This window comes from Enterococcus sp. DIV1420a (genome assembly GCF_051712165.1).
Classification (GTDB): Bacteria; Bacillota; Bacilli; order Lactobacillales; family Enterococcaceae; genus Enterococcus; species Enterococcus faecalis.
In genome coordinates this window covers 1,401,372-1,632,057 of record NZ_JBIOOI010000001.1, presented here as the reverse complement: position 1 = coordinate 1,632,057, position 230,686 = coordinate 1,401,372, and the positions used below count along the sequence as shown (strand labels likewise).

Here is a 230,686-nt window from a genome sequence, read left to right as displayed (position 1 = left end):
AAGAATAAGAGTTGACAGATATTTTTTCTGGTGGTACAGTATTGAAAAACAGAGAACAGAAGAGTAACTGTTTCCTTTAGTGAAGAGAGTCTTTGGTTGGTGGAAAAAGACGTAAAGAAACAGCGAACCACATCTGGGAGTTGACTTTTTGAACCCTTAGTAGGAAAGTCCGGGACCACTCGTTAACAGGCGAAGTTATGAACTTCATAAGGTTCGTGTTGCGAAACACGAATAAACTAAGGTGGAACCACGATAATTGATTATTCGTCCTTTGGCTATTCAGCCAAAGGACTTTTTTGTTTTTTAGATGCGCTTTTCAACCTGAGAGAGTGCCTCAACTGCTCAAGTCTGTTGTCCTCTTTTCTATATGCTTAATGGGATAAGCTAGAAAAGCAACAGGTTTTCTGTTCCGTTCGAACAATTTCATACTTACAATCAAGGCTTAGGACATAGTAATTTAGCTCTTCCTTTACAGAGACTTTTTCATTGGCTGAAAGAAAAAGATGGATTCTTCTTTACTCACACCTAAAAGATGTTTTTCTGAATCCTTTAGTAAGAAAAACCGGTGACTCTATCGTTAACAGAGAGTAGTTGTCAACGCAACTACATAAGGCTTATCTTGTGAAAGATAAGTAAATTGAGGTGGCACCACGAACGCGATTCGTCCTCTTGGCTCACAGCCAAGAGGCTTTTTTGTTTTTTTAATAAAAATTGTTGGAGGAAAAAATGATGGATTATATTTTAGAAATTTTACCTGCTTTAGTTAGCGGAGCTGGCATGACACTGAAAGTCTTTTTCTTTACGCTCCTTGGCTCGATTCCACTGGGGATCATCATTGCCTTTATTTTACAAAGTTCGTTTAAACCTTTACGTTACTTAATTAACCTCTACATTTGGTTAATGCGCGGCACTCCGCTATTGTTACAATTAATTTTTGTTTTTTACGGCTTACCATTAATTGGTATTGTCTTTGAACGTTACGATGCGGCCTTATTCGCATTTATTTTAAATTATGCTGCGTACTTTGCTGAAATTTTCCGCGGGGGGATTCAAGCAATTCCCCAAGGTCAATATGAAGCTGCTAAGGTTTTACGTTTAACACGTTTTCAAACAGTCACGCGGATTATTTTGCCACAAGTTGTTAAAATCGTGCTGCCTTCCGTAGGAAATGAAATTATCAATTTGGTCAAGGATACTTCTCTTATTTATGTTCTTGGCTTAGGCGATCTTTTACGTGCTGGTAAAATTGCGATGAGCCGCGATGTTACATTAGTGCCATTAGCTTTAGTGGGAGTGATTTATTTACTCTTTACGGCAATTTTGACTGTTGCTTCTAAGAAAATTGAAAAATTCTATCAATATTATAAATAGGAGGACTCTACCATGTTAACTATTAAAAATTTAACCAAACATTTTGACAACCGGACCATTATTGATCACTTAAATTTAGAAATTCCAGAGGGTAAAATTTTAACGATTGTTGGTCCTTCAGGCGGCGGAAAAACCACTTTACTTCGTTGTTTGGCTGGTTTAGAAACCATTGATTCTGGTGAGCTTTTGTTGGATGGTGTTCCTTTCAATCCTGCTGAAATGGACAATGCCGATCAAGTGGTTGGGGTCGTTTTCCAGGATTTCCAACTTTTCCCTCACTTATCAGTTTTAGAAAACATTACCTTAGCACCTACATTAGTACTAAAAGAAGAAAAAGCAAAAAGTCAGCAAGAAGCTTTAGAATTACTGGAAAAATTGGGCTTGGCTGGTAAAGAAAAACTCTATCCGTACCAACTTTCCGGTGGACAAAAACAACGAGTTGCACTTGCTCGTGCCTTAGCAATGAAGCCAAAAGTTCTTGGGTACGATGAACCAACGAGCGCGCTAGATCCAGCTTTACGCCAACAAGTGGAAGAAGTTATTTTAGATTTACGGAAACAAGGCATGACACAGATTGTCGTGACCCACGATATGGCTTTCGCTGAAAAAATTGCAGACAATCTTTTGACGGTTGCCCCCGTCCAATAGAAAGGAGTTTATGATGAAAAAGAAATATTCTTTAGCCTTGCTGGTTATCTGTTGTAGTTTACTCCTATTTGCAGGTTGTGGTAAAAGAAAAAGCAACGAAGATCAATGGACACGGATTAACGAAGAAAAACGGATTATTATTGGCTTAGATGACTCCTTTGTGCCCATGGGTTTTCAAGATAAATCAGGCAAAATTGTCGGCTTTGATGTCGACTTAGCCAAAGCGGTTTTTAAACTTTATGGCATTTCCGTTGACTTCCAACCGATTGATTGGTCTATGAAAGAAACAGAATTACAAAATCAAACCATTGATCTTATTTGGAACGGCTACACTAAAACGAGCGAACGGGCCGAAAAAGTTCAATTCACACAACCCTACATGACGAACGACCAAGTACTTGTTTCTTTAAAAGAAAAAAACATTGCAACAGCGAGCGACATGCAAGGCAAAATTTTAGGGGTTCAAAATGGCTCTTCTGGCTATGATGGCTTCGAAAGTCAGCCTGACGTTTTGAAAAAATTTGTTAAAGACCAAACGCCTATTTTATATGACGGCTTTAATGAAGCTTTCTTAGATTTAAAATCTGGCCGAATTGATGGGCTCCTAATTGATCGCGTCTACGCCAACTACTATCTTTCCCACGAAGATAATTTAAAAAACTATACTATTTCTCATGTAGGCTATGACAATGAGGATTTTGCTGTGGGCGTCCGCAAATCAGACAATCAATTAGTCCAAAAAATCAATACTGCCTTTGAAACGTTACGAAAAGATGGCACCCTTAGTAAAATTTCTCAAAAATGGTTTGGAGAGGATGTTACAAATAACACAAAAATAAACTAAATAACGAATAAAAAGGTGTACTGCTGACTTAGTACACCTTTTTATTTGAATCAAATTCTTAGCAAATTCTAACTTATGAAGAACTTTTATTTTTGCTACACTAGTAAAAGTCGAGAGAATTTGTCCTTTTCTGCCTAGAACAATCATTACTCTCAATAAATGAAAGGAGAAAAAAATGCCTACTAATAAAAAAGAAGGAATGCTTTTTACTACGTTAATGTGCTTTCTGATGGTTTTCGGAATGAGCATCTATAATTTATTATTGCATGGAGAATTTTCATTGTACGCCTTATCAAAAGGTTTGCTTCCTGGATTTATCGTTGCTTTTATTTTAGACGTTTTCATCGTTGGTGTCTTAGCTAAGAAAATCGCTTTTTCTTTACCCTTTAATAAAGAAAAACGGCTATTACTTATTTTGACCATTTCGAGTCTCATGATTATCGGCATGGTGACTTGTATGTCTTTATTTGGCTTATTAATGGAAGGCCAGACGTTGTCACTAAGTGCGTATTTCCAAGCTTGGGGCCTGAACTTTATTGTTGCCCTTCCTTATCAATTGCTGATTGTCGGTCCCTTTTCACGTATGATCTTAACCAATTACCAACAACGACAAACTTAGAAAATAGATTTCTTATCTAAGTTTTAACAGTTGCCTAAAAAAAAGTTAACCTTTTTGATTTATCTTAGTGATAGTTCATTAAAGGAGGAACTGAAGTTGAAAAAATATCGTATTAGCTTATTTCTTGGCTTGATTAGTCTTTTATTATTTATGATCTCTATTTTAGTTGGATCAACATTATCTAGCGATGGACTTTTAAAAGAACCCGCCTTTTTCTGTACGCCGCTCGGTTACTTTTTTCTCTTCATCGCCTTGCTTTCGGTTATAACAATCACATGTAAAGAACATATGAATCAAAAAGGTAAAACAAAACAACCTTAAAAAGAGCCGGACGTTTTGATACGTCCGGCTCTTTTTTTCATATAAACATATAACTTAATTTGCAACAATATTTACTAATTTATCTGGAACAGCAATCACTTTGCGCACTGTTTTTCCTTCAATAAATTCTTTAACAGCTTCATGGTTCATTGCAATTTGTTCTAATTCTTCTTTGCTTAACCCACGAGCGACATTTTGTTTGCCACGTAATTTTCCGTTCACTTGGAAAACTACTTCCACTTCATCTTCTACTAAGGCTGCTTCATCATAGGTTGGCCAAGGGACATAAGTTAAACTTTCCTCGTTACCTAAAATTTGCCATAGTTCTTCACCAATATGTGGCGCGATTGGTGCAAGTAATTGGACAAATCCTTCCACATATTCATAAGGTAAGGCATCCACTTTATTGGCTTCATTCACAAAAACCATTAATTGAGAAATCGCTGTATTAAAGTGCAAGTTTGCCATATCTTCTGTCACTTTTTTAACCGTTTGATGATAAACTTTCGTTAAACGGCCATCATTAATTGTGGTAATTCGGTCACGCATTTTGCCTTCTTCATCAACAATCAGACGCCAAACGCGATCTAAGAATTTACGACTTCCTTCTAAGCCATTTTCATTCCAAGCAATGGAAGCATCTAATGGGCCCATGAACATTTCATAAAGACGTAATGTATCCGCACCATATTTAGCCACCACATCATCGGGATTTACAACATTGCCACGTGATTTAGACATTTTTTCGTTGTTTTCTCCTAAAATCATACCTTGGTTGTATAATTTTTGGAAAGGTTCTTTGGTAGGAACCACACCAATATCATATAAGAATTTATGCCAAAAACGAGCATAAAGTAAATGCAGCACCGCATGTTCGGCACCACCAATATAGATATCAACTGGTAACCAACGTTTTAATTTTTCAAAATCAGCAATTTCATTTTTATTATGAGGATCAATGAATCGTAAGTAATACCAAGAGCTTCCAGCCCATTGTGGCATAGTATTCGTTTCACGTTTTCCCTTCATACCAGTTTCAGGGTCGACGACATTGACCCATTCATCAATGTTTGCTAATGGCGATTCCCCAGTTCCACTTGGGCGAATATCCGATGTTACTGGTAAACGTAGAGGTAACTCAGATTCAGGAACCGTTGTGGTTGTTCCATCTTCCCAATGGATCACAGGAATTGGTTCACCCCAGTAGCGTTGACGAGAGAATAACCAGTCACGTAAACGATAAGATACTTCTTTTTTCCCTACGTGATTTTCTTCTAGCCACTCATTCATTTTAGCGATGGCTTCTGCTTTGTTTAATCCATTTAAGAAATCAGAATTGATATGCGGTCCATCCCCTGTATAGGCTTCTGTTGTAATGTCGCCACCTGCGATTACTGGTAGGATATCAATGCCAAATGTTTTCGCAAATTCGTAATCCCGTTCATCATGCGCTGGGACCGCCATGATTGCGCCTGTGCCATAGCTTGCTAAAACATAATCGCCAATCCAAATTGGAATTTCTTGGCCATTAACTGGATTTATCGCATACGCACCTGTGAAAACACCTGTTTTTTCTTTTGCTAAATCCGTTCTATTTAAATCAGATTTTTTTGAGGTTTCTTCAATATATGCTTCTACAGCTGCTGTTTGTTCAGGTGTCGTAATTTTTTTCACTAGTTCTAGTTCAGGAGCTAGAACAGTATAGGTTGCACCAAACAAGGTATCAGGACGGGTTGTAAACACCGTGAAACTTTCTTCTGTGCCAGCGACTTTAAAGGTCACATTGGCTCCTTCAGAACGTCCAATCCAATTTCGTTGCATATCTTTAATACTTTCTGGCCAATCAACAAGCTCTAAATCTTCTAATAAGCGATCTGCATAAGCAGTAATTTTCAGCATCCATTGACGCATTGGTCGGCGAACCACATCATAACCGCCACGTTCACTTTTTCCATCAATGACTTCTTCATTTGAAATAACAGTTCCTAGTTCAGGTACCCAGTTAACCGCAACTTCTGCTTCATAAGCTAACCCTTTTTCATATAATTTTGTAAATATCCATTGTGTCCATTTGTAATATTCGGGATCAGTGGTATTAATTTCGCGATTCCAATCATAGCTGAATCCTAATGAATTAATTTGGCGACGGAATGTTTCGATATTTTTCTTAGTAAATTCAGCTGGGTCATTTCCTGTGTCTAACGCATATTGTTCTGCTGGCAAACCAAACGCATCCCAGCCCATTGGATGCAACACATTATAGCCTTGCGCACGTTTCATACGTGAAAGAATATCGGTTGCTGTATAGCCTTCCGGGTGACCTACGTGTAAGCCTTGTCCAGATGGATAGGGAAACATATCTAGTGCATAAAATTTTTCTTTATTTGGGTCGTCCAATGTATTGAAACAATTGTTCTTAGCCCAATATTTTTGCCATTTTTTCTCAATCTCTTTGTGATTGTAGCTCATGTTATTCCTCCTAGTAATATAAAATTTTTCATTCTTAAAATTTGCCACCTGCAGCCATTGTCACTATTCTGACTTAAACTAGCCACTTAGTGATAAAAAAAAGTCCTATAGGAAAAATTCCTATAGGACGTGAACATACAAATGCAACGTGGTACCACCTAAATTCGTCAAAGAAACGGTCAGTCACCGTCACCTTAACCTCAAACGTCTTAACGATCGTCACCGACTTTTTCTACTTGGTTTGTTCAAAAAAGTAACTTAAAGGCGAGTTCAAAAGCTTCTGTACGTATTTCCACCAGCCATACGCTCTCTATCACATGGTTCTTTCTACTATTCCTTCTCATTGTTTTTTTCTATTATAAGACTCATGTTACCAAAGATAGCTATTTTTTTCAATCTTAAATTAACCAACTTTTAAAGTTTGACCAATATAAATTGTATCCCCGCTTAAGCCATTTAATTGTTTGATTTTTTGGATGCTGATTCCGTATTGCATTGATAAGCCCCAAAGTGAATCACCGCTTTTAACTGTATGGCGTTTGCCTGATGCACTATTTGTTGAAGAAGCATTGCCACCTGCAGAAGCGCCTTTTTTCACGATGATTGTTTGACCAGCAAAAATTAAATCGCCTTTGATCCCGTTCCATGAACGTAGATTAGCAACACTCACGCCAAACTGTGCAGAAATTTTATTCAGCGTATCACCTGATTTAATCGTGTAGGATGTTGTCGCACCGCCACCATTATTCGTAGGCTTGTTCGTATTCGTTGAACCTGAGTTGGCGCCTTTTTTCACGATAATCTTTTGACCAGCAAAAATCAAACTACCGCTGATGTTATTCCAGGCTTGTAAGTTAGCCACACTAACACCGAATTGTGCAGAAATTTTGTTCAAGGTATCGCCTGATTTAATCGTGTAGTACGTATTCGTTCCTGATTGATTATTGTTAGAACTACCGTTGCTTGAGCCACCGGTGTTACCTGAAGTACCTTTTTTCACAATAATTTTTTGACCAGCGAAGATTAAATCGCCAGAAATGCCATTCCATGAGCGTAAATTAGCAACACTCACGCCATATTGGGCGGCAATTTTGTTCAAGGTATCGCCTGATTTAATTGTGTAGTACGTATTCGTTCCTGATTGATTATTGTTAGAGCCACCGTTGTTTGAGCCACCAGTGTTACCTGAAGCACCTTTTTTCACGATGAGTTTTTGACCAACGAAAATTAAATCGCCAGAGATGCCATTCCATGAGCGTAAATTAGCAACGCTCACGCCATATTGGGCGGCAATTTTATTCAAGGTATCCCCTGATTTTACAGTATAGTACGTGTTCGTTCCTGATTGATTATTGTTAGAACCACCGCTGCCTGAGCCACCAGTGTTACCTGAAGCACCTTTTTTCACGATAAGTTTTTGACCAACGAAAATTAAATCGCCAGAGATGCCGTTCCATGAGCGTAAATTAGCAACGCTCACACCATATTGCGCGGCAATTTTATTCAAGGTATCTCCTGATTTTACAGTATAGTACGTGTTCGTTCCTGATTGATTGTTCGAGCCGCCTGTTCCTGGATTAACTATTCCGCCCCCAGTATTTCCACCAGAAGATGGTGTATCATATTGAGTTAAGTTATATGCGGTAATGACATTATTTAATTTAGCATTGTAGCTAGGATCTGTCGCATAACGACCTGTTAACCAAGCAGTTGCATCGCGGTACGAGCTTGTATTGCTTTTCCAAGCCCCAGCATAATAGTAAACGCCCGCTTGGAAAGAAGTTGTTTTTAGCACGTGCGCATTATCTTGGAATGATTCCATGTAAGAAGGATATTTACGGAAAGGTTCTTTTTTCACTAACCATTTGCCGTTTAAATATTCCCATGTATCCATATAGACAGATTGTCCATTGTAGCTGCCTTTAATCCCAAATAAGTTATAGTTTGGTGCCTTAGATAGCGTACTTGCTCCCCAACCACTTTCAACGATTGCTTGAGCCATCATCACTGATGCATATAAATCATTGGCTTGCGCAATAGGTTGTGCACAACGAGCTAACTCGGCAATAAATTCTGAAGGACTTTGCGTCGGTGATAACGCTGAAAAAGTTTGCGCAGAAGCTACTCTAGCTTCGGGTACTTTTACTTCATCATCTGGTGTAACCGCAGGCGCTGCTTCGGACTCGGTTGTTGAAGGAGCTACTGGCGCGATTTCTGCTACTGAAGAATCAGTCGTTCCTGATTCCACAGGTGTAGTTGAATCAACTGTTGGTTGCTCGGTACTTGGTGTTGTTGGTGTTTCTTTTGATGATTCAGTTGTCGATTCAGTCGTTGTTGACGAATCCGTTGTCGGTTGTTCCGTAGTTCCTGGCGTAGTTTCTGTTGTTGGTGTCTCTACTAAGCCAGTTTCCGTAGTAGGTGCTTGGGCAACTTCCGCATTTGTTGGCTGCTCTTCTGTTGCCTCAGCAGTCACTGGTAGTAACGCAACGGGCGTTCCTACAGATGAAACAATTAACGCCGAGCTGAATAAAGTAGTGCTCTTCTTCCATTGTACTGGCGTTTTCTTTCTTTGTTGTGCTTTCCTTCTTTCGATACGTGACATTGATTCTTTCTTCATTGATACGTCCCCAACTTTCCTTTTTTAACTTATATGTAAATGTAATTTTTTAGTTTTGTTATTATAACAAGTATACCTTTTTTTCTGGCGAATTAAAAACACTTCAACAAAATTTCATATTACTGTAACTAGATTGTAAAGAAGTAATGTTTTTTAACACGGATATACTCTCTTGTTACTACTCGGAAAAAACTGCGACTTTAGTTGTAGATGCTTCTTTACCTTAGTCTGATTTTTTTAATTCCTCTTGTTATTCGCCCAAAAAGAAATTATAGTTTAAGATGAGAAATGAATCGTGTAGAAAGAGGGAGCGGAATGAATAAAGAACATTTTATTATTGAGCTGAAAATTTATTTAAAAGCATTAAATCCAAAAGATCAAGCTATTATTCTTGCGAAATACAAGGCGTTATTTGATGCTCGTGTTGCGGAAGGCGAAACAGAAGAACAAGTGGCAAAATCATTGGGGAAACCACGGGTTATCGCAGAAGAAATTTTAAAAGAACAAGGCATTGAATTGACGGAACGAAAAATTGAAAATAATGGCTGGCAAGAAATTCCAGCGGCTACACCTGCTTATGATCATCCCTATGAAGAAGAATCTGAATTTTACTATGATAATGATTCTCCATACTATCAACGACCACAGCATCGGCCGCTAACCCGATTTTTCCAAGTGCTTGGTATTTTCTGTTTAAATTTTTTCTTCATGTTTTGGGTTATTTTAGGGATTGCCTTAATGTACGTCGGTTGTGGCATTGCCGGAGCTGCAACTTTATTTTCACCAATTTATGGTATTTATAGTGTTATTACCCAGGCAAATGCCGCTTCCTTTTTCCAATTATCTATGAGTCTCTTTTTATTTGGTGCATCAATCATTGGTTGGTTACTGTTTCTACCAATTTTAAAATTTTCAGCACATGTCTTTAAGCGTTATTTCCAATGGAACATTGCTGTTTTACGAGGTGATATCTAATGAAAAAAACAACAGGGATTCTCTTATCCATTGCTGTCTTAGCGATGCTAATTGGTGGATCTGGCGCCGTCTATTATTACAAGCAAGCGGAAAAATCAGTCACACCGCTAAAAGAAAGTTATACACTAAAAAATAAACAAGCAGGCGAAGAACTTCACTTATCCTTAAAAGGCAAAGGACCTTATACCATTTATAAAACTGATAGTAACAAAATGGGGTTACGATCACCGAATAATGCCTTTTATTCAAAAGCTGAAGGCACCTTAGATGTCAAAGAAGAAAAAAATAAAATAACAGCAACCATCAATACCACTCGTACACAAAACCAACCCGAATTGTCATTCTTTAATATTGGTATTTTTAGTGACTTCACACCGAACGTGAATGTCCAGATTCCTAATAATGTGAAAAAGTTAGTAATTGATGGCTCAACCCATTCACCAGTTTCATTGAATGCTTTTAACGTAGACGAATTAACAACTAATCTACCAAATTCTTATGTTAGTCTATCGGGTGTTAAAGCCAAAAAAATGACGCTTAACTCTTCAGATGGTATCTACCTTTCAGCGGATACTTCCGCTAAAAAAGCAACAGTTGAAACCACTGACGGCGATATAACGTTGGATTCAGCCTATTTCGATGAAATCAAAAATACTACTATTTCTGGTGATATTCGAGTGCAAAATGCTCGCGGAAACATCCAAGCAACAACGACAGATGGCGATATTAGCGTCTATGATTTCAAAGGAGAAGCTAACTTTTCAAGTGAAAATGGTGATTTTTCTTTAGACATGCCTGCTGTGCCTAAAAAATTAACTGTCGCTCTTGTCCATGGAGATATTTATGTAAATTCTGGAGAAATTTTGCGTAACATTTCAATCAAAGGTGAATCAAAATTAGGTGATGTTCAACTTTTAAACAAAGAGCGAACATCTTATAAGAATGGTCGTGCGGATACAGAGTTTAACCTTTCTAGCGAATTCGGCGATATTACCGTTGATACTCCTGATGATGATAATCAATAAACATGTGCCAGTTAAAACATCTGTTCTGGTACCACAATGAGAGATTGTGGTGCCAGAACTTTTTTAATATCTGTATCCCCTCCAAATCAGGCAATGAAATTATCTTTTAATTTTTTACCCTTTTGATGGTATAATACGGATTGTTGCGATTAATTTTTGAAAGGATTTTTTATGAAAAACAAACTTTATTATCAATTTGCAGGTAGTTGTTTTCTTTTAGTATTTATGTTTTTAGGCTATGTTGTTCGTTTTTATCCAACCTGGCTCAAAGGCTTTGATCAAACGATTACTTCTTTTGTTCGTCGTCCTTTTCCACAGCTAAATAACTTTTTTATTTGGTACACCAAATTTGCCAATTCATTGACGATTATCATCTTAGCAATCGTTGTCATTGCTCTGTTTATTGTTTGGAAATATTATGCTGAAGCATTATGGCTCTTTATTAATACTGCCTTAATTGCTGGCGTAGGTAATTCTTTATTAAAATTATTCTTTATGCGCCAACGTCCTACTTTGGAGCATTTAGTAACTGAACATACGTATAGTTTTCCTAGCGGACATGCTGTAGGAAGTACCTTGTTCTACGGCACTATTTTATTGATTCTGCCAATTTTCATTAAAAATAAAACGGTCCGCCTTTGTGTGCAAATTTTACTAGGTATTGGGATTTTCATGATTGGGGTTAGTCGAATCTATTTAGGTGTCCATTTCCCTAGCGATATCTTAGGTGGTTTTTGTCTTGGTTTAGCTTGGTTGTTATTAAGTTACCCTATTTATTTAGAAAAACGCTTTGTTTGGCGATTTCAAAGCAAACAACGCTAGAAAGAAGTCTTGATTATGCAAATTTTTCCTTATTCAGATGATCCAAATAAACGCTATCACACTTGGAACTATGCACTTCGTCAACAGTTTGGTGAAAAGATTTTTAAAGTGCCAATTGATGGTGGCTTTGATTGCCCCAATCGTGATGGGACGGTTGCCAAAGGTGGTTGTACGTTCTGTAGTGTTTCTGGCTCAGGCGACATGATTGTTGCACCTAGCGATCCCCTGCCGCTTCAATTTCAAAAAGAAATCCAATTGATGCATCAAAAATGGCCAACTGTCGATCAATACATTGTTTACTTCCAAAATTTCACCAATACACATGCGCCTGTTGACGTTATTCGTCATCGGTTTGAACAAGTAGTCAATGAAAAAGGTGTCGTTGGTTTATCCATTGGTACCCGTCCTGATTGTTTGCCTGATGAGGTAGTGAACTATTTAGCCGAATTAAATGAACGCTTTTATTTATGGGTAGAGTTGGGTTTGCAAACCACGTTTGAGGAAACTAGCGCTGCCATTAATCGCGCTCATGATTATCAAACATATCTAGATGGTGTGGCTAAATTACGGAAACACGGGATTCGGGTCTGTACACATTTAATTAACGGGCTACCTGGGGAAACACCTGCCATGATGCGCGAAAATGTGCGGCGAACTATTCAGGATTCAGATATCCAAGGGATTAAACTGCACTTACTTCATTTAATGACAAATACCAAAATGATGCGGGATTATAATGAAGGACGCTTACAATTGATGAGCAAAGAAGCCTATGTTTCAGTGATTTGTGATCAGTTAGAAATGATTCCACCCGAAATTGTTATTCATCGCTTGACAGGCGATGCTCCCTTTGAAACAATTATCGGACCGATGTGGAGTTTGAAAAAATGGGAAGTCCTCAATGCGATTGATGCGGAAATGAAACGCCGCAACAGTTATCAAGGAAAATATACTGTCATTTCAGGAAAGGAAGTTTTCAATTAATGCTACAAACAGCCCTACATTTTAGTCACCAACTTTTAAAAGAAGTGGTGGAACCTGGCGACTTCGTCATTGATGCAACAATGGGAAATGGTCATGATACAGCATTCTTAGCAGAGCTGGTTGGCCCTTCTGGTGAAGTTTTCGCCTTTGATATCCAAAAAGAAGCGTTGATCAATACAGAACAAAAGTTAACAGAACTTAATTTACTCCCACAAACTACGTTATTTCCATTAGGACATGAACATCTTCATGCTGTCCTAGATGAAGAAACAGAAATCACTGCCGCTATTTTTAACTTAGGCTATTTACCTAAAAGTAATAAGGAAATTATTACAAAACCCGCTACGACTAAACAGGCGTTAGATGGGTTACTGCCTCATTTGGTAAAAGGAAGTCGCATTATTTTAGTCGTTTATTATGGCCACGAAGGTGGTTCAGAGGAACTTGATTTGGTCACTAATTACACGCAAGCCTTACCACAAGATGTTTACAGTGTCTTACGTTATGAGTTTATCAATCAAAAAAATCAGCCACCTGTTCTTTTCTGTATTGAAAAGAAATAAGAGAACATGGTCGGATTGTCTCCAGCAATCCGATCATGTTCTCTTTTATTTGTTTTGTTACTCTGTCAATTCACCATCACGAATACGAACCACTCGATCACAGTATTTCAACAAACGCTCATCATGTGTCACCATGATAATCCCTTTATCTTTCTCTTTGGCCTCTTTCGCTAGTAATTGGACAACATCAAACGCCTTTTCTGTATCTAAACTAGCCGTTGGTTCATCTGCCAAAATTACGTCTGGCTCATGATACAATGCACACGCAATGGCTACCCGTTGTCTTTCCCCACCAGAGAGATCACGAGGATAACTATTTCGTAATTCTTTTAAACCCAACGTCTCTAACAATTGCTCTTTTAATTCACTATTTTTACGTGACTTATCAACTTTTTCAATTAAGTGAAATTGATCTTCCACTGTTAAAAATGGAACCAAATTAGAGCTTTGTAAAATAAAGCCGATTTTTTGAAAACGTTGCGCCAAACGTTGCTTCTTCGTTAACTTATTTAGTGATTGCCCGCCAACAATGACTTCACCACTTGTCGGTGCCTGTAAACCAGCTGCAATCGTTAAAAAGGTACTTTTACCAGAACCAGAAGGACCAATTACTGCGACAAATTCACCTGGTTGAACCGCAAAAGATAATTCTTTTAACGCGATCACTTCTGTATGTTTTTCACCATATTTTTTATAAATATTTTTCATTTCTAAAACATTTGCCATGTCTCTAACCTCCAATCGCGATTAACGGATCAATTTTAGCAATCGTTCGAATTGAAAATGCCCCGCCAATTAATGCAGATAAAATCAATAGTACACTAAACAAAATCATGCGTGGTCCATTAGTTGCATAAGGCATCGCTTCTGGTAAAAAGAGCACGGTAATTCCCGTTAAAGCAAGACCAATCGCCACTCCTAGAACAGCCAATAAAGCGGTTTGTAGCATGACTGCCTTTGCTAAGAAACTAGTCGGCACCCCTTGAACTTTTAAGACACCGAACATTGCTGTTTTCTGTAAAGTCATCACAAAGATAAAAATACCGATAATGAACGCTGCAATCACAATCAAGAAATAAATCATGCCATCCAAGGTCAAGTTTTGAGCGCTGTATCCTGGCAGTTTTTCAATAAAATCTGAAATTGAAAGAACTTGGCTGTCTTTATTAGTCGTTTTAACTTCCGCGTTGTCCTTGCTGCGAACAATGAAACCATTAACCATTTTGGCCATTGCTGGATTGTCACCATATTTAATTGACCGCCAAGTATCCAGAGAAGTGTAAATAACCGGCACAATGTTATAGCTACTTTTAGAAATAAAGCCGACAATTTCTAATTGCTCATCATATTTCCCTGCAGTTAATTTGTCGCCAATTTTAAATCCTTGATTTTTCAATGTTTCTGAAGCAATCACTTGATTTTTATCAGTAAATGCGTTTCCTTCAATCACTTTTGGCATTAAAAAACTTTCTTTTTCAATCCCAAATAAGCTAACATTCGTTAATTCAGCCTTTTTGTCATCTGCTGGGCGGATGGCTAACGACTGTTGACCAATCGGTGCAATTTTGCCTCCTGAAATCGTTTCTTTCACGTTTTCATCTAACACTGATACATTTAAATTACTATTGGCCTCTTTTGATAAAACCACTTGATTCGCTTGCCATTGATCTACGGCTAAACGATTTCCTTGAGCTAAACCGTTCGCTAAACCTGACAAAATAAAAATTAACCAAGCAATCAAGACCATTACTAAAACTACAAGGACGTACCGTCCTTTTGAATACTTCATTTCATTAAATCCTAAAAACATGAATGGTTCACCTCTTTCTTCTTTTCGAAATAAACTATATCACTTATCGATCGATAAATCAATAATTATTTATCGATCGATAAGTGAATTTTACAAAAAAATAGAGAAGTCTGTTTTCCAACAGGGCTTCTCTATTTTTTATTTGTGACTTTTCAGAACGCCATGTAGCATAAATTGAATGAATTTTTTGACATCGTCATCCACTGTTTTTCGCTGGTACGTTTTTTCAATACTTAATAATGCACTAACGTTATATAAAATAAACCGAGTTGCATCATCTACACTGATGCCCTCTTGTAAGCAATTGGTTTCAGGTTCACTTTCAAAAATAGCCGCAATATTATTGATATAGGTTTTTTTGAAAATTTGATACAGCGTACGATTGTAATCAGGGCCCATTTCTTGAAACATGTCGTTCAACATTAAGAAAAGATTGGTCGGATGTTCATCTAACAAAACTTTGATTAATTGATAAAGTTTTTCTTCTACTGATGCATTTCCAGAAACAATTGGGACTAATTCTTCCTGAACACGGGACGTTAATTCTTCAATCACAGCTAAATACAGTTCTTTTTTATTTTTAAAATGGTGATAGAGATTCGGTTGGGTAATGTTCGCTTTTAAAGCAATTTCACGAGTGGAGGTATTTTTGAACCCCTTTGTCATGAATAATTCAGAAGCGACAGACAAAATAATTTGCCGTGTACGTTCTAAATCAGCTTTGCGTTTATTTGGCTTTTCCATGGTTTTCTCGCCCCCTGCTGCTTTTTATTTTAGCATATTCTCCGGCAAGAAACGAGAGACCTTTATACAAAAAACGAAAAATATACAATCAATGTGCCTACTATTTGGAGAAGAACCGCGCAATAATACCACCGCTGCAGATGTGTCAGCCAGCCTTTTTCGCCCCCAAAATAAATCAACCACTGCAGTCCATATAAAAAACTATTAGCCAACAGCCAAAAAAGCAGCGCCGATTTTGTCCATCAATTCTCTCTGAATACACTCAGTACAAATAAAGGATTTAGCAACAAAAACGTGCGCCGTAATTGCCGTACATTCCTCATTTTTTCCATTGACATTTCTCCTTTTTCTATTTAGCATAGCAAAAAAAGAAGCAAATGAGAATGACTCATTTTGCTTCTTTTTCGACTTATTCAAAAACAAATTGATTTTTATAAAGTTCCGCATAGAATCCATCTTGTTCAACTAGTTCATGGTGGTTGCCTTCTTCAATGACTTCACCGTCTCGTAAAACAATAATCCGATCCGCATTTAGAATCGTTTTCAAACGATGGGCAATCACAAAACTGGTGCGCCCTTTAATTGCTTCGTCCATCGCTTTTTGGATTTTAGCTTCTGTTACTGTATCAACATTACTTGTTGCTTCATCCAAAATTAATAATTCTGGATTGGTAATAATCGTTCGTGCAATACTTACTAATTGCTTTTGCCCCGTACTGAAAAGGTTATTCTCTTCCGTAATCTCAGTATCGTAGCCTTGCTCAAGATTTACAATAAATTCATGGATATTCGCTTGTTTCGCTGCTTGAACAATTTCTTCATCCGTGGCCTCTGGCTTACCAAAAGCAATATTCTCACGAATTGTTCCTGAAAATAGAACGGACTCTTGCAAAACAATGCCTACATGTGAACGCAAGCTATCTAAATCCATTTCACGAATATCCACACCATCAAACGTCACGGCGCCTTCATTCACATCATAAAAGCGATTCATTAAATTCATAATCGTTGTTTTTCCTGAGCCTGTCGGTCCGACTAAAGCGACCATTTCACCTTTATCCACATGAATAGAAACATCTTTCAACACAGGTGTTTCTGGATTATAGCCAAAAACAACATGATTTAAAGCCACAGCTTTGTTAATCTCTTCTAATTTTTCGCCATTTTCGGGACGAATTTCATCTGGTTCATCAAACATCTCATTTAAACGACGAGCGCCTGTAACAGCTAATTGAATCATGCTATAACCTGAAGAAATTTGCATCAATGGTTGATAATATTGTTGGGAATATTGGACAAACATAACGACTAAACCTAGCGCAGCGGCACGATCAACAGAACCATTGATTGCTAACCAACCACCAAAGAAAATAACAATTGCCGTATTGACTAATGACATTCCTTGCATCATTGGGAAAAGTAATCCTGAATACACTTGACCTTTATACGTAGCTGCACGAACTTTTTCATTTTGCTCTAAAAAGCCGTCAATGGTTTCTTCTTGTAAGCCATTAGTGATAATCACACGTTGCCCACTAATTTTTTCATCCATATAGCCATTTAATTTACCCACTTCATCTTGCTGTAAATCGACATATTTGCGCGCCTTGCTAATCACAAAGACCGCAATTAAAATCGCAATCGGCGTAGAAGCAATTGTGGCCCATGCCAGTTCCACATTTTGACGGAACATCATGATTAAGACACCAACCAATAAGGCAATATTGGTTAATACTTGTAGCAACGCTTGGTTTAAACTGTTTTGGATGTTGTCTAAGTCACTAGTAAAACGACTTAAAATTTCACCATCTTGATGAGAATCAAAGAAACGAATCGTCAATTTTTCTAATTTGTTAAACAAACCAATCCGCATGCGGTTTGTCGATTTCCCCACGACTTGTGTAAAGAGAATACTGTAAATGAAACTAGCGGCACTAGTTAAGACATAAAAAATGAGCAGTTTCCAAATGACAGAAACGAACGCACTTTTATCGTCTTTTCCTTGCATCACATTAACCGCATATTTCGCTAATTCCTGAATAGCTTCCCCAACGAATTGCGGCGCTTTGACTTGTAAATAAGTCGCTGCGAAAATTGCTAAGAAAATAAAGAGGAAAGAAACTTTGTAACGTTTTAAATAATGATAGAAAAATTTACTAGCTTTTATTAAATCAGTCATTAAGCTTCCTCCTTTCCTTTTTGAGTTTCATAAATTTCTTGATACACGGGGTTCGTAGCTGCTAATTCTTCATGCGTGCCTTCCCCGACTAAACGTCCATTATCCAATACTAAAATACGATCTGCATGGACAACAGAAGAAATTTTTTGGGCAATAACGATCGTGGTAGTCTCTTTTAACTCTTTATCCAACGCTTCTCGGACTAACCGCTCCGAACGAGCATCCAACGCGCTGGTGCTATCATCTAAAATCAAAATTTTAGGCTCACCAATCACACCTCTAGTAATTGATAACCGTTGTTTTTGTCCACCAGAAAAGTTATTACTTCGTTCTTCGACGGGTGCATCATAACCTTCTGCCAATTTTTCAATAAATTCCTTGGCTTGGGCGATGCCTGAAGCCCGTTCCATGTCCGCTTCAGAAGCGTCACGTTTACCATGGCGTAGATTTTGCGCAATCGTTCCAGAGAACAGGATTGCTTTTTGCAACACAAAGGAAACTGTTTTTCGTAAACTGTGTTCGTTCACTTCTCGTAAATCGACACCACCAACTTCAATCTTTCCTTCTGTCGGATCAAACAAACGTGGAATTAATTGTGCCAACGTAGATTTACCAGCACCAGTTGCGCCCACAATCCCAATCATTTCACCTGGCTGAATAGAGAAAGAGATGTCTTTCAAGGTATCTTCTTCATCCCCAGGATAACGGAAAGATACGTGGTCAAACTCAACACTACCAATTAACTCTTGTTCTGGGACTTTTTTGTAGGTAACATCTGGTTCTGTTTCCATCACTTCTTTAATCCGCTTAATGGAAACAGCGGCACGAGAAGTCATCATCATCATCATTCCGCCGATAATAATCGCCATCATGATTTGCATTAAATAGTTCATAAAGGAAGCGACACCACCGATTAAAGTTGGATCGTCCTTGACTAAGTTACTCACAAAGAAAATTGAGCCTACAACAGCTAAGTTCGCCACCAACATAAACGCTGGAATCATCACAGCAAATAAGCTACCTACGATTAAGTTATGGGTGGTTAATTCTTCACTCACTTTTGTAAAACGTGACAATTGATTTTTTTCTTGAACAAATGATTTGACGACACGAATGCCTAACAAATTTTCTTTTGCAATACCATTAATCTTATCAATCAAGTTTTGAATAATCATGAAATGCTTGCCCATTTGCGAAAAGGACAGCATAGAAATCAAAATAACTGCGATGACAAGTGCAACAATCACCCACCATAGTTGTGGCAAGGTTAGCATCGCTAAAATAAAACTCCCGATAAATAAAAAAGGAATTCTAAAAAGTGTCTGCAACGCAATCATAATGACATTTTGAATTTGAGTAACGTCATTTGTTAAACGAACAACTAAGTTACCTGCTGAAAATTTTTCGATATTGCCAAATGAAAAGGTTTGGATTTTGCGGAAAGTTGCTTCACGAATGTCAGCACTGACACCTTGGGCAACTTTGGCAGAAAAAATTGTATTAATAACCCCTGCAACGAGTCCTAATCCTGCAATGGCAATTAATTGAATCCCTAAGTTTTTCATTTTGTCGCTATCGTCATTCATAATTGCTTCCAACACTTGTTGTAACAATTTTGGTTGCCAAAGTGCTGAGACAACCATTACGATCACCGCCAACAAGGCAATAACTACCGAGCCTTTGTATTTTTTGGCGTGTTGAATAATAAGGTCCATCTTATCCCTACTTTCTTAAAATAGTTCCCTGCTTCTTCAGTGTTGGTCTGCGAATTCTTCCCCATTACAAAAAAATCAATTTGCTCATTGACTTCACCAATTTAACACTGTAAAATAAGGCCGATTCATAATTTACCATTTTTAGTGGTAAAATACAAGCGAACAAGTTAATTTTTCACAAGTTTTTCCTATCATAAAGTGTACCTTCTTTTTGATAAACTTACGAAGATAACGTTTAATAGGAGCTAAAATCATGGAACCGAAATTATCAAAAGACACGATTATTGCAGCCGCATTTTCTTTGTTAGAAAAAAGTCCCACTTTAGAACAACTTTCTATGCGTAAAGTCGCCAAACAGCTTGGTGTACAGGCGCCCGCAATTTATTGGTATTTTAAAAATAAGCAAGCCTTACTTCAAAGTATGGCTGAAGCGATTGAAGAGCACTTTCAAGAACCTGCATTATGTGGTGAATGGTATTCTGACTTACTAGCCTTCATGGAAAACTATTATGATCTCTATCAACAATTTCCCTGTGCCGTAGCTATCGAAATCCAAACCGTCCCTGCCTATCCCCAACGATTACGCCATTTGAATCAAATGATGGGCATTTTAAGAGAAGCAGGTTTTTCACCAGAAATGACTCATTTAGCAGTAACGTCTTTACAACATCTTTTATTTGGGATGATTATGGACGCAACGGAGGAAAAACAGCTCGTTTCGCAAGTATTGAACGGAGATGACTATTTAAAAGAACAAGTGCTGCACATGAAACAATATGTCTCCGACAATGAGTTAACGTACATGGAGGAAAGCATTCAATTTCGACACTCCATCCACCAAAAATCCGCCTTTATTCAAGCCGTTAAAACCTACTTAGATGGGTTGCAAGCAGACAACACATCTTCATCTAAATAAAAAAAGCCCTTGGTCCGTCAGTCATTTCGACTGACGGACCAAGGGTTAACTTTTAAAATAAATAGCGAAAACTACTTTCTCTATTTTGGTATTGGTAGCCAAGCCAAGGCTTTTTGAATCCATTCATCCCAGAACACCCAGTCATGTTCTCCTGGTCCAGTTTCAAAAGTGTAACTTGCCTGTGCCTGTTCCAACGCTTGAGCCATCTGTTGATTAGCAGAAAGTAACATATCTTGTTCCCCACAACAAAGGTAAAATTGGGGCATTTCTGTTTGGCTTTCTACTAATTGTTGTAATAAATACAGCGGATCGTGAATGGAACCTTCAATTTGATCTAACGGGCCAAAAATACCTTCCCAATAGCTTCGCTTACGGACTTTTAATAATTCCCCAAAACTAGTGGATGATAAACTGACTGCCCCAGACAAAGAAGCAACGGCTGCAAAAGATTCTGGTTTCGCTAATCCTAATTTCAAGGCGCCATAACCACCCATTGACAAACCAGCGGCAAAGGTTTTTTCTCGTTTTGTACTTAACTGCGGAAAGAGTTGATGACAAATTTTCGGTAATTCTTCTGAGATAAACGTCCAATAGTTCATATCGTATTGCGTGTCCGTATACCAAGCTAAATCCGTGGACGGCATAATGACAGCAATCCCCAAATCAGCGACATACCGCTCAATAGAGGTTCTGCGAGCCCAGACACTGTGATTCCCTCCCATCCCATGTAATAAATACAACACGGGAATATCTGTCAATGCTGCTTGGGTACTTGTGCCCACTTTTTTTACCGTTTCTTGTGGTAAAATTACGTTCACATTCACTTCCATTTCCAATAAATTTGAATAAATATTTGCTTGTAAAAAGGCCATCTACTTTTCCCTCCAATACTCTTTCTATTAGTGTACCACTAAACCTTCGCTCGTTGCGCTTTTGCGAAAATATTTAACAAAAGAGCGACAACAACTAAGCCCGCACCGACTAAGTAAACATTATGCAGACCTGCATAGAGGATACCGCGTAATGGTTTTAACAACGCAGCTGGAATTAAATTTGCAGTATGTGGATTCACTAATTGATTCATGACATCTGCATCGACGTTTAACGCGCTCGCTTCCAATTTCGCAAACATTCCTGCATTTAAAATCACACCAAAAATTGACACCATCACAGTCTGCCCAATTGTACGCACCAACGTATTAAACGATGTTGCAACCCCCATTTTTTCAGGCTCCACTGTACTTTGTGCTGTCACCGTAGTCGTTGTGATAGTAATCCCAAAACCAACTCCTAAGACAGAAGACACTACAAAGAAAAGCCAAAACGGAACGGCCATTGGCATTACCACTAAAAAGATGGCCCCGACTAATAGAATAAATAACCCAATCGTTAAGACTTTTTTCATAGCATATTTTTCCATAAAGCTACTTGCTATAAATGATCCAGCCATCCAAAGTAACGACATAGGCGCTAAAACTAAGCCACCAATTCCTGCACTTTTTCCTAAGACACCTTGCATCCACATCGGAATGTAGACATCAATCCCCATTAAGAAACCGCTAATAAGCGCTGCAATAAGATTTACTAAAACAAACGTTGGTTGATTAAATAAATGCAAATCAATCACTGGGTCTTGCGCGCGTTTTTCTATCATCACAAACGCTACAAAAAAGAGCACACTCAAACTTAAACAACCAAATGTTACTAATGTAAAACCATTATCGCTAATCATTTGAAAACCTAGCAATAACGTTAGCAGCACTACCATCAAAGTAACGCTGCCCAAAATATCCATTGGCATCTTGGTCCGTTCCCGCTTTGGTTCAACTAAGAAAATACTAATCAAGCCCAATAAAACAAGTCCAATAGGAACATTAATGAAGAAAATCCAATGCCAACCGACTGTATCTACAATAAAACCACCTGCTAACGGACCAAAAATACTAGCAATTCCCCAGGCGGCACTGTTTAAACCTAAAATTTTCGCTCGCTTGTCCAATGTATACATATCGGCAATAATCGTTAACGCAACTGGTAAAATTGCGCCTGCCCCCACACCTTGAATTGCGCGGGCAATAATTAAAGTCAACATATCTTGAGCAAAGCCACACAACGAGGAGCCCAAAATAAAAATGATAATGCCAATCATGAAGACAGGTTTACGACCAATTTTATCCGCAAGTTTCCCATAAATCGGTGTTAACATCGCATTCGTTAATAAATAAATTGAAAATACCCAGTTCATAATTTCCATGCCATGTAACGAGCCGACAATCGTTGGCATCGCAGTAGACACAATGGTCCCTTCAATGGCTGTCATAAATGTTGCCACAAAAACACTCACCGTGACTAACTTAACATTTGTTTCTTTTGCCATTTGTTCACATCCTTTTCTATTCAATTGTCAATTTTCTAAATTGCTCCATAGCTATTCTATACAAAAAAGAACAAAATGTCTTAAAAAAATGCTTTTTCATAAAAAAATTATTACAAAAAAAAACAAGAAGTCAGCCAAGTATTGGCTGACTTCTTGTTTTTTTTATTTAATTATTCAGCTAAACTAGCTTTTAACGCTTCAACTTTATCTGTTTGTTCCCACGGTAAATCAATATCTGTTCGACCAAAATGACCATAAGCCGCAGTTTGTTTATAAATTGGGCGACGTAAATCTAGCATTTCAATAATACCTGCTGGACGTAAATCAAAGTTTTTACGAACTGCTTCGATTAATTTACTTTCTGGAAGATCACTCGTACCAAACGTATTAATAGAAATAGACACTGGTTGCGCCACACCAATTGCATAAGCTAATTGGACTTCTACTTTTTTCGCCAAACCAGCAGCAACAATGTTTTTCGCGATATAACGCGCAGCATAACTAGCAGAGCGGTCAACTTTGGTTGCATCTTTTCCAGAAAAAGCACCGCCGCCATGACGAGCATAACCGCCATAAGTATCAACGATAATTTTACGACCAGTTAAGCCGGCATCTCCTTGAGGGCCACCGATTACAAAGCGACCAGTTGGGTTGATAAAGTATTTTGTTTCATCATCTAAAAGTTCATGAGGGATCACCTCATTGATTACTTGTTCTTTAATGTCTTTTTCGATTTGTTCTAAGGTTGTTTCATCATCATGTTGTGTACTGATGACAATCGTATCCACACGTTGTGGTTGACCTTGATCATCATATTCCACTGTTACTTGAGATTTTGCATCAGGACGTAAGTAAGGTAAGACTTTTTCCTTCCGCAATTCTGCTAAACGGCGAACCAAACGATGACTTAACGCGATCGGTAATGGCATTAATTCTGGTGTTTCGTCAACGGCAAAACCAAACATTAAGCCTTGGTCACCAGCGCCAATATCGTCTTTTTCATCTTGATCACGCACTTCTAAGGCTGCGTCAACCCCTTGAGCGATATCAGGTGATTGCTCATCGATTGCTACAAGAACTGCGACAGTCTCTCCATCAAATCCATATTTTGCTCGTGTATAACCAATATCTTTCACAGTTTGACGAACAATTTTTTGGATATCTACATAAGCTGTTGTAGAAATTTCTCCAAATACTAGGACTAAACCAGTTGTTACGGATGTTTCACATGCCACGCGGGCCATCGGATCTTTCTCCAAAATCGCATCTAAAATTGCATCACTGACTTGGTCAGCTACCTTATCTGGATGTCCTTCTGAAACGGATTCTGATGTAAATAAATGTCTTTCTGTCATAATGTTATTCCCCCTAAATAGTTTCGGTTACAAGGCATCTTTAGTAAGTAACGACAATTACTTGCTAAATCCTTTCGGGAACTTGTAACAAAAACAGTATACCAGATATCTAAAAAAAAAGCTTAGGTTTTCAAGAAAATCATTAAATTACCTATATTTACTTTTCCTATAACAAAAAACTTCCAGCCCCTTTCATCTGAGCTGGAAGTTTCTTGCTACTGTAAAATTTTCTCCGCGATAAAGTGTGTATATTGCTCGCCACCTGTCACATTTGGATGAACTCGGTCATCATAAAACCAATCATCATGGGCGTTACTATAATTAAACCAGTCAATGACCGTTAAGTTATCGTATTTTTTGTCCATTTGACTAAGTAAACTATTCACTTGATTTTGCCATCTTCTAGTTGGGACGCGAACATTAATCCAATAAACTTTTCGATTACCTAACGCTTTCATAAATTCATCAAATTGTGCCTCTGTAAAAGGACCATTCGTACCTAAACTCACTAAAACAGTATCTTTAAGCATTTTCTTTTTGTCTAGTTCACCAATTAGTGAAATGCTACTATACAATTGACGGCCCACTTCCCCATCGATAATCATTTTAGGGAAAATATCTTGTAACCCGCTAGCACCATCTAGAATAACAGAATCACCAATAGTTGTGATTTCTAAATTCTGCGCTTTTTTTACTTGCTCTGGTGTGAGTTGTGTGGGTAGAACGTCTTGGCTTTCACTCGGTTTTGTACTACTTTCTGTGGACGTGCTACTATTTTTCGTGCCACTTTCTTGGACTTCTTTTTTACGTTCTTCAATTTTTTGCTGATTTTTCGCAATATTTTTTTCTAGTTGCTCTTGTTGCGCACTTTTAGCGTTTGCTGGAGCCACAATTAAACCGAATACTGCAATCACGCTAATCACTGTCATAAAGGCCATTGTCCCTTTTTCACGAAGGTCCCACGGTTTCCGTAAGAACTCAGTGAATTGAGTCCAGACATCCTTATAAGACAATCGTGTCAGTGGATGTTCGATAAAACGATAAGACAATTCGCTCACGACTAAAATTAATGCTATTTCAACCAATGAATGTAGAAAAACATGGTCCGATAAGGTCTTAATTTTGGCCTCATAAAAAATCATGATGGGGAATTGATACAAGTAAATGCCATAACTCCGTTTACCTATCCACGTAAAGACTGGATTCGTTAACCAACGATTCATATCTGCCCCTGGATGTGCAGTGACGGCCACTAAAACGGTGGCTGCCAAACTAATTAAAAACATGCCGCCGTAATAAACAAAATTTGTATGATCTGATAATGTTAAAAAGGCTAATACTAAAAGAATTAAGGCACTTAAACCAGCGCCATTTAAGATTTTTTTAGAGGCTTCTGGAATTTCTTCTTTCAAACGTGTGCTTGGCCAAACATACGCCAATGCACTACCTAGTAAAATAGAAAAAACACGTGTGTCTGTTCCATAATAGACACGTGTAGGATCTGCGCCAGGAACATATAAAACGGCCATCAGCGTCACCGAAATTAAAGCGCCGATTAAAACTAAACTGAAAATTCGACCGCGCTTACGAACAAAGCGTTCCAGAAGAATAAAAAGTAATGGCCAAATTAAATAATTTTGCGCTTCAACTGCCAATGACCAAATATGTACAAATGGCGATTGTGTCGCAAATCCATCAAAATAAGAAAACCCTTTAAGAATTTGCCACCAGTTGTTGTAATAAAAAACACTACTAGCGACAACGCTGCGAATATTGTTTAATAAATCCTGCTGAAAGAGTGTAATATAACTAACTGCACTTAAAAGCATCACGATTAATGCTGGATACAGCCGTTTCATCCTTCGCACATAAAATCCTTTTAAATCAATGGTCTGATTTTCTGCCCATTCTTGCCGCAACAAGTCGTTAATAAGATAACCTGAAACAACAAAGAAAATCGGAACACCTAAGTAGCCACCTCGCATGACTTGGGGAAAAAGGTGATACAAAATCACGCCAATTACAGCGATCGTCCGAATGCCATCAAAACCTGTAATATAGCGTTTTTTCTTGCTATTTGCTGTCTGATTCATTTGTGCTTTCCAACTTTTCTATAAAATTATTCTTTTCCTTTATTTAAAGAAGCAAGTAACTTTAATATACGTTTTTTCCTAGGAAATGGCAAGCAAACTTTGCCTCCTTTAGGCTTTTTTTACAATTCAAAAAACCAGCATTTTTTAAATCACAAAAAAACAACCAAAGCTTATGAAAATCACTCATAAGCTTTGGTTGTTTACTCATATCGTTTTCGTTTAGATGAAGATGGAATCCCTAGGGCTTCACGATATTTTGCTACCGTTCGCCGGGATATTTCCATGCCTGAATCTTTTAATCGCTCGACTAATTTTTGATCAGATAACGGTTTACTTTTTACTTCTTCATCAATTAATTTTTGTAGTTGCTTTTTAACCATCGTTGTTGAGACATCCTCGCCATCTTCTTCTGATGAAAGAATACTTGTTGAGAAGAATGAGCGCAATTCAAAGACGCCAAACGTGGTTTCTAGATATTTTCCATTGACCGCACGACTAACTGTCGATTCATGAATAGACAAAGCATCCGCAATTTCTTTTAAAGTCATTGGTTTTAATGGCCGATCTGCTTCTAAAAAGAAGGCTTCTTGACGGCGCACAATTTCTTGCCCTACACGTAAAATTGTATCCCCCCGCTGATTCACTGCGCGCTCTAACCATTCAAATTCGTTTTTCTTATCCTTAATATATTCTTGGACTTCTTTGTCGTCAGTCTCTTGCATTCGTTTGAAATAATTTTCTTGAAAATTTAATGTCGGTCGACCAGCTTTGTTGGAAATCACCACTATTCGATCTTCCTTGATTCGGACAGTTAAATCTGGTCGAATATACAATTCCTCGGTCGCATCAAAAATATTCCCTGGCGCTGGCGATAACGTTTGTATATAATCAAAAATCAATTGAATTTCTGCTAATTCAATCCCGAATTTTTTAGCTAACGGGCCCCATTTACGACTCACTAAGGCATCAAACTCTTCCTCCAATAAAATATACGCTAAATTAGGCGCGGTATCGTCTCGTTCTGTTTGTAGCATCAAACATTCTTGTAAATTGCGTGCCCCCACACCTGCTGGATCTAGCTGTTGTAACAAAGTTAATGCATCTAGCATTTGAATGGCGCTTGCTTCGGTTTTCTCTGCCGCTTCTTCTAATGAAATCGTTAAATAACCATTCACGTCTATATATTCTACTAAAAACAATACCAATGTTCGCAAGTATGTATCGCGGTAATTCAAATGAATTTGATCAATTAAAGACTCAAATAATGATAAATGATAGTCTGGAATTTGATTCATATAATTATTTTCTTCGTCTTGGTTGGTGTAAGAACGACTAGTTATCGGAAAATCTGTGGTGTACTGCGTGTCTACTTGTAAATCAATTAATGGATTCTCTAGTGCTTTCGCTTCAACAAAGGCAGCCAGTTCTTCCGTATTAAATTGTAAAATTTGAATGGATTGTTGAAGCTGTTGAGTCATGGCCAACTTCTGGACTTGTTTTTGTTGTTGGGACATTCGTTGCTCAAATTTCATTATTTTCGTCCTCCCTCTTGTAATTTTTGTCAATATCAGCTAAACTAGTATTCGTGCCGCGCCCTTAGTGTAGTGGATATCACGTAAGATTCCGGTTCTTGAGACGGGGGTTCGATTCCCTCAGGGCGCGTTATTTAAATATGTTGATTTATCAACGTTTCTGGACACTCTTTATTCATCTAAAGAGTGTTTTTTTCTTGTTTAGGAATGATTTTTCTATCCGTAGTTTTTTTAAATGTTGCTTGTGGCAAGCTCAATCGCACTTAACGCGACAACATTTGTTCTGCTTCAGCTACAAATCCAATAAGGTTAAAACTCCTCCGTTCCTATTGTAACGCATAACGTTTCCTTTTTCTATCTGCTAAACAAAGTATTACGACAAGCAAACACCTGCTTCTCTCTTAAAGATCCCTTTCTGATTATATAGTAAATTGCTTTTAATTTGTTAATTATTTTACCTAAAACTTGATACCCTAATTAAATAAAGAACCTGGGGCAAAAATCACTTTGGATTTTTGTCCCAGGCTTAAAACCTGATAATTGGCGAGAACAGAACCGTTCAGCTCCGACCTCTAAAATACTTAATTAGAAATATGCTACCCGCAATCACACCAATTATGATTACTAGCCAAAATAATCCACTTACAAGTAACAGCTCAGTTAAGGTCATCTTCAGATTCTCCTCCTTTAAATGGCCTCTGCTTTGTTTTGCTATGTAATTAATGGCGAGATCAGACAACAGCTATCAAAAAAACGGACCAACACGTGGTCCGTTTTCATTCATTATTAAGCTTTTACGATGTTCGTTGCTTGTAAGCCGCGTGGACCTTCTTCAGTATCAAAAGTTACTGCTTGGCCTTCGTCTAAAGTTTTAAATCCATCTGATTGAATAGCTGAAAAATGTGCAAATACATCATTGCCATCTTCACCTGTAATAAATCCAAAACCTTTGTCTGCGTTAAACCATTTTACTGTACCGTTGTTCATATATATTTCCTCCTAGTGCATAAAAATATGCAAGTTATTGCAAAAAATGTTGAGTGGCAAAAGGAGAAGTATAGTTTTTAAATATATAACTCAAATTACTTATCAAAATTGATTACTTAATTACTATAACACATTTATTAGGAATAAACAATGCCCACGACTTTTCCTTGGGCTTTCTAAACTAATCAAAGATGCGCTTGACAAAGCCCTAGCAAAAGACACTCCTATTCTCTCTATTTCCAGTTAGTTTTGTTTAATTTTAAATAATCGCTACGCACCAAATAATCAAATAGCGGAGCTAATCCTGGTGAAAAATTTACTTCCTCAAACCGCTTAATAAATTGTACGCCTTTAATTTTATTTGGTTCGTTCAGGGTAACTTTTCCTTGGGCTTGTTTGGCAAAATAAAAATGTCCTTGCCAAACGATTGAATCAAAAACAAGTGGTCCAGTAAAAATTTCTTCAAGTTCAGTAATTTCCACTGCTAACTCTTCTTTCATTTCACGAATCGCACATTCCAGCGCTGATTCACCAAGTTCTTGTTTTCCGCCAGGGAAATTCCATGTGTCTGGCCGATCTTTTAAGATAAGAATTTCATCAGATTGATTTTTAAGAAGTACTCGCGAAAATTCTTTTTTCATTTCGTTTAACCCTTTTCTTCATTTTTTATTGAGAAGCCACACTTGGTAGCATAAAAATATAATGCAAAATACGATCCGCATACGATGGATTTTTTTCAAAGTCATTGACTTCTTCATTGACTAACTCCAAATCATCGGTAATCACTCCAGCGACATCCATAAAGAGCATTTTACTTAATACCTCTGAGTCATTAACTGTCCAAGCATAAACTGCTTTTTTCTGTTGGTCAGCTTTTAAAATGAAGGTATCGTTCAACGTGGTAGCTTCCATTGTATACAAATCAGCTTGTGTTTCTGGAAAAGTGAAATTATAGGGCAAAATAAAACTAACTTTTACTTTTGATTTGGCTTTTTTAAACGCTTTGATCACATTGTAGTCGAGAGATTGAACCTGATGGTTATTCTTTATCAAAGGACGTTCATATTTTTCAATAAAGTTAGATAGCGCACCTTGACTATCTTGTTTAGACGTTTTAATTTCTACTAGTAATTTTTGTTTGGCTTGGTTTGCTTTCGCTAAATAATCATCAAAACTGGCAATTGGTGCTTCTTGGCCATTTTCTTTAACGGTCATTTTTGTTAATTCAGCCAACGTAAATTCTTGCGGCGTGCCATCAACGCCGGCGAGTTCTTGAAGGTTTGCATCATGCATCACAACAAATTGATGGTCTTTGGTTTCTTGAACATCAATTTCAATATAATCTGGTTTAAATTTAATGGTTCTTTCCATAGCAGGAATAGTATTTTGCACGCCATTACTATTGGTGACCCCTCGATGCGAAATAATCAAAGGTTTTGATTCTAATAGCCCTGTTAAGTAAACAGCGTTGAAAATTATATAGCCGCCAAAAATGGTGAATAGTCCTAGGCCCATTCCGATAGTCACTAATTTATTACGTTTCGTTTCTTTGTCAAAGGCAACTTTTGTCGTCGTTTCTGCTTGAACATTTAATTGTGTATATAAGAAATTAATCAGTAATACTGAAAGCCAAGCATTAGAGACAAACTGTAAAAATTGGACAACCGTTAAATTTAAAATACCACCTAGCAAGCTAATGGTATCGCTCAAGGTATCTAACTTCAACTGTAGAAGATAAAGTAACACATAAATAACATACGTTGAAACAAATACCGCGATCGTCACAAATGCAATATTACGAATAATGAACCATAATCGTTTGTTTGTCATTGACCAACTAGCCTTAACTGCCTCGCCCGCTTTTTTTCTCTCCAGAATCATTAATGGAAGCGTGTAAATGAAACGAATAGCTAAATACCAGACTAATAACCCAAAGGCCAGTAACCCAACCAAGTAAGGAATTCGTTGGGACAAAAATTCAACAATAAAATCTGGAATCACAAATTTCGTCAATAGATTACTTTGGAAAATCAGGTTACCAAAAGGGACAATGACAACAAAATAACCGAAAAAGAATAACCACGAACGGGCACCTTGCTTTTTAAGAACCTTAAAAGATGCCTTGGTAACTCCTTTAAAATGAAAACGATGGTCTTGCCGTATTTGAAAAATCCCTAATAATAAAAAGGTAAACTGATAAAAAACTGCACCTAAAAAAAGTAACAACAAGAGAATTAATAACACCAGAGCAAGCGGCTTTTCTAACAATAAATTCAGGTTATTAAACGAAAGATAAGGAATACCTTGAGTTTTTAGTGCGTTGGAAGTAGCCCAACTAAAAGCCCCACCCACCAATAATAATAAGACATTTAAAGTAAAAAATAACCATAAGTACTGCAAGATGTCTTTAAAAAATTGCCTTGTTCCATTTTTAAATGTTTGCCAAGCAGACATACAAACTCCTCCATTCTAAAAGTATCTGATTAAAGTTCTTCCATACGAATCCTAAATAAAACAACGGCAATCCAAATTGAAATAAATGATGGCAAAATAACAATAATGATTGCGACTGGCTCATCAATAGTTCCTTGTAACGTATTTTTTACTTCTGAAGAAACAATAAACTGATCAAAAATCACTTGATAAATAGTAACATAAATCAATACCCATTGAATATAATATTCAATTATTTTCATTAAAGCGATGGGTAAAACAATTTTTTTCGTCGTTAAATTCAATAAAAAATATAACAAAAGACTCGTACTGATGATAACGACTATCCCTAAAAGAAATAACGACTCTAACCGCTGCCCTATTACGTTTGCAACGCCTATTGTTAATAATAAATACATAGCTACCGAAATTAAGATGCTCACACTTAGCATAACAGAAAACAAAAGTAATGCCTTAAGAAAAAGCCACTTATCAACTCTTTTATTTCCAATCAATAAACCTAAAAGAATCACCGACAAAAGTAAAATCAATTCAATCATTCGTTCCTCCTCCCAAAACAAATGAAAACAAATTCATATGTTCGCGTTTATTTTATCAAACTAAAATGTATTTGTAAAATATTTCACATGTTATTTAATAAACGACTATTACTAGAAAAAAGACAAGCCAAGTTTCCTTTATTTAGGAAACTTGGCTTGTCTTTTTATTCTTTTTACTTCGTTATTTTTTGATAGTTTGCGAATAATTGATTCGCATCTCCTTCTCCATCAATTTTCTTGAGATGGCCGTTATCTATTTTAAACATAGATGGCACATGTAAAACTTTATTTTCTCGGATAAATGTTGACCATTCCTTCATGGTCTCTTTGTTGGTTAATTCTACATAGTAAACCTGTTTAGGTGCTTGCAATAGTTTCTCGAAATCCTGACAATCTGAACAGTTTTTCTTTTTTAAAACAACATAAAATGTTTCGCCAGAGTGCTTTTTTTCTTGATACTCATTGAAACTTAATTCCTTTTTATGCGGAATAAATGTAAAACCTACCAACAAACTAAGTAACAAAATTAACAGACTGAACGCAATTTTTTTATTCATGTTTTTTCTTCCTTTTTAGTTTGTCTAATTTTTTCTTTTTTTATTTTTTGTTATGCCAAAGCTAATAGCCACTATAAGGACAATTAAACCTGCGATCATGTAAAGTGGATTTACTGTTGTATTAGTCATTGGTAAATGAATTCCTTTACTTGCTGATTTTCCAAAATTGACTGGGTTCGTTGGTGCTTGATGATTTGTAGGCGTCAACGGTTTTTTCGGTTTTAGCGGTTGTTTAGGTTCAGGTTTTTTTGGATCTTCTGGCGTTGGTGCAGGCGGTGTTACAGTTGGTTTGTTGGAATGCAACACGTCCCCTTCGTTGCCAAAGTTTAAGTCCGCTTGGTTGGGAATCCCGCCTTGTTCAATATAAGGCGCTAATTCTTCGTCCGTTGCGTCAGCTTTGATTTTAGTAGTAATGGTCATTGTGTACGTATGACCACTCAAATAGTCATAGCTGTCTGCTTGTTTGTTCATTTCAAAAGTTACTTTGTTATTTTCTTGTGTTACTTTGCCGTTAGCTGTAACATCTTTGCCATTTTCATCATTAACTTTCACGTCTGTAATGTCTAACACTTTATTAATGTCATCTACCATGCTGGCTTGGGTCCAAGTGCTTGTTTCGTTACCAAAGGCTGTTTTGACGTTCCATTTAAATTCTTGGTCACGATTAGTTAAGTCTAAATGTTCTTGGCCTTCGATATCTTTTGTAATCGTTGGATCTTCTGGCGTTGGTGCAGGCGGTGTTACGGTTGGCTTGTTGGAATGCAACACGTCCCCTTCGTTGCCAAAGTTTAAGTCGGCTTGGTTGGGAATGCCACCTTGTTCAATATAAGGTGCTAATTCTTCATCGGTTGCGCCGTCTTTGATTTTAGTAGTAATGGTCATTGTGTACGTATGACCACTCAAATAGTCATAGCTGTCTGCTTGTTTGTTCATTTCAAAAGTTACTTTGTTATTTTCTTGTGTTACTTTGCCGTTAGCTGTAACATCTTTGCCATTTTCATCATTAACTTTCACGTCTGTAATGTCTAACACTTTATTAATGTCATCTACCATGCTGGCTTGGGTCCAAGTGCTTGTTTCGTTACCAAAGGCTGTTTTGACGTTCCATTTAAATTCTTGGTCACGATTAGTTAAGTCTAAATGTTCTTGGCCTTCGATATCTTTTGTAATCGTTGGATCTTCTGGCGTTGGTGCAGGCGGTGTTACGGTTGGCTTGTTGGAATGCAACACGTCACCTTCGTTGCCAAAGTTTAAGTCGGCTTGGTTGGGAATGCCACCTTGTTCAATATAAGGTGCTAATTCTTCATCGGTTGCGCCGTCTTTAATTTTAGTGGTAATAGTCATTGTGTACGTATGTCCAGCTAAGTATGAGTAGCTGTCTGCTTGTTTGTTCATTTCAAAAGTTACTTTGTTATTTTCTTGTGTTACTGTGCCGTTAGCTGTAACATCTTTACCATTTTCATCTGTGATTTTTACATCAGTGATATCTAGCACTTTATTAATGTCGTCCACCATGCTGGCTTGGGTCCAAGTACTGGTTTCGTTACCGAAAGCTGTTTTGACGTTCCATTTAAATTCTTGATCGCGGTTGGTTAAATCTAAATGTTCTTGTCCTTCTACGTCTTTAGTAATATTTGGATCAACAGGTGGCGGTGTTACGGTTGGCTTGTTGGAATGCAACACGTCACCTTCGTTGCCAAAGTTTAAGTCAGCTTGGTTGGGAATCCCGCCTTGTTCAATATAAGGTGCTAATTCTTCGTCCGTTGCGTCAGTTTTAATTTTAGTGGTAATAGTCATTGTGTACGTATGACCGCTTAAATAGTCATAGCTGTCTGCTTGTTTGTTCATTTCAAAAGTTACTTTGTTATTTTCTTGTGTTACTGTGCCATTGGCTGTAACATCTTTACCATTTTCATCTGTGACTTTTACATCTATAATGTCTAATAATTGGTTAATATCATCTACTAAACTGGCTTGGGTCCAAGTGCTTGTTTCGTTACCAAAGGCTGTTTTGACATGCCAATCGAAACTATCTTCACGATTGGTTAAATCTAAGTGCTCTTGATTTTCGATATCTTTTGTAATCGTTGGATCTTCTGGCGTCACGTCACACGCATGCGCATTGTCATTTTTAGGAATCGTCGCTTCTGGAAATTCCTTAGCAATTGTTCCTTGATTCATTGTCCCACTACTTACAAGGGTTGCTGCATCGATCGCTGTATTTTCTTTGACTTCGTAGTGAATCGTGATGTTTCCTACGTAACCTTCTGTACTAGTTGCTGAAATGGTTTGTCCGTTAATTTGAACAGGCACATCATTTCCAGCATCGTCCGTAGCGGTCGCCGATTGAATATCAAATTGATTGGCAATCGTTAATGAAGCTGTTGCTGGTGTCGATTGCGCCAGACGATCTTTGACAATTTGTTTTAATTGGGTTGTAAAATCATCAATAGATTGGCTTGTAATAAAATCTTCTGGTGTGCTAGACCCTTGTTGCAACTCTTGTTTTACAAAAGGACCCACTTCTGTTTTATATTTATCAAAGTATGAATTCACTGAACTTAAAGATTCAACACTTTCCCAATACGCATTAATCATTTCATAGCCTTGGTTAGTAATTTCTTGGTTTAACGCTAAAACTTCTGCTGCTGCACCTTGATAGTCATTACTATACTCAACCGAAACTTGAAAAGGATGTCTTGGATCTGTATATTCATTGATTGAATCATTGGTGTTGGTTTTATGCAAGTAACCATCTAAACGTGTATTAGCGACCCCATCTGTCACTAATAAGAAATATGTTTTTCGATTCGTTAAATCTCCGTGTGTTTGATTGTACGTATCTAAAGCAAGTTTCAATCCTGAGGCAGTTGGTGTACCACCATACGTCCGAACATCTCCAAATCCAGAGACAAATTGGCTTTTATCATGGGTTAATTGAGTATCAACACGCACATTCATATCATAATCAGCTGAATTAATTTTTACTTTTCCATCAGGAAATATAAATTGTTTTCCGCCACGATACGAAGCCAGCATCACACGGTCTTGATCAGATAATCCTTGAACCACTTCATCAATCGCTTGCCTTACATGTGGAAAATTATCTGAAAAACTACCACTGGCATCTTCAACAACCACTAAATCAACCGGTTCCGTTTCACCCGCTTGAACTGGGAAAGCAGCTTGTCCTTCCAATATCCGTTTACAGTCAGCCAAACTGTCGTCTTTCACTTTCACCGTATTGGTCATTCCTTCTGTATCTCCTGCTTTAACCACTCCTTCGGCTAAAGCCAATGTGGGACTGAAATTTCCCACAACTGTTCCAGCGACAATCACCATTGTCGATAATAATTTCGTTGCTTTCTTAAACATTTTAATCCTCCCTATTTTCTTTCGCTAGTGTTTGGGACACTTGCTTCTCTTTACTTCAACTACAGCTCCTTAAATCTTTCATCAAGTCGATGTGTCTCCTTATTTTTGTGACACATCTCTTACTCAATTTCTGATTCTATCACCTTTAAAGGCTAAAACTTGGCAGTATTCGGCTCTTGAAAACGTAAAATTTGTCTTTTAAAAATTAATGAAAAGACTATCCACTGACAAAGTTGGTTTTTACTTACTTTTTGCTACTTGATTCCTTTTAAGACTCTTTTTTTACACAAAAAAAGTAAAAGAACCTTTACAGTCCTTTTACTTAATTGTTAGATGCTATTCATAAATTTCTTAGTTTTGTTCTATAAGCTGAATAATTTAGCCCGTTTATTTCAACAATATTTGACGTTAGTCAGCCGTTTCGTTATAGTTAAAGAAAAGGCTTTTTGGTAGGAGTGAATACGATGAATGAGTGGCCCCATCAGTTAATGACGCTTTTAACCCCACTTTTTGAGCTATGTATTTTAGGACTGAATGTTTTTTCGATTATTGTTTTAGTTTGGGGTGTTTGTTTAGCAGGAAAAGATTTCATTAAAAGTGAACGACAAAATCAAAGCCGCTTTACCTTAACCAAAATGAATACGTTCATCAAAAACTTCCTTGGTAGCTACATTCTGTTAAGTTTAGAAATTTTAATTGCTGCTGATATTATTGAATCCATTGTCAAACCAACTTTTCAAGATATTTTGAAATTGGCAACCTTGGTGATCATCCGTACAGTTATTTCTTATTTCTTACATAAAGAAATTGAAGACACTATGACCGATATGGAACAACAAGAAAAAGAACCAGATACCCAAAAAAATTAGCGGGTACGCTGGTTCTTTTTTATTTAATCGCTTTAAAATAATGAAGTGGTTCGTTAGACAAACGCTGCATTTTACGTTTTTTATCTTCAATAATTGCTAAAATCTCGTCTGAAAAATTTTCCAAAATAACACGGCCGCCTTTATAGGTGTGACCACCCATTTCAGCAACTTCGCTGGCCGTCAAAATGACTTTACGATGCGCAATTTTTTTGAAAAATTCTTCAATTAAGTACGTCGGTAAGTAAAAATTATTTTGAGCAGAAAATGATTCCAAATAAATAAAATCATCGATGCTGATGAAACAATCATCCATCGATAAGTATTCAATTGATCTGTCTATATATAATTCACGCTTTTGTAAAATTTCTTTGACTTTTTTATTTAATAAATTCAATGATTCAATTTCTTTAACCAAATGTTCTAGTTCACGATAACGTACTTCTTTTCGCTCTTTGTAAGATGAATGTAAGGCGGCACTTGCTGTGACTATTAGCGCACCGACGATTACACCGACCATTCCGGCGATAAAAACAAACATATTTTTCCCCTCGCTCTTTTCTAATTTTCCATTTTAGTATAACATAATCCAAAAGTTTCGGATAAAAAATGACACAAAATTTTTCAAGCGACTTCGTTGACCTTTATTGACCAAAGAGGTATACTTTTCATAGGCATTCAAAGTGCTTTGTGATAGAATGACTTTAAAAGTTTCTTTATATAGGAGGATTTACTTATGAATTTAATTCCAACAGTTATTGAACAATCATCTCGCGGTGAACGTGCTTATGACATTTACTCTCGTTTATTAAAAGACCGCATCATTATGCTAAGCGGCCCTATCGATGATAACGTGGCAAACTCAGTGATTGCACAGTTATTATTCTTAGATGCCCAAGATTCAGAAAAAGACATTTACTTGTACATTAACTCTCCTGGTGGTAGCGTTTCTGCAGGTTTAGCGATTTTCGATACCATGAATTTCGTTAAAGCGGATGTCCAAACTATCGTATTAGGAATGGCAGCTTCAATGGGTAGCTTCTTATTAACAGCTGGTCAAAAAGGCAAACGTTTCGCTTTACCAAATGCGGAAATCATGATTCACCAACCACTTGGTGGCGCTCAAGGGCAAGCAACAGAAATTGAAATTGCTGCTCGTCACATTTTAGACACTCGTCAACGTTTAAATTCAATTTTAGCTGAACGAACTGGCCAACCAATTGAAGTGATTGAACGTGATACCGATCGTGATAACTATATGACTGCCGAACAAGCAAAAGAATATGGTTTAATCGATGAAGTAATGGAAAATAGTAGCGCCTTAAATTAAAAATAAAAAAATGGAAACAGCGACAGTCGCTGTTTCCATTTTTTTTATTTTTCAATGTATCCACGTAATTCTTCTTCAGTGACACTTTCGTCAAAGATATGCTCACCAATGATGATCGTTGGTACAAATTGAATGTGCGCCGCATTGGCTTCAGCAATCACTGCGGAAACAAGCGTTGCATCTTTTTGTTCTTTTAAGCCCAGATTTTTTTCAGCATACGTCGCTACTTCTTCTAAGGTTAAGTTTCCCCATTCATCTTGCGTAGCAAACATTTTATGCAATGCTGACAGTGCTTGTTCAGGCGCTGAATAGTCAATGTAGTGATGCATCACATTGCCGCGTTGTAAACTTTCTTTTTCTTTATCAAACAACTTAATGATACGTTCAACTTTACCACTTTTGACAGATTGTGCTAACAGTTCCTCAGACTCTTCAAACCATTTTCTGCAATAAGGACAGCGAACATTGATAAATTCTATCATTTTGACAGGGGCATTGCTCTCACCAATGTGAAGCCCTGTTTCTGTGTTAACTTTTGTTGCATCAATTACTGAAATATCCATAAAAAAACCTCATCCTTTCAAACCTTTATTTCTCTTTTAGTATACCGTTTTTCAATAAAAAAATCATAAGACACGAATTCAAATTTTCTGAATTCGTGCCTCTGTTCACTTTTTTAACGATTAATCGAACGAGCCATTCTAGCAACAGTATGTCTTTTCCCACGTATCGCATCAGAAAGCTCTTTAATATTTTCAATACCAACTAAGCCCATATTGGCATCGCCAATATGTTGAATATCTACGCCTAAAATTTTATTTCTAATGCCGATTGCTTGGATAACTTCAGGTTGAGCACTTTCTTGTGAAGTTCCAATGGCACTCATAACTAATTTTCCTTTTGAATGTGCAAAATCCACAACTTCTTTGACTTGTTGATCATCGATGCCCCAAACCGTGCCGACTGCTGGGACTAAGACAATATCAGCGCCCGCTTCAATAAATTGGTCAGCTGATTTTAAACTGACCACTGGTTCATCTACGCCTGAACTGTGCAATTTTCCGGCAATAATGATGCCATCAAAATGTTTTTTGGCTAAGGCCACGTTCTTAGCAATCAAGTCGTTGGTCACGCCAGTTCCTGGATTACCTGTCAATAAGATAAAATCCAAACCCAGTTCATTGGCTTTTTTGAAAGTAGCTGCTGATGCTTTTCTACCTGGTTCGATCGAAACTCTCGTTGAAGCTAAGTTTAAATTTTCATCAACAGGTTCGACATTCATGCCAATCGGTAAACCGACTAGTTCTTTCAAACGATGAACAACCTCATCATTAGGGACACATGTTTCCGCAGTATATTGCCCTTCATAAGCGGCTACTACAATCGGTTTATTAACATCGAAAACATTCAATAAAATCATGTCTGCGCCATATGCTTTTGACATTTCCGCACAAGTGATATCACCTGCTACGGATGGATGAACTACCACATTTTCCGATAAAATTACGCGCCCTTCGCTCGCTTTAATACTCTGAAACAGCTCTTCTTTTGACATCCGTTTGATTTCTGATGCATTTGCACTAATTAATCGTTGAACCATTTTGACCCCTCCAATAGTTTTTAATGTTTTAGTTAAAAACAGCAATAAGTAATCGCTTGCATTTTATTACATGCAACATTCGTGCCAACGTCGTTTCTTTAAACCACAGGTAAACACTACATTTCAGTACTACACACTTTTTGCACACTTTATTTTTTTTACACGCTTAAAGAAAAAGTGAAGGATAGCACTTCAAACGGAAATGTTATTCTTCACTTCTGGAGCAGAACAATTACGCACTTTTTTCTCGTAATTTTTCTGCAAATTCATTAATTTTGCGAATACGATGATTAATACCTGACTTAGAAATAGCTCCTGAAGGAATCATTTCCCCTAGTTCTTTGAGACTAACTTCCGGATACTCTAACCGTAATTCTGCGATTTCCTGAAGTTTCTCCGGTAATGACGTCAGCCCTACTGTACTTTCAATAAATTGAATATTTTCAATTTGTTTTGAAGCCGCATCAATGGTTTTATTTAAATTCGCTGTTTCGCAATTCACTAAACGATTTACTGAATTCCGCATATCACGGACAATCCGGACATCTTCAAATTTCAACATAGAGTTCGTGGCACCAATTAATGTTAAAAAGTCGGCAATTTTTTCAGCACCTTTTAAATAACAAATATACCCATTTCGGCGTCCCAATGTTCGAGCGTTTAAGTCATAGTAATTCAACATCTTACAAATATCATTATTGTGTTCTTCATAAATTGAAAAAATTTCTAAATGATAGCGACTTGTTTCCGGATTATTAACTGAGCCAGAAGCCATAAAGGCCCCGCGTAAATAGGAACGCATTTTTTGCGCGTTACCCATGATTTCATTTGACACATTGCCATTAAAAACGACCCCATCCATAATATCCAAATCAGCTAGAATTTTTTGTGTATCTTGTTTTAGACGCACAATGTAAACATTATTTTTCTTTAGTTTCATTTTTTTACGAACTAATAATTCTGCTTGTGCATGGTAATGATCTTTCAGCAATGAATACATTCGACGAGCAATTGCAGCATTTTCCGTTTGTACATTCAAGACAAACTGTTGATTAACTAAGCTAAGTGAGCCGTTCATCCGAATTAATGCTGCTAATTCTGCTTTCGCGTGTTCTCGATGGACTTCTAAACCAGTTAACTCTTTTTTGACATCCGAGGCAAAAGACATCTAAGCTCCTCCTCTCTTGATTCTTTTGATTAATTAATATTTCGTTCCAAATACGATACGGAAAAGTTCTTCAACAACTTTTTCCCCATCATGAAAAACTCCGCCATCTCTTAATTCTAAAAAGTCTGTCGAAATGACTCGGCATCCTTCTTCACGTAATCCTTGAAAATCATGCTTTACTTGAACCAAATATTCATCATAAATTTCAGGATCCATGTAATTTTCTGGTACTTTTTCTGTATTAACCAGCACTGTATCAACAAACTGCGCTTGTAGATGTTCGTTTAAGACACGAACATGATCTGCATCCGTAAAATGTTCCGTTTCCCCTTTTTGGGTCATGATGTTACAAATATAGACTACTTCCGCAGCTGTTTGTTTGATGGCTTCACCAATTTCTGTAATAACTAAATTAGGTAAAATACTTGTAAAAAGACTCCCTGGTCCTAACACGACCATGTCTGCTTCTTCAATTGCTTTGACGACTTTGCGCGCAGCTCTTGGCTGTTCTTCTCCGTGTGTATTTGTTACAAACACATGGTCAATTGTCTTGCGATCCAGTGCAATTTTTGATTCTCCCACCGCCACTGAGCCATCTTTAAATACGGCATGTAACGTTAATGGCCGTTCTGATGATGGATAAATCCGTCCATCAACATGCATCATTTTTGAAAGCAATTGAATCGCTTCATACGTGCTTCCTCTCATTTCTGAGACAGCAGCAATGATTAAATTACCGATTGCATGATTGGCAAAATGACTATCTGATTTATCAAAACGATATTGAAAAATATCTTCATATAATTGTGGCATATCTGACAATGCAACTAAAACATTTCTTAAATCTCCCGGAGGTGTCATGTTATTAATAGAGGAACGAAGCTCGCCACTACTACCGCCATCATCAGCGACCGTTACGACGGCAGTAATATCAACACTTTGATTTCTTAAACTTTTTAAAATTACTGGCAAGCCTGTTCCACCACCAACAACCACAATCTTCGGTTTACGAATTCGATAGGTTTTCATTAAGAGCGATTAACCGTTTCTTTTCTTTTTAAGCGGTCGCGGTGGGTAATATTTACATGGTAATCTTCCTCTTTTAATTCAGCGCCAACACGTTCTGTCAATGCAACAGAGCGATGTTGTCCGCCAGTACAGCCAATTGCAATGGTGACGCTACTTTTACCTTCTTTTTTATATCCAGGTAAGACTGTTCGCAGTAAATCGATAAATTTGGTATAAAATTCATCTGTTTCTGGGAAGCCCATCACATAATCATAAACAGGTTGATCCATTCCAGTTAACGGCCGTAGTTCATCAATATAATGGGGATTAGGTAAAAAGCGAACATCCATGACGATATCTGCATCAATCGGCAAGCCATATTTAAAGCCGAAGGACACCATTTCCACTCGAAATTCGTGTGTCTCTCTCGTTGCTAGTTCTTTATTCAAACGTTCCCGCAATTGACGAGGGGACAAGTCCGTAGTGTCAATGACCAACTGAGCATCCGCCTTGATTTCTTCCAGCATTGCACGTTCTTTACGAATACCTTCTGTCACTAAACCATCCATCGCCATTGGATGCGCACGCCGTGTCTCTTTATAACGAGAAACCAACTCTTCATCGGTGGCATCTAAAAATAAAATCGTTGTATCAATAAAATTAGTATTTTCAAGTTCGACTAACATATCCTGAATTTCTCTAAAGAAGGTCCGTGAACGTAAATCGATCACTAACGCAATCTTGGTAACTTTTCCAGATTCTTTAATTAATTCCCAAAATTTTGGGATTAAGCTTGGTGGTAAATTGTCGATACAGAAATAGCCCATGTCTTCAAAGCTTTGAACAGCGACTGTTTTTCCAGCGCCACTCATTCCTGTAATAATAACCAGTTGTAAATTTTCTGGCATATTCAACACTCCCTTCACTTGCATCACTATATTATAACACCCCGGGCGTATCAAAGAAAGCTTTTCAATCATTCTTATAAAGATTTCTATTCTTTCATAGAAAAACAGCATTGACATTTTTGTCAACGCTGTTTTAATTGCTGAATTATATTGTATAACTGTGTGTTATTTTAATACAAACTCAATTTCTGTTTTATCAGTAAAATTAGCTTCAAACTCAAATTGTTTTACTTGTTCATTCACGGCTAACTTTTTCGTAATGTGTTCTTTAATTTGTTCATTTGTAGCTGTTTTGATTGACAATCCATCTAAAAGAGTCATGATTTTGTCTTGTGCTGCCTTACCTTCTAATTCTAAATCAGCAGATTCATCTTCATACGTTGCTTCAATTGTTCCGTTCGATTTTATTTCATAGGTGAACTCAATTTCATTTTCGTCGTATTCAATTTCTACGTCAATCTCTTGAAGACTGGCAACAGTCGGTGTCGGTGTGGTTAGTTCATTGTCTGCTGTTTCATGGTCCCCACCAACTTCAGGAGTTACAGTTTCCCACTTAAAGGTACCAATTTTAGCTGTTGCTAGATAGGGATTATTAATGGTAATGACTTTCAATTGAAGGTCTGAATGGTTGGCGATATCTGTTAAAATCCCCAGAGCCTGATATGTATTTTGTGTAAAACGTGTCGCAATATTTTGCGCATCAATTGTGGAATAGCCTAATGTTTCCCAGGTGATTTGTTGCTTTAATTCCTGATGAACGGCTTGTACTGTCGCCGGCTCCAATTGAATGCCCGTTGCTTCTTTTAAGTCTTTCTTGGTAAAGCTCATTACTTTTTCATGGTCTGATTGTGAAATTAAAGTTGCTGCTTCCATTGTGTTACTATGTACAAAAGGTGTGATTCCGATAGCTAAGACCATTCCTGCTGTTAATAAACTTGTTGTTATTTTTTTGTTTTTCATTTAAGACTTCCCTTCGTGTTCATTGTTATTTTGTTAACAAACATAGTATATCTTTTAATTACACATTAAGTCAACATTTAATTTTAATTAAAAAATATTTGTTATTTTATAATAAAAGAACCTTGTTTCCCATAAAAACAAGGTTCTTTATCTAATCATTAATGTTTATTTCAGAACACGTTTTAAATAATATCCTGTGTAACTGTCTTTGACTTTAGCAACTTCTTCTGGTGTTCCTGTCGCCACGATCGTCCCACCACCGTCGCCACCTTCTGGCCCTAGATCAATCACATGATCCGCAGATTTGATGACATCCAAGTTATGTTCAATCACTAAAACGGTATTGCCCGCTTCCACTAAACGCTCTAATACTAGAAGCAACCGCGCAATATCATCGGTATGCAAGCCTGTTGTTGGTTCATCCAGAATATAAAAGTTTTTTCCATTAGAATTTTTATGAAGTTCACTCGCTAGCTTCATCCGCTGTGCTTCTCCACCAGATAAAGTAGTTGCTGGCTGCCCCAATGTCACATAGCCTAAGCCTACATCCACAATTGTTTGCAATTTACGATGAATTTTAGGGATATGTTTGAAAAATTCTACGGCATCTTCCACCGTCATATCTAAAATATCAGAAATGTTTTTGCCTTTATAATGAACTTCTAACGTCTCAGAATTATAACGTTTGCCATGACAAACTTCGCAAGGCACATAGACGTCAGGTAAAAAGTGCATTTCAATTTTGATGATACCATCCCCGCGACAAGCTTCACAACGGCCACCTTTGACGTTAAAACTAAAGCGACCTTTTTTATAGCCACGAACCTTGGCTTCATTTGTTTGGGCAAACAAATCGCGAATGTCATCAAAAACACTAGTATAAGTCGCTGGATTACTTCTTGGTGTTCGACCAATTGGACTTTGGTCAATGTCAACAATCTTTTCAATGGCTTCATAACCAGTGATGCTTTTGTGTTTCCCAGGTTTATTGGAATTACGATTTAATTTTTGGGCCAGCGCTTTTTTTAAAATTTGATTGACTAAAGTACTTTTCCCTGAACCTGAAACGCCTGTGACAGCAACAAATTCACCCAGCGGAAATTCAACACTGACATTTTTTAAATTATTTTCACTGGCACCAGTGACTTTGATCGCTTTGCCATTGCCTTTGCGACGTTCTTTTGGCACAGGAATCACTTTTTTCCCAGAAAGATATTGTCCAGTCAATGAATGCGGATTTTTAGCAACCTCTTCCGGCGTACCAGCGGCTACAATTTCACCGCCCAGATGTCCAGCGCCAGGTCCCACATCAATCAAGTAATCCGAAGCCATCATTGTATCTTCATCATGTTCCACCACAATTAATGTATTGCCTAAGTCCCGCATTTTTTTCAATGAGTCAATCAAGCGGTCGTTATCTCGTTGATGCAAACCAATTGATGGTTCATCTAAAATGTAAAGAACGCCTGATAAGTTTGATCCAATTTGTGTTGCTAAGCGAATTCTTTGTGCTTCTCCGCCAGAAAGTGTACCAGCAGCTCGACTTAAGGTTAAGTAATCTAACCCAACATTTTTTAAGAAGGTTAACCGATCTTCGACTTCTTTTAAAATTGGCCGAGCAATCGTTGTTTCTTGTTCAGATAAAGACACACCTTCAAAAAATTGGACCGCATTTTTTATTGCTAATTCACTGACTTCACCAATGTGCGTGCCATTGATTTTTACAGCTAAAGCTTGCGGATTCAAACGATACCCTTGACAGCTTCGACAAGTCAATTCTGTCATGTATAACCGCATTTGATCTCGTGTAAAATCGCTATTCGTTTCATGATAACGTCGTTTAATATTTTTTAAAATCCCTTCAAATGGCACTTCCACATCACGAACACCACCAAAGTCATTTTCATAATGAAAATGAAAGTTTTTCTCGCCAGAACCATTTAAAATAATTTCTTGTTGGTCTGCAGGTAATTCTTCAAACGGCGTATCCATATCAATCCCAAAACTGGTGGCTGCTTGCTCCAACATTTGTGGATAATATTGGGAACTAATAGGGTTCCACGGAACAATGGCCCCTTCTCTCAAGGTTTTAGTGGGATCTGGAATCACTAAGTCTTTGTCCACTTCTAATTTAACACCTAAACCATCACAATCGGGACAAGCGCCAAATGGTGCATTAAATGAAAACAAGCGCGGTTCCAATTCACCGACTGTGAACCCACAATAAGGACAAGCATAATGTTCACTAAACAACATTTCTTCTTGACCAATCACATCAACAATTGCGTAACCTTCAGCTAAACGCAAAGCCGCTTCAAACGAATCAAACAAGCGAGAGCGAATGCCTTCTTTCACAACGATACGGTCAATCACAATCGCAATATCATGTTTTTTATTTTTTTCAAGTTCTGGTGCCTCACTAACATCATAGGTTTCACCATCCACCCGCATTCTGACATACCCTTCACGTTGGATCATTTCAAACACTTTTTTATGTTGGCCTTTTTTCTTGACCACAACAGGGGCCAAAATTTGAATTTTTGTTCGCTCTGGTAGCTCTAAGACTTTATCAACCATCTGTTCAACAGACTGACTGGTAATTTCAATATGATCGTTAGGACAAATTGGATGACCTACCCGAGCAAATAACAATCGTAAATAATCATTGATTTCTGTGACCGTCCCCACCGTTGAGCGTGGGTTTTTACTTGTCGTCTTTTGATCAATTGAAATAGCTGGACTTAAACCATCGATGCTGTCAACATCTGGTTTATCCATCTGTCCCAAAAATTGTCGCGCATAAGCAGAGAGACTCTCTACATAACGTCGTTGCCCTTCTGCGTAAAGCGTATCAAACGCTAATGAACTTTTGCCAGAACCAGATAGTCCAGTTACAACAACCATTTTGTCACGAGGAATCGTGACATCAATATTTTTTAAGTTATGGGCGCGTGCACCATGAATCACAATTTTATCATTTGCCATATATGTTCTCCTTTTACTAAATCTCTTACGTCAAATCATTTCAAGTCATTCTATAGAGAAAAGATTAGTAAAAGATACGATGGTTCATCGTATCTTTTACTTAATCCGTTGGTTGACTTATTTGGCAGCTTTCAATTCAAGAATGGTATCTCGTAATGTGGCTGCAGTTTCGAAGTCTAACGCTTTGGCCGCATCTTTCATTTCTCTTTCAAGTTTCATTAATAAATCAGCTTTTTCTTGTCTTGATAAATCTTCATATGATTTATCCAATTGAACCACTGTTTCATCTTTATCAGCTGTTTTGGAAATAGAAATCAAATCACGAATTTCTTTAATAATTGTTTTTGGTTCAATGCCATGTTCTTCATTATATGCTTCTTGGATTGCCCGACGTCGTGCCGTTTCATCCATAGCTCGTTGCATCGAATCGGTGATTTTATCTGCATACATAATGACTTTTCCTTCGGCGTTCCGGGCAGCCCGTCCCATCGTTTGCACTAACGAGCGTTCACTACGTAAGAAGCCTTCTTTATCCGCATCTAGAATCGCAATTAAGGAAACTTCTGGCACATCGATTCCTTCACGTAATAAGTTAATACCAATTAGAATATCAAATTCGCCTAATCGTAAATCGCGAATAATCTCCGTTCTTTCCAGTGTTTTTATATCACTATGCAAATATTTAACTTTTAAGCCTAATTCTTTGAAATAGTCGGTTAAATCTTCGGCCATTTTCTTCGTTAAGGTTGTGACAAACACCCGCTGATCTTTTTCGATCCGTTCATTAATTTCGCCCACCAAGTCATCAATTTGACCCATAATTGGGCGGATTTCTACTTCTGGATCTAGTAAACCTGTTGGTCGAATGATTTGTTGAACAACAGTCTCTGTTTGTTCCATTTCATAAGGGCCTGGTGTTGCCGATACATAAACAATTTGGTTTACATGTTGTTCAAATTCTTCTAAACGAAGCGGTCGGTTATCAAGTGCACTTGGTAAACGGAAACCATAGTCCACTAACATTTGTTTCCGTGCTCGGTCGCCATTATACATTCCTCTAATTTGCGGCATTGTTACATGAGACTCATCAATTACAAGTAAGAAGTCATCTGGGAAAAAGTCCAACAGCGTATACGGCGGCTCTCCCTCTTGGCGACCGTCCATATGTCGAGAGTAATTCTCAATCCCTGACGTATAGCCCATCTCTCTCATCATCTCAATATCATAGTTAGTTCGCTGTTCCAAACGTTGGGCTTCCAATAATTTGTTTTCACTGCGAAGCACTTTCAAACGTGCCTCTAATTCTTCTTGGATCTGCGATATGGCGTGTTCCATATGTTCTTCGTTCGTCACGAAGTGTGTTGCCGGAAAAATAGCGACATGCTCTGTTTCGCCGACAATTTCACCAGTTAACGCATCTACTTCACGAATTCGATCAATTTCGTCTCCGAAAAATTCAACACGTAGCGCATGCTCATCCCGTGAAGCTGGGAATATCTCAACCACATCACCGCGGACACGAAAACGCCCCCGTTGAAAATCAATATCATTTCGTTCGAATTGAATATCGACTAAGCTTTTTAGTAACTCATTACGATCCATTTCCATTCCCACACGTAATGAAACAACTTGTTGACTGTATTCCCGCGGATCCCCTAAACCAAAAATACAAGAAACTGATGCTACCACGATGACATCGTTTCGTTCCAATAAAGAACTTGTCGCTGAATGGCGTAGTTTATCAATTTCATCATTAATACTGGAATCTTTTTCAATATATGTATCACTTGAGGGTACATATGCTTCTGGTTGATAATAATCATAGTAACTGACAAAATACTCGACCGCATTATCTGGGAAAAATTCTTTAAATTCCCCGTATAATTGTCCAGCTAGTGTTTTATTATGTGCAATCACTAATGTTGGTTTGTTCACTTCTTGAATCACATTAGAGATTGTAAATGTTTTACCTGTTCCGGTCGCTCCAAGTAAAATTTGAGCTTTTTCTCCACCTTTGACACCGTCAACTAGTTCAGCAATAGCGGCTGGCTGATCTCCGGCAGGCTCATATTTAGAAGCCAAATGAAAGGTATTGGAAGTTTCTCTTTCGATCATTTATAACTCCCCCTCAAAGTGTCTAATTTCTCTTAAATTATCGGCCCATTCTGGCAGAATGTCCACTTATTAGTTTAACATACCGAACATATTTTCGCCACTTTTGCTGTTTCGGACTTCAACTGATCTTAATCTTTTGTTCTTAATTTCTATGTCACATTTTATAACATGCAATGTAAGGAAATTAGAGTTTTTTTCTCTTTTTAGCGTTCAAATACTTGTCAGCTTCCTATTTCTTACTATATAATTGTTCAATATGCAAAACTAGGAGGTATTTTATGAAAAGGAAACACTTTTTACTTTCTTTCTTTGTGATGATGGTAACTCTGCTAACATTCATTAGTGGCACTTCAGCACATGCAGAAGGAAAGAAATATACAATTGGAACGGATTTAACATTCGCCCCTTTTGAATTCCAAGACTCAAAAGGAAAATACATTGGTATTGACGTTGATTTATTAGATGCGATTGCCAAAGATCAAGGTTTTGAAGTGGATTTAAAACCATTAGGCTTCGATAGTGCAGTCCAAGCGATTCAATCTAAACAAATTGATGGCATGATTGCTGGAATGAGTATTACGGATGAGCGAAAAAAATCCTTTGATTTTTCAGATCCATACTTCGATAGCGGTTTACAATTAGCGGTTAAAAAAGGAAACGACAAAATTAAATCATATGATGATTTAAAAGGCAAAACGGTTGCGGCTAAAGTTGGAACTGAAAGTGCCAATTTCCTTGAAAAAAATAAAGAGAAATATGACTACACCATCAAAAATTTTGACGATGCAACGGGTCTTTATAAAGCCTTAGAAAACGGTGAAGCGGATGCAATCGTTGATGATTATCCTGTATTGGGCTACGCAGTGAAAAATGGCCAAAAATTACAATTAGTTGGCGATAAAGAAACAGGCAGTTCTTATGGTTTCGCAGTGAAAAAAGGGCAAAACCCTGAATTAATCAAAAAGTTCAACGCTGGTTTGAAAAATCTTAAAGACAATGGTACTTATGATAAAATTTTAAACAACTACTTAGCGACAGGTGATGAAACAAACACACAAGACGCTGGCGAACAGATGAAAAAAATCACTCCTAAAAAAGAGAAATATGTGATTGCTAGTGATTCTACGTTTGCTCCGTTTGAGTTTCAAAATGCCCAAGGTGATTATGTCGGAATTGATGTAGATTTAGTCAAACGTGCAGCTGAATTGCAAGGTTTTACTGTTGAATTTAAATTTATTGGTTTTAGTTCTGCTGTCCAAGCTGTTGAATCTGGTCAAGCAGATGGGATGGTTGCAGGCATGACGATTACGGATGATCGTAAAAAAGCCTTCGACTTCTCTGTTCCTTACTTTGATAGCGGTATTCAAATTGCGGTCAAAAAAGGCAATGACAAAATTAAATCGTATGATGATTTAAAAGGCAAAAAAGTCGGCGTAAAAATTGGTACTGAAAGTGCTGATTTCTTAGAAAAAAATAAAAAGAAATATGATTACTCAATTAAGTATTTAGACACAACTGATGCATTATACAGTGCGTTAGAAATTGGCGAAGTTGATGCCATGATGGATGATTATCCTGTCATTGGCTATGGGGTTGCACAAAATCAACCACTAGCGACACCAATTCCTCGTGAAAAAGGTGGTTCTTACGGTTTTGCTGTCAAAAAAGGGCAAAATCCTGAACTACTTGAAATGTTTAACGAAGGCTTAAAAGAAATGAAACGTACAGGTGAATACGATAAAATTATCGGCACTTACGTGAAAGATGGCAACGAAGCCAAAGAAGAAACAGCTGACGAATCTACGTTTGTTGGCTTCATGCAAAACAACTGGAAACAATTGTTACACGGTTTATGGATGACGATTCTATTAACGTTGATTTCCTTCGTACTTGCTTTAATTGTCGGCGTTATTTTTGGGCTATTCAGCGTTTCACCAATCAAAGCATTACGTGTACTTTCAACCATTTATGTTGATTTAATTCGCGGAATTCCTTTAATGGTCTTAGCGTTCTTCATCTATTTCGGATTACCTGGTGTGCTTGGCTTTAATATCCCGGTCTTCATTGCTGGGATTATCACATTAACTTTAAATGCCAGTGCCTATATTTCTGAAATTGTGCGCGGCGGAATCAAAGCTGTTCCAGTTGGCCAAATGGAAGCTTCAAGAAGTTTAGGTCTTTCCTATAATCGGACAATGCAAAAAATTATTTTACCACAAGCGATTCGCATTATGATTCCTTCATTCATTAACCAATTTGTTATTTCATTGAAAGATACAACTATCCTTTCAGCAATTGGCTTAATCGAACTACTACAAACAGGAAAAATTATTGTTGCTCGGACATTACAAAGTACAATGGTTTACTTCGTTATTGCGTTAATCTACTTAATTTTAATTACTAGCTTAACTAAATTAGCGAAAAACCTTGAAAAGAAGGTGAACTAATATGACTGAAAAAATCTTAGTTGAACATTTAGTAAAAAAATATGGTGACAACACGGTCTTAAACGACATTAATGTTTCTATTAACGAAGGCGACGTAGTCTGCGTCATCGGTCCTTCTGGTTCTGGTAAAAGTACTTTTTTACGTTGCTTGAATCAATTAGAAGAAGCTTCTAGCGGAGACATTATTATTGATGGTGCGAACTTGACAGATAAAAATACGGACATCAACCAAGTCCGTCAACATATCGGCATGGTTTTCCAACATTTCAATTTGTTTCCACATTTATCTATTTTAGAAAACATTGTTTTAGCACCAACCGATTTAGGTCGCTTATCAAAAGACGAAGCGGAGAAAAAAGCGTTAGAACTTTTAGAACGTGTTGGGTTGGCAGATAAAAAAGATGCCTATCCAGATTCTTTATCTGGTGGTCAAAAACAACGTGTCGCAATTGCACGTGCGTTAGCGATGAATCCTGATATTATGCTTTTCGATGAGCCAACATCAGCTCTTGATCCAGAAATGGTTGGCGATGTTCTTGGTGTAATGAAAGATTTAGCAAAACAAGGAATGACAATGGTCATCGTTACTCACGAAATGGGCTTTGCAAAAGAAGTGGCTAATCGAGTAATGTTCATTGATGGCGGTAACTTCCTAGAAGATGGTTCGCCAGAGCAAGTCTTTGAAAATCCTCAAAACCCTCGAACAAAAGATTTCTTAGATAAAGTATTAAATATTTAAACAAAAGCACTTGGCGCGCGCTAGCGCCCAAGTGCTTTATTTTATGGTTAAATTGTTTCCGTGACAGAGACAGATTGAACGTGCCCTTTTTCTTTCAAGAGATGGTGCAAGTTGGAATGCCAGAAATCTTCTTTGCCTACATAAGAAATCTTTGCTGTCACTGCCTCTTGTTCGGATTCCAAAGTCAATTCTACTAAGCGCTCCCCTTTTTCTAAAGAAGCTTGAAGTTGTTCATGCAGTCGGCTTTCTTTAATCATAGGTTCCTTCATTTTTACGATAAGCTGCAATCGTTTTAAAGGAGTTTTTCGTTTAAAATGGGCCAGAGCTAATACTAGCAAAGTCGCCACGAGATTGATAAACGCAATGGTTAAAAAGCCCATCCCAATGACTAAACCAATAATAGTAACATTCCACATCATTACTGCTGTCGTTAACCCAGAGACTTTCCTTTCTCTAAAAACGATAATCCCCGCACCGAGAAAGCCTACACCACTAATCACTTGGGCGCCATATCGTGTAATATCCATAGAAATAATGGACGCCAAGGCGCTATTTTGTTTCACCACATCGACTAAAATATCCACCGATTGAATCTGTAAAATGGAAATCGTACAAGAGGCCAAACATAAAATGGCATTACTACTGATACCGAAGCCTTTTCTTTTAATACTTCTTTCTAACCCAATCAAAGCTCCAAAAACCACGGCTAGAGCCATCCGAATGACAACGTCGGTGAGAGAAAGTTCAATCATTTTTAAAGAATTCATCGCTTTCTCTCCTTTCTTGCAAGTGAATATTTGACTTATTTTGTATTAACTAATAAACGCAAGCCATTAAAAATGACCACTAAGGTACTTCCTTCATGAATAAGTACGCTAAATGCGATATTCGCAATACCTAAAAAGTTCAAGATAATTAACGTTGCTACCACTAACATTGAAAAAATAATATTTTGCTGCACAATTTTATTCAAGCGTTTTGAGACACGGTGAGCATAGCCTAATTTAGAAAGATCATTTTTCATCACTACCACGTCTGCAACATCGATAGCAATGTCTGTACCATCCCCCATCGCCACTCCAATATCAGCATTCACTAAAGCGGGCGCATCGTTAATGCCATCACCAACCATCCCTGTCATTCCTACTTCGCGTTTTAATTGATCAACAATCGCTGATTTTTCCTCAGGTAAAACATTAGCAAAAACTTGGTCCACGCCTACTAAGCGACCAACTGCTTCACCCGTAAGTTTTGCATCTCCTGTAATCATTGTTGTTTCAATATTTTGTGACTTGAAATAGTGAATGGCGTTCATTGCTTCTTCATTAGGAACATCCATCAATGCCACTAAACCAATCACTTGTTCATTTTCGGCAAAGTACACCACCGTTTTGCCTTCACTCGCTAATTTCGTTGTTTGTTTCTCAATGATTGTTGGCACTTGTTCGAAACTAGATGGTTTACCAATTCTAAAAGTTGTGTCTGCAATGGTCGTTACTAAACCCACCCCGACAATATTTTCTACTTCTAAATTTAAAGCCGTTGTTTCTGCTTCAAAGCGATTAACAATCGCCGTCGCCAATGGATGATTGGATTTTTTCTCCATATTTGTTAAAACAGCTACTAATTCTTCTTGGCGATCTTCTAAGCCATCAACAAAAAGATAATCTGTGACCTCAGGTTTGCCTTTTGTTAGCGTTCCTGTTTTATCAAAAGCGAGTGCTTTCACTTCAGCTAAATTTGATAAGAATGAGCCACCTTTAAACAACACGCCTTGTTTCGCTAAATTGGAAATTCCTGATAAAGTTGCCGGAACGGCACTCGCTGCTAATGCACAAGGGGAGGCAGCAATTAAGAAGACCAAGCCTCTGTAAAAACTTTCAGCCCAAGTCAATTGGAAAAGTAATGCGCCACCTAAAACAATTAGTGGAAAAACTGCTAAAACTAGTGTGACATATTTCGGTTCAAATCGTTTAATTTTGCTTGCAATTTCTGATTGATTTTCTTGTGATTGGTTCACGAGCTGTACGATTTTTGCAAAAACTGTTTCTGAACTATCTTTCGTTACTTCAACAACAATTGTGCCTGAACCGTTCATAGTACTACCAAAAACTGGGTCCCCACTATTTTTTTCTTTGGGAATACTTTCCCCATTAATAGATGATTCATCCACAGCGGTACTTCCTTCAATCACGACGCCATCTGTCGGGATTTGCGCACCATTGAGGACTTGCACGCGGTCACCAATCTTCAATTGTTCAACTGACACAGTTTGAATTGAGCCGTCATCTGTTATCAGGCGAGCTTCTGTTGGATTTAAATTTAATAGTTTTGTAATTTCACGTTGGCTTTTGCCTTGAGCATAATCTTCAAGGAAATGCGCCGCCGCAAAAATCAAAATCAACAATGCTGATTCTTCAAAACTTCCCATTAATGCTGAACCAACTGCAGCTAAGGTCATTAACAAATGAATATTAGGCGAAAACTTTCGATTGTTTTTCGTATCCCGATACGTATCTCCAAAGCCTTCCCCAATAATATGATAACCAGCTAAAATAGCAGCTAACGAGAAAAGAATATTTTTCACTAAGAGCATGTTCCCTAAAAATAAACCGATAAAGAAAAGAGCCAATCCTGTAAAAAAGAGAATAACTGGAACGTTTTTACCTTTTTCTTCATGTGTGTGTGCACCTGTTTGTTTTGACATTGTTATGCGCCTCCTTATTAATGTTTTCCTATTCATATGAATGTATATTCATATTATAAAACACTTGGGTGGTTTTGTAAAGACTTAAACACAAAGACAAGCGATGATTCTATTCGATAGGATCACCGCTTGTCTTTGTCGATTCTTTTTGTTGTTGATATTTTTCTTCTTGAATAGTCAATAATGATTGCGTTAAATTGACCCAATCAATCGAACGAGGTGGATCCAGCCAAACCATAACTTTACTCTGTTCTTCTTGATACAAGTTATTTAAATTGGTAATCACCACATCTGGTAAGGTATCTGATAACGGGTCAATAATTTCTACATTTAAATTCACATAGACGGATAAATTTTTTTTGATGAATTGGTTATACTCTTTTCCATAAGAAAAATCAATTAGGACCTTGGCTGGCTCTGCAATTAAATGAACCGGAACATGATTAATTAGCAACAATAGATAGTTAAAAAACAAACAGTGATTGGCTTTCGCAATTTTTTTATGTTTTGCTGTTAACCAACGAATATATTCAATTAAATAAAAATAAAATTCCGGATATGTTTGCTTAAAAAACTGTAAATCCATTTCAAAATCGTCAAACATATTAATCGGAAAGTAAATAACATTGAAATGAATAATTGCTAACCCTTCTTCTAGAGTATTCCTTGTTGACTCCTCTAAACAATTAAATGCTTTTTCAAAACTTCCAATGAAAACACGAGTTAGGCTTTCAATCGTAGGATCTTCGTGAATGACATATTTTTTCTCTAGTTTGCCATGCAAATACAAGAAAAAAACAATCGTATACGTTAATGATTTTGAAGCCAATGCCCATGCCACTTGCGATTTTTTTATTAGTTCCTCTGAAAATGTATTCAGTGCACGCGTATCGATCCCTTCCACCGCACGTCCTTCGTTGTTAATCATAATAGCTAAATAATGGAAAAAATTGCGTCGCTCATAGGTGGTGAAAGTATAGTTTAACTCAACAGACTGTAATACACGTTTCGCTTCATTATAGACTTTTACCGAATATAATTCGGAAATTGGTTGATTGGAAAGCGTGAACAATTTATACAAAAAAAATGAAATTGCTTTTTGATTGCCGACAATTTCCCGCTTACTAAAATAGATCTGATACTCCTTTAAGGCTTTTTTTAGCCGCTGTAAGGTACTATACGCCACAGAGGTGCTGACATGATTACATTCAGCAAACTTTATCAAACTATAATTTCCTCTAAAGTAAGACAACACTAATTTAAAAGAGAGCGATTCTGTTAAGTATTTCGTGAGCAAAAGTTTACTTGAATAGTTTCCATCAATTTCAAGTGTAACATCTACATCAGAAACGACTAAAGTTAAGCTGTCGCTTAACTTTAGATTGTCAATATCTGCTTTTAATTTTTCTAATGTTTTTTTGACTAAAAAATTCGACATTGATAATTCTTCGCGAAGTGCAATAAAAGTACCTGATAGCGTGGGACTTTCTTCTAAATGCCTTAGCAAGGAATAACTTCGTTGATCTTCTTTATTTAAAAAAATTTCATAATTCATCATTTATCAGTTCTTTCTCCCATAAATAGCCGTTCCTACTAATTCCCGTATGAAATTCAAGTAAAAAGTGTTTTGCCCCTCCGTTCCAGCACCGCCTGTGCTATTTGGTACAATGGTGATATGGCTAGCATCAAATAATTCATCCGTGAAAAATACTTGATGCTGACTTTTCTTGGAAGAAGGCCTTTCTTCATTTGTTTTTGGATTATTGGTTGTCACTTCTTTTTTACTAACGTCTTCGCTACTTTCTTCCGCTTGCGTTTCGCTAGTAATAGTACTTTCATTTGTTTCTTCCATTTTTTCTGGTGTGCCAGTATTCTCAATCGGATAAATTTCTTCTGTTGGATTGGTCGGATTATAAATTGGATTCCGTTCTTCTGCTGCTTGCACATTGGTTACTTGAAAAAACGAGAGTAACAATGTACTCCATAATAGTAAATGTTTGTATTTATCCATTTTTCTCACATATATTGCCAAATACTTTAGCTACATAACAAAACAAAAAATATAACTAGTAAAGTGGTATCAGACGATATTTAACAATACTCCTTCTTATTATTTCTTTTTTTGAGTTAGGTTTGTTGAATAAACTGCATGTTTGATAAGTAAAAACAAACAAAAACGTTGCCGATAATCAAATCAAAAATTAACTACTCTTTATATTTCTCTTTCGTTTTTTTCCTGTTTCTTTTTTCGCCAAATCAACCAAGCAATGATTAAAATCACTATCAATAATAGTAGTAAGCCAATCATCAAATATAAATTCGAATGATTTTCTTTTAAGGTGACATCTTTTTCATTTAATTCTTTGGCAACTTCACCATTAATTGTAAAGTCTTTTTCAAATTGCCATTGATTTCTAAAAGATATCGATTCATTGTTTATTGATTTTTTAAATGAGCCTGCAGCATCTTTATTCCCAACAACGGTCATAGACAAATGGTAATCTCCTGGCTTAAGTGGTTGCCCTTTTAGCGCAATAGGAACAGAAAAATTGGTATTTGGCGCAATTTGCATGTTTGCTTTTTCCTCTTTATATAAAACTTCTTCATGCCCCTTTTTGGTAATCTCTACCGAAAATGCAACTTGGTTAATATATGTTTTTTGATCATTTTGTAGATTGACTAAAATCACATTTCTAGCATTAATCTGTCCTGGTGAGACTTTTTTCAAAAGTAAATTCGGCTCAACCTTTTTTTTATTTTGTTGCATCAATAATGCAACGACATACGAATATTCATTTTTAATGGATAACCCTTGACTCTTATCGTCTTGGCGTTTGCCTTCATCCGACGTTTCTTCTTTAAAAGTGATACCACTAGCTAACACTCCATCAAAGGGTGTATTAGGCATTTTGACGTTAATAGAAACCGTTTGTTCACTTTTCGGTTTTAAACGAACTGAGCTAGGGTATTGAACGTAGTCTTTTATATCAAACGCTAAACTTTGATCTTTTTTCCCCTTATTTTCACCATACTCCACGATTACATTTGAATTGGTAATGGCACTATTGATGGAAATACCTACCTTTACTTCTTTATCTGTATCATTGCGCAAGTTCACTTTCAACTCAGTTTCTTCATTTGGTGCTAGTAATAAATCAAAGTAAGTTTTTTCTTTATCTACTTGTTTTTCTGATGGAATAGGCGTAACCGCAAAATTAAATTCACTGGCATAACCATTGCTAGGTACTAACGCTAAAAGAATTAGTAGTATCGGAAAAAAAAGAAATCGTTGTTTTTTTCTGTTCAAATTATTTACTCCTTTTCTATATGTAGTGAATAGCAGGTAACCATGTTTCCTGCTATTCTTCTTTTTAAAACTCGTTTAATTTCCTGGAGCGTCTGTCAACGTCCATGTTAATTTTGTGGCGTATTTTTCAGCGTATTTGGTTGTAGAACCTGGAACAGTTAACTCAATACTTTTAGCAGCTGTAGTTGCATCTGTTCCCCAATCAAATAAATAAGTTCCTGCACCGTTTCCTTTCGCTGCACTCATTACATCTGATTGACTACCATCTGAATTTAGCGTGATTGTGGCTGGGCCTGTTGGTTTGCCTGAATCTGAAGCAGTCACTACATTTCCGTTTTTAAACGTGATAGCTGCCCCAGTCAATTCTTTACCAGAAGTTGATTTAAATTGTCCTTCTTGTTTCACTTTTAATGACCAGCCAGCTTCGGTTCCACGGTTATCTGTTACTTGGACATAGTTAGGCCCTTCTTTGACTTCATCGGTTGCGCCTACTGTCTTGTATTTTTGGGTAGCAGCAAAATAAGTCTGATCCTTCGACGTGATTTTTTGAACACCGAAGTCTAGACTTGACGCATAATCAATTGACAACGGACCGTTTGTTCCTGGATTAGGACCTTCAGGATCTGTTGGGTCAATAGGATCAACTGGATTAGTTGGATCCGTTGGGTCAACCGGATTAGTTGGATCTTCACTTGGTGTAAATTCTACGATACCATTAGATGTATAACTACCGCCATCTTCTGCAAAGGCTTGAGAAGTCATGCCTAAGCTCCCTAAAATAAATGTGGATAAACATACTGTTGTTACTTTTTTCATTTTCTTTTCTCCATTCTTTTCTTTAATTTCCTGGTACGTCTTCTAACGCCCAAGATAAACGAGCTTTAAATGTTCCAACTCTTTGATAAGCTACAGGAACATTGATTTGAATTCCTTGTTGTTTTGATTCATCAAGTAATGCTGTTAAATCTGTTTCACCTTTCTGATTACTTTCTAAAAGCGTAATTGCCTCATTTGTAATCTGAGAGCTTCCAGCAGTTGAAACGAAAGAAAAAACATCTGGCATTACAATTGAATCATTCGTTAACGGTTGCGTTTGCTTTAGTTGCAAGCGCCAATTATTTGCGTTACGTTCATCCACAACTTTGAGTCCTTCGGTGGGATGCCCAAGTTTAATTAGTGGTTGATTACGTATCTTTTCCGTACCAAAAGTAATCTGTTTTGGTGCCTCTTTAAAATATAGTTCCCCTAAACGATAGTAAAAATAAATATCTTTTGTTTCCTCTGTCATTGTTCCTTCCGCATTGCCTGAGTCTTTTGTAAAAACATAGCCAGAAATATCTAGGGGTTTTTCTTGATAGGGTGCACCAATTTTCCCTGTTACACTTTTAGGTGGAGCAATATCTTTACCTTCCGCGTCTTTATAAAAAACGGTTACTGTTTTTTCTGTTGGTTTAGGAATAGTAATCGTTACATTATTTGACTTTTGCAGTAAGGTTCCTTCTTCATAATAGTCAAAGTTCATAGTTAAAACTTTTTCGGGCGTATTATCTTGAAGGGTTGTTTTTAATTCAATAATCATGTCCTTCTTTAAAACTAGGTAGTCATTTAAAGTAATTGTTAAGTGATTCCCTGTTTGTGTCAGATCTTTGGCTGCTACCTTTTTACCATCAATCGTTAATGAATTTTCTTCATATGCTAATTCATCAGGTAAGTCAATGCTTACTTGCGGTTGACGATCTTCGATAAAGTCATTGTCAATATTCAACGTATTCCGTAGTCTCACCTGATCATTTTTCACTGCTTCAACAGCTGAGCTAAACTCCTGACCATTCACGCTAAGGGCTGCTTGTGACGTAACGTTGGTAGGAATTTGTGTCATTGCTAAAGCATTCTCTTGGTATTTGCCACCTGTAGAGGATGTAAAGCCCCAATAAACCGTTGTTGCGCCAAATTGTGCATTTAAATCTGAAACTACATACGTATTCGTGCCCACACCTTCTAAATCATATGTTAATGCTTTGGTTGCGGCATTCCAATGAACAGTCAACATGCGCCAGGTTCCATTAGATAGATAGGTTGGCGCAACGGTGACGCCTGAATGCTCCCCTGTATAGCTGTTGTTATTAGCTTTCGGAGTGACAAAAGCTAAATGCCCATTTCCCTTATCTTGTGAAATTTCTCGGTCCATTCGGTTGGAACTACCAGTATTTTTATAGGTATCAAACTCAATCGATAAGGCATTTCTAACATAAGGTTGACCCGCTTTCGTGGAGTATGCACCGATTCCCATCCCAGGTGAACCAATGACTTCTTGAGGCGTTGTGGACATTCTAGGATCATTCGTTAAGGTAAAGGTCATACCATCACCAGCATTTGCATACTCGTTTCCTAAATACAAATAACTTTTAAAGGTAAAATCCGACAATAAACTGATTGGTTTTTTTGACCAAATAGCTCCTTTTTGTGATTTAACAGCTGGGTTTAGTTGTAATAACTTCCCACCTTCTAAAATACTTGTTGCATTTCCAATTGGCTCTTGAAACACCTTGTCGATTGGAATGATATTAGGATCATCAGGCAATGAAGTAGCGTATGGCGCAGCCAACATGCGCGGCTGTGGTTCAACTATCGCCGATTCCGTTGCACTGTTATCGTCATCCTTTTGTTGTTCGCTAGGTTCTAAAGTAGCCGTTGATTGGTCTGTTTCTGCTGCATGATTATCGGTTGTTGTTGTCGTTTCTAGGGAAGGTTCTTGCTCTAATGTTTCCGAGTGAGAAGGAGCGCTAGTTGCCTGATCATTGGCCGATTCCTCCACTATTTCCCGATTGACTTTGTTGATATTTGTCGAAGGATTACTAATCGCTTCGCTAGTAATAGGCGCAAGGATTAGTAAGAATAAACTACTTGCCAAAAAGACTAGGCTTTGTTTGTTTCGCATCTCTCTTCACCTCTACTTTTTAAATTCCTGGTACATCCGTCAACGTCCACAATAATTTTGTTTGATATTTCACGGCATCTTTAGGGGTTGACCCTGGTACTGATAGCGCAACATCTTTTGTAACATTAACATTGTGTACCGTATTGGTTTCATCGCGTTCTGCAACCACTTCTACTTTGCCCCAATAAGTAGCCCAAGTTCCTGCACCGGTTCCTTGCTTCGCAGCTGCCACTAGCGATGCGGTCCCTGGAACAAGGGCAATCTTATTTGTTGCCTCTGGTTTCACAACATTTTGCGCATTACTATTAACGGTCGGGTTAGCTAAAGAAATTTGCGCACCTGTCAACTGACTATTTAAAGTAGCCTTTGTTGCTTTAAATTGCTCCTTTTGAGTAACCGTTAAAGACCAACCGCTATTGGTTCCTCTATTATCAGAAATTTGCACAAAATTTGGTGTTTCTTTTTGATTTTCTTGATATTGCTGTGCTCTTGCAAAATATACTTGGTCTTTATTCGAAATACGATTTTTCCCAAAGTCAAAACTTGAAGCATAATCAATAGACAGCGGTCCTTGGGTACCAGGATTGGGACCTTCTGGGTCTGTCGGATCAATTGGTTTGACTGGCTTTTCTGGATCGGGATTTTCTGGATCAACTGGCTCTGTCGGATCTACGTTCGGAATAAATTCTACTAAACCATTCGAACGATACTCTTTTGGCTCTTCTGCCTTCGCTTGTAAGGACCAACCAGCAACTGCAAATGTACTGCATAGAACGATTCCTGTGAATTGTTTTTTCATTGCTTTTCTCCTTTATTTAATTATTAGCGGGAGTATCTTCTAATGCCCAAACTAACTTCGTTGAATATTGTTGTGCAAGCTTTACAGATTTTCCGGGAACGAATAGTTGGACAGCTTCTTTATTTGTTGCTTCATTTGAACCAAAGCGATAAACCCAAGTCCCAACACCTGTTTCTTTTTTAGCGTTCATCGCTAGATTATTATTTACACCAGGTGTTAAGGAAATAGTACTACTAACTTCAGTAGGTTTATATTTTTCATCCACCATTGAGGCAGCTTCTGCCTTTGTAAACGTTAATTGAGCGCCGACTAGTTCCTCTCCAGTAGCTGTTTTAAATTGTTCAGGTTGGGAAAGCGTTAGTTTCCATCCTGCTAACGTTCCTCTTTTATCAGTTACTTGTACATAGGTTGGTTTTTTTGAACCATCTTTCATTTCATCTGGCGCAGCATAATACGTTTGATCTGCCGTAGAAATCTTTTGTGTGCCAAATTTAAATTTTGACCCATAATCAATTGATAAGGCACCACCCGTTCCTGGCCCTGGAGGATCAATTGGGTCTACTGGATCAGTAGGATCGGGATTTTCTGGATCAACAGGCGGTGTGATTTCGTTATCGCCTGCTTCAAAAGTAATTGTGCCTTCCGTATTGTATTCTTTCGGAAAAGTTTCTGCTGCTGATGCGTTTATTGCTTGAAACCCTACGCCTAAAAGTATGGTTGCCGATGTAAGTAAAACAGTTTTTTTCATTAAATAAACTCCTTCTCTCGTTTCATTTTATTAATTAAATAAATGACTATCCCCAACAAACTAACTCCTATCAAGGAATACAGCGGATTTTCAGACTCGCCTGTTTTAGGTAAAACTGCTTGTCCAGAAGCAGCTAAATTGTTTCTTCCCTGTTCTTCTGATTGTTGGGTATACGCTACGTCATTTGACTCTTTTTCATTCTCATAAACGTAGGTACCATAGAAGCTCGCTTGACCATTTGATTCATAATTATTTTCTTCAGCCATAACGCTTTTTGTTTGCAACCCAATGATCAATAGCCCTAAACATACCAAACTAAACCTTTTTATGATTTTCATCTGAATTCCTCCTTCCCCATTTTCAACATTGACTGGCCCAGCCAATAAACATTATATAAAAGAAATATTTATTAGATTTTTTTATTTTTTTCAGACGCTTTTAAAAAATAAAATGGTTTTAGCTAAGAAAGCTTTAAAATCAACACTTTTAAAGACAAAAAAATAAACAAAAAAAACTTCGAAAAATAATTTTCGAAGTTTTTTTGTTTATTTTTTTTATTATTTTTATACTTCAACCGCTTCTAACAAAGCTAAACGTTCAGCAACTTCTGCTTCTGTTAAATTATATTTTTTTACATAACGGTTGGCAGGATGCTGGCTACATTCTAATGAGCAGCCGCCTAAATGTTTATGTTCATTTTCTTCTGAAGTTAAGATTTGACGATTACATTCTGGGTTTGCACAGTTAATGTAGCGTTCGCAAGGTGTTCCATCAAACCAGTCTTTCCCAATAACTTTTTTATCAACATGATTAATTTCGACACTGATTCGGTCATCAAAGACATACATTTTGCCGTCCCAAAGTTCGCCACGTGTTTCTGGATTTTTCCCATAATTGGCAATACCACCATGCAATTGAGCAACATCTTCAAATCCTTCTTTTAATAACCAGCCAGAAAATTTTTCACAGCGAATCCCGCCAGTACAATAGGTAACAATTTTTTTATCCATAAATTGTTCTTTGTTCTCGCGAATCCATTGTGGTAACTCACGGAAGCTACGGATATCTGGGCGCACGGCACCACGGAAATGACCTAAATCATATTCATAATCGTTACGAGCATCGATTACAACAGTGTCTTCGTCTAGTAAGGCTTCTTTAAATTCTGCAGGTTCCAAATATTTCCCCGTCGTTTCTAATGGATCAACGTCTTCTTCTAAGTTCAACGCCACTAATTCAGAACGTGGGCGAACAAACATTTTGCGGAACGCCATTTCTTCTGCTGGATCAATTTTAAAGAATGTATCCTTAAAGCGCTCATCTGCTTGCATTGCTTCCATGTACTTTTCTGTTTCTTCGACAGTACCAGATAACGTTCCGTTAATCCCTTCTGTCGCTACTAAAATACGGCCTTTTAAATTTAATGATTTGCAAAAAGCTAGATGCTCTTTCGCAAAAGCTTCTGGATCTTCAATTGTTGTATATTTGTAATAAAGTAATACTTGGTATTTCATCTTGTTTTCCCCTTTTGTATAAAGTCATTCTATCCCATTATACGGTGAATAAAAAAGGGAAAGCGATTATTTTGCTTGTGTATTTACACACAATAAAAAAAGCCTGATAAACGGCGGGAACAGAACCAACACTACGCGTTGCTCCGATCTCAACAACTTCTAAGGTGTTTTCTCGACATGCGTCTCGTCACAGTACAGCCTTCAAAAGAGCTACAGCTCTAAGAGTTGCGATGTTTCACTGTGAAGCATGAACAGATGAAATCATCGTACCTACTTGGTGAAGGTCCTTCGGAAATAAGCCGAAATTGTTGAGAATCACGAAGAACGTAGTGATTCGATGATGAACAATACCTACTTGGTCTCCAAAAATTAAAGAGCAATTTTCGGAAATTTCTTCTTATTTCTCGGAGCTAAACGGTTCTGTCCCGACCGCTTCTATATACTACTCCTTTTCAGAAGTCGCGGCGAGTTGTTCTTGCAATTCACCTAAAAGTTCAATTTGAATATTTTGGATTTTCACCAAATTTTCTAGTTGATTATTGATAATATAATCCATTTTCTCATGTAATAAATTAATTTCTACTTCTGCTTTTAAGTTAATTTTATAATCATTATTCGTTTGTTCTCTGTCACGGGCTTCTTGTCTGTTTTGACTCATCATAATAATCGGTGCTTGGATAGCTGCTAAACAAGATAAGGCGAGATTTAGCAAAATATAAGGATATTTGTCAAATGGTTGTCCCAATAAAGTGGTAGAGTTAATCACGATCCAAGCAATCAACACGAAACAAAAGAAGCCAATAAACACCCAGCTACCGCCAAATTTAGCAATGGTATCCGCTGCTCGTTGGCCAAAGGTTAATTTCTTTTCCATCTTTTCATTCATATTATTGGAAATCAGCTTATCTTCTTTGATATGTTGAACCACCAATTCATTCAGTTGTTGGATTTTTTCAGAATCATTTGCGACCAATTGTTTCATGTAATCCAAACGATAATTAAGTAACTCCGCCAATGTAATCATCGATTCAGCTGTCAATTGTGGATTGTTTTGGAGAATAAAAGCTTGCGTTTCCTGTTCTATATCTTGAAGATAAATGTTTTTTTTCCGTTGATTCACCAATAACAACTTGTTTATTTTTTGATTGCTTCATCTTCGTCACTCCCTTTGATCGTTCTTCCCTTTATTTTAATATAAAGTCTCTCAGAAGAAACCTAAAAAGGCTTTGGAGTGATCGTTGTTGCTTCTGCTTTAAAATTTAACAGTTAAATTGGTTACATCATGGAACAACGAACCAATTAATTCTTTGTATTTCGCTGGATTCACACAATTAGTTAGCAATATGACCCCGGTTTTCATATCTTTTGAAAATAAAACCAGGGCTTGTTGACCCGCTTCAACGCCGTGTAAGCGTAAATAATTATCATGAACATAGATGCCGCCATGATAAGAACTTTGCTGAGAAGACGTCCATAATTTTTGCAAAAGTGCGGTGGAAACTAAGTGTCCACTCATTAATTGATGTAAGTACCAATACAAATCACCTGTCGTCATATCCACATTCCCAGTCCCAAATTCATGGGCAAAACTAGCTGCGGGAATTGAGAGCACTTGGTTATATGAATTGTCTTCTGTCCATTTATAACTTGTTGAATTATTGGGTTGTTCCAATAAGGTTTCATAGAAGCCAAAATTCTTTAAACCAGCCGTTTTGTGATAAAGATTATTAAATAATTCTTGATAGGTACGTTGATACATTTTCTCTAACATTCCTGCTAAAAGGACAAAATTTACTGGGGAATAATTGTATTTTCCTTTATTGACTTGAATGGTATTTTGTTTAACAAATTGAATAATTTCTTCATCGGTAACGATATTATTAGGCATTGCTGATAACTTTAAACCACTTGTCATATTCAACATATCGCTAATCGTAATATCCTCAGCACCTTGAATTTGCGGATAAAACGTAGCGAGTTTTGTATCTAATGTAAGTTTACCTTCTTCAATTGCTTTTAAGATCAAGGTTGTGGTAAAAGATTTTTGAATTGAGCCAATCTGAAACCTTGTGTTTGGCGTGTTGGTTTGTTGCTTTTCAAAATTGGCAAAGCCATATCCTTTATTTACTAAAACCTGATCATCTTTAATGATCAAAGCCGAACCAATATAATTTGTTTCTTGAATTTTTTGATCAAGTTCGCCACTATCGGGTGCAACTATTTCTTTCGTTAAATTCGCATAATTATCACTTCGACGATCTTCTTCCAAGACCACTTTCGATTCTTGACTAACTTGTGAATCTCTAGTGAAAAATAACGTTTTTATTAAATAACCACTACCACCAATCACCACCAACAAACATACTATAAAAAGCCAATTCACTCCTCCATGTCTTTTCTTTGCATGTCGTTTACGCATACCGCTTACCTCCGCCTATTCTATTAACAGCATTATCATACGCTATATTTTCATGAAAATTACAGATTTTAGTAAAATTTATAAAACTTTCAACTTTTATAAAAAACAGCTTGGCACCAGAATCTAGATTGATTCTGGTGCCAAGCTGTTTTTTATTTACTTTCTTGCCCCATCACAGCAAAGTAATTATCATCGTTATCTGCAAAATTAAAGACTAAGCCTGTTGGCAATTGAACCATTTCACCGACAGTAACCCCAGCCTCTTGCATTTTTTTATAGAGACCAATGATATCATCGCTAGCAAACATTAGAGAAGGGGTATTCCCCGCCACTTCTGGTGAATGTTTTTGAATAAAGGCCAAATCATATAAAACAATAATCGCTTCTGCTGATTCACTTGGTGCAATTTCTACCACCAATGTGCCGTCAACTTCCTCTCTTTCCTTTTCAACAAAGCCAAACGTTTGCCAAAATTGACTAGATTCCTCAACATTATTCACATATAACATAATCTTTACTTGGTTTGAAAACATTCCTTCACGTCCTTTTGAATTTAGTTAACAACTTATTATATACGTTCTTTTAAATAATTACTGCACTTTCGCTTAAAATTCAAAAAAAGTGTTTGAGCAAGACATTGCTCAAACACTTTTCGTTTTATTGATTTAGATATTTGCATCTAAGACAACGTCGCGATCATTTAAGACATCACGATCTAATTCATGAATACGAGCACTTGTTAACACGCCTGCAACCATACTATCGTTAACGTTAACAGCTGTCCGCGCCATGTCAATAAGTGGTTCAACTGAAATTACTAAACCAACAATTGCAACTGGTAAGTTCATTGCGCCTAAAACGATTAGAGAAGCAAAGGTTGCTCCGCCGCCGACACCGGCTACGCCAAATGAACTGATTGTGACAACTGCTACTAACATTAAAATAAATTGTAAACTAAAGACATCAATTCCAACAGTTGGTGCAACGATGGTTGCTAACATAGCTGGATAAACGCCGGCACAACCATTTTGTCCAATAGATAAACCGAAACTACCAGCAAAGTTTGCTGTGGCATCATCGACACCTAATGCTTTGGTTTGTGTTTCAATATTTAATGGTAAAGCTCCTGCACTTGAACGAGAAGTAAAAGCAAAGCTCAAGACTGGAAAAACTTTTTTTAGATACGTAACTGGATTGACTTTTAAAGTAATTAAAATCAGCATGTGAATGGCAAAAACAATGATTAAGGCCACATACGATGCCAACACAAATTTACCTAAGTTAATAATCGCAACAAAATCACTTGTTGCTACAACATTAATCATTAACGCTAACACGCCATAAGGGGTCAAGCGTAAAACTAAGGTAACAATTCGCATGGTAATTTTATATAAACTATCAATTAAATTTGCAAAAAATTCAGCTTCTTTTGGCGCTTTACGACGAACGCCTAAATAAGCGACACCAACAAACGCAGCAAAGATTACCACCCCAATGGTACTCATTGGTCGTGTTCCCGCAAAGTCAGCAAAGACATTTTTAGGAATAAATGAAACGATTTGTTGTGGAATCGTCAAATCTTGAATCGCATCTTGACGCGTCGCTAACTCGGCAATTCTTGACGTTTCTGCAGCACCTTGCGTGAATTTTGCCCCTTGAAGGCCAAACGCTAAGGTTGTTCCAATCCCCACCAAGGCAGCTACTGCTGTTGTTCCTAGTAAGGTGGCTAACACATTAAAGCTAATTTTTCCTAATTTATTGGATTCTTTCATTTTTGTAAATGCACCTACGATAGATACAAATACTAACGGAATTACGAGCATTTGTAGAAACGCTACATAACCATTACCTACAATCCCGATCCATTCCATTGATTGCGTAGTAATTTTACTGTCTGTACCAAAAGCAAATTGAATAATTGCACCTAAAACAATCCCCACGCCCAATGCTGAAAAGACACGTGTTGAGAATTTTAAATGTTTCTTTTGCATTTGGTAGAAACCGAATAACACAGCAATAAATGCAAGGATCACTAATACAGTGATGAATGTTGTCATTTTAGTTCCTCCCTATGTTTTTAATGACAAGTACATCAAAGGAAGTAAAGGTTCCCGGTACTCACTCTCCAGTAAATACCCTGAAAACAGCAGACTGTTTCCAGTGATAGTTCTATTGTACCTTATTTTATAGCAAATAGTGGGATAATTTGCTTACTTTTTGATAGAAAATAACCGTTGCGATAGTTTAAAACTATCACCAAGCGTTGTTTTACTAGTCACTGTAAAAATAATTTGTTTTTTGTCCTCTTTCTTTTAATCTGACGTGGTATACTTAGTTCTAGGAGGTGTAAGCGTATGCAAAAAATTTGTTGGATCCTTTCTGTCAACCGTGATGGAGCAATGTTGTATGTTGGGAGCCCTGCAAATGGAGGTCCTTGGCTCTTTTCAAATAAAGAGCAGCAAAACATCAAAGCCTTTTTTCAACCAACCTATGAAATTGACTTTATCAGTTATGATGTTCTTTCAGAGGAAGTACCAGAAGCTGCGTTCATTTTGTACAATGAAATGCTCGCTCCCTATCTTCCCGAAAAAATCACCAAAGTTGGTCAGCCGATTGCTTATGTGGATATCGCTACAAAAAATTATGAACAGTTTAAAAAAGCTTTGGTTGCTAAATCTACACAAGAATAAAAACAGCGTTTGTAACGGATTCCGTTACAAACGCTGTTTTTAAAGGTTAAGCTTCTTCTGATTGTTGAAAATTCAATTGAACACCTGGACGATCCAGAGCAATTTCAGTTACTTCATAAGATAAACGTTCGACGATGCTAAATAAAGGACGCACAAGTTCATCGACTTCTTCTTGCGAAATATCTTCTTGTTTTTCAATTTTACGATCAATAATGTGATTAATTTGGCTAATCGCCCCTGATAAAACAAATTCGTCAAAGACAATTCGAAATTCTAAGCGAGCAACAAGTGCTGAGCTATTTTCTGGATAATTTTCTTCTTCTACTTCAATTGGTGAAAAACTGACACGTAAATCTGTCTCTACTTCTGAATCAGGTACTCGCATATCATAGTGATACGCTTCAACAATTTCTTGTTGGCGTTTAATTTCCATTGTTTTTTCTCTCCTTTTTTAACAAGATATTCCCCTTTTAGAATATCCAATGGTTTCTTTTCTCAAGTATACCACAAGTCCGAAAGTTGCCTAGACCAAAAAACACAGAAGATCAGACTTTTTTGATAAATTGATTTTGACAGTTTGAACAAGTGACTTTGATTGTTCCTCGTCCTTTCGGCGCACGTAATGACTGCTGACATTTTGGACATTTAAAATAACGATACTCTTTCTGAGTCAGGTGTCGCTTGCGAAAAGCATGAACCTTTTGCATTAGGCGTTGTTTTCGAAGAATAAACCGTTGATTTTCATTCAATCGCGGGTGAATATGTTTTGAAAAAAAGCGATAATACACGTAGGCGACTGTGATTAAAATCAATAACCGAACCCAAAGATAGCCAGTAAAAATATTGATGAGCGCCAGCACGACACTTGTTAGCAACAGCGTTCGATTCAATTCATCGAACCGGGCATAACGTCCTTGTAAAAATCGTTGCGCTTTTTTGCGCCAACGTAGAATGCGTTCAAACCAAATTTGGCCCATTTATCTTCCTTCTTTCGAGTATTATTTTTTGAATAAATGATTGATTTACAGAAACTTTCAATCAAAATTTACACTTACTAAGTCCAAATTTTGAACAACTGTCGGTTATTTTCGATGGTATACTTCTAGAGAAGTCAGGTCAACCGATGAATGACTTCGTTGATAATAGCTACCGCTATTTTATACAAACTTAAACTGTCGATGGATAGATTATCCGATTTTAACTTAGGGGAAGGTTAAAATCCGATTCTATAATTTAGCACTACACTCCTTTATTTAGTAGCAACTTTAGCCTATCTATCCACATTTTAAGTCAAAAAGAAGCAAGTCCGGACTTGCTTCTTTTTATTTATCTTTCTAATTCTTCAATTTTCTTCTCAATTAACGCCAAGACATATTGACACGCTTCAGGATCTTCGACAAAATCATATTTATCGCCATCAATTTGAATTTTAGGACTTTCATCATAGTCTTCGTACCATTGATCATAACGCTCGTTCAACATTTGATAGTAATCATACAACGTTGGATCTGTCTCAATTTGTTCATAAGGACGGCCACGTTTTTTGATGCGTTCTAACATTTTGGGAAATGAAATACGAATGTGAACTAACAAATCAGGTCTTTTTTTATGCGCAGCATAAGGCAATTCTTGGAGCATATTTTGTAATAAGTCATCGTACACTTTGACCTCTGTTTCGTTGGCACGACCTAAATCTGCATTTAAATGAAAAAGTAATGAATCTTCATAAATCGAGCGATCCAATACATTATTTTCATGCGTTAATGCTTGTTTAATACTATCAAAACGTTTATTTAAAAAATAAATTTGTAATAAAAATGCGTACTTTTCCGGTTCCGCATAAAATAAAGGTAATACCTCATTATCATCAACTGATTCGTAAAAGGCTTCTGAACCTAAACGGTTTGCAATTAAAGCTGTTAAACTAGATTTACCAGCGCCAATCGTACCTGCTAAAACAATCACTGCCATCGAACTCCCTACCTATTTTTTTCCATTTTATTTTTTATCTTCAACCAATTAAACATACCAAAAATTGAGTTAAAAGTATACATACAATACATAACAAATATCGCATAATCACCACCAGCGTGCGTCCCTGCTCGGAACCATAACAAAATTGAAAAAATATTTCCTAGTAGCCAAAACACGAATTGCGATTGATAACGTTTAATCATCAATAACATCCCTGTCGCTGAAACACTGAACGTGATTGCATCTAATGTTTGTTGCGCATCATTTACAAAACCTAACAAAATATATGCAGCTACGCCAATGAGCAGCCACGTGAAAAAGGCATACAACCACTGAATACCTTTTAAAACTTTTACTTCGGTTACTTGACCCGAGCCATCTTCGCTAGCCCGAAGCCAAGCATAAAGCCCTGTAATGTCCATAATAATATAGAAGCTTTGTAAAAGAACTTCCGCATATACCCGTGTCACTAACCCAAAATAGCCAATAATCACTGCACTGATTAACCCAAAAATGTAATTGCTGACTTTTCCTTGGGCAATTAAATTCACACAAATGATGCCGGCTAAACCACCTACTAACGTAATCCAATTCGATGGATTGATAGCAAATGCAATCAACTGTACCCCCACCATCAAAGCTAAAAACAAGTAACTTCTCGTTTCCCAACCTTTAAAATCATTCACCAAAAAATTCTTATTCACGACAAATTTCCGACCTTCCTAAAACCAAACTTTTCTCTGTTGACGTCTCAATAAGAGTACTCCGTTTTAAAAAACAAGTCAATCAGATTTCGGAATAAAAAGAAGATTTTAATACTATATATTGATTGGTAAAATAATAAAATACTACATATAGTTATTTCGCAAGCTTTCTGATATCCTTTATTGCCACAATATTTTCTTCATCTTGTTTTAATCTTCTATGTATTCATGGATTTGTTTCCATCTAATAATTCCTGCAGCAGAACCCTTTACGACGGTAGCGCTCCAAATTAATGTTGTGAAAGCGGAAGCAACCACACATATTCATGCTTCAAACACAGCCATCGTTCACTCTTTTTATTGATATGCTTAAAAATTGACGGCCTTATTTCTCGAATCTGGCCACTTATTAACTTATTACATGAAAACATTCGCCTAAAAAAGCAAAAAAAAAACGACTAACCTAAATAATCGACCTACAAACAATTCCTTTCATTTGTAGGTCGATTATCTTTATTAGGTTTGATACGGATGTTTCGCCATTCCTAGTTTCCCTTTACTGATCATCTCTATTTATTTTTTTACTGTTTGCCAACAGCTCGTTGTCTGAAAGTACTATCCGTCCTTTGGTACTTTGTTCAAAGCTGTAAGCTTGCTCAAATAACGTTTGCTCTTTATTGGCAGTTTGTGTAAAAGTCAGCCCATAAGGTTGTCCTTCACTGTTTTTCGCCAAAGGAACAGTCAATTCAGGATATCCTGCCACAGCACTTAAACCCGTACCTTCAGAATCAATAAAGGCATATCCGTCTAATTGTTGTTTTTTTAGCAACGCATCAAACGTTTGCTGTGCTTTTTTAATGGTTGTTTGAATGATTTCTTTATCTGGTTGTTTCTTTTTAACATCTGCTTCTAATAAATCTTGCCCATACTTGGCACGAACCTTTTTATCTTGTTGATTATACGCAATTAGTTCCTCCAGTGTTTTAAATGGTAAGTCATAACGTTTCGCAAATTCTTCCAATGCAAACTTAAATTCATTGGAAATAACTTTCCCGCCATCAATCCCTTCCATGTCTGGTGTTACCGGAATCACTTCTGCTCCAGCTTTTTGGAGGGCCTTTTTAGCAGCCGTAAATTCTTCTTCAGCACTTGGCATTTCTAGCAACCCAATGCGTTGACCTTGTAAGTTATTTTTAGTAAATTTCGTTGAATCAATGCTCGGAACCGTGTCTTTCTTAAACGCATTATAGCCTTGCGCAGCATCAACGACACTTCGGGCAATCGGGCCAACTGTATCTAATGACGGTGCCAATGGCAAAACACCTTCGCCACTTACTGAACTGTGGGTCGGTTTAAAACCAACCACTGATTGATGAGAAGCGGGGGAAACAATCGATCCCATCGTCTCAGTGCCTAAAGAGAAGGCGCCGATATTCATCGTCACACTAGCCGCACTCCCAGAACTTGAACCTGAAGGTGTTATTTTGAGTGGCCCATAAGGATTAAGTGTTTGTCCATGTTTGGAACTATAGCCACTTGGTGCTTTCATTGACATATAATTCGCTAGTTCAGATAAGTTTACTTTTCCTAAAATCAAAGCTTGCGCCTCTGTTAACTTCTTAACTACTTCCGCATCTTCCTTAGGCTTGAACGTGCGTAAGGCATAAGCTCCTGCACTCGAAATCATGTTGGTCGTATTTATATTTTCTTTCAAAGTCACAGGAATACCATACAAAGGCTTCTTCGGTGTTTGAGAGGCTTGCTGGTCAAATGCCTTTGCTTCCTTAATTGCTTGCGGATTGATTTCAGAGATGCTGTTCATGCCATTATCTATTTGATCGAACTGTAAAATACGGTCCAAATAAAACGCCGTAAGTTCTTCATAGGTCAATGCTCCGTCGGCAATCGCTTGCTGTAATTCAGTGATATTTTTTTCAATAATCAACGGTGCTTTGGTCCGAGCTTTTTGTACATCTGTTTCTTTTAATTGGTCTTCAATCGTTTTAACGATTCTCTCTTGATTGTACATTGCTGGGGTTTCTGCCTCAGGAGTGAACTTTTTGAGTATAAACCAATACGCTGCAGCGCCTATTATGACTAACAAAACAGCAATTATTCCGATTACTTTTAAAAATTTAGACATTTTTATCCTCCTATACCATTTAAAGATTATCTTACTATGTTTATTTTTGCATGACAACTAACAGTTTTGTTCGTTAAAAAGACAAAATAAAGAGTAGGACATCCGTCAAAACGACCGATGTCCTACTCTCTAACGATTAAGTTAGTCCGCTAAATGCGTTTGTTTTAGTCTTTTGTGAAAGTTAAATACTGAGAATTTATTGTGTAATTCGTGTACCACTTTCTCCTTTGATTGCTTCCGAAGCTAATTCTAAAAGCCCGATAATCGCCTGGCGGTTTGGTTTACTTTCTGCAAAACTGATGGCCGCTTCTACCTTAGGTAACATACTACCTGGCGCAAATTGATTTTCTTCTATATATTGTTGCATTGCCGTAACCGTAACATCGGTCAAAGCTTGTTGATTTGCTTGACCAAAGTTAACAAAAACATGTTCCACTGCAGTTAATACCACAAAAACATCTGCTTCAATGAGTTCAGCCATTTTTGCTGCCGCAAAGTCTTTATCAATGACTGCATCTACACCATGATAGACTGGACCATCATAGGCAATAGGAACCCCGCCACCACCACAAGCAATTACGATCTGTCCTGCATCAACAAGTGTTCGCAAGCTAACTTTTTCGTAAATATCAACTGGTTTTGGTGAAGGAACTACCCGTCGCCAGCCTCGACCCGCATCTTCTTGATAGACGTTCCCAGTTTCCGCCATCAACTGTTTGGCTGTTTCTTCGTCATAATAACCACCAATTGGTTTTGTTGGTTTTGTAAACGCTGGGTCTTTTGGATCCACCACGACTTGTGTAATTAACGTAACAACTGGTTGTTCCCCTAAATTTCTGGCTACTAGTTCTTCATCAATTGCTTGTTGTAAATGATAGCCAATATAGCCTTGGCTCATTGCTGTGCATTCAGGAAACGGCACGACATCTTCTGGAGATTGACTCGTTTCCTCAAAAGCTAAGCGAATTTTGCCAACTTGTGGCCCGTTGCCATGAGCAATCACCACTTGATGGCCTTGTTCAATTAAATCAACAATGGATTTTGCAGCGGTTTGTGCTTTTGCCAATTGTTCTTTCGAAGAATTTCCTAACGCATTTCCACCTAATGCAATCACTATTTTTGACATCTGTTTCCCTCCTAGCGCTTTGGTTCTTGTTGTGTGATACAGTGAATATTGCCGCCCCCATAAACAACTTCTACCGTATTAACGCCGACAATTTTTTTATCTGGGAACATCGTTTGAACTTGCTCTAAAGCCAAACGATCATTTTCATCACCATACTGTGGCACAATCACGCCATCATTTGTAATTAAAAAGTTCATATAGGATGCGATACAAATATCGCCATCTTCTCGTGGCATGGTTCCTTCCACGAAATCAATTTTGAAGGAGCCTTTAATGGTTACATTTTTGACAGGACAGCATAATTTGTGGACTTTTAATTGGCGTCCTTTAGCATCAGTCATTTTAAGCAAACGTTGATACGCATCTTGTGCCGCTTCATAAAATGGGCTATTTTGATCTTCAGTGTAAATACAAGCCACTTCACCAGGTGCAATAAAACAAGCTACATCATCCACATGACCATTAGTTTCTTCTGGGTCAATTCCATCACCTAGCCAAAGAACTTTTTCAACATTTAAATAGTCGCATAATTTTTGTTCGATTGCTTCTTTTGAAAGTTGTGGATTTCGACCTTCACTTAATAAGCACATTTCTGTAGTCAAGACTGTTCCTTGTCCATCTACGTGGAATGAACCGCCTTCTAAAACAAAATCATCTGTACGATAAGAATCTACATGCTCAATTTCACAAATTTTTTGTGCAACCAAATCGTCTTGGTCCCAAGGGAAATATAAACCATCTACTAATCCCCCCCAAGCATTGAATGTCCAATCCACACCACGGATTTCTCCATGGTCGTTAATGACAAATGATGGTCCACAATCACGGACCCAGGCGTCATTGTTTGACATTTCGTAAACCGTAATTTCTGGCGGCAATTGGCGACGGCAATTTTGAAATTGTTGTTGAGAAACCACCACATTCATCGGTGTAAACTGACTAATTGCTTTGGCCACATTAGTAAAAGCTTCTTGGACAGGTTTACCACCATCGCGCCAATTATCCGGTCTTTCTGGCCAAATCATCCAAACTTTCTCTTGTGGTTCAAATTCTCCTGGCATTCTAAAGCCATCTTGTTTAGGGGTACTTCCTACAATTCGTTTAGCCATTTTCTTTCGTTCCCTTCTTAATTTTTTTCACGTAAATAATCACTTCACCAAACAGAATAAAAATGATTGCCCCAATTGTGATTGGTAATTTTTCATTTAATGCTGCGGGACTAAAATCTAAAGGCACTGCTGTGAAAATCAGTGAAATAATAATCATAATCATTGGCAAAACCACTAAAACTTTTAAAAATCCTGGTTTTCCGTTAACTTTAAACGGACGTGGTGTATCGGGATCAATTTTTCTAAGCTTATAAAAAGCTGGGAAAACTGGGATATACGATAACAAGAATAGGACGACATTCAAGGAGAAAAAGGCCCAGAATAAATCTTGATTAGGTAAAATTGGTGCTAATACAATGACCACCGATGCCACAATGCCATTCATCAAAGCAGCCCCAATTGGCATGTCATTTTTCTTACTACGTTTTTCAAAAAATTTAGGCATGTCACCATTTTCAGCAGCATAACAAGCTGTATTATTGACTCCTAATGACCAAGAAATCATGTTTCCGAACAACGTAAGAAGGAATAGGAAAGCCATCAACATAATGAACCAACCTTCTGTCGAGCCTGTCAATAGTTTAAAGCTATCCATCATACCACTGCCGGTACTAATTTGATCGGTGGGAATCGCTACCCCAATTCCAAAGGCTGAAAAAATATAAATGGCCGCAATGACTAACCCCGCTGCTACAATAGCTTGTGGAATTTGCTTCTTAGGATTTTCCATATCATCTGCAAACGTACAGATGACTTCAAACCCTAACAAATTAAAAATGATTACAGAAATAAAAGATAAACTCCTTAAGTCAAACGTTGGCAGCATTGATTTCAAGGTAAATTCATTGGCAACACCTTTCGTCAAGGCTACATACAATCCTAGCCCACCAATTAAGACAGCTAAAACCATCTTGATTACGGCAGCTCCATTTAGAATCCAGATACTGTCGCTGACTGGATAAAAACTAATCCAAACCACAATCCAAGTAAAAATTAATTCAACAATAATCATCATCGGTGTTGAAAACTTAATACCTGTAATTGTCGTTAATAGTTCTGGCGTCATAACGGCTAATGAAGCTAGCCACAATGGATAATTAATCCAATAATACCAAGAAACTCTGGCACCCCAACGATGACCATATGCTTTGGTCACCCAATCATAGATGCCCCCTTCACCAATATAAGTTGTTCCTAATTCTGATGAAATTAACCCATATGGCAATAGGAATGCAATTAATAAGAAAATCCACCAAAAAAACTGAGAATTACCAATTGCAGCAACAGGCGCCGCTGCTTCAGCAACGAAAACCACACAGATCACTGATAAAATGGCACTCGTTAAACTAAATTTCTTTTTCCCCTCCATGAAGACTCTTCCTCTCTTTATAAACTGTCCACTGATTCATTTTTTCAATCAGTGGACAGTTGGCCGTTAAATGCTTTGAGTGTCTAAGAAAACTTCTAGTTCTTTTTTCGCTTCTGCTTGCTTGATTAAATCATAAGGATTTTTTGCTTCATAATCATTCATAAGATATACTAATAAGCCACGAATAGATGTTAAACGGTTTTCTGCTTCATCGAAACAAATAGAATTTTTACCGTCAATTACTTCATCAGTTACTTCTTCCCCACGTGTTGCTGGTAAACAGTGCATGAATTTACAATTGGCACCTGCCCGATCCATCATTTCTTGATTCACTTGATATTTTGGATAGAAAACCTTCATACGTTCTTCTTCAGATAATTCCGCTTCGTACAAGCCATACCAAACATCCGTGTACAAGAAATCAGCGCCTTCAACAGAACTTGCATCATCTGTGACCAAAAAGCTACCGCCTGAAACTTCACAATTTTTTGCTAATTTCGCTTGATGCTCTTCATTTAATTGGAAGCCTTCTGGACCGAAGTGAACAAAATTCATGCCCATTTTTGTTGTGATTAATCCTAAAGAAAAACAAACTTGTGTTGCATCTCCGACAAAGACAACTTTACAATCTTCTAATTTTTTGCCTTCTGGTAAATGCTCAACCATGGTACACAAATCACCTAATTCTTGGGTTGGATGATTGTAATCAGACATACCGTTAATGACTGGGATGGTAGCACAATTAGCTAAATCAACAATACTATGGTGACGTTCCACACGAGCCATCAAAATATCTACTAAACGTGACAATACGCGGCTGGTATCTTCAATCGTTTCATGTCCCCCTAATTGAATTTGACCAGGTGCTAAATATTCGCCATGTCCGCCTAATTGTTCCATTGCAGTTTCAAAAGATACTCGTGTTCGAGTTGAAGATTGTTGGAAAATCATTCCTAAAGATTTGTTTTTTAACAGTTGCGGATAATACCCATTTTTAATCGCTTCTTTAATTTTTAATGATAAATCGACTAAGTAGTGCATTTCCTCTTTCGTATATGTTTCTGTTGTAACGTAATCTCTTTTCATGATGTGTTCCTCCTAAAAGTTGTTTTTGTTTACACATTGACTTTACCAAGTTTAGCGAAGAGTTTACTATCCACCAAAAGTCAGAAAACGCTTTCTTTTTTGGCGTAATTTTTCATTAAAAAAAGTTTATTTATGGTTATAAACCGTTGGTACACCAGGGGTTTATAAAAGTTTAGGCGGATTTCTCTCTAATTTCTGACCAATCATAGATTTGAAAATGGTATAATTATTTTGAAAAATCATTCACTTAAAATAAAAGATGAAAGGGGTTTCCAATCGTGACATTTGTTTTTATTTATAACATCTTGTTGATTATTTTATATTCGTTTACTTCAACCTTTACCTTAAATCTTTACTTGAAAAATAAACAACCGATTTTTTTATTGCTTCTCTTTTTAATGGTTATTTTTATTTGTGACAATGTGATTGTTTATATGACTGAGTTCATTAATTCGTTTGCAAACGAATATAATCAGACCTTTATGACCGCACCTTTTTTAAAGACCATCATTTTTATTTGTTGTAATTTTGCCTATCTGGCTATTATCAATACTATTAGTGGTCGTCCTTTTAAAAATTATCAATTTGTCTGGTTATTTTTAATTGGTTTATGGATGCTAGCTATTCCATTTTCAAAAAATTCCGCCTTAAAAGTTTGGTTGTACTATTTACCCAATCAGCTATTTTTAATTTACCTTGGATGCTATGCGCTCTATCAATTACGAATAGATCCTTTATCAGCCCTTGCGAAAAAATATCTTCGTTTTATTGGTTGGCTAAGCATTGGTTTCGGTGTGGCGATTCTTTTGGAAGATACCTTCGTTATTTTTAACATTGACCAATATTCTGATATTGTCTTTAAAATTAACAACCGAAACGTTTCTGAAGATATTTATACAATCATTCTCTCCATCGCCATTATCTACTTCTGTAATCGTGATTTTCCTCTGTCGGTTCTTGAAAAAGACGCTGCTAAATTGGAAGAAAATCAATCAGATGAACCCGTACTTTTGGCGCCTTTTTGTGATGCCTATCAATTAACGCAGCGAGAACGAGAAGTGCTTTCGTTACTTTTAGAGTGCAAAACAAATCAAGATATAGCCAACGAACTATTCCTATCAATCGGGACAGTAAAAACACATATCCACAATATTTTCGTTAAATTAGAAGTAAACAAAAGAGCAGAAGTTTTTGTCAGTTATCAACTTTTTTCTCAACAACAAACTGAACATTTAGCGAGATAATTAAAAAGGAAGCCTCTTGTAGTGAGACCCGAAAGTTAGACCGAATACCGACTGGAGAAATCTGGTCGGTATTTTTATGCGACGAACCGTTTACGGAATTGAACGGGACTGCACCCTAGTTTTGTCTTTATTCGTTGATGATTATAATAATCAATCCATTCCTCAATTGCTTGTTCTAGTTCTTCGAAACTAGAATAAATAATGCCATGGTAGGTTTCTTGTTTTAGTAAACCAAAGAAATTCTCCATAGGAGAATTATCAAAACAATTGCCTTTTCGAGACATACTTTGAAAGATCTGGTGACTGGTTAATTGCTTTTTGTACTGCTTCATTTGGTACCCCCAACCTTGGTCAGAATGAAAAGTGCGCCGATATGGACAATCTTGCGTTTTATCAATGGCTTCTTTTTGTGCCTCAAGAATTGCTTTGGCATTCGGCTGTTTAGAAATACGGTAAGACAAGATTTCACCATTAAATAAATCAAGAAAAGGATCTAAATAGAGTTTTTTTATTTGAATCTTTCCACTTTGATCACGTTCATAATACTTAAATTCAGAGGTATCTGTTGTTAGCTTTTGATGGGGTACTGAAGTGTAGAAACGACGATGTAGACGGTTTTTTTCGCCATAGCCAACGGTTCCTTTGTAGGAATTATATTTTCTTGATTTACGAATAAATTTTGTCCCTTTTAGGCCAAGTTTACGCATAAGACGACGAATTTTTTTCTGGTTTACGTTCAATCCTTGTTCTTTTAAAGCTAATTGAATACGGCGATAGCCATAGTTTCCTTTGTTTTCGTCAAAAATTTTCTTAATCAGGGCTTCTAATTTTTGATTGGGATTTTTTCGCTCAAATCGCTTTTGCCAATACATATACGTCGCTTTAGGAAATTTGGTTGCTTCCAGTAAGATTGTTAATCGGAATTTTTTTCGGAGTTCGTGGATGATTCGGGCATCTCGTTCTTGAGTCGTTCCGGGATATTCATTCCTAAAGCGCGGAGCTTTTTTATGAAGGCTAGTTCCGCTCGCAATAGTTCATTTTCATGTTCTAATTCTTGTTCACGTGTTCGTGTTTTTTTCACCTGAACGGGTTTCTTTTTCTTTGACATAGAAGGTCTTCCTTTCTGTTTTGGTGAAAGCCCTTCTATGCCTGTTTCTAGAAATTTCTGGTGCCAAGCCAAGACTAAGGTATCGTTTGGCAGACCATATTTCAATGCGACAGTCAGATAAGAGTCACCACTCGTTAAATAATAGTGTATGACATCCCGCTTGAATTTGGAAGAGTAATGTTGGTAATTTACTCTTCGATGAAGTGCGTTAAATCCAAATTTCTCGACTGTTTTAACCCATTTACGAACAGTCGAAAGTGAAGCAATATCAAATTGATTCGCTAGTATTCGATAACCTCCTGCGCCATTTTGGTAAGCTTCTACTACTTTTTTCTTGAATGCATAATCGTATTTTGCCAATTTAAATACGCCTCCAAAGTTAGATTTTTTGGTCTAACTTTGGGGGCGCACTACATCTCCGTGATCGGTGGCTTCCTTTTTGATTAACTATTTTCTTGTACTTGTCGAACTCTCTTTTCAATTTCTTGAAAGTTAATAATTTTAGCTTGGCGATGAATTTCTTTTCCTTCATAGTATAAGATAATGGTCGGTGCAGAAAAAGCATTTAATTGTCCAATTATTTCTGGACTTTTATCAGCTTCTGCAATGTATGTAGGAAATTCATATTTTGTTGCAATTTTTTCGACAATCGGTTTATCAACTGTACAAACACTACAATTTTTTGCTGTCAAAAAGACGGCTTGTAGACGATTGTCTGTAATTTTTTCTTCTAATTCTTCTAATGTTGTTACATATTCCACTGAATAGCCCTCCTTGTCTTTTGTCTAAAATAACAGATTTACTAGCAAAATAACAACTTATTTGTTTGGCTAGGAATGCTTTAACAAAAAAGTTGTCGCCCATTTCATTAATGGGAGACAACTTTTTACTGATAACCGCTTATTTATTAAAAATTTTAGGCCCTTTGCGCATGTTTTTACGATCATTTTTGGGAGTTTCCATTTTTTTAGAACGGCCACCACCTTGTTTCTTTTTAATTAATTCTAACATTTTTTCTTTTTCATTCATTTAATCCACCGCCTTTGTTAATAACGTGACAGATTCAATGTGGGTCGTTTGTGGGAAATTATCCACCGGTTGAATTTCTTTTGCTTCATAGCCACCTTCTGTTAATAATGCAATGTCGCGAGCGAGTGTGGCTGGATTACAGCTGACATAAACAATTCGTTCAGGTTGCGTTTCAATTAATGTGTTTACTAATTGACCGTCTAACCCTTTCCGTGGTGGATCCACCACCACAACATCTGGTTGCAAGCCATTTTCAACTAATTTTGGCAATAATTCTTCCGCTAAACCAGCCGTGAAAGTGGCATTCTCAATGTTGTTTAATTTAGCATTATTTTCTGCATCTTTGACCGCTTCTTCAATTACTTCAATACCGTAAACTTGCTTTGCATCTTGGGCTAAAGTTAAGCCAATCGTTCCAATCCCGCAATAGGCATCCACCACAATTTCATTGCCTGTTAAAGCCGCATACTCTTTAACTTTTTGATACATCACTTCTGTTTGTTGTGGATTTACTTGATAAAATGAACGCGCGGAAATTTCAAATTTCAAATCAAAAATAGTATCTGTAATTTTTTTAGACCCATGTAATAAGATGGTTTCGTCGCCAAAAATGACATTGGTTCGTTTTGGATTTACATTTTGTACAATGCTGACTACTTCCGGAATAGCTTCCAAAATATCTGGCACAATTTTACTAATTGGGAATAATTTCGGTGTTCTCGTAATTAGAACAACCATCATCTCCCCAGTATGGTAGCCACGACGAACGACAATATGGCGTAAGTTCCCTGTATTATCAGATTCGTTATAAGGTTTTACGCTATATTTACGCATAATGTCACGGATTTTAACAATTGCTGCATCAATTTCGGGGTCTTGAATATAGAAATGTTCCATCGGAATTAAATCATGGCTATTTTTCCGGAAAAAACCTGTTTGTAGTTGGTTGTCAATTTTACGCACGGGAATTTGTGCTTTGTTCCGGTAATGCCACGGATCATTCATCCCAATTGTTGGTAAAACAGGGACTCCTGGCAATTTAGCGACACGTTGCATAACATTTTCGACTTGTTGCGTTTTAAATGATAGTTGGGCGCCGTACGCTAAATGTTGCAACGGACTAATCCCGACTTTTGTAAAGTTTTCATCTTTCACGGGCACACGCTGTTCACTGCTTTTTAGGACAGTCAACACTTTCCCATAACCAAAACTTTTGCCTGTTTTTAAGACTTTGATTTCAAGTTTTTCACCTGGTAAGGCATTTTCAATAAACAATGGATAATGGTCCACTTTTGCCACGCCTAAACCTTCATGCGTCAAGTCAATGATTTCTACTTCAATGACGTCATTTTTCTTTACTGGATAATTTTTCATAAGTCGCTCCTTCTTTTTATACACTTCACTCATTCTAATGAAAATACCTAAGAAAAGCAACAACGAATTTTCATGGCGATTTAGCAATTCCGTTTGAGCTTTTTGGGTAAATAAAAGAATGAGACCCTTTCCCTTAGTCAAAAAATAGCCAATGAAAGATCTTATCAACTAAATCTTTCATTAGCTATTCACGGACTACCTAGTGCTTTTCTTTTTCGGCAATCTTTCCATCGCCATCAATATCTTCGTCTGTTAGTCGTTCAACTTCTTTGACAAATTCTTTGCTAGCTTCGTTATATGCTTCTTCCTCTTCGTCTTCTGATTCTACGACAATCTCATCGCTACCAGTTAAGACAGAACCCATAATCGCATTGGACGGCAGTGCATCACCATTTGCAAAAATTTCAATGTGTTGATGCATATTTTTAAAGGTCATTGGAGCATCGCCTCCATATTCACCATCTAAATTAATCATCATTTTATTGTTCTTTTCTAACGTTTCTGCATGTAAATAGCTGGTCTTTGTATAGATTAGTCGATGATCTTCAACATGCTTTCCACCATTTAACATTAACGCAACTAAATGAAGAATCTCAAAAATATTGGCTGTTTTTACAATGATTAATGAAAACTTACCATCATCTAATTTAGCATCTGGTACGATTTGCTCGAAACCACCCACCGAGTTAGTCAGCCCTAGGAAAAACATTGATGCATTGCCTTCATAGACACCTTCATCATATGTCATGCGCATTTTAATCGGCTTCACTCGCGGCAACATTTCGGCTCCTTTGGCTAAGTACGCTAAGTAACCAAAAATACTTTTCAACTCTGACGGAACTTCATAAGTCAGTTCCGTTAAATGACCACCCGCCGCAATATTGATAAAGTAATTTTTACCGGCTTGACCAATATCCATTTTGACAGTTTGATTTTTTTTAATCACTTCTGCTGCCTTAACGATATTATCACGAGGAATCTTCAAGGCCCGTGCATAGTCATTCGTCGTTCCAGCAGGAATAATGGCCATTTTAGGGCGCCGCTTCAACGGAGCAATCCCATTCACGACTTCATTAATGGTCCCATCTCCACCTGCTGCTACTAGTAAATCAAATCCTGCACGCGCAGCACGATGTGCTTCATTGCGTGCTGAATTTTCTTCTGGTGTGGTCGCAAATGCACTGGCTTCATAACCACATTCTTCTAAAATAGATAAAATATCGGCTAAGTTCTTTTTGATTAACTCTTTTCCTGACGTTGGATTATAAATCACTCTAGCTTTTTTCATGGTTTGCCTGCTACTTTCTTATCGTTTTGAAAGCTCTTCTTGCAATAACTTGTTAACCACACCTGGGTTTGCTTGTCCACGAGTTGCTTTCATAATTTGTCCAACAAGGAAACCAACTGCACGGTCTTTGCCGTTTTTAAAGTCATCAATTGATTGTTGGTTGTTGTCTAAAACTTCGTTAATCATTGGTAATAATTGCGCTGGATCAGATAATTGAACAAGGCCTTTTGCTTCGACAACTTCTTTAGCGTCTCCACCGTTTTCAATTAACTCTTTGAACACTTTCTTCGCAATTTTCGAGCTGATTGTGCCATCGTTAATCAAAGTAATCATACCCGCTAGATTTTCTGGTGTTAGTTTAGTATCGGCTAATTCAACTTTTTCACTGTTTAAGTAAGCAGAAACTTCGCCCATTAACCAGTTTGATGCTTGTTTCGCATCTGCACCGTTTGCTAAAGTTGCTTCAAAGAAATCTGACATTTCTTTCGTTAAAGTCAAGACCATTGCGTCGTATTCAGGTAACCCTAATTCACTGATATAACGGGCACGACGTGAGGCTGGCATTTCTGGCAAACTAGCGCGAACTTTTTCAATCCATTCATCATCAATTGAAAAACGAGGAACATCTGGCTCTGGGAAGTAACGGTAGTCACTTGAGCCTTCTTTAACACGCATAAGCAACGTTGTACTAGTTGCTTCATCAAAGCGGCGTGTTTCTTGTTGAATTTCGCCACCAGATAATAGGACTTTGGCCTGGCGCTTTTCTTCATAAGCTAAACCTTTTTTTACAAAGTTCATAGAGTTCAAGTTCTTTAATTCCGCTTTAGTACCAAATTCTTCTTGACCATACGGACGTAAAGAAATATTGGCATCACAACGCATAGAACCTTCTTCCATTTTCACATCAGAAACTTCTGTAAATTGGATAATTGAACGCAACGCTTCTAAATAAGCATACGCTTCTTCTGGTGAACGCATGTCTGCTTCAGAAACGATTTCAATTAAAGGCGTGCCTTGACGATTCAAGTCTACATAAGAATAGCCATCTGTGCCGTGAATATTTTTCCCAGCATCTTCTTCTAAATGCACACGTTCAATGCGAATTTTTTTCTTTTTGCCTTCGACTTCAATTTCAATCCAACCATCATGTCCGATTGGTTGATCAAATTGAGAAATTTGGTATGCTTTCGGGTTATCTGGGTAAAAATAGTTTTTACGGTCAAAATGTGTTTCTTTTGAAATTTCACAGTTCAAAGCAAGTGCTGCTTTCATGCCAAATTCTAAAGCACCTTTATTCATCACAGGTAAAACACCTGGGTAACTCCAGTCAACCACGTTTGTGTTGCTGTTTGGTTCTGCTCCGAAATGCGCTGGCGCAGAGGAGAAAATTTTAGAGTTGGTTTTCAATTCTACGTGGACTTCTAATCCAATGACAGTTTCAAAGTTCATTAATCGTTCCCCCCTAAAATGACTGGTTTTTTCGTATGGAAATCTGTCGCTTGTTCAAAAGCATAGGCTGCTTTATACATTGTATGTTCGTCAAAATGTTTTCCAATAATTTGTAAACCAACTGGCAAGCCTTCTGAGAAGCCTGCTGGAATTGACATGCCTGGTAACCCAGCTAAGTTAACAGGAACAGTTAAAATATCATACATATACATCGTGATTGGGTCATTGATATTTTCACCCAAACCAAAAGCAACAGTTGGTGTTGATGGGCCAATGATTAAGTCATAATCCGCAAAGACATTCTCAAAATCTTGTTTGATTAGTGTACGGACTTGACCAGCCTTTTTAAAGTGCGCATCATAATAACCAGCACTTAAAGAGAAGGTTCCTAACATAATCCGACGTTTAACTTCTGTTCCGAAACCTTCAGAACGTGAATTAACATAGACATCTTCTAGATTTTGGACATTTTCGGAACGGTAACCATAACGAATACCATCAAAGCGTTGTAAGTTTGAACTTGCTTCTGAAGAGGCAATAATATAATAAACCGCTACGCCGTATTTAGAATGTGGCAAACTAACTTCTTCCACCGTTGCTCCTAAAGATTTAAATGTTTCTGCTGCTTTTAATACCGCTTCACGAACATCAGGTTGTACCCCTTCACCTAAGTATTCTTTTGGTAAAGCAATTTTCATGCCTTTGATGTCGCCAGTTAAATCTGCCGTAAAATCAGGAACAGAAACGCCTGCAGAAGTGCCGTCTTTTTCGTCATAACCACTAATTGCATTTAAAGCTAAGGCATTGTCTTTAACATTTCGTGTCAATGGACCAATTTGGTCTAAACTTGAAGCAAAAGCAATCAAGCCAAAACGAGACACACGTCCATAAGTTGGCTTCAAGCCCACAATACCGTTGAATGCGGCTGGTTGGCGGATACTGCCACCTGTATCGCTCCCTAAAGAAACTGGGACTTGTCCTGCTGCGACAGCAGAAGCTGAACCACCAGAAGAACCGCCAGGAACTTTGGTTTGATCCCAAGCATTTTTTGTTTTCTTAAAGTAAGACGTTTCCGTACTTCCGCCCATGGCAAATTCATCCATGTTCAATTTTCCGACAGGAATCATATCTGCTTGATAGACTTTATCCATCACGGTCGCATCATAAATTGGGTCAAAATTGTGTAACATTTTTGAGCCAGCTGTTGTTAAAATATCTTTTGTGACAATGTTGTCTTTAATCCCAATTGGAATCCCAGCTAATGGATTACTTTCAGTGATGCCTTTTAAGTCAATCGCTTTGGCTAATGCCATTGCTTTTTCTTCACTAACTGTGATAAAAGAACCTAGTTGTTCTTCTGTATCTTGAATACGATTTAATGTTTCTTCGGTTAAATCAACTGCAGTGATTTCTTTTGAGACCAATAAATCATGTAACTCTGTTAACGATTTGTCGTATAATTTTTCCATTAGGCTCCTGCCTCCCCGTTATCCATAATTGCAGGCACTTTAATGTAACCATTCTCTGATTCCGGAACATTCCGCATTAATTCTTTACGGTCCATTCCTGGTGTCGCTACGTCTTCACGCATGACATTGATTGATTCATTCACATTTGAAGTAAAAGGAACCCCTGTTGTATCTACTTCTTCTAGTAATTCCACCATATCAATAATTTTATCTAGTTGATTGGTAAAGTCCGCTAATTCTTCTTCGGAGAAAGATAATTTTGATAATTTAGCGACATGTTTGACTTGTTCTTCTGTAATTGCCATAGATACCCTTCTTTCTATCATTTACTGAAATTTTCATTTTCAGATTAATCAATTGGATTGTATTTCTTTAAACAGCTTAGCACAGCTGTTCACTCTGTTCCCATTCTACCATAAAATGGTCGGATATTTTAGATGAAACCTTGAATTTCATTGATAATTTGTCGCTCGCAAAAATGACGGAAATATGTTATTATGAAAATGAAAAGAGAGATATGCAGGAACATACCTCTCTAATAGCCACTACCAGTTATAAGAACTGGTGGCTTACTGAGTTATTGGTTTTATTTCAAACGCTTAACCGTTCAGCTCCTCAAAGCTTATGAACGGTTATTTTTGTTGTCTAAGACAAGCGCTAAGATACTGAAGATAATGGTCACAACAAGCGTTGCAAAACCAATCATCAGTCCTAGCGCTGCTTCAACGGACAAAAACATTGCTCCTTTCGTTAAAGTAAGAAGAATTGCGCATAAGCATCAACCTCCTTTCTCAACTCAGAAAGTCCTCGTTCATATAACTTTTATGACTAAAATAAGTATACCATCAAATTACTACATAAAATCTGACAACGTTAATTTTTCTTCTTAAAAATGACTTGCATCTAACGCATCGACCATTTCTTGTTCATTCCAAACGGTCACGCCTAAGCTTTCAGCTTTGGTTAATTTACTGCCAGCATCTTCGCCAGCAACCACAATGTCAGTTTTTTTCGAAACGCTCCCTGTAACTTTTCCACCAAGATTTTCAATTTTTTCTTTAGCTTCTTCGCGAGTGTACTGCGTTAATTTCCCTGTTAAAACAACTGTTTTGTCTTTGAAAGGTGACTCCACTTCTGCTAATTGTTCTGTCCGGAGACCTTTATATGTCAAGTTCACTTGGGCTTTTTCCAGTTCAGCCATTAATTCATGAACTTCCTCATTTTCAAAATACGTCACAACGCTGTCGGCGATTGTTTCACCAATTGAATCCAAAGCCACAATTTCTTCCGCAGTTGCTCGACTTAAGGTTGATAAATCACCAAAATGCTCCGCTAAAATTTTCGCCGCTTTCGCCCCCACATGGCGAATCCCTAAGCCAAAAATCAAACGTTCGACAGAGTTTTCTTTACTCCCTTGAATGGCAGTATAAATGTTGTTTGCTGATTTTTCTTTGATTTTATCCAAAGTCATTAACTGTTCTTCTGTTAAGAAATACAGATCCGCTACGTCTTTCACTAATCCTTTGTCATACATTTGTGCTAACACTCTTGGCCCCAAGCCATCAATGTTCATTGCGTTTCGTGAGACAAAGTGATTCAGCCCTTCTTTAATTTGCGCAGGGCATTTTGGATTAATACAACGTAACGCCACTTCCTCATCTAAATGCACCAACTCACTATGACAAATTGGACAATGTGTCGGCATTTCATAAGGCTGACTATCGGCTGCACGTTTTTCAACTAGGACTTGCGCTACTTCTGGGATAATATCGCCGGCTTTGTAAATAATAACATGATCATTTAAACGGATATCTTTCATTTGAATAAAATCTGCATTATGCAAACTTGCCCGACTAACCGTGGTTCCCGCGACTCGTACAGGAGCCATGACCGCAGTAGGAGTGACCACTCCCGTGCGCCCAATTGTCCATTCAATATCTTCCACTACTGTCTCTGCTTCTTCTGGTGGAAATTTGTAGGCAATCGCCCAACGAGGTGCTTTGACAGTGAAACCTAATTCATCTTGCAACGCAAATTCGTTCACTTTAATCACAATTCCATCGATTTCGTATGGCAAAGTGCTCCGCTTTTCATGGTATTCTTCAATGTAGGCCCAAACTTCATCGATTGACTGACATAATTGACGTTCAGGATTGGTTCTAAAACCAATTGCAGAAAGCTCTTCTAATGCCTCAAACTGCGTCTTCGCTTTCATTGGTCCAAAGTCAGCAACTGTGTATAAAAACGTATTTAAGTTCCGTTTCGCCACAATTTTTGTATCTAATTGGCGCAAGCTTCCCGCCGCTGCATTCCGAGGATTGGCAAAAATATCTTGGCCATTTTCTTCACGTTCTTCATTCAATGCGACAAAGGATTGTTTAGGCATGTAGCACTCGCCACGAACTTCCACTGAAATGGGCTCCGTTAAACGCATCGGTACAGAGCGAACCGTTCGTAAGTTCTCTGTAATGTTTTCACCAACCGTTCCATCGCCTCGTGTTGCTCCGCGTACAAACACCCCGTTTTCATAACGTAATGAAATTGCTAACCCATCAATTTTCAACTCGCAACAGTAAGCAACGGGTTTACCAATCGCCTTACGAACACGTTCATCGAAAGCAAAAATGTCTTCCTTGCTAAATCCATCATTTAAACTATACATTGGAATGTCATGCGGAGCTTTTTCAAAACCAGATAAAACTTTGCCACCTACACGTTGTGTCGGCGAATCTGGCGTGATTAAATCAGGAAACTCCGTTTCAATATCGACTAACTCTTTATACAAACGATCGTAAACATAATCTTCTACGGATGGTTGATCTTTGACATAATATTCATGGGAATATTGATTGAGTTGTTTTCTTAATTCTTGCGCACGAGTTGTCGCCGCCGTTAATGTTAATGGTTGTTGTTCCATCGTAGAACTCCTCCTCATAAGTGTAATGCTCTCATCGTCTTTTTAACACATTTACACTAAGATAGAAAATAAAAAGAATTTATCTAATGGTGATTTCTCATTAAATCGCTGACCTATTTTGCATGTTAAATTTTTTCAATTGGTGCAAATGCCGCTAACAACCGTTTAATGCCTTTTTCTGGGAAAGCAATGTCCAACTCTAAGTCTTTGGCCGAACCGCCTACACGAACGACTGTACCAACGCCCCATGCTTTATGTTGGACCTTATCACCTGCTTGCCAAGAAACTTTTTCGCCACCACTTGCCACTTTGTTGCTAACTGATTTTGTAGCTGGCTGTGTATAAGCTGGTTTACTTGCACTGGGCTTGAATACTTTAGGATCAAAGGTACGCGCTGGAGCTTTCTGTAAATTGGCCGCCGCCCCTTGTTTCATTAAACGCTCCGCCTCAATTTCTTCTAAAAAGCGACTTGGTCGATTATATTGCGTGCGACCATATAATGTTCTCGAATAAGCATTCGTTAAGAACAGGGCTTCTTCCGCTCGTGTGATACCAACATAAGCCAAGCGCCGTTCTTCTTCCAGTTCACTTTCTTCTAGCATGGCACGTGATAATGGGAAAACCCCTTCTTCTAAGCCCATTAAAAAGACCACTGGAAATTCCAGCCCTTTGGCCGCATGCAACGTCATTAAGGTTACTTGTGAAGAGCTCTCTTCTAAATTATCTAAATCAGAAACCAAGGCTAAATCTGTTAAAAAATCCGCTAATTTTGTTTCTTCGCCATTTGGATCGTCGTTATTTTGCGCTTCAAAACGTTTATCAAATTCTTGTGTCACAGATAAAAATTCGTCCAAGTTTTCTAAGCGAGCTTGAGACTCTAAATTATTTTGCGCCATCAAAGCTTCCCGATAACCACTACGTTGTAAAGTTTCTTTCACCAATTCTGTAATCGTTAAATAGGGCACTGTTTTCATTAAGTCTTGAATCATCATGCCAAAATTACCAAGCTCTTTACCCGCTTTTCCTGAAATATTTGCCAAATCAACATTTTGGGCAGCTTCCAGCAAAGCCCAACCATGCGTATCCGCAAATAGTCGTAATTTTTCAATTGAACTTTTACCGATTCCTCGTTTTGGTTCATTGACAATTCGTTCAAAGCTGATCGAATCATCTGGATTGGCAATCAAACTTAAATAAGCCAAAATATCTTTAATTTCTTTACGGTCGTAGAATTTATGTCCGCCCACCATGGTATACGGAATATTAGATTTCAAGAGCATTTCTTCCACTACACGGGATTGGGCATTGGTCCGATATAATACCGCAAAATCACCATAAATTCGGTCATTTTCCCGCATTTCTTTTTGGATTTGGCTCACAATAAATTGTGTTTCATCCCGTTCTGTGTCCCCACGATAATAGACAATTTTTTCACCGTCTATATTTTCTGTCCACAGTTCTTTCTCGCGGCGGTTACGGTTATTTTTGATGACATCATTCGCAGCCGCCAAAATGTTTTTGGTGGACCGATAATTTTGTTCTAGCAAAATTACACTGGCATCTGGATAATCTTTTTCAAAATCCAAGATATTTTGCATATCCGCCCCGCGCCAACCATAGATACTTTGGTCGGCATCACCTACGACACACAGATTTTTGAAACGTGCAGCCAATAAATTGACTAAGGTATATTGTGCATGATTGGTATCTTGGTATTCATCCACATGAATATAGTGAAATTTATTTTGGTAGAAAGCCAACGTATCTGGTTGTTCATTGAATAAACGAATCGTATTCATAATCAAATCATCAAAATCCATACATTGGTTTTTGCGTAATTCTTTTTGATAGGCTTCATAGCATTTTGCGACAATTTCTTCATATAAGGAACCTTGCATTTCAGCAACTTTTTCAGGCGTTTGTAATTCATTTTTGGCATTGCTAATCGTACCTAAAATTGAGCGAGGATCATATTTTTTTGAATCAATATTTAAGTCGTTTAAGATGCGTTTCATTAATGTTTTTTGTTCCGATGGGTCAATAATTGTAAAATTACGGTTGTAACCAATCTGATCCACATCACGACGTAAAATTCTTACACACATGGAGTGAAAAGTGGAGACCCATACATCTTCGCCACCCGTTTCCAGTAGTTTATTTACACGCTCTTTCATTTCTTTAGCAGCTTTATTGGTAAACGTAATCGCCAAAATATTCCATGGATTTACTTCTTTTTCCTCAATTAGATAGGCAATTCGGTGTGTTAAAACCCGCGTTTTTCCACTACCAGCACCAGCCATGACTAACAGTGGTCCTTCTGTATGCAAAACGGCTTCTTCTTGTCGAGGATTCATTCCCTGAACCAAGGCATGTTTTTGTGTCATATTAAACGTCCTCTCTCTTTTTTCAATCTTATACAGTATACCAAAAATCCCTTTGAAGTTCTTTAGAAAAGAACAAAAAATCTTTTTCTTTTTATATGAAATTTTCTTGTAAATCAAGTCAAACCGCAGTACATTAGTAAGTAGTGATGGAGGCTAAAAATGAAATGAATAATGATGTACATGAAATTAAACAATTAGATGGTACCCGAATCGGCTTTATCCTTAAAGGCATCGTCGTCGGAATTCTGGTCGGCTTTGTTGTCAGCTTATTTCGCTTAGGCATTGAAAAAATTGGCGAACAAGTCGTGCATCTGTATCAAACGTTTCACGAAAAACCCTTTTGGATGATTCCTTGGTTCTTATTTTCTCTCGTGCTTGCTTATTTATTAGGACGACTGATTAAGAGCGAACCAGCAATTAAAGGCAGTGGCATTCCCCAAGTGGAAGGACAACTTCAAGGTCAATTAGAAATTCATTGGTTTCCAGTGCTTTGGAAAAAATTTATCGGTGGGATCTTAGCGATTAGTCCTGGGCTATTTTTGGGACGTGAAGGTCCTTCAATTCAACTAGGTGCAGTGGTTGGACAAGGCTATAGTCAATGGCGGCAAAGCACCAAGTCTGAAGAAAAAATTTTAATCAGTAGTGGTGCCAGTGCTGGTTTAGCCGCCGCTTTTAATGCACCAATCGCAGGACTTTTATTTGTTCTAGAAGAGGTTCACCATTCCTTTTCACCTTTAGTTTGGTTAACCTCTTTTTCTGCGGCCATTTCCGCTAACTTTGTTTCTTTGCATTTCTTCGGATTACAACCAGTTCTTTATATTGGTCCCGTTAAATCTTTGCCTTTAGAGTACTATTGGACATTAGTCCTGCTGGGCGTTTTGCTAGGATTATTAGGTTGGATATATCAAAAAACATTGTTGTCCTTACCAAAAGTATATGGAAAAATCAAAGGCCTTTCTTCTAATTATTATGGTTTTGTTCCTTTTATTTTGATTTTACCGATTGGTTATTTCTTTCCACATTTACTTGGCGGTGGGAATCAAATTGTTTTAGCTTTAGGCAATCAACCGACTACGATTTGGGCTTTAGTCGGCTTACTGGTTTTACGTTTTGTTTTTTCAATGGTTTCTTACGGTTCGAATCTCCCTGGTGGTATTTTCTTGCCTATTCTAACTTTAGGTGCCATTATCGGAACATTGTATGGCAGTCTACTTGTCCAATACGTAGGGATGGATCCAATTTTTGTGAAAAACTTTTTAATTTTTGCCATGGCTGGTTATTTTACTGCGATCGGCAAAGCACCGTTAACAGCGATTATTTTAGTAACAGAAATGGTCGGCAATTTTTCTCATTTAATGTCTTTAGGGGTTGTCGCTTTAGTTAGTTATATTACCATCGATAGTCTTGGCGGCAAGCCAATTTATGAAAGCTTATTAGAACGTTTGGTTCCTTCTAAAGTAAGTAATATTCGTGGCCACAAAACGATTATTGAATTACCTATCACTGCAGAAAGTTCCTTAGATGATACGATGGTACGTGATTTTGTCTGGCCTAAACAAATGTTGCTCACTTCCATTCGCCGTGGCGAATCGGAAATTTTAACACATGGTGATACTGTTATGCATGTTGGCGATGTGCTCATTATTTTGACCGATGAAAAACTCGCTTACCAAGTCAAAAAAGAGATTTATCAAAAAACTTTACCGAATGATTTAGTGAATTAAAGAAAGCTGCTGAACCTGAGTTCAGCAGCTTTCTTTTTTTATGACTGTTTTTTAATTTTTTTGAATGTTTTTGACCGTTTTAGATTGATTAGCGTTTTCATTTGTGCTATTATATCCATGAAATGAGGGATGAAAATGCTTACGGAAGAACGACATCAAAAAATTTTACAATTGTTAGATCAAAAATCAGTCGTCAAATCGCAAGAACTTGCTAGCTTGTTCAATGCTTCAGAATCCACAATCCGCCGCGATTTACAAGAATTAGAAGACGCCAATTTGTTAGAACGCATTCACGGCGGCGCTAAGCGTATTCTTAATTTAGGCTTTGAACAAAACATGACGGAAAAATCAATCAAAAACACGCACGAAAAGCAAAAGATTGCTTCTTTAGCCGCTAGTTGTGTACAAGATGGCGATATGATCTATTTAGATGCTGGTTCAACCACGTTAGAAATGATCCCTTTTTTAGTTGGGAAACAAATCCATGTAGTGACGAATTCCGTGCATCACGCTGCAAAACTTAGCGATATGGAAATTCCCACTATTATGCTTGGTGGTACTTTGAAGCTCTCCACTAAAGCAATCATTGGTGCCACTAGTATGGAACAGCTACAACATTTTCGTTTTAACAAAGCTTTTTTAGGAACTAACGGCGCACATTTAGAGTTTGGTTTAACGACGCCTGATCCCGAAGAAGCAGCGCTAAAAGCCTTGGCTATTCATCAAGCAGAAACAGCCTATGTTTTACTGGATCATACAAAATTTAATGAAGTAACGTTTACCAAAGTGGAAGAATTAGAGTCAGTTACTTTACTAACTGACTACTGCCCTGCTGAATCGCTTCAAGGATTCCAGCAAAAAACTATTTTAATGGAGGCAAACAAATGATTTACACAGTGACTTTAAACCCTTCTATCGACTTTATCGTTCATGTCGATCATCTACAAATTGGTGATTTAAATCGGATGACGAATGATTTTAAATTACCTGGCGGCAAAGGAATCAACGTTTCACGTATTTTAAAACGTATGGAGACAGAATCCACTGCCTTAGGTTTTTTAGGTGGTTTTACAGGCTCATTCATTGCCGATTGGTTGAAAAAAGAAGAAATCCAAACGAATTTCACTCCCGTGTCTGCTGATACACGAATCAACATTAAATTGAAATCAGATACTGAAACAGAAATTAACGGCTTAGGACCTGCTCTAACAAACGAAGAAATTCAAGAACTAAAACAAGCAGTCAGTCGTGTTCAGGCTGGTGATATTGTTGTTCTTTCAGGAAGTACACCTGCTTCTCTACGCAAAGGATTTTACGAAGAATTAATCCAAATTGTGAAGGAAAAAGGCGCAGAATTTGTTATTGATACGACAGGTGAAGATTTAATGAACGCTTTGCCACAAAAGCCTTTATTGGTCAAGCCAAACAATCATGAGTTGGCAGAATTATATCATACAACCTTTACAAGTGTTGAAGACATTTTACCTTATGGACATCGGTTACTAGAAGAAGGAGCGCAACACGTAATTATCTCAATGGCTGGTGATGGTGCATTACTTTTCACAACAGAAGATGTTTATCGTTCCAACGTTTTAAAACGCCCACTGAAAAATTCTGTTGGCGCTGGCGACTCAATGATTGCTGGTTTTATTGGCAACTTTTCAAAAACACAAGATCCTTTAGAGGCTTTCAAATGGGGTGTCGCTTGCGGTAGCGCGACTGCTTTTTCTGATGATTTAGCCTCAGAAGATTTTATCCAAGAACTTATTCACGAAGTAACAATTGAAAAAATTTCAGAATAAATCCACTAAGGGAGGAAAATAGAGTGAACATTAATGATTTATTAATAAAAGATGTCATGATTATGGATTTACAAGCTACTGATAAAAAAGGCGCAATTGATGAAATGGTCCAAAAATTATACGATGGTGGCCGCATCTCTGACATTGACACTTACAAAGAAGGAATTTTAAAACGCGAAGCACAAACATCGACTGGTTTAGGCGACGGCATCGCTATGCCTCACGCAAAAAATAGTGCCGTAAAAGAACCGACAGTTCTTTTCGCTAAAAGTAAAAAAGGTGTTGATTATGAAGCACTAGATGGACAACCTACTTATCTATTCTTCATGATTGCTGCTCCAGAAGGCGCCAATGATACACATCTCCAAGCGCTTGCGGCCCTTTCTCGATTACTTATTGATCCAGACTTTGTTGGCAAATTGAAAGAAGCGGAAACTCCAGAAGCTGTACAAGCACTTTTCCAAGCAGCGGAAGATCAAAAAGAAGCGGAAGAAAAAGCAGAACAAGAACAAACAACGCCAGCACCAGAAAGCAATCGTAAATATATTATTGCTGTGACTGCTTGTCCTACAGGAATTGCTCATACTTACATGGCCGAAGATGCACTGAAGAAAAAAGCAAAAGAAATGGGCGTAGACATTAAAGTAGAAACAAACGGTTCAGAAGGAATTAAAAATCGTTTAACTGCTGAAGATATTGCTCGTGCTGATGGCGTGATTGTCGTAGCCGATAAAAAAGTAGAAATGAATCGTTTTGATGGTAAAAAATTAGTCAATCGTCCCGTCAGTGATGGAATTCGTAAAACCGAAGAACTAATTAACTTAGCCATTAGTGGTGAAGCTCCTACTTTCCATGGCAGTGACTCGGCTGCAAGCGATCAAGAGGATTCAGCGGAAGGTTCAATCGGTTCTCGTATCTATAAAGATTTAATGAATGGTGTTTCTCATATGTTACCTTTCGTTATTGGTGGCGGAATTGCCATTGCTCTTTCCTTTATGATTGATCAATTTATCGGAGTTCCTCAAGATCAATTAGCCAACTTAGGTAATTACAATGACGTAGCTAGCTGGTTTAACCAAATTGGTGGCGCAGCATTTGGCTTTATGTTACCTGTCTTAGCTGGTTTTATTGCTTCTAGTATTGGGGATCGTCCAGGCTTAGTCGCTGGTTTTGCGGCTGGTGCGTTAGCAAACGCTGGCGGAGCTGGGTTCCTTGGGGCCCTAATCGGTGGTTTCTTAGCTGGTTATGTAGTGGTTCTTTTACGTAAAGTCTTCAAAGGCTTGCCAAAATCATTAGATGGAATTAAAACCATTTTATTCTATCCAGTTTTTGGTTTGATTATTACGGGCTTATTAATGTTAGTCATTAACATCCCGATGAAAGCAATTAATGATGCGTTAAATCATTTCCTACTTGGCTTAGATGGCACAAATGCTGCTTTACTTGGTGCCTTATTAGCTGGTATGATGGCCATCGACTTAGGTGGACCAGTTAACAAAGCTGCTTATGTTTTCGGTACAGCTACGCTAGCAAGTACTGTTGCAGAAGGTGGCAGCGTGGTCATGGCTTCTGTAATGGCTGGCGGAATGGTTCCTCCATTAGCAATTTTCGTAGCAACTCGTTTATTTAAAAATAAATTTACAAAAGATCAACAAGACGCTGGCTTAACCAATATTGTAATGGGACTTTCTTTTGTCACTGAAGGGGCAATTCCTTTTGCAGCAGCTGACCCATTACGTGTGATTCCAAGTTTCGTGGTAGGTTCTGCCTTTACTGGTGCGTTGGTTGGTGCGTTTGGTATCAAATTATTGGCACCACATGGAGGAATCTTCGTCGTCTTCCTATTAAGTAATCCATTACTATATCTATTGTTCATCTTAATTGGGGCGATTATTTCAGGAATTGTCTACGGACTTTTGAAAAAACCTGTCGAAGTACCTGCTTAAAAAAACAGCAAAAAAGCGATTCAACCATGGTTGAATCGCTTTTTTATTATTTTCTCTTTATCGCATAATTTTCTAAATACTCAGGATTTCCTTTGCTTCTGATATACGTATACACGCCCATCACAAAGGCCCCAAGGGTATTGGTAAATAAGTCCCCCATCGTATCCATTAAAGCAGCACGCCCAATAAACGGTTGGCCGTTGGACATATTATAACGTTGTAAATTCATGTTCCCTAATGAATCGCAGATAAATTCCCAAAATTCCCAGAAGACGCCACAAAGCCCTGCAAATGCAAACCCAAATAATAAAAATAACCACGGGGAAACATCGGCGTACTTCGTTTTCTTCAATAGGAAACCAGCAATACCATAACCAACAGCAGTTAACAGCATCGGACTAACAAAGTGTAAAATTTTATCCCAGAACGAAATGATTGAGATCATATGCAACGAGGTTCCTAGGAATACTGAAATAAATAAGAAAAACCAGTAAAAATAAACGATAGTCGGTGGCATAATAATTTTTAAAAATTTATTGACAAGATCCGGTAAAAAGATTAGACCAATTCCAAGTAAACATTCGATAACAAACGTCACACCTTGTTTTGTTGAATACTTGGCCGTAAAAAATTCCCAGAGATTGTACGTCAAGCATAAGATGCCAAACACCACTAATCCATATTTAATTTTCGAATAATTTTTATCCATTTTGACACACCCTTTCAAAAGTTATTTTATATGAAAAAAACTGTAGATGAAAGACACCTTCCATCTACAGTTTTAGAAAACTCTATCGAATGAAGAGCTTATTAAAAATGTTTATTTTTCAACAGCTGTTTCAGTAATTGTTTCAACAGCACGTTTCATACGAATATCGTGTTCTAACATGTCGTTGTTTAATACTTTACGTACTTGTGCTTCAGGCATGTTGTATTGTTCTGCTAAATCTTTCACTTCAGCATCGATGTCTTCTTGTGTTACTTCGATGTTTTCAGCTTTGGCAACTGCTTCAATCACTAAGTTTGTTTTTGTGCGTGTTTCTGCTTCGCCTTCAAATTGTTTGTGTAAATCTTCTTCTGTAGAACCAGTTAATTGGTAGTACATTTCAGGAGAAATTCCTTGGCGTTGCATGTTGTTTAAGAATTCATCCATTGAACGGTGAACTTCGTCGTGAACCATTACGTGTGGTAATTCAACGATTTCAGCATTTTCAACAGCTAAACGAATTGCTTCTTCGTCTTTTGCTTCTTCAGCTGCTGCTTCTTTTGCTTCTGTCAATTCTTTACGGAATTTTTCTTTTAATTCGTCTAATGATTCTACTGAATCGTCAACGTCTTTTGCAAATTCATCATCCAATTCTGGTAATTCTTTTGCTTTTACTTCATGAACAGTTACTTTGAAGACTGCTTCTTTACCAGCTAAATCTTCTGCTTGGTAATCTTCAGGGAAAGTAACGTTTACTTCTACTTCTTCGCCAGCTTTTTTGCCAACTAATTGGTCTTCAAAGCCTGGAATAAATGAATTAGAACCTAATTCTAATGAGTAATTTTCTCCTTTGCCGCCTTCAAATGCTTCGTCGCCTAAGAAGCCTTCAAAGTCGATAACTACAGTGTCGCCGTTTTCAGCAGCGGCATCTTCTTTGATTACTAATTCAGCTTGAGATTCTTGTTCGCGTTTCAAACGTGCTTCCACATCTTCATCTGTTACTTCACGGTCTTGTTTAGACACTGTTAAGTTTTTGTATTCGCCTAATTTTACTTCAGGTTTTACAGTTACTTCAGCAGTGATAACCCAGTCTTCCCCTTTATTCATGCTTTCAACATCAATTTTTGGTTGTGCTACTGGTTCAATTCCTGCTTCTAAAACAGCCGCTTCATATGCTTCTGGTAAAACAGCATTTAACGCATCTTCGTATAACGCTTCTTCTCCATACATACGGTTAAAAACAGTACGTGATACTTTTCCTTTACGGAAACCAGGTACGTTTAAGTTTTTTTTCACTTTATTGAACGCTTGCGTTAATCCTTTTTCGATTACTGCTTGTTCGATTGAAAAAGTTAATACACCATCATTAGTGCCTTTTTTTTCCCATTTCGCAGACATTTGTTTCCCTCCGAATAACATTTAATTTTATACATCAAACTTTATTTATGCATACCTTTAAATAGTACACTATCCCTAGGAAAATGTAAATATTTTAAGTGCTAAGAAGTGAAAGAAAGACTCGATTTTTAGCAAACTATCAGCTTTTTAATTTTTTCGGATTAAAAAAGCATAGAATTTCGAGAAATTTCCTTCTTAAAACACTAAAAGATTGTGAACAAAATATCTTGTTCACAATCGGATGTAATCGCTTTACTTTATGAATGGCCCATTATAGAATGTATGTACTCAATATTTACGCATTATATATTTTCGTCATTATACATATAATATCAAAAAAGGAGAGGATGGTTTTGAATAAGTTCGTCTGGGGAATCTTTTCTTGCATCATATCATGGCTTTTTTTATCGCTGACTCAACCTTTGATAGCTCATTCTGAAACACTGAACCCTACAACTCACGCCTCTACTTTTAGTGAAACATTTACTTCAGTTTCAACAGAACAACAAACAACTCAAGCAACCGATATCGTGGAACAAGAAACCGAGCAAACCCATGCTTCCTCTGAAAACGATGAACCTATGGCACCTACGCCAGCTAGTGTTTCTGTTGGTAATAGCACCTTAAAAAGTACCTTAAGCACGGGAACGTATAACCAAGATATTATCACACTTTCGTATGAATACAGTGTGACACTTATCGGCTTAGCAATTAATGATCGACCGATTATTGCTATTCAACTTCCTACAGAAATTTCAAGCCAGTTAGATAACGACACTCTAAAGCAACAAGATTTTCTGACTCTTTTAACAGGGACTGTCAGTTATCCAGGAACAGCCACTCAAGATATTCACAGTTCAACTAACGGCGTCAGTCTCTCTTATAGTAGCACTTATCATTCTGTTTATCTGACTTTTCCAAGTAGCACCTTGGTGTTACTTCCCGGAACCAAATGGTCTGCCGCCATTTCTTTTGATGTGGGCGCACTTTATAAACGAGGAATTTCAATCCCTCCTGCTCTTAACGGCAAAGACTATCCGATTCGAGGAACCTTTACAGATGTTGGCACTGGATTAGGCGCAATTAATATTATTATTGGGAATAATACAAAAACAGGCGTAATTAGCAAAGCTCAACTTAATTTAGGGAATTATCCCGTTCCTCAAGTCACACCAGCCAAACTAACTCAACCAAATCATCTGGACACTACTGTAACAGGGACCATTCAACAAGTACAAGACCCAAACTATAGCTACTCTGTTCAATTAACCTTGAACCCCTATGATGGAACCACTACCCCCATAGTGGTGAAGGGAATTTCTGTTGATGCAGCTGGAAATTTCTCGACATCGTTAGCTTCACCATTAGAATATGGCGACACGCTCTCTACAATTGTCTTTGCTCGTTCCAAAACGTCAACCGACTATATTCAAAGCAGCCCCTCAGCTGACCAAAGTGTCAATTGGTCAATCCAACCAGTCACAAACGTAGTCGCTAATGCTGGCTCAACTCAACTTTCAGGTAAAGCTTCTCAAGCATCTAACGGAACCTATCAAGTTAAAGTACAAATAAATGGTGGTTCTATTTTCACAACGTCCTTAGATTCCAATGGCCATTTTCAATTTGCTAATTTACCCACTTTCCAAGGGGGAGAAACGGTCAGCTTGTGGGTCCAAGGGCTCAGCAATCGCACTGGCCTGCCTTTGCTAACCAGTTCTACTGTTTCTCAAACAGTTGCTTATTCTGTGCCTCAACTAACGGTCACGCAAATCATTGAGCGGAAAAATGCACAAGGGCTCTGGGAAGCTGCAAACTCTGTCGTAAGTGGTCAAATCATTCGTTTTACGTTAACCACACGTTTAACCAATCAACCAGCAACGTGGATGAATCAGCAATTACGAGCAACGGTGCCTAAAGGACTGTCCCAACTTTCAGCTGCTACATTAACAAAACAATCAGCAGCAGGTTTAAGTACGCCAATAGCTGGGCTTCAACTTTTAACTGATAGTTCCACTGGTTTGCCGTATTGGAGTTATCATAATTCGCTGCCAGCAGATAATTTTACGGAAGCCAATACACAATTCACCTTACAATATACAGCAACGGTTACAGAAGAATGGATAAACCAATTTCTTTTATTTTCTAGCACGGTTACTGGCAATGATGGTGGCGGAACGCCAATTACGCCAATCACTAAGGAACAGTCTTTACCTATCAAAAACGGTACCCTCCGTTTTGTGCAGATGCCAACTACAGTTTCCTTTAAAAATTTACCTTTTCCCAGCAAACGAACCATATACTCACCATCGACCATCAGCGCTCCTTTCCTCATTGCCGATGGTCGAGTTGCAAAAACACCATGGCACTTGTTGGTAAGAGAGAGTCAGCCCATGCATTCAACTTCTACAAATAAAACGATCCAGCAAGCTTTCATTTATCGAAAAAACGGCAGTGATTTTCCTCTCTCCTCTTTAGCAACCGAAGTTTATCAATACACCGCAACGGACGATAACAATGTAGAAATTCCTTGGAACCAACAAAATGGACTTTTTTTAAGCGTTGCTCCTGACCTTAATTTAACGGTCAAAGAATCTTACACTGCCGAATTACAATGGATTCTTTCTGATACACCCCTCTAATTAGGATTTAGCTTTTTTAAAAGTTAAAAATAAACAAGAAAGAAGGAATAAAAAATGAAAAAGATCGTGCGCATTTCAAGCATTTTGTTCGTTGCTACGCCTCTTATGCTTTTAAATAGTCCAAAAGTTGAAGCAGCTCAAGTCGCTTCTATTCAATCCAACGCTGATATTACGTTTGCTCTTGATAATACTGTCACGCCACCTGTCAACCCGACGAACCCTTCTCAGCCTGTGACACCTAATCCTGCTGATCCTCATCAACCTGGTACAGCCGGCCCCCTTAGTATTGACTATGTTTCAAATATCCATTTTGGATCAAAACAAATTCAAGCCGGAACAGCGATCTATTCGGCACAACTGGATCAAGTGCAAAATAGTACTGGCGATTTAATTAGCGTGCCAAACTATGTCCAAGTAACTGACAAACGTGGTCTAAATCTTGGCTGGAAATTATCAGTTAAACAGAGTGCGCAATTTGCTACAAGTGATTCAACACCCGCTGTTTTGGATAATGCGTCCTTGACCTTTTTAGCAGCAACACCCAATTCAACACAGTTACTTTCTTTGGCGCCATTAACGGTCCCAGTAACCTTGGATCCAACTGGTGCCGCCACTTCTCCTGTGGCGACTGCCGCTCTTTCAACAGGAATGGGCACTTGGACATTAGCTTTTGGTAGCGGAGCGACCGCTGCTCAAGGCATTCAATTAACTGTTCCTGCGACAACGAAAAAAGTTGCAGCTAAACAATATAAAACAACGCTTACTTGGATTTTGGATGATACACCACTTTAAAAGAAAACAAACAAGGTATTGCATGAAACAACTTCATGCAATACCTTCTTATAAAAAATTGTCAAAAAGGAGTGCACACTATGAATCAGCAGCTTTTTAAATGGCTCCATGCTATTAGCGTCATCATTTTTTTATTTTTTATTGGCTCTTATTCTGTAGAAGCAAGCGAAATGACTTTTTCTGTAAAAGCCATTTTACCCGACAATCAACGAACCAAAGAGACAAGTTATTTTGATTTACGTGTCGCTCCAAACCAAACACAAAAGCTACAAATCGAACTAACGAATCAAACAGCCAACGACATTACCGTGCTAGCTTCAGCCAATGCAGCGATTACTAATGATAATGGCTTGGCAGATTATTCTCATGCTGAAACAAAAAAAGATCCGTCTGCACCTTTTACTTTTAATGAGATTGCGCAATTACCAAAAGAAATCCACCTACCTAAACACTCAACCAAGACTGTTGAATGTCAGCTTACTTTACCGGAAAAACCATTTAATGGGTATGTTTTAGGAGGACTCTACTTTGAACAAAAGTCAGATGAACAACCTGCTCACTCAGAAAACGGCGTGGCCATCAATAATCGTTTTTCTTATGTAGTCGGTGTCTTACTTAGTGAAACAGATGAACCTGTTCAGCCAGAATTATCTTTAAATGAAGTAAAAACCGATCAAGCTAACGGTCGTAACCGCGTATTAATGAATCTCCAAAACAAACAAGCGGCTATGATTAAAAAATTACAAGTCGATGCCTCTTTATATTATGAAAAAGAAGCTAAACCTCGCTACGAAAATCACCAAGAGTCGTTAACAATGGCCCCTAATACAAATTTTAATTATCGGATTGACTTAAAGGAACAACCTTTTGTTCCTGGAAATTATACTGTAAAAATCAAAGCAAACGATGGCTATCAAGACTATTCGTGGGAAAAACACTTAGTTATCCAAGAAAAAGAAGCTAAAAAATACAATGCTACCGCCGTCAACCTCCCACCTGAAAAACACACCAATTTCCCTTGGAAACTGGTGAGTAGCATCACGCTAGTTTTTCTATTCATTTTGGGAAGCACGATTTATTATTTCAAGAAAAAAATACGTGAAGCGCAACAATAAAAAAGCACATCGACAATTGTCGATGTGCTTTCATAATCACTTAATTATTTTGTATATTCTTCAACTAATGCAACGACTTCTTCCATCGTGTCGCATTCTTTTAATGCGCGGTCAGCAAGTTCAGCCATTTTAGTTGTGTCTAGACGTTTCATCAAGCTACGTGTTTTAAGGATAGATGTAGCACTCATTGAGAACTCATCTAAGCCCATACCCAATAGTAATGGAACAGCTGTTTGATCGCCCGCCATTTCACCACACATACCAGCCCATTTACCTTCAGCGTGTGCTGCATCAATTACATTTTTAATTAAACGTAAGATTGATGGGTTGTATGGTTGGTATAAGTAAGAAACGCGTTCGTTCATACGGTCTGCCGCCATTGTGTATTGGATTAAGTCGTTGGTTCCAACACTAAAGAAGTCTACTTCTTTGGCAAATTTATCAGCTAATACGGCAGCTGCTGGAATTTCAATCATAATACCTACTTGGATATCTTTTGAAACTTCAACACCTTCGTTGACTAATTTTTGTTTTTCGTCTTCAAAGATTGCTTTCGCTGCTCTAAATTCTTTCAAAGTAGCAACCATTGGGAACATGATACGTAAGTTACCATGAACAGACGCACGTAATAATGCACGCATTTGTGTACGGAACATGCCGTCACCTAGTTCTGATAAGCTAATACGTAATGCACGGTAACCTAAGAATGGGTTCATTTCGTGTGGTAATGTTAGGTAAGGAAGCTCTTTGTCCCCACCAATATCCATTGTACGAACCACAACGGGTTTTCCTTCCATTCCTTCAAGAACTGCTTTATACGCTTGGTATTGGTCCTCTTCAGTTGGAAAGTCAGATGAATCCATGTATAAGAATTCTGTACGATATAAACCAACAGCTTCGCCGCCGTTTTTGTGTACGCCTTCTAAATCTTTTGGTGTACCAATGTTTGCAGCTAACTCAACATGTTTGCCGTCAGCTGTCACTGTTTCTGCATTTTTCAGTTTATCCCATTCTGCTTTTTGATCTGCATAAGCTTTTGCTTCTGCTTCAAATTCAGATTTTTCAGCATCTGTTGGGTCAATAATAACATCCCCAATGATTCCGTTCACTGCTAAAATATCGCCTGCTTTTACTTTGTCAGTAATTTCTTTTGTACCAACGATTGCAGGGATTTCTAACGAACGAGCCATGATTGCTGAGTGAGAAGTACGTCCGCCGATGTCTGTCACAAAGGCTTTAACATACGTACGGTCTAATTGTGCAGTATCACTAGGTGTTAAGTCATGGGCAACCACGATTACTTCTTCGTTAATCATTGAAGGATTTGGAAGAGTCACACCTAATAAATGTGCTAAGATACGTTTGGCAACGTCACGAATATCTGCTGCACGCTCTTGCATGTAAGCATTGTCGTCCATTGCTTCAAACATACCAATATACATATCCGTAACTTCTTTCAAGGCAGCTTCTGCATTGACTTTGTTGTCTTGGATATTTTGTTTGATTTGACCAACCATTTCTGGGTCAGATAAAACCATTAAATGAGCATCGAAAACTTGCGCTTCTGCTTCACCAAGGCTTTGAGCTGCTTTGTCGCGAATTGCTTGCAACTCTTCAGTAGATTTTGCTAAAGCATCGTCTAAGCGAGTTGCTTCTGCATCAGTATCTTCTACGGAAGTTTTGTTGAAAGACAAGTCAGGTTGAACTAGCAGGTAAGCTTTAGCAACAGCAACGCCATCACTTGCGGCAATCCCTTTTAGCATCTCAGACATTATTCAGCCAATCCTTCTTTTTGTAATGTTTCAACGATTGCTGCCATTCCTTCAGCTTCGTCAGCACCATCAACAGTGATTGTTACGTCAGAACCTTGACCAACGCCTAAAGACATAACGCCCATGATTGATTTTAAGTTAACAGATTTACCTTTGTATTCTAAGTTAATATCTGAGTTAAATTTGCTTGCAGTTTGTACTAATAAAGTAGCTGGACGTGCGTGAATTCCTGTTTCTGCTACAATGTGAAATTCTTTCTTTTCCATATAAATCGGTCTCCTTCGTAAATAAAAAATTTTTATGTTAGGGTTTTCCTTTCTTGATACGCTAAAATCAAACGTCTACTCGAAAAAAGACCCTTTCAGTTTCTAAGATTACCATTTTTTTCTATCTTACACAACACTTTTTGCTTAAATTTCGTGATGTTTTGCACTGACTATTCTTCCTCTTTTTGGTAACGATAAATGATTCGTCCATTTAACCCCGCTTCTCCAACAATTTCCGCGCGGTCAGGTAAAGAAATCCAAGCATCACGAAATTGGAAAAATTCATTTTGCTCCACGATTAATTCAGAGATTTCTCCAGCTTTTAATGAAGCAATTTTTTCTACAAAAGGATTTTCAGCCATTGATTTCACCACTCTTTCTCTTAAATATCAACTCTTATAGTTTACTTGAAAATGGCGCAATTGTCTGTAAAAAAATCGAATCTTTGTCTTTTTTTAAACAAGGTCTTTTACTTGATTCTCTTACAAAAAATGCTATAATAACCTCAAAGGTCAAAAATGGTCAAGTGGTTTTGTAGACAGAATTTATTCCTGCTATCTAGTACTTGGCTGGTTTGAGAAAAAATGGTTTGTTTACTAGAAATAATAGAACAAACAACTATTTTTCTGGCCTCAGTTATTTTGAAAGGATGTGTTTCATTCAATGATTTGTCAAAATTGTCAACAAAATGAAGCAACAATTCATTTATATGCAAATGTGAATGGTCAAAGAAAACAACTGGACTATTGCCAAAGCTGCTATCAAAAATTAAAAAATCAAGCAAATAATTCCCCTCAAAATATGGGACAAGACCCTTTTGGCTTTGGGAGTTTAGACGATTTATATCGCTCTCTTTCTCGCCAAATGCAACAAGGTAATCCTTATGAACAACAAACACCACCCACTCAATTTGGTGATGGTGGTAATGGAGGTCAACCCCCTCGCGGAGGCGCTGGCGCTGGTCAAGGTTTACTAGGCGAGTATGGGATTAACATCACCGAAGCGGCACGCCAAGGAGATATCGATCCTGTGGTAGGACGTGACCAAGAAATTAAGCGTGTCATTGAAATCTTAAATCGCCGTACAAAAAACAACCCCGTTTTAATCGGTGAACCAGGTGTTGGTAAAACAGCCGTTGTCGAAGGTTTAGCCCAAAAAATTGTCGATGGCGATGTGCCCCAAAAATTATTGGACAAAGAAGTCATTCGTTTAGATGTGGTTTCACTTGTTCAAGGAACTGGTATTCGCGGACAATTTGAAGAACGGATGCAAAAATTGATTGAAGAAATCACTGAAGCTGAAAATGTCATTTTATTTATTGATGAAGTCCATGAAATTGTGGGTGCTGGTGCTGCTGGTGATGGCAATATGGATGCTGGCAATATTTTAAAACCAGCCTTAGCACGTGGTGAATTACAATTAGTCGGTGCCACAACTTTAAATGAGTACCGTATTATTGAAAAAGATGCTGCCTTAGAACGTCGGATGCAACCAGTCCAAGTAGATGAGCCAACCGTTGCCGAAACCATAACGATTTTACATGGTTTGCAAAAACGTTATGAAGATTATCATCATGTTAAATATACAGATGAAGCGATTAACGCAGCAGCAAACTTATCCAACCGTTACATTCAAGATCGCTTTTTACCAGATAAAGCGATTGACTTGTTAGATGAATCTGGTTCAAAAATGAATCTAACTATCCAACTCGTTGATCCAAAAACAATTGATAAAAAATTAGCAGAAGCGGAACAACAAAAACAACAAGCTTCCGCAGAAGAAGATTTTGAAAAAGCGGCTTACTATCGTGATCAAATCAATAAATTACAAGCAATGAAAGAAAAACAAATCAGCGATGAAGAAACACCCGTCATCACTGAAAAAGATATTGAAGCCATTGTGGAACAAAAAACTGGCATTCCTGTCGGTGACTTAAAAGAAAAAGAACAAACCCAATTGAAAAATTTAGCTGTTGACTTAAAAGCTCATGTTGTCGGACAAGATGATGCCGTCGATAAAGTAGCTAAAGCGATTCGTCGCAATCGTGTAGGCCTAGGCAAACAAAACCGCCCAATTGGTTCCTTCTTATTTGTTGGGCCAACAGGCGTTGGTAAAACAGAATTAGCAAAACAATTAGCCTTTGAGCTATTCGGTTCAGAAGATTCGATGGTTCGTTTTGATATGAGTGAGTATATGGAAAAACACAGTGTTTCTAAACTGATTGGTTCTCCTCCAGGCTATGTTGGGTATGACGAAGCTGGACAACTCACAGAAAAAGTCCGTCGTAATCCTTATAGTTTAATTTTATTGGATGAAATTGAAAAAGCGCATCCTGATGTTTTACACATGTTTTTACAAATTCTCGACGATGGTCGTTTAACAGATGCACAAGGTCGTACAGTCAGCTTTAAAGACACCATCATTATCATGACAAGTAATGCTGGAACAGGAGCTGTGGAAGCCAACGTTGGCTTTGGCGCTGCCCGTGAAGGTGTGACTAAATCTGTTTTAGGTCAATTGAACAACTTCTTCACCCCCGAATTCCTTAACCGTTTCGATGGTATTATCGAATTCAAAGCATTAAGCAAAGAAAACCTGATGAACATTGTCAGCTTGATGTTAGAAGAAGTAAATGGCTTATTAGCTAAACAAAAATTACACATTGAGGTTCCAACAGAAGTCAAAGAAAAACTCGTTGATTTAGGTTATGATCCTGCAATGGGCGCTCGTCCTTTACGTCGAACAATTCAAGAACAAATTGAAGACGGCATTGCTGAATACTATCTAGATCATCCTGAAAATCATCAATTAGTCGCAGCGTTAGATAACGAAGGTAAAATTATCGTAACTGGCGCACAAGAAGTGACTAAAACAGAAACTTCAACATCTGACCAAGCAGAATAATCAAAAATCCACACGCATTAATAACAATGCGTGCGGATTTTTTTATGCTTTTCACTTTTTATTTTCATCAAAAAAAACTATAATAGAAGAAAGATATTCGTATACTTGTTCCTCATAGAAAAAATTCAATCTGGAACTCCTGTACATAATTGGAAACGCTCTTTTGCAGCACACAACTATAATGAGGTGATAAAATGAAATTAGTGAATGTGACCAATAGCTACAAACAATTAGTAAATAAACAATTGGAAAACACGGATGCTTACTTTGTAAAAGTCTACTCAGCAGGAAACACGACCGCTGTCTATTCAGAAGCAGCTCACCATGTGGAAGTTCTGATTATGAATAAAAATCGTCGCATTCGTCCGACAGAAGTAAAAGAAATTTTAGCAAAACTGTTAAAACGATTACCTAAAGAGGCTTATGACCCAGATGAAATTTCTATCATTGAATTAAATCATGTGACCGAAGTGTCTGTTCCATTAAAAGTTTCCCTCATGGAAAACTAAAAAAAACTGCCGAAGTTTCCCCACTTCGGCAGTTTTTTTAATTTATTGTGACGTTATTTTTTTACAAGACTTTGATAATTTTCCGACCAGGCTTCCTCATTTGTCGGACTGACTAATTTATTTTCCTCGATTGCTTTTTTTCTTAAGTCATCTACTTCTTTTTTGAAATTTTCCCCCGATTTTTGAGCATAATCTTTTGAAAAATATTTTGATTGGCGAGAATAAGCCTTCAGTTTCGCATCTTTAATCTCTTCTTCTGTATCTGCAAAATATTCATCATAACGAAGATCGGTTATTTTCCCTGAATCTTTTAACGTAATAACCGTTAAACGTCCAGAAAGCCCCTCCCCAAAATCTTCTGTTAGACTTGTATAATGTTCTTTTGAAGGTTCTTTGATTTCCTTGGCTAAAGCCCTAGCAGCAGGAAGATAACCATTATTAGCGCTATTGGATTGACCTTTGGCTGTCTGGAATGCGCCATCTAGACGATTTTCAGCAACCATTTGATTTTCTAGAAAAGTCATCGTATTAACAACGGTCACTAACGATTGATCAGTTCGGGCGTTGTTCGCTTGAAAATTTGCATAGCCGGATAAACGTTTTGTCACTCCTGCCCATTCTTCAGAATAATAGTTTTTAGGTCCACGTTCATCAAATTCCACTAACTGAATTTGTTGATCCTTAACAACGACATCAATTAAAGCCGTATAGCCGCCATCAAACACGACTTCATGATGATAATAATCCCCTTGAACTTCCCCGATTTCTGGACGACCTGACCAATACATCTTCTGGGCTTTTTCTTCTGGACTAATTCCTGATTGTCCATTATTAGCTTCTACTGTAGCGCCAGAAACAGCATCAACTTCAAAGGTATGTCCATTACGCTCATAACTCACTTTGGCAGCACTCTCCTTCGGTTGATCATTCGTGTTTGTCTGCTCCTCCTGCTTTACAGAAGTGGCATTAGTGGCTGCCGAGGCACCACTCGTTACTTGGACTGCTTCTGCTTCAGTACTTTCTTTCATTTTTTCAGTTCGTTGATCTGGTTGGCACCCCATTAAAACAATCATTGAACAAAATAACCCGACAACTATCTTTTTAGTTTTCATTTTTCCTCCTTTTAAAACTCATTGAATTACCATTTGATTTTAATATAAGTAGAATGAAAAGTATACTAAGCAATCGTTTTTTCTTCATACGGCGATAAACTTAACTGTCCAGATAAATACTCACCTAAATAGATTTCCTGTAATCTTTGGAAGCCTTGTTCTTGGATTTGCGTTAATAGCCAGTGCTCATCTTTTTTGATTAACTCTAGGACATCCATGTTGGCTTGACCGTCCACAATAATCGGATAACGAATACTTTCATCGCCATATTCGACGATTGTTAATTGACCATTTTGTTCTAAAACCGCCCGTTTAACAAGCTGGACTTCATAAATACCATTTGCTCGTAATTTAAACATTAGATCATTTGCAGAAATACCATTTTTCAAACATTCCTTCACCACAACCTGTCCATCCTTGATTAAAGTAATGGGTTTACCATCCACAATTTGCTTCACATAGCGATTGTGTTCTTTTGCAAATTTTAAAATTAAGACTAATAATGTCCACAAAATTAACACTAATACAAATTGGAGCACCGTAATTGAATCATTATAAATAACACCACCAATAATGCCCCCCAATACATAGTTTTGCACTTGGTCCATAGCCGATGTGGGCGCCAAATTGCCTTTTCCCATCAAATTAATTTGGACAATTAAACAAATAATACCTAAAGCAAATTTAATAATAATTGGACTATAAAACTGCATTAATTTTCCCTCACTTTACTTTATGATTTCAATCGTTGGTGTTAATAAATACGTTTCTTGTAACGTATAAGACTGCTGATCCGTACTTAAACTCATTTTGTAAAAGACTTCGTCAATTTTAACTATGGTTCCGTCAGCCAGTTGTGTACCATTGACATAAACTTTTTCTGGAGAAACCTTTTTTTCCTGTGCCACTTGTTCGACAAAATGTACCATTTGTGAAGATTGTGAATGCTGATTTTGGTTCAGTTGATAATTGGAATATTGAACCCCTAAAACAAATAATAATGATAAAAAAATAATAATACTTAATTCACGATATTTCGTTTGAATTTGATGTCGCACATAAAAACTAAACACAATGACTAGCCCGATTAACAAAGCAAAAATAAAAAAATACTTTAAGTAATCATTTAAATTAGATTGGCTTTTTAAATACTCGATGCCATAAAAATTCATGTTCTTGTCCACTCCTTGATAGGTTCGTTATAGTAAGTATTCTATCTCAAAAAAAACAATCACGCCTGCTTTAATACCTTATAACAAGAAAAAGCTCAGCGCAATCATCTTGAGAATGACTGCGCCGAGCTTCAATCTTCTAAAGATTCAGCTACTGATTGATTACAAATTAATTTTACATCAAACTTTTCAGTTCAACATCTGGATATTTATCCGCAAACCAGCGTTCCGCAAATTGGTTTTCAAATAAGAACAATGGTTGATCGAAACGGTCCCGTGCCAAAATGTTTCGGCTAGAGCTCATGCGTTCATCTAAATCTTCTGGATTAATCCAGCGGGCAATTTTAGAACCCATTGGCGTCATTACCACTTCAGCATTGTATTCATTAGACATTCGGTATTGGAAAACTTCAAACTGCAATTGACCTACGGCGCCAATGATATATTCTTCCGTTAAATATGTTTTATATAATTGAATGGCTCCTTCTTGAACCAGTTGGTAAATTCCTTTATGGAAAGATTTTTGTTTCATCACGTTTTTGGCAGTTACTTTCATGAATAATTCAGGGGTAAATGACGGCAACTCTTCGTATTGAACATTCATTTTCCCTTCATACAAAGTATCGCCAATTTGGTAATTTCCTGTGTCGTACACACCGATAATATCGCCTGCAACAGCTTCTGTGACGTTTTCGCGGGCATCCGCCATAAATTGTGTCACGTTACTTAATTTGACTTTTTTACCTGTTCTACCTAAGGTCACGTCCATGCCTCTTTCAAAAACACCTGAACAAATTCGAACAAAGGCAATTCGATCACGATGGGCTGGGTTCATATTCGCTTGAATTTTAAAGACAAAGCCTGAAAATTCTTTTTCATAAGGACTTACTTCGCCACCCTCTTCTGTTTTATGCGCATGTGGCGCAGGCGCAAATTGTAAGAAGGTTTCTAAAAATGTTTGAACCCCAAAGTTTGTCAAAGCAGAACCGAAGAAGACTGGCGTTTGATCACCACGAGCGATTTTTTCCTCGCTAAATTCATCGCCTGCTTCTACCAATAACTCAACATCTTCCAACACTTGTTGATAAACGCTGTTATTGTGCAATGGTAAATCGCTTGGGATATCGCCATCTTTTAAAGGAATAAAACGCTCCCCGCCATTATTTTCTGGACGATATAATTCCACACGTTCATTATAAATATCGTATAGACCTTCTAGGCCTTTTCCCATACCAATTGGCCAGTTCATTGGATAAGATTCAATATCCAATAGTTCTTCCAATTCTTCTAAAAGTTCCAATGGTTCCCGTCCGTCACGGTCCAATTTGTTAATAAAAGTAAAAATTGGAATACCACGTTTTTTAACAACTTGGAAAAGTTTTTTCGTTTGTGCTTCAATCCCTTTGGCACTATCAATAACCATCACAGCACTATCCACGGCCATTAAGGTCCGATACGTATCCTCTGAGAAATCCTCATGCCCTGGGGTGTCCAAGATATTAATCCGTTTGTCTTGATAGTCAAATTGCATCACAGAACTCGTTACCGAAATTCCCCGTTGTTTTTCAATTTCCATCCAGTCAGATTTGGCAAAGTTCCCTGTTTTTTTCCCTTTGACTGTTCCAGCTTGGCGGATGGCGCCCCCAAATAATAATAATTGTTCAGTAATCGTTGTTTTCCCAGCATCCGGATGGGAAATAATCGCAAACGTACGGCGACTATCGACTGCTTCTTTTTGATTGATCGTCATAAAAATCTCCTTATCACTTGTGATGTTTATTTATTTATTTTCTTCAGCATAATTTTTGATTAACCTTTGCTAGTATATCATGTCAAGCCTTGAGAATAAAGAGCTGCTGTTGGCTGTTTTTTAAAAGGAAAACCTGCGACATTAGTCAAAACGACTGATGCCACAGGTTATTTTTAACGTCTTGGTTCGTCATCTTCCATTTCTTTACGGAAAAAACGACGATTTTCTTCTGGTTCTTCATCGACAGTTTCTTCATCGTAGAAATGAACGCGTAAGACTAGCAAACGTGTGCCTTCCATTTCTTCAGCGGTTAACTTAATATTGCCCACTTCAAAAGAAGGTTTTTCCCCTTCATCAGGAATGGTTCCTAATGCTGTAATTAAGTAACCTGCCATTGTATCAACATCGCTCATGTGTAAATCTGTTTCAAATACTTCATTAAATTCGTCAATTAACATGCGTCCTTGAACCAAATATTCATTGTCGGCCACTTGTGTATATAAATTTTCTACTTCATCTGTTTCATCGTCAATTTCACCAACGATTTCTTCTAGTAAATCTTCCAGTGTTGCTAAACCGACAACACCGCCATATTCATCTAGTAAAATCGCCATTTGGTTTTGTGTTCGTTTTAACTCATAAAGTAAATCATCAATAAAAATGGTTTCTGGGACAAATAATGGTTCTTGGATGATCGCGCCTAATTCAATGTTTTCAAAGCCTAAATTACGTGCAGCTTTTAGTAACGTTTTGGTATGTAAAATACCAACAATTTTATCTTTGTCTTCACTATAAACAGGAATCCGAGAATAATTTTCTCCTAAAATTAAATTGATGTTTTCTTGGACATCATCTTGGATGTCAACCATGAATGCGTCTGTCCGAGGAACCATTACTTCTCGTGCCACTTTTGTATCTAATGAAAAGACACCTTGTAACATTTCTAGTTCTTCGTTTTCCAAAACACCTTCTGTTTCAAGCATGTAGCGCATTTCATCTCGAGTCATCTTCGAATCGGCATCATCGAAAGTCATTGGTGTGATTTTGGATAATAAATCGGTCGAAGCCGATAGCAACCAAACGAAGGGACGCGCGATAACTCCTAAAAAGCGGACTGCACCAGAAGTCAATTGAGCGACTTCTTCTGATTTATTCATAGCAATTCGTTTAGGGTATAATTCACCAAATACAATAGAAACGTACGTTAACAAAGCTAAGATAATGATACTGGCAAGACTCTTAGCTGCGGCGCCGCCACCTAATACAGGGGCCAAACGACTAGATAAAGTCTCTGCTAATGAAGCACCAGATAGGATATTAACCAAAGTAATCCCTACTTGGATTGTGGATAAAAAGTTATTGGGGTCTTGCAATACCTTAAGCAATTTTTGAGCTTTTGCGTCGCCGTCTTCCGCTTTTTGTTCCACACGATTCTTGTTAACAGATACGACTGCAATTTCCGCCGCTGCCAAAAAGGCATTGATAAACGTCAACACGACTAATAATAGAAGTTGCGCAATTAGCGACTGACTCTCAGGGTCAGCATTATTCATAATGTTCTCTCTCTCCTTAATTGTTGATAATTCCGAGGCTGTACTTTCGTACTCTTTTAACGTTCTTCCTCTTTTTATGGTTAGGCTTAGAAACAGACACAATCAGTATTATGACAGGTTATTTTCTATCCTAATCCATAAAATCATAGCACGAAAGATTAGCGGATTCAATCATTAACCGTTATTTTCTTTCGTATTTGTTTCATTCCCTAAAAGAACGGCATTGGTAACTTTTTCACTACGACCCGCTTTGACCATATCAATAACATAGTAGATAATGGTCCGGCAGATTGCGTAAAATGGGACGCCAAGGAAAATACCTAGCAAACCTGCTAAATTTCCTGCTACCAATAAAATTAAAATAATCGTTAATGGATGGATTTTTAGAGATTTTCCGATAACGTTTGGATAAATAATATTTCCGTCCAATTGTTGAACCACTAGCACCACTAAACAACATAAGGCTGCTTTGACGGGTTCATTAAAGATGGTCACTAAGACAGCAGGCGCTAATCCTAGATAAGGGCCTAGATAGGGAATCAAATTCGTAAAGCCGGCAATGACACCAAATAAAAAGGCATAACGAACGCCAAGCAATGAATACCCAATAATCGTAAATGTACCGACAAATAAACATTCAATCGCTTGTCCACTAATATAACTGGATAAGGTTTGGTTCAATTGTCCTAAAAGATCCACAATATCATCTTTTCTTTTCTCAGGTAAAAAGCGTTGAACCGCTGGTACTAGCTTATCTCCATCTTTTAACATATAAAATAAAATAAATGGCGCAGTGACCAAAACAATAGTGGTTGACGCCACCGTTGATACGATTGAACCTAAGCTACTTGATAAACTACTTAAAAATTGTTGGATAATATTTGCATAAGAAATATCCATTTTTTCAATATAGCTTGTTAAATCAATTTGTTTAAAAATAGGTAACTCCGCAATCTCATAAATCCAGGTCTCCACTTGTTTAAAGAAATCCGGCATACTTGATGCTAAACTAGCTAGCTGATCTGCCAACTTAGGGATAATTGTTAATAAGATCAGAACTAATGCGATGATTAGTAATAAAAATACCAGTAAGACGGCATAAATTCGTTTCATTTTCGTCTTCATTAGTAGATTGACCACAGGATTTAGTAAATAATACAAAAAGCCTGCTACTAAGACTGGGGCAAACAACGTTGAAAAGAATGTCCCAATCGGTGCAAATAAGAAATTAATTTTCGAAGCAATAAATAATAGCATGGCCACGACAAGTAATTCAACTGACCAGAAAAATAATTTCGATTCTTTAAATCGATTAATCACATCGGCTCCTCCTTTATTTTTATTCAATTGTTGCTGTTTTATTTTATCACACCTTCCCCCCTCAGTCATTGAGAATACTTCATTGCTAGAACTTTTTCGTGGTATAATAAAATAGAAACAGATTCTGAACTTGGGGGTTTTTCTATGCATGTAGCTCAAACAAAAGATACCATGAGTGATCTTTATTTAGATGCTGTCCGGCTTCGTCAACGCGTATTCGTAGCGGAACAAGGGGTACCAGAAGAGATGGAAATCGATGAATATGAAGCACGTTGTATTCACTTTGTTTTGTACACGAACCATGTAGCTGTCGCAACTTGTCGCTTGCTTCCACTAGAAAATGGCGTTATGAAATTACAACGAATGGCCGTTGAAAAAGCTTACCGTGGCGCCGACTATGGACGAGTGATTATGGAAGCGGCGGAAAATTTTGCCAAAGAACAAGGCTACCACAAGATTACTCTAGAAGCACAAGTCACCGCTGTAGGCTTCTATGAACGTTTAGGCTATCAAAAAACAGGAGCACCTTTTATGGATGCTGGCATTGAACACTACGAAATGAATAAAGAACTATAACACCAATTAAATCGGAAAATTTAGAGCTTGGAGCATTAGCCATTTTGGCTAATGCTCCAAGCTCCTTTTGTGGGCTGTTTACATCGGCTATTTTTTTGATAGCTGTTGATAACGTTGATACCAGATATCTACATACTCGGGCGAGAAGGGGCCTTTTTCGTTATTAATCCAATCCACTAAAGTCTTGACATTTTCTTTTAAAATGAAGTCAATATCTTCTGGATAATCCATTAGTTTGCTATGAAATTCATATTCATCAACGTCTAGTAAACGTTTTTCACCATCTGGAAAAACCTTGATATCTAAATCATAATCAATATACTTCAACGCTTCGTCATCTAAAACATATGGCGAAGCCAGATTGCAGTAATACGAAACCCCCTTTTCTCTAATCATTGCTATTATATTGAACCAATATTTCTTGTGAAAATAAACAATGGCTGGTTCACGAGTCACCCACCGACGTCCGTCGGATTCCGTTACTAACGTGTGATCGTTCACACCAATTAAAGAATACTCGCTCGTTTTTAGTACCATCGTATCACGCCACGTTCGATGTAAATGTCCGTCATGTTTATAACTCTGAATGGTTACAAACTCGCCTTCTTTAGGAATTCCCATAATACCCCAACTTTCCCCAAATAAAGTAAAGCAATGTTACTTTTTGGGTGTTCATACATCGATATCGAAATAATTATATCATATCTTTTGAGTTTGCGTACATTGAGTTCACTTAAAGAAGACGATTTCTGAAAAAATTTAATTCAGATGACCAATTAGTTCAAATTCAGTAAATATTTTCAGCTTAATTACTGGATTTTTTCAAAGACTGATACTGCGCTCTCTCTTAAAACCTGATTTAATTCGTCAACATTTGTTTTACCAGTTGTTTCAAGCCACGCAACGGCTGCTTCAGAACCTTGTTGAACAAATGGAAGCACGCCGTCTGCCCAAGTTGCGCGACCACATAAGACTCCATTAAACGAGGAACCTGCTTTTTTTGCAAATTTCAATGTTTCCTGAAACATCGTAGCACTAACCCCTGCACTCAAGAAAATAAATGGAAGTTGTGTTGCTTCACTTTGCATGTTGAAAAAGGCCTGTGCTTCATCTTGGCTATAAAGACTTTCAGTGCCAAAACCTTCTACAAAATTCATGTTCACAGGGACTTCTACTTTTAAAACATCAACATTATAGCGATCCTTTGAAAATTCTTTCATCGCTTCAATTACTTTGTGCGGTTTTACTTTAGCGTATTCTTTTGAAGCACTATCCGAATTGTTTGCATCATAAGAGACAATTTCTAAAAAGAATGGAATTTCTTCGGCTAAACACTCTGAACCAATCCGTTCTATATAAGCTTTCTTTCGCTCATTGATTGCTTCACTTTCGTCAACATCGTAGTAAAGCAAAAATTTACACGCGTCTGCGCCCGCTTCTTTTAAACGCTTAACCGACCAAACATCAAGACTATCGGGTAACCGTCCTGGTGTCGAAGCATCGTAGCCCGTTTTTTCATACGCAAGTAACAAACCTGAAGTCTGTGCTCGATTTTCAGCAGCAGCTAGGCCATATTCTGGATCCAACAAAATTGCTGAAGTCTCTGGTGTTAAGCAACGAGATACTAATACTTTAAAGTCACTGATTTCTTGCGCAGTCACCTCTTTGTATTTTCCCATCATGCGTTTTAAGGCCCCACGTTGATCAATGGCTAGTGCTCCAATAATCCCTTGATCATCTACCAGATTTTCTAAATGTTTACGTTTTTGTTCACTAATTTTTTTCATTCTGTTCCCTCTCCTAATTGATTATTTAGTAACGTAGCAATTTCAGCTGGCGAACTTGCTTGTTTCAGTCCAGAAGTAACTTCTTCTCTTAATAAGAGGCGCGCAACAGAAGAGAGTAATTTCAAATGTGTCGTGCCAGCTTCGGCATCTGGAATAAACAGCGCAATCACAAACTCCGTTAATTGGTTGTCAAGGCTCTGCCACTCAACACCTTGGTCCAAGGTAACGATGATAATGGCCGCTTGTTGAATCGTTGCTGCTTTTGCATGAGGTATCGCAAATCCATTCATCATCCCCGTTGTTCCTTCTTGTTCTCGCTCGTTCAGTTTATCGAAAACTTCCTGTGCGTCCTGAGCAACTTCCAATTCTGTTGATTTTTTTGCTAAAAAGTGAAAAACATCCTCTTGCGTTTGTAACTGTTGATTTAAAAAAATATGATTTTCTTTAATAAAAGCCATTCCATCCACTCCTAATTCCTGTTATTTCATTTTTTTGATAACGATTGCTCTTGTTTAGCGATTCTACTTTTTTGTACAAAACCTAGCAATAAACCGCCTACCAATGAACCAGCTAAAATTGCCAGAACCCATTGAACAGCGTGAGTAACAACTGGTAAAACAAGAAATCCTCCATGAGGTGCTGGCACTTGTACCCCAAACATATACGTTAAGACTGCCGCAATTGAAGATCCGAGCATCATAATTGGTAAAACCTTCAATGGGTCTTTTGCCGCAAACGGAATAGCGCCTTCTGTAATATGTGTGGAGCCTAAAATAAAGTTCACTAGGCCCGCATTGCGTTCATTTGTGTCAAAGTATTTTCCAAAGAATAATGTAGCAAAGCCTGTAATTAAAGGTGGCGCTATGCAGGCAGCAGAAACTCCTGCCATAAAAGAAGTATTTCCTTGAGCTAAGAGTGCCGTCCCAGTAACATAGGCCGCTTTATTAACTGGACCTCCCATATCAAACGCACACATACAACCCACAATTATTCCTAAAACCAACGGACTGGAGTTTTGGAAACTAGCTAAAAAGCTCATCATTCCTTCGTTAACAGCTTTCATCGGATCTGCTAGTAAAGACATAGTGATACCAATAACTGCAACGCCAATGACTGGATAAAGGAAAATTGCTTTTAAACCATCTAATGATTTAGGCAAACCTTTAAATACTCTCTGTAATAAAAGAATGAAATACCCAGCAAGGAAACCAGATAATATCCCTCCTAAAAAGCCAGTACCACCAGTGTTAGCAATCAAACCACCGACAAAGCCCACAACCAAACCAGGTCGTTTGGCAATCCCCTCTGCGATATACGCAGATAAGATTGGCACCATCATGCCCATTGAGGCATCACCAATACTTTTTAACATAGCAGCGGTAGCATTATACTGACTACTTTCTGGATCAAATGAATAAATGCCCCAAATAGCAAAAGAAAGAGCAATTAAAACGCCGCCTGCTACTACAAACGGCAACATGTGAGAGACGCCATTCATCAAGTTTTTATAAATACTATGTCCAACATTTCCTGAAGAAATCTGTGTTTCCTGTTCAAGTTCATCCACTGCTTGGTTTTCGGCCGCAATCGATCCTTTGCCTGCGAGTGCTTCTTCAATTAAGCGATCTGCTTCTTTAATCCCCACACTGACAGGGACATCAATGATTCGTTTCCCAGCAAAACGTTCTGCTTGAACGTCTTTGTCGGCGGCAATAATGACTGCCTCCGCTCCTTGGATTTCTGCAGGTGTTAACTCGTTTTCTATGCCAATCTGACCATGTGTTTCAACCTTAATCGTAATACCTTTACGTTTCGCAGCTTGTTCCAATGCCTCCTGTGCCATATACGTGTGCGCTATTCCCGTCGGACAACCTGTAGCAGCTATTAATTGATACGTAGCCATCTGTTTATTCCTCCTCTTGAATCTTTATTTGTTGCTCTAACTCCTGAACATCTGAAAAATCTGTCAATCCTTTGCGAAATGCTGTTGAACTACCTGCTGCAATACTTCTTTTTAAATTTTTTTCCAATGAAAGTCCTTGATGCCAGCCAGCTAAAAAGGTACCTAACATTGCATCCCCTGAACAAGCTGTATTCACAACCATTCCAGTTGGTGAATTACCTGAAAGAACCTTTTCATTATTTATAAATAAAGCCCCTTCACTACCTAAAGAAAGTAAAATATTTTTGGCTCCCCGCTTCAGTAATTCTTGTCCGTAAAAAATGTAATCGTCCTTAGTCTGCACTTCTGTATGAAACCACTCTTGAAGTTCTTCTTCATTTGGTTTCAATAAAAATGGTTGATAAGGCAAACAATCTAAAATTTCTTCATAACTACTGTCTAAGATTAAGAACACCTGTTTTTCAAAACAAATTCGGCTAATTTCAATCAAAATACTTGGCGAAACCCCTTGTGGTAAACTTCCTGATACACACAAATAATCCCCTTTACGTAACTCTAAAATTTTTTTCAAAAAACGTTGTACATGTTCTTCAGATAATTTTGGTCCTTTATTGACTAATTTGTATTCCTTTTGATCTTGGGTAACTTTTGTAAACACATTGATTCTCGTTGTGCCAGCGACTTCGATAAAATCAGTGGTTATTTCTTTTTCTTTTAAATAATCCTCGACATAGTTCCCAGTGAAACCAGCTTTGACTCCCAAAGCGGTATTATCAATCCCTAACATCTTTAAAATTAGGGAAACATTGACTCCTTTCCCGTTTGCTTGAATATCATCTTCCTTCGTGCGATTCACGACAAAAGGAACTAGCTCTTCTGTTTCGATAAATAAATCAATGGCTAAATTTAATGTACATGTATAAATAGTCACTGTAGTTCCTCCTTTCTCCTCTTTATTATGTCTCAAAATACCATGTAAAGGTTTTCATTCTTTCGCAAAAATATAGAAAACATTTACAATTTCATAATTTCTCTAGCTTTTTTATTTTTTTTCATTAAAAATAGGCTTATAAATGTTTTTTAGTGAAAGAAAGAAGGGCTGGCCATTATGGAACAAAAATTGAGTGAGTCGGAGCAATATCTCTGGCATTTTATCGAAACACATATTTTAGAAATCCCTGATTATTCCATTGTAAAATTAAGCGAACGAGCCAACGTATCAACTGCGACGATTGTAAGAACCATGAAAAAGAAAGGCTATGAAGGTTTCACATCCTTCAAGCATCACTTGAAAGATAAAGAAAACCAAAATATAAATTTTTCAGCATTAGAAAAAGTAGACCGAGGAATTCGGACAGCCATTTTAAAGAATGAAGAAGAAGTAACTCGCACGATTAACATGATTGAAATTGGTAATATCGAAGATGCGATCCAAAAAATCAAAGCTTCTCGACGGATTATTATCTTTGCTAGAGGTTTTTCAGAATTAATTGCTCAGGAAATGATGGTTAAGTTTCAATTGGCTGGCAAATACTGTGAACTGCATACGGACCCAGAAATTATTAAAAATATTAGTAAAAAATTATCAAAAAAAGATGTGGCTCTTTTTGTTTCTTTAAACGGAGAAACCCAAGAATTAGTTGTCGCTGGTAAAAACTGTTACGACTCAGAAATTGGGACTATCCTTTTAACTGCAAGCAAACACTCTAGTTTAATGAAATACATTGAAATTCCGTTCGTAGGCTTCAAATCAGAAGGCTCCTTTTTCCCCGATTATGAAGTGCGTTCACGGTTACCACTATCCATTCTGGCAAGAATTTTATTGGATGCCTATGCTCTAAGAACGACAACTTAGGCTTTCTTAAATAATAAAAAACAAGCATTCCTTCACTTAAAATAAAGGAATGCTTGTTTTTATTTTGCAACAAAACGTGCTTCTACTCGATAAATTCGTTGACCACGACTAGAAAATTTTTCTTCGTATTCTGTCATAATGTTGCCTTCAAACTCGCTATTATGCAAATCTAGCCATACACGTTCAATAATCATGCCATATTTAGAAAAGCTACTTAATGAGTATTCGAAGAGCCCTTGATTATCCGTTTTAAAATGAATTTCTCCATTCGGTTTTAAGATAACTTCATCTGTCGCTAAAAAGTTTTTATACGTTAAACGACGTTTTTCATGTTTTTTCTTTGGCCAAGGATCTGAAAAATTTAAATAGATTAAATCTACTTCATTTTCAGCAAAATATTCTGTTAATGCTTCGCCGTCTACTCGCAATAACTGTAGATTAGGTAACGGCTCGGCCACTAGCTTATCTAATGCAATCGATAAAATACTTAATTGCATATCGATACCAATATAATTAATTTCAGGATGTGCTTTAGCCATTTCATAAATAAAACGACCTTTACCTGAACCAATTTCAATGTGGATGGGATGATTATTGCCAAAACGTTCTTGCCATTTCCCTTGCCATTTTTCAGGACCTTCTACCACATATTGTGGATATTTTGCCATATATTCTGCTGCTCTGGGTCTATTTCTTACACGCATATTTAAAATTCCTTTCTTTTAAAAACAGACTGGTGAAATTCGCCAGCCTGTGTGGATGTTAAATGAATTAGTTTAACTACTAAACATTCGTTTTAATTGTAAAATTTCTGCAGTCATTGCTCTTCTTTCGCCCTCTTGGTGATGACGAACAATCTCTTGTAAAAAGCTAAATAAACCATACCAATAAATTCGTTGAACCGTACTTTCATTCGGGATTAAACCATAAGATAGTAACCATTGATTCCAACCGGAACGAGGGACATAATGACTCAAAATCATTCCTAAATCTACCGCTGGGTCCGCGACCATCACAGAATCCCAATCTACTAAATAGAGATAATTATTCGAGACTAACCAATTCCGATGATTCACATCGCCGTGAACAGCTACATAACTAGTTTCTGGATATTCTGGTAAATGATTATATAAATAAGTGATTACTTCTTTTAAATAACTGTTTCGTTTTAATTCTTTAGGTAGTTGACGCTTATACTCTTTCAACATTGTTAGCGGGGTACAAACTTCGCCACCAATTTTTTTCAACATGTCTTTCAGCAAATTGGAATGATGCAATTGGTATAACACGTCAATCACGTCATTGCGTTTGCCAATTTCGTCCGCATGTAATAAACGTCCTTCCAGCCATTCTTGGGCTGTTAGTACGTCGCCATTCGCTGTCCGCTTTGTCCAAATCATCTTCGGGGCTAACCCTTCTTTAGACAATGCTGCAAGAAGTGGAGAAGTGTTTCGTTTAATGAACACTTTCTCTGTTTCTTTTATTCCCATGTATGTTTGACCAGTTGCGCCCTTTATCGGCTGCAGACGCCAGTCTTTATCCAACTGAAATTCCATGGAAATTATCTCCTATCTCAACACAATTTTATTGCAATTTTTACAGCAATTACCATTTTAGTCGCCAAACCTTGCTTCGTCAAGCTTCTATGTGGTTCTTTTGTAAATTTTGCTGGGTTTTCTCATCTTTATAACTTATTCAAGCGCATTGGAACATACATTTTAGTGAAAATCACAACTTCTACAATTAAGGCACCCAGAATGATCAAGCTATTTTGCAAGCTGCCTAAACGAAGGCAGACAATCCCACCAAAAATAATGGCCGCAACAGATAATGCGCCGCTAATTAACCGGCGAATTGCTGCTTGTTTTTTTTCCATTGAAATTGGATATAGCTGTGTCATCACCATATAATCAAATTGCGTGTACATGGGAATCAACTGGAACCCGATTAAATAGACAAACAATAAAGCAACTACCAACGCAATCCAGAATTCTTGTAAAAAGAAAAGTAGCACACCACCAACCAAAATCAAACGAAACAATAAGCCGCTATATTCGCTACCTCGTAAAAAGCTCCGAATGAATAAGTAAGCATACGTGTTCTCAGATGTTTTTTTGACTACTCCGAGGAGAGGATCTAAGTATTTACGACGTTTTACTGTACTACTCACTTCAGGAATATCTGTAAACAGCTGAATGAATTTATAAATTCTATGCATTCTGTTTTGTTCTTTTTGGATCATTTTTTCCCAATCCAAGAAACTCTGTTTCATCTTATTTTGCCAAATACTCGATAAACCAACGGCCAGAATGATGCCACCAATCACACCAACCCAAGGCGTCCAGTAAATGGCTCCCGTCATAATCAAGAGACTACTGATCAACCAAACGAACCACCAACTACGGTAAGTGGTTGACGAAAGATGATAGAGCCCATAGCTTTGTAAACTAAGATGTGTATAAATCATACAAACTAGCATGACCAAAAATAAAAAGAAGGTTTGAAACGACCAACCTGTTGTGACTACAATCAACGGCATCAATAGGCCACTTCCTAGAAAGCTGACCACAATCGGTAAAAGTAAAGAGTAGCGCAGCGCTCGTTTCAGATAAGCAGCGAATTGTTTTTCTTTTGGTAATAAAAAAACCTTGTCTGGCTCTTCTGTCAAAGTAGCCAACTTACCAACTTGAATGAGTAGCAGCCAGCCCAACAGAATTAACGGTCTGCCCCAAACAAAATCACGAGGTAATTCTTTTAACAACTGGGAATAGTACAGACCTAATCCGCCTAATAAAAACATACAGACTAAAACAAAATGATCATTTAAAATATAGCGCAAGTACTTGGACATTTTTTTGAAATGCCGTGACAAACGTTGACTAAAAAATTCGCCCATGTTACCCCACCTTTTCTTCCTTCGTCAAGGCAAGATAAATATCATCTAAAGAAGACTCTGGTAAATTAAATTCTGCACGTAATTCAGCCATTGTACCGTTTGCCCGTAATTTCCCTTCGTGTAGCACCACAAAGCGATCACAATATTTTTCAGCCGTTGCTAAAATATGCGTGGACATTAAAATCGCTGCCCCTTGCTTACGCATCGTATCCATTAATTCTAATAAAGCATGAATTGCTAAAGGATCTAAGCCTAGAAAAGGTTCATCAATAATATATAAACTCGGTTCAATTAAGAATGCACAAAGTACCATGACTTTTTGTTTCATGCCTTTTGAAAAATTAGCAGGAAACCATTCCAATTTATTGTCTAAGCGGAACGTTTTTAGTAATGGTTCCGCTCGTTTGAATGCTTCTTCTAATGGAATATCATAAGCCAAGGCCGTTACTTCGATATGCTCTTTCAATGTTAATTCTTCATATAAAGAAGGTGTTTCCGGAATATACCCGATTTTTTTACGATATTCTTCAGGGGCTTGTTGCAATGTTTCCCCGTCAATCATAATTTTGCCTTTTTGCGGCGTAAGTAACCCAATAATATTTTTGATGGTGGTACTTTTCCCCGCACCATTCAAGCCGATTAAACCAACCATTTCACCAGACTTGACGTCAAAATTAATATCTTTTAAGACAGGAATATGGCCGTAACCTCCTGTTAAATGTTCAATTGTTAAGCTCATTTCTTTTGCCTCCAACCTTTTCTCTCTACCATTATTAAACCCTAAGCGAACCAAGAATTCAAAAATTACTCCCTTAATTAAATGGATTTTTTTCTTTCTCTTATTATACACGAAATGAAACGAACTTTTTAGCGAACTCACGTACTTTTTCATCCACAGAGAAATAAACTTGTGGTAAAGTAAAGGAAAGAACCTAGAGAAAAGAGGAATTTTTCATGAATGATTGTATTTTTTGTAAAATTATCAACGGCGAAATCCCAAGTTATAAAGTCTATGAAGACGAGAAAGTCTACGCGTTTTTAGACATCACACAAGTGACCAAAGGACATACCTTAATGATTCCAAAACAACACGTTGCTGATATTTTTGAATATAATGACGTTTTAGCAAGCGACGTCTTTGCTCGTATTCCTAAAGTAGCACGAGCATTAGAAAAAGCTTTTCCAGAAATGGAAGGATTAAACATTTTAAATAACAATAAGGAAGTGGCTTATCAATCCGTTTTCCATTCCCACGTTCATTTGATTCCCCGTTATTCAAAAGAAGATGATTTCTCTATTCATTTTGGCAACCATCAAGAGGACTATTCCGCCGAAGCGATGCAAGAAATTGCTGAGACCATTGCAAAGCAGGTGAACTAAATGAAAAAATTTATTAAAGGCCTCTTTTTTGGCGCAGCTGCCGGTACCATTGGCGGTTTGTTGGCTGCTCCAAGAAGCGGGAAAGAAACACGCCAACATTTAATCAATGAGCTAGAAGATTATCGTTCACTGAAAAATCAAGTCACGAATGACTGGGATCAGGTGCAACGAAATTTGGCAGTTGTCGAAGAAAACGTTCCACTGGCAACTGAATTTTCAAAAGACCTGCAACAAGAAATCACTGATTTCAAATTCCAAGCGGAACCTCGGATTGCTCAAATTAAAGAACAAATTGCCAAAATTACAGCTGAATTACCTGACACACAAACCAACAAGCAAAAGTAAAGTCTTTGATGTTAATTATTTCTTTTGTTATTAAAAAAATAAAAAGTGTGACGTAAATACGAATTTTGTTTGAAACTATGCCTGAGACTCTTTCTTTTTCAAAATGAGGTATGGTATAGTTATAACAGAAATAAAACTAAAAAAAACAGGAGTGCATAAGAGAATGAAGAAAAAACTAATCTTAGCTGCAGCGGGCGCAATGGCCGTTTTTAGTTTAGCAGCGTGTTCAAGCGGTTCAAAAGATATCGCAACAATGAAAGGTTCAACAATTACTGTTGATGATTTTTATAACCAAATTAAAGAACAAAGCACGAGCCAACAAGCGTTTAGCCAAATGGTTATTTATAAAGTCTTTGAAGAAAAATATGGCGACAAAGTAACTGACAAAGCCATTCAAAAGAAATTTGATGACGCTAAAAAACAAGTGGAAGCGCAAGGCGGAAAATTCTCTGATGCACTAACACAAGCTGGTTTAACTGAAAAATCATTCAAGAAACAATTAAAACAAGCCGAAGCAATGCAAGTAGGTTTGAAAGATCATTTGAAAATTACAGATGAAGACTTAAAAACAGCTTGGGCAAGCTTCCATCCAGAAGTAGAAGCACAAATTATCCAAGTTGCTTCAGAAGATGATGCCAAAGCTGTCAAGAAAGAAATCACTGACGGCGGCGATTTCGCAAAAATTGCCAAAGACAAATCAACCGATGCTACAACGAAAAAAGACGGCGGTAAAATTAAATTTGATTCACAATCAACAACTGTTCCTGCCGAAGTTAAAGAAGCTGCCTTCAAACTAAAAGACGGCGAAGTATCAGAACCAATTGCTGCAACAAACGCACAAACGTACCAAACAACTTACTATGTAGTGAAAATGACGAAAAACAAAGCAAAAGGCAATGACATGAAACCTTATGAAAAAGAGATCAAGAAAATTGCTGAAGATACAAAATTAGCCGATCAAACATTCCAAGCAAAAGTTATTAGTGACGAATTAAAAGCGGCCAATGTGAAAATTAAAGATGATGCCTTCAAGAATGCTTTAGCAGGCTACATGCAAACTGAATCTTCAAGCGCTTCTTCAGAGAAAAAAGAATCAAAATCAAGTGATTCTAAAACAAGTGATACCAAAACAAGCGACTCTGAAAAAGCAACAGATTCTTCAAGTAAAACAACAGAATCTTCTTCTAAATAAACATACAAAAGGGAGTGGTCGATTGACCACTCCCTTTTTTTATTTATCTTTTGGAACATAGAAACTGCGGTTATCTAAACCAAAGATTCGTTCCGTATACTCCCCAGGCTGTGTTTGACGAATTGCCCCTAGCATCATTTGAATGGACGCATCCATGGTATCAATTTGATGTAAGATTTCCGCTTCCATAATTCTTGGTCGCACAGGTGAGCCATATTCCAACAATCCATGGTGGGCTAAGACCATGTGCCGAAGAACGACAACGTCTTCTTCTCGATCATCAATTTTCAAAGCCAAACACGCCTTGGTAATTTCCTCATCCACCAAAACTAAATGACCAATTAAGTTCCCTGCCACCGTATATTCTGTCGTAATAGCACCAGATAGTTCTAAAACTTTTCCTAAGTCATGTAAAATAATCCCCGCGTATAATAGTGACGTGTTAATTTCAGTATATTCCTTAGCAATTGCTTTGCCTAGGCGCAACATTGAGACAGTGTGGTAAGCTAAGCCATTCGCAAAAGCATGATGGTTCCGTTTGGCTGCAGGAAATTCATAAAATTCTTGTTGGTATTTCGTCATGAGATAGCGCACAATACGATTCCAATGAGCATTGGTAATCTCAAAAATCACTTGATTGATTTCCTCGACCATCTCTTCTTTTTTCAAAGGCGCTCGTTCCATATATAAACTTGGCTGGCTTGGTTCCTCTGCTGTCGCTAAACGCATGTGTAAAATTTTTACTTGGGGTTTGTTTTGATAAACTTCTCGTTTCCCATTCAGTAAAACAACGTTTCCCGCAGTAAATCGTGTAATTTCATCCTCAGAGGCGTCCCAATATTTTCCGTCAATCGTGCCAGATGTGTCTTGAAAGGTAAAGGCAATAAACTTTTTTCCATTTTTAGCTACACGCACATCGGCATTTTTAATTAGAACAAATGATTCAAAAAGTTCTTCTACTGTTAATTCACGTAATTTTTTCACTTGACGCTTCCTCCTTCTAACGCAATTACTCTTTGTTGTAAGTCCTGATAATAGCTTACCATTTCTTGGTCAGAAGAAAAACAAATGACTTGCTGTTTTTGACCAAACTTAGTAAATAATTCAGCTAATTGGGCTTTTCTTTGATGATCATAGTGTAACCAGCCATCATCAATGATAATTGGACAAATCAGTTGCTCGCCTTGGACTGCTAAAAAGGCAAAACGAACAGCCATCATCAATTGATCTTTAGTGCCAGTTGATAATTCATGTAAATAAAACATTTCTTGTTCTTTCGTCACCGCAACTAGTTGACCTTCGGCTACTTGGATTGATTGATAACGCTGATTTGTTAAAAGTGCAAAGTAGCTTGATGCATACTGTAATAAGCTGGGCAATTGTTGTTCCGAAAGCTCTGTTAATAGGTCCATTAGCAGTTGCCCCGCCAGTTGATACCCAGACCAACGTTGAGCTAGTTCTTTGATTTCCGCTTTTAAAATTGCTTGTCGTTGATACAACTCATCTAAGGTACCATCCGTCATTAATTGTTGTTTTTCATAAATCAACGCTTGATACTGCTCTTGTATTTTATCTAACTGGCTTTCTTCCAGTGCTTGTTGCTGCGCCAGTTGTAAAGAACGGTCTTTTAACATTGCTTCTGTTACCGCTTCTGGAAACAGATTGCCTAATTGTGTCGCTAATTCTTGCCCACGACCAACTTGAGCTTGCTGAGTGGTCAGCTGTTGAATTCTACTTGGAACATCAGCGATTGATAGAATCCGATAACGAATTAGTAAAGGCTGAATTCGTGTTAATGCTTCTTGCTGTTTAGTTTTCAACTCTCGTAACTGCTGTTTGAGATAGCCATCTGCTTGATACTCTTGAGCAAAGCGAACTTTCTCCATTTCTTCAGCAAACCCTTCTAAAAAGTGTAGCTTTTCGGAAAGGCTCTTTCCTTGCAAGGGTAAATGCGTCATCAATGGAAAGACTTGTTCTTCAAATACTTGGCGTTTTTGTTGATTTTCCTTCAATTGACTCATGAGTTCTTCATTTGTTTGAACAAGCAATAAATAGCGCGTAATCAATTCCCGCTGATTCATTAAAGTATCAATTTGTTGCATTTTTCCTAATTGATGGACTTGGGCTTGCTCCGCTACTGCTTGTTCAAGTTGTTCCACTTGCAGTTGTGCCTCACGTTCTTGATTCAGCGCCTGTTGGAACTGTTCATTTAAATAATCTAGTTGCGAAAGTTTTGTCTGCCATTCTTCTTTCACTTCATCAGAGGAAGCTTCTTTTCTAGTGGCGTAGCTAAGCACTTCTTTCGCGATAAAACTAACTCCCACGAGAACTAGGCCCCATTTTAAAGGGCTTGGCAAAAAGAAACCGAGTAATGCAAGGATACTTCCTAGCAATAACCAAAGTGGTTGACTTGTTTTCTGCGCTTTTTGGGCACGCGTCGCTTCACCAAAAAATGCGGCATGCGCTTTTTCAAAATCCGTTAACTGGTCTTCCAGATTTTCAATTTGAGAAGCCAAGAATGCTTTCTGTTCTTGTCCTTTTTGAAGAGCTTGCGTATACGCAACTTGTTGTTGGCGCCACTTTTGAACGGTTTCGTTGTCATAAAAAAGCTGTGGTGGTCGTTCAGGCGACCATGACCATTCGTTCTCTAAAAGGACCATTTCTTGACGATTTTGATCAAAGGTTTGGGTCATCCATTCCGATTCCGTCATCAATTGTTGCATATCATAGCGTTGATTCAACAATTGTTGAATCAATGCTTCTTGTTCTAGGTAAAAAGCATAGCCTTCTGGAACATCGAGCGCTTCTGACTGAAGAGATAACTCTTTGGTCAAACGTTGTCGTTCTTTGTCTAGGTACATATATTCTTGAAAGGTTTCTTCTAATTGAACTTGGTCTTCTTTTACTAAAACAACGTTCTCTGTTTCTTCAGGTAGCGACTGCCATTCTTCGTACAAGGGAAAGTGACGTTGCTGTTCCGCAACCTGTAACAAGTCCTGTTGCGTTTCTTTTAATTGCTGTTGCAGTGTCACTCGCTGTTGTTCTGTTTCGCAAATCGTTTCTTCTAATTGTTGAAAAGTTTGTTGCTGCGCTTCTTTCTCTTGAATTTGCTCTTTTAGTTCTTGATAAGCCGCCAACTTCTGATTGAGTAATGGCTGCTGTCCTTTACCTTTAAAGATTTTTTGTGCTTCTTTAAAGTACGTATTTCGGTAAGTCAAAAGTTGTTGACTACCAGAAACACCAATGGCTAACAAGGATGTTTGCAGCTCTTCTTCTGACAACTTGTCACTCGTAATTAATTGTTCTTGTTGGAAAGTAAAAACCTCTTGAAATAACTTTTTCGTTAGCGGATGTAACATTTGCTGTAAGGTTTTTTCATCCCCCATTTGTTGTTGATAATAAATGATTGCTTGCCCTTTATTTTTTTCTTTAAAACGCTCGACTTGAACTTCCCCAAACACAGGATGTGCCAACCACAAACGACCACCATACGAACCACCATTTTTAGGTGCGTAATCGCGTTTTCTTTTGCCCTTTGTGGGAAACCCAAACAGCATTGCTTGAATGAATTGATACAATGTGGACTTGCCAACTTCATTTGCGCCGTACAGCAATTGATTACCAGATTCAAATGTAATTTTCTGTTGTTGCCATTTTCCAAAGCCCACAATCTCTACTGCAAGTAATTTCATAGTGGGTCCTCCTGAATAGTAAAGTCTTCATTAATTTGCTCATGTGCTAGGCGCAAGCTCTCTAATCGCCACTGCTCATCCATTGAAAAAATTCCAGCAAATTCTGGATAACGTAACAATTCCTTGGTGGTATCTTCAAAAATAACTGGATCTAAGTATGTTTTTTCTAATGCCGTTAATAAGTTGGGACTAGCGGCTAAATAGATCGGTTCTTTCGTTGGTTCCTCTGCTTGCAATATTAGGCGATAAACAAAAAAATCACCTTGCGTTTTTTGTAAAAGCTGCTGTAAGTAGCTTAATAGTTCACCATTGACAATGGCTTGCACCACGGTCACATCCAAATGTTGCGTTTCTTTCAGTGTCAACGCCATCAATTGCTGTTGCTGATGCGCATGCCACTTCGTCAGCAAACTGGTTTCAAGATAAGACAAAACGCTTTGGGTGTCACGGCATTGCGCCAGAGATACTTCTTCATTCGTCCAATCTATTTCTGCGACTTTTTCAAATTGAACAGTCGCTTGATTTTGGGAAAGTGTGACCACTGCAACCCCTTGTAAAGACTGTTCTTTTTTCGTGTGTCCTTGAGGTGTTCCAGGATAAACAATTAGCGGTTGTTCACTAACAATTTGCGGCTGATGAATATGGCCCAATGCCCAATAATTATAGCCAGTGGCTTTTAAATCCTTCCATGTAAACGGAGCATAATTTTGTTGCGCTTTCCGACTGATGTCTCCATGATAAATCCCAATATGAATGTCAGATTCTGCTTGTTTGATAGGAAATTCTAGTGCTTTATTTTCATCAATCCAAGGATGCTCATAACTAAACCCTGAAACAGCCACTTGTTCGCCCGCTTTCGTTTCAAAATACAGTGTCTCAACCATTTCTTTTTCAAATAAAAAGACATTGTCCGGAAAAGAAAACCAATAGCGGTCTTTTTTATAGTAATCATGATTCCCAAATGTTAGAATCACGGGGATTTCTGCTTGTTTCAACTGTTCTAATGCGGCCATCAATTGGGCTTGCATTGAAATAGAGGTCTGACTTTGATGAAACGTATCTCCTGCAAAAATAACCAAGTCCACCGCTTCTCGAATAGCAACTGTTACGATATTCATTAACAATTGTTGATTAGCTTCTCTTAAGCGCTTCGCTAAGGCTGTCGGGATCCCAGTTAAACCTTCAAAAGACCGATCCATGTGTAAATCAGCTGTATGCAATAGTTTCATCGTTTCCCCTCCTTTTCTCCTCCCTTTATCATATCATTTTCTGCCAGCTTGGTCAGTAAAAACATACGAAAATTTGTTCGTTTTTTCAATAAAAAAAGAATCAGGTTAACTGATTCTGTCGAAAAAGCAAGTATTTAGATTGTCCGTTTCTTCTTATATTCATAAAAGTAAAATAGCTATAATTGGTAAGAATAATAAGTGAAAATTTTTATAAATGATTTCAAATTTAGGATTACTCTAAAAACAGGTACTAAAGTAGTCCTTTCTATAAGTTCAAATACTGAATATTGAATCAAATTTATTAAAAAAATCATTTTGGTTTTTAGGTAAATTATTGCTTAAATATCTATAATAAATACAGAATTCTTCTGAATCAACAGGTACCTCAAAGTTCACCAAATTTTCTAAATTTATCTCTCTCAATAGATTTTTAGAAAGAACCAAGATATTAAAATTGTCACTAATTTTTTCATTACTATATATTGCTCTTATTTTTATCTTCTCTTTCACATAGCTGTCATCTGCCTGATCCTCTATCACGCCTACAATTGAATTAGTTCTTACAGGGGGATCAAAATATTTAAAATTATCTCCTTTACATATGGCTAGACCTTCTCCTATACTGACTACTCTATGTGCAAAAAAGTTGTTGTATAGACTTTTTATTACAACAAATTTACCTGTACTTATTTCAAAGTTACTACATTGTGCTACTAAAATATCTCCCTCTTTATATGTTGGCAACATAGATACTCCTTCTGCAACAAACCTCATTGCCTCATCACCACCACATCATATTTCAATAGCTCTTCTATAAATGCCTTAATTTGTTCTCTTACTATATACATATTTTGATTATCTGTATCAAATTCTTTAGATAACCTAGACACAGCTTCATCAATATTCTTAAATTTTTTAGCTTCGATTCTATGAAAAATAAATATTGAAGTTTTATCTTCAAGCATAAAGCCATCCTCATTTAATGATATAACTAAAAACTCTCCTTTGTCTTCATAATTAATTTTTTCATTAATACTAAGCATGCTCTTTACCTCCATATACAAATTGATACATTTGTTCCAAAATCATTCCTTTGATTATTTTGCATTCCTCATTATTGATTACATTCGAAGAATCATCCTTTGACTTTGAATAATAATGATTTGCTCTACACGAGCCTCCACAAAGCAGTTTGAATGAACAATTTTTACACGGTTCCATACCAAGGGACGAATAAGAGAAGTGATCAATTTTTTTATTCTTAAAAATATAGTCTAGCGGTTCGGCTCTAACATTCCCTAAGTAAAAATCTTTTTGATCCAATAACTTACAAGTATAGACATTTCCCATGGGATCAATTGAAAATTCTCCGATACCTTGACCACAATGAACTTTAATTGTAAATGGATTTAAAGCTTTCTTGTATTTCATCGCAATCCGATCAATCTCTTTTCTTTCATCTTTTGTAAGAGAAATATCGTCAAATCCTCTACCCAATTTACAAAAAGTTCCAATATTTAAGTTTATTTTATGAGATTTTGCAAAGGTAACCATTGTATCAATGTCAGCAATATTATTTTTAGTAATTGTTTGATTAATGGCTAAATTTTTAAAGTTAAGTTTTATTAGATTCTCTAAAGCCTTTGTAGCAACTTTAAAGCATCCTCTTCCTCTATTGTCATCATTGTTATTTTCATTTAAAGAGTCTAAACTGATTGTAATTTTGTAACAACGTTCAGATAAAAACTTAGCTTGTTTGATGTTATAGGCTACTTTACCATTGGATATTAAGTTGCAGATAAATCCTTTTTTATATGCATTATCTAATATCTTATAGAAGTTCTTTTTTAAACCAACTTCTCCACCTGTAAAAACAATTTTTTTTACTCCAGCTACCTTTAACTGTTTAAAAATCTTATCATACTCTTCGTAATCTAATTCTCTACGTAGCTTTTTACCTGGACCTGCTTCAGCATAACAATAGGTACATTTTAAATTACATTCTTCGGTTACAACAATATATACCGTGCGTGGAATAGAGAAATTTTCTATTAATTTATGAAAATTCTCCTCTACTTCCAAGTCAGTGAAATCAAAGATTCTATACAATTCTATTTTTCTTAATAAGTCTTTTGAGATATCATGTCTATTTCTAGTTTTTAGATATTTTTCGAGAATAGGAAGTTCATTTTCTTCTATACCAATCCAACTACTAATAATTGGATTATGTACTATAACCTTGTTTCTATAAAAATAAAATTTTAACAAAAATTATCCTTCCCTTCTTTGTATACCTGAGAGCATTTAAACTTAAGCGTACATTATTAATTAAAGTTAGAAAATTTAAGGAGCTAAGATTTATCGTTTCGTAATATTAAATGAAAAATTTGATTAAGTTACATTTATTTATTCAAAATTGTTTTTTAAGTTCCAGTACCTACAAGGATTCCACACATACAGCCTAATTGAATTGTTTTGCCAATTTTTTTCAATTCTGGTTTATTAAATTTCATAGAAAATTCCTCCTCTCCTAAATAATCAGCTCCTTAAATATATTTCAAATAATACATGCTTTTCCTCATAAGGTCAAATATTTTCCTCTTTATTCAATATATTTTAGGAAAAACAGCGAAAATATTGATATCTATTATGAAATTATATACAATGTGTTTAAGTACGAAAGGGGAGTTGCAAATCATGGAAAAGATTATGAAAAAAAATAAAAAATTTGTTTTTCTAGTTAGTTTGACTGCTATAGTCACCACATTAACCTCTTTAATTGCACCAATTATCATTCAATATCTAACAAATAAAAAAAACCTTAATTCACAGGCAATGATCTATATTTTCTTAGCCATGTTATTGTCTTTAGTAATACAATTAGTTATCATGGTTTATAAAGAAAATTTTGCTGCAAGATTCAATTCCAATTACTTATTTACTCTAATTAATAAAATGATACACCTTAAGTATGACTCTTACATTACTCTTGAGCCAACCTATTTGATTAATCGTATTTTTAGTGCTGTGGATGCACTTTATTTATTTTTGATATCTAGCTTCAGTGTGACAATTAAATCAATTTTCACTATCCTTTTATCTTTACTTATGGTCAGTTATCTTTCTATTGAAATTGTTTTATTCATGGTTTTATTGATTCCTTTAAACTATTTTGGATTTAAGTATATAAATAAAAAATTAAAAGTTCGAATGGAAAACATGCAAAAAAATGCAGCTGTTGCAAACAAAAATTTAATTTCTACGTTATCAAATCAAGATGCTGTTAAAGCCGGTATTTCAGCTGAAATATTAGAAAATTTACTCTACGAAAAAATCAATTTAATGTATCAATCCGTAGCTAGTACTAATAAATTCGCTCAAAGTACTAGTAGTATTGTTGCTTTTATTAATCAAAGTTTCCAAACTTTTGTTTATATTCGAACAAGTATGTTAATTGCGGCAGATAACTTGCCCATTTCCAGTCTAATTATATTAAGTATCCTTTTGCCTTTGTTTTTTTCCTCTTTGAGTGAATTATCTAAAGTTACTATCGATTTAAATACTTTAACAACAGCAAATACATTTATAAAAGATAGTTTAGACAAAAATATAGAAAGAGATGGTGACATAGATATAGATGCTATTGCAAGCATCCAGTTATTTTTTCCAACATTCGAGATAGACGGCAACCAATTTCAATACAGGATCCAAGAAAACCTACAAAATGGGGATCGAGTTTATTTAACGGGAAAATCTGGAAGTGGTAAATCATCTTTATTAAAACTATTACTAAAGTTTCGAGAATCAGCAGGAATTATGATTAACGATTTACCAATCAATGCAATAAATAATAAAAGCTTGAGAAACAAAATTGCCTATTTGGCACAAGAACCAACAATACTCACAGAAACTTTAGAAAAAAATATTGGTATGGGAACGCCTCTATCCTATGAACAAAAACAACTTATTTTAAATACAGGCATTCTTAATCCTATTTTGAAAACTAAGGACTGGGAAACTGTTTTAACTGAAAACGGCAGTAATTTATCTGGTGGAGAAAAACAAAGAATTGCAGTTGCAAGACTTATTTTAGCGGATGCCGATGTTTATATTTTAGACGAGAGTACCAGTAATATTGACGAAGAATCCAGTCAAGCAATCTTTGAAACATTATTAGAATGTGTCAAAGATAAAATATTCATCTTTACCTCTCATGATAAAAAAAATAGTCAATACGCTAATAAAATTATAAATATTTAAAGGAGACTTCTAAATATGTTGTCTGTAGAACAATTAGCCCAAGAATTAAATGTGACCACAAGAACCATTCGAAATTATTTGAAAGAAGGAAAAATAAAAGGAACAAAAATTGGTGGACAATGGCGTTTCTCAGAACGAGATATTTATGATTTTTTAGGAAAATCAGATGATATCATTGTAAAGAACACCGCTATCGAATCTTATGTGAAAGATGTTCCACAAAACAATGAAGGCCTTGTAACATTGACTTTCTCACTTAACACAGAAAGTGATATTGAATTCGTTAAAAATAAAATACTAAAACATTTCAACTCTGTTTACGGTAGTAATCAGCAAAACAAAAGTTTTGAATATCAGCTTTTGCCTAGAAACCTTGTTAGAATTACCTTAATTGGCCCTCATGCTTACATTTTAAATTTCGGAAACTGGCTAACAAACTTTATAGAATTATCGATTCAAAATTACCAAGAGTAGCTAGCTATTCACAAAATTAAATAATAAGAAAACCCCAGAGAAGCAAGTGCTTCTCTGGGGTTTTCTTATTAATCGTTATACATATCACGCACAGGCGTCATGATAATTCGGTTTAAATCATTGACAACTAAGCTAAACGCTTGTTCTTTTTGCATTAATTCGTTGATAACTGCTGTTTCTTGCACTTTCGTTGCAATGCTTTGTGCTTTTTCAGCATCTTCATCCGTGAATTCTTCGCCGCGCATTTGTTTTTCTTGAAGTCCTTGTTGGAATCCTTGGAATTCTTTAAACAATGTGTAAGCTGCTTCGTCTGCTTTTACTTCTTCATACGCTGCTTGTAATGCTTTAAATTCGTCTAACTCACGTAGTTCACGTTCAATCTGATTGGCTGTATCATAAATGTTACTCAATGGAATCCCTCTTTTCTCAATAGTTTCATCTTTATTGTACCATTTCTCTTAGGTTTTCCCAACTAATTTCCTAATAAGCCTCCGAAAATTCCTTCAATCTTGTCTTTGACTTTTTTCGCGCCGTCTTTAATTTGTCCCCCAACTTCATTCAATGTATCTCCGAAATTGCTAGCGCCATCTTGAACAGAGTTTCCAAAGTCTTTTAAGTTATCCCGCCAATTAGAATTGGCACCACCGGTTAAACTATCGTTGCTATCAACAACTTTCCCACCTGTGGCATAAGCATCCGCGACAGGAAATTGTGCTTGTTTGACTTGTGGCAAGATGCCACTGGCTTGACTGTTGAACACTTGTGAGGCATACGTAGCGCTACTGCCTTCCAAATAATGGGTTTTACTGGTTTCTTGGAAGCCTAACCAAGTAGCAATGACAACTTCTGGTGTATAACCAATCACCCACTGATCGTTCGTTTTACTACTATCGAAGTTGGTTTCTGTCGTACCTGTTTTACCAGCCATTACGTAGCCTGCTGGTTGTGCGTTGACCCCGCTCCCAGAACTAAAGACCCCTAGTAACATACTTGTAATCCCGTCTGCAACATCTTTGGTAATGACTTGTTCTTTCTTGACTTTAGTATTATCAACTACAATTGCGCCAGTTGAGTCGACGATTTTTGTAATTAAATGCGTTTCAGTTTTATAGCCTTCATTGGCAAAGGCACTATAAGCTCCCGCCATAGTTAGTGGCGAAACACCCGTTTGTAATCCTCCAAGGGCTAAACCATAGTACCGATCTTTTTCTGATAACGGAATGCCAAATTTCTCTGTTTTTTCATAGCCTTTATCTAAACCAATTTGATGTAATAACCACACCGCTGGTAAATTTAAGCTTTCTCCTAAGGCTTGGTACATAGGAACTTCTCCACTGTACGTTCGGCTATAGTTTTGCGCTGGATAATAATCTTGTGGTTTATCTTCTAAAACAGAGTCTGGTTTATAGCCAGCCTCTAAAGCTGGTGTATAGACAGAAATTGGTTTTAAGGATGAGCCTGGTGAACGTTTTGTTTGCGTTGCAAAGTTAAAGCCTCGATAAACGTGTTCCCCTCGACCGCCCACCAGTGCTTGCACGCCGCCGGTTTTCGGATCAATGGCTACAGAGCCACTTTGAACCATGGCACCATCTTCTGCATTGGGTGGAAATAGTGCATCATTTTTATAAGTTGCATCCATCGCATCTTGATACCCCTGATTTAAAGAAGTGTAAATCTTGTAGCCTTTATTTAAAATATCTTCTTCTTTAAATTTATAACGATTGACCGCTTCATCAATTACCGCATCAAAATAATATGGATATTTGTAACTATTTTCGTCGCCAACATAGGTGTCATTTAATAGACTCGCTAAGTTAACACTCGCTTCTTGATTGGCTTCTTCTTGAGACAGTTTTTTATTGTCGACCATAAGTTGTAAAACGGTATTCCGTCGCGCTGTGGCATTGTCAATGTAATCAATTGGGTTATAGATTCCTGGCCCTTTTAACATGCCCGCTAGCGTTGCGGCTTCCCCCACTGTAACTTGGGACGCATCCACGCCAAAGTATTTACGAGCTGCATCTTGCACGCCCCAGACACCATTACCAAAATAAGAATTATTTAAATACATTGCTAAGATATCTTTTTTCGAATATTTCTTTTCGATTTCAATCGCTAAGAATAATTCTCTGGCTTTCCTATCTAACGTTTGCTCTTGCGTTAAGTAAGCATTTTTGGCTAATTGCTGCGTAATTGTACTTCCGCCACCACCGCCACCGATTTTCCCGAAGGTCAATTTCCCAACAACCGCACGGGCAATTCCTTTGATGGAATACCCTTTATGTTGATAAAACCCGCGATCTTCAGTTGAAATAACCGCATCTTGAATATAAGGAGAAATATTATCCAGTTCCACAAAAGTCCCTTTTTGTCCGAATAATTTTCCGACTTCTTTTCCTGATTCATCATAAACGCGTGTTGATTCACTTAGCCCCGATTTTAGGGTCTCAACGTTTGCGGACTTGGCTAAGTAAAATAAATAAATACTGGCACCTAAAGCGACTACCAAACCAATTAACAAGAAAATTTTATTGATTTGATACTTTTTCCAAATCCGCTTTCTGGCTTGATGGAATTGTATTAAATAAGGCTTTATCCACGTCCAAAAATGACGTAATCCGACACCGACTTTACTAAAAAATTGTTTAAGATTGTCCATAGTACTCCCTCTGTTTACGTTTCTTGGCTAAGTCTACCATATTCTTGCAGGTACGACCTAGGTCTAAAGCATGAAAAATTCTTGAAAAACAATTTCAATGGTCTTTTCGCTGTAGCAAAGGAAATATGGCCTTCACTAGAGGTAAATAATTGCTTACGCTTAGAAACGAGTCTTTATTTAGCCTCTATTCTATCATGCTTTTCTTCGTTTTTTATGTAAATTTGTTTAAGAATCTCTCAAGGAACTGCCTTTCTAACAAATTTCAGCTTTTTTTCCGTTCTGACTTGACCTTTTGAGTAGCTTTGTTACACTAAATAGCGAATCAGTGAAAGGTGGGATTTGGTGGAATATTCAATGAGATTACCTGAAAATTTTTCAACAATGACTGTAAAAGAACTATTAGAAAATGAGTGGCTAGTCCCTCGAAAAGTGCGCCATTTTTTACGCACGCGAAAAAATGTCAAAATCAACGGAGAAACAGCTGCTTTTCATTTTCCAGTCCAAGCTGGCGATTGTGTCACCTTAACGTTTGAAGAAACCGATTATGTGCGTCCCACTATTCATTTGGGGGAAGCAACGCGTGTGACGGTTTTATATGAAGACGAACATTTAATGATTGTAAATAAACCTTATGGCATTAAAACCCATCCAAATCAGCCACAGGAAACAGACACCTTGTTAAATCATGTTGCTGCCTATTTAGCCGAGAAAAATCAGGTCCCTTATGTCATTCATCGATTAGATAAAGAAACCAGTGGTGCGATTGTCTTTGCTAAAAATCCTTTTGTCTTACCTATTTTAGGGCGTTTATTAGAAACAAAACAAATTTACCGCCAATATCAAGCGATTGTGGCTGGTCACTTTAACCAAAAAGAGCAGACAATCAATCAGCCGATCGGTCGTGATCGACATGATCGCCGGAAACGACGGATTGATCCTCAAAAAGGGGATTCAGCGATTACACATGTCCAAGTGGTCAAAGCTCTTTCTAATAATCAAACCGCAGTTACCTGTGTTTTAGAAACAGGTCGGACGCACCAAATTCGGGTCCATTTAGCTAGCGAAGGGCATCCAATTATTGGTGATCCGTTATACAACCCAAAATCGCAGGCAGCTCGTTTAATGCTCCATGCTTCACAACTTCATTTACTCCATCCGTTTACAAAAAAACAAATCGTTGTGACTGCAGCGCCTGGCCTATGGTAAAAAAACAGAAGAAATCGGACGGTAACCGCCGATTTCTTCTGCTTTTTTTATTTTACCGCACATTCACTGTTGAGAACGGCATATCTGCGTTTGCTCAGTGTCTTGGTGTTAAACAGTTCCTGAGCTAACTCTCAGCCTTAATCATTTGTAGCCACTCTTTTTGTAAAATTCCGTAATTGTAGATATCCAGCCATTGGCCATCTTGAAATAACGCTTCTCTATCAATTCCTTCTTTTTTGAAGCCTACTTTTTCATAAACATGAATCGCTTTTTGATTGTTACTATTGACAGCTAATCTGATTTTGTGCAAGCCCAATTCATAAAAAGCAAATTTACAAATTAAAGACACCGCCTCAAAGCCATATCCTTGACCACGTTGCTCTTTTTGTAAAATAGCAATCCCTAAATTGGCCCCTCTATTTTTCAACTGTACATCAGACAACGAAACCCAACCAATAAATTCCTCTGTCGTATTTTCTAAAATAGCAAATAGAAATCGATCATCTTCTCCTTTATTAATTGTGAAATCTTTCCATTCTTCAAGCCCCCACGGATGTAAAGCATCCCAGCTCAAATGCCGAAGCAATTCATTATCCCATTGCTGCTTTGCAATATGTTCGATATATTCTTCTCTAAAATGAGAAAAGCCAACGTGTTTTCCTTTTAAAACATTTTCCATAAGAACACCTTTAATTTCCTAGATTATTTTTCTATTTGCTGACTATCTATTTCCTCGTATTTTTGTAAAAAAGTGGCAATTTTTTCGATGACACACGCATTTTTATCGCTTTGGTCATTCTCTACCTGAAGAACAAGCAACGGTTCATGCAGACTTAAGCGTAGTAAAAACCACCCACTGCCATATTGACCAGACACGTTTCCCCGAACACCTTCTTGGTTTTCACGGTCCACAGCAAAGTCTGCTTGATTTTCTACAAACAATTCAAAGTCTCGCAAGACTTGTTGCCCATAACAAGTAACATCCTCCGCAGTAATTTTGAAGCGAAATTCGTTGGTTTCTGCCGGTTGCTTCAATGTAGCAATCAGATCTCCTAACGTTTGATTATTTTGTTTCAATTCTGGTAACAACATTAAAATTTTCGCCACGACATATGCACCATCATCCAGATTGTAGTTTTCTTGAAACGCTGCATGACCACTGGTTTCAATGGCTAACGGTGTCTGAAAGCCCCCATGATTCAATTCAATCATTTTATTAATGACATTTCGGTAACCAGAAATATAACGAATCTGTTGGCCGCCTTTTTCTTCAATAAATGTTTTTAAATGACTTGAGGTTGGCGAATTTGTCACAATATAACTACCAGGCGCTTCTTTTAAAACGATTGCCGCTAAAACAGCAATTAAATTATTTCGGTTTAGTACCTCACCTGATTGGTCCACCACGGCCGAACGATCTACATCTGTATCAAAAATAATGCCCAAATCTGCTTGATTAGCTAAAACAGCCGTTTGAATACTTTTCATTGCTTCAGAATTATCTGGATTAGGTACATGATTAGGAAAATGCCCATCTGGTTCTAAAAACTGTGATCCCGTCGTATCAGCGCCCAAAACTTGAAGAACCTGCTCCGCAAAGAAGCCCCCAGCCCCATTACCCGCATCAACGATAATTCGAAAGCCCTGTAAAGGTTTCTCTTCTGGCGAATGAATTCCTTGGCGGATTTTTGCCACCAAATGCTCCGCATAAATTGGCAGTAACTCTTGCTTCATCAGTGTGCCATTTTCATTGGCTGTCAGCGGATCAGTATGAGATAAAATATACCGAATATCTTCTTTCTCTGCTCCACCTTCTGCTGTGAAGAACTTCAAGCCATTAAAGTAGTAAGGCAAATGGCTAGCTGTGATCATAATCGTTGCATCACATTGAAGCGTTGGAAATTGAGTAGCCATAAACATAGCAGGCGTCGTAGCTAAACCAACGTCAATCACCTGAATACCTAATGAAAGAAACGTATCTACTAATACTTGCTTAATCGGCTCCGCCGTTAGACGACTATCATGTCCGATTGCAATTGTCAGGCGCTGTTGTGCCTTTCGTGGCAGCTGTTTTTTATCCTGTAACCAACGAACCACGCCCACCGCAATTTCGGCTACTGCTGTTGCGGTTAATGTTGCAGTTTGCTCTTCCGTATCCAAAGCAATTCCCCGAATATCCGAACCATTTTGTAGCGCTTTCAATTCTACCAAGAAAAAAACTCCCTTCTATTGATGCTTTCAATTTTAAAAAATCATATTTTCGATACGTTCGATAAAGTGTTCCGCATCCTCTTCTGAACGTGTAATCACAATAATCGTATCCGCACCAGCCACTGTACCCGCCACTTCTGGATAAGCTACTTCATCTAAAAAGTTACTCACCACATCGGCATTTCCCATCTCTGTATGCAAGATGACAATAAATTGTACTCGCTCCATTCGAACAACTGAATCTTTTACTGATTCTCGTAATTTCTCTTCACTGCTTGTGCCTTGTGCTTGAGAAAAAATTGCATATTTGACACGACCATCTGCACCATGTGTTTTAACAATACTCATTTCACGGATATCTCTTGAAACAGTCGCTTGAGTGGCTCGGACGCCAAGTTCTTCCAAACGAGTGATTAATTCATCTTGTGTTTCAATTTCTTGTTGCATAATTAATTGTTTAATCAAACGTTGACGTTCTGCTTTTTTCATATAGACCACTCCTCTCCATTCATTTCTTTTATTATATCCAAAAATGAGCAAAAATACAGGTACTTTTCACATTAAACTCTTTATTTATCTGAAAAAGACTGGATAAATGTTTATATACCAGTCTTTTTCAGTAAAAAATACTTATTTAAGAAGATTCTTTTCTTTTAAATAGTCTTTCGCCACTATGCTAGGGTCTTGCCCCTCCACATTGACTTGATAATTCATTTCACTCATTTCTTCTTCGCTAATTTTTCCTGCCAATTTATTCAATATTTCTGCTAATTCTGGATATTTTTCCAACGTTGCTGTTTTAATAAGTGGTGCTCCTTGATAAGGCGGAAATAGCGCTTGATCATCTTCTAACGTTACTAAATCGTATTGTCTCAATTCACTATCCGTTGAATAGGCATCAATCACATTTACCTCACCATTATTAATCGCTTGATAGCGTAATGCTGGTTCCATCGATTGGACATTCAGATTTAAATGATATTTTTCTTGTAATCCCTTATAACCATCTTGCCGATCAATAAATTCTAACGTAAAACCTGCTTTCAACTGATTGCTAATTTTCTGTAAATCACTAATCGTTTTTAATTGATGCGCTTTTGCAAATGAGCGCTTAACTGCGACGGCATACGTATTTTCATAGCGCATCGGTTTCAACAAAGTAAGGTTTTCTTGCTTTTTCAAGCCAGCGCGTGCCGCTTCATAGACTACTTGAGGTTGATTGTCTAGCTGAGGAGGATTTTTTAAAAAGGTTTCGATCACTGTTCCTGTAAATTCCGGATAAAGATCGATTTCATCTGATTTCAAGGCATTATATAAAAAAGTAGTCTTGCCAAAGTTTGGCTTTAACGTCACCTGAATGTCGCTATTTTCTTCAATTAAGGCTTTATACATATTAATAATAATATCTGGTTCCGCTCCTAATTTGCCAGCAATTGTCAGCTGTTTTTCCTTTGAAGAAGTTTGTTGATTCCAGAAAAATGAACCACCTAACAAAAGGCCTAAAATAGTACCGCAAATGATTAGTCGCCGCCCATTCGCTTTTTCCAACCAATGAATTCCATAATTAAATAAGACTGCTAGTGCAGCTGATGAAAGAGCTCCAATAAAAATCAACGATAAATTATTTCGATCAATTCCTAATAAAATGAAGGTCCCTAAACCACCTGCTCCAATTAACGCCGCCAACGTGGCCGTACCAATAATTAAAACGGTAGCCGTTCGAATACCTGAAATAATAAATGGTAATGCCATTTGCAACTCAAACTTAAACAGTTTTTCTTTTTTACTCATCCCAAATGCTTCTGCGGCTTCTTCTAACGAAGGATCAATTTCCGTCAAACCAGTATAGGTGTTTTGTAAAATTGGGAATAAGGCATAAATCACTAGCGCAACAATTGCCGGTGGTCGACCAATACCAATTAACGGAATCAGTAAGCCTAGCAAGGCTAAAGAAGGGATGGTTTGGAAAATCCCAGTCACTTGTAACAGACTTTCCGCTAACTTACGATGACTCGTTAAATAAATGGCTAGGGGAATTGCAATCAACGCAGCGAATAATAACGAAATAAAGGACAATTGCATATGCTCGATTAACGCTTGCAGATATTCTTCTTTTCGAGCGAAAAAAGTTTCAATCAGTGCTTGCATCTACTGTCCCTCGCTTTCCAACAGTTGTTCCATAAAACGAGTAATCGTTTTTGAGGTGATACACCCTAAAACTTGTTGTTTTTCTACTAAATTTGCTTTCTCTTGCGCATTAATGAGTTGGACAATCTCTTTTAAATTGGTTTCCATGAAAACAGTCGGCACTGGCTCAATCGTCTCATCTGCGGCTTCTAAAAATGCAGTCAAGTCAGCGCCACAATAGTTCGCTAGTTCTGGCGAAGATTGTTTGAAAAATTGACCGACAAAATTATTTTTCGGATGTTTTTGAATGGCTTCTGGCGTATCGACTTGAATAATTTTGCCAGCGTCCATAATACAGATGCGCTCCCCTAACAATAAAGCTTCATTCATATCATGGGTCACAAAAACAATGGTACTCGCTAATTCCTGATGAAGTTCTTTCACCAAACGTTGAAGATGATGTCTTGAAATCGGATCTAGCGCGCTAAAAGGTTCATCCATTAAAATCACTTCTGGTTCGGCTGCAATGGCGCGTAAAATCCCGATACGTTGTTGTTCGCCTCCTGAAAGCGCTGCTGGCTTACGATGCAGATATTCCTCAGGATCCAGCTGAACTTTTTTCAATAGTTCAATGGTTCGCTCTCTGCGTTGCTCTTTGGGCCATTTTTTCATTTCAGGAATCAACTCAATATTTTCCGCCACGGTTAAGTTAGGAAATAAGGCAATTTGCTGAAGAACATAGCCAATTTTTAGTCGTAATTCACGTAAAGGGTAGTTGGTTACCGCTTGTTCATTGAGAGCCACTTCACCTGTCGTTGGCTCAATGAGCCGATTAATCATTTTCAAAGTCGTCGTTTTTCCACTACCACTCGGCCCTACTAATACAAAAAATTCGCCTTGTTGGATTGTTAAATTCACATCGGACAAAACGGCATTTTCTTGATATACTTTTGAAACATTTTGAAATTTTATCATTTATTTTCACCGCATCTTTCACTTCTTAATAAACAAATTCTTTGGAGGATCGTCACTCTTTCAGTATAATTTAAGACTAGCATCCTGCCTAATTTTTTGTTTTAAGCGCAAGTATGTGGGGGCTCATTTAACGGCTGCCGGTTCGTATCTACAATTATCTACTCAATGAATGGAAAAATTGTCCTCTTCTGCCTTAAACAAAAGTGAACTGTTTTCTACTAAAAGGAGTGATCGTTATGGAAAACGACAAGCGAATTTATAAATGGGACAACGTGAAACTTTTTTTAATTTTCTTAGTGATTTTTGGGCATATTTTAGATCGTGAAGCTGCTCCTTCACGACTCATGGAAACGATCAACTTTTGGATCTATTCATTCCATATGCCAGCCTTTATTTTTGTCTCTGGACTTTTTAGTAAACATGCAATTAAACAACGAAAATATCTCCGCTTACTTTCCTTTGTTTGGCTTTATCTCTTAGCGAAGTTGTTGATTACGCTTGCTAATTTCGCCTTTGCAAATAAAATGAATTTTGATTTACTGAACGAAACGGGCGTTCCTTGGTACTTACTTTCCTTAGCAAGTTTCTACTTAATTACCATCTTTCTTCAGCGCGTTCAGCCGAAAATCATGTTGCCCATCATCATTGTTATCGGCTGCGCCTCAGGCTATTTGCCTGTGGAAGGTTTCTTGTCTTTAGGACGGACTCTGGGCTTCTTCCCTTTCTTTTATTGTGGCTACTTAATGGATATTCAAAAGCTACAAACCTTTTTAGATCATCGCAAAGTCAAATGGGCAGCGATAGGCGTAATTTTAAGCTCCTTTTTATTTGTAAATAGTCAATGGTCATTGGCAACGAAATTTTGGGGCTTCTTAACTGGTTGGGCTTCCTACGCTGAAATTAGTCCGGCCTTTGAATACAGTAGTTTCATTCAGCTGTTCTTTTACGTTGCTGCAGCATTGGTGTCTCTTTCTTGGTTTGCATTATTGCCGAAACGAAAGTTACCTTTAAGCGCCCTCGGAAAAGATACCCTCTACCCTTATCTCTTGCATATGCCCTTAATTATTCTGTTGGAAAGTGGTTTACAATTAGACACACTCTTTAAAGAATGGTTTACTTTCCGAATCCTGGCACTTTTCTTCTTAGCCCTCTTCATTTTAGCTATTACGAATATGCCTGTGGTGAAACGGGGAGCGGATTATCTTTTTAATCCAATTGCATATGTGTTGCCAAAACAATGGTTAAAAGTTAAATAAAAAAAGAAGAGCGTGGGACAAAAATCACTTTGGATTTTTGCTCCACGCTCAAAAACTGTTAAACGGCGAGAGTTGCAATGTTTCACTGTGAAGCATGAACAGATGAAATCATCGTACCTACTTGGTTCTTGGAGCTAAACACTTTTATCTCAGATTTTTTTCAACTATTGAAACAATCCTTTAATTTTATCAAACAAACCATCGGTCGTTGTATCAGCTAACATCGCTGTAATTTTATGATAGTGTTCGCCTAATTCATCTTTATGTTCTTCAATGAATTGTTGTGCATGTTCCACGTTGCCTTCTCCAATTAAATCTTTTGCTTTTTGAACTAATTCTTCTACGTTCATCTTCACACGTCCTTTGATTAAATAGTTAACAATAAGTGTTTCACTCATTGCGTTTTCTCCTATTTATCGTATCGTGGGATCCTTTGATTTGCAAGAAATTTTCAGTAAATTGACGGTTCTGATTTTGGGTTTTTAAAAGGCAAAAATTGCAAAAAAAGCTGTTTTCGAAAATCGAAAACAGCTTTTTTACTTTACTTCGCTAAACGATAAATCGCATCTGCATAAATAGCAGCTGCTCGGAATAAGTCATCTAATTCCATAAATTCGTTGGCTTGGTGCATTGTGTCTGTGTAGCCAGGGAACATTGCGCCATAGGCAACACCACGTTTTAATAAGCGGCCATAAGTACCGCCACCAATGATTTGTTCTTGGCCTTTTTCGCCTGTATGGTCTTCGTAAACTTGTAGTAACGTTGCCACCAATGGATCATCAACTGGTACATAATGCGGTTCTTGGTTGCGATCTCCTTGTGTTGCAGTGACCGTTTCACCGACTGTTGCTTGAACTTTTGCTTGTAATTCTTCTGCTGAAGTTCCTTTTGGATAGCGGAAGTTTAATGTTACTAAGCTATTTTCAGGATTTTCTGGATCAAAGTTAACAATCCCAGCGTTCATTGTCAATTTACCCATTTTTTCGTCTTCAAAAGCCACACCTAATTTTTCGCCATAAAAATCTTCATGGATAAATTCAGCAATGGTATTAATAAAGCTGTATGCGCCTTCTGCAAAGCTGTAATCATTTAAGAAAGTTGCCAAGAAAGTCGCTGCGTTAATTCCAGATTGTGGGCTAGCACCGTGAGCACCTTTACCAACTACATGGAAAGTCACTGTTTTATCTGAAAGTTCTGCGTTACCTGAAATTTTTGCTTCTTGTTTGATGAATGTTTCAAAGCTAGCAGCTAATGAAGCCGCTTCGTCTGCTGAAGCAGCCGTTACAACAGCATCTGCTGTTCCCGGAACCATGTTTTCACGTAAACCAGATTTGAAGCTTTCTAATTTATAATCAGCGCCGTTACCGCCTCGGAAAGTTAAACGAATAGTCACATTTCCTTTTTCCCCATTAATAATTGGGAACTCAGCATCTGGTGAGAAACCAAAGTCTGGCGCTTCTTCATGTTGGAAATAGTAATCCATATCGCCCCAGCCGCTTTCTTCGTCACTTCCTACTACGAAACGGATTTTTTTAGACACGGGTAAGCCTAATTCTTTGATAATTTTCATTGCGTAATAAGCAGCCATACTTGGGCCTTTATCATCGCTTGCACCACGTGCATAAATTTTGCCATCTTTAATGACTGGTTCATAAGGATCTGTTTCCCAACCATCACCAGCAGGAACAACGTCCATATGACCAAAAATTCCTAATGTTTCGTCGCCTTCGCCATATTCAATATGCCCAGCGTAATTGTCGACATTTTTCACCGTAAAGCCATCACGTTCACCATACGCTAACATGTGTTTTAAGCCAGCAACTGGTCCAGGTCCAAAGGGCGCTTCAGGTGTTGCTTGCGCATCATCCCGTTCACTGTTGATCCGTAATAAGTTTTGTAAATCTTCTAATAAGTCGTCTTTACGTGCTTCGACTTCTTTTGTCCAATCAATTGTCATTTGTTGTCACTCCTATTCATAAAGTTCTACATAGTCAATCATACCATTTTATGCAGAAAAAGAAAGAAACCCGACACTATTTTTCGAGAAATTTTTTATCTTTTCCGCAGAAAGGGCTGGGTTTTTGTTTATTTTAATTGAGGTATGATTGTTTAGGTTGTAGTTGTTGTAATTCGGCTTCTGTTAAGGGCCGATATTCCCCTAGTTCTAACGTTTCATCTAACCATAGTTCGCCCATTCGTAATCGTTTTAAATACGTCACAGGTTTGCCTACAGTGGCTAACATCCGTTTGACTTGATGGAATTTTCCCTCTTGAATCACTAAACGGACTACGGAAGTCCCTTCTTCCTCATTGATCGTCTCAATGACTAAGCGACTTGGTTTAACCATTTCTCCATCTTTCAAGGCAAATCCTTGCGCAAACAGTTGACAATCTTCCGCTGTCACAAGTCCCTCAACTTCAGCTAAATATTCTTTATCCACATGCTTTTTAGGCGATAATAATTGATGCGCTAACTGGCCATCATTTGTTAACAGAAGCAAGCCTTCGGTATCTTTATCCAAGCGACCAACTGGGAACAAGTCGGCACGGTAATCCTGATCAGTTAACAAGTCAATTACCGTTTCATCTCGCTGATCTTCCGTCGCAGAAATGACACCTTGTGGTTTATGCAACATGTAATAAAAGAATTTCTGATACGTAAGAATTTCTCCCATCAAGGCAATTTGATCTGTTTCTTCATTTACTTGTGTTTTGGCTTCTTTTACGACGTCACCATTCACCGTAACGACTTTTTTCTTTAACAATTGTTTGATTTCTTTACGACTACCGATACCAACATCGGCTAAAAATTTATCTAAACGCATCGTCATTCCTCTTTCCTTTAAAAAAATAGCTTGGGACATAAATCGAATCGATCGATGTCTCAAGCCTTGTCTCTTAAGAGAATCTGCTGAAAGGAGTTCAATCAGCTATTATTTAATATTGAATTTTGCACGTAATTTTGCGGCATTTTTCCCTAATAAACGATCAGCTAAGCGAATCTTCAAGACCGAATAGCCATAAAAAGCGCCTCCTGCAGCAGCCACAATTACAACGATAATGAAGGCTTGGAAACGTCTAGTTGGATCTAAAAATAGATACAAGAACTGACGGAAAATCAAAGCGATAATCATCATGATGACTGTAATACAGAACATTAACAATGTTCGCCGTAAGGTTAATTTGTAATTAAAACGTGTCACTTGGCGAATTCTTCTTAGAATCAATACGCAAGAAACCGTAAAGCCAATCATCGTTGCTAATAACGGACCGTAAACTTCAAATAAACGGATTGCGGGGAATTGCACGATTAATTTCACTGCTAAACCAATTCCTAAATAACGCATTGCGTCACGATTTTCATACATCCCCATCAACATATTTGACACTAACATATACAAGCCCAAGAATAAACTAGCGTAACAAGCTTGCACTAATAAAGAAGTACCTAAAGCATCTGGCATGTAAAAAACAGTGTATAGTGGTTGCGCTAAAACAATCATACCGAACGTTGCTGGCAACATTACAAACACAAAAAGTTGTAAATTATTACTAATCAAACGCGCTAATTCACGGTGATTTTTTAAGGTGACCGCTTCTGTAATTAACGGTAATCCAGTAGCCGAAATCGAAGTCGCTAAAGCCACGACAATCATGGTTAATTTGTCCGGATTGGCATTAAAAATACCGAAAAGCTCTCGTAATTGGGTATCTGAATAATCCGTAAACAAACGCATAAAGTTTGAGAAAGTAAACTGATCTACAAGTTTAAAGACCGTCACCCCTGAGCCAACTACGATAAAAGGAATCGCCTCTTTAAAAGTTTCAATCAATAACTCTTTTGGAGCAATTTCATGTTCATTGGCGCTGTGTTCTTCTAAATAATCAAATAATGGTTTTTGTTTGTACATGTAATAGCCTAAAACCGCAAAACTTGCGAGCATCCCAATAAATGCCGCAAAAGTGGCTTGGGTCACCGCTGTAACGTAATTACCTTCAAAGACTTTCATGATAATAAAAGCAGTTAATAACATGTAAAACACTCGTGCTACTTGTTCAACAATTTGTGATAAAGCAAAGGGCATCATTTCTTGATTTCCTTGGAAATAACCGCGAATGACACTCATGCTTGGGAAAACTAAAACGGCTAAACTTAATGAACGCATTGTTGGAACTAATTCAGGACCTCCGCCAGACAAAGCTGCTAATGCCGGAGATGCCAAATACATCACAATAGCAAAAACCACACCTAAGCCACCCATTAGTTGTAAGGCACGATAAAAAAGCTGTCGACTAATTTTATATTCGTTCAATGAATTATAATGCGAGGTCTGCTTGGCAATCGCACCTGGAATTCCGGCGGTAGAGATCATTAGGAATAAGGCATAAATCGTATACCCCATTGAAAACAAACTGTTCGCTTCGTTTCCGTGCTCGCCCATCCAAGCGTACCAGGGGATGATGTAAATCGCCCCTAACATGCGGGAGATAATATTACTAGCTGTCATCCAAGCTGAGCCTTTGACCATTTTTTCTTGGTTCGTCAGGATTGGTTGATCAACTGAATTTGGTTGATTGATCATTTTGTCCTCCAATATTCTTTGAGTATGCTTTCTTTATTTTAATTGTTCATCTTGGGATATGCAACGACTTTCTCGAAGAATTATCCTATTTTAACATTTCTCATGGATTTTCTCACGCTAACGAGATGGTTTTTTTAAAAGAAAAATAATGCTATAATGACATCAGTTTTGAAATTTCGTTGAAACGTTTGGAGGCAAAAAAAGTGACGATTTCATTATTCGCAATTCGCGATTGCTTAGAAAAAGAAGATTTATTAAAAGAATTTATTTCACCAGAAGGCTGGCACTTGACTCTTTCCGACACGTTAGGTCAACGAGAAGTAACGGCTCTTTCTTACGATTCGAGAGACGTAACAGCAGAAACACTCTTTTTTTGTAAAGGATTAAACTTTAAAGAAATCTATTTAGAAAATGCTGTAAAAGACGGCCTAGAAATCTATGTTTCTGAGGTGCCTTATGAGGTTCCGGCGCAACTAGGAATTATCGTGACTGACATTAAAAAAGCAATGGCTGTGTTAAGCATGGCTTTTTATGATTATCCACAAAATAAATTAAAACTGATTGGCTTTACTGGAACCAAGGGTAAAACAACAGCGGCTTATTTCACCAAATATATTTTAGATGTTGCTACACAACAAAAAACAGCCTTGCTTTCTACCATGAATTCGACATTAGATGGCAAAACATTCTTTAAATCTGCCTTGACTACACCCGAATCTTTGGACTTGTATCGAATGATGGCAACCGCTGTTGCTAACGGGATGACTCATTTTATTATGGAAGTTTCTTCCCAAGCCTACAAAACTAATCGTGTCTACAAGTTATTTTTTGATGTCGGCATTTTTTTAAACATTACCCCCGACCATATCAGTCCAATTGAACATCCAACCTTTGACGATTACTTTTATTGCAAACGTCAATTGATTACACATTCTAAAGTCATTGTGTTGAATCACGAAGCTGATTATTTTCCATTACTTAAAGAAACTGCACAACAGCAAAAAGTCCCTGCCATTGTCTATGGCAGTCAGCCAGCTTCAGAAGTTGACTATTCATTCGCTGTTTCTTCAGAGGATTCCTTACGTTTTATCGTTGAAAGTCCTGCAGATGCGTTAGGATTGGCCGGCTCTTATCACCTTCGTTTAGGTGGTGATTTTAACAAAGGTAATGCGTTAAGTGCGGCGATTGCTAGTGTCCTTGTGGGAGCTTCAAAAGAAGAGTGTCAACAAGGGATCGCAGCAACCACCGTCCCTGGCCGGATGGAATCTTTAACGAATACCAATGGTGCAACCGTCTATGTTGATTACGCTCATAACTATGACAGTTTGAAGAATCTTTTAACCTTTGTCCGTGAAGAACATCCTGACGGCCGCTTAATTGTTCTTGTCGGTAGCACGGGAGACAAAGCGATTTCTCGCCGCAAAGACTTTGGTAGGGTTCTTTCTGAATTGGCTGATGTTGCAGTCCTAACAACCGATGACCCAGCCAGTGAAGATCCAGCAAAAATTTGCCAAGAAATTCAAACCCATATTACCAAAGAAATGCCTGTTTACACCGTTTTAGATCGTGGCGAAGCAATTGCTCACGCATTATCTTTAAGCACAACGGCTGATGATGCGATTGTCTTAGCTGGTAAAGGCGCCGACCTTTATCAAAAAGTAAACGGCGTAGATGAACCTTACGCAGGAGACTTTGCCCTTGCGGAAGCTTTCATTAATAAAAAGAACTAAATCATTTAAACACACATGAAAAAAACAAGCTGCAACCACTTATCAACAAAGGTTGCAGCTTGTTTTTTAAAGAACTTCTTTTATTTTCGTTACTTCTTCTTCCGATAACCCATGACCGCCATCCACTAGTAAAAAGTCAACTGGAAAATGTTTCTTTAATTGGTTAGCTAAAGAAAGAACTTGTCCCGGAATACTCAACTCATCCTGAGCCCCTGTTGTGACAATCACTTTTGTCGCAAACTCACCAGATACATATTGATAGCCTAAATTGCTTGGATGCAGTAAAATAACAGTGTTAGCAATAGTCGGGTTCTTTTCTAACAGGCCTAAAATAAAATTGGCACCGTTAGAGTACCCTATAAAAATAACTTCATCGTATAACTTTTGCGGTTGCCAAACTTCTTCTAGAAACGCAGTCACTCGCTCATCAAAGTTAGCACGAGGTAATGCTCCATTGACTAATGGCGCAAAAAAGCGTCGCTGTTCGCCTACACCTTCTGTCCCTAAGTAACTTAGAACACTCGCTTCTGGATAAAGGGTTGCGATGGTGGTTAATAATTGATATTCATTGCCACCAGTACCATGGAAAGCGACAACTAATTGATTAGGTTTCGACCCTTTTTGAAAAAATTGTTTCATTTAATAAACCTCCAAGAAAGGAATTTTACTATGTATGCACAAATTCATCACATCTCTATTTTAAATCGATTGATAAAGCCTACATTTGACTTCTATCATAATACACTGGGATTAAAATTACTAATGAAAACGATCAACCAAGATGACCACACCATGTATCACTTGTTTTTCTCAGATAATGAGCAACGAACAGGTACCGAATTAACTTTTTTTGAATTGAATGATGGCCAAGATCAATCCTTTGGGACAAATACAATTGAACGAACTATTTTAAAAGTACCAACGCGCGCCTCTTTGGATTTTTGGGCAGAACGTCTTGAGCAAGCGGGTATCTGCCACTATGGTGTGGAAACATTTAACCAACACCCAATTTTGCGTTTTGAAGCGCCCGATAATACGCAAATGGCGCTTGTTCCGTTACGTGAATTTGAAAATGCGGAAGATTATTTTCCAGCTGAGCATTCCGAAATTCCAGTAGAACATGCAATTTTAGGCATTGATGCAATTCAATTACGCGTCCAATATGCCGCAGCTACCAAACAACCTTTAGTGGATTATTTACATTGGCATGAAAAAGAAACAGTACCTTTTTTTGAAACTGCGCATGAAGTAACCGTTCTGGAAAATCATCATCCACAGTTTTATCAAGAGGTGCATATCATTGATGACCGTACCAATCCGCTTGCCATTGAAGGGATTGGTGGCGTTCATCACGTCGCCTTTGGGGTGGAAGATACGCAAGAATTAACGCAAGTTGACAGCCTGTTGGATGAAAAGAATTTTACAAACTCAGGGATTAAAGACCGTGAATTTTTCAAATCATTGTATTTTAGAGAACCGAACCACTTATTATTTGAAGTAGCCACACAAAAAGGCCTGCTAGATGCCGAAGCCTATGAAAATCAAAGCTCAAACTTTGATGAAATCCCCCTTTATTTGCCTCACTTTTTGGCAGATCAAAGAGAACGAATCGAAGCGATTTTAGCACAACAACGCCATGAGTAAACAAAAATAGCGGTTAGGACCGCTATTTTTGTTTTTTAATATCCTATTATTGCCCTTTTTTGAAAAAAAGGAGTACACTAATAGTAGATGAACTGCGCAAGGAGGTGAGTACATGTTATCTAAGGAAGAAGTTCTACACTTATTGAACGAAGCAAAAAAAGAAGTCGATCGTTTAGAAACAAACCGCCAAGAAGATTTAGGTAATTCAATCAACTATATTGAAAATGAATTACAGCTCCAACGTGTCTTATCTCAAGTGGAAGCTTATGAAAAAGTACTTGGTTAATTGATTACGCATTAAATGAGAGAGGAGCAACCAGATTCAGGTGAATGAATCTGGTTGCTCCTCTCTCATTTTTTACTAGACTAATTCGTAAGCAAGTTCTCGTGCAATAATTTTTGCGGTTGTTTCAGCGATTTCTCCAGTAAAGCCAATGCATTGTTCCATATGCTCAGGTGAACCCATCGTCATTTTACTTGTCAAAATACTGCAGCAAACTACTCGATGCTTTTGTCGAAAACTTTGATGCAATTCGTTGGCTAAAGCCATCGTTTTATTTACTTGTTCTCCTTTGGCTTCTGTCCGACCAAAAAAGTAGCCCAGACACATAACCCCGCCTGAAAGAGCACCACAAATACACTTCGCTCCTCCAACACCTACAGGAAACCCAGAAGCCATGGCCACAGCTTCAATGGGAATCTCCGCATCAAAGTGTTGCCGAATGGTCGCCACAATCGCTTCCGAGCAATAAAAATCACCGTTACGATAATAGGCTTCCGCTTCTTCCCTGATTGCTTGTAAACAAATTCTCTTTTTCAAAATGCCCTCCATTCTGTATCCGCTTTCATTTTATGAATAAAAGGACGCCAAGCATCCCTTTATTTTATAGATTTTCTGCAGAGGTAAATACTTCTGACACATCATCATCGTCTTCTAACTTGTCAACCAAGCGCTCTAATTGCGCTTTTTGTTCATCGTTCAAGGTTAGTAAGGTTTGCGGAACCATTGTTAATTCAGCTTGTGCTAATGAATAACCTGCTTGTTCTAAAGCATCGCGAACCGCTGTAAAATCTTCTGGTGCTGTGTAAATTTCAAATACTTCTGGTGATGTTTCTAAATCCTCGCCACCTGCTTCCAAAACGACTTCTAGCATGTCGTCTTCCTCAATTGCATGATCTTCTCGCTTAATGACAATATAGCCTTTACGATCAAACATATAATTCACCGAACCCGTTTCACCTAAAGAGCCACCATTTCGAGTAAACGCGACGCGAACATTGGTGGCCGTTCGGTTGCGGTTATCTGTTAGTGCATGAACTAAAACTGCCACGCCACCTGGCCCGTATCCTTCATAAGTTACCTCGTCATAATGTTCCCCTTCACCAGCACTACTGGCTTTTTTTATGGCGCGCGCAATATTATCATTGGGCATATTGGCTGACTTAGCTTTATCGACTGCTAAACGTAAAGCAGGATTCATTGCGGGGTCAGGGCCACCTGCTTTTGCCGCCATATAGATTTCCCTTGAAACTTTTTGGAAAATTTTCCCACGTTTGGCATCTTGCGCATTTTTACGCCCTTGAATGTTGCTCCATTTGCTGTGTCCTGACATCCTTGATTCCTCCTGACTTTTCGTTACTATTCTCCTTTATTCTACTCTTCTTTTCAGTTAGGAACAAGCGCTACCAAAAAAAGACCCTCGCTTATCCATCTTTCTGACGAATAAACGAAGCTCTTCTAAATTAGCGTCTTCTTTTTTTATTTTTCTTCAAACCATGAACCACCAAACAAATAACGATGGCTGTCAAAGCACCCATGGCATCCAACATAACATCTTGAAAAAGAGGGGTCCTTCCGCCTGTGATCATTTGATGAAATTCATCTAAACCTGCATAGCCAGTAGCAGCTAGCCAGGAAACAACAGCTGTTAAAAACAGACCTTTGATTCTTGGCACTAATCCAATAAACCAACTACCACCTAATAGAAAATACGTACCAAAATGGGCTCCCTTACGAATAAAAAATTCAACAAATTTACTATAACCACTAGCTTGAATGCTCACTTCACTGCCAGCATATTGAAAAGAAATGTTTTTTAATTGTTCTTCAAAAGGATGACTGCTCAGAAGTTTATCTAAAAGACCAACTTGTGATTGCTGTTCATACGTCTGTGATGAACTGAAAAATAAAATGGCCATAATTACAAACGCAATGACTAAATATAAATTACTATCTTTCAAATAATTTTTCATATAATCCTCTTTTCTTGGTTTCAAGTTGCCCCGTGCCTGCCACGGAAAATTCTTTTTTATTATAGTCGGTTTCGAGGGAAAAAGAAACAACTTCTCTTAGGTCTTATGATATACTGAAAAGAAAAAAATGAAAGAAGGATTGGATATGACCTATTCTATTACATGGGATTTAGACAGTATTTTCCCCAATGGGAGCGAGTCCAAAGAACTTAGCCAACGAATGACTCAATTAACCGAACAGACAAAAGAGTACCATCAATTAATCACAGAATGGACACCAGAAAGTGCCCAAGGCAAAGAACAATTTGCTGAAATCTTAACGTTACAAGGGAAAATCTCAAATGGCTTTTCACAATGTAATAGTTTTTTAACTGCTTTAATTTCTGCTAATACTAATGATACCAAGGCCAAAATTTTATCAGGCGATTTATACAATCTGTTGCCAGCGATTCAATTAGCTGAAACCATTTTTACTAAAAAAATCACCGAGATTTCAGCAGAACATTGGCAAGCCCTGTTAGCCGAAGAACCGTTCAAAACAATGGCTTTTCGCTTAAATGAATTACGCCGTGATGGAAAAAAACTGCTTTCCGAACAAGAAGAAAATATCATCAATACGCTTTCTCTAGATGGATTAAATGCTTGGAGTACACATTACGATACGATTGTTGCTTCCATCGTGATTCCTTTTGAAGAAAAAGATGGCTCTGTGACAGAACTATCTGCAGGCCAAGCCTTTAACCGCATGATGGGAGATCCTGACAAAGAGGTTCGTCAACGTTTGTTTACAGCCTGGGAGAAAGCTTGGAGTGGCAAAGCTTCAATTTTAGCAGACACCATAAATCACTTAGATGGGTTCCGTTTATCTGATTACAAATTGCATGGCACTACAGATTATTTAGAAAATCCCTTAAACTATAATCGAATGAGTCAAGAAACATTAACGGTTATGTGGGAAACCATCCAAAAAAATAAACAACCATTCGTCGACTTTCTAACGCGCAAAGCGCAATTATTCGGCAAAGAAAAAATGGATTGGCAAGACCAAGATGCACCAATTATTTTAGGTGATTTAGAAGAAAAAACGTATTCCTTTGATCAAGCCGCTGCCTTTATTTTAGAAAATTTCCGTAAATTCAGTCCGAAAATGGCCGATTTTGCCCAAATGGCTTTTGAAAAAAGTTGGATTGAAGCTGAAGATCGTCCAGGCAAACGTCCTGGGGGGTATTGTACAGAATTACCTGAAACACAAGAGTCACGGATTTTCATGACCTTTGGCAATTCAATCAACGAAGTAGCTACTTTAGCCCATGAATTAGGTCACGCTTTCCATAGTAGCGTGATGTGGGATTTACCTTCATTGAATCGAGAGTATGCCATGAACGTAGCAGAAACGGCTAGTACCTTTGCAGAATTGATTGTTGCTGACGCCACCTTAAAAGAGGCCAAATCAGACGTTGAAAAGATTAACCTTTTAGACACAAAAATGCAAAATGCCATTGCCATGTTTATGAACATTCATGCGCGTTTTATCTTTGAAAATAATTTTTATCAAGCGCGCCAAAAAGGTTTAGTAGCGGAAGAAGATATTACTGAATTAATGTTAGCGGCGCAAAAAGAAAGCTACAAAGATAGTCTTGGCAGTTATCATCCTCATTTCTGGGCGAGCAAATTGCACTTCTTTATTGATGATGTGCCTTTCTATAATTTCCCATATACTTTTGGCTATCTATTCAGCATGGGTATCTATGCGTATGCCAATCAACAAGGCAGCTCTTTTGAAGACCAATACATTGCGTTATTAAGAGACACTGCTTCGATGACAAGCGAAGAATTAGCGAAAAAACATTTAAATGTTGACTTAACAAAACCTGATTTCTGGCAAGCCGGCATTGATCAAGTCCTAAAAGATGTGGAACAATTCATGACTTTAACTGAAAACTATGTAAACTAAGCAAAAAAGAAGCAGTAACCAACATCAGGTTACTGCTTCTCTTTTTTTCAAATAGTTTCGATACGCAAAGTAGCCCACAAGCATTAGTCCAAACGTAACAAATTCAACTACTGGCATGGCTAACCAAACACCGGTTAATCCTAGTAATTTCACCAAAATAAATAAAACTGGCACAATTAAAAAGAACCCACGCAAAGAGGAAATCATTAGCGCCATTTTCGGTTTACGAACTGCCGAAAAGTAATAAATCCCCATAAAATTCAATCCTGTAAACAAGAAGGAAATCGCATATAAGCGGATGGCTGTCCTAGCAATTTGCGCCAACTGGTCGTTCCCTTCGCTATTAAAGACCTCAATAATTTGTCCCGTAAACACTTGACTGATTAAAAAGAACAGGAAGCCGGCGACCAAGTACGTAATAACGCTAAGTTTAACAAATTTACGCAACACCTTCGTTTCCCCTAAACCATAGTATCGACTGAGTAATGGTTGCGCCCCTTGCCCAATCCCTGTAAAAATGGCAATCACAATAATATTGAGGTTGGCAACAATCGCATAAGCTGAAATCGCCACATGACCAACTAAGTTTAACAAAACAATATTAAATAAAAACATGACAAAGGCCGAAGAAAATTCATTTAAAAAGGAGGAAAAACCAATCGACATAATTTCTCGAACATCCTGAAATTTCACTTTAAACTTTTCAAAACGTAAAACTCGTTGCGGCGACCACTTATGCAACGTAATCAGGATTAAGCTTGTTAAAGGTGACATCACCGTTGCAATGGCCGCGCCTGCCATGCCCCAGCCAAATTGATAAATAAAGACATAATCCAAAATAATATTGACAATTCCCCCACTGACAAAAGCAATCGTTGCCAAACGAGGATTATGGTCATTTCTTAAAAAAGTAATCAGGCAATTGTTTAAAATAAATAATAATGAACAGCTAAGGTAAATCATATAATATTCCTTTGCCAAACCAAACAAGACACCTGTCCCCTGAAGCCCCCGAATAATTTGATCGGAAAAAATCAAGCTCGCTAAAGTAAAGAGACTCCCTATAACGAAAACTAACCCAATCGTTAAACTAAAATACTGATTGGCTTTTTTAATTTCTTTTTGCGCAACCGTGGTCGAAAACAACGTAGCGCCGCCAACGCCAAACATCCAACCTAATCCATTAATAATATTAACGAGTGGTAAGACAATGTTAAGCCCCGCCAACGCCTCGGTGCCGATCCCATTTGCAATGAAAAATGTGTCCGCCAAAATAAAAATTGATTGCGCCGCCATACTTAAAATTCCTAACAGAACATTTTTATAAAACAACGCAGTAAAATGGTTTTGCTGTGTTTGCTCCATACCCAAATCTCCTTCTAACAAAAAAAGGACTCATTCTTTTTGCTTCAAGGCTTACGCAAAAATCAGAATCCTTCAATTATTCAACCCAGCGATTAAATAATCTGTCTATTTATTGATACTTCTAGGGTAGCATTCTCTCTTCGAAAAAACAACCATCCTTCTATTTTTCTCATTTTAAACTTTCTTAAGCAGTTGCAGTTGTTTTTGAACTACTTGCCAATCTTCTTTCACGACTTCTTTTAAACGATAATTATAAAAGACAGCCGCTGGATGGAAGAGTGGAATGATTTGATAGGTTTTCTGCGTCCAATGATAGTTTTGGGATTGCTCATCAAATGTTTGAATGGGCGACTGAATGACCGTTCCGTGCACTGCAGTGATTGTTGGCTTTGGTCCTAAAAGTCGTTGCAACCCAATATTCCCCAGTGTCAAAATTAGTTCAGGTTGGCAAACAGCGATTTCCCAATCAAGCAAAGGCGCAAAAATTTTGATTTCTTCTTTGGTTGACGTTCGATTAGGAAACTTGGTTACTCTTTCTCCCGTTTTTGCAATCTGCTTCGTTTTTACAGAAAAAGGCCGACTCCTAACCGCACTGGTGATATACACCGTTTCACGACTTAAGCCAACTTGTTGTAATTGTTCCATCAACAATTGACCTGAACGCCCTATAAATGGTACGTTTTCTTTAATTTCTTCTTTTCCAGGGGCTTCCCCAATCAGCATCACTTTTGGCTGTTGCGGACCTTGACCTTCCACAAAACCTTCTAATGGTAAGTCTTTTGCTTTAGCTAAAACTACTTTTTTCAGATGTTCAGGATAGTGCATTTACCATCACGCCTCTCTTCTGGTGTTCTTCCTTCGCTATATTAATTATAAATAGGACCCAAAAGAAACTCAAAAAAAGGGACCTACTCATTTAGGAGCTGGTTTTTCTACACACAAAGCTTTGTCTTTAGCTAGATAAAAAGGCCGTAAGTAACCAACTAAATTAGACATTGGTAAAACCTCCGATGGTAAATCGATCTTTAATGTCTCCTTTAAATAGGCTTTGCGTGTCGCAATCCGTTGCCACATGTCTGGATAAGTTTGCTGAATCTCTTTTTGCAATGTTTCATCAGCCAAAGCCACACATTCTTCTGCACTCACCCCTGTATAACCAGGTACAGAAGGAATAATATCCACTTGAAAGAGCATGCCACTTTCCAAGCGAATGGCTGAATCTGGATAAATAGGCGACGACATCCATTCATCATCCGAAACTAAATGCCCAGGATTCAAATGCCAGTGATAGATTTCTTTTGGTAACTGTTCTTCAATCGCTTGGTACATTTCTCGTCCTAACAGTCCGATTCGAATGGTTTCAAGCCAGTGAACGACAGCTTGAAAATAGGGTTTTGCTACGCGTTCTAAATAATCACGTTGCGCTTCTGGCAATTGCTGCTCGTTTTCAATAACAAAACCTGTTCGGCTAGACAAGCCGCCTTTGTAGCCTGTAGTTAATGACAAGGCATCACCTAACTGAATTTCTTTGGCAGTCGGATACATGTTTGCATATTCAAAACGTTGACCAGTTGCCGCAATGGTTACTACCGTCGGCGTTTGACCTTCATCATTTAACAAAGCCCCAATGTCCGTTTCACGCTGTCCTACTTCAATTGCATTTAAGGCCTTTAACATACTGCGAGAAGCCAAATTCGCCCCATATTCATAGTGCGCCAATTCGTTGGCATTATTTGTTGTGCGGGCCCCCTTTGCTCCAATCAATAAGTGGGTCCCATTTAGTAAACGAGCTTCTTTCGGTAGCGCTTTTTTCAGTGCTTCGACAATAAAATGTGGCACATCAAACATAGTAGCGGGTTCTTGCTGTTGTGTCGTAAACATTTTCCAACCAACGATACCTATTTTTTGAGCTGTTTCATCGAGAAGCGTTTCAAAAATCTGCGCCAACTTTTGTTCTCCAGCCATTGGTTGATTAGGTAGCGAAAAAGCTGGATAATGAATTAAATCGGCTGAGATGCGGGCATGTTGGCACAGTTTTAAATTTTCATTACCTAAAATAAGTGTCGCCATACCATCCTTATTTAACACAAGGAGTCCTTCTTCAAACCTCGGAATAAAGCCAGTTAAGTATTCAAAATTACTGCCATGCTCTTTGTCTGCATAGAAAACCAATTGATCGAATTTTTCTGTTTTCATTCGTTGTAATACTTTCTGCTTACGCGCCATCATCGTTTCATTCGTCAAATACGTTGGAAAAACATTCTCAAAAACAGTAGGTTCAGCAATATGTGTATAATTAATTTTTCGCTTCATTATTATCCTCCATTATTCATCTGCGACAATCAACGTTACGCCTGCTTGCGCTAACTGCTCACAGAATTTTTCATCAGGTCGTGTATCTGTCACTAAACAATCAATTTCTGTTAATTCACAAATTTTAAATAAACCTGTTTTGTTTAATTTCGTTTGGTCTGCTAAGGCAATGACTTGTTTGCCTTGTTGAATCATTCGCCGTTTGACTTGACCTTCTTCTTCTGTGTGAATAAATAATCCTTGTTCAGATAACGCAAACACACCTAATAATGTATAGTCGGGGGCAAATTCCCCAACCTTAGCGACTGTTTCTGCCCCAAACAAAAAGAGTTGTTGTTTATGCAGTTGCCCAGGTAATACTGTAATTTTTGTTTGATCCATTTGCGCTAGAAGTAGCGCATGACTGAGAGAGTTCGTGATCGCGTGAATCGGACTATTTTCCATCGCTCGAATAGCTGCTTCCACCGTGGTTGATGAATCAAAAAAAATGGACGCTTGTTTGGGAATATTTGCCCAAACTTTTTGGGCAATGGCTTGTTTTTTCTCTGGATGCTTCACTATTCGTTGAGCATAATCGTAAATAGTTGCTTCAGACTGAACTGAGATAGCGCCACCGTGCGTTCTCTTTAAATGTCCTTCCTTTTCTAAACGAATTAAATCTCGCCGAATAGTATCTTTTGAAACGGAGACTTGCTCCGCTAACGCTTCCATGGAAATACTTTTTTGTTCATTCACTATTTTTTGAATCTTGGCTAAACGTTCTTCAATCAACATGTTTCCTCACCTCTTCTAAGTAAAGATAGCACCTTTTGCATTATTTTGCAAACAAATGCAAAATAATGCAAACAAGACAAAAAAACTAGTCCTTCATTTTCTAACGAAGGGCTAGTTTGAGAGTGGTTTTAATAGGTAAATTGAATAATCATGCCACTAGGATCTTCTAACGCAAGTAAATGATCTTTGGCAATAAAATGTAACTTTGCTTCTTCCGCATTGGCTTGGACTATCTCTAAATCTGCCGCAGTTGGCAAACGGAAGGTGTAATTTTCTAAGCCAAATTGATTTTCTTGAATCGTTGGCAGCTGTTTGCCGCTCCATGTATTTGTCCCAATATGATGATGATACTGACCCGCTGCAAAAAACTTCGCTTGTTGACCAAAGTTAGACTTTAAGCCAAACCCTAAGTTTTTATAGAACGTTTCAGTGGTATCTAAATCGGCCACTTTCAAATGAATGTGCCCAATTTTAGAACCTTCGGAAATTCCTAGCCAGTGACCGTCAGCTTCTGCAGCTAAACTATCACCGTCTAATTCTTCTGTCACACCGATAATTTCACCATTTGAACGAATATCCCAGACTTCTTCTGGTTTATCCCAATAAATTTCGATGCCATTATTTTCTGGATCACTTAAGTAAAGGGCTTCACTATAGCCATGATCTGCTGCGCCAATTTGCACATTTTCCTGCAAAAGCCACAGCAACATATTGCCTAAATCTTTGCGGGTTGGTAGCAGGAAAGCAATATGGTACAAGCCAGTGGTACCCTGATTTTCTTCCCCAGCTGTTAGTTCTTTTAAGACAAGAATTGCATCGTTGGTGCCTTGTGGCGCTAGCCAAGCACGTCCCTCTCCTTGTTTTAAAAGTTTTAAGCCAATTGTTTTCGTATAAAAGTTTACCATTTTATCTAAATCAGCCACTTTCAAAGTGACTTGTTGAATCCCAATATTACTTGGTAATGCTTGAACCATTTGCTTTCACTCCTCTCCTCTTCATTTTACTAAAGCAATGATTTAGTTGAATTCTTTAAAACGAGCACTATCTTCCATGTATTCTTTTTCGCCAGCTGGCGCTTCAATGGAACCAATGACCATTTGTGCACGTAAATTCCAGTTTGCAGGAATTGACCATTCTGCAGCAACCGCTTCGTCAATGACTGGGTTGTAGTGTTGTAAGTTTGCGCCAATATTTTCTTGCGCTAAGGCAGTCCAAACGTTTGCTTGTGTTAAACCAGTTGCTTGTTCAGACCAAACAGGAAAGTTATCCGCATATAATGGGAAGCTATCTTGTAAGTTTTTCACGATATCTGTATCTTCAAAGAATAAAATTGTGCCCGCACCAGCTGCAAAACCTTGTAATTTAGCTTGTGTGTTTGGAAATGCTTCTGCTGGAGTTAATGGTTTTAAGGCATCTTCAGTCATTGCCCATAATTTTTTGTGAGCATCGCCGAATAAGAACACAACGCGTTGTGTTTGAGAGTTAAAAGCTGTTGGACTTTCTCTAACAACTTCTTTTACTAAAGCAGTTACTTCTTCTTTTGAAATTGGTAAGTTTTCTCCTAAAGCATAGATTGAACGACGGTTTTTCATCATTTCAGTAAATTTTGACATAATATGTTCATCCTTTCGAATTTCCTCAGTAAATTCATTTAATTTTGTTTACATGCTTACTATACTACCTTACTAAAAGTAAGTAAAGCTTTTTGTCTTACTTTTTGTAAGTTTTTTTATTTTTTAGCGAAAAACCTTATTCTACCAAAGAAAAAACAACCAGCTTTTTTCTAAGAAAAAGAAAAATCTGGTTGTCGATTAATAAATGTAGAAGTCAATTGAATCGTTTTCGGCCGTTTTTCTTGAAATAAGTGTGTGGCTTTTTCCCCTAATTCCATTAATGGATGACAGATTGTTGAAAAATTTAAAATTTCACTTAATAAAGTTTGTTCCTGTCCCACTAAAAAGAGTGGTCTTTCAATAACGGCTTGAATCCCTGCGGCAATTTCATCACCGTTGGTCACAACCGCCTGGAGCGTTGGATCTTGCCCGCAGTGTCGTCCTACTTCACACCCATCTTCATAGGTTAAACAGTCCTTAAATAACCGATTTTCAGGAATCACTCCATAAATTTCCTGATATGCGTCAACTAAATAGCGTGCGCTTGTACTTTTTTCTGGTGCACGGTTAATCGTAATTGCCACTTCACTACATCCTTGTTGTTTCAATGCTTGGAAGACCCGCCGATAAACGGTTAAACGATCGATATAGATACTAGCATAACTAGGGTCTTCTATTTTTTCACAAAAAACAACTTGCTCTTTATATGGAGCAAACACACTTAAAGGATTTGCCTTTGACAAAACAATCATGCCATCAAACGCACCCGTGGCCATTTTTTCCAAGTAACTTTTTTCAACTTCTTTATCATAATCCGTTGGTAATAAACTGACCATCATCCCTTGTTGAAATGCTTGGTGGATAATCCCACTTAAAATAGCATCAAAATAAGGTTGATTCGTATAAGGAACCATGACACCTAATGTATTACTTTTCCCAAAGCTAAGATTTCTCGCTAATATATTGGGCTTATAGCCCAACTCATCGATAATTGCTTGGATTTTCAGTCGTTTTTCTTCAGAAACATAAGGATGATGATTAATCACACGCGAAACAGTCGTAACTGAAGATCCTGAAAGGCGCGCAATTTCTCGAATTGTTGTCATACTTTCACCTCATTACTTTACAAAATTGAGTTAAATAAGGCACAATCCCTGTCCCGTAATCAACAAAACGATAAAAGGTCTCCTGCCAAGCAAAAGAAATTTCCTGAATATCCTCCTGCTGTGTCAAGTGCCACTCCGTTATCTGATGGTACGGAATTTCTTGATGCCAAATCTTATAGTATTTTTTGGGACTATCTAACTGCAGACTTTTGGCCGTCGTAGTCACCGAGACAAAATAGTAATCCATACCAAGTCTATCGCTTATCTCCACTATAACATTCATTTTCATGCCCTCCAATATTTTGATACACCTAGCTTACCTTATGAAACGCGTACCAGAGCAAGAGGAAAAATAAAAAAAAGTGAGACCATGTTATACTAGATGTATCATATAAAAGCAAAGGATGAGTGCAATGGAAACTGTTACAGTAGCAACAAAAAGCGACTTACTAACGAATTTGAACAAGCAAACGGATGAAATCATTATCTCGGGGGCACTTGCACAAGAAATTTACCACTTAAAAAAACAACAATTAACCGAAACGGAAGAAATGGGCTTTTTAGTGGGTAGCCAAGGCGCTGGCTCATTTTTAACCTATTTAATCGAGAAGTTATCCTATATAAATTCGGAGCTATCGCCAGAAGAACAAAAAATTGAACATGCGATTTTGCGTTTGTATGTTATTAAAAAATTAACTCCAGAAACTACTTTATTACGTCTAAAACAGTTAGATTATTAAAATTTTATTTAACCAAGATAGACCAATTCCCCGCGTACAACGAGTCCCTTTCATTAATCACTTGATATAATTACCTTTATTCAAGTTCCCACCATTGTCATTATCGATTAACCAATGGTATATTAGAAGTAACAGATAAGTCATTTTATTTGAAAAAGTGTTTGGGAAATGTTTGGGGAGGAATGTTTATGTGTCAACCGCAGGAAAAAAAGAAAGAAATTTCTGTTGCTAAGTTACGTTATCGTTTTGAAGTACCAATGATTATCATTGGTTTTGTTTTATTGTTTTTAGCATTGGGGTTAGTTGCTTTATTGATATTGAGTGATTTGCCGATTCCTGACTGGTTATTAATTGTCTTAATTGCACCAATTGCGCCAGTCATTGCTTTTTTTACCATTCGTTATATGTACATGGATACTGCTTCTAACGGAGTGGAAATTACAGAAAATCAGTTACCAGAAATTTATTCCTTGTATATTGATTTAGCAAAAGAAATGGGCTTTGGCACTAAAAAATTAAGGATGCCACGTCTTTATTTAATCAACGGGAATGGTGTCTTAAACGCTTTTGCGGCAAAATGCTCTTTACACAGACGCTATGTTGTCATTCACAGTGATTTGTTGGACATCGCGTACAATACAGGCGATTTTTCGCTGATTCGCTTTATTTTGGCACACGAGCTAGGACACCATAAATGTGGGCACACTAATTTATGGCGGCTAATGTTATCCATTATTTTGAAACCAGTTGTGTTAGATAAAAGTTTTACAAGAACGCAAGAATATACCGCTGATCGCGCAGGTTTATACTACGCAGAAGAAGGTGCTTTAAGCATGATTTATTTATTTTCAGGAAAATATATGGGCAGTCGTGTGGATTTAGAAGAATACTTTCACAGTATTGATTTACATGATGATACCATCTGGCTTAAATTGAGTAACTTCTTATCCGATCATCCTGTTGGCTTCCGTCGAATGCAAACATTGAAAAAAGCCAAAGATACTGGCAATTGGGATGTTCATGGAAAATTTTTCTAGCAAGAGCCAACCATCATTAAATAAACGTGCTGGGACAAAAGATTCTTTAACTTTTGTCCCAGCACGTTTATTAATCCACCAATAAATGAACAAATTCTTCTTTGGTGATATTTACAAAGTAGTCTTCAAAGTTAAACGCTGCTAATGCTTGCCAAATTGATGAATACTGATAGTCCACACCTAATAAAGCTGCAACGATTTCCGCTGTTTCTTTTTTGGCAAAGTAATCACCATAAATCGTTAACTCAATTATTTTACCTTTTTCAACAGTCAAACGTGCATCCACAATGCCGCCTTTAAACTTTTCTTCTTTTTTGATCGTAAATTTAGGCGCTTCACCAAAAATCCAAGCTTCATTGCCATACACTTCAGCGACCAATTTCCTAATTTCCTGTTGATCTGCTTTGGTTAGGACATATTCTTTCTCAGCAATTTCAGTTAGAGATTCGACATCAAAGAGCTCCATCAGTAAACGATTGCGAAATTCCTCAATGGTTAATTGTTGATATTTTTCGTCTAAGTACGGCCGTAAATTGGTTACGCGTCCCCGAACAGATTTTGTCCCTTTTGATTCAATTTTTTTCTTAGAAACAGTTAAGACACGTTGAACTTCTGCCAAATCAACATCATACATCAAGGTACCATGAGTATACATCTTCCCCTTTTTTGTATACATGGCATTGCCAGAAAATTTTTTCCCATCAATTAATAAATCATTGCGACCGCTAATCTCGGCCCCCGTTGCGCCCATTTTATGTAATGCTTCAATAATTGGTTTAGTGAACGCTTTAAAATCCCCAAAAGCTTGATGTCCTTCCTGAACAACAAAACTAAAGCTGACATTCCCGAGATCATCATAAACAGCACCACCGCCCGATAAACGGCGAGTAATAACGATTCCCTTCTCTCTAGCATAAGCTAAGTCAATTTCTTCATAAGCATTTTGATTTCGGCCTAAAATAACACAGGGTTCCTGAATATAAAACAACACTAAGGGCTCTTCAAAAGAGAGAGTGTTTAATAGATAATCTTCCGTTGCTAAATTTTCACGAATATCTCGTGACTGCATTATGACATAACGCATAAGGTCGCCCCACTTCTTTTTCTTCTAGTGTATCACTTTCTTTCAAAATTGGTTCACTAAACGTCTTCTCTGGCCATTCTCAAAAGAGGATGATCAACAAAAAAAAGAACGTGGGACAACAATCACTTTGGATGTTTGTTCCACGCTCAAAATCTAATAAACAGCAGTTACAGAACTGTTTAGCTTTTTAGTCTAACCAAGTTACTACTTCTGAAACATCTCGTCGGACTGTTTCAAAGCCGGGTGTTTGAGCTTTGCCAATCGGAATAATCAGTCCGTTCACTAAATGATCCTCAATATTAAATAACTTGCGAACAGCTTCCGTTTCAAACCCAGACATCGCCACAGTATCATAGCCTCGATCTTTGCAGAAAGCATCAGCTGCATTGCAACTAAGCCTTGGTCTAACATTAGCCACTCTCTTTTTTGTTCTTCGCTAACATCATAGTACCAAGAAACATTTTCATTAATTCCTTGACGAATTTCTTCCGTCATCGTTCCTTGTGCGACAGCTTTAGCACTGATTTCATCTGCATTGGCCACTGTATAAGCAGTCAAATCACCTAATAAAATAATCACCGCCGCTGCCCCTTTAACTGCTGGTTGTTGCATCGAAACTTCGTAAAGGGCTTCTTTTTGTTCTTTTTCTGTGACAATTAAAAAACGCCATGAATTTAAATTGGTACTATTTGGCGCGAACATCGCTTCCTCAATTATGGCCATTAATTCCTCTTTAGGAATCTCAACATCTGGCATAAAATCCCGAACTGAGCGGCGGCTGCGAACAACATCTTGATACATCATATTTCTTCTTCCTTCCTCTTGCCTTACTTGACATAGTTATTATTACTCACTATGATGGAGAAAAAAAGTACGCACTTTTTATTCACCTAGGAAGAAAAAAGTAACCATTACGTGTCACAAGGAGAAACTATGACAACTGATAAACAAACCAGTATCAACTTAGCCCTTTCCACCATTAACAGCAAATGGAAATTATCATTAATGGATGAATTATTCCAAGGAACCAAGCGCAACGGTGAATTGATGCGTGCGCTCGACGGAATCACTCAGCGCGTCCTGACAGATCGCTTGAGAGAAATGGAAAAAGATGGCCTAGTCCATCGAGAATCCTTTAACGAACTACCCCCGCGTGTGGAATATACGCTCACTCCGGAAGGATATGCTCTTTACGATGCCCTCTCTTCACTTTGCCATTGGGGCGAAACATTTGCACAAAAAAAGGCAAGACTTAACAAATAAGTCTCGTCTTTTTTTATCTATTTTGGGTATTATGGGTAAACTTAAGATATTTTTGAAGTCCTTCTTGAATTGAATAAACGGGTGAAAAACCTAAGCCTTTCAAAGCAGAACTATCTGAAAGAGAATATTTTATATCGCCATCTCGTTCCTTTTGATAAGAAACTGGCAAAGAAAGTCCCATTAATTGGTTCATTTCTTCAATTAATTGATTAAGGGAAATGGCAACTTCGGTACCCACATTATAAACATGTCCCAACGCTTCACTTTTGGTTGCTACTAAATTTAATGCAGTTAGGACATCATCAATGTAGATAAAGTCACGTGTTTGCTGACCATCTCCAAATATTTGAAATTGGCTCGCTTGCCCTTGCTCTAATTGGATATAACAATCCATCAAAATGGACAGGACACCAGAATAGGGTGAAGCAGGATTTTGATTGGGACCATAGACGTTAAAGAAGCGAACTGCGCTTGTAGGTACCCCGTGTAAATGGTATTCATTGAGAACATAACGTTCAGCAGCAAACTTATCAATAGCATAGGGACTCAAAGGGCAAATCACCGAAGTTTCTCTTTTAGGCAACGTTGGCTCTACACCGTAAACGGCTGCCGACGAAGCAAAAACAAAACGTTTGAGCTCTTTTTGATATTTTTTTATTGATTCCAATATTTTCAATACACTTAAAAAATTGACCTCGTGGGTCTCTAGAGGCTGTGCCACAGAACTTGCCACGCTTGCCACGGCCGCAAGATGAAAGATATACTCAAACGAATGCTTTGAAAGTACTTCGTCCAATAATTGCTGATCCGTCACACTTCCTTTAATAAAAACCAACTGCTCAGTTTGTTGCAAATTTGACACTCGCCCCATGGACAAATCATCAATCACAAAAACTTGATACTGTTGACTATAAAAATTAGCCAAATTAGAACCAATAAAGCCAGCTCCTCCAGTAATTAATAGTTTCTTCACCTCTTTGCTTCCTCTCTTTTTTTTTAATTTAATTCCACTTTTTTCGTGTTATTTTCTCTTTGGAATAAAAAAATGCAATATCGAATGAACACATAACTTACAATAGCCACAGCTAATAACAGTTCAAAAGTAGACAAAATATTTAACAGACTCGTTAGGCCTACCTTTTCTGCAAATAAAGGTTTAACTTTGACTAATGCTGTCGCAGAAATTACTAATGGGAATGTAAAGGCAGCATAACTTGGATAGAATGTCACTTGCATAATTTTATATAGATTCACAACTACAATCCCATAAATACATTGAGATAAAATTAGCAAGAAAACAACTAATGGCATATACAAATGACCACCCATTGAAATATAGCCAGCTAAACATAACGAACCTGGCGCTGTCATAATCGTCAATAAAGGAATGGTCGATTCAGGCATTTCTTTCGACTTCGTAATTCTCTTGATTAAAATTGGTAACAAGAGTAAATAAAAGAACAACGCTACCCAAAAAACAATTTTTCCCAACTCATTGATAAACAATTGAGAAGTATTAGGAATAACGCCAATGCCGACAAACGTAATAAACCAGCTTGGATAAATGTGTTCCAATTCGATTTTTGTTGGAAAAATATGCACCGCTACAAAATAAATCATTAAAATAAAATGTAAAATCACTGCGCCAATCCACAACACATTAATCCAAGCAGCATTGGTAAATATCCGATCTAAGAAAACACAGATAACCATTAAAGCCATTGTAAATGTTGGTGATACCGAAGCAATAATTGGATCATCTAAGGTGCTTAATGCATGTTTCATTGTAAAAATAATTTTTAAAATAACTAAAATCATTAAGAGACTGCCAAGTACACAATAAATGGTCCCAATTGTTGCATATCCCAAGGAATAAAGTAAATTCCCCAAAGAAACCATCCCTAAAATTAGTCCGCAAATGGGAATCGGGACTTTCCGCAAGAATTTTTTCGCACTTTCTACCATTATGTAGTCACACTCCGTCTTTATTTATTATTATTGATATTAATCAAAAGTATGTTATTATACTAAATGAAATATTTATATTTGTAAAATAAATATTTGCAATACCAACTATTAAGATAGTAAATAGAAAGAGGCGATTTTATGTTCGAATGGATCAAAACATTTATTGCTGTGTATGAAACCAAAAATTTTAGTGCGGCGGCCAAACAATTGTATATTTCTCAGCCAACTGTTTCTTTGCAAATCAAGAAATTAGAGCAACACTTTTCGATCAAGCTGTTCTATCGTAATGGAAAACAATCGGTTATTCCTACCAAAGAAGCTGATTTTTTATATCCAAAAATGCTCTCGATTATTGAAAGCTTAACTACTTCTTTTGCGCAAGCTGCAGAAAAAGAGAATTTTAAAGAAGACTGCATTATAGCCTCTTCAAATACAGTTGCTATTTATTTATTGCCAGATATTATGGAGAGTTTGGTTACCGCTTTTCCACTCATCAACTTTTCAATTCAACTGATGAATTCAAACGAAGTCGTGGATATGGTTCAAAATAATCATGCTCACATTGGACTAATTGAAAAACCCATTGAAACCAAAAATCTACACAAAGAAATTGTTTATGAAGATCAACTAGTTCTAGCAGGAGATGCCGCTTCAAAATTTTGGCTCTTAAGAGAAAAGAACTCTGGCTTACGTTTTTTCAATGAGCTTTATCTCAACGAACACAGCATCAACTTACCAATTATCGAATTAAACAACAACGAAGTCCTGTTACAATTGCTAAAAAATAACATTGGGCAATCAATTGTTTCTCGATTATCTATTTCCGATGAGATCCCTTGGCAACCAATTGATCAGTCCTTTGCTTCTCGAAAAATTTTCATTGTCCAGACCGATCACCATGCCAATACTTCCTTCTCTGAAGTTTATAACCGAATCGTTGAAAAAATTCGTGAACGACAAACCTAAAAAACAGGAGAACGACTTAGCTTTCGCTAAATCGTTTTCCTGTTTTTTATTCATCAGTTTCCTCTACCAATTCAAATTCAAAAGGTTCTAACTCAAATAGTTGGTGTAAAATTTGCTGGGTTTCTTGGAACACTTGTTGTGGTTCTTTAGACAAAAGAGTGCTTTGAATGGTCTGTTTTTTTGATTGAAAAAGAATTCTCGTTTCCTCTTCCTTAAATACAACTTGATGAGTTTCCCTTTCAAACACCGTATATTCTTCGAACATTTCCATAACTAATTTTTGACGAAACCCTTCTTTGAGTGCTAATAAAGTTACTAAATCTGCAACGGTTAGCGTTTCTAACGCAATTGTTTCATCTTCTACATGAACAAGATAATTCGTACACTTCACATTCGGACAGGCATTGCAGCCGCCATTAATCAAGTCTGAGGTAGTTGTTATTTTCACCTGTTTCATCTTAATCCTTCTTTCCTACTTTTCGAGAAAAACACAAGGGGTCTCCTCAAAAATATTCAATAAAATATGATTGACTTCTTGAAAGACTTCTTCGTGATTCCGGCATTGTTTTTCCATTACTAAACGCAGATCATTCACAACAAAAGTCAACGTCGTCGCTTGTTGGGAAACATGTATACAACGGTTGCCTTTAACAAAACATTCTGTTTGTTCTTCAATGAATGGTTCTTTTTGATAGCCATATGCTGAAGCGACACATTCCAGGATTTCGTAGATTTCTATTTTTGGAAGTTCATAGCTACAGCTACCGATAACTAGTTGAAAACGGTTCGGCTGTTTTTCATTATTGCTTGCATAATACACTGTTGTCGTTGTCATTTTGCCTCCTTATCTTCTCTATTTTCCTACTCTTATCATAACAAAAAAAGCACGCTTCCCTTATTTAAATTGTTAATAAAGACTATTACAGATTGGTATAACCACACCCAAAAAGTTCGTGATACAATTCACTAAGAAAGAAATATTACAGAAAGAAGAGATGAACGATGAAAGTATTTAACAAAAAAGTCGCAATTATTGGTACTGGTTTTGTTGGCACAAGTATTGCCTATTCCATGATCAACCAAGGGATTGCGAATGAATTAATCTTAGTTGATATTGACAAAGCTAAATCTGAAGGCGAAGCAATTGACTTATTAGATGGTGTGTCTTGGGGTCAAGAAAATGTAAACGTCTGGGCTGGCGACTATCAAGACTGCCAAGATGCCGATATCGTCGTGATTACAGCTGGCGCTAATCAAAAACCTGGGCAAAGTCGTCTAGATTTGGTTTCAATCAATGCAGAAATTATGAAAACAATTGTTAACAATATCATGAAATCTGGTTTTGATGGAATTTTAGTGATTGCCTCAAATCCTGTCGATGTACTGACTTATGTGGCTTGGCAAGCTTCTGGTTTACCTGTTTCAAGAGTAATTGGAACTGGTACAACTTTGGACACAACTCGTTTCCGCAAAGAACTGTCTCAACGTTTAGCGATTGATCCACGCAATGTTCACGGCTATATTATTGGCGAACACGGGGATTCTGAAGTGGCTGTCTGGTCTCATACCATGATTGGAACAAAACCTATTTTAGAAATTGTGGATACGACAGAGCGCTTAACTAGTGACGATTTACCAATCATTTCTGATAAAGTGAAAAATACAGCTTATGAAATTATCGATCGCAAACAAGCGACCTATTATGGGATTGGTATGAGTACTGCACGCATTGTTAAAGCCATTTTAAATAATGAACAAGCTATTTTACCTGTCTCAGCTTACTTAGATGGGCAATATGGACAACAAGATGTATTTACAGGGATTCCTGCTGTCGTTGGCAATCAAGGCGTGACTGACATTATTGAATTGAATCTGAATGCCGCTGAAAAAGAACTCTTCCAAAAATCAGTGACACAATTAAAACAAGTGATGGCATCGTTACAACCGAACGCTTAGTAATTTTTAACTAAAAATAACACTTCAACTAAATTATTCTCTACCAAAATAGATTCTAATTCCCCTTTATCGTTCTTTTTGGTACCATGAAAGAAGAACTTCAACTAAAGCAGAAATTAGGAGGACAAAAAATGGTAATCCAAGGAGATACGTTAGAAAATAGCGCACGTCGTTTATTGCAAGAACGTGGCGTAACAATGAATGATTTAGCTGAACTTGTGTTATTTTTACAAAAAGATTATATTGACAATTTAACATTAGATACTTGTTTAGAAAGTGTTGATGCCGTGTTAACAAAGCGTGAAGTACACAACGCGATTATTACAGGTGTCCAACTGGATATTCTGGCGGAAGAAAACAAGCTACTTTCACCGTTACAAGAAATTTTAACGGAAGATGAAGGGCTTTATGGCATTGATGAAATTATGGCGCTCTCCATTGTAAATGTTTATGGATCTATCGGTTTTACGAACTATGGGTATATCGACAAGGTAAAACCAGGCATTTTAAAAGAGTTAAATGCGCATGATGGCGAACATGTCCACACATTCTTGGATGATATCGTGGGCGCAATTGCGGCTGCGGCTGCCAGTCGGTTGGCTCACTCACAACCAGATTTAAGTGATATTACTAAATAAAAAACTTGCCTCTTCTCATAAAAATGAAGAGGCAAGTTTTTTTATTTAGTTTTATTTGCTGGACTTCTCACAAGCTTTCTACTTAACAGTAATTATTTGCCGTGTTATGTTACAGTCAAGAATAAACAGCTAAAGGAGGTTATCTAGAAATGAAAAAGTTTTTACGCGTATTTTTAATTTTTATTGGGGTATTTTTTCTTGCAAGTTGCGGTTCAAAAATAGAGACAAAAACCTTTGTAGGTTCGCCACAAGATGGGATTGATTCCACCTTAACCTATACGTACCAAGGAGATAAAGTCTTAACGCAAACGGCTAAAAACATTGTTTCTTATGACAAGTTGGGGATTACAAAAGAAGAGGCAAAAACAGCGTTGGAACCCGTTTCTAAACAATATGAGGACATCAAAGGGCTTGATTACAAACTGACCTATGAGGACAAACAAGCCATCGAAAAATTGACGATTAATTATGAAAAACTTGATTATGATAAAGCCAAAAAAGTGGATGGTATCCAGATTGATGGAGATTCTTCTAAGGGAATTAGCATGAAGAAAAGCCAAGAATTGGTGGAGTCACAAGGTTATACAGAACAAAATTAATAAAAAGAAAGCGTGCGACAATGGGCATTGTCGCACGCTTTCTTTTTATTAATTACATCGATGTTGCCATCTTCACTGCTTGAATTGGGTCAAAATGGTGGACAGAGTAAACGACTGTACCGGCTTGCCAAACTACTGAGTTTCGATTATAGTCAGTGGTTCCTGCCACGTTCAGTGTGATTTGACCAACGGTATTCGGTGCTGGCAACGTTTCTTGTTCCAAAATATTGACAACATTTTTCGCTAAATCATCCGGCGATTCCCCATTGATATTTGAGGCCCGTACGACTAAACTCCAATTGCCTTCTTGCCAAGATAAGTAACTAGAACCTGCCGCCCCTTGTTTATACCCAGTAATATTGTAACCTAAATCTACTGGTTGACCGCCATTGTCAATGATTTGGTTCACTGCATTTTTTGCTTCGGCATCAGAGCCATATGTTTTTTTCTCAAAAGAACTAATTGGCGTTAACTGATTGACACGCGCATCATTCACTGGAATCGCTTCTTTTTCTGCATAATATAAAACACGGAAATTGTTTTGATCCGCTTGTGATGTTGTCGCTGCAGTTAAAAAGTTATTCGTTTGACTCGTTAAAATTGCCTGCGGTAAGCCTTGACCAGGAAACATGTTTGCTAGCTGGTTAAGCACTTGCTTGGCTTGGTCATCTGGATTCGCATTTTTCGCTGGTGATTGTTTTTCTGCTGAGCCATTATTTGTCGCTTCCTTCGTAGAAGAAGCTGTTGCTTTCGAATCAGCTGTCGTTGTTCCTGACGGTTTCGCATCACTAGATTTCGTTGCTGCTTTGCTACTTGATTCTTTTGTAGCAGATGCTTTTGTACTCTCGACTGTGGTACTTTCCGCAGCACTGGAACGACTATCCGTATTTTCTGTACTTTTTCCGCCGCCGCATGCTGCTAAAGCAAGGGTTAAAAGAAAAGCACTAGAAATAAGCCCTATCTTTTTCATAAGAATTCCTCCTTGTTTTCCCTACCCCTATTGTACCTTAATCATGTGTATCCGTCACTTGTTTGTGTTTCGTTCTAGTTGGTTTAAATAACAGAAAGTGGACGGTAGGATTCGAACCTACACCTCAACATTGAGCAAGAATAAACTACTGTTAGTCTCTATGAGTTTAACACCACGTTCATCCACCTATTTGATTGATCCTTTGTATCATAACTTAGAATAATTAAATTGCCTTTAAGGAGCTTCAAAGATTATATGAAGAATTGTAAAAAATCTGTGACGAAAAAACGATTGAACCAATCAGTAGATACACTGAGGTTCAATCGTAACCAATTGTTTAATTATCTGAAAAAACTCACAATTCAACGTTAGTCCCTGGTGCTTTTTTGTTTTCCCCTTGTTGTTTTTTTAAGAATATCCCCAAAATGACGGTGATAATAGGGCAAAGCAATGGGAAAAAGGCATATGGTAAGTATTCTAGTGCACCAACTTTTAACGTTCCCATAATGAAGGTACCACTAACTCCCCAAGGAATTAACGAGTTGACTGCCGCCCCAGCATCTGCCAAAGTACGAGTTAAATATTTTTTATCAATACCTAAACGAGTAAATGAGGATTTAAATGTTTCCCCTGGTAAAATAATTGACAAATATTGTTCGCCAACTAGTAAGTTAATTCCCACAGAACTTAAGGCAGTTAAAGCGATTAATTTGGCTGGATTATTCACATAGCCTTTAATTTTATCAATTAAAGTAGCCACGATGTTAAACTTAATCAACAAGCCGCCCAAACCTAATGCCAAAATAATCAACGCAGCAGAACCTAACATGCTTTCAATCCCACCACGAGATAAAAGTGTATCAATACTTTGGTCCCCTGTATCTGCCACATAACCACTCATTAAAATGGTAGAAACTTTCGCTAAACTTAGGTGATGATCATTTATAAAAGCTAAGATGACCGCCACTGTAGAGCCGACTAGTAACGTTGGAATAGCCGGTACCTTTTTCCAAGCGAATAAGAATAAAACCGCTACTGGCAACAATGTAATCGGTGAAATCCAGAATCCTTGATGTAACGTTTGGACCATTGCATCAACCGATTGTAAATCCGCCGAACCAGATTGATGCCCCAAGAAGATATAGCCGACAATCGAAATAATAAACGCCGGAATAACAGTGTACATCATGTTTAGTATATGTTCAAAAAGGTTCACGCCACCAATTCCAGCAGCTAAGTTTGTTGTATCAGATAACGGTGAAATGTTGTTCCCCAAAAAGGCACCTGAAACAACTGCGCCAGCTGTCATCGCATTGTCGAATCCAAGAATATGTCCAATACCTAGAAAGGCAATCCCCATAGTTGAAACAGTCGTAAAGGAGCTCCCTACCGTCACACCAACTAGTGCACAGACCACAAAAACGGTTGGTAAGAAGAACTTCACTGAGATAATTTTAAAACCATAGACCATAATTGTTGGAATCGTCCCAGATAAGATCCAAGTAGCAACTAAGACACCTATCAACAAGAAAATAATAATCGGAATGATCCCTGGTTTAATCCCTTCCACAATGCCTTCGTGGATCTCATCCCAAGAAAATCCTTTCCATTTGCCATAAAGCAACAACAACATGAATACAAAAAGAATCGGTATGTGAGGGGTTAATTTTTGACCAATAATTAAGTACCCGAGAATCGCTAACAAGGCAATCAAAATGCCTAAACTTTCAGCGAACGAAACAGTGGGTTTCGTTGATTTCATATGAAAACCTCCTTTTATGGAAAGCGAAAACTGAAGCAATAATCGAACTTGCTTCAGTTTCCAAACGACAATTTACTATAGTCATCAGGTGAAGAGGCACTCAGCAAAATAATTGCTAGCCTTTTTATTCACCTAAATCTTCTTTTACTTCCGTTGCCCAACTTGCTTTTTTAAAGCGATTAATGATTAACGGAATCACAAACATGACAATAGTGATTAATGCAACTAAGACTGCATCAGTCACGGTTGTTGTACCTAATGTGGCGAAAATAACAATGATAACACTAAAAATTAACATTGCTGCCACTAAATAAGCTAAGCCATTACCTTTTTTACCAATTCGGTAAGGACGTAGTGTATCTGGTTGAGATTTACGTAATTTAATTAGGGAAATCGCAATCAATACATACACAATACTATAAATAATTGTTGTTGCATTTGTTAAAGTTAAGAATACAGCGTTGACATCATCCATTACCCCATAAAGTAAAGCGAATAATGAGATAACTACAGATTGTGTTAACACAACGTTACGAGAAACGCCATATTTATTTTCGCGATGGAAGCCAAATTTTGGTGGCAATAAGCCATCACGAGCAACTTGAATAATTGTTTTTGATGGTCCAGTAACCCAAGCAGATAATTGTAATAACACGCCTAAGAAGACCATGAAACTAAAGATATTACCAATAATTGTTGGTAAACCTAAAACGTCACAATAAAGCAAAATTGGTTGTGTAATGTTAGACAATTCCATTTTGCCATTTGGAACAATATTAGCAACAAACATTGCATTAATAACGTTTAATAAAACTAAACCAATTAATGAAATGAAAACGCCTTTTGTATAATTTTTTGTTGCATCTTTCAAACGAGGAATATAAACAGAAGACATTTCAATCCCAACAAAGATAAACGCAATCCCTGCTAGATATTTAAATGTGTCCATATTTTCTAAGTTTGGTAAAACTTTTGACCAAGAGAAGGCACCTAAATAGCCACCAGGTGTTAAGCCTACTTTAATCATTGAAAGAAGACCTAAAACAAACATAACTAATACTGGGATGTAAACACCTAGCCAAACACCAATATTTCCGCCAACTTTCGCCATATCAAATTTCAAGTTCAAGATTGTAATAATCCAGTAAATCACTAAGATACAACCTAATACGAACCAATGATTTTCACCTAAATGAACATTACCAAATGTATTACCTAGCAAAGGGCCTAATGTAGAAGCAACCATTACCATTCCTGGGAACATTTGCACCCATAGTAACCAAGCGACAACAAAACCCCATTTGCTACCTAAGGCAGTTTTAACCCAAAGTTGAGGGCCACCTTCTTGAGGAAGCATCGTAGATAATTCACCAGATATCAATGCGATTGGACCAGCAAAGAATAAGACCGCGAAAATTGTGTAAGAAATTAATGTCCAACCAACAGCAGCAAGTGTTGGGATACTACGTACAGTTGCACACAATGCCATTGTTAAACCGATAAAAGTACCTAATTCAATTTTTTTAACTTGTTGTTTATCCAATTTTGTACACTCCTTATAAGATTTTGGATAAGGAGCATGAATGACTGTTATACGCTGAGTAAAACAGTCATTCGACTGCCTCTTACCCAGACAAAGAATTGGTTAAGAGGTTAGCCGTCTGGTTGATTTATCTCTTGAATAAATCAACCAGACCAACGTTCCCTCGTTCGGTTACCATTTCTTTTTTCCGTTTAAGATTCAATTATTTTACGTCGTAAATTTGTTCTAATTTTTCTTGTAAAGCAGCTTGAATCTTAGGAGCGTAAACATCAAATTCTTCTTTATCGTTCATGTATGGAGTCATTACAGCAGCACGTAACACAGTTACTTTACCTGCACGGTTCCATTCTTCGTCACTAAATCCTAAGCTGTTTACAAATTTTAATGGGCTGTTGCCATAATCTGGAATAGCAAAGTCAGTATGTGAAGTAATGAATTCGTTATTGTAAATATTTCCTTTAACGTATGATGCATAGTCATATACATCATGGTTTAATTTGTTCATTGCTACTAAATCATCGTTGCCTTTTTCTTTAAACACATAGTCAACCATGTTGAAGTCTGGATGAGTTAATGTGTGGACTTCGATTTCTTTGTCGCCAACTTTGAATGTTAAATCATTCAAGAAGTTATAGAAATGATGTGATCCTTCAATTGAAGCACCAATTAATTTACCATAACCTGCAACGTTTAAAGGTAAAACGTGATGTGCAGCCCATACAGAAGCAGCTGTTGCACCAGCTTTTGAACCTTCAAGGATATAAGCACCTAGTAACGCAGGAATATCGGCACCTTTTTCAAATACGTAAGTTGCGAAGTAAGAAATAACGTCGCGCATACGGATATCTTGGATAACGATACCACCAGCTGAATAAGGGATATAACCCATTTTATGAGGGTCAATTGTTACTGATTCTGCTAATTCGATTGCTTTATATGCATCATACACTTCTCTTGAAATGTGTTCTTTTTTCTCTTTGAAGACACCGTATTCTTCGTGAACATCTTGTAAATCTTCGTAAGGGATGAAGTTGTTGTCTTCGTCTAAGAAGATGGCACGTCCATAACCACCATAAGCAGCATCAACGTGTACATAATAGTAAATACCGTCTTTCATTAATTCATCGCGTAAAGCAATAATTTTATCGATTGAGTCAACGGCACCTTCTTCAGTAGAACCAACTACACCGACAACACCTAGCACTGGAATTTGTTCTTCTGCTAAGCCACGAACGATTTTTTCTAATTCGTTGATATCCATACGGTAGTTATGGTCAACTGGTACTGGGATAACTTGATCTAAACCGATACCGATAATATCAGCAGCTTTTAACCAAGAATAGTGTTTAGTTTGTGGAACTAACCATTTACCGATTGCTTGTAAATGTTTACCTGAACGAGCTGAATGAGCTTTGATTTCATCAATTTCATCTTCAGCTGATTCTAATAAGTCCATAATTTCTTTTGTTGGCATGTTCAATAGTTCCCAATCTGATTTGCCAGCAACTAATTCTGGTTTTACTTCTTTCATAGCAAATGGTAATGATTTAATGTTACGGGCATACCATAAGCCTTCTAAGTTAGCTAAAGAACCATCAGCAACGATGTGTCCCCAACCATTTTTGTAGCTCATTAAGTGAGCAAATTCATGTCCTACTTCTTCTTCCATTTGAGAAGTTGCTGGAGAAGATTCATAGGCAACGTTGTTCCCGTTCCATAGCATTGCAAAGTTATAAGCTAATAGAGAAGGCATTAATGTTTCTGAGTTCATATGTCCCCAATATCTACCTGCTGTATGCCATGGAACTGAATGTGTACGCATGCGAGAAGAGATTTCATTCAATACATCTTTCATATGGTTGACAGTTTTTTCGTAGCTTTCAGATGTGCGTTCTTGAGAAGAGATAACTGGCATGTCTTGTGGCATGTAGTTTTGACGCCATCCTAAATGTTCATCTACTAAGTCGATCAACAAGTCTTTATATAATTGTCCGTTTTCGGCTTTGTCCCCAATGAATAGTGCATTAAGGTTCATTTCGCCTTTTGCTAATTTTTCGTTTTTCATACGAAAATTCCTCCTTACAAATTTTAATGAATTAGATTTTGCATTCACAACTTACACCCAAACGGCTAAAGTGTAAAGAAGAAAAATAACAATGGTTATCATAGCTCTTTAATTTTATAATTTTTTCACAAGGTGTCTTGTCAGAACCATTATATAAAAAAATAAGAGTGGGATTGTGTGTACAATCCCACTCTTATTAGGTGTATTAACGGTTTCACCACTACCTGTAAGGAGAAATAGAATTTTAACTTTGATCAAATAATCACACGTCTTCTCTTCGTGAAATTATTATCAATTTCTAATCCATTACTTTTGCTAAAAAGTAATTTTTCTTCCCTTTCCGTACAACAACGAATTTTCCATCGAAATGTTGTGTTGGATCGACTGCAAAATCTAAATCGGTAACTCGGTCACCGTTAATACTTATAGCTCCTCCGCTCACATCTTCGCGAGCTTGACGTTTTGATGGTTCGATTTCTGTGTCAACTAACCAATCTACGATGTTTTTAGCATCTTTGGTAATTTCAACAGTTGGCACATGTTCTAACCCTTGCTCGATTTCCTCAATCGTTAAGTCTTTAATATTGCCTGAGAAAAGAGCTTCTGAAATTTTTTGCGCTTCTTCTAATGCTGCATCATCGTGAACAAATCGTGTCACTTCTTCAGCTAAGCGTCTTTGTGCTTCACGTTTACCTGGTTCTTTTTCAACTTTTTCAGCTAACGCATCGATTTCTTCTTTATCTAAGAAAGTAAAGAATTTCAAGTATTTGATGACATCACGATCATCTTGGTTTAACCAGAATTGGTAGAATTCAAATGGTGAGGTTTTCTTAGGATCTAACCAGATAGCGCCACCCGCTGTTTTCCCAAATTTTGTACCATCTGCTTTTAGCATTAAAGGAATGGTTAACCCGAATACTTTGGCTTCTGGTCCTTCTTTTTTACGAATCAAATCTAATCCTGCAGTGATATTGCCCCATTGATCAGCGCCACCAATTTGCAATTGAATATTATGTTTTTTATGCAATGTGTAAAAGTCAATTGATTGAAGAATTTGGTATGTGAATTCTGTAAAGGAAATGCCACTTTCTAAACGACTAGCGACAATGTCTTTTGCCAACATCGTGTTGACATTAAAGTTTTTCCCGTAATCTCTTAAAAAATCTAATAAAGATAGTTCTGATAACCAATCGTAGTTGTTCACCATTGTTACCTCAGCATCTTTACCAAATAATTTTTTCATTTGGTTTGAAAGACTGTCCACATTATGTTGCACAGCTTCCATCGTTTGTAAGACACGTTCGGTTGTTCGTCCACTTGGGTCACCAATTGTTCCAGTTCCACCACCAATTAAAATGTATGGGTGATGACCTGCTAATTGGAATCGTTTCATCATCATAAAAGGAATTAAATGTCCAATATGCATGCTATCTCCAGTTGGATCGACACCGCAATATAGCGAAATGCTCGTATTTTCTGTAAGTTCTCTTAGTCCTTCTTCGTTTGTTTGTTGATTGATTGCATCACGCCATGCTAGCTCGTCAATGATATTCATGTTATCACCCTCCATATTTATAATTATCTCTTTATAGGAAATCGTTCATTTAACGAAACAAACGATTAACACAATTGTTTTTACACGATATTCCGTGTTTATTTCTATGTATACACGGGTTCACGAAATTTTCTTTGGTCTGCCACGTATTCAAAAAAAGAATACAAAAAATCCCTAAGTCGTCGAAACGACTTAGGGACGAATTTCTCGTGGTACCACCCAAATTTATACATAGTTTAGTTTATTTAAAATACTATATACCTCTTAACAAATAACGCTGTTACCCGTGCCCTGTAGGCAGAAGCTCAAGAATGTAATTCGATAAATAACGTGTACTAGTTTCCAGCGCCACTAGCTTTCTGTAACAGTGGTTATTTCTCTACTGCTTTTCTGTCATTGCTTTGTATTTAACTTGTACATGTAGCATATTCCTTTTCGTTTTTTTTGTCAACACTCTTTGCTTGATTTTTTTTACTTTTACAAAAGATGTCCCTTTTTCACAAAAATAAAATAACAAATTTACAATAATATTTATTTGTTTTAACAGCAACTACAGATAAAAAAATAACGAAAAAATTTAAAAAATATTCTTTAAAATTTTTTTGACTTTTTTTGTGATTTTCTATACTTTTATAAAATTCCCGAAGAAAAATGACGAACTTCGGATCAGAAGTTCGTCATTTTGTGAAAAACAGTTTTAAAGAATTGGTGAAAATAATCGTGAAATTTGTTGTTTAAAAATCAACCATTTTGACATGTCACGAACAACTTCTGGAGTCATTGTTGTACATTTTTTTCGATCTTCTAAGAAAATTGCTTCTAATTGATCAATGATTTTTTTATCATATAACACAGCATTTGCTTCAAAGTTTAATTTGTAACTTCGGATATCTTGATTGGCTGAACCAACTGTGCAGACTTCATCATCCATAATCATTGTTTTCGCATGTAAGAAACCACCGTTATAAATTAAAATTTCAATATTTTCTTTCATCAATAAGCGGCCGTAATACTGTGTTGCTCGATAAATAAACGGATGGTCGGGCTTATCTGGAATCATAATTTTAACATCTACTCCTGAAGCCGCAGCAACCTTTAAAGCAGCCAAGACACTATCATCAGGAACTAAATACGGCGTTTGAATCCAGACTCTTTTCTTGGCAGAAGTAATCAATTTAATAAAGGCCAATTTAATTTGTTCACGGTCACTGTTAGGACCACTGGCAATCATCTGAATGGATGTATTTGCCTCTGGCACCAACGCTTCAAGTTTAAAGAAATAATCCAATTGATACGCCACACGATTTTTCTCGGGGGAAGAGACGTTCCAATCCATTAAAAAACGCATTTGCAGTAATGAGGCTGCTGGCCCTTGAATCCGTAAATGTGTATCCCGCCAATAGCCAAACTTTTTAGTCGTTCCTGCATATTGATCGGCAACATTAAAGCCGCCAATGTAGCCTACTTTTCCGTCAATAACAACAATTTTCCGGTGATCATGATAATTCAAACGAAACTTCAAAAGTGCTTTTTGAGAAGTAATAAACGTTTGGACAAAACCGCCGTTTTTTTTCAATTCATTCAAATGATGAACCTTGGTGCCCTTTGAGCCAAAGGCATCGTAAAGCAACCGCACTTCAACCCCTTCAGCCGCCTTTTCTTCTAATAAGTTCAAAATTTTGGTACCGATATGATCCGTTACAAAGGCATAATATTCAATATGAATGGAATGCTGAGCTTTTTTTATGTCCGCCATCAACGCATTGAATTTTTCCGTACCATCCGTAAAAATTTCAACATCATTTTTCTTAGTCAGAGGCATCCTATTTAACGAGGAAAAAAAGTCTGTAAACTGTTGTTGCTCCTCCGTCGGCATCTTTTGACTATAAAGTTCAAAACTTTCTTCTTGGAAATTCTGGAAATTCTCTAATTCCCGTAAATCACTTTGTTGCAAATAAAATTTCTTTTTGTCGGTTAAACCGCGCCCAAAGAATAAATATAAGAAAAAACCAAAAACGGGTAGAGCAATCAGTACGAGTAGCCATGCCCAAATTGCTGCTACATCTCGAGGTTTTAACAAAATGGTAATTCCCGCAATAATTGCATTAATAAAATAAATAACTGTTAAGACGCTAAGAATCAATTGTCTTCCTCCTTTATTTGTTACGTTTTAGTATACCATCAATTACGGATTTGGAATATCTTTTCTTTAGCTGCTTCTGTCTCAAAAAATAAAAAGAACCCCCATTCTAGTTAGTGATACTAGAATGAGGGGGGCTTTTTGATGTTTGTTTGAAAGTCTTTTAACTTAATTTCGTGTAAATGGACCTTTAGGAGCAATCAATTCTAAATTTGTACCATCTGGATCGGTAAAATAAGCAACTCCTGTACCAAAACCGCTCTTCAAGCCATCTTCTTCTTGGAATGTAATCGGCTCTCCATCAGGTTCTACGCCAATCGCTCTTAAACGTGCAACAGCTGCATCAATATCTTCCACTTCGAAACACATATGCATTGCACTAATTTGTTCGTTGGAATAAGAAGCTTTTTCTGATTTTGGTTTAACATATTCTAATAAATCAATATTGATGTTTTCTAGATGCACATTGGCATACTTGATTAATGTATCATCTAACCCTTGTGTTTGGGCCATCCGTTTTCCACCAATTTCATCACGATTTGCGATTTTTGTTCCTGTTAATGCTTCATAAAACTTTACTGATTCATCCAAATTACTGACTGTAATCCCCACGTGGTTGACTACTGAAAAACCTTTAACTGCTTCACTCATTGTATCTCCTCCTAGTTAATTTTTAGAAATCAAACGTGTCTGGATCTGGTCCCACACGTAACGATTCATTCAATTGGTTAATTTGTGCCATTTCTTCTGCACTTAGTTCAAAATCAAAGACCGCTGCATTGCTAATCATCCGTTCTTTGTGGACAGATTTCACGGCTAATAAGATATCTTGTTGAATATCCCAACGTAAAATCACTTGGGCTGCTGATTTATTATGGTTCTCAGCAATCGCCAAAATGGTTTCATTAGATAATAATTGGCCTTGCATCAATGGTGACCAAGCTTGGACTTTGATATCATGTTTTTCACAGAAATTACGCACTTCTTTTTGATCCAATTTTGGATGTAGTTCCACTTGGTTAATTACCGGAACAACTTTTGCATAAGAAAGTAAATCTTCTAAATGATGAACTTGGAAGTTGCTGACACCAATTGCTTTCACTTTTCCTTCAGCATATAAAGTTTCTAAAGCTTGCCATGATTCTTTGTAAGAATTATTTCCTGGCCAATGAATTAAATACAAATCTAAATAATCTAAACCTAAACGTTCCAAACTATCATTGAAAGCTTGAATTGTTTCATCATAGGAAATATGCGCGTTCCAAACTTTCGAGGTAACAAATAAGTCCTCACGGTTCAAACCAGTTGCCGCTAAGCCTGCTTTAATTCCCGCTCCTGTGCCAGATTCATTGCCATAGATTTGCGCTGTATCGATTAAACGATAACCATTGATAATCCCTTCTTCGACCACTTTTGCTGTCTCTTCATCTGGTATTTGGAATACCCCGAGACCCATTCCTGGAATTTTAGTGCCGTTGTTTAATGTTACTGTATCTGCTAGTGATGTAATCATTTGATTCTCTCCTTTAACGTTTTCTGATATCATCATATACCGTGCCGTACATGCTGTATAGTACGTACTTTTTCGTTTCATAGGAACCAAAAAGTGCGCTTTTTGGTAAATTCGCTTTTTTAGCCTGAAATTTTTTTAACTTTTTTTATATAACGTACTTTCTCGCTCTTCTAAGCGTAGCATTCTTTAAACGATTTAACTAGTGTATCTCTCACGACACACGACATTTTATGTAAAAAAAGAGAACGCGTACTCCGTCTTCGAAACGTCCTAAGACGCCGACAGAATACCGTTCTCGTGGGTTTGGCACCCAATGGGGGCATAGGGATTCGAACCCTAGACCCTCTGATTAAGAGTCATTAATGTCAATTTTTAAATAAAATTAATATGCCTCTTTTAGTATTAAACTATCGCTCTTTATCTTATGATAGATCAATGTTTTTTTTGCATTATCAGAAATATATTAACACCAAATAATATTAATTGGAAAAGATAAGGAAAGAAAAAAATAAAGAAAAATTGGAAAAAAATGTTGGCAAAAATTTTGACAAATTTATCTTAAAAATAACAAAATCACGTCGGTAACTTAATAATGTCGACATTTTTTATAGAAAATTTTAAAAAAAAACAGGTTCTTGATACGATAAGAAACAAAAAATGTTGGTTGAAAGTTGCTTTACTTGTTGCTTTTTGGCAAACTTAATAATGACAAAAACAGCACAAGAAACAACTATTTATCAACTTTCTCCTGCTTCAAATGAAGTATAAGTACATTCTGCTTTACCAAAAGAAACCATCAAAGAAGAAATTGCTCCAACAGCGGAATGCTGTTTAGTGCCCTTTTTCATATATTGGTTGTTTGGCATAGCTATCTCTAAACCATAAACTGCCAATTGACAAGAGTAAAATACGCTATATTTCCTTGGCAATTGGTAGGTTATGGTTTAAATTATACTCACTGAATGACTGATATACGATTAGAGGCGTTTGACCAGCCACTTTAGATAATCGCTATACAACTATTATTTTATATTCCCTCTTCTGATAGTTCTTCAGCTTTATTAATTTTTTTTAAAAGCACAATATTACTTTTTCCAACTTGTACTACTGATTTCGCAAATTCAAACGGTTCAATACCAGAATTCCGCATAATCAAGCCTTCTAATAACATCCCTATGTTTGTACCACTCACAACAAAAGCTTGATCTTTTTTCATAGAGAGTTCAACACATGTTTTGAACGGGGTACCTCCTACTAAATCAGTAAAACAAACGACTTGTTCATTCATTTGAATTGAAGATTCAATTTTTTGACGATACTCATCTGCTTTTTCATTGACTAAAAAAGGGATAATCATCACATCTTCAATTGATCCTGTAATCATCGTTAAAGCACTATGCATCCCGAGAGCAAATTCACTGTGTCCAGTTATTAAAAAGTTCATTGTTCTCCTCCTTTATTTAATACGAATAATTGCTTCATTTTGATCAATCAAAACAAGTCGACCATAAAAAAATTGACCATACTCACTCACTAATAATTTATTCCCTTTAACAATATTTTCACGTATAACAAAAATATCAAATTTTTTCTCTCCAGCGATCACGCGAAACCCTTTGACTTGAAAGAATTGTTCGTCTTCACCCGTTTAGTTCACTTTTACCGGCATAATCTAGACATCTTTCAAAGGAGAAATCACAGTAACCTGAACTTCTTTCCCCGTTTCATAATGAAATTTATTGGTCAAGCTTGTGTGTTCAACCAGCTGATTATAAATCTCTGAACTTTCAACAGTAATTTGATTCGTTTGGCCTGATGCAATATAAAATTTATACTTGTGTGAATTTGTAGTTAAATTGAATTGGTTTGCTTTTTTTTGACAATTTAGCGTGGGTACTAAATTATAAGTGCTCGTAATTTCAGTCTCTTTTTGACCCGTAAAACTATCAATAATAATTACTGAATTAATGGTTTGCAAGTAGATAAAACTACGCTCAAAAATCATTAACTTCTGATCATCTTTATCAATCCAGCCGCATTCCGTAAAAAAACCGACAGGAATTTCTTTTATTCGATGAAATTAAAGGGTCACTACAGCCCTCTATACTAAAATATGTCCAAGATATTGACTCAAATCCAGAGATACTATTTTAGTATATTAGTTCCAACATATCTTCTAAACGCAAACCTGATTGGCCACCGTTTATAATACTTTTTATAACATCCAATATCGGGTATATATATGCTCCACTATAAAAAGGATAATGAATTATCTGAGGCTCATATGCCCAGCTAAGATCTGTTGTGTTAAATGCATCATTAGATATATATTTTTTTAAGTTATCAAAAAGCACTTGTTTTTCTCTTAACGTTTTATAGGTGCTTGGATTTAGATAGATTTCACTTTGAAATAATGTTAATAACGTACTATTGTATAGCCTCTCATACAATAATGTTATATAGTTATTCATCATATCAACATTAAAAATATTTCTTACTAGATAATATTCTACGATGTGTGCAACTTTCTCATCAGTCTCAATAGAAGTTAACATCTTTCTTCTGAACTTAGAATAATTATGATACACATGACCCAACTCATGTAAGTAATACACACTTTTTTCAAATCTATCTTCGTCTTCATTTAGGCATAGAAAGCTTGAGTTAGAATATGGAAGCTCTAATGTAAATGAACTACCATAGCCCATAGAAAGTTCTATAAAGTTGTTTTCTTTGAGAAAATTTTTAATTGGCATTACTTCTTCTTTTAAGCAATATATTTTACTATTAACTTCGTGTATACTATAAGCCTCCATATTATTGTTATCGATGTTAGTATTAAATTTATTTAATACTTCTATAACTTCATCAAAGTCAATAGGCTCATATTTATTTTGGGTACGCCACTCGTTGTAATCAAATTTTTTAATTAAATTTTTTTGTAAAATACTATTAATTCCTTCATTAATTCTCTCAATACTAAAACTTTCAAAGTACATATCTGGTATAGCAAAATTTGGAATATGAGCTATATTATCATTAATATAATCTTTCTTTACAAAATTTTCCTTTTTCAACCTTGTTTTAACTTCTATGCCCATTTGTGCTAACAATTCTATATTTTCTAGCTCTTCTTGCTTAGATATTTCCTCATATAGACTCATTTATCCCATTCCTTTATATAAATACCTGTTCTCACCCTTTTGTATACGTTGTGTTCTAATACCAAATCTACGCCAATTATTCTATTAGTACTCATGTGAACCAAATCCATCATATTTTCTTCTGGGATTTTTTCATTACCTATACTCCTTCTAGAATTCTCCAATTCTTTAATGTACTGAATAACTTTTTTCTTATCTATTTCATATAGTTCGTCCTTTTTATTATAATTCTTGTATAAACTACCATCAATTTTACTGAACCAATGTTTGTTTAAAAAATCTATTCGATTTTCTAAACCTGATTCCTTAAAAATTATTAACCAAGAATAGACACTTGCTACTGCTAAACAAAGTGTTTCTGTATCAGAATTAATATCCATTAGTATATTTTTTATAATAGTGGAATCCATGTAAGAAATATTCTCAAAATAAGAAATAGTCATTTTTCTATACCTGATTATTTCTGGAAAATATTCAACCATACATGCATGGACCAAGCCATTAGATCCTGAATAAATACTATTAAAATCAATAAAGTATTCTGGCTTAGGTATGCGTACTCGCATTTCGTTATGGCCTTTATTTTCATAATTAACAAAAATGAAAGGATCACCCATTAACATTTTTTCAATTAGCCTGAATATCATCTTTTTCTCCACCAGCTCTGAATCATATAACAAGCGTATTTCAATTGTGTTCCTCGAAACATCTGGTACTTCTATATCTCTCACTATATACTTTACAGTCGAAACATTTTGTGAAGAGCTATGCAGAATAAGTTCATTTGCATATCTATCAGTGCCTTTAAATACAGGACTGCTCTTTTGAATATCCTCCTTTAAGATTACTTCTTCTTTTTGTTTCAATAACTTATATAAAAAGTTCAAATCTTTTTTATTTTCGATACTTATCAAAGATTCAATATCAGAATAACATAGCGATACCATTCCGGGTATTTTATATTGAGTAGTTAACTTTCTAAAGTGCTTTTCAAAAGTTTCATAAGTCTGTAATTCTTGAATTAACTTATAAATAGACCATTGTTCTCTTATCAATATGACATTTCCAATTGTAACTCTAGGCGAATAGAAGCAGTATAGTCCTTGAATTAATTTATTTAATGGTTTAGGAATATTATTTAAAGAACTTAACTTAAGAATGGATAAAAAACTTTTAGGATAGTACAAGTCATTTATAAGTGTTCCTTTTGTATATAAAACTTCTTCACCATATTCATTAATAGTAAAAAAATGATCATTTTCAACTTTCACAAATAATTTTTTAAGGTCCAATACGTATGAAGAATTATAATTTGTTGAAAGTCCAGACTTTTTAAAGTTCATTATCTGATTCAAGGTTTCATCTTCAAAATAATATTTTAAAACTTTGCCCTTTTTGTTTTCCCAAAATTCTTGTGCGTCTCCTTCATTAACAATATATTTTCCTGTATCAACATTAAAATATTTCTTACCATAAATTTCTAATAAATTAGAAAATATATCAACAGGTGGTTCACTGCTTATTTTATTTGATATACTATTGATATCTATAAACACTTCTTTATCACTATTTAATACAGCTAAACTAATTGCTTTTTTTACTTTAACTAACAACTCATTTTTAAAATCGATAGTTATAGCTACTTTGTCTAGCTTATTTAAAAATTCTTTATCCTTTATTAACTGCTCTAAAATAATTGGCCCATTACTATATCTATCGTAAAAATATTCTAGACATTCATCAAGATTACATATTTTAAAACATTCCACAATTTTACTTAAGAACTTATTGAGACCAACTAAATCTGTAGGGGAAAGAAAAGTATTGTTTGTAAAATTGTCTACTTTTTTAGCTGGTATTATCCAAGAATCATTCTTATCTATCTGATACTTTAAATGAGAACTATTTAAAGTACTATTTAAAAAAAAATTTTGTTCAAATAAGCTATACAAACATTCTTTTGCATACTCCGTTGTATAGCAATACTCAGTTTCAAAAAACGTGATAACATCTTGAACTTTTAGTTTTTTTTCTTCTTCAATAAAATTAGTTAGTTTATCTAAATTTTCCCCTTCAATTTTCACTATATTATCAGGACCAATGCAAATGAGTAATTCCCCATAGCATTCGTAAAATGGATTTTTCTTTACAGGAGTATCTTTGTTTAATTCGTACTTCTTAGCCTTCACTTTTTCTCTCAAGTGTGTATCTTCTGATTGAACCTCATAGTTTTCTTGCGTAAAATAGATATAATCAATTAACCCACCAAAAGACGTAGTTCGATACGAAGCCCGCGATACATAGTTTTCAAGCTTTTCAATTGATGTACATTCTGTTAATCCAAGATACTTAAATGAAAGCTCGCAAGAATTGTAATACTGACTTTTTATATAATCTTTAATTACTGTAATATCCCATTCTTTTCTTATCATGTAATTTATTTTTAAGGGAAGTATGGGTATTCTAACTAGAAAATCTTTATTTAATTTTGACATTTTGTAATCCTAATCCTTTCATATTCCCTACCATACAAATCTCTTGATAAAAATTTATATTCGATTAAATATCTCCTTAACAAGACATAATCAGAGTATACTTTTTTCAACACCTCATTTACTTCATTTTCAGTATAAAGGCGATTATATTCAAACAATTCAATAATCATAGAAAATACTTCTATTTTTGCTTTACTCTTTTTAGGGATTACTTGTAATTCTCCCTCTTCATTAAAAAATCTATTATCCATGAAATCTTCTCCTCAATATCATAGTTACCCAAAGTATAGACAACAATAAAAGTGTAAACATACTTGCAATTAACCAAGCTTCTTGAAATCCAATCCTATCAGAAATATATCCATTCAAAATCAAAGTTATGCTCATAATAATGCCTTCAATAGTGTTATAAATAGATATCATTGTCCCTCTTACGGAATCCTCAGTGATCAAATCATCATGTAGAATTGTAATTGTTATAGTACTTAATACTTGTAACAAAAAAACATGCATAAAAAAAATAGTAGGTGGTAATAAATTAATAGATAATGTAATTACAATACAAATATCCATTAAGGTAAATGCTAGAAAAATGTTTTTGATCTTTGTTTTCTTTATTTCCCATTTGCTCATTAAAAAATTTGCCACTATTCCTGATATACTTATAAAAACAAAAAATAGTCCTGTATCTATTTGATTTTCATTAGTAGATATATAACTTTGCCATTGATTAGAGGGGCCAATGTCATTTATTACTGGTACAAGCAAAATAAATAGAACTATCCAAAAGTACTTGTTTTTTTTTGAGTAATTTAAGGCAGAACGTACTGATTTTTTATATGTTTTAAAGAAAGACTCCTTAGATTCTTTCTTTATTGAATCATTCGGACTTCCTTCTGCAAAATTAAATAAAACTAATAATGTTAAACTAAAGAATAAAATTGCAGAGATTTCAAAAGGTAGCTTTATGTTAATCTTTGAGTAAAGTTGAGATCCTAAATATCCTAATATTAGTCCTATCGTTAAACGATAGGTTGCTGTCTTACTATAAATTTTTTGAATTGAAAATTCTGAATTATTTATTTTCCCTTCATTTGTTAACCATGTTTCTAGAGTACCTGACTGTAACGCTTCGGCAAGTGCCGTTAAGATTCCAGAGATAAGTAACACTGAAAAATTTGGCAACCAAACTAAACATATTAAACCTAAAAAACGCATTCCGTAACCTAGAAACAAAGTTTTTCTTGCACCTATGGAGTCAACTAACACACCTGAAGGAACTTCAGCGAGTGTACAAACAATCCAAAAAATAGACAAATATAAATTAGCTTCCATATAAGAAAAACCATTTTGTATTATATAGATATAAGAAACAGCCGAAAAAATTTGAATTGCTGCATTAGATAATAAATTATAAAAATAGTATTGCTTCCTTATCTTTTTCAAAATAACTCCCCCATTTTTTCAACTGAACATAGGTAAAAAGTTCTTTATTCCTAGTTTCGTTAAAGTCTCAGAATTTTCTTTGTTACTATTATCAATATCTTGTAACCCAGGTACAATAACTTTTACAGCTGGAACAAGAATATCCTTTCTTGTTAAGTTCACGTAAAAAATATCATGCCCACATAAAGATAAATTATTGCGTATTTTTTCTATGTCAGTTTTTATGTTGTTCGATTCTAAATTTATATAGGAAGAAGCTTTTTTTTGTTTATTAATTTTACTGTTAAGAAAAGGTTCAACATATTGTTTATTACCTACTGCCCACTCTTTATTAGCTATGTTAACTTCTTCATTAATAACCTCATACTCTTTCAATAATAATTGTGAAGTTCTTAATTGAACAGACTCTGTTATTGCTCTTAGCATGGCCTTCTCTATATTTAGAGAAGCTCCTGCACCATGTGTATAAATCGGGAAATTATTTCTCAAATCCTCTAAAGTACAATGGACTACATAGGTTCCAAATGAGTTAGATAATAATGTGAAATTAGCTTTAATTCTACACTTATTTAATTTTTTTTCTAAATTTTTAGCAAAATTATCTATATCATTCTTCAGATCTACTACATGTAATTGTGCTTTATGAGTCAAAGCATAACTATTTCTCTCTATAACTTCTAATAGCCCTTGTAAAATAGCATTATCTATTGAAGTATTAGCTGATAACCCTGTTGTTGAATACGATGAGAAATAATATTTTTTATCGGCTACATATGGAAAGTAAACAATATTAGCTGGCATTAATATCTTTTTCTTGTTAGATAAATCAATACCTTCAATCCATTCATAAACTTTATTAGGCTCATATCTATTTTTATTCTCTTTACTACTATCTAAAGAAAGTCTATCTGGATTCAGTACTCTACAACCTTTTCTGATTAAGTTATCATAGCTGTCTCTTATTACTTTTTCATATCCAAATTGTCGCGCACTATATCTTTCTAATGATTCGTAGACAGCACTATAAAAGGCTTGAACTTTTGTAAATCCTTTTCCCCCGTGTTCATCTAGAAACTTTTCATTAGCAGGCGCACTAGAATTTGCACCATACACATATTTATGAACTATATCAATATCTCCTTGATAGCAGACATTTCTAACGGGAGAAAATCTGCCTATTAATTTAGAAACATCTGTGTTTTTTAAAATAATGTTACTTTTATTTTTACAATCGGGATAGCATAAACAAGGTGAATCATAGTATTGGCTTAAATTTTTATCCCAAACAATAAAGGATTTTTTTTCGTCTTCGTTCATTACTTTTTCAATACTCGTACTTACAAAATTAACTTCGTAATCATTTTCCAATTCAATATATTTTGTATAAGTAGAGTCCATACCTTCTTGATATCTTTTAAAGAAGCATTTAGAACAAAAATTAGTTAAGTCAGAGACATACACTATACAATCGAAAAACTCAATTACTATTTGTTCTATATCATCACGTTTTCCAACCTCATTCAAGTTCTTTATAAGTCTTCCTACATTCAACACTTTAATGTAGAAAGTACTTGGTTTTATAATTTCAATAAAATTTTCAAACGTAATATTCCCTCCCTCTAACAAAGGAAAGTCACTATGCGTATTTGTTGCATCATTTAAAAAATCATTGAATGAAAATGTATAGACATTATTGTTCAAAAAATAATTGACTTCATCATTATTTTTTATCAGATAATTATTCATACTACCTCCTTGTATTATTAACCTCTACGGCGAATAATACATTTCCCTTTCCTAAATTTGTTATTTTTAGTCGTATAATGATTTCAACGCTGTGGACTAGTGTGTTCCCTATGGCAGTCATTACCTTTGGAAGCTATAGCCACAGCTCGTTGTTTATTTGTTTATTTGTTAATTAGTTAGATAGCGTAAAGACGCTTTATATATAACAAGGATATATTTAACAGTGAGTGCGTGGAATCAAAGCAGCGTAAATATTTTGAAGGTGTTATTTGTATGATTTACATTGGAATTGGTGTTGCACGTAAAAAACATGATATTTGTATTCTTAATCAATTTTCTACTGTCTTGCTTGATGGATTGACCATCACAAATGACAAGGCTGGGGTTGAGGCGCTTATTGAAAATGTCACTCGTATTCAAAAAGAAACAACTGATGTTGCCCTTGAAGCCACAGGCCATTATAGTAATAATATTTTACTGTTCCTTGATTCTTTATGGTTTCCAGTAAGAGTCTTTAATCCCCTTACCACAAATCTATTTCGTAAATATTTGTCTTTAAGAAAAAACAAAAACAGATAAAATAGACTCTAAAGCAATCGCTCTTATGCTTTTGACAAATCATGAAGAAAAAATTTTTTCTAGAACCGAATTGGCGAACGACCTAAAACAATGTACTAAACATCGTCAAAGACTAGGCGATAAACTTACCCAAGAAAAAGTTCAATTCTCACGAATAACAGAAATAATGTTTCCTGAACTTGCGTCTTCTGTATGGTCTGTCAACCAAAAATCTGTCTACGAACTTTTAAAAGCATACCCCTCTATTAAAAAATTTCCAAAGCACATTTATCTACCCTAACGGCTGTTCTTAAAACCTCGTCCAGAGGTAAATATGGATAAGTAAAAGCAGCCGAGATTCGGGAATTAGCGAAGAACTCAATCGGTACTGCTTCAATAGGGTATTCAATCGAACTGATATCTATCATTGAAACGATAGAACATTTCACTAAACAAATTCAGATAATTGATAAAGAAATTAAAAAAATTATGTTACAACTTTCTTCTCCAATTCTTTCTATACCTGGCATTTCTTTTCGATTAGGAAATGTGATTCTTTCAGAAATCAAAAATATTAACTACTTCACTTCTACCTTTAAACTACTAGCCTTCGCAGGACTTGATCCTTCTATCTATGAATCAGGACAATTCTCTGGCAGTAGTCGCATGGTTAACCGAGGTTTCAAGTATTTGCGCTGGGTTTTACTTCAAGCCGCTCGGCTTGTGTCTATGCGTTGTTCCGTATTCCATGAATATCTTCAGAAAAAAATTAATGAAGGAAAACATTATTTTGTAGCTTTAATCCATGTAGCGAAAAAACTAATCCGAGTCATCTTTAAATTATTAAAAACGAATACCCACTTTGACCTAGACAAATCTCTGTAAAAAAATCACATAGGCAGCTCAACTTCTTTGGTATGCCCTTATAAACATATTTTCAAAAATAATACTGTTATTAAAAAAATGATTTAATCACTTGACTTCATATAGTTAGTCTTATATTTATATTAGCGTGTAGCTCCCGCAAGTTTACTCTGTTATTTATAATTAGAGTAGCATGTTGTGGATTAGTACTTCCTCCACCAAAATCCTTCGGATTACTGTTTAAGTTAGGCTCTATCCACAGCTCTTTGTCATAGTGTTAATAAATTTGTTAGAGCATAGCTTTGACTATGACGCTTGATTTTTCAAAAGGTTACATAGGCAAAGAGTAAGTGGAACATGGCGTATAATTAAAATTCAGGAGTTGATTTTTATGCTTTATGTTAGTATTGATGTTGCTAAATAAAAACATGATATTGCCGTTATTGATAGGGAAGGAACTATTTTTGTTAAACACCTTCAAATCAGTAATGATCGAGAGGGATTCACTAAGTTTCAAGCCACTTTGACGAATCTTCAAAAAACAACGGGAGACAAACTTCAAATTGCCTTAGAAGATACTGGTCATTATTGCTTTAATCTTTTACGATTCTTGCGTATAAATGGCTATCCAACATTTAGTTATAACCCGTTATTGATTAAAGAATTTGCTAAACATCATTCTCTACGTAAAACAAAAACGGAAAAGAAAGACGCAATGACTATTGTCCGTAAATTAAAAGACGACATAGATAAACAACTTTTTCAAACGGAAACTATTATAAGCGAACTAAAATATGCCAAAAGAAATGTCTCTAGAATTAAAGAGAATTGTACAAAGCAAAAAATAAACTACGCTCGTTTGTTAGATATTCTTTTCCCAGAACTAGCAACATTTTTAAGTTCGCCTACGGCGAAACATGATAGTTGTATTTATGCCATTTTAAAGGAGTTTCCTTCGCCTAAAAAATTAAAAAATACTCATTTAACTAAACTAGCAAACTTACTTTCAAGTCATTCACATGGTCGTTTTGGAAAAAAACAAGCGCAAGCTTTAAAAAATTTAGATTCTACATCCATTGGTAGTGACTCTCCCTCTCTAGAGTTTAAATTACTTCAAACAATCGACACCATTAAGTATTTTACTAACCAACGAAAACTAACAGATAAAGTCGTTTCTAAACTGATGCAAGAAATTGACTCACCAATTTTATCTATTCCTGGAATCGGTGTGAATTTGGGTAGCATTATACTCGCTGAAATTCGTGACATTCATAATTTTAAATCCCCAAATCAATTACTTGCTTACGCAGGTTGTGAACCATTAATTAGTACTGCTAGCACTAATCAAGTAGAATTAGGTCGTATGGCAAAATGCGGTTCTTCTAAATTAAGATGGGTCCTACAAGAAGCCACTAGGCTTATGTCTATTAGGTCTCCATCCATGCGACTCTACTTAAAGAAAAAACGTTCTGAAGGAAAACATTACAGTGTAGCAATTAGTCATGTTGTTAAAAAGTTGGTTCGAATTATTTTTCAACTCCTAAAAAATAATGAATCCTACGATGAAGAGAAAATGATTGTTAACTAACCTACCTGAAAAAAATTACATTTTGTTCAGACTTATTTGTTATGCTCTAAAACTGGTTATTTTATCTTTTATCTTAACTTAATATATATAGTTTGTTTAACTACAAAATACTAAAAAAGGCATAACTTTATGTTATGCCTTTTTTTATTATTTCATTGGTGCAGTGTAAGTTCTTTTAGCTTGGCTAGCTACAGGCTTACTTTTCTTAACAGGTTGAACGGTTACTTTCATCTATAACACCTCCAATATAATTAATTTTATTAATATATATAAATTAGAAAAAATTAACTTATATATAATTATAATCACATTATCTATTAATGTCAATGGATAATAATTATTTATTTACTCATAAATTTAAATAATACTAAATATCTTGAAAAGTTGAACATTAAAAATACAATCATGTCCAGACAACGCTTACCATCAATGACATGCTTATAACTATTCTGTTTTTCTATCACCCCTGTTATTTCCAGCTAACTACTAATTATCAACAGCTGATGAGCTTTTCTATAGACATACTCTACAACATATTTTAGCCTTCTTCAAATTTTTAGTTAACTTCAACAGGATACATAGTGGGACAAAGACAGTTTCTATGGATTACCCGTGGTGCTAGTTGATTTAAAACTGGGTGAAATAAAAACTTTGCGATAGAATAAGCTCAAAACAACGACGAAATGAGTGAATATTCTATGCAAAGTCAACCTAAATAGATCGAAATCTACACAAATACTCAACTAATGTTTTTTGAAATTCTGGAAATCGTTCAATCACTGTACAGTAGATACGTTCCTTGGCAAATAAAAAATCGAAAGAACGTTCAACCAGACACCATCATTATTGCTTGTATAATAGTGAGAATGATGAATGGTTTAACCACCATCTCACCTGCGGATTCTTGTCCAACAAGGTCTTTGTGAACTCATTTAAAAAACAAAAAAGAGAACACCGAAATGTTCTTAATTTTATGGCTTAATTTAAAAACAACACCATTTGACAAAGAGCCACGAAAATCTGCTCTAGCAAAAAAAGAAAAAATGGTTAGATAGTTATGATTTTTGTACTTTTTGACGAACTCTAATTCTTTTTAAACGCTTTAATATCGATACTTCTTTGGATTTATTTTTTCTGTTAATCCATGTTTTTTCCTAAAAAGTATAGTCAAAGTATGGTCATTTTTTACTTTACATTTTTCAAATTCAGTAAATATTTTTGTCTAAATTTTCTTTTATATAGTATACTGTAAAAAAGATTTGGAGTGAATTACTTATGAGAAAATTTCTTAGCGTTCTCTTTACTTTCATATTATTCGCTGTCCTAACTATTTTAATAGCTGCTATTGTTGTTCTAGTCGCATTCTTTTTTTCGTAGTCTATTCAATTCCACACAAAAATAATCCCCGTTCTCAATGAGAGCGGGGATTTTGGAATGGAAGTTTTACATGCATCTGCCTGATTAGAATATATCATAATACTAGTTATATGTAAATAAAAAAAGCCCTCCGAAGAGGGCCAGCCTATTCCTTTAGAAAAAGGAGTGTCTTATGAAAAAGCTTTGTTTTGTATTAGGGTACTTTAATATTAACCCCTTTTACATATTTTGTAAATATTTTCTCAATCTGTTGGACAAATACTTATGGACCCTGATGGATTCGAACCAGCGACCGGACGGTTATGAGCCGTCTGCTCTAACCTGCTGAGCTAAGGATCCAATCACAGAATACCACTCACTATCAACTAGAATAATGAGTGGTATTCTGTATGCATCATTTTATGATACATAATATATCATAAAATTAACTAAATTCACAATAAAAATAGCTTTGCATGGACAAAACTATTTTCTCGGGGTGAACATAAAACTATTGGTAGTTATTCAGGTAATTTAATTTTAAACCTATTGAATAAATATGTAAAGTTTTCCTCAATAGGTTAGACAAGGTCAGACAAAAAAGCCCTCCGAATAGGGCATACATCCTTAAAAAAGGAGGCAATAAATGAAAAAATTTTTGTTGTGGTACACTCATACTAATCCTTTTTTAATAAATTGTAAAGCGTTTTTATGCTATAAACAACAAAAAAACTGCCTTATTGGGGCAAGACAGTTTTTTGTAACGTGAAAAATTGTGGTTGAGCAATTACATTCTAATACTTACCGCCTAAATTGTAAAGCGTTTTCTATAAAAAAGCCCTCCGAAGAGGGCATACGTCCTTTTGCAACAAAGGAGGTAAAGTGAAAAAGTTTTATTCTTAGCTTAATTAAAGTTTAATCCCTTTTATTTTAATTGTACAGTTTTTCTCTACCTCATGGACATTTTTACCCATAAATCAATTTTTCAATACTTGGCGTATACAACCAAATAAACTCATCGGGAAATTGAACATGAGATAAGGTTTTACTTGCTGTGTTTACTTGTTCGGTAATAATCCCTACAGAAGCTGGCTGAAAAGCGAAATAATCCCCCACATTTAACGTTTGGTCTGATGCAATATAAAATTTATACTTGTGTGAATTTGTAGTTAAATTGAATTGGTTTGCTTTTTTTTGACAATTTAGCGTGGGTACTAAATTATAAGTGCTCGTAATTTCAGTCTCTTTTTGACCCGTAAAACTATCAATAATAATTACTGAATTAATGGTTTGCAAGTAGATAAAACTACGCTCAAAAATCATTAACTTCTGATCATCTTTATCAATCCAGCCGCATTCCGCAAAAAAACCGACAGGAATTTCTTTTATTCGATGAAATAAAGGGGTCGGTAATTTTTCGTAGCCCCATGCATCAGTAACTAACGTATGAGGATTCTCAGCTATAAACATCGTGTTATGCGCAGCACATTCCTTCAACTGAATCCGCTCTGCTTTGGTTGACATAACTGTAACGACCACTATCAGAAATCAAGTCATCCCCTTATAATTGCAACGTAAAACTCCCTGTAGAAGCATATCCGTGTGAGCTTCCGTGCAGTCCATTGAAAAGCGTAAAATAAATATCTTCCGTTTTATAAACCATTAAACCGCTTGATTCACCACGAAAAAATTTCTCTGGCTGTATTATTTTCCAAGTTCTTTCTTCATAGAGGTTTCCTGTCCAAAGCTTTGCTACATTTGTATATTTAGATGGCTCATGCAGAAAGCCCAATTTACGATAGAAATCATATACATATCGAAAATTGACATGATCACTATCGTCGATAGGATTCAGGACATCTTGATTATCCGCTAAATAATGGGTAGATAAAATAAGTATCTTCAATTTCGATCGAAGATCCAATGGCAATGCTACTTAAAGATATTCAGATGCCTGTAATAGATACATATATGTCATTAAAACTTCATGTTGGTACAATGGGCTCTGTTCCCAATGAATGCCATCTGAATAAAATTGTAAGTCAAGGCAGATTGTCAATAGAAATGCTATTTTTTTATTACAAATATGTTACAGAGTTTTTCTTGTTAAACGACAAGGTTTTAGGGATTTTTCTACTTTTTAAACATGACAAAATAGAGGGTGTCTGTTTGAAAAATTTTTTCACCCCCAATTTATGAAACTATTCAATTATGTAACTCAAGCATCAGAATAATAAACTTGTTCGGGTGTTTGGTAATTCAAAACTTTTCGTGGTCGAGTATTAAGCATATACACATATTCTTGAATTTATTCTTGTGTATATGTCCCAATATCTACGCCCTTAGGAACATACTCACGTAATAAACCATTTGTATTTTCGTTTGTTCCTCTTTGTCAGAAAGCGTATGAACAACTTCATCAGATGGTATACGTGAAATTTCACCGGCCACACGAGCAACGGTTCTATCAGGAATTAAGCTTGCAAATAAAAACGACTTTTTCGATAAACTATGGTAAGCAAACAAGTCTTGGTTCCTTTACAACCCACAACAGTATCTAATTCAAAGTCCCCAATACGTTTTCTATCGCGCGCTTCTTTAGGACGATCACGAATGTTTTTCCCGCCTATCATTCTGTTAACATCTGTCCGGCGCTTATACTTTTCCCCTTTTCTGCGTAACAATATCAAATTCCCGTTGACTAAATCCCCTTTTCTAAGCCAACGATAAATAGTTTTATGACAAACGAAGGATTCTTCGGGAGTTCGATAAGTTCCAACGATTTGTTCAGGCGGCCAACCTTTTAATAAATCAGCTTCGATTTTTTGTTTCAACGTTAGTGAATATTTCGAACGATTTTTCTTTTGTGTTTTTCTCGTATCGGCTTTAATTTGTGCTAACGAAGGATTATATATACGCTCATTCGCATTTCTTTTTATCTCACGAGAAACTGAAGAAACAGAGCCTCCTAAGAGCTATGCAATCACTGAATAACTTTTACCTTCCCTTAAAAAAGACGCTATACACGCCCGTTCATCTATGTTAAACTGTTTATAGTTCAAAAAGAGAACTCCTTTCTGTGGTTTAGTTTGTTTTTAGGTGATTCAAACTATACACAAAGGAGTTCTTTTTTTCTAGTCTTTTTTATCATTCACTTCTTAAAATAACATATTAAAATCCAAACTGTATATAGTGTACATCACTATATCCCCATAATCTCCCACATTTATTCATAAAACACCAGTTTCTTTTTTGATCAAACGGAGCAAAAAAAGAATCATCTACTTGTATAGCTGTGTAGTTAACTCGCTCGATGATTTCCAGAGCACTATTTCCTACAGAGCAAACAAATTTTGCGCCGCCGGCTTCGATGCCGCCAAATAATTTTTCCACTAAGCTTCACTCACAAACCTTTAGATTTATTCCACATACAAGGTCACGAATTTTGCGTGCCCGATGCTTTCAAACTCTATTGTATCATTATTTATTGGCAGCGGTTCCTTTGCTTTTTCTTTCAAGTCAACTTTTTCAGCCACTTTGATCGTTTGATTGAATTTGATTGTTGCGTGTCCGTCTTTTTCCAAGAGTCCATTATAAAGACGTAAGATATAACCTGGACGGTCCTCAGCTTTTTTCAAGACACTCAAAGTCAAATTCCCCTCAATTTCGAAGAGACTAAAGCTTGCCGGCAGCGTTTGCTCCACATCACCTAAAGTGAAAATCAAACGAGAATTTAAAAACTCCGCATATTGATAGACTTCAATTGACGTCACGGCTTGTTTTGCCAGTTGTGCGACATTTGCTTGGTCAAAGCTTTCCGAAAAATATGCAGCCGAAAATTCAAAGCTCAGGGTTTTGTGGAGTTGCGCATTAGGGGTAGCGATCACGGTTTCGCCAGAAGCACGGCCAGGACGATACATCAGATTTTCTTTCCCCATAAAACCATAAGTTCTGAAAATCGTTAAACAGATCGTATCGAATTGTTCGCCGATAATTTCATATTCCCGCACGCCTTTTGGTAGGACAGCAACGCCGCGACTGTCATCGAATAATCCCACGAAAGACTGACAAGTCTCAATAGCAATCGGTTGTTCATTCCATTGTTCTTTGTTGGCTTCCCATAAGGCCATTTCTTTTTCAAAAATGACCGGACGCTCCAAGGTACCAAATTGCTGATCGGCAATCGAGAATTTTGACGCGATACCTGTATCAAACAAGATACAAATACGGTGACTATCTACATTTTGATTTTCAACAGTCAATTTGAAATCTAGCAATGGTGATTGTTTCTTCATTGACAGCTCAAGTGTGATTGGTAATTTTGCCGATGTATTCTGCTCAGCGCGTTCAGTTAAATCTTTGGGCACAGTTAGTAGAAATTCTACATGCACCGATTGGTATATATCAGATTGTTGAATCGTGACTTTAGGTTCAAAATCTGTTGACGAGATAATAAAATCCTTCGCTGGTGGTGAATAGTTGAAGGAATCGCCAGCGTCTCCATTTTCTTCAATGATTCCTTGATTTTTGTATAATACGTCATTGGCTTTATCTAAAATATCAAAGGAGCCATTTCTATTCACGCTGATTCGATAATACTCATTTTCGATGGTATCAGTTGAACACTCTTGCAAGGGCGCATTGCTGTCACCATTAAGATCAATCGTCAACTGTGTATAGCCAACGCTTGGTACGTCTGTTGTTTCAATCACGATTTTTGATTTATAAACTTTTTCAGGTAAATAGATTTCCTTAGTTGTATTCAAAACATTCCCTTGGTTCAAGACATACTCCGTTTGGTCAACCAACTCTAAAATGGTATAAGGTAACGAATTGCCTGCTTGATCAAGAATAGCAAAATCTTTTTGCGGTAAATAAACTTCCGCTTCGATTACACCTTCACGTTTAGCATTATAGGTATTAAACAGAGTAAGTGTAATCTCCTGCGCCTGCGGATTCGTGATTGCTGTTGAAATCTGACGCAAAGTCAGTTCTACAAGATTCATAGAGATATCTCGTGCCTGCTTGTAACGCATATAGACATCCTCATTGGTTGTATCAGAGACACAGGAACCAATCGAATCATGCGCGGCATTCTCAAACATTAATTTCCAGATTTCCTTGACTGTTTCGACTGGATACTCAAATCCCAATTGCATCGCCATCGTTAGAACAGGCTCCATTACATTCACCAAATAGTGCTGAATTTTCGTGTTCATCGCTTTCAAATCAGAGCGCGAGGAGAAGATCGTCTTGTGAATCCGCATCAGTTTTCCATTAATCAATTCTCCTGCGATTTCTTCTAATTCTGGATGCCGTTCTTTAACCGCTACGATATAGTTTTCAATCGTTGAAAATTGCAGCTCGTATTCACCTTTATACAATTCGTTCATTTGCTCAACCAATTCCGGCAAATTCTCTCTTACAGGAGCTTGATCAAATCCATTTGGAAAATAGACTTGATCGGTCGAACTGCGATCCCAAGTCGTCTTAAAGGGTTCTTGATGTAAAAATTCCGCTAAATCCGCTTCACGTTCAGGAATCGCGCCACCAATATAATAACCACTGGGGATTTGATAAACATTGACTACCGATCCATCCTCTCCACGCCATTTATATTCTGTGTGAGTCACTTCATCATCGCTTACTCCGCGCCAAAACATCGTATCACTGATACCAAATTCACGATAAATTTGAGGCATACTAGCTGCTTGACCAAAAGAATCAGGAACATAGCCAACATTCATGTAATCACCAAACGTTTCACAAATGTTCATCCCATACAACATATTTCGGACAATACTTTCTCCTGAAATCACAAGCTGATCTGTTTGGGTATACCAAGGACCGATAATCAGCTTGCCTTGCTTGACAAGCGCTTCGATCCTTTTCCGATCCTGTGGACGCCATTTCAAATAATCATCTAACAAAGAAGCCTGCCCATCTAAAATGAAGCTCTCATATGGACTATCTTTTTCTAGCTGGTCCAAGACCTTTTTCAAATCATGTATTAAATAGATTTTCGAGCGGCTAGTAGTAAAATACCATTCCCGATCCCAGTGACTATGCGGTACCACGTGTACTGTTTTTTTCATGCAAACATTCCTCTCATTTAGTAAAACAGGCACTCAACGATTTTCATCGCCAGTGCCTATTAATTTTTACACTCTTATTAATTCTCAAAGCTCACATAAATGTCATCCAATTCAATTTCTTCTGCTTTGTCTTCTTGTTTGTTGAAATTGACAAACAATGGTGCCACAAAGCCGATAAAGGCAGCTCCGATAAATAAACCTAGTAAGTAAGCTTGGCCATTCCCAACAGTGAAGAAGCCATAAATCCCTCCAACAGGCGGCATTTTAGCGTACATTCCAAAAGCGATACCTAGCCCTGATGCGATTGCACCACCCAACATATTAATTGGGACTAGTTTTAAGGGGTTTACCAATGTGAAGGGAATCGCCCCTTCTGTTATTCCAATAAAGCCCATTACAAAGTTGTTACGTCCAGCATCCAATAACTCCTTGTTGAAACGTTTCTTATGAAACACAGTCGCCAATGCATAACCAAATGGTACCGCACAGATTGCTACATTCACAATAATCGCAGGTAGGTAGACTCCTTCAGCTAATAGGACATTTCCTGCCATCCAAGCGGCTTTATTCACTGGTCCGCCTAAGTCAGATCCGATCATCGCTCCCATAATCATAGCAAGCAAAATCTTATTAACATTATTTTCAATCATGTTGCGGATCCAATCAACAAGACTCGTATTGATCCACGCTAACGGTTCGGAAAGTAAGGCGCCCATTACGATCGCCACCGATAATGTTGCAATTAACGGTAAAATAACTAGTGGCATAACACCAGAAAATGACTCCGCCAATTTGATTTTTTCTTTCGACCATTTCACTAAATACCCTGCCAAGAATCCGGCGATCACGGCACCCAAAAATCCGGCATTTGTATTTGAAGCAACGGCTCCACCGATAAACCCTGCTCCTAAAGCAGCTTTGTCACCAATTGAATAAGCAATAAATCCAGCAAGTACCGTATTAATCAAGCCGATACCGGTCCAACCGACCTGCTCAATTAGATAAAGTGCATGTTTGAATCCCTCCGCTTCTGCATAGGGATCTAAACTGGTTATTCCCATACCGAGCGCGATCATTTTAGGAATCGCGACGACAAGAGAGGCACCAATAATCAACGGCAGTACAAAACTGATCCCACTCATTAAGTGGCCTTTTAAATCTGCTAGAACTTTCTTCATCATTCCTGCTCCTTTTCTTTCATTTAATTTGCCTGTCTTTGCTGAACAGCAGCGATACACTTCTTCAAAACAGCTTCTGGCGCTTTGATACAAGTATTAATATTCACCCGAAGCTGTGGCTTTCCTTCAAAGCGTTCCAAACCAACCACTTTTTGATCCGTTGCCAACAGCAAAAAATCCGCTTCTTTGGCTTCTGCTGCGGTTATTTCATTGACTTGGCCTAATGATCCTTGTTGTTCGATTTTGACATCATATCCCAGTTTAGCACCAGCCTTTTCTAATGCTTTTGCCGCCATTGGCGTATGAGCTAACCCTGCTGGACATGCAGAAATTCCTACTATTTTCATCTGATTTTCTCTCCAATCATTTCTTTTTTTATCAATTCAACTAATTGTGTTTTATCTTCTGATTGTTGAACTTGTTGAATAAATTCTGTTTCTAACAAAGCCGTTGCTAAGCGACTCAGCATTTCTAAATGAACAGTACCTTCGTCTTCTTTGGGAACCATCAAAGCAAAAACATTTTTTACTGCAGAGTCATCGAAGGTTTCCCATTCAATCTCATGCTTTAAACGAATGAACAAGACAGTCGGTGTCAAAACAGTATCGGCTTTCGCATGAGGAATAGCAATGCCCTCCTGCAGTCCGGTGGAATATTCTGCTTCCCTTTCATTGAAGGCTCTGCGCGTTTCATCCGCATTTGTCACATACCCTGATTCATAGACATAGCTCGCAATGACTTCAAATAGCTCCTCTTTCGAAGCAATCGTTACATCTAAAAGGATATTTGTTTCTTTAAAGTCCATATCGGCAGCTCCTTTCTAATAGTTTTGGCATTTATATGTTGATTCGTAAAACGGCTTCTCACATTTCAAGAAATGGTTTGTTCATTCATAATGAAATAAACTTATAGGAAATTCCAATCAACCTTCGTTTCCCTTATCATTTCGAAACTGTCGAAGCAGTAGTAACACTGGTATCGCTTTACACCTTTAATTTACGAGGTTTAACCTTTTGTGTAAACACTTCCAATTTCCAATTAATTTGGCAATCATTAGTAAAGCGTTTTCCAAATAGATTGCCATTGATTTTGGAAAAAAGCAGGACTGCTAAACTATTTCAATCTTTTCTTCAATATTGTATGATGAGGACAAGTACCGGAGGTGAACCAAGTGTCTAAGCTTTCTTATCAACGATTAGATGACCTATTAGAACTATTAGCTAAACAGACGACGCCAATACCGATGAAGGAGTTGGCCAATAGCTTTGCTATTTCCGAACGGACAATACGGACAGACATTACCAATCTGAACGATATATTAATAAATGTAGGAGCCTCAATTACCTTGGTTCGGGGACAAGGGTATTTGCTGTCGATTCATTCTAAAGAGCAATTCGATGAATGGCGGTCGGAAAGCCTGTCTTCTTCAGTTGCTCACCTAACAACGAGCGAAGAACGACAAGCCTACTTGCTTTTCCTTCTATTTAAAAATGAAAACCCTTTATCGTTAGATGATTTTTTGGATCAACTATTTGTTAGTAAAAATACATTTTATTCTTATCTAAAAATAGCTCGTGATCATTTAATGTCTTATCAATTAAAAATCATCAACCGTCCAAACATAGGCTTTGAAGTTTTAGGTAATGAGTTCGCAAAACGTCAAGCCCTGAGTGATCTATTAATCGAAAAAGATTTGCAGGAGTATTTAGTTGGCTTTACTGAGATGGAATTGTCCCTCTTTGATAACATTGATCTTGGACTTTTACAAAAATTGGAGCTTAATCATCTCGCACCTTTGGAATTACTCGATTCAGATTATTATCATAAGAATATTCTCTCTCATTTTGCTTTAGCAATCAGTCGCTTTCTAGCTGGTTTTGAAATGAGTGAATTTCCTTTACGAGTGCCAGTCTTAAAACAACAGGTTCAAAATGTATTGACGCATTTTTTAGCTGAGATCGATCAGGCATTTGATATACAATTGACCAATGGTGAAAAAGACTATTTTACTTACTATTTGGCTTTAAATGCTCCACGTTTAGTCGAGACAGCAACAACGAATAACTCTTCTATCAAGATGGCTCAATCGATCGTTGACGAGCTATTACGTGCGATTAAGCGAACCTCAAATTTTGACTGGATTGAAGATAAAACATTGATTGAGGACCTGACCTCGCATATCGAAGGCTTCATTAATATGAACTTAATGAACGCTCGGCGCAGCAATCCATTGTTGACGACCATAAAAAAATCCTTTCCCCAGGCATTTGATCTGTGTCTAACACATTTAGAAATAGTTGAAAAAAAGCATGGATTGTATTTCTCTCAAGATGAGGTCGGATACATCGCCTTGCATATCGCGGGAGCAATGGAAAGAAATTCTATCAGTGATCATCGAAAATATCGCGTGATCTTGGTCTGTGGAACCGGGCGATCCATGAGTCGTATCATCGAAGCGAAGATAAATAAATACTATCAGGAAACTATTGAGGTCATTGATCGACTTTCTTATGTAGAGCTGCAGCAGCAGGATCTCACCACTATTGATTTTGTGATTACGACGGTGCCGCTAGAACAATTGAGTATCCCTCATGTTTATATCAATATTGCAAAATTAGACAAAGAAATTGTAAAAATCGAGCACTTCCTATCGCGTTTTACCGAAGCAAATGACGAAATTTATTCCTTATTTCATGAAGATTTTTATCTTCATGAGGACGTGGAAAATAAAGAACAGTTACTTGAACGAATGACCTTGCAACTGTTCCAAAAGGATTTTGTCCCTGAAAACTTTCTTGACAGCATTATGAAACGAGAAGCAATCAATCAAACAAATATCAATGAGTGGTTGGCGATTCCTCACCCTATGTCGCTATTAGCAAATCAATCTGCCGTATCCGTAGCCATCCTTCCTCATGGTGTGGATTGGGGCAACGGTGGTTTAGTCAAGTTTGTCTTTCTATTTGCTATTACAAAAGAAGATTATGAAGACACAGAGGAAATCTATAGTCTTTTATTGGAATTGATGGAACGTGAGAATATTCAACAAGCCCTTCTGCAGCAAAGCGATTATCATCACTTTTTGACTTGTATCAAGCAATTATAAAAGGGACTGGGACAAACGCCATCACCAACAATGAAAAGAATCGACCTACAAACAATTTTCTGTCATATTAAAACTGGCAGAAAATTGTTTGTAGGTCGATCACTTATTGAGGTTCTTTTCCAAGTTAACTTGAGGGACAAACTAGATCATTCTACTTATTTATACCAAACATTAGGTCACAGAGCCTGCGTATAAAAATAAATTGTTTCTATAAGAAGAATAGACTCTTCTGTACAATGTTTCAAGGAGGAAGACTTAAAATGGAAGATGAACTTCGTTCTTGTTGTACGGATTAGGCATTCATTAAAAAGTGATTATCGAATGCATTATTCGTTATGTTGAAGGGAAAAAGCGTCCTGAAAAATTTTTTAATCAGTTTGACAATATTTAAACTGCTTTCGAAAACTAAAAAGTAGTACAAAACTACATAAAAAAGTCAGTATACTTGATAAAATGTAAATTAATTGGCGTCCATTATTAATTCCTTCTTTCCAATTTACTAAGTGTGGAATACTCCTATTCATATCTTATGGACTCTGCTGGATCTAATTTACCCACTTTAATAGTAGGAACTATTGAAGCAAGAATTCCAATTCCAATTGCTAATAAGATCGTATAACAAATTGATTGAAAGTTAAGTGAGAACACATTGGATATATTATTAAATTTTTCATTGATAACATAGTTTGCAATCGTTCCAATAAGTAAAGAAAACGCAACCGATATCACTAGTGAAAATAGCGTAATGAACAACGCCTCTAAACAAAATATAATATTAATATCTCTGTTCTGGTATCCTACAGCTTTCATGACGCCTATTTCTCTGGTTCTTTCAATAATATTGATATACAAAACAATACTAATCATAACAACTGAAATAACAATAGCCTGTAAAGAGAGCACAATAAGCAACCCCTGAATAATCTTAATGAAGTTGATAACGATATTCACAATGTCCTTTTGAAATATCGCCGTATACTTTTTATTTTCAGTTATTTTTCTGATAACTTTTTCATTATCATCAGGATTTTTCAATTCTAACAATATAAACGGAATATTGGTTTTAAAATGATTTTCTTGTAATAACCTAGTAAGCTCTACATTCCTCATATAAGAATTACTTTCCTCTAAATCATCTTTAATTACACGTATAATTTTGGTATCGAATCTCCCATATTTTGTGCCATCACTCCCATTTTCAACAAGATCAATAGTGATAGGTTTATCTAGAAACTCCTTGGGTTTTAAAGCTACATTATTTTTTTCGTTAAATTCAGTAATTAAACTTTCAGGAATCGTAATCCCTTTTTCTTCTGGTGAGTTGTATTCTGTACCAGCTAGTATATCTGAAGGCGTATTAGCAGCTACTTTGATATGTGTATTTTTATATAAACTAACAATCTGGGAATAGGTAGGTATAGTATCAGATAAATTTATTTTCCCTAAATACTTAATAATAAACTTTGTCATGCTTATAATCATTCCTCTCCCGTTCTGCTCGAGTCACAACAACAAATGAAAAGATGTTGTGACTCGAGCAGAACTCTATTTTTTATAGTAAAATTTTCTTGAAAAAGGCTGTGTACACTACAAATCACGGGTAGGTGATTAAGTGCGAAGACCCACTTTTCGGCCTTGTATGCTTATATGTGTAGCTTGGCTCTTCAAACACAACTAACTGTGGCTTTGAGCACATAAACTTATTTTAGGATAAATGACTCGTTTGTGTAGAGCCTTGCAGTCAATGTACAGGCCTTCTTCTAATCCATTGAAAGGAGTTCATCACGATGTTAAAAATCGTGTACCCCAATTATTATGACATTGATGTCCACAAAACGGTTCGTTATCGCAATCACTGACAGTGAGGGAATTACTCAATACACACGCCGCCGATTTTCAACGTTCACGAACTTGTTGAAAGAGCTGAAAGCTTGAAAATAAACCTCAATGGTTTTAACAAGCAGTTCTTTTAAAAAAGAGTATACCAAATAAAGGTTTTATCTCTAAAAAATTTTTTAAGAGACAATAAAACCGTGACTTTTAGCAAATGAGACGGCTTCGTTAACTATCATTGTTCTGCTTAATTGGATACCTTTAATTGAATAATAAGATGTGTCATAAGGATCGCTTTTTTAGGAGAGCGTGATAAATAGCTGTCAATAGTCGCTGTGCAATAGCCGTAATTTGCTTTCTTATGTCCTCTACGTTTTTTTAGCTGAAAATATTTATTACGACGCTCTGGATATTTTTCACTTTATACGATGCCATTGGCAATATGAACTAAAAGAGGTCTAAGGTATTGGTCAACTTTAGAAGGAACTGACCTAAGATTGTGAGACAGGAATAAAAAAGCATCTTCCTAGACTGCTGATTTCCGATAGTCTATCGGCGATTGGTAGTCTAGTTTTTGTTGAATTCGACTTTCATTATAATAAGTAATGTATTTTTTTACAATTTCTATTACAATAGATGTAGGTTCATTTGTGAGCCCATCTAAGTAGAACGTTTCAGACTTTAGTGAGGCATGAAACGATTCGATGCAGGCATTATCTGAAGGTGTCCCTTTGCGGGACATACTCATGGTAATGCCTTTTGTTTTTATTTGATTCTGGTAGTCAAAAGAAGTATAAACAGAGCCCTGATCACTATGCAATAGACAATCCGTTGTTTGGGGCAATTGATCAAGTGTATCCAGAACAAAAGCCGTATCTTGCTTATCACCGATGGTATAGGCAATAATTTCACCATTGTATAAATCCATAATTGAAGACAAATACAATTGCTTTTGACCAAAAGGCAGATAAGTAATATCTGTTACCAATTTCTTTAAAGGAGCGTCTGAAGAAAATTGTCTATTTAGCTTGTTCTCGACAACCGTGTAAGGTTGTCCCACTTTACTGCGTTTCTTCATTTTCACGCGACAATTCCAATGATATTTCTGCATAATCTTTTGTACGGTGTTTTTGTTTACTTTGTATTCCTGATTAATCAACGCAGTAATCTTTCGATAGCCATATCGAAACTTATGCTGGAAGCAAAGTCGACGAACGGCTTCTTCAAGAGGTGTTAACTTTCCCACGTCTTTTCGATGAGTCCAACGATAATAAGTAGCTCGCGAAACGCCGAAAAGTTGACACAATGCAGTAATGGTTATTTTTCCTTTCATTTTTTTAACTAATTCTACAAATATTTCTGGCTCCACGTCCTTTCCAATTCTTTGTACTTTTTTAGCACCTCAATATGCATTTTTAAATAGTTATTTTCATTTCTAAGCTGTTGTTCATTTGATAGAATTTCTGGACCTTTACCATAAGCATATTGTTTTCCAACGGGTTGAACCAGACGATGATTCTCGCCATTACGGTACCAACGCCACCATGTTTCAATTTGTGTTTTGTTTTTAATGCCTAATTCTTCCATAATCGTTTTTACAGGAATATTCTCTTTTTTCATCTGTATAGCCATTTCTTTGATGTGGATCGGATAAGACACTCGATTTCCCATTGAAAAAGCACCTCCTAGTTAAATTCATTTTAACGTGAATTCAACAAGAGGTGCTTTTTTTATTTTGTCTCAGTTTATTGGGTCAGTTCAAGAAATCCTAACGGATTTTTTCTTATTGGCACTTTCATTATTTGTTGGCGTTAAACCAATCCAGGAACAGTTTGAATAAGTTCTTGTTCTGCCCTAAATTCTTTAGCAACTTCAATGATTAATTTTTCAAGATCAGATTTACAAAGACTCAGTGCATCGTAATGAGATTTAATGATACGAATTTTAATCGCTTGTTCCGGTATAATTTTACCGTCAATAGCTAATTCTAAATCAGATAATTTTGACTTTAAACTGCCATGTATTAAAGCAGGTAAATCAATTTCATCGGTAGACTTTTCCAGGATGGCATCAATAATTCGACTGCCACTTACTCCGAGAACATCGGATAAAACACTAAAAAGCATGATATTAGAAACAGTTAAAGAATTTTGAATCCGATTGGCTTCGCTAGAACAAAAATTCGTTAATTTGAAATGATAACGGACAAGATCACGTAACTCACGAATAGGAAGTGGAGGTATGAAACTTCCAGCAACTAAATCGTGTTTGGATAAGTCAGCAATCCATTTGGCGTCTCTTTTATCTGTTTTTTATCACGAATCGCTTTGACATATTTAGGATGAGCAAGACAAATAGAACAAGAATCTTCCAGGAAATTGTAAATAGGAGTCCAATATTTACCCGTTGACTCCATACAGATGTCCGTACAAAAATAATATTCTAACCACTGTTTCAGCTCTCCCAACCCTTTTGTGAAAGTTGAGAAGCGATGGCGAAAATATTGCGTAACTCCATGTTCGTCTGTTATGGCGATAACCGCCAACACAAAAGTTTTATGCACGTCAATCCCACAGCAATTTGGATAGACGATTTTTAGCATCAGATACATCTCCAAATCAAATTTGAGAGTCGCACCACAGGGACTGTAAGGCACTCTATAAACTAGTCGTTTACGCAAAGATAAGCTTTCATGCTCAAAGTCATATTTAGTTGTGCTTGAAGTGCCGAACTACACATATAAAAATGCGAGGTTGCATGTAAAACACACACTTACTCACCTCCCCGTGAATTGTAGTGTATGGAGCTATTCTCATGATTAGAATAACAACAAATAAAAAAGAGCCACAAAAATCCACGGAAAATGAAAATCTCAATGATCTTTCAATTTACGTGGATTTTATTTTGTTTTTTAAAGCAGTTATGTCACAGCCTCTTCAGATAGATTATATTACTTCGCACCTAATATTTGTTCTTTTGCATGTACTAATTGTGTTAAGAATGTACAGTAAGGTGTTTCTACTCCGAACATTTTACCTTTTCTAGCGATAGCTCCATTAATGTAATCAATTTCTGTTAATCGGTTACTTACGATTAAATCTTGATACATTGATGGGTGGTGTAAGCCAATTGTTTCACGTTTATAACATGTTTTAATTTGTGCTAGAACTTCTGGAATATCTAATTCAACACCTTCATGTTTTCCAACAGTAGCAAATTCATTAACAATTGTTTCTACTATACTATCAGCAACATCAGTTTCACCAAAACCTGCCATGTTTGAATCTAAAATAGTACATAGACCATTCATAGTTCCGTTAACACATGCTTTTTTATAAATTGAAGTTCTAATATGTTGTGAGTATTTGGCATTTAATTCTGCTTTATTTAAGACTTCAATTACTTCTTGAGCAGTTGTTTCATCATTACCTAAGCTTTGTAACTCTAATGAGCCATTACCAAATAATTTCACATGTCCAGGACCTTCTAAACCAGCAGTCCACATTGTATTACCTAATAAAATATTGCTTTCTGGAACATATTTTTTAACAACATCTTCGTGCCCAATACCATTTAGTAAACAAAGAACTTGAGTCTTTTCTCCCACCATATCTTTTAAAGAATTCATCATGTTATTAAGTTGCATTGCTTTTGTAAATAAAATAACTAAATCAGCTGAAAATTGAACGTCACTTAATTCATTTTGATTATAGATAGTCATTTTTTCTTTAATTTCTTCACCATTAAATGTTCCTTGTAAACCATTTGTTCTAATTTCTTCAATATGATCTGGCCATCCATCTACTAATACAACTTCATTACCTGTTTTATGTAACATGTATCCAAAACGACTTCCCATAGCTCCTGCGCCTGCAATAATAATATTCATCTATCTGACACTCCTAATTTTTTTATATTTTTTTATCCTTGATATTTAAAAACGATACTGCTGTCATATACTTTAAACATTTTTTCAAAAATTACTTTTGAAAGTAAACCTGCCGCAATTGGTACGACAAACCAACAAATAATTAATAAGACAAAGTTTAATCCAGCATCTAATGAAGCAAGAGGTCCAACTAAACCTACTAAGCCGAATCCTGCTGAGTTTGGTGTACCTGAGATATTAAATAATGAAACTGGAATAGCTGAAATAGTTGCTGTTACTAAAATTGGTAATAAGATGATTGGGTATTTAAAAAGGTTAGGCATCATCATTTTCATACCACCTAAAGCGACTGCTAAGGTTACACCTGATTCATTTACTTTCCAAGAATTAATAACTAACACTACAGTTGTAGCAGCAATTCCCATGGCAGCAGCTCCTGCTGAAACACCATTTAATTGAATCGCTAAACCAATACCTACTGTTGTAATTGGAGAAATAATTAACATCGCAAACGAACAAGCAATTAAAATACTCATCACAACTGGTTGGAATTCTGTAAAGTTGTTAATCACATTACCAATAGCAACTGTTATTTGAGTCACATATGGATAAGCAAGCATCCCAAGAACACCAGCTCCTATACCTACAACGATTGGTAAGGCAATAATTTCTACAGAGCCAAACTTATTATCAATCCACATCATCATTAAAACAGCAATTGAAGCAGTTAACATGATGTTAATAATATCACCTGTACCCGCAGCAACAAATCCACCAACTTCTGGGTTAAATTTAATAACTCCTGATCCAGCGAATGCTGCTCCACCTACCATCATCATTTTTGGTGGTGTTAAATCAAATTGTTTCGCAATAAGTGCTGCAATAATTAAAGGTGTTGCTACTTGAAAAATAAGTGCTGCATGAATAATTTGTTGAATAATAGTTACATCTGCAAAATATTTAAGAATAGCTCCTAATACAGCATTTGGAATTAATGCAATGATTGTTCCTTGCGCTGTACCTGCTAATAATTTATTGAAAAAAACTTTCACTGAAATTTTGTTATTACTTGAATTTTGATCTACCATTTTCATTCCCCTATCTTATTTCATCAGTTTTTTATGCCATTAACTAATTGATTTTTTTCACTTACTGATATAAATTAATGAAAAAACCTTTAACAAAAAATATTAAAACTCTTCTTACCCCTCATTTCATTAACTATTACTTGCTACACACATACTATATCTATATGTGAAAAAATATACAAATAAATAAAATTAATGGCGCTATTGTTTTTTTTAATACCTTCATGAAAACACTGTTAAAACAATGTTTGTTTTTTTTATAATTAATTTCACTGTGAAATTTTAATCAATTTTTAATGTTCATAAAAGTATACCATTCTTATTTTTTATTTCAAGTTCAAAATAAAACAAGTAGAAAAAAGATTTTAACATTAAAAAAAGAGATTAACAAAATAATTGTTAGTCTATTAATATTGTTTTATTACGCTCCTAAAATTTGCTCTTTCGTATGAACTAATTGCGTTAAGAATGAGCAATAAGGTGTTTCAATACCATACTATTTTCCTTTTCTGACAATTGCACCATTGATGTAGTCAATTTCTGTTAATCGATTGTTAATGATTAAGTCTTGATACATTGAAGGATGATGTAAACCTATTGTTTCTCTGTTATAACAAGTTTTAATTTGTGCTAAAACTTCTGGTACGTTTAAAGCAGCATTTTCTTTTTCAGCAACAGCGGCAAATTCAGAAACAATTGATTCTACAATATCATCAGCAACATCTGCTTCACCAAAGCCTGCCATATTTGAATCTAAAATAGTACATAAGCCGTTCATAGTTCCATTAACACATGCTTTTTTATAAATAGAAGATAAAATATTATTTGAGTATTTAGCATTTAAATTAGCAACATTTGATACTTTAATTACTTCTTCAGCTGCTTCCTTGCTGTCAGTACCTAGATTTTGTAGATCAATCGAACCATTTCCAAATAATTTTGCTTTACCTGGTCCTTCAAGTCCAGCTGTCCACATTGTATTTCCTAGAATAATATTGCTTAATGGTACATATTTTTTAATCACATCTTCATGACCAATACCATTTAATAGACAGAGAACTTTTGTATTTTCACCAACCATATTATTAATAGATTGCATCATACCATCTAATTACATTGCTTTTATAAATAAAATAACTAAATCAGCAGAAAAATCTACTGAAGAAACATCATTTTGATGATAATTTGAAATGTTTTCTACTACTTCTTCACCATTAAAATTAGCTTTCAAGCCATTTTGCTTAATTAAGTCAATATGTTCTTGACATCCATCAATTAAAATCACATCATTTTTTGCTTGATGTAACATTAATCCAAAACGACTTCCCATAGCTCCTGCACCTGTAATAATAAATTTCATACAATACACTCTCCTAATTTTTTTATTAAATAATAGTAATATTAAAAATAATGTAAAACCCTTTATTTATATGGTAAAATAGAGATTAGAGACAATTAAAAAAACGACAAAATAATCTTTTCATAATAAGAATGGACAAGGTGATTTTATGAATATTCAACAGCTTAAATATTTTATTGAAATTGCAAATACAAAAAATTTATCATCTGCAGCTCGTAACCTTTTTGTAACGCAACCAACTTTATCATTAGCATTAAAAAAAATGGAAAGTGAGTTACGAACGTCTCTTTTTACCCATACAGATACTCCCTTCCAGCTAACTAATACTGGCGTGTATTTATATGAAGAAGGCCAACAAATAGTTGAACAATTTGATCAACTAATTTCAGATATCCATAATATGAATGAAACTTCTACAGAAAAAAAGAAAAAAATCAAACTAGGTATTACAACACTATTTTCTGTACAATTCATGCAAGAAATATCTCAGTACCTAGCAACCCATCCACATGTTGATTTAGTCATCAAGCAAGATGGTTCTCCTCATTTACAAGGGTTACTTAACCAAGATGAATTAGATATTGGTTTAATTTCATTTCCAAATATTTATCCAGAATCAATTTCTATTGAGGCTCTTGGAACATCAACAAAAGGCTACCATGTTTATGTTGTTGTACCAGAAGACAATCCTCTATCGCAAAAAAAAGAACTCACCTTCAAAGATCTAGAAGGTCAACGTTTCTCTTCACTTACAACTAACTTCATGTTAGGAAGACTACTCATTGATCGAGCTGCTGATTGTGGTTATAAACCCAATATCGTACTCCATAATGATGATTTACAAGTTTTACTTCATAGTGTCAATAAAAATGAGTCTATCTGTATCCTACCAATTGAATACAAAGAAGTTGGTAAGAGCGATAACGTTAGATGGATTCCTTTAAGAGATAAATATGATTATTTCCCAATAGGAATTGCTTTAAGAAAAGACTATCACGTCACAAAAGATATTAAAGATTTCATCGAGATTATTAAGAACAATTAATAATCTCGATGTTTTTTTATCCTTGATAATTAAATACTACGCTACTATCGTATAATTTTAACATTTTCTAAAATACTATTTTGGATAATAAACCAACTGCGATTGGCAAAACAAACCAAGAAATGATAGTGTGAAAACAAAATGGAATAGGTCATCATAAAAAACAAGAGGAAACATATACCTAATAAACCCCAAAAATTGCAGGTGATTTTAGATACTATAAAATAACTAATTAGCTAACTAACATACTTCAGGCGTAAGCAGGAAGTAATCAAGTATATTCCGTAAAAAGTAATCTCTGTTTATTTTCAAGGTACTTAAAAAAGAAAGGAAACTTCATTATGGCTAAAATACAGGATATCGTTCCAGCAAACATCCAACCAAATAAAGCAAATCGAAACGAAGCAATTCAGCCTCATTCAACCAAACCGAAGATCGCTTTGCGACTAAAACTTAATAACCTAGACATTACCTTCTATAATGACTGTGTGTGACAAATATCTTTTGTACACTGTTCTTAAAGAGTTGGCTATCTATGATCGTTGATTATACAAAAGTGAAATACATCTATATTGTTTGCGGAAAGACCGATATGCGCCGTAGCATTGATGGCTTAGCCGCCATTATTATGGATCAATACGCACTTGATGCCTATTCAGACGTCCTCTTCTTATTTTGTGGTGGGCGTCTTGACCGATTTAAAGCATTGTATTGGGAGGCGATGGTTTTCTTCTCCTCTATAAGAGATTTGAAAATGGGAACTTACGTTGGCCCAGAAAGCGTTCTGAAGTGAAAACGCTGACTGAACAACAAATGTGCTGGCTATTGTAAGGTTTATCAATTGAACAGAAACAAAAAATTGAGGTCGCAAAACCTGAATTTTTATCATAAATAAAACAGTTAAAGCCCTTTGTATCATTGGATTTTAACTGTTTTTTACAACAAAAAATGATATAACAATAACCGAATAAATAGATGGAAAAGAAGTGTATCATGTGACTGAATTAGAAAAGCAATTGATGAAAAATAACGATGCATTGTTAGCTCAAGTTGAAGCTCAGGCAAATGAACTTCGCTTACTTCGCGAACAAGTCGTTTACCTAACTAAAAAACTTTTGGGTCGCTCCTCGGAAAAAAGTGTTGACCTTGAAAGTCAACTAGATTTGTTCCAAGATGATGAGTCTTTTAAGACAACAGAGATAACTGTAGAAAAAAACATAGTCGAGGAAATTCAATATAAACGAAAAAACGTGTAGGATATAAGGCAACACTTACTAAATATTTACCCATAAAAGAAATTCACTGTAAATTGAATGGAGCAGATTGTTTTTGTTATTGGTGTAATAGTGAACTATGCCATATCAGAAAGTCCTATGTACACGAGGAAGTTGTTTTCGTTCCTGCGACTATGTATAAGAAAGTCTATTATCAACACGCCTATGAATTCCCAACTTGTAAAAGTGACAGAGAAGATGCCATCAAGAAAGCTTCGGTTCCAAAACAGCCAATCACTCATAGTCTAACATCACCGTCGGTGTTGGCACAACTACTCCATCAAAATATTGAACTAAGCCTTCCTTTTCATCGTCAAGAAAAAGAATGGCTAAATTATGGGTTAAAGGTGCCAAGAAGAACCTTTGCCAATTGGTTTATCATTAGTACCGAAAAATGGTTGAAACCAACTTGGCAAAAACTAAAGGAACATCTTTTAGCAGAAGAACTCCTTCACGCAGATGAAACCTACTATAAAGTTCTTTCAAGCGATAAACAGATAACGTATTATTGGTTATTTAGAACAATTGAACAGTCAAAACATCCAATCATCCTTTTTCAGCATGATCTAACTTGTAGTAGCACTGTAGCACAAACATTTTTGCGTGGATTTAAAGGATTTCTTCACTATGATACTTACAGTGCTTATGGAACATTAGAAAATATGACATTAGTGAAGTGTTGGGCGCATGTTAGAAAAAAGTTCGTTGAGGCAAAAGGGACAACTATCAAGTCTTCTAAGGCATATCAAGATGTGGCATTTTGTAATGCTCTTTTCCAAATTGAACGAGATATTCAATCGCTTTCACCAGAGGAGAAATTTCAGATTAGAAACGTGAAATTAAAACTAATTCTAGATAATTTTTGGCAATGGATTAGCTCCTTTCACGTACTTAACGGTTCTAAGCTAGGAAAAGCCGTCGGCTATGCCATCAATAACCGAACTAGCTTGATGAATTTCTTATGTGAGGGTCGGTGCGCAACTTCAAATAATCTTGCCGAACACAGCATTCGTCCGACAACTATCGGTAGAAAGAACTGGAATTTTTCAACAAGTACACATGGAGCAATTGCGAATAGTATTGTGTATAGTTTAGTTGAAACAGCTAAAGAAAATGACATCAATCTTACCAAATATTATGAATATTTCTGAAAAAATAAAAAAGACTTTTTTTATTTACCACCAAATTCAAAATTACCTTCTGAACGAGATTTACAAAAAAATATAATGTTAGTAGATCAACAATAAGAAACTCTTTAGACTATTTACAAAGAATTGGTTTAGTAACAAGAATCCAAGGAAACGGTACCTTTATATCGAATATTGAAAAGACTAATATTAACCTTACATCTCAAAATAGTTTATCAAAAATTTAAAAAAATTCTGGTTATAAGGTTTCCAATGAGTTATTAGATTTTCATATTGTCAAATTAACAAGCGAACTAGAAAGTGTATTCGATGAAAAATATACATCCTTCTATTATATTAAAAGATTAAGAATTATTGATAAAAAGCCTTTATTGATATAAGAAACATACTTACCAAAATCTTTATTTAAAGACTTCAATGTCAATAAAATTATTGAAAGTAACCTGTATGATTATATTGATAAAAAATATGGTATTTATCCTAAAATTGCTTACGAAAATTTTACTGCAATTGAAATTAACCAACAAGATGCGGATATATTAAAAATATCTCAAGGGAAATCAGTTTTAAAATGATAGCTATAGGTAATCTTTTGATGTAATCTCCAGATTTTCCCCCGCTCCACACCGTACGTGCGATTTTCACCGCATACGGCGTTCCATCAATGTCTACTAACATCTATCATACAGTTATAGATTCAGCGACAATTCACAATTTTTAGATTTTTTTCGAAACTGGTTGATTATCTCAAGTTGAGCGCGTGTAATTCTCATTTTTCTTACAAGGATTGAGGCGCTCATACTGTCCTCTTCATGAATAAGTTGATGAATGTTCCGATGAATGATAACTAAGTTTTGGAAGTTATCCTTTCCACCAAGACTTTTAGGTATAATACGGTGACAGTAAATATCTGCAAGCTCCAAGAACTCTTTTGTTACTCGGCATCTGCCTCGTTGTGACGAGTACTTAGAGACACGATTATCCTTAAATTCAATACTTTCGTCAGGGTTATTCATATTCATAAGTTGACTGATAATATCAATTGGAAAGGTAAGATACTTGTGTATTAGCACACGTCCTTCGGGCGTGTACTTGCAGGTTCCCATTTTTGGTAATGACGTATGGCTGTGTTTAACGAATCCTAAAGGAATCATAGGATAGCCATTAATCCATCTTAACTGCTTCAAACGTGCATAGTTTTTCTTAACGAAATCACTAGGTGGCTGTCCTGTTTTCTTAACATCCAATCGATTTTTGATGATAATCATTATACGTTGATTAATTTTCGGGCAATCCACACTATGTGGGTAGCCTTTTTATAATATTGATGGATCCCTATCACCATCGAGTTGTACTTAACTAGCTGTTTTTGCAACTCATCTTTGGTGGGGGTGTGTTGAATTACCTTTATTTGTTTTGCTAGATTGTCAGATACTTTTTTCATGGCTTTAGGGCACATGTGCGTTTCTATGACAAAGGTCTTTCTTTTGCGAACTAACTTCATAGTAAAACCGAGGAATTCAGATTCCTGTTTTTTCAGATTAACTACTTTTGATTTTTCTGTACTAACATCGAGTTTCAGACGTTCCTTTAGCCACAATTTGGTGGTTATAAATATACTGTCTGCATCGCTACGTTTTCTACAAAAGATTTTGAAGTCATCGGCATATCTTACGATATAAATCTCTTTTAGTTCCGAACCACGCAACTCTCGATATTTATTTCCTTTGTCCCAGTAACCTTTATTGGCACGATAAACATCATAATTATGCCTTGTAGGATGGGTTTCCCACTGTGAAGATATCCACCAGTCTAGTTCATTTAGTACAACGTTTGCGAGGAGTGAGGAAAGTATCCCGCCTTACGTAGTTCCTTTCTTGGGGTGCTCAATTCGACCATCTTTATGAATGATAGGCGCTTTGAACATTGCTCTAATAACACCTAGAAACCACTTATCTTGAATTCCTAACGTCCAGAGCTGTTTGATAAGCTTTGAATGGTTTACATTGTCAAAGAATTCTTCAATATCAATGTCTATTACATAAGTAAGCTTAGACACTTGTGCTAATCGTACTGCTTGAGCGAACGCATGGTGCGCCGATCGATTAGGTCGGAAACCATAATTCTTTTCATGGAATTTTGCTTCCATAACAGGTTCTAAGACTTGTAATAGACATTGTTGTACGATTCTGTCCCAGATAGTAGGGATACCAAGTGGACGAGTTTTCCCGTTCGGTTTTGGGATTTCTACTCTTTTAACTGGTTGTGGTTTGTATTCTGAGAATTTTGTTTGCATGATTTTGATAAAGTCCACATTAGGTATTTCTTTTAAATCATCAATATTTTTGTTATCAACGCCTAGAGACATACTTCCAGAGTTTCCTTTAACATTTCTATACGCTAGTAAGAGATTATTCGACGAAGTTACAATCTCCATAAGGTTATTGAAAACGTGATTATCACTACTTTCTTTGTATAGATTGTCAAAGTTGTCAATCATGCCATAGTATTCCATATGACGGATTGAATGTGATGCTGATACGTTTTCCATAGCACCGCCTCCCTTCGGATGTCGGTGTTTATTTTGTCATACTCGATTCTATGGATTGCATCATAACTGTTAGTAAAACTAATTGACTCGTGGCTATCCCTCCACAGCTTGTTATCACTGCTTCATAGGTACTGTGCCACTACTCTCACTAGTATAAATGAGCTTATTATTCTTCGTCTCAACCGCTTCAAAGGAGGTTAGTCCTCCACGTGACTAGCTTTCAACGTTCCAATGATTTTATCCATACATTTACTTTTAGGTGTTCACTCTGAACCTGCGACTTTCCAGTGCCTATAACACTGCACGGTTATTCATATCTACGATTCGTACATTCGCGAGTTTATCAGTGCAATTGCTCATTCTCACCATGAGTAATTTGTGGATTCCCGGCCTATAGGTTACACTATCCACCGCTGGACAGCTTTCGATTGCAGCAATGCAACTGCGGTAACTCTCAGCCGACTTTACCGAGCTCTTGACAATTCTTATTCTAACCAAGAGAATTGCCAATCGGAGTATCAGAGGGAACGCTTCAGGACGTTACGCCATCATTTCACTCCTCAAATCATCAGTTCTCCACAAGAAGAACTTGTGTTCCTAACCTTTTCAGTTAGGAACGTTTCGCACCGTAAAAGGATTTTACATCGATACATAGAACATCTCTCTGGGGTTCTTTGGAATAATCAAATTTCATGCAAAAAACCGTCCTTTCGAGTTACATTATACGAACTAACATTCTGTTTTGTAACAACAAAATTTCAGTTTTCCGAATTATTTTGAATTTAAAGTAGCTAAGAAATCTACAGTTATTATTTTTTTAGTTTGTTTTTAACGCGCAAGTAGATATCAACCAGCCAGTAAACAATTGTAATCAATACTATTACTTTTAGAAAGTTTACCATGAATACTAGATTGAATGCGTATTTTAACCACAAAAGCCATAATATAATCGCGATAACTACTTTTCCAAAGGTGTTCAATTTCCTAACCAATAACCAATGTAAAAAATCTTCTCCTTTGTTTTTAGTAGCTCCATATTTTTCTAGAATATTTTTTTCATGTATAAACCTCCTTGCATTTATTTGATTTATTTCACGAATCGGTTCGATAATTTTCACCCGGAAACCCTCCTTTTCAGAATATTACTTATCCTATTTCATATTTCCGGAAAATAACAATCCCTACTGTAGCTAAAGAAAATATAAATTCTTAATCCGACCAGCGAAACATTACAGTCAAAATTAAGATAACAAATATAGCGATCACTAAGATAAGGCCTTTTAGGATAAACGTTAAATAGGGATTTTGATAATAATCTACCTTAAGCATTGCTATAATCATTAATAAATAAAAAAGAAAGTAGGAATTTATGTATGACTTTACAAGGTTTTAAAACTTCTAAGCTTTTTTGTTTAGCAATGACTCTAGTAATGATTCTAGGGATTTTTATTTCAGCTGGTACTAATGTGTATGCTACTGAAAATAACGAAGAAGACTTAACTCAATTAGAAAAAGCTACTGGAGAAGCAATTTTTTATGACGAAGAAAATGTAAAGTTCTTCATCGACGAGGGTATTGCTAAAGAACAGAATTTAACAGACTTCCAAATTAATAATTTAAAAGAATGGATTAATTATATCAATAACGACGAAAATGCTTTGAATGAAACTTTGAAATTTGGAGAGTATAACTTCACCTCTCCTAGTAGACAGAAAAGAGCTTTACCAGCATTTCTTGTTATTGCTTTAAAAGCTATTGGTGTAGGAGCGTTAACTGCGGTATCAGGTGCCGTTGCTAAATATGGTATGAAAGGCGCTTGTAATAAAATGGGTGGTAATTACGCGCCATTTAAAAGTTTTTGTGAAGCAAATGGCTGGCGTGCAGGATATGGTTTTGGTGGTGGAGGCCGAGACTTCTAACAAAAAATAAAAAAACTGCACTTAATTACAAGTGCAGTTTTTTTATTTTTGTTAGAAGGAATAAGATAATCACAAGAAGAATGCAATCAAACAGCGTTAAACTATTTTTTAAAGGAGTTTCAAATGAATCAAGAAGTATCTTCACAAAAAACACACCAATCGAAAAAAATATCATTTTGAATAAATCATTTTTTATAGTCAGGTAGCTCCTTTTTGATAGGTTATTTATTAGAAGTAGTTTATCATATCTTAAAACCAATAAACAAACAATTCAAACGAATGACATACGCTTGACTCAGAAATTTTTAACTCCTTTTAATTTCTATAATGATAATTAACAAGATTCCCTTGATGTAATTTATATTCTTTAAAGGTATATGGTCAGCTGTAGCATTTCATAAACCTTCTTGGAATGCATTTTTTCAAGAAGCATA

200 protein-coding genes, 2 tRNA genes, 16 pseudogenes, 1 riboswitch and 4 other annotated features are annotated in these 230,686 nt (G+C 36.7%); of the genes and pseudogenes, 61 read left to right on the top strand and 157 right to left on the bottom strand.

Annotated features, from left to right (window positions below):
* Positions 1 to 42 precede the first annotated feature (42 nt).
* Positions 43 to 275, top strand: a binding site (T-box leader).
* Between the two features lie 154 nt (positions 276 to 429).
* Positions 430 to 672, top strand: a binding site (T-box leader).
* A gap of 54 nt (positions 673 to 726) precedes the next feature.
* The 5 genes from IGI80_RS08200 (at position 727) to IGI80_RS08180 (ending at position 3,803) form a co-directional block, all read left to right on the top strand.
* On the top strand, positions 727 to 1,371 hold the full coding sequence (locus tag IGI80_RS08200; RefSeq protein WP_002383057.1) for an amino acid ABC transporter permease: 645 nt from the start codon (positions 727 to 729) through the stop codon (positions 1,369 to 1,371).
* 12 nt (positions 1,372 to 1,383) lie between these two features.
* The gene (locus IGI80_RS08195; protein ID WP_002355681.1) at positions 1,384 to 2,019 is read left to right on the top strand and encodes an amino acid ABC transporter ATP-binding protein; all 636 of its coding nucleotides are present in this window, start codon (positions 1,384 to 1,386) and stop codon (positions 2,017 to 2,019) included.
* 10 nt (positions 2,020 to 2,029) lie between these two features.
* A complete protein-coding gene (locus tag IGI80_RS08190) occupies positions 2,030 to 2,863 on the top strand; it encodes an amino acid ABC transporter substrate-binding protein (RefSeq protein ID WP_002355679.1) in 834 nt (277 codons plus the stop codon).
* A 175-nt stretch (positions 2,864 to 3,038) separates the two neighbouring features.
* Positions 3,039 to 3,482: a hypothetical protein gene (locus tag IGI80_RS08185; RefSeq protein ID WP_002370750.1), complete on the top strand. Its 444-nt coding sequence runs from the start codon at positions 3,039 to 3,041 to the stop codon at positions 3,480 to 3,482.
* 96 nt (positions 3,483 to 3,578) lie between these two features.
* Positions 3,579 to 3,803: a DUF3955 domain-containing protein gene (locus tag IGI80_RS08180; RefSeq protein ID WP_002383054.1), complete on the top strand. Its 225-nt coding sequence runs from the start codon at positions 3,579 to 3,581 to the stop codon at positions 3,801 to 3,803.
* Between the two features lie 54 nt (positions 3,804 to 3,857).
* Here the strand turns inward: IGI80_RS08180 and leuS are convergent, their stop codons facing one another.
* Together leuS and IGI80_RS08170 are read right to left on the bottom strand one after the other, a co-directional pair.
* Complete coding sequence (leuS, locus tag IGI80_RS08175) at positions 3,858 to 6,272, bottom strand: leucine--tRNA ligase (protein WP_002364766.1); 2,415 nt, start codon at positions 6,270 to 6,272, stop codon at positions 3,858 to 3,860.
* A gap of 120 nt (positions 6,273 to 6,392) precedes the next feature.
* Positions 6,393 to 6,625 (bottom strand) — a binding site (T-box leader).
* A gap of 50 nt (positions 6,626 to 6,675) precedes the next feature.
* On the bottom strand, positions 6,676 to 8,889 hold the full coding sequence (locus IGI80_RS08170) for an autolysin (protein WP_002388928.1): 2,214 nt from the start codon (positions 8,887 to 8,889) through the stop codon (positions 6,676 to 6,678).
* Between the two features lie 315 nt (positions 8,890 to 9,204).
* On the opposite strand from IGI80_RS08170, the gene IGI80_RS08165 reads away from it, so the two are divergent.
* From IGI80_RS08165 to IGI80_RS08145, 5 genes are all read left to right on the top strand, one after another.
* On the top strand, positions 9,205 to 9,864 hold the full coding sequence (locus IGI80_RS08165; RefSeq protein WP_002381265.1) for a DUF1700 domain-containing protein: 660 nt from the start codon (positions 9,205 to 9,207) through the stop codon (positions 9,862 to 9,864).
* Positions 9,864 to 10,889 (top strand): DUF4097 family beta strand repeat-containing protein, encoded by a 1,026-nt coding sequence (locus tag IGI80_RS08160; RefSeq protein WP_438723208.1) that lies wholly within the window; start codon positions 9,864 to 9,866, stop codon positions 10,887 to 10,889. The genes IGI80_RS08165 and IGI80_RS08160 overlap by 1 nt, the downstream gene beginning before the upstream one ends.
* 171 nt (positions 10,890 to 11,060) lie before the next feature.
* The gene (locus tag IGI80_RS08155) at positions 11,061 to 11,711 is read left to right on the top strand and encodes a phosphatase PAP2 family protein (RefSeq protein WP_002355669.1); all 651 of its coding nucleotides are present in this window, start codon (positions 11,061 to 11,063) and stop codon (positions 11,709 to 11,711) included.
* 15 nt (positions 11,712 to 11,726) lie between these two features.
* Positions 11,727 to 12,695 carry a TIGR01212 family radical SAM protein gene (locus tag IGI80_RS08150; protein WP_002355668.1) on the top strand — a complete coding sequence of 323 codons (969 nt, stop codon included), beginning with the start codon at positions 11,727 to 11,729 and terminating at the stop codon, positions 12,693 to 12,695.
* Positions 12,695 to 13,258, top strand: a complete 564-nt coding sequence (locus IGI80_RS08145; protein ID WP_002355667.1) for a class I SAM-dependent methyltransferase — start codon at positions 12,695 to 12,697, stop codon at positions 13,256 to 13,258. The genes IGI80_RS08150 and IGI80_RS08145 overlap by 1 nt, the downstream gene beginning before the upstream one ends.
* Before the next feature lie 57 nt (positions 13,259 to 13,315).
* On the opposite strand, the gene IGI80_RS08140 is transcribed toward IGI80_RS08145, so the two are convergent.
* The 5 genes from IGI80_RS08140 to erfC all read right to left on the bottom strand — a co-directional run bounded on the left by IGI80_RS08140 (position 13,316) and on the right by erfC (position 19,706).
* Positions 13,316 to 13,984: an ABC transporter ATP-binding protein gene (locus IGI80_RS08140; protein ID WP_002363221.1), complete on the bottom strand. Its 669-nt coding sequence runs from the start codon at positions 13,982 to 13,984 to the stop codon at positions 13,316 to 13,318.
* A gap of 4 nt (positions 13,985 to 13,988) precedes the next feature.
* Positions 13,989 to 15,068 carry an ABC transporter permease gene (locus IGI80_RS08135; RefSeq protein WP_002355665.1) on the bottom strand — a complete coding sequence of 360 codons (1,080 nt, stop codon included), beginning with the start codon at positions 15,066 to 15,068 and terminating at the stop codon, positions 13,989 to 13,991.
* Between the two features lie 138 nt (positions 15,069 to 15,206).
* Complete coding sequence (locus IGI80_RS08130; protein ID WP_002355664.1) at positions 15,207 to 15,812, bottom strand: TetR/AcrR family transcriptional regulator; 606 nt, start codon at positions 15,810 to 15,812, stop codon at positions 15,207 to 15,209.
* A gap of 409 nt (positions 15,813 to 16,221) precedes the next feature.
* Positions 16,222 to 17,991, bottom strand: coding sequence for a multidrug ABC transporter ATP-binding protein/permease ErfD (gene erfD / locus IGI80_RS08125; protein ID WP_002358756.1), 1,770 nt, complete (start codon positions 17,989 to 17,991; stop codon positions 16,222 to 16,224).
* A complete protein-coding gene (gene erfC / locus IGI80_RS08120) occupies positions 17,991 to 19,706 on the bottom strand; it encodes a multidrug ABC transporter ATP-binding protein/permease ErfC (RefSeq protein WP_002355662.1) in 1,716 nt (571 codons plus the stop codon). Before erfC ends, erfD begins: the two co-directional genes overlap by 1 nt.
* 253 nt (positions 19,707 to 19,959) lie before the next feature.
* Between erfC and IGI80_RS08115 the strand changes: the two genes are divergently transcribed.
* Positions 19,960 to 20,622 (top strand): TetR/AcrR family transcriptional regulator, encoded by a 663-nt coding sequence (locus IGI80_RS08115; RefSeq protein ID WP_002358755.1) that lies wholly within the window; start codon positions 19,960 to 19,962, stop codon positions 20,620 to 20,622.
* A gap of 80 nt (positions 20,623 to 20,702) precedes the next feature.
* Here IGI80_RS08115 and IGI80_RS08110 read toward each other — a convergent pair whose 3' ends face one another.
* The 5 genes from IGI80_RS08110 to rpoN form a co-directional block, all read right to left on the bottom strand.
* Positions 20,703 to 21,494 carry an alpha/beta hydrolase gene (locus IGI80_RS08110; protein WP_002358753.1) on the bottom strand — a complete coding sequence of 264 codons (792 nt, stop codon included), beginning with the start codon at positions 21,492 to 21,494 and terminating at the stop codon, positions 20,703 to 20,705.
* Positions 21,495 to 21,532: 38 nt separating this feature from the next.
* Positions 21,533 to 22,999 carry an MDR family MFS transporter gene (locus IGI80_RS08105; RefSeq protein WP_438723206.1) on the bottom strand — a complete coding sequence of 489 codons (1,467 nt, stop codon included), beginning with the start codon at positions 22,997 to 22,999 and terminating at the stop codon, positions 21,533 to 21,535.
* A gap of 170 nt (positions 23,000 to 23,169) precedes the next feature.
* Positions 23,170 to 24,354, bottom strand: coding sequence for a methionine adenosyltransferase (gene metK / locus IGI80_RS08100; RefSeq protein ID WP_002355656.1), 1,185 nt, complete (start codon positions 24,352 to 24,354; stop codon positions 23,170 to 23,172).
* A riboswitch (SMK box riboswitch) is annotated at positions 24,352 to 24,447 on the bottom strand. It overlaps the preceding gene by 3 nt.
* Positions 24,448 to 24,569: 122 nt before the next feature.
* Positions 24,570 to 26,447, bottom strand: coding sequence for an acyltransferase family protein (locus IGI80_RS08095; protein ID WP_033592938.1), 1,878 nt, complete (start codon positions 26,445 to 26,447; stop codon positions 24,570 to 24,572).
* Between the two features lie 200 nt (positions 26,448 to 26,647).
* Positions 26,648 to 27,979, bottom strand: a complete 1,332-nt coding sequence (rpoN, locus tag IGI80_RS08090; RefSeq protein ID WP_002366210.1) for an RNA polymerase factor sigma-54 — start codon at positions 27,977 to 27,979, stop codon at positions 26,648 to 26,650.
* A gap of 58 nt (positions 27,980 to 28,037) precedes the next feature.
* Here rpoN and IGI80_RS08085 point away from each other — a divergent pair.
* A tRNA-Arg gene (locus IGI80_RS08085) sits at positions 28,038 to 28,109 on the top strand.
* Positions 28,110 to 28,765: 656 nt separating this feature from the next.
* Here the strand turns inward: IGI80_RS08085 and IGI80_RS08080 are convergent.
* From IGI80_RS08080 to IGI80_RS08055, 6 genes are all read right to left on the bottom strand, one after another.
* A complete protein-coding gene (locus IGI80_RS08080) occupies positions 28,766 to 28,966 on the bottom strand; it encodes a cold-shock protein (protein ID WP_002355647.1) in 201 nt (66 codons plus the stop codon).
* Between the two features lie 233 nt (positions 28,967 to 29,199).
* On the bottom strand, positions 29,200 to 29,607 hold the full coding sequence (locus tag IGI80_RS08075; protein ID WP_174090021.1) for an NUDIX hydrolase: 408 nt from the start codon (positions 29,605 to 29,607) through the stop codon (positions 29,200 to 29,202).
* Positions 29,608 to 29,632: 25 nt separating this feature from the next.
* On the bottom strand, positions 29,633 to 31,420 hold the full coding sequence (locus tag IGI80_RS08070) for a glycerophosphoryl diester phosphodiesterase membrane domain-containing protein (RefSeq protein WP_002363211.1): 1,788 nt from the start codon (positions 31,418 to 31,420) through the stop codon (positions 29,633 to 29,635).
* A gap of 29 nt (positions 31,421 to 31,449) precedes the next feature.
* A complete protein-coding gene (locus tag IGI80_RS08065; protein WP_002358746.1) occupies positions 31,450 to 31,959 on the bottom strand; it encodes an SA1002 family membrane protein in 510 nt (169 codons plus the stop codon).
* A 173-nt stretch (positions 31,960 to 32,132) separates the two neighbouring features.
* Positions 32,133 to 32,516: a bacteriocin gene (locus IGI80_RS08060; RefSeq protein ID WP_002388795.1), complete on the bottom strand. Its 384-nt coding sequence runs from the start codon at positions 32,514 to 32,516 to the stop codon at positions 32,133 to 32,135.
* Between the two features lie 24 nt (positions 32,517 to 32,540).
* Positions 32,541 to 35,891, bottom strand: coding sequence for an isopeptide-forming domain-containing fimbrial protein (locus IGI80_RS08055; RefSeq protein ID WP_438723205.1), 3,351 nt, complete (start codon positions 35,889 to 35,891; stop codon positions 32,541 to 32,543).
* A 464-nt stretch (positions 35,892 to 36,355) separates the two neighbouring features.
* Between IGI80_RS08055 and IGI80_RS08050 the strand changes: the two genes are divergently transcribed.
* The gene (locus IGI80_RS08050; protein ID WP_002386155.1) at positions 36,356 to 36,760 is read left to right on the top strand and encodes a DUF1622 domain-containing protein; all 405 of its coding nucleotides are present in this window, start codon (positions 36,356 to 36,358) and stop codon (positions 36,758 to 36,760) included.
* Between the two features lie 19 nt (positions 36,761 to 36,779).
* On the opposite strand, the gene IGI80_RS08045 is transcribed toward IGI80_RS08050, so the two are convergent.
* Positions 36,780 to 37,298 (bottom strand): hypothetical protein, encoded by a 519-nt coding sequence (locus IGI80_RS08045; protein WP_002355635.1) that lies wholly within the window; start codon positions 37,296 to 37,298, stop codon positions 36,780 to 36,782.
* A gap of 195 nt (positions 37,299 to 37,493) precedes the next feature.
* Here IGI80_RS08045 and clpP point away from each other — a divergent pair, with 195 nt between their 5' ends.
* A complete protein-coding gene (gene clpP / locus IGI80_RS08040) occupies positions 37,494 to 38,087 on the top strand; it encodes an ATP-dependent Clp endopeptidase proteolytic subunit ClpP (RefSeq protein ID WP_002355633.1) in 594 nt (197 codons plus the stop codon).
* A gap of 44 nt (positions 38,088 to 38,131) precedes the next feature.
* On the opposite strand, the gene IGI80_RS08035 is transcribed toward clpP, so the two are convergent.
* The 8 genes from IGI80_RS08035 to uvrB form a co-directional block, all read right to left on the bottom strand.
* Entirely contained in the window at positions 38,132 to 38,650 is a 519-nt protein-coding gene (locus IGI80_RS08035; protein ID WP_002361283.1) for a DsbA family protein, read from the bottom strand.
* 113 nt (positions 38,651 to 38,763) lie between these two features.
* Positions 38,764 to 39,687, bottom strand: a complete 924-nt coding sequence (locus IGI80_RS08030; RefSeq protein ID WP_438723203.1) for a DUF7916 family protein — start codon at positions 39,685 to 39,687, stop codon at positions 38,764 to 38,766.
* Between the two features lie 232 nt (positions 39,688 to 39,919).
* Complete coding sequence (whiA, locus tag IGI80_RS08025; protein ID WP_002358736.1) at positions 39,920 to 40,855, bottom strand: DNA-binding protein WhiA; 936 nt, start codon at positions 40,853 to 40,855, stop codon at positions 39,920 to 39,922.
* A gap of 33 nt (positions 40,856 to 40,888) precedes the next feature.
* The gene (locus IGI80_RS08020; protein WP_002355627.1) at positions 40,889 to 41,884 is read right to left on the bottom strand and encodes a gluconeogenesis factor YvcK family protein; all 996 of its coding nucleotides are present in this window, start codon (positions 41,882 to 41,884) and stop codon (positions 40,889 to 40,891) included.
* Complete coding sequence (gene rapZ, locus IGI80_RS08015; protein WP_002355625.1) at positions 41,884 to 42,771, bottom strand: RNase adapter RapZ; 888 nt, start codon at positions 42,769 to 42,771, stop codon at positions 41,884 to 41,886. The genes IGI80_RS08020 and rapZ overlap by 1 nt, the downstream gene beginning before the upstream one ends.
* Before the next feature lie 165 nt (positions 42,772 to 42,936).
* Positions 42,937 to 43,731, bottom strand: a complete 795-nt coding sequence (locus tag IGI80_RS08010; RefSeq protein ID WP_002366200.1) for a YusW family protein — start codon at positions 43,729 to 43,731, stop codon at positions 42,937 to 42,939.
* Between the two features lie 165 nt (positions 43,732 to 43,896).
* Positions 43,897 to 46,716 carry an excinuclease ABC subunit UvrA gene (uvrA, locus tag IGI80_RS08005; RefSeq protein ID WP_002361280.1) on the bottom strand — a complete coding sequence of 940 codons (2,820 nt, stop codon included), beginning with the start codon at positions 46,714 to 46,716 and terminating at the stop codon, positions 43,897 to 43,899.
* Positions 46,717 to 46,833: 117 nt separating this feature from the next.
* A complete protein-coding gene (gene uvrB, locus IGI80_RS08000) occupies positions 46,834 to 48,831 on the bottom strand; it encodes an excinuclease ABC subunit UvrB (protein ID WP_002368045.1) in 1,998 nt (665 codons plus the stop codon).
* 278 nt (positions 48,832 to 49,109) lie between these two features.
* Between uvrB and IGI80_RS07995 the strand changes: the two genes are divergently transcribed.
* Both IGI80_RS07995 and IGI80_RS07990 read left to right on the top strand, forming a co-directional pair.
* Complete coding sequence (locus IGI80_RS07995) at positions 49,110 to 51,278, top strand: amino acid ABC transporter substrate-binding protein/permease (RefSeq protein WP_002355617.1); 2,169 nt, start codon at positions 49,110 to 49,112, stop codon at positions 51,276 to 51,278.
* 1 nt (position 51,279) lies between these two features.
* Positions 51,280 to 52,017, top strand: coding sequence for an amino acid ABC transporter ATP-binding protein (locus tag IGI80_RS07990; RefSeq protein WP_002355616.1), 738 nt, complete (start codon positions 51,280 to 51,282; stop codon positions 52,015 to 52,017).
* A gap of 47 nt (positions 52,018 to 52,064) precedes the next feature.
* Here the strand turns inward: IGI80_RS07990 and IGI80_RS07985 are convergent, their stop codons facing one another.
* From IGI80_RS07985 to IGI80_RS07915, 15 genes are all read right to left on the bottom strand, one after another.
* A complete protein-coding gene (locus tag IGI80_RS07985) occupies positions 52,065 to 52,784 on the bottom strand; it encodes an MgtC/SapB family protein (RefSeq protein ID WP_002361276.1) in 720 nt (239 codons plus the stop codon).
* 35 nt (positions 52,785 to 52,819) lie between these two features.
* Entirely contained in the window at positions 52,820 to 54,724 is a 1,905-nt protein-coding gene (locus tag IGI80_RS07980) for a heavy metal translocating P-type ATPase (protein WP_010774526.1), read from the bottom strand.
* A 109-nt stretch (positions 54,725 to 54,833) separates the two neighbouring features.
* Positions 54,834 to 56,282 (bottom strand): helix-turn-helix domain-containing protein, encoded by a 1,449-nt coding sequence (locus IGI80_RS07975; RefSeq protein WP_010774525.1) that lies wholly within the window; start codon positions 56,280 to 56,282, stop codon positions 54,834 to 54,836.
* A 3-nt stretch (positions 56,283 to 56,285) separates the two neighbouring features.
* Positions 56,286 to 56,735, bottom strand: a complete 450-nt coding sequence (locus IGI80_RS07970; protein ID WP_002381257.1) for a hypothetical protein — start codon at positions 56,733 to 56,735, stop codon at positions 56,286 to 56,288.
* A gap of 201 nt (positions 56,736 to 56,936) precedes the next feature.
* A complete protein-coding gene (locus tag IGI80_RS07965; RefSeq protein ID WP_010774524.1) occupies positions 56,937 to 58,031 on the bottom strand; it encodes a DUF916 and DUF3324 domain-containing protein in 1,095 nt (364 codons plus the stop codon).
* A gap of 75 nt (positions 58,032 to 58,106) precedes the next feature.
* Positions 58,107 to 58,847 (bottom strand): WxL domain-containing protein, encoded by a 741-nt coding sequence (locus tag IGI80_RS07960; protein ID WP_002375974.1) that lies wholly within the window; start codon positions 58,845 to 58,847, stop codon positions 58,107 to 58,109.
* A gap of 22 nt (positions 58,848 to 58,869) precedes the next feature.
* The gene (locus IGI80_RS07955; RefSeq protein ID WP_438723199.1) at positions 58,870 to 60,969 is read right to left on the bottom strand and encodes a lectin-like domain-containing protein; all 2,100 of its coding nucleotides are present in this window, start codon (positions 60,967 to 60,969) and stop codon (positions 58,870 to 58,872) included.
* Between the two features lie 19 nt (positions 60,970 to 60,988).
* Positions 60,989 to 61,768 (bottom strand): WxL domain-containing protein, encoded by a 780-nt coding sequence (locus IGI80_RS07950; RefSeq protein ID WP_002355607.1) that lies wholly within the window; start codon positions 61,766 to 61,768, stop codon positions 60,989 to 60,991.
* A gap of 16 nt (positions 61,769 to 61,784) precedes the next feature.
* Complete coding sequence (locus tag IGI80_RS07945) at positions 61,785 to 62,516, bottom strand: WxL domain-containing protein (RefSeq protein ID WP_002361269.1); 732 nt, start codon at positions 62,514 to 62,516, stop codon at positions 61,785 to 61,787.
* Positions 62,516 to 62,899, bottom strand: a complete 384-nt coding sequence (locus IGI80_RS07940; protein WP_002386955.1) for an LPXTG cell wall anchor domain-containing protein — start codon at positions 62,897 to 62,899, stop codon at positions 62,516 to 62,518. Before IGI80_RS07940 ends, IGI80_RS07945 begins: the two co-directional genes overlap by 1 nt.
* A 180-nt stretch (positions 62,900 to 63,079) precedes the next feature.
* Positions 63,080 to 64,030: an oxygen-dependent tRNA uridine(34) hydroxylase TrhO gene (gene trhO, locus IGI80_RS07935; RefSeq protein ID WP_002358723.1), complete on the bottom strand. Its 951-nt coding sequence runs from the start codon at positions 64,028 to 64,030 to the stop codon at positions 63,080 to 63,082.
* A 442-nt stretch (positions 64,031 to 64,472) separates the two neighbouring features.
* Complete coding sequence (locus IGI80_RS07930; RefSeq protein ID WP_438723197.1) at positions 64,473 to 65,150, bottom strand: DUF1003 domain-containing protein; 678 nt, start codon at positions 65,148 to 65,150, stop codon at positions 64,473 to 64,475.
* Between the two features lie 132 nt (positions 65,151 to 65,282).
* Positions 65,283 to 66,449 carry a serine hydrolase domain-containing protein gene (locus IGI80_RS07925; protein ID WP_438723196.1) on the bottom strand — a complete coding sequence of 389 codons (1,167 nt, stop codon included), beginning with the start codon at positions 66,447 to 66,449 and terminating at the stop codon, positions 65,283 to 65,285.
* A 152-nt stretch (positions 66,450 to 66,601) separates the two neighbouring features.
* Complete coding sequence (locus IGI80_RS07920) at positions 66,602 to 66,982, bottom strand: VOC family protein (RefSeq protein WP_002358720.1); 381 nt, start codon at positions 66,980 to 66,982, stop codon at positions 66,602 to 66,604.
* Positions 66,983 to 67,114: 132 nt separating this feature from the next.
* Positions 67,115 to 68,506, bottom strand: coding sequence for an L-cystine transporter (locus IGI80_RS07915; protein ID WP_002355598.1), 1,392 nt, complete (start codon positions 68,504 to 68,506; stop codon positions 67,115 to 67,117).
* A 297-nt stretch (positions 68,507 to 68,803) separates the two neighbouring features.
* Between IGI80_RS07915 and IGI80_RS07910 the strand changes: the two genes are divergently transcribed.
* Positions 68,804 to 69,139 (top strand): hypothetical protein, encoded by a 336-nt coding sequence (locus IGI80_RS07910; protein WP_438723194.1) that lies wholly within the window; start codon positions 68,804 to 68,806, stop codon positions 69,137 to 69,139.
* A 46-nt stretch (positions 69,140 to 69,185) separates the two neighbouring features.
* On the opposite strand, the gene IGI80_RS07905 is transcribed toward IGI80_RS07910, so the two are convergent.
* The 9 genes from IGI80_RS07905 to ptcA form a co-directional block, all read right to left on the bottom strand.
* Complete coding sequence (locus tag IGI80_RS07905) at positions 69,186 to 69,572, bottom strand: DUF1149 family protein (protein WP_002358717.1); 387 nt, start codon at positions 69,570 to 69,572, stop codon at positions 69,186 to 69,188.
* 112 nt (positions 69,573 to 69,684) lie between these two features.
* Complete coding sequence (locus IGI80_RS07900; protein WP_002398115.1) at positions 69,685 to 70,116, bottom strand: hypothetical protein; 432 nt, start codon at positions 70,114 to 70,116, stop codon at positions 69,685 to 69,687.
* 349 nt (positions 70,117 to 70,465) lie between these two features.
* Positions 70,466 to 71,110 carry a deoxynucleoside kinase gene (locus IGI80_RS07895; RefSeq protein WP_002355594.1) on the bottom strand — a complete coding sequence of 215 codons (645 nt, stop codon included), beginning with the start codon at positions 71,108 to 71,110 and terminating at the stop codon, positions 70,466 to 70,468.
* 8 nt (positions 71,111 to 71,118) lie between these two features.
* On the bottom strand, positions 71,119 to 71,817 hold the full coding sequence (gene pnuC, locus IGI80_RS07890; protein ID WP_002355593.1) for a nicotinamide riboside transporter PnuC: 699 nt from the start codon (positions 71,815 to 71,817) through the stop codon (positions 71,119 to 71,121).
* 556 nt (positions 71,818 to 72,373) lie between these two features.
* The gene (locus tag IGI80_RS07885; RefSeq protein WP_438723193.1) at positions 72,374 to 73,960 is read right to left on the bottom strand and encodes an amidase family protein; all 1,587 of its coding nucleotides are present in this window, start codon (positions 73,958 to 73,960) and stop codon (positions 72,374 to 72,376) included.
* A 196-nt stretch (positions 73,961 to 74,156) separates the two neighbouring features.
* On the bottom strand, positions 74,157 to 75,086 hold the full coding sequence (gene arcC / locus IGI80_RS07880; protein ID WP_002355590.1) for a carbamate kinase: 930 nt from the start codon (positions 75,084 to 75,086) through the stop codon (positions 74,157 to 74,159).
* 11 nt (positions 75,087 to 75,097) lie between these two features.
* Complete coding sequence (gene aguA, locus IGI80_RS07875) at positions 75,098 to 76,195, bottom strand: agmatine deiminase (protein ID WP_002364800.1); 1,098 nt, start codon at positions 76,193 to 76,195, stop codon at positions 75,098 to 75,100.
* On the bottom strand, positions 76,188 to 77,564 hold the full coding sequence (locus IGI80_RS07870) for an APC family permease (protein WP_002355588.1): 1,377 nt from the start codon (positions 77,562 to 77,564) through the stop codon (positions 76,188 to 76,190). The genes aguA and IGI80_RS07870 overlap by 8 nt, the downstream gene beginning before the upstream one ends.
* Before the next feature lie 66 nt (positions 77,565 to 77,630).
* The gene (gene ptcA / locus IGI80_RS07865; RefSeq protein WP_002355587.1) at positions 77,631 to 78,650 is read right to left on the bottom strand and encodes a putrescine carbamoyltransferase; all 1,020 of its coding nucleotides are present in this window, start codon (positions 78,648 to 78,650) and stop codon (positions 77,631 to 77,633) included.
* Between the two features lie 398 nt (positions 78,651 to 79,048).
* Between ptcA and IGI80_RS07860 the strand changes: the two genes are divergently transcribed.
* Entirely contained in the window at positions 79,049 to 79,894 is an 846-nt protein-coding gene (locus IGI80_RS07860; RefSeq protein ID WP_438723441.1) for a helix-turn-helix domain-containing protein, read from the top strand.
* A gap of 74 nt (positions 79,895 to 79,968) precedes the next feature.
* Here the strand turns inward: IGI80_RS07860 and IGI80_RS07855 are convergent.
* The 9 genes and pseudogenes from IGI80_RS07855 to IGI80_RS07815 all read right to left on the bottom strand — a co-directional run bounded on the left by IGI80_RS07855 (position 79,969) and on the right by IGI80_RS07815 (position 88,320).
* Positions 79,969 to 81,362: pseudogene (locus IGI80_RS07855) on the bottom strand (IS3 family transposase).
* A gap of 83 nt (positions 81,363 to 81,445) precedes the next feature.
* A complete protein-coding gene (locus IGI80_RS07850) occupies positions 81,446 to 81,763 on the bottom strand; it encodes a thioredoxin family protein (protein ID WP_002355583.1) in 318 nt (105 codons plus the stop codon).
* Between the two features lie 139 nt (positions 81,764 to 81,902).
* Positions 81,903 to 82,031 (bottom strand): hypothetical protein, encoded by a 129-nt coding sequence (locus tag IGI80_RS07845; RefSeq protein ID WP_002355577.1) that lies wholly within the window; start codon positions 82,029 to 82,031, stop codon positions 81,903 to 81,905.
* Positions 82,032 to 83,405, bottom strand: a complete 1,374-nt coding sequence (gene rlmD, locus IGI80_RS07840) for a 23S rRNA (uracil(1939)-C(5))-methyltransferase RlmD (protein ID WP_438723192.1) — start codon at positions 83,403 to 83,405, stop codon at positions 82,032 to 82,034. It abuts the gene before it with no gap.
* A 199-nt stretch (positions 83,406 to 83,604) separates the two neighbouring features.
* The gene (locus IGI80_RS07835; RefSeq protein ID WP_002355572.1) at positions 83,605 to 84,693 is read right to left on the bottom strand and encodes a diacylglycerol kinase; all 1,089 of its coding nucleotides are present in this window, start codon (positions 84,691 to 84,693) and stop codon (positions 83,605 to 83,607) included.
* Positions 84,694 to 84,711: 18 nt separating this feature from the next.
* The gene (gene gatB / locus IGI80_RS07830; protein ID WP_002358703.1) at positions 84,712 to 86,142 is read right to left on the bottom strand and encodes an Asp-tRNA(Asn)/Glu-tRNA(Gln) amidotransferase subunit GatB; all 1,431 of its coding nucleotides are present in this window, start codon (positions 86,140 to 86,142) and stop codon (positions 84,712 to 84,714) included.
* Positions 86,142 to 87,611, bottom strand: a complete 1,470-nt coding sequence (gatA, locus tag IGI80_RS07825) for an Asp-tRNA(Asn)/Glu-tRNA(Gln) amidotransferase subunit GatA (protein ID WP_438723190.1) — start codon at positions 87,609 to 87,611, stop codon at positions 86,142 to 86,144. Before gatA ends, gatB begins: the two co-directional genes overlap by 1 nt.
* A complete protein-coding gene (gatC, locus tag IGI80_RS07820) occupies positions 87,611 to 87,916 on the bottom strand; it encodes an Asp-tRNA(Asn)/Glu-tRNA(Gln) amidotransferase subunit GatC (protein ID WP_002355569.1) in 306 nt (101 codons plus the stop codon). The genes gatA and gatC overlap by 1 nt, the downstream gene beginning before the upstream one ends.
* Before the next feature lie 317 nt (positions 87,917 to 88,233).
* Complete coding sequence (locus IGI80_RS07815) at positions 88,234 to 88,320, bottom strand: putative holin-like toxin (protein ID WP_438723440.1); 87 nt, start codon at positions 88,318 to 88,320, stop codon at positions 88,234 to 88,236.
* Here IGI80_RS07815 and IGI80_RS07810 point away from each other — a divergent pair.
* Positions 88,286 to 88,501: a hypothetical protein gene (locus IGI80_RS07810; RefSeq protein WP_002382998.1), complete on the top strand. Its 216-nt coding sequence runs from the start codon at positions 88,286 to 88,288 to the stop codon at positions 88,499 to 88,501. The genes IGI80_RS07815 and IGI80_RS07810 overlap by 35 nt on opposite strands.
* On the opposite strand, the gene ligA is transcribed toward IGI80_RS07810, so the two are convergent.
* Together ligA and pcrA are read right to left on the bottom strand one after the other, a co-directional pair.
* Entirely contained in the window at positions 88,498 to 90,528 is a 2,031-nt protein-coding gene (gene ligA, locus IGI80_RS07805; RefSeq protein ID WP_002375948.1) for an NAD-dependent DNA ligase LigA, read from the bottom strand. The genes IGI80_RS07810 and ligA overlap by 4 nt on opposite strands.
* Before the next feature lie 125 nt (positions 90,529 to 90,653).
* Positions 90,654 to 92,912, bottom strand: a complete 2,259-nt coding sequence (pcrA, locus tag IGI80_RS07800) for a DNA helicase PcrA (protein ID WP_010708284.1) — start codon at positions 92,910 to 92,912, stop codon at positions 90,654 to 90,656.
* 164 nt (positions 92,913 to 93,076) lie between these two features.
* Here pcrA and IGI80_RS07795 point away from each other — a divergent pair, with 164 nt between their 5' ends.
* From IGI80_RS07795 to IGI80_RS07780, 4 genes are all read left to right on the top strand, one after another.
* On the top strand, positions 93,077 to 94,636 hold the full coding sequence (locus IGI80_RS07795) for a ClC family H(+)/Cl(-) exchange transporter (RefSeq protein ID WP_033625954.1): 1,560 nt from the start codon (positions 93,077 to 93,079) through the stop codon (positions 94,634 to 94,636).
* 135 nt (positions 94,637 to 94,771) lie between these two features.
* Positions 94,772 to 95,524: a DeoR/GlpR family DNA-binding transcription regulator gene (locus tag IGI80_RS07790; RefSeq protein ID WP_002381250.1), complete on the top strand. Its 753-nt coding sequence runs from the start codon at positions 94,772 to 94,774 to the stop codon at positions 95,522 to 95,524.
* Positions 95,521 to 96,438: a 1-phosphofructokinase gene (gene pfkB / locus IGI80_RS07785; RefSeq protein WP_438723189.1), complete on the top strand. Its 918-nt coding sequence runs from the start codon at positions 95,521 to 95,523 to the stop codon at positions 96,436 to 96,438. The genes IGI80_RS07790 and pfkB (IGI80_RS07785) overlap by 4 nt, the downstream gene beginning before the upstream one ends.
* Before the next feature lie 23 nt (positions 96,439 to 96,461).
* A complete protein-coding gene (locus IGI80_RS07780; RefSeq protein ID WP_438723188.1) occupies positions 96,462 to 98,384 on the top strand; it encodes a PTS fructose transporter subunit IIABC in 1,923 nt (640 codons plus the stop codon).
* Between the two features lie 46 nt (positions 98,385 to 98,430).
* Here IGI80_RS07780 and IGI80_RS07775 read toward each other — a convergent pair whose 3' ends face one another.
* Both IGI80_RS07775 and tig read right to left on the bottom strand, forming a co-directional pair.
* On the bottom strand, positions 98,431 to 99,093 hold the full coding sequence (locus IGI80_RS07775; RefSeq protein ID WP_002366175.1) for a hypothetical protein: 663 nt from the start codon (positions 99,091 to 99,093) through the stop codon (positions 98,431 to 98,433).
* A gap of 111 nt (positions 99,094 to 99,204) precedes the next feature.
* Positions 99,205 to 100,488: a trigger factor gene (tig, locus tag IGI80_RS07770; protein ID WP_002355556.1), complete on the bottom strand. Its 1,284-nt coding sequence runs from the start codon at positions 100,486 to 100,488 to the stop codon at positions 99,205 to 99,207.
* A 263-nt stretch (positions 100,489 to 100,751) separates the two neighbouring features.
* On the opposite strand from tig, the gene IGI80_RS07765 reads away from it, so the two are divergent.
* From IGI80_RS07765 to IGI80_RS07755, 3 genes are read left to right on the top strand one after another with little or no spacing between them, the layout of a single operon-like run.
* The gene (locus tag IGI80_RS07765) at positions 100,752 to 103,127 is read left to right on the top strand and encodes a hypothetical protein (RefSeq protein ID WP_438723186.1); all 2,376 of its coding nucleotides are present in this window, start codon (positions 100,752 to 100,754) and stop codon (positions 103,125 to 103,127) included.
* Between the two features lie 54 nt (positions 103,128 to 103,181).
* A complete protein-coding gene (locus tag IGI80_RS07760) occupies positions 103,182 to 103,919 on the top strand; it encodes a WxL domain-containing protein (protein WP_002358689.1) in 738 nt (245 codons plus the stop codon).
* A gap of 35 nt (positions 103,920 to 103,954) precedes the next feature.
* Entirely contained in the window at positions 103,955 to 105,034 is a 1,080-nt protein-coding gene (locus IGI80_RS07755) for a DUF916 and DUF3324 domain-containing protein (protein ID WP_002399431.1), read from the top strand.
* A 44-nt stretch (positions 105,035 to 105,078) separates the two neighbouring features.
* On the opposite strand, the gene ptsP is transcribed toward IGI80_RS07755, so the two are convergent.
* From ptsP to IGI80_RS07740, 3 genes are all read right to left on the bottom strand, one after another.
* Positions 105,079 to 106,806, bottom strand: coding sequence for a phosphoenolpyruvate--protein phosphotransferase (ptsP, locus tag IGI80_RS07750; RefSeq protein ID WP_010712008.1), 1,728 nt, complete (start codon positions 106,804 to 106,806; stop codon positions 105,079 to 105,081).
* Positions 106,806 to 107,072, bottom strand: coding sequence for a phosphocarrier protein HPr (locus IGI80_RS07745; protein ID WP_002355551.1), 267 nt, complete (start codon positions 107,070 to 107,072; stop codon positions 106,806 to 106,808). Before IGI80_RS07745 ends, ptsP begins: the two co-directional genes overlap by 1 nt.
* A gap of 170 nt (positions 107,073 to 107,242) precedes the next feature.
* Positions 107,243 to 107,434, bottom strand: coding sequence for a hypothetical protein (locus tag IGI80_RS07740; protein ID WP_002366170.1), 192 nt, complete (start codon positions 107,432 to 107,434; stop codon positions 107,243 to 107,245).
* A 301-nt stretch (positions 107,435 to 107,735) separates the two neighbouring features.
* On the opposite strand from IGI80_RS07740, the gene IGI80_RS07735 reads away from it, so the two are divergent.
* Together IGI80_RS07735 and IGI80_RS07730 are read left to right on the top strand one after the other, a co-directional pair.
* Positions 107,736 to 109,976 carry an ATP-dependent Clp protease ATP-binding subunit gene (locus tag IGI80_RS07735; RefSeq protein ID WP_002386935.1) on the top strand — a complete coding sequence of 747 codons (2,241 nt, stop codon included), beginning with the start codon at positions 107,736 to 107,738 and terminating at the stop codon, positions 109,974 to 109,976.
* A 194-nt stretch (positions 109,977 to 110,170) separates the two neighbouring features.
* Positions 110,171 to 110,485 carry a DUF1827 family protein gene (locus IGI80_RS07730; RefSeq protein WP_002355547.1) on the top strand — a complete coding sequence of 105 codons (315 nt, stop codon included), beginning with the start codon at positions 110,171 to 110,173 and terminating at the stop codon, positions 110,483 to 110,485.
* Positions 110,486 to 110,538: 53 nt separating this feature from the next.
* On the opposite strand, the gene IGI80_RS07725 is transcribed toward IGI80_RS07730, so the two are convergent.
* From IGI80_RS07725 to IGI80_RS07700, 6 genes are all read right to left on the bottom strand, one after another.
* A complete protein-coding gene (locus IGI80_RS07725; RefSeq protein ID WP_438723184.1) occupies positions 110,539 to 111,597 on the bottom strand; it encodes a hypothetical protein in 1,059 nt (352 codons plus the stop codon).
* 65 nt (positions 111,598 to 111,662) lie between these two features.
* Complete coding sequence (locus IGI80_RS07720) at positions 111,663 to 112,310, bottom strand: DUF421 domain-containing protein (protein WP_002368017.1); 648 nt, start codon at positions 112,308 to 112,310, stop codon at positions 111,663 to 111,665.
* Positions 112,311 to 112,325: 15 nt separating this feature from the next.
* Positions 112,326 to 112,769: a DUF3290 domain-containing protein gene (locus tag IGI80_RS07715; protein WP_002355544.1), complete on the bottom strand. Its 444-nt coding sequence runs from the start codon at positions 112,767 to 112,769 to the stop codon at positions 112,326 to 112,328.
* Positions 112,770 to 112,944: 175 nt separating this feature from the next.
* Positions 112,945 to 114,519: a peptide chain release factor 3 gene (locus IGI80_RS07710; RefSeq protein WP_002355543.1), complete on the bottom strand. Its 1,575-nt coding sequence runs from the start codon at positions 114,517 to 114,519 to the stop codon at positions 112,945 to 112,947.
* 173 nt (positions 114,520 to 114,692) lie between these two features.
* Entirely contained in the window at positions 114,693 to 116,072 is a 1,380-nt protein-coding gene (locus IGI80_RS07705; protein ID WP_002363168.1) for a hemolysin family protein, read from the bottom strand.
* A 174-nt stretch (positions 116,073 to 116,246) separates the two neighbouring features.
* A complete protein-coding gene (locus IGI80_RS07700) occupies positions 116,247 to 117,461 on the bottom strand; it encodes an AI-2E family transporter (RefSeq protein WP_202242239.1) in 1,215 nt (404 codons plus the stop codon).
* A gap of 75 nt (positions 117,462 to 117,536) precedes the next feature.
* Here IGI80_RS07700 and IGI80_RS07695 point away from each other — a divergent pair, with 75 nt between their 5' ends.
* Complete coding sequence (locus IGI80_RS07695) at positions 117,537 to 117,968, top strand: GNAT family N-acetyltransferase (RefSeq protein WP_438723182.1); 432 nt, start codon at positions 117,537 to 117,539, stop codon at positions 117,966 to 117,968.
* 87 nt (positions 117,969 to 118,055) lie between these two features.
* On the opposite strand, the gene bph is transcribed toward IGI80_RS07695, so the two are convergent.
* From bph to pfkB (IGI80_RS07670), 5 genes are all read right to left on the bottom strand, one after another.
* Complete coding sequence (bph, locus tag IGI80_RS07690; RefSeq protein ID WP_002355538.1) at positions 118,056 to 118,589, bottom strand: biofilm phosphatase Bph; 534 nt, start codon at positions 118,587 to 118,589, stop codon at positions 118,056 to 118,058.
* A gap of 188 nt (positions 118,590 to 118,777) precedes the next feature.
* A complete protein-coding gene (lacD, locus tag IGI80_RS07685; RefSeq protein ID WP_002358681.1) occupies positions 118,778 to 119,755 on the bottom strand; it encodes a tagatose-bisphosphate aldolase in 978 nt (325 codons plus the stop codon).
* A complete protein-coding gene (locus IGI80_RS07680; protein WP_002358680.1) occupies positions 119,752 to 120,213 on the bottom strand; it encodes a fructose PTS transporter subunit IIA in 462 nt (153 codons plus the stop codon). Before IGI80_RS07680 ends, lacD begins: the two co-directional genes overlap by 4 nt.
* A 26-nt stretch (positions 120,214 to 120,239) precedes the next feature.
* Entirely contained in the window at positions 120,240 to 121,658 is a 1,419-nt protein-coding gene (locus IGI80_RS07675; protein WP_002355535.1) for a PTS fructose transporter subunit IIC, read from the bottom strand.
* A gap of 4 nt (positions 121,659 to 121,662) precedes the next feature.
* Entirely contained in the window at positions 121,663 to 122,589 is a 927-nt protein-coding gene (gene pfkB / locus IGI80_RS07670; RefSeq protein ID WP_438723180.1) for a 1-phosphofructokinase, read from the bottom strand.
* Positions 122,590 to 122,766: 177 nt separating this feature from the next.
* On the opposite strand from pfkB (IGI80_RS07670), the gene IGI80_RS07665 reads away from it, so the two are divergent.
* Positions 122,767 to 123,513, top strand: coding sequence for a MurR/RpiR family transcriptional regulator (locus IGI80_RS07665; RefSeq protein ID WP_002363162.1), 747 nt, complete (start codon positions 122,767 to 122,769; stop codon positions 123,511 to 123,513).
* 59 nt (positions 123,514 to 123,572) lie between these two features.
* Here IGI80_RS07665 and trmB read toward each other — a convergent pair whose 3' ends face one another.
* The 4 genes from trmB to IGI80_RS07645 form a co-directional block, all read right to left on the bottom strand.
* Positions 123,573 to 124,217 carry a tRNA (guanosine(46)-N7)-methyltransferase TrmB gene (gene trmB / locus IGI80_RS07660; RefSeq protein WP_438723178.1) on the bottom strand — a complete coding sequence of 215 codons (645 nt, stop codon included), beginning with the start codon at positions 124,215 to 124,217 and terminating at the stop codon, positions 123,573 to 123,575.
* Between the two features lie 72 nt (positions 124,218 to 124,289).
* Positions 124,290 to 125,069: a phosphotransferase family protein gene (locus IGI80_RS07655; RefSeq protein WP_002355531.1), complete on the bottom strand. Its 780-nt coding sequence runs from the start codon at positions 125,067 to 125,069 to the stop codon at positions 124,290 to 124,292.
* Between the two features lie 128 nt (positions 125,070 to 125,197).
* Positions 125,198 to 126,409 (bottom strand): ABC transporter permease, encoded by a 1,212-nt coding sequence (locus IGI80_RS07650; RefSeq protein WP_438723177.1) that lies wholly within the window; start codon positions 126,407 to 126,409, stop codon positions 125,198 to 125,200.
* 1 nt (position 126,410) lies between these two features.
* A complete protein-coding gene (locus tag IGI80_RS07645; protein WP_002363160.1) occupies positions 126,411 to 127,148 on the bottom strand; it encodes an ABC transporter ATP-binding protein in 738 nt (245 codons plus the stop codon).
* A gap of 215 nt (positions 127,149 to 127,363) precedes the next feature.
* On the opposite strand from IGI80_RS07645, the gene IGI80_RS07640 reads away from it, so the two are divergent.
* The 3 genes from IGI80_RS07640 (at position 127,364) to IGI80_RS07630 (ending at position 129,326) form a co-directional block, all read left to right on the top strand.
* Entirely contained in the window at positions 127,364 to 127,789 is a 426-nt protein-coding gene (locus IGI80_RS07640) for an HIT family protein (RefSeq protein WP_002355527.1), read from the top strand.
* On the top strand, positions 127,790 to 128,134 hold the full coding sequence (locus IGI80_RS07635) for a YtxH domain-containing protein (RefSeq protein ID WP_002355526.1): 345 nt from the start codon (positions 127,790 to 127,792) through the stop codon (positions 128,132 to 128,134).
* Between the two features lie 163 nt (positions 128,135 to 128,297).
* Positions 128,298 to 129,326 carry a peptidylprolyl isomerase gene (locus IGI80_RS07630; RefSeq protein WP_010824413.1) on the top strand — a complete coding sequence of 343 codons (1,029 nt, stop codon included), beginning with the start codon at positions 128,298 to 128,300 and terminating at the stop codon, positions 129,324 to 129,326.
* Positions 129,327 to 129,365: 39 nt separating this feature from the next.
* On the opposite strand, the gene IGI80_RS07625 is transcribed toward IGI80_RS07630, so the two are convergent.
* From IGI80_RS07625 to IGI80_RS07600, 6 genes are all read right to left on the bottom strand, one after another.
* Entirely contained in the window at positions 129,366 to 130,310 is a 945-nt protein-coding gene (locus IGI80_RS07625; protein WP_002373338.1) for a 3'-5' exoribonuclease YhaM family protein, read from the bottom strand.
* Positions 130,307 to 133,018: an ATP-binding protein gene (locus IGI80_RS07620; RefSeq protein WP_438723175.1), complete on the bottom strand. Its 2,712-nt coding sequence runs from the start codon at positions 133,016 to 133,018 to the stop codon at positions 130,307 to 130,309. The genes IGI80_RS07625 and IGI80_RS07620 overlap by 4 nt, the downstream gene beginning before the upstream one ends.
* Positions 133,015 to 134,247 (bottom strand): metallophosphoesterase, encoded by a 1,233-nt coding sequence (locus IGI80_RS07615; RefSeq protein ID WP_438723174.1) that lies wholly within the window; start codon positions 134,245 to 134,247, stop codon positions 133,015 to 133,017. The genes IGI80_RS07620 and IGI80_RS07615 overlap by 4 nt, the downstream gene beginning before the upstream one ends.
* A 273-nt stretch (positions 134,248 to 134,520) precedes the next feature.
* Positions 134,521 to 135,021, bottom strand: coding sequence for a S24/S26 family peptidase (locus IGI80_RS07610; protein ID WP_438723173.1), 501 nt, complete (start codon positions 135,019 to 135,021; stop codon positions 134,521 to 134,523).
* Entirely contained in the window at positions 135,018 to 135,290 is a 273-nt protein-coding gene (locus tag IGI80_RS07605) for a hypothetical protein (RefSeq protein ID WP_002368006.1), read from the bottom strand. Before IGI80_RS07605 ends, IGI80_RS07610 begins: the two co-directional genes overlap by 4 nt.
* Positions 135,283 to 136,515: a radical SAM protein gene (locus IGI80_RS07600; protein WP_430394769.1), complete on the bottom strand. Its 1,233-nt coding sequence runs from the start codon at positions 136,513 to 136,515 to the stop codon at positions 135,283 to 135,285. Before IGI80_RS07600 ends, IGI80_RS07605 begins: the two co-directional genes overlap by 8 nt.
* A 429-nt stretch (positions 136,516 to 136,944) precedes the next feature.
* Between IGI80_RS07600 and IGI80_RS07595 the strand changes: the two genes are divergently transcribed.
* Positions 136,945 to 138,507 carry an ATP-binding cassette domain-containing protein gene (locus IGI80_RS07595; RefSeq protein ID WP_010713899.1) on the top strand — a complete coding sequence of 521 codons (1,563 nt, stop codon included), beginning with the start codon at positions 136,945 to 136,947 and terminating at the stop codon, positions 138,505 to 138,507.
* Between the two features lie 15 nt (positions 138,508 to 138,522).
* Positions 138,523 to 138,981 carry a helix-turn-helix domain-containing protein gene (locus IGI80_RS07590; protein WP_002368000.1) on the top strand — a complete coding sequence of 153 codons (459 nt, stop codon included), beginning with the start codon at positions 138,523 to 138,525 and terminating at the stop codon, positions 138,979 to 138,981.
* A gap of 68 nt (positions 138,982 to 139,049) precedes the next feature.
* Here IGI80_RS07590 and IGI80_RS07585 read toward each other — a convergent pair whose 3' ends face one another.
* A complete protein-coding gene (locus IGI80_RS07585; RefSeq protein WP_002355518.1) occupies positions 139,050 to 139,391 on the bottom strand; it encodes a YlbF family regulator in 342 nt (113 codons plus the stop codon).
* A gap of 62 nt (positions 139,392 to 139,453) precedes the next feature.
* Complete coding sequence (locus tag IGI80_RS07580) at positions 139,454 to 141,640, bottom strand: PBP1A family penicillin-binding protein (protein WP_002366159.1); 2,187 nt, start codon at positions 141,638 to 141,640, stop codon at positions 139,454 to 139,456.
* A 342-nt stretch (positions 141,641 to 141,982) separates the two neighbouring features.
* Here IGI80_RS07580 and IGI80_RS07575 point away from each other — a divergent pair, with 342 nt between their 5' ends.
* Entirely contained in the window at positions 141,983 to 142,846 is an 864-nt protein-coding gene (locus IGI80_RS07575; RefSeq protein ID WP_438723172.1) for an RluA family pseudouridine synthase, read from the top strand.
* A 124-nt stretch (positions 142,847 to 142,970) separates the two neighbouring features.
* Here IGI80_RS07575 and IGI80_RS07570 read toward each other — a convergent pair whose 3' ends face one another.
* From IGI80_RS07570 to IGI80_RS07550, 5 genes are all read right to left on the bottom strand, one after another.
* On the bottom strand, positions 142,971 to 143,525 hold the full coding sequence (locus tag IGI80_RS07570) for a GNAT family N-acetyltransferase (protein WP_002398141.1): 555 nt from the start codon (positions 143,523 to 143,525) through the stop codon (positions 142,971 to 142,973).
* Positions 143,526 to 143,548: 23 nt separating this feature from the next.
* Entirely contained in the window at positions 143,549 to 145,057 is a 1,509-nt protein-coding gene (locus IGI80_RS07565) for a phosphomannomutase/phosphoglucomutase (RefSeq protein ID WP_438723171.1), read from the bottom strand.
* Between the two features lie 33 nt (positions 145,058 to 145,090).
* Positions 145,091 to 145,546 (bottom strand): arginine repressor, encoded by a 456-nt coding sequence (gene argR / locus IGI80_RS07560; RefSeq protein ID WP_002355509.1) that lies wholly within the window; start codon positions 145,544 to 145,546, stop codon positions 145,091 to 145,093.
* A 141-nt stretch (positions 145,547 to 145,687) separates the two neighbouring features.
* Positions 145,688 to 147,205 (bottom strand): ABC transporter permease/substrate-binding protein, encoded by a 1,518-nt coding sequence (locus tag IGI80_RS07555; RefSeq protein WP_438723169.1) that lies wholly within the window; start codon positions 147,203 to 147,205, stop codon positions 145,688 to 145,690.
* Positions 147,206 to 148,159 (bottom strand): ABC transporter ATP-binding protein, encoded by a 954-nt coding sequence (locus IGI80_RS07550; RefSeq protein ID WP_002363150.1) that lies wholly within the window; start codon positions 148,157 to 148,159, stop codon positions 147,206 to 147,208.
* A 236-nt stretch (positions 148,160 to 148,395) separates the two neighbouring features.
* Between IGI80_RS07550 and IGI80_RS07545 the strand changes: the two genes are divergently transcribed.
* Complete coding sequence (locus IGI80_RS07545; RefSeq protein WP_104866553.1) at positions 148,396 to 149,415, top strand: acyltransferase family protein; 1,020 nt, start codon at positions 148,396 to 148,398, stop codon at positions 149,413 to 149,415.
* 164 nt (positions 149,416 to 149,579) lie between these two features.
* Here IGI80_RS07545 and IGI80_RS07540 read toward each other — a convergent pair whose 3' ends face one another.
* The 4 genes from IGI80_RS07540 to IGI80_RS07525 form a co-directional block, all read right to left on the bottom strand.
* The gene (locus IGI80_RS07540; protein WP_002355504.1) at positions 149,580 to 149,813 is read right to left on the bottom strand and encodes a hypothetical protein; all 234 of its coding nucleotides are present in this window, start codon (positions 149,811 to 149,813) and stop codon (positions 149,580 to 149,582) included.
* 143 nt (positions 149,814 to 149,956) lie between these two features.
* Entirely contained in the window at positions 149,957 to 151,372 is a 1,416-nt protein-coding gene (gene pepV, locus IGI80_RS07535) for a dipeptidase PepV (protein ID WP_002358655.1), read from the bottom strand.
* A 133-nt stretch (positions 151,373 to 151,505) separates the two neighbouring features.
* Positions 151,506 to 152,240, bottom strand: coding sequence for a pseudouridine synthase (locus tag IGI80_RS07530; RefSeq protein ID WP_002355501.1), 735 nt, complete (start codon positions 152,238 to 152,240; stop codon positions 151,506 to 151,508).
* 108 nt (positions 152,241 to 152,348) lie between these two features.
* A complete protein-coding gene (locus IGI80_RS07525) occupies positions 152,349 to 153,998 on the bottom strand; it encodes a putative polysaccharide biosynthesis protein (RefSeq protein WP_002364837.1) in 1,650 nt (549 codons plus the stop codon).
* A gap of 203 nt (positions 153,999 to 154,201) precedes the next feature.
* Between IGI80_RS07525 and IGI80_RS07520 the strand changes: the two genes are divergently transcribed.
* Positions 154,202 to 155,728 carry a UDP-N-acetylmuramoyl-L-alanyl-D-glutamate--L-lysine ligase gene (locus IGI80_RS07520; RefSeq protein WP_010777405.1) on the top strand — a complete coding sequence of 509 codons (1,527 nt, stop codon included), beginning with the start codon at positions 154,202 to 154,204 and terminating at the stop codon, positions 155,726 to 155,728.
* Between the two features lie 66 nt (positions 155,729 to 155,794).
* Here the strand turns inward: IGI80_RS07520 and IGI80_RS07515 are convergent, their stop codons facing one another.
* Positions 155,795 to 156,367 carry an alpha/beta hydrolase gene (locus IGI80_RS07515; protein ID WP_002358653.1) on the bottom strand — a complete coding sequence of 191 codons (573 nt, stop codon included), beginning with the start codon at positions 156,365 to 156,367 and terminating at the stop codon, positions 155,795 to 155,797.
* 30 nt (positions 156,368 to 156,397) lie between these two features.
* Between IGI80_RS07515 and IGI80_RS07510 the strand changes: the two genes are divergently transcribed.
* A complete protein-coding gene (locus IGI80_RS07510) occupies positions 156,398 to 157,372 on the top strand; it encodes a ring-cleaving dioxygenase (RefSeq protein WP_002379097.1) in 975 nt (324 codons plus the stop codon).
* Between the two features lie 112 nt (positions 157,373 to 157,484).
* Entirely contained in the window at positions 157,485 to 157,658 is a 174-nt protein-coding gene (locus tag IGI80_RS07505) for a hypothetical protein (RefSeq protein WP_002355495.1), read from the top strand.
* A gap of 75 nt (positions 157,659 to 157,733) precedes the next feature.
* Here IGI80_RS07505 and IGI80_RS07500 read toward each other — a convergent pair whose 3' ends face one another.
* From IGI80_RS07500 to IGI80_RS07490, 3 genes are all read right to left on the bottom strand, one after another.
* A complete protein-coding gene (locus IGI80_RS07500; RefSeq protein ID WP_002384891.1) occupies positions 157,734 to 158,204 on the bottom strand; it encodes a C-GCAxxG-C-C family protein in 471 nt (156 codons plus the stop codon).
* 52 nt (positions 158,205 to 158,256) lie between these two features.
* Complete coding sequence (locus IGI80_RS07495) at positions 158,257 to 158,985, bottom strand: YebC/PmpR family DNA-binding transcriptional regulator (protein WP_002361233.1); 729 nt, start codon at positions 158,983 to 158,985, stop codon at positions 158,257 to 158,259.
* 130 nt (positions 158,986 to 159,115) lie between these two features.
* On the bottom strand, positions 159,116 to 159,625 hold the full coding sequence (locus tag IGI80_RS07490) for a VanZ family protein (RefSeq protein ID WP_002366143.1): 510 nt from the start codon (positions 159,623 to 159,625) through the stop codon (positions 159,116 to 159,118).
* A gap of 127 nt (positions 159,626 to 159,752) precedes the next feature.
* On the opposite strand from IGI80_RS07490, the gene IGI80_RS07485 reads away from it, so the two are divergent.
* Positions 159,753 to 161,579: a M3 family oligoendopeptidase gene (locus IGI80_RS07485; RefSeq protein WP_438723166.1), complete on the top strand. Its 1,827-nt coding sequence runs from the start codon at positions 159,753 to 159,755 to the stop codon at positions 161,577 to 161,579.
* Positions 161,580 to 161,603: 24 nt separating this feature from the next.
* On the opposite strand, the gene IGI80_RS07480 is transcribed toward IGI80_RS07485, so the two are convergent.
* From IGI80_RS07480 to IGI80_RS07445, 8 genes are all read right to left on the bottom strand, one after another.
* Positions 161,604 to 162,944, bottom strand: coding sequence for an MATE family efflux transporter (locus IGI80_RS07480; protein ID WP_438723164.1), 1,341 nt, complete (start codon positions 162,942 to 162,944; stop codon positions 161,604 to 161,606).
* Between the two features lie 174 nt (positions 162,945 to 163,118).
* Positions 163,119 to 163,769, bottom strand: a complete 651-nt coding sequence (locus tag IGI80_RS07475; RefSeq protein WP_438723162.1) for a uracil-DNA glycosylase — start codon at positions 163,767 to 163,769, stop codon at positions 163,119 to 163,121.
* An 87-nt stretch (positions 163,770 to 163,856) separates the two neighbouring features.
* Complete coding sequence (locus tag IGI80_RS07470) at positions 163,857 to 165,257, bottom strand: M24 family metallopeptidase (protein WP_438723160.1); 1,401 nt, start codon at positions 165,255 to 165,257, stop codon at positions 163,857 to 163,859.
* A 12-nt stretch (positions 165,258 to 165,269) separates the two neighbouring features.
* Positions 165,270 to 166,031, bottom strand: coding sequence for a DeoR/GlpR family DNA-binding transcription regulator (locus IGI80_RS07465; protein ID WP_002371456.1), 762 nt, complete (start codon positions 166,029 to 166,031; stop codon positions 165,270 to 165,272).
* A 128-nt stretch (positions 166,032 to 166,159) separates the two neighbouring features.
* Complete coding sequence (locus tag IGI80_RS07460; RefSeq protein ID WP_438723158.1) at positions 166,160 to 167,005, bottom strand: VOC family protein; 846 nt, start codon at positions 167,003 to 167,005, stop codon at positions 166,160 to 166,162.
* Between the two features lie 42 nt (positions 167,006 to 167,047).
* A complete protein-coding gene (locus tag IGI80_RS07455) occupies positions 167,048 to 167,644 on the bottom strand; it encodes a nitroreductase family protein (RefSeq protein WP_002355475.1) in 597 nt (198 codons plus the stop codon).
* Between the two features lie 170 nt (positions 167,645 to 167,814).
* Complete coding sequence (locus IGI80_RS07450; RefSeq protein WP_002355472.1) at positions 167,815 to 168,750, bottom strand: LacI family DNA-binding transcriptional regulator; 936 nt, start codon at positions 168,748 to 168,750, stop codon at positions 167,815 to 167,817.
* 4 nt (positions 168,751 to 168,754) lie between these two features.
* On the bottom strand, positions 168,755 to 169,039 hold the full coding sequence (locus IGI80_RS07445; protein WP_002382953.1) for a hypothetical protein: 285 nt from the start codon (positions 169,037 to 169,039) through the stop codon (positions 168,755 to 168,757).
* 115 nt (positions 169,040 to 169,154) lie between these two features.
* On the opposite strand from IGI80_RS07445, the gene IGI80_RS07440 reads away from it, so the two are divergent.
* Together IGI80_RS07440 and IGI80_RS07435 are read left to right on the top strand one after the other, a co-directional pair.
* On the top strand, positions 169,155 to 169,490 hold the full coding sequence (locus IGI80_RS07440) for a hypothetical protein (RefSeq protein ID WP_002355470.1): 336 nt from the start codon (positions 169,155 to 169,157) through the stop codon (positions 169,488 to 169,490).
* A gap of 182 nt (positions 169,491 to 169,672) precedes the next feature.
* Complete coding sequence (locus IGI80_RS07435; RefSeq protein ID WP_438723438.1) at positions 169,673 to 170,527, top strand: M48 family metallopeptidase; 855 nt, start codon at positions 169,673 to 169,675, stop codon at positions 170,525 to 170,527.
* 70 nt (positions 170,528 to 170,597) lie between these two features.
* On the opposite strand, the gene IGI80_RS07430 is transcribed toward IGI80_RS07435, so the two are convergent.
* Both IGI80_RS07430 and IGI80_RS07425 read right to left on the bottom strand, forming a co-directional pair.
* Positions 170,598 to 171,611, bottom strand: a complete 1,014-nt coding sequence (locus IGI80_RS07430; protein ID WP_002389569.1) for a lipoate--protein ligase — start codon at positions 171,609 to 171,611, stop codon at positions 170,598 to 170,600.
* Positions 171,612 to 171,798: 187 nt separating this feature from the next.
* Positions 171,799 to 172,415 (bottom strand): annotated as a pseudogene (locus IGI80_RS07425) (nitroreductase family protein).
* A gap of 111 nt (positions 172,416 to 172,526) precedes the next feature.
* Here IGI80_RS07425 and IGI80_RS07420 point away from each other — a divergent pair.
* Positions 172,527 to 172,874 (top strand): winged helix-turn-helix transcriptional regulator, encoded by a 348-nt coding sequence (locus IGI80_RS07420; protein WP_251842989.1) that lies wholly within the window; start codon positions 172,527 to 172,529, stop codon positions 172,872 to 172,874.
* A gap of 13 nt (positions 172,875 to 172,887) precedes the next feature.
* Here the strand turns inward: IGI80_RS07420 and IGI80_RS07415 are convergent, their stop codons facing one another.
* Positions 172,888 to 173,847: a GDP-mannose 4,6-dehydratase gene (locus IGI80_RS07415; RefSeq protein ID WP_438723155.1), complete on the bottom strand. Its 960-nt coding sequence runs from the start codon at positions 173,845 to 173,847 to the stop codon at positions 172,888 to 172,890.
* A 23-nt stretch (positions 173,848 to 173,870) separates the two neighbouring features.
* Complete coding sequence (locus tag IGI80_RS07410; protein WP_002355462.1) at positions 173,871 to 174,839, bottom strand: TDT family transporter; 969 nt, start codon at positions 174,837 to 174,839, stop codon at positions 173,871 to 173,873.
* A 141-nt stretch (positions 174,840 to 174,980) separates the two neighbouring features.
* Here IGI80_RS07410 and IGI80_RS07405 point away from each other — a divergent pair, with 141 nt between their 5' ends.
* Entirely contained in the window at positions 174,981 to 175,808 is an 828-nt protein-coding gene (locus IGI80_RS07405; RefSeq protein WP_002358639.1) for a LysR family transcriptional regulator, read from the top strand.
* 46 nt (positions 175,809 to 175,854) lie between these two features.
* Here the strand turns inward: IGI80_RS07405 and IGI80_RS07400 are convergent, their stop codons facing one another.
* Both IGI80_RS07400 and IGI80_RS07395 read right to left on the bottom strand, forming a co-directional pair.
* Complete coding sequence (locus tag IGI80_RS07400) at positions 175,855 to 176,265, bottom strand: DUF4809 family protein (protein ID WP_010828524.1); 411 nt, start codon at positions 176,263 to 176,265, stop codon at positions 175,855 to 175,857.
* A 15-nt stretch (positions 176,266 to 176,280) separates the two neighbouring features.
* Positions 176,281 to 176,643 (bottom strand): DUF4809 family protein, encoded by a 363-nt coding sequence (locus IGI80_RS07395; protein ID WP_002363122.1) that lies wholly within the window; start codon positions 176,641 to 176,643, stop codon positions 176,281 to 176,283.
* 167 nt (positions 176,644 to 176,810) lie between these two features.
* On the opposite strand from IGI80_RS07395, the gene IGI80_RS07390 reads away from it, so the two are divergent.
* The 3 genes from IGI80_RS07390 (at position 176,811) to IGI80_RS07380 (ending at position 179,001) form a co-directional block, all read left to right on the top strand.
* Positions 176,811 to 177,764, top strand: a complete 954-nt coding sequence (locus IGI80_RS07390) for an L-lactate dehydrogenase (protein WP_002358635.1) — start codon at positions 176,811 to 176,813, stop codon at positions 177,762 to 177,764.
* Positions 177,765 to 177,895: 131 nt separating this feature from the next.
* Entirely contained in the window at positions 177,896 to 178,402 is a 507-nt protein-coding gene (locus tag IGI80_RS07385; protein ID WP_002355457.1) for a phosphatidylglycerophosphatase A family protein, read from the top strand.
* 149 nt (positions 178,403 to 178,551) lie between these two features.
* The gene (locus IGI80_RS07380; RefSeq protein WP_438723153.1) at positions 178,552 to 179,001 is read left to right on the top strand and encodes a YehR family lipoprotein; all 450 of its coding nucleotides are present in this window, start codon (positions 178,552 to 178,554) and stop codon (positions 178,999 to 179,001) included.
* A gap of 52 nt (positions 179,002 to 179,053) precedes the next feature.
* Here the strand turns inward: IGI80_RS07380 and IGI80_RS07375 are convergent, their stop codons facing one another.
* The 17 genes from IGI80_RS07375 to IGI80_RS07295 form a co-directional block, all read right to left on the bottom strand.
* The gene (locus tag IGI80_RS07375; protein WP_010827145.1) at positions 179,054 to 179,971 is read right to left on the bottom strand and encodes a hypothetical protein; all 918 of its coding nucleotides are present in this window, start codon (positions 179,969 to 179,971) and stop codon (positions 179,054 to 179,056) included.
* A gap of 355 nt (positions 179,972 to 180,326) precedes the next feature.
* A complete protein-coding gene (gene nhaC / locus IGI80_RS07370) occupies positions 180,327 to 181,733 on the bottom strand; it encodes a Na+/H+ antiporter NhaC (RefSeq protein ID WP_002363118.1) in 1,407 nt (468 codons plus the stop codon).
* Between the two features lie 124 nt (positions 181,734 to 181,857).
* Positions 181,858 to 183,276: a tyrosine-tyramine antiporter gene (gene tyrP, locus IGI80_RS07365; protein ID WP_002355453.1), complete on the bottom strand. Its 1,419-nt coding sequence runs from the start codon at positions 183,274 to 183,276 to the stop codon at positions 181,858 to 181,860.
* A gap of 202 nt (positions 183,277 to 183,478) precedes the next feature.
* Positions 183,479 to 185,341 (bottom strand): tyrosine decarboxylase, encoded by a 1,863-nt coding sequence (gene tdc / locus IGI80_RS07360; protein ID WP_002355450.1) that lies wholly within the window; start codon positions 185,339 to 185,341, stop codon positions 183,479 to 183,481.
* 298 nt (positions 185,342 to 185,639) lie between these two features.
* On the bottom strand, positions 185,640 to 186,896 hold the full coding sequence (gene tyrS, locus IGI80_RS07355) for a tyrosine--tRNA ligase (RefSeq protein ID WP_002355444.1): 1,257 nt from the start codon (positions 186,894 to 186,896) through the stop codon (positions 185,640 to 185,642).
* A 191-nt stretch (positions 186,897 to 187,087) separates the two neighbouring features.
* Positions 187,088 to 187,302, bottom strand: a binding site (T-box leader).
* Positions 187,303 to 187,593: 291 nt separating this feature from the next.
* Positions 187,594 to 189,039, bottom strand: a complete 1,446-nt coding sequence (gene cls / locus IGI80_RS07350; RefSeq protein WP_002361214.1) for a cardiolipin synthase — start codon at positions 189,037 to 189,039, stop codon at positions 187,594 to 187,596.
* A gap of 165 nt (positions 189,040 to 189,204) precedes the next feature.
* Positions 189,205 to 189,687, bottom strand: coding sequence for a VOC family protein (locus IGI80_RS07345; RefSeq protein WP_002355441.1), 483 nt, complete (start codon positions 189,685 to 189,687; stop codon positions 189,205 to 189,207).
* 22 nt (positions 189,688 to 189,709) lie between these two features.
* Entirely contained in the window at positions 189,710 to 190,585 is an 876-nt protein-coding gene (locus tag IGI80_RS07340; protein WP_438723437.1) for an aldo/keto reductase, read from the bottom strand.
* Between the two features lie 701 nt (positions 190,586 to 191,286).
* Positions 191,287 to 191,442: a hypothetical protein gene (locus IGI80_RS07335; protein WP_438723151.1), complete on the bottom strand. Its 156-nt coding sequence runs from the start codon at positions 191,440 to 191,442 to the stop codon at positions 191,287 to 191,289.
* Positions 191,443 to 191,576: 134 nt separating this feature from the next.
* Positions 191,577 to 191,993: a PTS sugar transporter subunit IIA gene (locus IGI80_RS07330; protein ID WP_438723149.1), complete on the bottom strand. Its 417-nt coding sequence runs from the start codon at positions 191,991 to 191,993 to the stop codon at positions 191,577 to 191,579.
* Between the two features lie 12 nt (positions 191,994 to 192,005).
* Entirely contained in the window at positions 192,006 to 192,155 is a 150-nt protein-coding gene (locus IGI80_RS07325) for a hypothetical protein (protein WP_438723147.1), read from the bottom strand.
* Positions 192,156 to 192,221: 66 nt separating this feature from the next.
* Complete coding sequence (locus IGI80_RS07320; protein ID WP_438723145.1) at positions 192,222 to 192,554, bottom strand: heparinase II/III domain-containing protein; 333 nt, start codon at positions 192,552 to 192,554, stop codon at positions 192,222 to 192,224.
* 145 nt (positions 192,555 to 192,699) lie between these two features.
* Positions 192,700 to 193,713 carry a hypothetical protein gene (locus IGI80_RS07315; RefSeq protein ID WP_438723143.1) on the bottom strand — a complete coding sequence of 338 codons (1,014 nt, stop codon included), beginning with the start codon at positions 193,711 to 193,713 and terminating at the stop codon, positions 192,700 to 192,702.
* Entirely contained in the window at positions 193,710 to 196,208 is a 2,499-nt protein-coding gene (locus tag IGI80_RS07310; RefSeq protein WP_438723141.1) for a lantibiotic dehydratase C-terminal domain-containing protein, read from the bottom strand. The genes IGI80_RS07315 and IGI80_RS07310 overlap by 4 nt, the downstream gene beginning before the upstream one ends.
* Positions 196,196 to 196,459: a DUF2087 domain-containing protein gene (locus IGI80_RS07305; RefSeq protein WP_438723139.1), complete on the bottom strand. Its 264-nt coding sequence runs from the start codon at positions 196,457 to 196,459 to the stop codon at positions 196,196 to 196,198. Before IGI80_RS07305 ends, IGI80_RS07310 begins: the two co-directional genes overlap by 13 nt.
* Positions 196,452 to 197,654, bottom strand: coding sequence for an MFS transporter (locus IGI80_RS07300; RefSeq protein ID WP_438723137.1), 1,203 nt, complete (start codon positions 197,652 to 197,654; stop codon positions 196,452 to 196,454). The genes IGI80_RS07305 and IGI80_RS07300 overlap by 8 nt, the downstream gene beginning before the upstream one ends.
* 18 nt (positions 197,655 to 197,672) lie before the next feature.
* The gene (locus IGI80_RS07295; RefSeq protein ID WP_438723136.1) at positions 197,673 to 199,400 is read right to left on the bottom strand and encodes a YcaO-like family protein; all 1,728 of its coding nucleotides are present in this window, start codon (positions 199,398 to 199,400) and stop codon (positions 197,673 to 197,675) included.
* A gap of 273 nt (positions 199,401 to 199,673) precedes the next feature.
* On the opposite strand from IGI80_RS07295, the gene IGI80_RS07290 reads away from it, so the two are divergent.
* The 4 genes from IGI80_RS07290 to IGI80_RS07275 all read left to right on the top strand — a co-directional run bounded on the left by IGI80_RS07290 (position 199,674) and on the right by IGI80_RS07275 (position 202,410).
* Positions 199,674 to 199,979 (top strand): IS110 family transposase, encoded by a 306-nt coding sequence (locus IGI80_RS07290; protein WP_438723134.1) that lies wholly within the window; start codon positions 199,674 to 199,676, stop codon positions 199,977 to 199,979.
* 25 nt (positions 199,980 to 200,004) lie between these two features.
* A complete protein-coding gene (locus IGI80_RS07285; protein ID WP_438723132.1) occupies positions 200,005 to 200,259 on the top strand; it encodes a hypothetical protein in 255 nt (84 codons plus the stop codon).
* Positions 200,260 to 200,447: 188 nt separating this feature from the next.
* A complete protein-coding gene (locus IGI80_RS07280; RefSeq protein WP_438723131.1) occupies positions 200,448 to 200,843 on the top strand; it encodes a transposase in 396 nt (131 codons plus the stop codon).
* Positions 200,844 to 201,255: 412 nt separating this feature from the next.
* Positions 201,256 to 202,410: an IS110 family transposase gene (locus IGI80_RS07275; protein WP_438723435.1), complete on the top strand. Its 1,155-nt coding sequence runs from the start codon at positions 201,256 to 201,258 to the stop codon at positions 202,408 to 202,410.
* A 1,642-nt stretch (positions 202,411 to 204,052) separates the two neighbouring features.
* Here IGI80_RS07275 and IGI80_RS07270 read toward each other — a convergent pair.
* The 11 genes and pseudogenes from IGI80_RS07270 to IGI80_RS07220 form a co-directional block, all read right to left on the bottom strand.
* Positions 204,053 to 204,126 (bottom strand) — tRNA-Ile (locus IGI80_RS07270).
* 606 nt (positions 204,127 to 204,732) lie between these two features.
* Positions 204,733 to 204,897, bottom strand: a pseudogene (locus IGI80_RS07265) (lytic exoenzyme target recognition domain-containing protein); the annotation flags it as partial.
* 57 nt (positions 204,898 to 204,954) lie between these two features.
* Positions 204,955 to 205,236 (bottom strand): annotated as a pseudogene (locus IGI80_RS07260) (alginate lyase family protein); the annotation flags it as partial.
* Between the two features lie 91 nt (positions 205,237 to 205,327).
* Positions 205,328 to 205,672: a hypothetical protein gene (locus IGI80_RS07255; RefSeq protein ID WP_438723130.1), complete on the bottom strand. Its 345-nt coding sequence runs from the start codon at positions 205,670 to 205,672 to the stop codon at positions 205,328 to 205,330.
* A gap of 312 nt (positions 205,673 to 205,984) precedes the next feature.
* A pseudogene (locus IGI80_RS07250) lies at positions 205,985 to 206,161 on the bottom strand (transposase); the annotation flags it as partial.
* 79 nt (positions 206,162 to 206,240) lie between these two features.
* Positions 206,241 to 206,681, bottom strand: a complete 441-nt coding sequence (locus tag IGI80_RS07245; RefSeq protein WP_438723433.1) for an IS30 family transposase — start codon at positions 206,679 to 206,681, stop codon at positions 206,241 to 206,243.
* A gap of 382 nt (positions 206,682 to 207,063) precedes the next feature.
* Positions 207,064 to 207,159, bottom strand: a pseudogene (locus IGI80_RS07240) (fructokinase); the annotation flags it as partial.
* Positions 207,160 to 207,185: 26 nt separating this feature from the next.
* On the bottom strand, positions 207,186 to 209,861 hold the full coding sequence (gene mngB, locus IGI80_RS07235) for a mannosylglycerate hydrolase (RefSeq protein WP_438723129.1): 2,676 nt from the start codon (positions 209,859 to 209,861) through the stop codon (positions 207,186 to 207,188).
* Between the two features lie 77 nt (positions 209,862 to 209,938).
* Complete coding sequence (locus IGI80_RS07230) at positions 209,939 to 211,039, bottom strand: PTS fructose transporter subunit IIC (RefSeq protein WP_438723432.1); 1,101 nt, start codon at positions 211,037 to 211,039, stop codon at positions 209,939 to 209,941.
* A 23-nt stretch (positions 211,040 to 211,062) separates the two neighbouring features.
* Positions 211,063 to 211,386 (bottom strand): PTS fructose transporter subunit IIB, encoded by a 324-nt coding sequence (locus tag IGI80_RS07225; protein WP_010746876.1) that lies wholly within the window; start codon positions 211,384 to 211,386, stop codon positions 211,063 to 211,065.
* On the bottom strand, positions 211,383 to 211,844 hold the full coding sequence (locus tag IGI80_RS07220) for a PTS sugar transporter subunit IIA (protein WP_438723128.1): 462 nt from the start codon (positions 211,842 to 211,844) through the stop codon (positions 211,383 to 211,385). The genes IGI80_RS07225 and IGI80_RS07220 overlap by 4 nt, the downstream gene beginning before the upstream one ends.
* A gap of 366 nt (positions 211,845 to 212,210) precedes the next feature.
* Here IGI80_RS07220 and IGI80_RS07215 point away from each other — a divergent pair, with 366 nt between their 5' ends.
* Entirely contained in the window at positions 212,211 to 214,145 is a 1,935-nt protein-coding gene (locus tag IGI80_RS07215; protein WP_438723127.1) for a BglG family transcription antiterminator, read from the top strand.
* A gap of 516 nt (positions 214,146 to 214,661) precedes the next feature.
* On the opposite strand, the gene IGI80_RS07210 is transcribed toward IGI80_RS07215, so the two are convergent.
* Positions 214,662 to 215,615 (bottom strand): ABC transporter permease, encoded by a 954-nt coding sequence (locus tag IGI80_RS07210; protein WP_438723126.1) that lies wholly within the window; start codon positions 215,613 to 215,615, stop codon positions 214,662 to 214,664.
* Positions 215,616 to 215,932: 317 nt separating this feature from the next.
* Here IGI80_RS07210 and IGI80_RS07205 point away from each other — a divergent pair.
* Positions 215,933 to 216,074: pseudogene (locus tag IGI80_RS07205) on the top strand (IS110 family transposase); the annotation flags it as partial.
* A gap of 221 nt (positions 216,075 to 216,295) precedes the next feature.
* Here IGI80_RS07205 and IGI80_RS07200 read toward each other — a convergent pair.
* The 6 genes and pseudogenes from IGI80_RS07200 to IGI80_RS07175 form a co-directional block, all read right to left on the bottom strand.
* Positions 216,296 to 216,459: pseudogene (locus IGI80_RS07200) on the bottom strand (IS110 family transposase); the annotation flags it as partial.
* A 45-nt stretch (positions 216,460 to 216,504) separates the two neighbouring features.
* Positions 216,505 to 217,649, bottom strand: a protein-coding gene (locus IGI80_RS07195) for an IS3 family transposase (protein ID WP_438723124.1) whose coding sequence is annotated in 2 segments (ribosomal slippage) — positions 216,505 to 217,376 and positions 217,376 to 217,649 — 1,146 coding nt in all. Because the reading frame shifts where the segments join, the coding sequence is not laid out codon by codon here.
* A gap of 90 nt (positions 217,650 to 217,739) precedes the next feature.
* Positions 217,740 to 218,580: pseudogene (locus tag IGI80_RS07190) on the bottom strand (IS110 family transposase); the annotation flags it as partial.
* Positions 218,581 to 218,928: 348 nt separating this feature from the next.
* Positions 218,929 to 219,867 (bottom strand): 2-dehydropantoate 2-reductase, encoded by a 939-nt coding sequence (locus IGI80_RS07185; RefSeq protein WP_438723123.1) that lies wholly within the window; start codon positions 219,865 to 219,867, stop codon positions 218,929 to 218,931.
* A gap of 32 nt (positions 219,868 to 219,899) precedes the next feature.
* Positions 219,900 to 220,955, bottom strand: coding sequence for a PTS sugar transporter subunit IIC (locus IGI80_RS07180; RefSeq protein ID WP_438723430.1), 1,056 nt, complete (start codon positions 220,953 to 220,955; stop codon positions 219,900 to 219,902).
* A 421-nt stretch (positions 220,956 to 221,376) separates the two neighbouring features.
* Positions 221,377 to 222,315: pseudogene (locus tag IGI80_RS07175) on the bottom strand (2-dehydropantoate 2-reductase).
* A gap of 148 nt (positions 222,316 to 222,463) precedes the next feature.
* Here IGI80_RS07175 and IGI80_RS07170 point away from each other — a divergent pair.
* From IGI80_RS07170 to IGI80_RS07145, 6 genes and pseudogenes are all read left to right on the top strand, one after another.
* The gene (locus IGI80_RS07170) at positions 222,464 to 223,360 is read left to right on the top strand and encodes a LysR family transcriptional regulator (RefSeq protein WP_438723122.1); all 897 of its coding nucleotides are present in this window, start codon (positions 222,464 to 222,466) and stop codon (positions 223,358 to 223,360) included.
* 535 nt (positions 223,361 to 223,895) lie between these two features.
* A complete protein-coding gene (gene tnpB / locus IGI80_RS07165) occupies positions 223,896 to 224,153 on the top strand; it encodes an IS66 family insertion sequence element accessory protein TnpB (protein WP_438723121.1) in 258 nt (85 codons plus the stop codon).
* A 202-nt stretch (positions 224,154 to 224,355) separates the two neighbouring features.
* Positions 224,356 to 224,616, top strand: coding sequence for a hypothetical protein (locus IGI80_RS07160; RefSeq protein ID WP_438723120.1), 261 nt, complete (start codon positions 224,356 to 224,358; stop codon positions 224,614 to 224,616).
* A 23-nt stretch (positions 224,617 to 224,639) separates the two neighbouring features.
* Positions 224,640 to 225,785 (top strand): annotated as a pseudogene (gene tnpC, locus IGI80_RS07155) (IS66 family transposase); the annotation flags it as partial.
* Between the two features lie 74 nt (positions 225,786 to 225,859).
* Positions 225,860 to 226,009, top strand: a pseudogene (locus tag IGI80_RS07150) (GntR family transcriptional regulator); the annotation flags it as partial.
* Between the two features lie 165 nt (positions 226,010 to 226,174).
* Positions 226,175 to 226,357 (top strand): annotated as a pseudogene (locus IGI80_RS07145) (UTRA domain-containing protein); the annotation flags it as partial.
* Between the two features lie 114 nt (positions 226,358 to 226,471).
* On the opposite strand, the gene IGI80_RS07140 reads toward IGI80_RS07145, so the two are convergent.
* The 5 genes and pseudogenes from IGI80_RS07140 to IGI80_RS07120 form a co-directional block, all read right to left on the bottom strand.
* On the bottom strand, positions 226,472 to 227,050 hold the full coding sequence (locus tag IGI80_RS07140; protein WP_438723118.1) for an HNH endonuclease signature motif containing protein: 579 nt from the start codon (positions 227,048 to 227,050) through the stop codon (positions 226,472 to 226,474).
* Positions 227,050 to 228,078, bottom strand: a pseudogene (gene ltrA / locus IGI80_RS07135) (group II intron reverse transcriptase/maturase). Before ltrA ends, IGI80_RS07140 begins: the two are co-directional and overlap by 1 nt.
* A gap of 877 nt (positions 228,079 to 228,955) precedes the next feature.
* Positions 228,956 to 229,027, bottom strand: a pseudogene (locus IGI80_RS07130) (type VI secretion protein ImpB); the annotation flags it as partial.
* 115 nt (positions 229,028 to 229,142) lie between these two features.
* Positions 229,143 to 229,451, bottom strand: coding sequence for a hypothetical protein (locus IGI80_RS07125; protein ID WP_438723116.1), 309 nt, complete (start codon positions 229,449 to 229,451; stop codon positions 229,143 to 229,145).
* A gap of 94 nt (positions 229,452 to 229,545) precedes the next feature.
* Positions 229,546 to 229,662, bottom strand: a pseudogene (locus IGI80_RS07120) (DNA helicase UvrB); the annotation flags it as partial.
* 44 nt (positions 229,663 to 229,706) lie between these two features.
* On the opposite strand from IGI80_RS07120, the gene IGI80_RS07115 reads away from it, so the two are divergent.
* On the top strand, positions 229,707 to 230,252 hold the full coding sequence (locus IGI80_RS07115) for a hypothetical protein (protein ID WP_438723114.1): 546 nt from the start codon (positions 229,707 to 229,709) through the stop codon (positions 230,250 to 230,252).
* Positions 230,253 to 230,686: the final 434 nt, after the last annotated feature.

Coding starts and splice junctions, on each gene's coding strand:
- IGI80_RS08200 (WP_002383057.1), top strand. CDS start 727: ATGATGGATTATATTTTAGAAATTTTACCTGCTTTAGTTAGCGGAGCT.
- IGI80_RS08195 (WP_002355681.1), top strand. CDS start 1,384: ATGTTAACTATTAAAAATTTAACCAAACATTTTGACAACCGGACCATT.
- IGI80_RS08190 (WP_002355679.1), top strand. CDS start 2,030: ATGATGAAAAAGAAATATTCTTTAGCCTTGCTGGTTATCTGTTGTAGT.
- IGI80_RS08185 (WP_002370750.1), top strand. CDS start 3,039: ATGCCTACTAATAAAAAAGAAGGAATGCTTTTTACTACGTTAATGTGC.
- leuS (WP_002364766.1), bottom strand. CDS start 6,272: ATGAGCTACAATCACAAAGAGATTGAGAAAAAATGGCAAAAATATTGG.
- IGI80_RS08170 (WP_002388928.1), bottom strand. CDS start 8,889: ATGAAGAAAGAATCAATGTCACGTATCGAAAGAAGGAAAGCACAACAA.
- IGI80_RS08165 (WP_002381265.1), top strand. CDS start 9,205: ATGAATAAAGAACATTTTATTATTGAGCTGAAAATTTATTTAAAAGCA.
- IGI80_RS08160 (WP_438723208.1), top strand. CDS start 9,864: ATGAAAAAAACAACAGGGATTCTCTTATCCATTGCTGTCTTAGCGATG.
- IGI80_RS08155 (WP_002355669.1), top strand. CDS start 11,061: ATGAAAAACAAACTTTATTATCAATTTGCAGGTAGTTGTTTTCTTTTA.
- IGI80_RS08150 (WP_002355668.1), top strand. CDS start 11,727: ATGCAAATTTTTCCTTATTCAGATGATCCAAATAAACGCTATCACACT.
- IGI80_RS08145 (WP_002355667.1), top strand. CDS start 12,695: ATGCTACAAACAGCCCTACATTTTAGTCACCAACTTTTAAAAGAAGTG.
- IGI80_RS08140 (WP_002363221.1), bottom strand. CDS start 13,984: ATGGCAAATGTTTTAGAAATGAAAAATATTTATAAAAAATATGGTGAA.
- IGI80_RS08135 (WP_002355665.1), bottom strand. CDS start 15,068: ATGTTTTTAGGATTTAATGAAATGAAGTATTCAAAAGGACGGTACGTC.
- IGI80_RS08130 (WP_002355664.1), bottom strand. CDS start 15,812: ATGGAAAAGCCAAATAAACGCAAAGCTGATTTAGAACGTACACGGCAA.
- erfD (WP_002358756.1), bottom strand. CDS start 17,991: ATGACTGATTTAATAAAAGCTAGTAAATTTTTCTATCATTATTTAAAA.
- erfC (WP_002355662.1), bottom strand. CDS start 19,706: ATGGACCTTATTATTCAACACGCCAAAAAATACAAAGGCTCGGTAGTT.
- IGI80_RS08115 (WP_002358755.1), top strand. CDS start 19,960: ATGGAACCGAAATTATCAAAAGACACGATTATTGCAGCCGCATTTTCT.
- IGI80_RS08110 (WP_002358753.1), bottom strand. CDS start 21,494: ATGGCCTTTTTACAAGCAAATATTTATTCAAATTTATTGGAAATGGAA.
- IGI80_RS08105 (WP_438723206.1), bottom strand. CDS start 22,999: ATGGCAAAAGAAACAAATGTTAAGTTAGTCACGGTGAGTGTTTTTGTG.
- metK (WP_002355656.1), bottom strand. CDS start 24,354: ATGACAGAAAGACATTTATTTACATCAGAATCCGTTTCAGAAGGACAT.
- IGI80_RS08095 (WP_033592938.1), bottom strand. CDS start 26,447: ATGAATCAGACAGCAAATAGCAAGAAAAAACGCTATATTACAGGTTTT.
- rpoN (WP_002366210.1), bottom strand. CDS start 27,979: ATGAAATTTGAGCAACGAATGTCCCAACAACAAAAACAAGTCCAGAAG.
- IGI80_RS08080 (WP_002355647.1), bottom strand. CDS start 28,966: ATGAACAACGGTACAGTAAAATGGTTTAACGCAGACAAAGGTTTTGGA.
- IGI80_RS08075 (WP_174090021.1), bottom strand. CDS start 29,607: ATGAAAAAAGAATTTTCGCGAGTACTTCTTAAAAATCAATCTGATGAA.
- IGI80_RS08070 (WP_002363211.1), bottom strand. CDS start 31,420: ATGTCTGCTTGGCAAACATTTAAAAATGGAACAAGGCAATTTTTTAAA.
- IGI80_RS08065 (WP_002358746.1), bottom strand. CDS start 31,959: ATGATTGAATTGATTTTACTTTTGTCGGTGATTCTTTTAGGTTTATTG.
- IGI80_RS08060 (WP_002388795.1), bottom strand. CDS start 32,516: ATGAATAAAAAAATTGCGTTCAGTCTGTTAATTTTGTTACTTAGTTTG.
- IGI80_RS08055 (WP_438723205.1), bottom strand. CDS start 35,891: ATGTTTAAGAAAGCAACGAAATTATTATCGACAATGGTGATTGTCGCT.
- IGI80_RS08050 (WP_002386155.1), top strand. CDS start 36,356: ATGAATGAGTGGCCCCATCAGTTAATGACGCTTTTAACCCCACTTTTT.
- IGI80_RS08045 (WP_002355635.1), bottom strand. CDS start 37,298: ATGTTTGTTTTTATCGCCGGAATGGTCGGTGTAATCGTCGGTGCGCTA.
- clpP (WP_002355633.1), top strand. CDS start 37,494: ATGAATTTAATTCCAACAGTTATTGAACAATCATCTCGCGGTGAACGT.
- IGI80_RS08035 (WP_002361283.1), bottom strand. CDS start 38,650: ATGGATATTTCAGTAATTGATGCAACAAAAGTTAACACAGAAACAGGG.
- IGI80_RS08030 (WP_438723203.1), bottom strand. CDS start 39,687: ATGGTTCAACGATTAATTAGTGCAAATGCATCAGAAATCAAACGGATG.
- whiA (WP_002358736.1), bottom strand. CDS start 40,855: ATGTCTTTTGCCTCGGATGTCAAAAAAGAGTTAACTGGTTTAGAAGTC.
- IGI80_RS08020 (WP_002355627.1), bottom strand. CDS start 41,884: ATGAAAACCTATCGAATTCGTAAACCGAAGATTGTGGTTGTTGGTGGT.
- rapZ (WP_002355625.1), bottom strand. CDS start 42,771: ATGCCAGAAAATTTACAACTGGTTATTATTACAGGAATGAGTGGCGCT.
- IGI80_RS08010 (WP_002366200.1), bottom strand. CDS start 43,731: ATGAAAAACAAAAAAATAACAACAAGTTTATTAACAGCAGGAATGGTC.
- uvrA (WP_002361280.1), bottom strand. CDS start 46,716: ATGGCAAATGATAAAATTGTGATTCATGGTGCACGCGCCCATAACTTA.
- uvrB (WP_002368045.1), bottom strand. CDS start 48,831: ATGATCGAAAGAGAAACTTCCAATACCTTTCATTTGGCTTCTAAATAT.
- IGI80_RS07995 (WP_002355617.1), top strand. CDS start 49,110: ATGAAAAGGAAACACTTTTTACTTTCTTTCTTTGTGATGATGGTAACT.
- IGI80_RS07990 (WP_002355616.1), top strand. CDS start 51,280: ATGACTGAAAAAATCTTAGTTGAACATTTAGTAAAAAAATATGGTGAC.
- IGI80_RS07985 (WP_002361276.1), bottom strand. CDS start 52,784: ATGAATTCTTTAAAAATGATTGAACTTTCTCTCACCGACGTTGTCATT.
- IGI80_RS07980 (WP_010774526.1), bottom strand. CDS start 54,724: ATGTCAAAACAAACAGGTGCACACACACATGAAGAAAAAGGTAAAAAC.
- IGI80_RS07975 (WP_010774525.1), bottom strand. CDS start 56,282: ATGATGAATTATGAAATTTTTTTAAATAAAGAAGATCAACGAAGTTAT.
- IGI80_RS07970 (WP_002381257.1), bottom strand. CDS start 56,735: ATGGATAAATACAAACATTTACTATTATGGAGTACATTGTTACTCTCG.
- IGI80_RS07960 (WP_002375974.1), bottom strand. CDS start 58,847: ATGAAAAAAGTAACAACAGTATGTTTATCCACATTTATTTTAGGGAGC.
- IGI80_RS07955 (WP_438723199.1), bottom strand. CDS start 60,969: ATGCGAAACAAACAAAGCCTAGTCTTTTTGGCAAGTAGTTTATTCTTA.
- IGI80_RS07950 (WP_002355607.1), bottom strand. CDS start 61,768: ATGAAAAAACAATTCACAGGAATCGTTCTATGCAGTACATTTGCAGTT.
- IGI80_RS07945 (WP_002361269.1), bottom strand. CDS start 62,516: ATGAAAAAAACTGTTTTACTTACATCGGCAACCATACTTTTAGGCGTA.
- trhO (WP_002358723.1), bottom strand. CDS start 64,030: ATGAAATACCAAGTATTACTTTATTACAAATATACAACAATTGAAGAT.
- IGI80_RS07925 (WP_438723196.1), bottom strand. CDS start 66,449: ATGCGTAAACGACATGCAAAGAAAAGACATGGAGGAGTGAATTGGCTT.
- IGI80_RS07920 (WP_002358720.1), bottom strand. CDS start 66,982: ATGTTTTCAAACCAAGTAAAGATTATGTTATATGTGAATAATGTTGAG.
- IGI80_RS07915 (WP_002355598.1), bottom strand. CDS start 68,506: ATGACAACATTCATCACTGTATTAGTGATCCTTGCATTTATTGCTGTG.
- IGI80_RS07910 (WP_438723194.1), top strand. CDS start 68,804: ATGCAAAAAATTTGTTGGATCCTTTCTGTCAACCGTGATGGAGCAATG.
- IGI80_RS07905 (WP_002358717.1), bottom strand. CDS start 69,572: ATGGAAATTAAACGCCAACAAGAAATTGTTGAAGCGTATCACTATGAT.
- IGI80_RS07900 (WP_002398115.1), bottom strand. CDS start 70,116: ATGGGCCAAATTTGGTTTGAACGCATTCTACGTTGGCGCAAAAAAGCG.
- IGI80_RS07895 (WP_002355594.1), bottom strand. CDS start 71,110: ATGGCAGTGATTGTTTTAGCAGGTACGATTGGCGCTGGTAAATCTAGT.
- IGI80_RS07885 (WP_438723193.1), bottom strand. CDS start 73,960: ATGTCTAAATTTTTAAAAGTAATCGGAATAATTGCTGTTTTGTTAGTC.
- arcC (WP_002355590.1), bottom strand. CDS start 75,086: ATGTCAAAAATAGTGATTGCATTAGGTGGAAATGCGTTAGGAAATTCT.
- aguA (WP_002364800.1), bottom strand. CDS start 76,195: ATGGCTAAACGAATTGTAGGAAGTACCCCTAAACAAGATGGCTTTAGA.
- IGI80_RS07870 (WP_002355588.1), bottom strand. CDS start 77,564: ATGGAGGGGAAAAAGAAATTTAGTTTAACGAGTGCCATTTTATCAGTG.
- ptcA (WP_002355587.1), bottom strand. CDS start 78,650: ATGAAAAGAGATTACGTTACAACAGAAACATATACGAAAGAGGAAATG.
- IGI80_RS07860 (WP_438723441.1), top strand. CDS start 79,049: ATGGTTATTTTTATTTGTGACAATGTGATTGTTTATATGACTGAGTTC.
- IGI80_RS07845 (WP_002355577.1), bottom strand. CDS start 82,031: ATGAATGAAAAAGAAAAAATGTTAGAATTAATTAAAAAGAAACAAGGT.
- rlmD (WP_438723192.1), bottom strand. CDS start 83,405: ATGAAAAATTATCCAGTAAAGAAAAATGACGTCATTGAAGTAGAAATC.
- IGI80_RS07835 (WP_002355572.1), bottom strand. CDS start 84,693: ATGAAAAAAGCTAGAGTGATTTATAATCCAACGTCAGGAAAAGAGTTA.
- gatB (WP_002358703.1), bottom strand. CDS start 86,142: ATGAACTTTGAAACTGTCATTGGATTAGAAGTCCACGTAGAATTGAAA.
- gatA (WP_438723190.1), bottom strand. CDS start 87,611: ATGGAAAAATTATACGACAAATCGTTAACAGAGTTACATGATTTATTG.
- gatC (WP_002355569.1), bottom strand. CDS start 87,916: ATGGCAATTACAGAAGAACAAGTCAAACATGTCGCTAAATTATCAAAA.
- IGI80_RS07810 (WP_002382998.1), top strand. CDS start 88,286: ATGGTCACAACAAGCGTTGCAAAACCAATCATCAGTCCTAGCGCTGCT.
- ligA (WP_002375948.1), bottom strand. CDS start 90,528: ATGGAACAACAACCATTAACATTAACGGCGGCGACAACTCGTGCGCAA.
- pcrA (WP_010708284.1), bottom strand. CDS start 92,912: ATGACACAAAAACATGCCTTGGTTCAGGGAATGAATCCTCGACAAGAA.
- IGI80_RS07795 (WP_033625954.1), top strand. CDS start 93,077: ATGAATAATGATGTACATGAAATTAAACAATTAGATGGTACCCGAATC.
- IGI80_RS07790 (WP_002381250.1), top strand. CDS start 94,772: ATGCTTACGGAAGAACGACATCAAAAAATTTTACAATTGTTAGATCAA.
- pfkB (WP_438723189.1), top strand. CDS start 95,521: ATGATTTACACAGTGACTTTAAACCCTTCTATCGACTTTATCGTTCAT.
- IGI80_RS07775 (WP_002366175.1), bottom strand. CDS start 99,093: ATGGATAAAAATTATTCGAAAATTAAATATGGATTAGTGGTGTTTGGC.
- tig (WP_002355556.1), bottom strand. CDS start 100,488: ATGTCTGCGAAATGGGAAAAAAAAGGCACTAATGATGGTGTATTAACT.
- IGI80_RS07765 (WP_438723186.1), top strand. CDS start 100,752: ATGGCCCATTATAGAATGTATGTACTCAATATTTACGCATTATATATT.
- IGI80_RS07760 (WP_002358689.1), top strand. CDS start 103,182: ATGAAAAAGATCGTGCGCATTTCAAGCATTTTGTTCGTTGCTACGCCT.
- IGI80_RS07755 (WP_002399431.1), top strand. CDS start 103,955: ATGCAATACCTTCTTATAAAAAATTGTCAAAAAGGAGTGCACACTATG.
- ptsP (WP_010712008.1), bottom strand. CDS start 106,806: ATGTCTGAGATGCTAAAAGGGATTGCCGCAAGTGATGGCGTTGCTGTT.
- IGI80_RS07745 (WP_002355551.1), bottom strand. CDS start 107,072: ATGGAAAAGAAAGAATTTCACATTGTAGCAGAAACAGGAATTCACGCA.
- IGI80_RS07740 (WP_002366170.1), bottom strand. CDS start 107,434: ATGGCTGAAAATCCTTTTGTAGAAAAAATTGCTTCATTAAAAGCTGGA.
- IGI80_RS07735 (WP_002386935.1), top strand. CDS start 107,736: ATGATTTGTCAAAATTGTCAACAAAATGAAGCAACAATTCATTTATAT.
- IGI80_RS07730 (WP_002355547.1), top strand. CDS start 110,171: ATGAAATTAGTGAATGTGACCAATAGCTACAAACAATTAGTAAATAAA.
- IGI80_RS07725 (WP_438723184.1), bottom strand. CDS start 111,597: ATGAAAACTAAAAAGATAGTTGTCGGGTTATTTTGTTCAATGATTGTT.
- IGI80_RS07720 (WP_002368017.1), bottom strand. CDS start 112,310: ATGCAGTTTTATAGTCCAATTATTATTAAATTTGCTTTAGGTATTATT.
- IGI80_RS07715 (WP_002355544.1), bottom strand. CDS start 112,769: ATGAATTTTTATGGCATCGAGTATTTAAAAAGCCAATCTAATTTAAAT.
- IGI80_RS07710 (WP_002355543.1), bottom strand. CDS start 114,519: ATGACGATCAATCAAAAAGAAGCAGTCGATAGTCGCCGTACGTTTGCG.
- IGI80_RS07705 (WP_002363168.1), bottom strand. CDS start 116,072: ATGAATAATGCTGACCCTGAGAGTCAGTCGCTAATTGCGCAACTTCTA.
- IGI80_RS07700 (WP_202242239.1), bottom strand. CDS start 117,461: ATGACTGAGGGGGGAAGGTGTGATAAAATAAAACAGCAACAATTGAAT.
- IGI80_RS07695 (WP_438723182.1), top strand. CDS start 117,537: ATGCATGTAGCTCAAACAAAAGATACCATGAGTGATCTTTATTTAGAT.
- bph (WP_002355538.1), bottom strand. CDS start 118,589: ATGGGAATTCCTAAAGAAGGCGAGTTTGTAACCATTCAGAGTTATAAA.
- lacD (WP_002358681.1), bottom strand. CDS start 119,755: ATGAAAAAAATTAGTGAACAAAAACGTAAACATTTAGAAAATCTGGTA.
- IGI80_RS07680 (WP_002358680.1), bottom strand. CDS start 120,213: ATGGCTTTTATTAAAGAAAATCATATTTTTTTAAATCAACAGTTACAA.
- IGI80_RS07675 (WP_002355535.1), bottom strand. CDS start 121,658: ATGGCTACGTATCAATTAATAGCTGCTACAGGTTGTCCGACGGGAATA.
- IGI80_RS07665 (WP_002363162.1), top strand. CDS start 122,767: ATGGAACAAAAATTGAGTGAGTCGGAGCAATATCTCTGGCATTTTATC.
- trmB (WP_438723178.1), bottom strand. CDS start 124,217: ATGCGTGTAAGAAATAGACCCAGAGCAGCAGAATATATGGCAAAATAT.
- IGI80_RS07655 (WP_002355531.1), bottom strand. CDS start 125,069: ATGGAATTTCAGTTGGATAAAGACTGGCGTCTGCAGCCGATAAAGGGC.
- IGI80_RS07650 (WP_438723177.1), bottom strand. CDS start 126,409: ATGGGCGAATTTTTTAGTCAACGTTTGTCACGGCATTTCAAAAAAATG.
- IGI80_RS07645 (WP_002363160.1), bottom strand. CDS start 127,148: ATGAGCTTAACAATTGAACATTTAACAGGAGGTTACGGCCATATTCCT.
- IGI80_RS07640 (WP_002355527.1), top strand. CDS start 127,364: ATGAATGATTGTATTTTTTGTAAAATTATCAACGGCGAAATCCCAAGT.
- IGI80_RS07635 (WP_002355526.1), top strand. CDS start 127,790: ATGAAAAAATTTATTAAAGGCCTCTTTTTTGGCGCAGCTGCCGGTACC.
- IGI80_RS07630 (WP_010824413.1), top strand. CDS start 128,298: ATGAAGAAAAAACTAATCTTAGCTGCAGCGGGCGCAATGGCCGTTTTT.
- IGI80_RS07620 (WP_438723175.1), bottom strand. CDS start 133,018: ATGAAATTACTTGCAGTAGAGATTGTGGGCTTTGGAAAATGGCAACAA.
- IGI80_RS07615 (WP_438723174.1), bottom strand. CDS start 134,247: ATGAAACTATTGCATACAGCTGATTTACACATGGATCGGTCTTTTGAA.
- IGI80_RS07610 (WP_438723173.1), bottom strand. CDS start 135,021: ATGAGGTTTGTTGCAGAAGGAGTATCTATGTTGCCAACATATAAAGAG.
- IGI80_RS07605 (WP_002368006.1), bottom strand. CDS start 135,290: ATGCTTAGTATTAATGAAAAAATTAATTATGAAGACAAAGGAGAGTTT.
- IGI80_RS07595 (WP_010713899.1), top strand. CDS start 136,945: ATGGAAAAGATTATGAAAAAAAATAAAAAATTTGTTTTTCTAGTTAGT.
- IGI80_RS07590 (WP_002368000.1), top strand. CDS start 138,523: ATGTTGTCTGTAGAACAATTAGCCCAAGAATTAAATGTGACCACAAGA.
- IGI80_RS07580 (WP_002366159.1), bottom strand. CDS start 141,640: ATGGACAATCTTAAACAATTTTTTAGTAAAGTCGGTGTCGGATTACGT.
- IGI80_RS07570 (WP_002398141.1), bottom strand. CDS start 143,525: ATGGAAAATGTTTTAAAAGGAAAACACGTTGGCTTTTCTCATTTTAGA.
- argR (WP_002355509.1), bottom strand. CDS start 145,546: ATGAAAAAAGCAGAACGTCAACGTTTGATTAAACAATTAATTATGCAA.
- IGI80_RS07555 (WP_438723169.1), bottom strand. CDS start 147,205: ATGCAAGCACTGATTGAAACTTTTTTCGCTCGAAAAGAAGAATATCTG.
- IGI80_RS07550 (WP_002363150.1), bottom strand. CDS start 148,159: ATGATAAAATTTCAAAATGTTTCAAAAGTATATCAAGAAAATGCCGTT.
- IGI80_RS07545 (WP_104866553.1), top strand. CDS start 148,396: ATGGAAAACGACAAGCGAATTTATAAATGGGACAACGTGAAACTTTTT.
- IGI80_RS07540 (WP_002355504.1), bottom strand. CDS start 149,813: ATGAGTGAAACACTTATTGTTAACTATTTAATCAAAGGACGTGTGAAG.
- pepV (WP_002358655.1), bottom strand. CDS start 151,372: ATGACAATTGATTGGACAAAAGAAGTCGAAGCACGTAAAGACGACTTA.
- IGI80_RS07530 (WP_002355501.1), bottom strand. CDS start 152,240: ATGCGTTTAGATAAATTTTTAGCCGATGTTGGTATCGGTAGTCGTAAA.
- IGI80_RS07525 (WP_002364837.1), bottom strand. CDS start 153,998: ATGATCAATCAACCAAATTCAGTTGATCAACCAATCCTGACGAACCAA.
- IGI80_RS07515 (WP_002358653.1), bottom strand. CDS start 156,367: ATGAAACAATTTTTTCAAAAAGGGTCGAAACCTAATCAATTAGTTGTC.
- IGI80_RS07510 (WP_002379097.1), top strand. CDS start 156,398: ATGTATGCACAAATTCATCACATCTCTATTTTAAATCGATTGATAAAG.
- IGI80_RS07505 (WP_002355495.1), top strand. CDS start 157,485: ATGTTATCTAAGGAAGAAGTTCTACACTTATTGAACGAAGCAAAAAAA.
- IGI80_RS07500 (WP_002384891.1), bottom strand. CDS start 158,204: ATGGAGGGCATTTTGAAAAAGAGAATTTGTTTACAAGCAATCAGGGAA.
- IGI80_RS07495 (WP_002361233.1), bottom strand. CDS start 158,985: ATGTCAGGACACAGCAAATGGAGCAACATTCAAGGGCGTAAAAATGCG.
- IGI80_RS07490 (WP_002366143.1), bottom strand. CDS start 159,625: ATGAAAAATTATTTGAAAGATAGTAATTTATATTTAGTCATTGCGTTT.
- IGI80_RS07485 (WP_438723166.1), top strand. CDS start 159,753: ATGAAAGAAGGATTGGATATGACCTATTCTATTACATGGGATTTAGAC.
- IGI80_RS07480 (WP_438723164.1), bottom strand. CDS start 162,944: ATGGAGCAAACACAGCAAAACCATTTTACTGCGTTGTTTTATAAAAAT.
- IGI80_RS07475 (WP_438723162.1), bottom strand. CDS start 163,769: ATGCACTATCCTGAACATCTGAAAAAAGTAGTTTTAGCTAAAGCAAAA.
- IGI80_RS07470 (WP_438723160.1), bottom strand. CDS start 165,257: ATGAAGCGAAAAATTAATTATACACATATTGCTGAACCTACTGTTTTT.
- IGI80_RS07465 (WP_002371456.1), bottom strand. CDS start 166,031: ATGTTGATTGAAGAACGTTTAGCCAAGATTCAAAAAATAGTGAATGAA.
- IGI80_RS07460 (WP_438723158.1), bottom strand. CDS start 167,005: ATGGTTCAAGCATTACCAAGTAATATTGGGATTCAACAAGTCACTTTG.
- IGI80_RS07455 (WP_002355475.1), bottom strand. CDS start 167,644: ATGTCAAAATTTACTGAAATGATGAAAAACCGTCGTTCAATCTATGCT.
- IGI80_RS07450 (WP_002355472.1), bottom strand. CDS start 168,750: ATGACAACAATTCGAGAAATTGCGCGCCTTTCAGGATCTTCAGTTACG.
- IGI80_RS07445 (WP_002382953.1), bottom strand. CDS start 169,039: ATGAAAATGAATGTTATAGTGGAGATAAGCGATAGACTTGGTATGGAT.
- IGI80_RS07440 (WP_002355470.1), top strand. CDS start 169,155: ATGAGTGCAATGGAAACTGTTACAGTAGCAACAAAAAGCGACTTACTA.
- IGI80_RS07435 (WP_438723438.1), top strand. CDS start 169,673: ATGTTTATGTGTCAACCGCAGGAAAAAAAGAAAGAAATTTCTGTTGCT.
- IGI80_RS07430 (WP_002389569.1), bottom strand. CDS start 171,611: ATGCGTTATGTCATAATGCAGTCACGAGATATTCGTGAAAATTTAGCA.
- IGI80_RS07410 (WP_002355462.1), bottom strand. CDS start 174,839: ATGGTAGAAAGTGCGAAAAAATTCTTGCGGAAAGTCCCGATTCCCATT.
- IGI80_RS07405 (WP_002358639.1), top strand. CDS start 174,981: ATGTTCGAATGGATCAAAACATTTATTGCTGTGTATGAAACCAAAAAT.
- IGI80_RS07400 (WP_010828524.1), bottom strand. CDS start 176,265: ATGAAACAGGTGAAAATAACAACTACCTCAGACTTGATTAATGGCGGC.
- IGI80_RS07395 (WP_002363122.1), bottom strand. CDS start 176,643: ATGACAACGACAACAGTGTATTATGCAAGCAATAATGAAAAACAGCCG.
- IGI80_RS07390 (WP_002358635.1), top strand. CDS start 176,811: ATGAAAGTATTTAACAAAAAAGTCGCAATTATTGGTACTGGTTTTGTT.
- IGI80_RS07385 (WP_002355457.1), top strand. CDS start 177,896: ATGGTAATCCAAGGAGATACGTTAGAAAATAGCGCACGTCGTTTATTG.
- IGI80_RS07380 (WP_438723153.1), top strand. CDS start 178,552: ATGAAAAAGTTTTTACGCGTATTTTTAATTTTTATTGGGGTATTTTTT.
- IGI80_RS07375 (WP_010827145.1), bottom strand. CDS start 179,971: ATGAAAAAGATAGGGCTTATTTCTAGTGCTTTTCTTTTAACCCTTGCT.
- nhaC (WP_002363118.1), bottom strand. CDS start 181,733: ATGAAATCAACGAAACCCACTGTTTCGTTCGCTGAAAGTTTAGGCATT.
- tdc (WP_002355450.1), bottom strand. CDS start 185,341: ATGAAAAACGAAAAATTAGCAAAAGGCGAAATGAACCTTAATGCACTA.
- tyrS (WP_002355444.1), bottom strand. CDS start 186,896: ATGAATATCATTGACGAGCTAGCATGGCGTGATGCAATCAATCAACAA.
- IGI80_RS07345 (WP_002355441.1), bottom strand. CDS start 189,687: ATGAGTGAAGCAGTTAAAGGTTTTTCAGTAGTCAACCACGTGGGGATT.
- IGI80_RS07340 (WP_438723437.1), bottom strand. CDS start 190,585: ATGATGATATCAGAAAACGTTAAAGGAGAGAATCAAATGATTACATCA.
- IGI80_RS07330 (WP_438723149.1), bottom strand. CDS start 191,993: ATGAACTTTTTAATAACTGGACACAGTGAATTTGCTCTCGGGATGCAT.
- IGI80_RS07320 (WP_438723145.1), bottom strand. CDS start 192,554: ATGATTTTTGAGCGTAGTTTTATCTACTTGCAAACCATTAATTCAGTA.
- IGI80_RS07315 (WP_438723143.1), bottom strand. CDS start 193,713: ATGAGTCTATATGAGGAAATATCTAAGCAAGAAGAGCTAGAAAATATA.
- IGI80_RS07310 (WP_438723141.1), bottom strand. CDS start 196,208: ATGTCAAAATTAAATAAAGATTTTCTAGTTAGAATACCCATACTTCCC.
- IGI80_RS07305 (WP_438723139.1), bottom strand. CDS start 196,459: ATGGATAATAGATTTTTTAATGAAGAGGGAGAATTACAAGTAATCCCT.
- IGI80_RS07295 (WP_438723136.1), bottom strand. CDS start 199,400: ATGAATAATTATCTGATAAAAAATAATGATGAAGTCAATTATTTTTTG.
- IGI80_RS07290 (WP_438723134.1), top strand. CDS start 199,674: ATGATTTACATTGGAATTGGTGTTGCACGTAAAAAACATGATATTTGT.
- IGI80_RS07285 (WP_438723132.1), top strand. CDS start 200,005: ATGCTTTTGACAAATCATGAAGAAAAAATTTTTTCTAGAACCGAATTG.
- IGI80_RS07280 (WP_438723131.1), top strand. CDS start 200,448: ATGTTACAACTTTCTTCTCCAATTCTTTCTATACCTGGCATTTCTTTT.
- mngB (WP_438723129.1), bottom strand. CDS start 209,861: ATGAAAAAAACAGTACACGTGGTACCGCATAGTCACTGGGATCGGGAA.
- IGI80_RS07230 (WP_438723432.1), bottom strand. CDS start 211,039: ATGAAGAAAGTTCTAGCAGATTTAAAAGGCCACTTAATGAGTGGGATC.
- IGI80_RS07225 (WP_010746876.1), bottom strand. CDS start 211,386: ATGAAAATAGTAGGAATTTCTGCATGTCCAGCAGGGTTAGCTCATACG.
- IGI80_RS07220 (WP_438723128.1), bottom strand. CDS start 211,844: ATGGACTTTAAAGAAACAAATATCCTTTTAGATGTAACGATTGCTTCG.
- IGI80_RS07210 (WP_438723126.1), bottom strand. CDS start 215,615: ATGACAAAGTTTATTATTAAGTATTTAGGGAAAATAAATTTATCTGAT.
- IGI80_RS07185 (WP_438723123.1), bottom strand. CDS start 219,867: ATGAATATTATTATTGCAGGCGCAGGAGCTATGGGAAGTCGTTTTGGA.
- IGI80_RS07180 (WP_438723430.1), bottom strand. CDS start 220,955: ATGGTAGATCAAAATTCAAGTAATAACAAAATTTCAGTGAAAGTTTTT.
- IGI80_RS07170 (WP_438723122.1), top strand. CDS start 222,464: ATGAATATTCAACAGCTTAAATATTTTATTGAAATTGCAAATACAAAA.
- tnpB (WP_438723121.1), top strand. CDS start 223,896: ATGATCGTTGATTATACAAAAGTGAAATACATCTATATTGTTTGCGGA.
- IGI80_RS07140 (WP_438723118.1), bottom strand. CDS start 227,050: ATGATTATCATCAAAAATCGATTGGATGTTAAGAAAACAGGACAGCCA.
- IGI80_RS07115 (WP_438723114.1), top strand. CDS start 229,707: ATGACTTTACAAGGTTTTAAAACTTCTAAGCTTTTTTGTTTAGCAATG.